At 72.4% G+C, this 230,686-nt stretch carries 170 protein-coding genes and 2 tRNA genes (1 of these 172 cut by a window edge); 91 read left to right on the top strand and 81 right to left on the bottom strand.

Translation table 11 applies throughout. The features are described 5' to 3' along the window. The 5 genes from OV090_RS31575 to OV090_RS31595 form a co-directional block, all read left to right on the top strand. Positions 1–541, top strand: partial view of a hypothetical protein gene (locus OV090_RS31575; RefSeq protein WP_267708375.1) — the end only. It extends 806 nt beyond the left edge of the window; the window shows 541 of its 1,347 coding nt (coding positions 807–1,347); its start codon lies beyond the left edge, outside the window; its stop codon occupies positions 539–541. Then, complete coding sequence (locus OV090_RS31580) at positions 538–2,295, top strand: hypothetical protein (protein WP_267708376.1); 1,758 nt, start codon at positions 538–540, stop codon at positions 2,293–2,295. Before OV090_RS31575 ends, OV090_RS31580 begins: the two co-directional genes overlap by 4 nt. Before the next feature lie 158 nt (positions 2,296–2,453). After that, positions 2,454–3,080 carry a hypothetical protein gene (locus OV090_RS31585; protein ID WP_267708377.1) on the top strand — a complete coding sequence of 209 codons (627 nt, stop codon included), beginning with the start codon at positions 2,454–2,456 and terminating at the stop codon, positions 3,078–3,080. Further along, positions 3,077–3,574 carry a hypothetical protein gene (locus OV090_RS31590; RefSeq protein WP_267708378.1) on the top strand — a complete coding sequence of 166 codons (498 nt, stop codon included), beginning with the start codon at positions 3,077–3,079 and terminating at the stop codon, positions 3,572–3,574. Before OV090_RS31585 ends, OV090_RS31590 begins: the two co-directional genes overlap by 4 nt. Positions 3,575–4,128: 554 nt before the next feature. Next, complete coding sequence (locus tag OV090_RS31595) at positions 4,129–4,407, top strand: hypothetical protein (RefSeq protein WP_267708379.1); 279 nt, start codon at positions 4,129–4,131, stop codon at positions 4,405–4,407. 90 nt (positions 4,408–4,497) lie between these two features. Here the strand turns inward: OV090_RS31595 and OV090_RS31600 are convergent, their stop codons facing one another. Together OV090_RS31600 and OV090_RS31605 are read right to left on the bottom strand one after the other, a co-directional pair. Next, entirely contained in the window at positions 4,498–4,767 is a 270-nt protein-coding gene (locus OV090_RS31600; RefSeq protein ID WP_267708380.1) for a UBP-type zinc finger domain-containing protein, read from the bottom strand. A gap of 25 nt (positions 4,768–4,792) precedes the next feature. Continuing rightward, entirely contained in the window at positions 4,793–6,460 is a 1,668-nt protein-coding gene (locus OV090_RS31605) for an FAD-dependent oxidoreductase (protein WP_267708381.1), read from the bottom strand. A 198-nt stretch (positions 6,461–6,658) separates the two neighbouring features. Here OV090_RS31605 and OV090_RS31610 point away from each other — a divergent pair, with 198 nt between their 5' ends. The 3 genes from OV090_RS31610 to OV090_RS31620 all read left to right on the top strand — a co-directional run bounded on the left by OV090_RS31610 (position 6,659) and on the right by OV090_RS31620 (position 8,858). Beyond that, positions 6,659–7,498, top strand: a complete 840-nt coding sequence (locus OV090_RS31610) for a metallophosphoesterase (protein WP_267708382.1) — start codon at positions 6,659–6,661, stop codon at positions 7,496–7,498. 86 nt (positions 7,499–7,584) lie between these two features. After that, the gene (locus OV090_RS31615) at positions 7,585–7,998 is read left to right on the top strand and encodes a hypothetical protein (RefSeq protein ID WP_267708383.1); all 414 of its coding nucleotides are present in this window, start codon (positions 7,585–7,587) and stop codon (positions 7,996–7,998) included. Positions 7,999–8,126: 128 nt separating this feature from the next. Continuing rightward, positions 8,127–8,858: a TylF/MycF/NovP-related O-methyltransferase gene (locus tag OV090_RS31620; protein WP_267708384.1), complete on the top strand. Its 732-nt coding sequence runs from the start codon at positions 8,127–8,129 to the stop codon at positions 8,856–8,858. An 87-nt stretch (positions 8,859–8,945) separates the two neighbouring features. On the opposite strand, the gene OV090_RS31625 is transcribed toward OV090_RS31620, so the two are convergent. The 4 genes from OV090_RS31625 to OV090_RS31640 form a co-directional block, all read right to left on the bottom strand. Next, complete coding sequence (locus tag OV090_RS31625) at positions 8,946–9,158, bottom strand: amphi-Trp domain-containing protein (RefSeq protein ID WP_267708385.1); 213 nt, start codon at positions 9,156–9,158, stop codon at positions 8,946–8,948. A 101-nt stretch (positions 9,159–9,259) separates the two neighbouring features. Then, the gene (locus OV090_RS31630; protein ID WP_267708386.1) at positions 9,260–10,501 is read right to left on the bottom strand and encodes a cytochrome P450; all 1,242 of its coding nucleotides are present in this window, start codon (positions 10,499–10,501) and stop codon (positions 9,260–9,262) included. Between the two features lie 31 nt (positions 10,502–10,532). Next, positions 10,533–11,246: a siderophore-interacting protein gene (locus tag OV090_RS31635; RefSeq protein ID WP_267708387.1), complete on the bottom strand. Its 714-nt coding sequence runs from the start codon at positions 11,244–11,246 to the stop codon at positions 10,533–10,535. A 339-nt stretch (positions 11,247–11,585) separates the two neighbouring features. Beyond that, positions 11,586–11,918, bottom strand: coding sequence for a hypothetical protein (locus OV090_RS31640; protein WP_267708388.1), 333 nt, complete (start codon positions 11,916–11,918; stop codon positions 11,586–11,588). A gap of 348 nt (positions 11,919–12,266) precedes the next feature. Here OV090_RS31640 and OV090_RS31645 point away from each other — a divergent pair, with 348 nt between their 5' ends. The 4 genes from OV090_RS31645 (at position 12,267) to OV090_RS31660 (ending at position 22,272) form a co-directional block, all read left to right on the top strand. Continuing rightward, positions 12,267–13,259, top strand: coding sequence for a hypothetical protein (locus OV090_RS31645; protein WP_267708389.1), 993 nt, complete (start codon positions 12,267–12,269; stop codon positions 13,257–13,259). A 225-nt stretch (positions 13,260–13,484) separates the two neighbouring features. Further along, positions 13,485–19,391, top strand: a complete 5,907-nt coding sequence (locus OV090_RS31650) for an AAA family ATPase (protein WP_267708390.1) — start codon at positions 13,485–13,487, stop codon at positions 19,389–19,391. A gap of 512 nt (positions 19,392–19,903) precedes the next feature. Continuing rightward, positions 19,904–20,929, top strand: coding sequence for a multiheme c-type cytochrome (locus tag OV090_RS31655; protein WP_267708391.1), 1,026 nt, complete (start codon positions 19,904–19,906; stop codon positions 20,927–20,929). A 266-nt stretch (positions 20,930–21,195) separates the two neighbouring features. Next, positions 21,196–22,272 carry a hypothetical protein gene (locus OV090_RS31660; RefSeq protein ID WP_267708392.1) on the top strand — a complete coding sequence of 359 codons (1,077 nt, stop codon included), beginning with the start codon at positions 21,196–21,198 and terminating at the stop codon, positions 22,270–22,272. Positions 22,273–22,274: 2 nt separating this feature from the next. Here the strand turns inward: OV090_RS31660 and OV090_RS31665 are convergent, their stop codons facing one another. Continuing rightward, the gene (locus OV090_RS31665; protein WP_267708393.1) at positions 22,275–22,502 is read right to left on the bottom strand and encodes a hypothetical protein; all 228 of its coding nucleotides are present in this window, start codon (positions 22,500–22,502) and stop codon (positions 22,275–22,277) included. Positions 22,503–22,898: 396 nt separating this feature from the next. On the opposite strand from OV090_RS31665, the gene OV090_RS31670 reads away from it, so the two are divergent. After that, a complete protein-coding gene (locus OV090_RS31670) occupies positions 22,899–24,215 on the top strand; it encodes a tetratricopeptide repeat protein (protein ID WP_267708394.1) in 1,317 nt (438 codons plus the stop codon). On the opposite strand, the gene OV090_RS31675 is transcribed toward OV090_RS31670, so the two are convergent. Next, positions 24,100–24,957 (bottom strand): AraC family transcriptional regulator, encoded by an 858-nt coding sequence (locus tag OV090_RS31675; protein WP_267708395.1) that lies wholly within the window; start codon positions 24,955–24,957, stop codon positions 24,100–24,102. The genes OV090_RS31670 and OV090_RS31675 overlap by 116 nt on opposite strands. A gap of 155 nt (positions 24,958–25,112) precedes the next feature. On the opposite strand from OV090_RS31675, the gene OV090_RS31680 reads away from it, so the two are divergent. The 5 genes from OV090_RS31680 to OV090_RS31700 all read left to right on the top strand — a co-directional run bounded on the left by OV090_RS31680 (position 25,113) and on the right by OV090_RS31700 (position 32,964). Next, entirely contained in the window at positions 25,113–28,133 is a 3,021-nt protein-coding gene (locus tag OV090_RS31680) for an aminotransferase class III-fold pyridoxal phosphate-dependent enzyme (protein ID WP_267708396.1), read from the top strand. Beyond that, positions 28,130–29,287, top strand: coding sequence for a C45 family peptidase (locus OV090_RS31685; RefSeq protein ID WP_267708397.1), 1,158 nt, complete (start codon positions 28,130–28,132; stop codon positions 29,285–29,287). The genes OV090_RS31680 and OV090_RS31685 overlap by 4 nt, the downstream gene beginning before the upstream one ends. Continuing rightward, positions 29,284–30,510, top strand: coding sequence for an aminotransferase class III-fold pyridoxal phosphate-dependent enzyme (locus OV090_RS31690; RefSeq protein ID WP_267708398.1), 1,227 nt, complete (start codon positions 29,284–29,286; stop codon positions 30,508–30,510). Before OV090_RS31685 ends, OV090_RS31690 begins: the two co-directional genes overlap by 4 nt. 255 nt (positions 30,511–30,765) lie before the next feature. Further along, on the top strand, positions 30,766–31,611 hold the full coding sequence (locus tag OV090_RS31695) for a hypothetical protein (RefSeq protein ID WP_267708399.1): 846 nt from the start codon (positions 30,766–30,768) through the stop codon (positions 31,609–31,611). Between the two features lie 375 nt (positions 31,612–31,986). Beyond that, a complete protein-coding gene (locus OV090_RS31700) occupies positions 31,987–32,964 on the top strand; it encodes a zinc-dependent alcohol dehydrogenase family protein (protein WP_267708400.1) in 978 nt (325 codons plus the stop codon). Positions 32,965–33,214: 250 nt separating this feature from the next. Here the strand turns inward: OV090_RS31700 and OV090_RS31705 are convergent, their stop codons facing one another. Continuing rightward, positions 33,215–33,775 (bottom strand): hypothetical protein, encoded by a 561-nt coding sequence (locus OV090_RS31705; RefSeq protein WP_267708401.1) that lies wholly within the window; start codon positions 33,773–33,775, stop codon positions 33,215–33,217. 781 nt (positions 33,776–34,556) lie between these two features. Here OV090_RS31705 and OV090_RS31710 point away from each other — a divergent pair. After that, positions 34,557–35,558 carry a hypothetical protein gene (locus OV090_RS31710; RefSeq protein ID WP_267708402.1) on the top strand — a complete coding sequence of 334 codons (1,002 nt, stop codon included), beginning with the start codon at positions 34,557–34,559 and terminating at the stop codon, positions 35,556–35,558. Positions 35,559–35,715: 157 nt separating this feature from the next. On the opposite strand, the gene OV090_RS31715 is transcribed toward OV090_RS31710, so the two are convergent. From OV090_RS31715 to OV090_RS31725, 3 genes are all read right to left on the bottom strand, one after another. Beyond that, on the bottom strand, positions 35,716–36,303 hold the full coding sequence (locus OV090_RS31715) for a hypothetical protein (protein ID WP_267708403.1): 588 nt from the start codon (positions 36,301–36,303) through the stop codon (positions 35,716–35,718). 308 nt (positions 36,304–36,611) lie between these two features. Continuing rightward, entirely contained in the window at positions 36,612–37,553 is a 942-nt protein-coding gene (locus OV090_RS31720) for a M56 family metallopeptidase (protein ID WP_267708404.1), read from the bottom strand. Positions 37,554–37,589: 36 nt separating this feature from the next. Then, on the bottom strand, positions 37,590–37,985 hold the full coding sequence (locus tag OV090_RS31725; RefSeq protein WP_267708405.1) for a BlaI/MecI/CopY family transcriptional regulator: 396 nt from the start codon (positions 37,983–37,985) through the stop codon (positions 37,590–37,592). Positions 37,986–38,009: 24 nt separating this feature from the next. Between OV090_RS31725 and lspA the strand changes: the two genes are divergently transcribed. After that, positions 38,010–38,537, top strand: coding sequence for a signal peptidase II (lspA, locus tag OV090_RS31730; protein WP_267708406.1), 528 nt, complete (start codon positions 38,010–38,012; stop codon positions 38,535–38,537). Positions 38,538–38,708: 171 nt separating this feature from the next. Here the strand turns inward: lspA and OV090_RS31735 are convergent, their stop codons facing one another. The 3 genes from OV090_RS31735 to OV090_RS31745 form a co-directional block, all read right to left on the bottom strand. Beyond that, positions 38,709–39,812 carry a DUF3089 domain-containing protein gene (locus OV090_RS31735; RefSeq protein WP_267708407.1) on the bottom strand — a complete coding sequence of 368 codons (1,104 nt, stop codon included), beginning with the start codon at positions 39,810–39,812 and terminating at the stop codon, positions 38,709–38,711. 68 nt (positions 39,813–39,880) lie between these two features. Then, on the bottom strand, positions 39,881–40,969 hold the full coding sequence (locus OV090_RS31740) for a glycosyltransferase (RefSeq protein WP_267708408.1): 1,089 nt from the start codon (positions 40,967–40,969) through the stop codon (positions 39,881–39,883). After that, entirely contained in the window at positions 40,966–41,691 is a 726-nt protein-coding gene (locus tag OV090_RS31745) for a class I SAM-dependent methyltransferase (RefSeq protein ID WP_267708409.1), read from the bottom strand. Before OV090_RS31745 ends, OV090_RS31740 begins: the two co-directional genes overlap by 4 nt. A 137-nt stretch (positions 41,692–41,828) precedes the next feature. Between OV090_RS31745 and OV090_RS31750 the strand changes: the two genes are divergently transcribed. From OV090_RS31750 to OV090_RS31795, 10 genes are all read left to right on the top strand, one after another. Next, positions 41,829–42,992 (top strand): imelysin family protein, encoded by a 1,164-nt coding sequence (locus OV090_RS31750; RefSeq protein WP_267708410.1) that lies wholly within the window; start codon positions 41,829–41,831, stop codon positions 42,990–42,992. A gap of 8 nt (positions 42,993–43,000) precedes the next feature. Then, positions 43,001–44,377 carry a di-heme oxidoredictase family protein gene (locus OV090_RS31755; RefSeq protein ID WP_267708411.1) on the top strand — a complete coding sequence of 459 codons (1,377 nt, stop codon included), beginning with the start codon at positions 43,001–43,003 and terminating at the stop codon, positions 44,375–44,377. A 183-nt stretch (positions 44,378–44,560) separates the two neighbouring features. Continuing rightward, on the top strand, positions 44,561–45,631 hold the full coding sequence (locus OV090_RS31760) for an imelysin family protein (protein WP_267708412.1): 1,071 nt from the start codon (positions 44,561–44,563) through the stop codon (positions 45,629–45,631). Positions 45,632–45,701: 70 nt separating this feature from the next. Next, positions 45,702–47,297 carry an HTTM domain-containing protein gene (locus OV090_RS31765; RefSeq protein ID WP_267708413.1) on the top strand — a complete coding sequence of 532 codons (1,596 nt, stop codon included), beginning with the start codon at positions 45,702–45,704 and terminating at the stop codon, positions 47,295–47,297. Between the two features lie 122 nt (positions 47,298–47,419). Next, on the top strand, positions 47,420–48,151 hold the full coding sequence (locus OV090_RS31770; RefSeq protein ID WP_267708414.1) for a hypothetical protein: 732 nt from the start codon (positions 47,420–47,422) through the stop codon (positions 48,149–48,151). Positions 48,152–48,629: 478 nt separating this feature from the next. Beyond that, positions 48,630–49,304 (top strand): helix-turn-helix domain-containing protein, encoded by a 675-nt coding sequence (locus tag OV090_RS31775; protein ID WP_267708415.1) that lies wholly within the window; start codon positions 48,630–48,632, stop codon positions 49,302–49,304. Next, on the top strand, positions 49,301–50,119 hold the full coding sequence (locus OV090_RS31780; protein WP_267708416.1) for a hypothetical protein: 819 nt from the start codon (positions 49,301–49,303) through the stop codon (positions 50,117–50,119). The genes OV090_RS31775 and OV090_RS31780 overlap by 4 nt, the downstream gene beginning before the upstream one ends. A gap of 303 nt (positions 50,120–50,422) precedes the next feature. Further along, positions 50,423–50,872, top strand: coding sequence for an HPP family protein (locus tag OV090_RS31785; protein ID WP_267708417.1), 450 nt, complete (start codon positions 50,423–50,425; stop codon positions 50,870–50,872). A gap of 54 nt (positions 50,873–50,926) precedes the next feature. Continuing rightward, positions 50,927–51,502 (top strand): hypothetical protein, encoded by a 576-nt coding sequence (locus OV090_RS31790; protein WP_267708418.1) that lies wholly within the window; start codon positions 50,927–50,929, stop codon positions 51,500–51,502. A 224-nt stretch (positions 51,503–51,726) separates the two neighbouring features. After that, positions 51,727–52,293, top strand: a complete 567-nt coding sequence (locus OV090_RS31795; protein ID WP_267708419.1) for a hypothetical protein — start codon at positions 51,727–51,729, stop codon at positions 52,291–52,293. 208 nt (positions 52,294–52,501) lie between these two features. Here the strand turns inward: OV090_RS31795 and OV090_RS31800 are convergent, their stop codons facing one another. Continuing rightward, the gene (locus OV090_RS31800) at positions 52,502–54,811 is read right to left on the bottom strand and encodes a carboxypeptidase regulatory-like domain-containing protein (protein WP_267708420.1); all 2,310 of its coding nucleotides are present in this window, start codon (positions 54,809–54,811) and stop codon (positions 52,502–52,504) included. A gap of 195 nt (positions 54,812–55,006) precedes the next feature. Between OV090_RS31800 and OV090_RS31805 the strand changes: the two genes are divergently transcribed. Together OV090_RS31805 and OV090_RS31810 are read left to right on the top strand one after the other, a co-directional pair. After that, entirely contained in the window at positions 55,007–56,452 is a 1,446-nt protein-coding gene (locus tag OV090_RS31805; RefSeq protein ID WP_267708421.1) for a DUF4215 domain-containing protein, read from the top strand. Positions 56,453–56,558: 106 nt separating this feature from the next. Then, positions 56,559–57,497 carry a hypothetical protein gene (locus OV090_RS31810; RefSeq protein WP_267708422.1) on the top strand — a complete coding sequence of 313 codons (939 nt, stop codon included), beginning with the start codon at positions 56,559–56,561 and terminating at the stop codon, positions 57,495–57,497. Positions 57,498–57,623: 126 nt separating this feature from the next. Here the strand turns inward: OV090_RS31810 and OV090_RS31815 are convergent, their stop codons facing one another. Together OV090_RS31815 and OV090_RS31820 are read right to left on the bottom strand one after the other, a co-directional pair. Next, positions 57,624–59,468 carry a hypothetical protein gene (locus OV090_RS31815; RefSeq protein WP_267708423.1) on the bottom strand — a complete coding sequence of 615 codons (1,845 nt, stop codon included), beginning with the start codon at positions 59,466–59,468 and terminating at the stop codon, positions 57,624–57,626. 13 nt (positions 59,469–59,481) lie between these two features. Continuing rightward, positions 59,482–60,447, bottom strand: a complete 966-nt coding sequence (locus tag OV090_RS31820) for an ABC transporter ATP-binding protein (protein ID WP_267708424.1) — start codon at positions 60,445–60,447, stop codon at positions 59,482–59,484. 307 nt (positions 60,448–60,754) lie between these two features. Here OV090_RS31820 and OV090_RS31825 point away from each other — a divergent pair, with 307 nt between their 5' ends. The 3 genes from OV090_RS31825 to OV090_RS31835 all read left to right on the top strand — a co-directional run bounded on the left by OV090_RS31825 (position 60,755) and on the right by OV090_RS31835 (position 63,204). Then, positions 60,755–61,207 (top strand): hypothetical protein, encoded by a 453-nt coding sequence (locus tag OV090_RS31825; protein WP_267708425.1) that lies wholly within the window; start codon positions 60,755–60,757, stop codon positions 61,205–61,207. Between the two features lie 713 nt (positions 61,208–61,920). Then, entirely contained in the window at positions 61,921–62,706 is a 786-nt protein-coding gene (locus OV090_RS31830; protein ID WP_267708426.1) for an enoyl-CoA hydratase-related protein, read from the top strand. Positions 62,707–62,745: 39 nt separating this feature from the next. Beyond that, positions 62,746–63,204 (top strand): GatB/YqeY domain-containing protein, encoded by a 459-nt coding sequence (locus OV090_RS31835; protein ID WP_267708427.1) that lies wholly within the window; start codon positions 62,746–62,748, stop codon positions 63,202–63,204. A 431-nt stretch (positions 63,205–63,635) separates the two neighbouring features. On the opposite strand, the gene OV090_RS31840 is transcribed toward OV090_RS31835, so the two are convergent. From OV090_RS31840 to OV090_RS31870, 7 genes are all read right to left on the bottom strand, one after another. After that, the gene (locus OV090_RS31840) at positions 63,636–64,937 is read right to left on the bottom strand and encodes a TfuA-like protein (protein WP_267708428.1); all 1,302 of its coding nucleotides are present in this window, start codon (positions 64,935–64,937) and stop codon (positions 63,636–63,638) included. Between the two features lie 215 nt (positions 64,938–65,152). Then, positions 65,153–68,560, bottom strand: a complete 3,408-nt coding sequence (locus OV090_RS31845; RefSeq protein ID WP_267708429.1) for a serine/threonine-protein kinase — start codon at positions 68,558–68,560, stop codon at positions 65,153–65,155. Between the two features lie 61 nt (positions 68,561–68,621). Next, positions 68,622–69,254: a sigma-70 family RNA polymerase sigma factor gene (locus OV090_RS31850; RefSeq protein WP_267708430.1), complete on the bottom strand. Its 633-nt coding sequence runs from the start codon at positions 69,252–69,254 to the stop codon at positions 68,622–68,624. Between the two features lie 336 nt (positions 69,255–69,590). Beyond that, positions 69,591–70,817 (bottom strand): YcaO-like family protein, encoded by a 1,227-nt coding sequence (locus OV090_RS31855; RefSeq protein ID WP_267708431.1) that lies wholly within the window; start codon positions 70,815–70,817, stop codon positions 69,591–69,593. 91 nt (positions 70,818–70,908) lie between these two features. Beyond that, entirely contained in the window at positions 70,909–81,600 is a 10,692-nt protein-coding gene (locus OV090_RS31860; protein WP_267708432.1) for a tetratricopeptide repeat protein, read from the bottom strand. Between the two features lie 150 nt (positions 81,601–81,750). Next, positions 81,751–82,392: a 23S rRNA (guanosine(2251)-2'-O)-methyltransferase RlmB gene (gene rlmB / locus OV090_RS51065; protein ID WP_267708433.1), complete on the bottom strand. Its 642-nt coding sequence runs from the start codon at positions 82,390–82,392 to the stop codon at positions 81,751–81,753. A gap of 385 nt (positions 82,393–82,777) precedes the next feature. Further along, entirely contained in the window at positions 82,778–84,598 is a 1,821-nt protein-coding gene (locus OV090_RS31870) for an ABC transporter substrate-binding protein (protein WP_267708434.1), read from the bottom strand. 120 nt (positions 84,599–84,718) lie between these two features. Here OV090_RS31870 and OV090_RS31875 point away from each other — a divergent pair, with 120 nt between their 5' ends. After that, the gene (locus OV090_RS31875; protein WP_267708435.1) at positions 84,719–86,218 is read left to right on the top strand and encodes a tetratricopeptide repeat protein; all 1,500 of its coding nucleotides are present in this window, start codon (positions 84,719–84,721) and stop codon (positions 86,216–86,218) included. 79 nt (positions 86,219–86,297) lie between these two features. Here OV090_RS31875 and OV090_RS31880 read toward each other — a convergent pair whose 3' ends face one another. The 7 genes from OV090_RS31880 to OV090_RS31910 all read right to left on the bottom strand — a co-directional run bounded on the left by OV090_RS31880 (position 86,298) and on the right by OV090_RS31910 (position 96,482). After that, on the bottom strand, positions 86,298–86,462 hold the full coding sequence (locus OV090_RS31880; RefSeq protein ID WP_267708436.1) for a hypothetical protein: 165 nt from the start codon (positions 86,460–86,462) through the stop codon (positions 86,298–86,300). Positions 86,463–86,965: 503 nt separating this feature from the next. Next, positions 86,966–87,745, bottom strand: coding sequence for an FHA domain-containing protein (locus OV090_RS31885; RefSeq protein ID WP_267708437.1), 780 nt, complete (start codon positions 87,743–87,745; stop codon positions 86,966–86,968). Between the two features lie 123 nt (positions 87,746–87,868). After that, on the bottom strand, positions 87,869–91,453 hold the full coding sequence (locus OV090_RS31890; RefSeq protein ID WP_267708438.1) for a hypothetical protein: 3,585 nt from the start codon (positions 91,451–91,453) through the stop codon (positions 87,869–87,871). Between the two features lie 4 nt (positions 91,454–91,457). Further along, positions 91,458–93,434 (bottom strand): hypothetical protein, encoded by a 1,977-nt coding sequence (locus OV090_RS31895; protein WP_267708439.1) that lies wholly within the window; start codon positions 93,432–93,434, stop codon positions 91,458–91,460. A 30-nt stretch (positions 93,435–93,464) separates the two neighbouring features. After that, positions 93,465–94,226 carry a DNA repair protein RecO gene (recO, locus tag OV090_RS31900; RefSeq protein WP_267708440.1) on the bottom strand — a complete coding sequence of 254 codons (762 nt, stop codon included), beginning with the start codon at positions 94,224–94,226 and terminating at the stop codon, positions 93,465–93,467. Positions 94,227–94,255: 29 nt separating this feature from the next. Further along, the gene (gene mgtE / locus OV090_RS31905) at positions 94,256–95,614 is read right to left on the bottom strand and encodes a magnesium transporter (protein WP_267708441.1); all 1,359 of its coding nucleotides are present in this window, start codon (positions 95,612–95,614) and stop codon (positions 94,256–94,258) included. 187 nt (positions 95,615–95,801) lie between these two features. Next, positions 95,802–96,482, bottom strand: a complete 681-nt coding sequence (locus tag OV090_RS31910) for a helix-turn-helix transcriptional regulator (RefSeq protein WP_267708442.1) — start codon at positions 96,480–96,482, stop codon at positions 95,802–95,804. Positions 96,483–96,896: 414 nt separating this feature from the next. Between OV090_RS31910 and OV090_RS31915 the strand changes: the two genes are divergently transcribed. From OV090_RS31915 to OV090_RS31960, 10 genes are all read left to right on the top strand, one after another. Next, positions 96,897–97,769: a hypothetical protein gene (locus OV090_RS31915; RefSeq protein ID WP_267708443.1), complete on the top strand. Its 873-nt coding sequence runs from the start codon at positions 96,897–96,899 to the stop codon at positions 97,767–97,769. Positions 97,770–97,816: 47 nt separating this feature from the next. Beyond that, positions 97,817–98,806, top strand: coding sequence for a hypothetical protein (locus OV090_RS31920; RefSeq protein ID WP_267708444.1), 990 nt, complete (start codon positions 97,817–97,819; stop codon positions 98,804–98,806). A gap of 30 nt (positions 98,807–98,836) precedes the next feature. After that, on the top strand, positions 98,837–99,400 hold the full coding sequence (locus tag OV090_RS31925) for a YkgJ family cysteine cluster protein (RefSeq protein WP_267708445.1): 564 nt from the start codon (positions 98,837–98,839) through the stop codon (positions 99,398–99,400). Positions 99,401–99,542: 142 nt separating this feature from the next. Continuing rightward, a tRNA-Met gene (locus tag OV090_RS31930) sits at positions 99,543–99,616 on the top strand. Positions 99,617–99,781: 165 nt separating this feature from the next. Next, entirely contained in the window at positions 99,782–100,168 is a 387-nt protein-coding gene (locus OV090_RS31935) for a 2Fe-2S iron-sulfur cluster binding domain-containing protein (RefSeq protein WP_267708446.1), read from the top strand. Between the two features lie 3 nt (positions 100,169–100,171). Continuing rightward, positions 100,172–106,078 (top strand): translocation/assembly module TamB domain-containing protein, encoded by a 5,907-nt coding sequence (locus OV090_RS51070; RefSeq protein WP_267708447.1) that lies wholly within the window; start codon positions 100,172–100,174, stop codon positions 106,076–106,078. Beyond that, positions 106,050–110,156 (top strand): BamA/TamA family outer membrane protein, encoded by a 4,107-nt coding sequence (locus OV090_RS31945; protein ID WP_267708448.1) that lies wholly within the window; start codon positions 106,050–106,052, stop codon positions 110,154–110,156. The genes OV090_RS51070 and OV090_RS31945 overlap by 29 nt, the downstream gene beginning before the upstream one ends. A gap of 143 nt (positions 110,157–110,299) precedes the next feature. Continuing rightward, positions 110,300–111,223 carry a DUF1684 domain-containing protein gene (locus tag OV090_RS31950; protein ID WP_267708449.1) on the top strand — a complete coding sequence of 308 codons (924 nt, stop codon included), beginning with the start codon at positions 110,300–110,302 and terminating at the stop codon, positions 111,221–111,223. Between the two features lie 226 nt (positions 111,224–111,449). Further along, the gene (locus OV090_RS31955) at positions 111,450–112,394 is read left to right on the top strand and encodes a hypothetical protein (protein WP_267708450.1); all 945 of its coding nucleotides are present in this window, start codon (positions 111,450–111,452) and stop codon (positions 112,392–112,394) included. A gap of 319 nt (positions 112,395–112,713) precedes the next feature. Then, positions 112,714–113,088, top strand: a complete 375-nt coding sequence (locus tag OV090_RS31960) for an MYXO-CTERM sorting domain-containing protein (RefSeq protein ID WP_267708451.1) — start codon at positions 112,714–112,716, stop codon at positions 113,086–113,088. Here OV090_RS31960 and OV090_RS51075 read toward each other — a convergent pair. The 3 genes from OV090_RS51075 to OV090_RS31975 form a co-directional block, all read right to left on the bottom strand. After that, positions 113,021–114,433, bottom strand: coding sequence for a thrombospondin type 3 repeat-containing protein (locus OV090_RS51075; protein ID WP_267708452.1), 1,413 nt, complete (start codon positions 114,431–114,433; stop codon positions 113,021–113,023). The two genes, OV090_RS31960 and OV090_RS51075, sit on opposite strands and share 68 nt — an antisense overlap. Positions 114,434–115,611: 1,178 nt before the next feature. Then, on the bottom strand, positions 115,612–115,953 hold the full coding sequence (locus OV090_RS31970; protein ID WP_267712143.1) for a hypothetical protein: 342 nt from the start codon (positions 115,951–115,953) through the stop codon (positions 115,612–115,614). Positions 115,954–116,584: 631 nt separating this feature from the next. Further along, positions 116,585–117,928, bottom strand: coding sequence for a choice-of-anchor L domain-containing protein (locus OV090_RS31975; protein WP_267708453.1), 1,344 nt, complete (start codon positions 117,926–117,928; stop codon positions 116,585–116,587). 107 nt (positions 117,929–118,035) lie between these two features. Here OV090_RS31975 and OV090_RS31980 point away from each other — a divergent pair, with 107 nt between their 5' ends. The 3 genes from OV090_RS31980 (at position 118,036) to OV090_RS31990 (ending at position 121,144) form a co-directional block, all read left to right on the top strand. Then, positions 118,036–119,355, top strand: a complete 1,320-nt coding sequence (locus OV090_RS31980; RefSeq protein WP_267708454.1) for a M23 family metallopeptidase — start codon at positions 118,036–118,038, stop codon at positions 119,353–119,355. Between the two features lie 401 nt (positions 119,356–119,756). Continuing rightward, positions 119,757–120,614, top strand: a complete 858-nt coding sequence (locus tag OV090_RS31985) for an MBOAT family protein (RefSeq protein WP_267708455.1) — start codon at positions 119,757–119,759, stop codon at positions 120,612–120,614. Between the two features lie 293 nt (positions 120,615–120,907). Further along, entirely contained in the window at positions 120,908–121,144 is a 237-nt protein-coding gene (locus OV090_RS31990; RefSeq protein WP_267708456.1) for a hypothetical protein, read from the top strand. Between the two features lie 290 nt (positions 121,145–121,434). Here OV090_RS31990 and OV090_RS31995 read toward each other — a convergent pair whose 3' ends face one another. Further along, positions 121,435–122,148 carry a hypothetical protein gene (locus OV090_RS31995; protein ID WP_267708457.1) on the bottom strand — a complete coding sequence of 238 codons (714 nt, stop codon included), beginning with the start codon at positions 122,146–122,148 and terminating at the stop codon, positions 121,435–121,437. A gap of 144 nt (positions 122,149–122,292) precedes the next feature. On the opposite strand from OV090_RS31995, the gene OV090_RS32000 reads away from it, so the two are divergent. The 5 genes from OV090_RS32000 (at position 122,293) to OV090_RS32020 (ending at position 126,612) form a co-directional block, all read left to right on the top strand. Next, positions 122,293–122,949, top strand: a complete 657-nt coding sequence (locus OV090_RS32000; RefSeq protein ID WP_267708458.1) for a sigma-70 family RNA polymerase sigma factor — start codon at positions 122,293–122,295, stop codon at positions 122,947–122,949. Next, complete coding sequence (locus OV090_RS32005) at positions 122,936–124,057, top strand: hypothetical protein (RefSeq protein ID WP_267708459.1); 1,122 nt, start codon at positions 122,936–122,938, stop codon at positions 124,055–124,057. The genes OV090_RS32000 and OV090_RS32005 overlap by 14 nt, the downstream gene beginning before the upstream one ends. Positions 124,058–124,167: 110 nt before the next feature. Continuing rightward, on the top strand, positions 124,168–124,965 hold the full coding sequence (locus OV090_RS32010; RefSeq protein WP_267708460.1) for a hypothetical protein: 798 nt from the start codon (positions 124,168–124,170) through the stop codon (positions 124,963–124,965). Positions 124,966–124,984: 19 nt separating this feature from the next. Further along, on the top strand, positions 124,985–126,136 hold the full coding sequence (locus tag OV090_RS32015) for a hypothetical protein (protein WP_267708461.1): 1,152 nt from the start codon (positions 124,985–124,987) through the stop codon (positions 126,134–126,136). Positions 126,137–126,171: 35 nt separating this feature from the next. Then, on the top strand, positions 126,172–126,612 hold the full coding sequence (locus tag OV090_RS32020; protein WP_267708462.1) for a hypothetical protein: 441 nt from the start codon (positions 126,172–126,174) through the stop codon (positions 126,610–126,612). An 87-nt stretch (positions 126,613–126,699) separates the two neighbouring features. Here OV090_RS32020 and OV090_RS32025 read toward each other — a convergent pair whose 3' ends face one another. From OV090_RS32025 to OV090_RS32050, 6 genes are all read right to left on the bottom strand, one after another. Continuing rightward, the gene (locus tag OV090_RS32025; RefSeq protein WP_267708463.1) at positions 126,700–127,551 is read right to left on the bottom strand and encodes a nuclease A inhibitor family protein; all 852 of its coding nucleotides are present in this window, start codon (positions 127,549–127,551) and stop codon (positions 126,700–126,702) included. A gap of 381 nt (positions 127,552–127,932) precedes the next feature. Beyond that, the gene (locus OV090_RS32030) at positions 127,933–128,919 is read right to left on the bottom strand and encodes an aldo/keto reductase (RefSeq protein ID WP_267708464.1); all 987 of its coding nucleotides are present in this window, start codon (positions 128,917–128,919) and stop codon (positions 127,933–127,935) included. A gap of 92 nt (positions 128,920–129,011) precedes the next feature. Further along, positions 129,012–129,935: an AraC family transcriptional regulator gene (locus OV090_RS32035; protein WP_267708465.1), complete on the bottom strand. Its 924-nt coding sequence runs from the start codon at positions 129,933–129,935 to the stop codon at positions 129,012–129,014. Between the two features lie 384 nt (positions 129,936–130,319). After that, complete coding sequence (locus OV090_RS32040) at positions 130,320–130,745, bottom strand: 23S rRNA (pseudouridine(1915)-N(3))-methyltransferase RlmH (protein ID WP_267708466.1); 426 nt, start codon at positions 130,743–130,745, stop codon at positions 130,320–130,322. Positions 130,746–130,755: 10 nt separating this feature from the next. Then, positions 130,756–131,478 (bottom strand): ribosome silencing factor, encoded by a 723-nt coding sequence (rsfS, locus tag OV090_RS51080; protein WP_267708467.1) that lies wholly within the window; start codon positions 131,476–131,478, stop codon positions 130,756–130,758. A gap of 304 nt (positions 131,479–131,782) precedes the next feature. Then, a complete protein-coding gene (locus OV090_RS32050; protein WP_267708468.1) occupies positions 131,783–132,754 on the bottom strand; it encodes a hypothetical protein in 972 nt (323 codons plus the stop codon). 57 nt (positions 132,755–132,811) lie between these two features. On the opposite strand from OV090_RS32050, the gene OV090_RS32055 reads away from it, so the two are divergent. The 3 genes from OV090_RS32055 (at position 132,812) to OV090_RS32065 (ending at position 136,386) form a co-directional block, all read left to right on the top strand. Then, positions 132,812–133,777: an A24 family peptidase gene (locus OV090_RS32055; protein ID WP_267708469.1), complete on the top strand. Its 966-nt coding sequence runs from the start codon at positions 132,812–132,814 to the stop codon at positions 133,775–133,777. Next, positions 133,774–134,910, top strand: a complete 1,137-nt coding sequence (locus tag OV090_RS32060; RefSeq protein WP_267708470.1) for a mechanosensitive ion channel domain-containing protein — start codon at positions 133,774–133,776, stop codon at positions 134,908–134,910. Before OV090_RS32055 ends, OV090_RS32060 begins: the two co-directional genes overlap by 4 nt. Before the next feature lie 498 nt (positions 134,911–135,408). Next, positions 135,409–136,386 carry a terpene synthase family protein gene (locus tag OV090_RS32065; RefSeq protein ID WP_267708471.1) on the top strand — a complete coding sequence of 326 codons (978 nt, stop codon included), beginning with the start codon at positions 135,409–135,411 and terminating at the stop codon, positions 136,384–136,386. 136 nt (positions 136,387–136,522) lie between these two features. Here OV090_RS32065 and OV090_RS32070 read toward each other — a convergent pair whose 3' ends face one another. From OV090_RS32070 to OV090_RS32095, 6 genes are all read right to left on the bottom strand, one after another. Continuing rightward, positions 136,523–138,052, bottom strand: a complete 1,530-nt coding sequence (locus OV090_RS32070) for a hypothetical protein (RefSeq protein ID WP_267708472.1) — start codon at positions 138,050–138,052, stop codon at positions 136,523–136,525. Positions 138,053–138,069: 17 nt separating this feature from the next. Continuing rightward, a complete protein-coding gene (locus tag OV090_RS32075; RefSeq protein ID WP_267708473.1) occupies positions 138,070–138,438 on the bottom strand; it encodes a hypothetical protein in 369 nt (122 codons plus the stop codon). A gap of 43 nt (positions 138,439–138,481) precedes the next feature. Continuing rightward, positions 138,482–140,941, bottom strand: a complete 2,460-nt coding sequence (locus OV090_RS32080; protein ID WP_267708474.1) for an Hsp70 family protein — start codon at positions 140,939–140,941, stop codon at positions 138,482–138,484. Between the two features lie 25 nt (positions 140,942–140,966). Further along, positions 140,967–141,449 carry a hypothetical protein gene (locus tag OV090_RS32085; RefSeq protein ID WP_267708475.1) on the bottom strand — a complete coding sequence of 161 codons (483 nt, stop codon included), beginning with the start codon at positions 141,447–141,449 and terminating at the stop codon, positions 140,967–140,969. A gap of 274 nt (positions 141,450–141,723) precedes the next feature. Beyond that, positions 141,724–142,455, bottom strand: coding sequence for a sigma-70 family RNA polymerase sigma factor (locus OV090_RS32090; RefSeq protein WP_267708476.1), 732 nt, complete (start codon positions 142,453–142,455; stop codon positions 141,724–141,726). Positions 142,456–142,484: 29 nt separating this feature from the next. Then, positions 142,485–142,805 (bottom strand): PilZ domain-containing protein, encoded by a 321-nt coding sequence (locus tag OV090_RS32095; protein WP_267708477.1) that lies wholly within the window; start codon positions 142,803–142,805, stop codon positions 142,485–142,487. A gap of 284 nt (positions 142,806–143,089) precedes the next feature. Between OV090_RS32095 and OV090_RS32100 the strand changes: the two genes are divergently transcribed. Continuing rightward, on the top strand, positions 143,090–143,563 hold the full coding sequence (locus OV090_RS32100) for a hypothetical protein (RefSeq protein WP_267708478.1): 474 nt from the start codon (positions 143,090–143,092) through the stop codon (positions 143,561–143,563). Between the two features lie 322 nt (positions 143,564–143,885). Here the strand turns inward: OV090_RS32100 and OV090_RS32105 are convergent, their stop codons facing one another. The 10 genes from OV090_RS32105 to OV090_RS32150 form a co-directional block, all read right to left on the bottom strand. Beyond that, positions 143,886–144,371, bottom strand: coding sequence for a hypothetical protein (locus tag OV090_RS32105; protein ID WP_267708479.1), 486 nt, complete (start codon positions 144,369–144,371; stop codon positions 143,886–143,888). A 483-nt stretch (positions 144,372–144,854) separates the two neighbouring features. Further along, positions 144,855–145,931, bottom strand: coding sequence for a DNA polymerase III subunit delta (holA, locus tag OV090_RS32110; protein WP_267708480.1), 1,077 nt, complete (start codon positions 145,929–145,931; stop codon positions 144,855–144,857). A gap of 115 nt (positions 145,932–146,046) precedes the next feature. Continuing rightward, positions 146,047–147,420, bottom strand: coding sequence for an RsmD family RNA methyltransferase (locus OV090_RS32115; RefSeq protein WP_267708481.1), 1,374 nt, complete (start codon positions 147,418–147,420; stop codon positions 146,047–146,049). Next, entirely contained in the window at positions 147,420–148,019 is a 600-nt protein-coding gene (locus tag OV090_RS32120; protein WP_267708482.1) for a hypothetical protein, read from the bottom strand. The genes OV090_RS32115 and OV090_RS32120 overlap by 1 nt, the downstream gene beginning before the upstream one ends. An 82-nt stretch (positions 148,020–148,101) precedes the next feature. Continuing rightward, the gene (locus tag OV090_RS32125) at positions 148,102–149,268 is read right to left on the bottom strand and encodes an acyl-CoA dehydrogenase family protein (protein WP_267712104.1); all 1,167 of its coding nucleotides are present in this window, start codon (positions 149,266–149,268) and stop codon (positions 148,102–148,104) included. Between the two features lie 96 nt (positions 149,269–149,364). Continuing rightward, positions 149,365–149,910: a hypothetical protein gene (locus OV090_RS32130; protein ID WP_267708483.1), complete on the bottom strand. Its 546-nt coding sequence runs from the start codon at positions 149,908–149,910 to the stop codon at positions 149,365–149,367. 91 nt (positions 149,911–150,001) lie between these two features. After that, a complete protein-coding gene (locus tag OV090_RS32135) occupies positions 150,002–151,147 on the bottom strand; it encodes an acyl-CoA dehydrogenase (protein ID WP_267712105.1) in 1,146 nt (381 codons plus the stop codon). A gap of 23 nt (positions 151,148–151,170) precedes the next feature. Further along, on the bottom strand, positions 151,171–151,965 hold the full coding sequence (locus OV090_RS32140; protein ID WP_267708484.1) for an enoyl-CoA hydratase-related protein: 795 nt from the start codon (positions 151,963–151,965) through the stop codon (positions 151,171–151,173). 4 nt (positions 151,966–151,969) lie between these two features. After that, positions 151,970–152,866, bottom strand: coding sequence for a 3-hydroxybutyryl-CoA dehydrogenase (locus OV090_RS32145; RefSeq protein WP_267708485.1), 897 nt, complete (start codon positions 152,864–152,866; stop codon positions 151,970–151,972). Positions 152,867–152,904: 38 nt separating this feature from the next. After that, entirely contained in the window at positions 152,905–154,086 is a 1,182-nt protein-coding gene (locus OV090_RS32150; protein ID WP_267708486.1) for a thiolase family protein, read from the bottom strand. Positions 154,087–154,359: 273 nt separating this feature from the next. Between OV090_RS32150 and OV090_RS32155 the strand changes: the two genes are divergently transcribed. Beyond that, a tRNA-Met gene (locus tag OV090_RS32155) sits at positions 154,360–154,433 on the top strand. Between the two features lie 363 nt (positions 154,434–154,796). Here the strand turns inward: OV090_RS32155 and OV090_RS32160 are convergent. Further along, positions 154,797–158,402, bottom strand: a complete 3,606-nt coding sequence (locus OV090_RS32160) for a serine/threonine protein kinase (RefSeq protein WP_267708487.1) — start codon at positions 158,400–158,402, stop codon at positions 154,797–154,799. Positions 158,403–158,755: 353 nt separating this feature from the next. Here OV090_RS32160 and OV090_RS32165 point away from each other — a divergent pair, with 353 nt between their 5' ends. Beyond that, on the top strand, positions 158,756–159,709 hold the full coding sequence (locus tag OV090_RS32165; protein ID WP_267708488.1) for a serine/threonine-protein kinase: 954 nt from the start codon (positions 158,756–158,758) through the stop codon (positions 159,707–159,709). A gap of 113 nt (positions 159,710–159,822) precedes the next feature. Beyond that, entirely contained in the window at positions 159,823–161,778 is a 1,956-nt protein-coding gene (locus OV090_RS32170) for an ATP-binding protein (RefSeq protein WP_267708489.1), read from the top strand. A 67-nt stretch (positions 161,779–161,845) separates the two neighbouring features. Here OV090_RS32170 and OV090_RS32175 read toward each other — a convergent pair whose 3' ends face one another. From OV090_RS32175 to OV090_RS32185, 3 genes are all read right to left on the bottom strand, one after another. Beyond that, a complete protein-coding gene (locus OV090_RS32175) occupies positions 161,846–162,790 on the bottom strand; it encodes a pirin family protein (RefSeq protein WP_267708490.1) in 945 nt (314 codons plus the stop codon). 577 nt (positions 162,791–163,367) lie between these two features. Further along, the gene (locus OV090_RS32180; RefSeq protein WP_267708491.1) at positions 163,368–166,259 is read right to left on the bottom strand and encodes an AMP-binding protein; all 2,892 of its coding nucleotides are present in this window, start codon (positions 166,257–166,259) and stop codon (positions 163,368–163,370) included. Positions 166,260–166,338: 79 nt separating this feature from the next. Continuing rightward, complete coding sequence (locus OV090_RS32185; protein WP_267708492.1) at positions 166,339–167,802, bottom strand: OmpA family protein; 1,464 nt, start codon at positions 167,800–167,802, stop codon at positions 166,339–166,341. 206 nt (positions 167,803–168,008) lie between these two features. On the opposite strand from OV090_RS32185, the gene OV090_RS32190 reads away from it, so the two are divergent. Then, positions 168,009–168,374: a Spx/MgsR family RNA polymerase-binding regulatory protein gene (locus OV090_RS32190; protein WP_267708493.1), complete on the top strand. Its 366-nt coding sequence runs from the start codon at positions 168,009–168,011 to the stop codon at positions 168,372–168,374. 86 nt (positions 168,375–168,460) lie between these two features. Next, entirely contained in the window at positions 168,461–169,054 is a 594-nt protein-coding gene (locus OV090_RS32195; protein WP_267708494.1) for a hypothetical protein, read from the top strand. A gap of 238 nt (positions 169,055–169,292) precedes the next feature. On the opposite strand, the gene OV090_RS32200 is transcribed toward OV090_RS32195, so the two are convergent. The 8 genes from OV090_RS32200 to OV090_RS32235 form a co-directional block, all read right to left on the bottom strand. After that, on the bottom strand, positions 169,293–170,525 hold the full coding sequence (locus tag OV090_RS32200) for an aminotransferase class V-fold PLP-dependent enzyme (protein WP_267708495.1): 1,233 nt from the start codon (positions 170,523–170,525) through the stop codon (positions 169,293–169,295). A 391-nt stretch (positions 170,526–170,916) separates the two neighbouring features. Beyond that, positions 170,917–171,546 carry a hypothetical protein gene (locus OV090_RS32205; RefSeq protein ID WP_267708496.1) on the bottom strand — a complete coding sequence of 210 codons (630 nt, stop codon included), beginning with the start codon at positions 171,544–171,546 and terminating at the stop codon, positions 170,917–170,919. A gap of 304 nt (positions 171,547–171,850) precedes the next feature. Then, positions 171,851–172,762 (bottom strand): hypothetical protein, encoded by a 912-nt coding sequence (locus OV090_RS32210; RefSeq protein WP_267708497.1) that lies wholly within the window; start codon positions 172,760–172,762, stop codon positions 171,851–171,853. An 87-nt stretch (positions 172,763–172,849) separates the two neighbouring features. Further along, entirely contained in the window at positions 172,850–173,872 is a 1,023-nt protein-coding gene (locus tag OV090_RS32215; RefSeq protein ID WP_267708498.1) for a hypothetical protein, read from the bottom strand. 25 nt (positions 173,873–173,897) lie between these two features. After that, positions 173,898–174,818 carry a methyltransferase domain-containing protein gene (locus OV090_RS32220; RefSeq protein ID WP_267708499.1) on the bottom strand — a complete coding sequence of 307 codons (921 nt, stop codon included), beginning with the start codon at positions 174,816–174,818 and terminating at the stop codon, positions 173,898–173,900. Positions 174,819–174,836: 18 nt separating this feature from the next. Beyond that, the gene (locus OV090_RS32225) at positions 174,837–175,319 is read right to left on the bottom strand and encodes a PepSY-associated TM helix domain-containing protein (RefSeq protein WP_267708500.1); all 483 of its coding nucleotides are present in this window, start codon (positions 175,317–175,319) and stop codon (positions 174,837–174,839) included. Between the two features lie 40 nt (positions 175,320–175,359). After that, positions 175,360–177,684 (bottom strand): TonB-dependent receptor, encoded by a 2,325-nt coding sequence (locus OV090_RS32230; RefSeq protein ID WP_267708501.1) that lies wholly within the window; start codon positions 177,682–177,684, stop codon positions 175,360–175,362. Positions 177,685–177,831: 147 nt separating this feature from the next. Continuing rightward, positions 177,832–179,004, bottom strand: a complete 1,173-nt coding sequence (locus OV090_RS32235) for a hypothetical protein (RefSeq protein WP_267708502.1) — start codon at positions 179,002–179,004, stop codon at positions 177,832–177,834. A gap of 145 nt (positions 179,005–179,149) precedes the next feature. Between OV090_RS32235 and OV090_RS32240 the strand changes: the two genes are divergently transcribed. From OV090_RS32240 to OV090_RS32260, 5 genes are all read left to right on the top strand, one after another. Then, positions 179,150–180,409: a hypothetical protein gene (locus OV090_RS32240; protein WP_267708503.1), complete on the top strand. Its 1,260-nt coding sequence runs from the start codon at positions 179,150–179,152 to the stop codon at positions 180,407–180,409. 27 nt (positions 180,410–180,436) lie between these two features. Beyond that, positions 180,437–180,853: a hypothetical protein gene (locus OV090_RS32245; protein ID WP_267708504.1), complete on the top strand. Its 417-nt coding sequence runs from the start codon at positions 180,437–180,439 to the stop codon at positions 180,851–180,853. Positions 180,854–180,991: 138 nt separating this feature from the next. Then, complete coding sequence (locus OV090_RS32250; RefSeq protein WP_267708505.1) at positions 180,992–181,306, top strand: YfhL family 4Fe-4S dicluster ferredoxin; 315 nt, start codon at positions 180,992–180,994, stop codon at positions 181,304–181,306. A gap of 435 nt (positions 181,307–181,741) precedes the next feature. Next, positions 181,742–182,791 carry a lysylphosphatidylglycerol synthase transmembrane domain-containing protein gene (locus tag OV090_RS32255; RefSeq protein ID WP_267708506.1) on the top strand — a complete coding sequence of 350 codons (1,050 nt, stop codon included), beginning with the start codon at positions 181,742–181,744 and terminating at the stop codon, positions 182,789–182,791. Between the two features lie 75 nt (positions 182,792–182,866). Further along, positions 182,867–183,850, top strand: coding sequence for a lysylphosphatidylglycerol synthase transmembrane domain-containing protein (locus OV090_RS32260; RefSeq protein WP_267708507.1), 984 nt, complete (start codon positions 182,867–182,869; stop codon positions 183,848–183,850). 64 nt (positions 183,851–183,914) lie between these two features. Here the strand turns inward: OV090_RS32260 and OV090_RS32265 are convergent, their stop codons facing one another. The 3 genes from OV090_RS32265 to OV090_RS32275 all read right to left on the bottom strand — a co-directional run bounded on the left by OV090_RS32265 (position 183,915) and on the right by OV090_RS32275 (position 189,452). Continuing rightward, a complete protein-coding gene (locus OV090_RS32265) occupies positions 183,915–185,915 on the bottom strand; it encodes an alkyl sulfatase dimerization domain-containing protein (protein ID WP_267708508.1) in 2,001 nt (666 codons plus the stop codon). Between the two features lie 357 nt (positions 185,916–186,272). Then, positions 186,273–188,318, bottom strand: coding sequence for an alpha-amylase family glycosyl hydrolase (locus tag OV090_RS32270; protein WP_267708509.1), 2,046 nt, complete (start codon positions 188,316–188,318; stop codon positions 186,273–186,275). 216 nt (positions 188,319–188,534) lie between these two features. Next, positions 188,535–189,452, bottom strand: a complete 918-nt coding sequence (locus tag OV090_RS32275; protein WP_267708510.1) for an NAD-dependent epimerase/dehydratase family protein — start codon at positions 189,450–189,452, stop codon at positions 188,535–188,537. Positions 189,453–189,544: 92 nt separating this feature from the next. Here OV090_RS32275 and OV090_RS32280 point away from each other — a divergent pair, with 92 nt between their 5' ends. Both OV090_RS32280 and OV090_RS32285 read left to right on the top strand, forming a co-directional pair. Further along, entirely contained in the window at positions 189,545–190,429 is an 885-nt protein-coding gene (locus OV090_RS32280; RefSeq protein ID WP_267708511.1) for a LysR family transcriptional regulator, read from the top strand. Positions 190,430–190,654: 225 nt separating this feature from the next. After that, complete coding sequence (locus tag OV090_RS32285) at positions 190,655–191,254, top strand: hypothetical protein (RefSeq protein WP_267708512.1); 600 nt, start codon at positions 190,655–190,657, stop codon at positions 191,252–191,254. Between the two features lie 73 nt (positions 191,255–191,327). On the opposite strand, the gene OV090_RS32290 is transcribed toward OV090_RS32285, so the two are convergent. The 3 genes from OV090_RS32290 to OV090_RS32300 all read right to left on the bottom strand — a co-directional run bounded on the left by OV090_RS32290 (position 191,328) and on the right by OV090_RS32300 (position 195,782). Next, entirely contained in the window at positions 191,328–191,933 is a 606-nt protein-coding gene (locus OV090_RS32290; RefSeq protein ID WP_267708513.1) for a TetR/AcrR family transcriptional regulator, read from the bottom strand. 32 nt (positions 191,934–191,965) lie between these two features. Continuing rightward, positions 191,966–193,345, bottom strand: a complete 1,380-nt coding sequence (locus OV090_RS32295) for a cytochrome P450 (RefSeq protein ID WP_267708514.1) — start codon at positions 193,343–193,345, stop codon at positions 191,966–191,968. A 298-nt stretch (positions 193,346–193,643) separates the two neighbouring features. Beyond that, a complete protein-coding gene (locus tag OV090_RS32300; protein WP_267708515.1) occupies positions 193,644–195,782 on the bottom strand; it encodes an alpha-amylase family glycosyl hydrolase in 2,139 nt (712 codons plus the stop codon). A gap of 97 nt (positions 195,783–195,879) precedes the next feature. On the opposite strand from OV090_RS32300, the gene OV090_RS32305 reads away from it, so the two are divergent. The 11 genes from OV090_RS32305 to OV090_RS32355 all read left to right on the top strand — a co-directional run bounded on the left by OV090_RS32305 (position 195,880) and on the right by OV090_RS32355 (position 211,459). Next, positions 195,880–196,188, top strand: coding sequence for a hypothetical protein (locus OV090_RS32305; protein ID WP_267708516.1), 309 nt, complete (start codon positions 195,880–195,882; stop codon positions 196,186–196,188). A gap of 57 nt (positions 196,189–196,245) precedes the next feature. Then, positions 196,246–197,904: a carbohydrate porin gene (locus OV090_RS32310; RefSeq protein ID WP_267708517.1), complete on the top strand. Its 1,659-nt coding sequence runs from the start codon at positions 196,246–196,248 to the stop codon at positions 197,902–197,904. A gap of 20 nt (positions 197,905–197,924) precedes the next feature. Beyond that, positions 197,925–199,886 (top strand): alpha-amylase family glycosyl hydrolase, encoded by a 1,962-nt coding sequence (locus OV090_RS32315; protein ID WP_267708518.1) that lies wholly within the window; start codon positions 197,925–197,927, stop codon positions 199,884–199,886. Positions 199,887–199,893: 7 nt separating this feature from the next. After that, entirely contained in the window at positions 199,894–200,967 is a 1,074-nt protein-coding gene (gene ugpC / locus OV090_RS32320) for a sn-glycerol-3-phosphate ABC transporter ATP-binding protein UgpC (protein ID WP_267708519.1), read from the top strand. A gap of 124 nt (positions 200,968–201,091) precedes the next feature. Further along, a complete protein-coding gene (locus tag OV090_RS32325; protein ID WP_267708520.1) occupies positions 201,092–203,383 on the top strand; it encodes an extracellular solute-binding protein in 2,292 nt (763 codons plus the stop codon). Beyond that, entirely contained in the window at positions 203,383–204,261 is an 879-nt protein-coding gene (locus OV090_RS32330) for a sugar ABC transporter permease (protein ID WP_267708521.1), read from the top strand. The genes OV090_RS32325 and OV090_RS32330 overlap by 1 nt, the downstream gene beginning before the upstream one ends. Positions 204,262–204,497: 236 nt before the next feature. Continuing rightward, the gene (locus tag OV090_RS32335) at positions 204,498–206,603 is read left to right on the top strand and encodes an alpha/beta fold hydrolase (protein WP_267708522.1); all 2,106 of its coding nucleotides are present in this window, start codon (positions 204,498–204,500) and stop codon (positions 206,601–206,603) included. Between the two features lie 579 nt (positions 206,604–207,182). Further along, a complete protein-coding gene (locus OV090_RS32340; protein ID WP_267708523.1) occupies positions 207,183–209,345 on the top strand; it encodes a chloride channel protein in 2,163 nt (720 codons plus the stop codon). A gap of 39 nt (positions 209,346–209,384) precedes the next feature. Further along, entirely contained in the window at positions 209,385–210,221 is an 837-nt protein-coding gene (locus OV090_RS32345; RefSeq protein ID WP_267708524.1) for a hypothetical protein, read from the top strand. Positions 210,222–210,295: 74 nt separating this feature from the next. Then, entirely contained in the window at positions 210,296–210,775 is a 480-nt protein-coding gene (locus OV090_RS32350; protein WP_267708525.1) for a cupin domain-containing protein, read from the top strand. Between the two features lie 171 nt (positions 210,776–210,946). After that, the gene (locus OV090_RS32355; RefSeq protein WP_267708526.1) at positions 210,947–211,459 is read left to right on the top strand and encodes a biopolymer transporter ExbD; all 513 of its coding nucleotides are present in this window, start codon (positions 210,947–210,949) and stop codon (positions 211,457–211,459) included. A 209-nt stretch (positions 211,460–211,668) separates the two neighbouring features. Here OV090_RS32355 and OV090_RS32360 read toward each other — a convergent pair whose 3' ends face one another. Further along, the gene (locus OV090_RS32360; protein WP_267708527.1) at positions 211,669–212,004 is read right to left on the bottom strand and encodes a (2Fe-2S) ferredoxin domain-containing protein; all 336 of its coding nucleotides are present in this window, start codon (positions 212,002–212,004) and stop codon (positions 211,669–211,671) included. Positions 212,005–212,100: 96 nt separating this feature from the next. Here OV090_RS32360 and OV090_RS32365 point away from each other — a divergent pair, with 96 nt between their 5' ends. The 6 genes from OV090_RS32365 to OV090_RS32390 all read left to right on the top strand — a co-directional run bounded on the left by OV090_RS32365 (position 212,101) and on the right by OV090_RS32390 (position 221,158). Then, on the top strand, positions 212,101–214,749 hold the full coding sequence (locus OV090_RS32365) for an AAA family ATPase (RefSeq protein WP_267708528.1): 2,649 nt from the start codon (positions 212,101–212,103) through the stop codon (positions 214,747–214,749). 115 nt (positions 214,750–214,864) lie between these two features. Then, a complete protein-coding gene (locus OV090_RS32370; RefSeq protein WP_267708529.1) occupies positions 214,865–215,242 on the top strand; it encodes a response regulator in 378 nt (125 codons plus the stop codon). A gap of 157 nt (positions 215,243–215,399) precedes the next feature. Further along, positions 215,400–217,151, top strand: a complete 1,752-nt coding sequence (locus OV090_RS32375) for a response regulator (protein WP_267708530.1) — start codon at positions 215,400–215,402, stop codon at positions 217,149–217,151. Between the two features lie 34 nt (positions 217,152–217,185). Beyond that, positions 217,186–218,931 carry a GTPase HflX gene (gene hflX / locus OV090_RS51085; protein WP_267708531.1) on the top strand — a complete coding sequence of 582 codons (1,746 nt, stop codon included), beginning with the start codon at positions 217,186–217,188 and terminating at the stop codon, positions 218,929–218,931. Positions 218,932–219,187: 256 nt separating this feature from the next. Beyond that, a complete protein-coding gene (locus OV090_RS32385; RefSeq protein ID WP_267708532.1) occupies positions 219,188–220,270 on the top strand; it encodes an undecaprenyl-diphosphate phosphatase in 1,083 nt (360 codons plus the stop codon). Between the two features lie 183 nt (positions 220,271–220,453). Continuing rightward, positions 220,454–221,158: a hypothetical protein gene (locus OV090_RS32390; protein ID WP_267708533.1), complete on the top strand. Its 705-nt coding sequence runs from the start codon at positions 220,454–220,456 to the stop codon at positions 221,156–221,158. 74 nt (positions 221,159–221,232) lie between these two features. On the opposite strand, the gene queA is transcribed toward OV090_RS32390, so the two are convergent. Then, positions 221,233–222,276, bottom strand: coding sequence for a tRNA preQ1(34) S-adenosylmethionine ribosyltransferase-isomerase QueA (queA, locus tag OV090_RS32395; protein WP_267708534.1), 1,044 nt, complete (start codon positions 222,274–222,276; stop codon positions 221,233–221,235). 79 nt (positions 222,277–222,355) lie between these two features. Between queA and OV090_RS32400 the strand changes: the two genes are divergently transcribed. From OV090_RS32400 to amrB, 3 genes are all read left to right on the top strand, one after another. Beyond that, the gene (locus OV090_RS32400) at positions 222,356–223,720 is read left to right on the top strand and encodes a hypothetical protein (RefSeq protein WP_267708535.1); all 1,365 of its coding nucleotides are present in this window, start codon (positions 222,356–222,358) and stop codon (positions 223,718–223,720) included. 145 nt (positions 223,721–223,865) lie between these two features. After that, positions 223,866–225,446 (top strand): hypothetical protein, encoded by a 1,581-nt coding sequence (locus OV090_RS32405; RefSeq protein WP_267708536.1) that lies wholly within the window; start codon positions 223,866–223,868, stop codon positions 225,444–225,446. Further along, on the top strand, positions 225,443–226,723 hold the full coding sequence (gene amrB / locus OV090_RS32410) for an AmmeMemoRadiSam system protein B (protein ID WP_267708537.1): 1,281 nt from the start codon (positions 225,443–225,445) through the stop codon (positions 226,721–226,723). Before OV090_RS32405 ends, amrB begins: the two co-directional genes overlap by 4 nt. Here amrB and OV090_RS32415 read toward each other — a convergent pair. Continuing rightward, the gene (locus OV090_RS32415; RefSeq protein WP_267708538.1) at positions 226,695–227,288 is read right to left on the bottom strand and encodes a TetR/AcrR family transcriptional regulator; all 594 of its coding nucleotides are present in this window, start codon (positions 227,286–227,288) and stop codon (positions 226,695–226,697) included. The two genes, amrB and OV090_RS32415, sit on opposite strands and share 29 nt — an antisense overlap. A gap of 323 nt (positions 227,289–227,611) precedes the next feature. Between OV090_RS32415 and OV090_RS32420 the strand changes: the two genes are divergently transcribed. Beyond that, a complete protein-coding gene (locus OV090_RS32420; RefSeq protein WP_267708539.1) occupies positions 227,612–228,211 on the top strand; it encodes a hypothetical protein in 600 nt (199 codons plus the stop codon). Positions 228,212–228,344: 133 nt separating this feature from the next. Here OV090_RS32420 and OV090_RS32425 read toward each other — a convergent pair whose 3' ends face one another. Together OV090_RS32425 and OV090_RS50045 are read right to left on the bottom strand one after the other, a co-directional pair. Beyond that, positions 228,345–228,992 carry an HU family DNA-binding protein gene (locus OV090_RS32425; RefSeq protein WP_267708540.1) on the bottom strand — a complete coding sequence of 216 codons (648 nt, stop codon included), beginning with the start codon at positions 228,990–228,992 and terminating at the stop codon, positions 228,345–228,347. A gap of 213 nt (positions 228,993–229,205) precedes the next feature. Beyond that, a complete protein-coding gene (locus OV090_RS50045; RefSeq protein ID WP_276604784.1) occupies positions 229,206–230,153 on the bottom strand; it encodes a uracil-DNA glycosylase in 948 nt (315 codons plus the stop codon). Positions 230,154–230,686 lie beyond the last annotated feature (533 nt).

A 230,686-nucleotide genomic window follows, 5' to 3' on the forward strand; every position in this document is an offset into this window, starting at 1 on the left:
GCGCTTCCGCACCGCCCAGCTCGGCTCGGTGTTCGCGCGTGAGCCGCTCACCCTACCGATGGTCAAGATCCACGACCGCGAGGGCCACGACTTCGCCGCCGGGCTCGACAAGATGTACAAGCTCGTGGCCTGCCGGCTCGAAAAGCCCGAGCAGATCTTCGGCCAGGATCCGGTCGCGGCAGTGCGCCCGATCCTCACCGCGACCGGCGGCTATCCCCGCGACGTGCTGCGGATCCTCCGCAACCTGCTGCAGAACGAAGAGCAGTTCCCGGTCACTTCGGCCCGGATCGAGCGCGCGATCAAGAACGTCCGCCAGACCTATCACGACATCATCCTCCGCACCGACGCGGCGCTGCTCGACGAGATCGCTCGGACGCATCGAATCCCCACGGCTGACCGCGACCGCCTGCGGCAATTCGGGCAGCTCTTCGCCCGCTACCTGATCCTCGCCTATCGCAACGGCGACGAGTGGTTCGACCTCCACCCGATGGTCCGCGGCGCCCCCGCTCTCATGGACCAGTTCGGAGACGCCGCGCCGTGACGGACCCGGCGCCGGCTCTGCCGCCGTGGGTCCAACCCTACGAGCCGGACTTCCGTGAGCTCCTGCGCCAGCTCGACCTCGTCCCCGGCTTCATCTTCCAGCCCATCGTCCTCCCCAGCCCCGACCTCGCCCGTGCGCTCGCCGACTGGCTCGCCACGCAGGATGTCGCCGTGCGCGTGTTCGACATGCGCCATGACCCCTGGGACGAGCTCGGCACCCAGCTCCGCACGCTGACCTTCGACCCCGCCGCCGAGCGCCGCGCCGTCGTCGTCATCACCCCGAGCCACTTCGACCGCACTGCCGCGCGCGACGGCCTCGCCGCCTTCAACTTCTCGCGCGACAGCATCGCGGAAAACCTCCACTGCCCCCTGCTCTGGTGCGGGGACGTCCACCTCCTTCGAACCACCGCCGAGCTCGCCAGCGACTTCTGGTCCATCGCCGCCACGGTCTACCGGATCCCGCTTCGCGCGCTGTCAGATGTTCCGGCGGGTCCTATGCGCATTTTTTGGAGCGGAGCGGCGCAGGAGAGCCTCGAATCGATCGTCTGTCGCTTCGAACAGGTCCGCCAGCATGGGGACGCCAGGACGTTGGCGCAAACCGGCCTCGACCTGGCGGAGGCTCAGCTCGTCTCAGGCGATCGCAGTGAAGCACTCCGAACGCTCGCGTCCATCAAGACCATCATACAGACGGACGCACCCGCTCTGGAGCTGCCCCGGCGAGTCCTTGAACATGCTACAGACGCGCCGAATCTGTCGGACGCCATCGACAGTATGCGAACACGAATCGACGCGGCACGCGCACGTGGTGCTATCGTCGTCGAGGCACGTCTTCACCAACAACTCGCGGAATTTTACGTCCGGGCGAAACGCTCTTCGGACGCACTGCAGTCGCGCCTCACCGCTCGTGCGCGCTACCTTGAAGCGGGTGACGACACGTCGGCCATGGCCGTTGAGTCTGAACTTTTTCAGTCCTTCGACCGGTTGTCTCCCGCGTTGCTCGAAGAAATGCGCGAGCACGCCGAGCATATAGTTCAGGGAGCTTTCACTCCGGACGCGCGTGTGAGAGGATGGTCTTTCCTCGCCGATCTCGCCGTCCATCGGCAGAGGTGGGACGACGCGGACGACGCGGCGAACGCCATGATGCGGGAACTGAACCCGGACTCACCCGACTGGCTCCGCGCGCTCCTGACGCGTCAGCAAGTTGCCCTCGGTCGGAGAGACATGACGGCCTGTATTGATCGCAGCACCGAGCTCTGCGAATATGCCTCGCTGCACCGGGCACTGCCCGTGACCTGTCTCGGATTGCATGCGCGCGGCGCGGCACGTCTGGAGCTGAGTGACTATCGCGGCGCATCTCGCGACTTGCTCGCCGCGCTTGAACTGGGGGCCAAACTCGGCCTTCACGACCTCGAAGCGCAAGTGACTCATCTGCTCGCGCTGGCCACTCGTCCTCTAGGGGTCCCGGAGGTATTCACGGCATTCCTGGCGCGTTCATTCGAAGCAAAGCTCCGTGCGGGGCTCCCCCTCTCTTCGGATACCGCCGAGCTCGCGCGCGAGAGCCTCGACCACAAGCTCGTCGACCTCGTTCTTTCGCTGAGCGACGAACCGTCCAGGCGAAAGCTCGCTGTCACCCAGCTCCACGCCCTCGCGGACGCCAGCGAACGCGCCCTGCAGAAACGCGGCGTGGACCTGCGAAACGTCGATACATGGCCACTCCCACCGCTTTCGCAATCGCAGGTAGCTCCAGAGCCATGAGGACCATGCATCCTAGCCGTCCGCGAAGCATGTTTCCCCGGAACCGTGACCTGGAAGGCTCGTCGTACGCTTCCTCCCTGGTCCCCAGACGCGACGACGATCTGGCCCAGCCTCGCCGCGCGTGGTTCCGTCGTGTCGGTCCGCCCGCCGCCAGCACCATGCACCGCCTCGCCCCGCTCCTCACGCTCCTCGCCTGCGAGGAGCTGCCGCGCACCTACAGCAGCGCCGGCCCGGCCCAGCTCCTGTTCGCCGACCGCTTCGACGGCTCCGAGCTCGGCCCCTCCTGGAAATCGACCGGCCCGGGCGCGCGCCTGGAAAACGGCGAGCTCGTCACCGAGGGTCTGCGCAACCACCCGCTGTGGCTGACCCTGCCGCTGCCTGACAACGTGCGCGTCGAGTTCGACGCCCGCGCCGCCACCGACGAGGGCGACATCAAGGTCGAGCTCGCGGGTGACGGCAAGAGCTTCGCGCGCAGCGCCAGCTACACCGCCACCGGCTACGTCATCATCTTCGGCGGCTGGAACAACACCACCAGCGCGATCGTCCGCCGCGACGAGCACGGCGGCGATCGCAAGACCACCCAGTCGCTCAAGGTCGAGGCCGACAAGCGTTACCACTTCGCCATCACACGCCGCGACGGCGCGATCCGGTGGGAGCTCGACGGCCAGGAGGTCCTCGCCTATGACGACCCCGAGCCGCTGACCGGCCCCGCCCAGCGTCACTTCGCCTTCGGCGGCTGGGAGGCCCGCGTCGCCTTCGACAACCTCGAGGTGTTCGCGCTGTGACGGCCTCGGTCTTCAAGTACGCCGACCTCCTCGCCGACGGCGGCCACTTCGCCGAGCCCTACCCCGACGACCTCGACTGGAGCGACCCCGAAGGCCTGGGTGAGTGGGAGGACCAGGTCCACCACCGCTTCGTGTTCCACGACGACAACAACTTCGAGTACCTCTACTACGGCGTGAGCAACAATCACGTCGAGTACGAAGTGTGGTGCGGCACCTACCGCCTCGCGGACGACGTCGTGCACTTCCGGCGCACCCAGGTGTGGTCCTGGGTGTTCGGCAAATGGATGGACGGGGAGACCCCCGCGGAGTTCGACCCGAACGTCGAGACCTTCGCCGTCTCTCTCACCCGCGACGCCGGCGGCCTGCGCTTCGACCTCGACGAGTGCACCTTCCGCCCGCTCCGCGACTGCCCTGCCATCGAGCCGATGCTCGACGACGTGCGCCAGCGGATCCAGGAGTGCATCTCCCGCGTGCGCGCGCACTACGGGCTGTAGCGCAGCGGGCCGGCGCGACGGCTCCCAGGCAAGTCCATCACAGTCGCCGCCCGACCTCACCGCAGGCGGCGACCTCCCTGGATCGGCGCGCCGACGCACTCACTCCGTGAGAAGCGCAAGTACATCACCTCGTCGGATCCCAGTACCTCCATTCCACCACGAGCGACCCTGCACGGCTCGCGGCTCTCGGAACTCCGACCGATCATGGCTGTCCGGCCCATATGCCTCCTCCTCGTGCGCTTCTCGCCCTGGTCGTGACTTTCTCGGGTTGTCTCACCGCGATCGGGTGTACGCCGCCGAGCGAAACGACGCCCACGTCGACGCCCGCCCACCCCGCGCCACCTCCTGCAGCAGTCGAAGCCGCGCCGACGCCCGCCGAACCAGTGCGACCTCCCGACGCCGTCGAGGCCGCACCGGCGCCCCCCGTCGTCGAGGCCGCGCCGCCCGCCCCGCCTGATCTACCCGCACCGGCGAGCGCGGCGCCCGAACCCTCGAAGGAGCTCACGGTGCTCGCCCGGCTCGTCGATCGGAAGAGCGCCCCGCATTGTGGGGTCATGCACGTCAAGCTCGTGATGCGCTACGAGGTCCTCGAAGTCATCGAGGGGACCTATGCCGAGCAGGACCTGTACGTCGCGCACAGCTGCCCCGAGATGGGCGCGGACCGCTGCCGGAAGCTGCCGGGCGAGGCCCTGCGTCGCTTCAAAGCCGGCGATGTCCACCGAATGCGCGTACATCAGCCCAGGTGGGGCTCGTACGTCGACGTCTTCACCGACAAGCGACTGCCGCGATACTACGCCCGCTGCGCCAACCTCGTCCCGCCCGAATCGCCGTGATCGCGCGGCGCGACGGCCCGAGCACGCCGACCTGAGGGCAAGCTCGCGACCTCGGGCGACTCACGCCCAGCGCACGACCCTCGCCGCCCCTCACCCCGCTTCGAAGCCGACCTCGTCGACGTAGCACCAGAACCACCGCTCGCCCGGCTCGAGCGAGCGGACGATCGCGTGCTGCGTCTCGTGGAAGTGCGCCGTCGCGTGCTTGTTCTTCGACGAGTCGCAGCAGCCGACCTTGCCGCAGGTCATGCACAGGCGCAGGTGGACCCATGCGTCGCCGAGCTTGAGGCACTCCTCGCAGCCGCGGGTGTGCGGTTGGACGTCTTGGATCTGATCGAGGTGGGAACAAATCTCATTCGCCATGACGACTCCTTCTTGACGCCTGGCCTCACTCGGCCAGCGCGCGGTGGATCATCTGCACGCAGATCGAGCCCTCGCCGACCGCCGAGGCCACGCGCTTCACGTTACCCGAGCGGACATCGCCCACCGCGAACACGTTGGGCAGGCTCGTCTCGAGCAGGTACGGCGCGCGTCGCCACGGCCGCTGGGCCAGCTCTGCGGGCGACAGGTCGGGGCCGGTCTTGACGAACCCCGCCGGGTCGAGCGCCACGCAGCCCTCGAGCCAGCCCGTGTTGGGGCGCGCGCCGGCCATCGAGAACACGTGGCGGATCGGCCGCGTCTCGCTCGAGCCGTCCTTGCGGTTGACCCATCGGACCTGCTCGAGGCTCGTCTCCCCGAACATCTCCACGATCTCCGTGTACGGTCGCAGCGTGATCTTCTGGTGCTCCTCGATCCGGCGGATCAGGTAGCGCGACATGCTGTCGGCCAGCCCGCTCGCGCGCACCAGGATGTGGACGTGGCGCACCGACTCGGCCAGGAACACCGCCGCCTGCCCGGCCGAGTTGCCGCCCCCGACCACGATCACCTCCTCGCCCGAGCACAGCTGCGCCTCCATCTGGGTCGCCCCGTAGTAGACCCCGTCGCCCTCGAAGCGGTGCAGGTCGGGCACCCCGAGCCGCCGGTACTCCGCCCCGGTGGCCAGGATGATCGACCGCGCCTGCACCGAGCCCTGCGCCCCGAGCTCGATCACGTACGGCGTGCGCGAGCAGTCGAGCCGGACCGCCGCCATCGCCACCGCCACGTGGGCCCCGAACTTCTGCGCCTGCGTCAGCGCGCGGCCGGCCAGCGCCTGTCCCGAAATACCTGTCGGAAAGCCCAGGTAGTTCTCGATCTTCGACGACGAGCCCGCCTGTCCGCCCGGCGCGTTGCGCTCGATCACCAGCACGTCGAGCCCCTCCGACGCCGCGTAGACCGCCGCCGCCAGCCCGGCCGGCCCCGCGCCGATCACCACCACGTCGCGCAGCACGCTGCGGTCGACGTCCGCGTTGAAGCCGAGGCAGCGGGCGACCTCCTCGGTGGTCGGGTTGCGCAGCACCACGTTGCCGCGGCAGATGATCACCGGCACCTCGTCGACCCCGACCTGGAACTGGTCGAGCAGCCCCGCGACGTCGGCGTCGCGCTCGACGTCGATGTACGAGAACGGGTGGCCGTTGCGGGTCAGGAACTCCTTCAGCCGCAGCGTCGCCGGCGAGTGGACCGAGCCGACCAGGACCGCGTCGCTGCCGTTGTGGGCGATCAGGCTGACGCGGCGGAGGATGAACGCGCGCATCAGCAGCTCGCCGACCTCGGCCTCGACCTGGACGATGTGGCGCAGCCCCTCGCGGTCGACCTCCAGCAGCTCGCCCGGCTCGCCGACCCGCGCGCGCACCAGGCTCGGGCGGCCGGTCAGCATGTTGATCTCGCCGGTGAACTGCCCGGGCTCGTGGATCACCACCGGATGCTCGACCCCGTCGAAGCCCGGCTGCACCACCTCGAGCGTGCCCGAGAGGACCACGAAGAAGTTGGTGCCGATCTCGCCGTGCTCGAACACGATCTCGCCGGCTCGCGTCGGGCGGCGGCGGCCGTAGCGGCACAGCCGGGACTGCTGCGCCGGCGTGAGCCGCGGGAAGGTCGCCTCGCGTCGCTGGGCCGACGGATCGTTCGGGAGGGTCGTCATGCGCCGCGCAGTCTACCGCGAACGCGCGGGCTCGCCCGGGCCGCGCGCGATCGTTGCACCCGCACGCCGGACCCGACCTTGGTCGGGGTGGGCGCCCGGCCCGCGATCGGGCCCAGGCCGCACCCGCGGACCCTCGCAGGCGGAGCGCTGCCGGCGGTTGAAAGCCCGCCCTCACCGCACTAGCCTGCCGACGCCCGCATGAAGCTCTGGGCCCTCAGCGATCTCCACGTCGGTCACCGCCGCAACCGCGAGCTGCTCGAGAACCTGTCCCCGCGGCCAGGTGACTGGCTCATCGTCGGCGGCGACGTCGGCGAGACCGGCGATCACATGCAGTGGGCCTTCGACCTGCTGCAGCCGCGCTTCGCCAGGCTGTTGTGGGTGCCCGGCAACCACGAGCTGTGGACCACCGAGGAGCGAGGCGTCCGCCTCGGCGGCGCCGACAAGCTGGCCGCGCTGTGCGAGCTGTGCCGCGGCCGCGGCGTCGTCAGCGTCGACGACCCGTGGCCCGTGTGGCCCGGCGACGGAGGCCCGCACACCCTCGCGCTGCTCGCCCTCCTCTACGACTACACCTTCGCCCCCGCCGGCATGGATCGGGCCGCAGCGATCGCCTGGGCCGCCGACGACGGCGTCCTCGCCGCCGACGAGGCGCGCCTCGATCCGCACCCGTTCGCCGACATCGTCGCCTGGTCCGCCGAGCGCGTGCGCACCGCCGCGGCGCGCCTCGAGCTCGCGCGGGCGCACCCGACGATCCTCGTCAACCACTGGCCGCTGCGCGACGACCTCATCTTCATCCCGCGCGTGCCGCGGTACCGCCCGTGGTGCGGCACGCGAGCGACGCACGACTGGCACCGCCGCTACGGCGCGCGCGTGGTCGTCAGCGGCCACCTGCACACGCGGCGCACCGACTGGATCGACGGCGTGCGCTTCGAGGAGGTCTCGCTCGGTTATCCGCGCGAGCAACGGCCCGGCATGATCGCCGACGCCTATCTGCGCCAGATCTTGCCCGAGCCGACGGCTTGCACTACCGAGCGGCGCTGAAACGTCGCACGCGTATGAGCGCCCGCAATTTCGCCGCGTCCCTGCGAGCGTTGCCGCGGCCGCGCGGCGCGGGGTATCCTGCGCGCATGAGCCAGGCGGAGGTCTACGCCGAGTTCCTGCGCGCCGAGGGCTTCCGGCCCGTCGTCGACGACGCCGGCGACCTCGTGTTCAAGTGCGAGGGCCGCTACTACTGCGTCACCGTCGACGACGACGATCCGCTGTACTTCCGCCTCGTGTTCCCCAACTTCTGGGGCCTCGAGAGCGAGGCGGAGCGTCACTGGGCGCGGATCGCCGCCGCCGAGGTCACCGCCGAATTCAAGGTCGTCAAGGTCTACCCGCAGCACGACGACATGCAGGCCGCCACCGAGCTGTTCCTCGCCGCCGAGGGCGACTTCCGCCTCGTGTTCGAGCGCTGCATCGCCGCCCTCCAGGGCGCAGTCCGCCGCTTCTGCGAGCTGATGGAGCGCGGCCCGAGGCTGCGCCTGGTCGAAGAGACATAACGCATCCCGGCCGGGCCCAGCCGCCGGGGCCACGCCACGCCTCGCGTCCTCGCCCTGCCCCGTCCCGCGCCTCCGCGGCCGCGACCTCGCGCGCCCCGCCCCTCGTCCTGGTACCCTCGGCGCCACCCGTGACGCTCTTCGACCGCCTCCGCCGCCTCCGCGACGACCGCCGCTGGCGCCAGCAGTACCCCGACTTCGAACCTGGCTTTCGGGCCATCCACGATCGCGCCCGGCCGTACACCATGACCTCGACCGAGCGGATGTACGCGCTGTACCAGGCGGTGCGTCACGTCCACCGCGCCGGCATCGGCGGCGCCTTCGTCGAGTGCGGCGTGTGGAAGGGCGGCAGCGCCATGGTCGCCGCCCTCACCTTCCAGGAGCTCGGCGACCGCGAGCGCGACCTCTTCCTCTACGACACCTACGAGGGCATGAGCGAGCCGACCGCGCGCGACGTCTCGTTCAAGGACCAGGCCCCGCTCGGCCAGTGGGACAAGATCAAGGGCACCGACCACAAGGTCTTCTGCGCCAACAGCCTCGCCGACGCCACCGCCAGCCTCGGCACCACCGGCTACCCGCGCGAGCACGTGCACTTCGTCATGGGCAAGGTCGAGGACACCATCCCGAACACCCTGCCCCACGCGATCGCCATCCTCCGCCTCGACACCGACTGGTACGAGTCCACCCGTCACGAGCTCGTCCACCTCTACCCCCGCCTCGCCCGCGGCGGCGTCCTCATCGTCGACGACTACGGCCACTGGCGCGGCGCTCGCGAGGCCGTCGACGGCTACTTCGCCGAGCACGGCGGCGCCCCGCTGCTGCACCGCATCGACTACACCGGCCGGATCGCCGTCAAGCCGTAGCGGCTGGCCTTTGCGGCATGTCCCTCACGACATGCCGCCGAGGCCATGTCCTCACGGGCATGTCCTTCCGGCCAGCCCGTGAACCCGTCACCGCCGCCAGCGCAGCTGGAGCTCGAGCTCTTCCTCGTCGCCTGCCGCCTCGTGCTCGATCGACAGCGCCGCGTCGCGCGGCACGTTGAAGCGCGCCCCTGCGACCTGGATCCGGAACGACTCGCCGCGCTCGATCGCGTCGGCCAGGCGGCGCAGGGTCTCGACGAAGGTCTCGGGGCTGCAGTTGCGTTCGACGTCGCGGTCGGCCATCCCCGCCACCCTAGACCATCTCGCGCCCCGCGGTCCCCGCAGCTGCGCGCCCGTCTCCCGTCCAGCGAGTCGCGGTTCCCCGTTCCTCGCCCCGCCCGCCGTCAATCGACGCGCACCGGCAGCGCCTCGAGCCCGCGCAGCACCGTCGTCTTGCGCCACCGCAGCTGCTCGCGCGGCACCGCCAGGCGCAGCCGCGGGAACCGCGAGACCAGCGTCTCGAGCGCGATCCGCCCCTCCAGGCGGGCCAGCGGCGCCCCCACGCAGTAGTGGACCCCGTGGCCGAACGCCACGTGGCGGTTGGGCGTGCGCTGCAGGTCGAGCTCGTCGGCGCGAGGGAACGCCTCCTCGTCGCGGTTGGCCGAGCCGATCAGCGCGGTCACGCGAGCCCCGCGGGGGATCGTGCGCCCGTGCAGCGTGATGTCCTCGCGGGCGAACCGCGGGCTCGGCATCTGCACCGGGTTGGTGAAGCGCAGCAGCTCCTCGACCGCCGCCGGCGCCAGCTCCGGCTGCGCGCGCAGCAGCGCCAGCTGCTCCGGGTGCTCGAGCAGCGCCAGAGTCCCGTTGCCGATCAGGTTCACGGTCGTCTCGTGGCCGGCCAGCAGCAGCACGAACAGCATCGCGGTCAGCTCGGCGTCGCTGAGCTTGTCGTCCTTCTCGCGCGCCTCGATCAGCGCCGACGTCAGGTCGTCGCGCGGCGCCAGCTTGTGCATCGCCACCAGCTTGCTGAAGAAGCGCGCCAGCTGGACCATGTCCGGCAGCTGCTTGAGCACGTTCATCGGCGACGGGTCCCCGCCCTCGAGGATCCCCGCGATCCACCCGTGGAAGCGCAGGCGATCGCGGTCGTCGGGCACCCCCATCATCTCCGAGATGATCGTCAGCGGCAGCGGCAGCGCGAAGTCGGCGATCAGGTCGAACTGCCCGCGGGACGCCGCGCGGGCGAGCAGCTCATCCACCAAGTCCTCGACCCGACGCGTCAGGTTCTCGATCATGCGCGGCGTGAACACCTTGTGGACCAGCCCGCGCAGCCGGCGGTGGCCCTCGTCGTCCTGGCTCAGCATCGTCTCGCCGAACGCGCGCATGATCTTTGGCACGTACCAGCGATCCATGTCCGACTTGCCGGTCGCGTTGCGTTGATTGCAGCCCAGCCGCGGGTCGCGGAGCGCCTCCTGCACGTCCACGTAACGCGACACCGCCCACACCTCGCCGCCGAAGCCGTCGACCGCCAGCGCCAGCGGCCGCTCGCGGCGCAGCCGCGCGTACGTCGGATACGGGTCGGCGCGCATCGCCGGCGACGTCAGGTCGACCTCGATCTCGGACGACTTCGCTCTCCACAACAGGCGCATGACGACTCCTCTCCTCGCAATCGCGCTCGCCTCAATCGAGCCCGCGCTTGCCGGGCGACCAGTAGGCCTTCACCTTTTGCCGGGCATGTGGCGCCGGGCTGGCCTTGAGCGCCGCGCGCAACGACTGGATCGATCGCGCATTCCCGCATAGCACCAGATCGGCGCCGGCGTGGCGGGCCAGCGCGGCCCGCAGCTGACGCTCGACCGCGAGCAAGTGGTCCGGCCCGCGCCGCACCAGCGTCCGCGGCCCGACGTCGAGCTCCGCCAGCACCGTCTCCGCCTCGTCCGCGTGCGTCACCTCGAACACGAACGACAGCGGCGCCTCCGGCCCGCGCAGCTCCCGGAGCGCACGCGCCGCGGCGAACGACGTCTCGTCGCCGAACAGCACCACCGCCGGCGCCAGCGTCGAGAACGGCAGCGACCCCCGCGGCCCGAACACACGCACGCGCTCGCCCGCCGCCGCCGCGCGGCCCCACTGCGCCCCCGGCTCCTCGCCGTGCAGATACACCAGCAGCGACACCGCCCCGCGCTCGCGGTCCGGGGCAAAGGGCGTGTACGTGCGCGGCCCCGTGCCGGGAATCATCACCTGCACCTTGTCGCCGGCGCCGTGGGCCTCGCGCAGGTCCTCGCCGGTCAGCTCGATCCGGCGGAAGTGCGGCGACACCTCGCGCGCCGCGGTGATCGTCCATTCATGGAAGAACAACCTGGCGACCGCGTCGCCGAGCATCGCCTTCACCGACGCCATGACTCTCGCCCTCCTGGCCCGCGAGAGCCTGACGTCGGCCAACCCTCGCGCGGAGCTTCCGGCGATTTCGTGGCGAAGGACGTCATCTCTGCAGATCGCAACGGTGAGTTGCAATATGAAAGACCGCCCCGGCCGACGCAATCGAACTTTCCGCACGCCCCGTCGGGCGCTCGCACGACCCGGACGCAACGCCGCAGCGTGTCGAAGTGTTCATCGACGCCTCTCGGTCCGGCGGACCCCGACCGCGTTGTGCCGGCCGGCCGCGAGGTGGCCGAGACGCGGGCCGAGAGCACAGCCTGCGCTCGGCACGTGACGCCCTCGGCGACCGCTTCCGCCGCGCTAGCTGATTCGGATCCTGGACACTTTACCGTCCAGACCGTTATTCCGGATGAAGTTGACGATCACGGTGTCATCCTCATACGAGCGTTCGAACGTTCCGACGACGTACTCGGGGACGATCCGTTTCACGTGGATGATGGTGAAGTCGTCGCTCGTCGATCCGTTTGGGTCATCGTACAGTTGGATCACCGCTCCCGCTCGCGCACCGTACAGCTTGAGCGAGCGGATCTCGTCGTTGCGGATCGGCCGGAAGTCTTGACCCGGCGTATCCTCGACCGTTTGGACGATGTTCTGCGTGGCATTGTTGCCCTCGTAGAATACGATGATTCCCATGGCGCCTCGTTCTGGGCGTGATGCCCAGCACGATGGGGCCTCATCGGCATTCGCGTGTCAATCGGGAGCGGGTCCGAGTCGCCGACGCGCGGATCGATCACGCGCGTCTCGATCGTGAGCCGCCGCGACCGCGCGTCAAAAGCCCGCCGCGATCGAGCGAGCTCGGCCGGCGTCCTGCGAGAGTTGCCCCGGTCGACCCACCTGACCTTTCAGCCAGCCTACGCGCACTCTCTCCTCCGGGCCGCGCATACGACAGGTTCGCGGCACCCATACCTGCGGTCCGGCGACCGCGCCCGCGACCTGCGCGGCCCGATGGCGCCCGCGCGGGCCTTCGCGTTACCGTGCGCCATGCGCCGCCGCCTCGCGCTCGCCGTCCTGCCCCTCCTCGCCTGCTCCACCGCCGCCGACAGCAGCAGCGCCCTCACCGACCCCACCGCCACGGATGTCTCCGGGAACATGTCCCAGGGGACAGGAACCGAAGACCCGACGGCCGCCGCCGGCACCACCGCGCCGACCACCGGCGACGAGCCGCCCGTCACCACCGGCCTCACGCCCGGCACCACCACCGACGAGCCGCCCGTCACCACCAGCCCGCCCGCGGGGCCCTGCGGTCAGCCGGCGCCGTTCACCGGCGTCATGGCCCAGAAGATCGAGGCGGCCGGCATCGAGCGCGACTACGACCTCGTCATCCCCGCCGACTACGATCCCGACCACGCCTACCCGCTCGTGTTCGCCTGGCACGGCCGCGGCGGCAACGGCGAGCTCGCGCGCCTGTACTTCAAGGTCGAGGAGGCCTCCCAGGGCCAGGCGATCTTCGTCTATCCCGACGGCCTCCCGCTCGCCGACATGGACAACCAGACCGGCTGGGACCTCGACCCCGCCAACGAAGACGTCGCCCTCTTCGACGCCATCCTCGCCGACGTCGGCGCGCGCCTGTGCATCGACTCCGGCCGCGTCTTCAGCACCGGCCACAGCTTCGGCGGCTACATGTCGAACACCCTCGGCTGCGCCCGCGGCGGCACCGTCCGCGCGATCGCCCCCGTCGCCGGCGGCGGCCCGTTCAGCACCTGCACCGGCCAGGTCGCCGCCTGGCTCGCGCACGGCACCGGCGACACCACCGTCCCCCTCTCACAAGGCGAGGGCGCGCGCGACCACTGGCTGTCCGCCAATTCGTGCGGCGACACGACCGCCACGGTCGACCCGGCCCCGTGCGTCGCTTATGACGATTGCGAGTCCGGCTTCCCCGTGCATTGGTGCCAGCACGACGAGCCCGACCTCGGCGGCCACGGCTGGCCCGCGTGGGCCGGCCCCGCGATCTGGGCCTTCTTCGCCGCGCTGTGACGTCCCTGCCGCGTCGCCGCGCCGCGACGGCAGGCGTCCATCGCCTCGCCGTCTCCCGCGCTTCGCCGTGCGCCGCGCAAATTGTCTAAATTTTGAGCTGCGGGGCGCCTCGGGCTGCCTACGCTAGGTGGGCTGGGAAGGGGCCATCTCCAGCGGGCGGCGGGAGCTGCGGACCGAGCCTCCTCCCTCGGACGCATGATCACGGGCGAGCGAGCAAGGTCTTCGATGATCGCCGTGCGAGGCTACGCGCTCCGCGAGAAGATCGAGGAAACCGCCGACTTCAGCATCCATCGCGGGCGCCGCGAGGCCGACGGCGCCCCGGTCTTGCTGAAGATCTTGCGCGCCGAAGGATCGACAGGCGCCGAGGTCGCGCGCTTCAAGCACCAGTACGAGCGCATCGCTCGCCTCGCCTCGCCGCGCCTCGTCGCGGTGCACGGCGTCGAGGAGTTCGCCGGCGCCTTGATCGTCGTCCTCGAGGACTTCGCGGGCCGCGACCTCGCGCAGCTCCTCGCCGCGCGCCCGTCCCACCGCTTGCCGCTCGCCGAGGCGCTCGACCTCGCGGCCGCGCTCGCCGAGGGCCTCGCGGCCATGCACGCCGCGGGGCTCATCCACCGCGACCTGCGCCCGTACAACGTGCTCGTCGGCGCCTCCGGCGCGATCAAGATCAAGGGCTTCGGCGTCGACGCCGAGCTCACCCACGCGCACGAGCAGCCCTACGCCGCCACGGTGCTCGTCGACGTCCTGCCCTACGTCTCGCCCGAGCAGACCGGCCGCATGAACCGCGGCGTCGACTACCGCACCGACTTCTACGCGCTCGGCGTCATCGTCTACCAGGCGCTCACCGGCCTGCGCCCGTTCGCGGCCCAGGACCCGATGGAGCTCGTCCACGCCCACCTGGCCCTCGCCCCCGTCCCGCCCGACCGCGTCGATCCGACCATCCCCACGGCCGTGTCCGCCATCGTCCTCAAGCTGCTGGCCAAGAACGCCGAGGACCGCTACCAGAGCGCCGAGGGCCTGCTCGCCGACCTCGATCGCTGCCGCGACGCCCTGCGCCGCACCGGCACGATCGAGCCGTTCGTCCTCGGCGAGCGCGATCGTCAGGACCTGTTCCGGATCCACCAGAAGCTCTACGGCCGCGAGCACGACATCGAGGCGCTCACCGCCGCGTTCGAGCGCGCCTGCGCGGGGAGCCGCGAGATCGTCCTCGTCTCCGGTTATTCGGGCATCGGCAAGTCCTCGCTGGTCCACGAGATCTTGAAGCCGCTGGCGCGCCGGAACGGCTACTTCACCAGCGGCAAGTACGACCAGTACCACCGCGACGTGCCCTACAGCGCGCTGATCCAGGCCTTCGACGACCTCGTGCGCCAGATCCTCGCCGAGAGCGAGGCCCGCATCCTCCGCTGGCGGAGCGCGATCCTCGAGGCGCTCGGCCCGAGCGCGCAGGTCGTCTGCGACGTCGTCCCCTCGCTCACCCACGTGCTCGGCGCCCAGCCGGCGGTCCCGGTGCTCGGCCCGATCGAGGCGCAGAACCGCCTGAAGTGGTGCTTCTTGCGCTTCGTCTCGGTGCTCGCGCGCGGCGCCCACCCGCTCGTGCTGTTCCTCGACGACCTGCAGTGGATCGACGCCGCCAGCCTCGGACTGCTGCGCGCCCTCCTCACCGACGACTCGCTCGAGGCGCTGTTCTTCTGCGGCGCCTACCGCGACAACGAGGTCGCGCCCGGCCACCCGCTCCTCCTCATGCTCGCCGACGCCGGCGTCGTCGTGCGTGACATCGTCCTCACCCCGCTCGCGCGCCCGCACCTGATCGAGATGCTCTCGGACAGCCTGCGGCGCGACGACTGCGGGCCGCTCGCCGACGCGGTGCTCACCAAGACCGGCGGCAACCCCTTCTTCGTCCAGGAGTTCATCCGCTCGCTGCACGACCACGGCGTCCTCGCCTACGCCGCGGGCTCGGGCTGGCGCTGGGACCTCTCCGCGATCGACGCGCTCGGCTACACCGACAACGTCGTCGACCTCATGGTCCGCACCATCGCGCGCCTGCCCGCGGCGACGGTGCAGGCGCTCGAGCTCGCCGCCGCGATCGGCCACCGCTTCGACCTCGACGTCCTCGCCGCGGTCAGCGAGTGCTCGCCCGAAGACGCGTACGCCCGCCTCGATCCCGCCGTGACCGAGGGGCTCGTGATCGCCGGGCGCGACGGCTACCGCTTCGCCCACGACAAGGTCCAGGAGGGCGCCTACGCCATGGTCCCCGTGGCGGACCGGCCCACCTTCCACCTCCGGATCGGCCGCCTGCTCGCGGCCAAGCTCGACCTCGCCGACAGCCAGAGCCTGTTCGACGTCGTCGGCCACCTGAACAGCGCCGGCGACCTCGTGTCGGACCCCGCCGAGCGGCTGAACCTCGCCCGCCTGAGCCTCGAGGCCGCGCGTCGGGCCGAGGACTCGGCCGCCTTCGGCGCCGCGCTGCGCTACCTGCATTCGGGCGCCCCGCGCCTCCCCGACGACGCCTGGACCTCACACTATTCGCTGCGGGCCGAGTACGCGAAGAAGACCGCGCTCATGCTCTCGCTGTGCGGCCGGCACGACGAGGCCCTCGCGCTCCTGTCCGACTGCCTGCAGCGCGCCGCGAGCCGGCTCGAGCGCACCGAGGTGCTGCGGCTCAAGATGAAGGTGCAGGTGCTGAAGAACGACCTGCCGGCCGCGCTCGCGGAGGGTCTCGATGCCCTGCGCCCGTTCGGCATCGACCTGCCGCCGTTCCCCGACCAGGCCGCGCTCGACGCCCAGATCGACGCGACCATGGCGCTCGTCCGCGAGGAGACGCTCGCGGCGCTGCCGGACCTGCCGCCGCTGCGGGACCCCGAGGTCTGCGCCCTGCAGGACACCCTGCAGGAGCTGTTCGTCCCCTGCTATTTCCTCGCCACCAACAACTTCGGCATCACCGTCGCCAAGGTCGTCGAGAACACCTTCCGCCACGGCCTGTCGACGATCGCCCCGTACGGCTGCATGTTCTTCGGCATGTTCCTGTGCGCGCGCGGGGACATCGAGCTCGGCTACCGCCTCGGGCGCGCGGCCGTGGCGCTGGCCGAGCGCTACCCCGACAAGAAGTCGGAGGCGAGCCTGTGCAACATGTGGGGCGCCTTCGTCCAGCCGTGGAAGGAGGGCTACGCCGCCTGCAGGGAGCCGCTGCTCGTCGGCATGCGCACCGGCCTCGAGACCGGCCAATACATCTGGTCCTTCTACAACACGGTCAACCTGATCACCAACAGCCTCCTGCGCGGCCTGCCGCTGTCCGACCTGCTCGCCGAGGCCCAGAGCTTCCAGCCGATCCGCAAGCTCGACAAGTTCGACACCATCACCTGGATCGTCGGCGCGGTCGGCCAGCTCGCGCACCAGCTCTCGGTCGAGACCGCGGCCCCGGCCAAACTCAAGGGCAAGTGGATCGACATCGACGAGGTCGTGGCCGCGGCGCGCCGGATCGACAACCAGGCGTCCCTCTTCTTCGCTCACTTCTACGTCGTGCTCCTCGGCGTGTTCCAGGGCGCGTTCGAGGCCACGGCCCGCGTCGCGCTGGCCCTGAACCCCGAGATCCCGGCCGTGGCGGCCTGGCACGGCAACCCTGCGTTCCACTTCTACGGCGGCATCGCCCTCACCCAGGCGGCGGAGGTCGTCGACCCTGACGAGCGCGCCCGCTTCCTCGCTCGCGCGCAGGACTTCGCCGCCAAGCTGTCGCGCTGGGCGGCCCTCTGCCCCGACAACCTCGCCCACCGCAGCGTCCTCCTCGGCGCCGAGCTCGAGCGCGCCCGCGGGGACGCGCGCGCCGCCGGCGACCGCTACGACGAGGCCATCGCCCTCGCGCAGCGCGGCGGCTACCTCCACGACGAGGCCCTCGCCAACGAGCTCGCCGGTCTGGCCTTCCGCGCGCTCGGCAAGGCCACCATCGCCCGCGCCTACCTCGCCGAGGCCCACCGCGCCTACGGACGCTGGGGCGCGACCGAAGCGATGCGGCGCCTCGAACGCTCGTACCCCGACCTCGTCCCCGGCGAGCTCCTCGCCGCGCCCGCCGGCGCCACCCTCGACATCGGCTCGGTGCTCAAGGCCACCCAGGCCATCTCCGGCGAGATCGTCCTCGACCGCCTGCTCGACGCGCTCATGCGGATCCTCGTCGAGAACGCCGGCGCGCGGCGCGGGGTGCTGCTGCTGCTGCGCGACGGCCGGCTCGTCGTCGAGGCGGAGCACCGGATCGGCGACGCTGCAGTCCACGTGCTCGGCGCGGCGCCCCTCGAGGGCCGCACCGACCTGCCGCACAGCGTCATCACCTACGTGGCGCGCACCTGCGAGACCGTCCTCCTCGACGACCGCGCGCTCGACGGCCCCTTCGGCCGCGACCCCTGCTTCGCCCGCGCCGCGCCCTACTCCTCGCTCGCCGCCCCCATCGTCTGCAAGGGCCGCCTGGCCGGCATCCTCTACCTCGAGAACGACCTCACCCGCTCCGCCTTCACCCCCGACCGCGTCGAGCTGCTGCACCTGCTGTCGGCCCAGGCCGCCATCTCGATCGAGAACGCCCGCCTCTACGCCGACCTGCAGCAGGAGAACGCCGAGCGCCGGCGCGCCGAGGCGTTCTTGCGCGACAACCAGCTGCTCCTGCAATCGATCGTCGACAACACCACCGCCGTCGTGTTCGCCAAGGATCACGCCGGCCGCTACATGCTCGTCAACCGCGGCTTCGAGGAGCTGTTCCACATCAACCGCACGCAGGTGATCGGCAAGACCGACCACGACCTCTTCCCGGGCGACCAGGCCGACATCTATCGCGCCAACGATCTCCTCGTGGTCGAGCAGGATCGGCTGATGGAGATCGAGGAGGTCGCGCCGCGCCGCGACGGCCCGCGCACTTACCTGTCCCTCAAGTTCCCGCTCCGCGATCCCGACGGCAAGCCCGGCGGCGTGTGCGGCATCTCGACCGACGTCACCGCCCGCAAGCGGGCAGAGGACGTCCTGCGCCGCTCTCACTCGCTGCTCGAGGCGACCCTGGAATCGACCGCCGACGGCATCCTCGTCGTCGACGCGGCGCAACGCGCCGTGCGTCACAACCGCAGGTTCGTCGAGATGTGGGGCATCCCCGATCACGTCCTCGCCACCGAGTCCGACCGCGCGTTCCGGCTGTTCGTCCGCGACCAGCTCGTCGATCCCGAGGCGTTCCTGCGCAGCATCGACGCCCTCTACGCCGCGCCCGAGGACAGCGCCGTCGCCATCATCCCGCTCGTCGACGGGCGAGTGTTCGAGCGCTACTCGCAGCCGCAGCGCCTCGGCGAGCGCGTGGTCGGGCGCGTCTGGAGCTTCCGCGACGTCACCGCGCGCGTCCACGCCGAGCGGCAGCGCGACCGCCTGCTCATGGACGAGCGGCACGCGCGGGCCGCAGCGGAGGAGGCGGTGCGTCAGCGCGACGAGTTCATCTCCATCGCCTCGCACGAGCTCCGCACCCCGCTCACCAGCCTGCAGCTCGCCGTCCAGTCGCTGGAGCGGCGGCTCGCGCGGGGCGTCGACGTCGAGCGCGCGCGCTCCGTCATCGCGGTGTCCAGCCGTCAGGTCCAGCGCCTCGCCGACCTCGTCGACATGCTCCTCGACGTCTCGCGGATCCAGGCCGGGCGGCTCGAGCTGAACCGGGAGCCCGTCGATCTGCGCGCGCTCGTCGTCGAGACCGTCGCCCAGTTCGACGACCAGCTCGCGCAGTCGGGCACCACGCTCACCATGCGCGCGGAGCAGCCGGTCATCGGCCAGTGGGATCCGTACCGCCTCGAGCAGGTCGTGACCAACCTGATCGCCAACGCGATCAAGTTCGGCGAGAACGCGCCGATCGAGATCGCAGTCACCGCGGAGGAGGGGGTCGCGCGGCTGTGCGTCACGGACCACGGCATCGGCATCCCGGCCGAGGTGCAGGCGCAGCTGTTCGAGCGGTTCCGCCGCGGCGTCTCGTCGCGGCACTACGGCGGCCTCGGCCTCGGCCTCTACATCACGCGCACCATCGTCGAGGCGCACGGCGGGCGCATCCGCCTGGACAGCGAGGCCGGCCGGGGCGCGACGTTCTGCGTCGACCTGCCGCTCTCGCCCGCGAGCACGACGGCCGGCAAATCATAGCACCACTCCTCGATGTATTCGTCGCGCCCGCAGCGGCCGACACTCCGAGGATTGTCGAGACTCTCTACAATCACAATATCGAGTCCGATTCGCTGCGTCTGCGCCCCTCCAGCGAATCGGACTCGACCGGGCCGCTCCCGCCCTCGACCTTGCCGCGCCCAACCAGTCGCGGGCACGGGCGGCGCGGAGGCGGCGCTCACCCGCCGAGGCCGGCACTCGGACGATCGCCGCGACGATTCACAACGGCGATATCCTGTCCTCTCGATCCAATCGGACTCGCCCGGGGATGCTCATGCATCCGCGCGCCCGCCAGCGACCCGCCGACCTCGGTCGCGCGCTCCCGGAGTGCCGCGACCCCATGACGTTGTTCGGCGCGCCGCTCGACGACCCTCGCGCGCTCGCCCGCGCCACCGCGCGCTCGCCTGCGCCCCCGCGTGCTCGCCTCGCGTCGCCCCTCGGCCGCCCCGCGGACGCCTTGAACCCGCGCCGCCGGCCCCGCTATCGTCCTCGCCGTGGACCCGCGCCGCCTCCTCGTCCTGCTCGCCGTCTTGCTGTCGGCCTGCGGCGAGCGCCGGGCCCTGCCCGTACGCGACACCGCGGCCACCTGGCTCCCGCGCGAGGACGAGTGCGCCGCCTGTCACGGCGAGATCGCCGACGCCTGGGCGCGCTCGCGGCACCACGCCGCCTTCACCAACGCCGACTTCCAGCGCGCCTACGCCCGCGAGCCCACCCCTTTCTGCCGCGAGTGTCACGCCCCCGAGCACGCCCGCTTGCCCGCGAGCGACGCCGACGCGCTCGGCGTCGGCTGCCTCGCCTGTCACGGCGGTCCCGCGACGATCGTCACCGGGGCCGCGCGCACCGGCAGCGACGCCCCGCACGGGCTGCGCCGCGATCCCTCGTTTGCCACCCACACCTGCGCCCGCTGCCACGAGTTCGACTTCCCCGAGGGCAGCGGTCGCGCCCGCGGCACCATGATGCAGACCACCATGCGAGAGCACCGCGCCTCGGCGCACGCCGATCGCAGCTGCGCCGACTGTCACATGCCGGGCGCCGGCCACGACTTCGCCTCCACGCGCGATCCCGCCGCCATGCAGCGCGCGCTCGCAGTCATCGCCCGGCGCGACGGCGACGCCCTCGAGCTCGACCTGCGCACCCGCGACGTCGGCCACGCCTTCCCCACCGGCGACCTCTTCCGCCGCCTCGCAGTCCACGCCGCGCTCGTCGACGCCGACAACCGCGAGCTCGCCCGCGACGTCCGCTACCTCGCGCGTCACTTCGTCCCGCGGCACCATCCGGACGGCCGCCTGCGCCATGATGCCAACCTCCCGGTCGCCGACGATCGGGTCCACGGAGCCGCCCGGGTGCGCCTCGATCTGCGAACCGTCGGTCCGGCCGGCCGCGCCGAAATGGTGTGGCGGGTCGACCTCGAGCGCGTCGACGCGCGCGATCCCGACCGCCCCGAAACCTCGACGATCGCTGATACCATTCGCCTCGCCGAGGGGCGCCTCCCTCCAATCCCACCTGCGAGCTCGCCATGACGACGCCCGATCGTGCCACCATCCTCTTCGCGTCGATCGCCGCCGTTTGCCTCGGCGCCGCCTGTACTGCCAATCCCCCGCCCCGCGACGCGCGCCCGACCGCCGAGGCAGCGCCGACACCCGCCGCCCCGCCCGCGGCCCCTGAAGCCCCGCCAGCGGCCCCCGTCGCGGCTCCGCCCGCCGCCCCGCCTACGCCTGCGGCCCCGCCCGCGCCCGCGGCCCCACCGGCTCCTGCCAATGAGCCGACCCCGCCGGACCCGCCCGCATTGCCCTCGCTCGCCGACGCCGATTCGGACGCCCCCGCGGCCGATCCTGCCGCCGATCCGGCCGCCGATCCTGCCGCGCCGGCCGCCCCGATCGCCCTGGTCGCTGCGCCTGTCGCCCCGACCGAGCACACCGTCCAATGGCGCGACGTCGTCACCCTCGCCGCCGACACCGTGCCCAAGGGCTTTCAATACTTCGCCACCGGCGTGCTCGCCGGCGAGGCCCCGAATTTCTTCACCCTCGACGCTACCGGCGCCTGGACCCCGGCCGCAGTCTCGACCAAGCCGGGCCGGCTCAGCGGCCACTGGCCCGACGAGGCCTGGGCCGTCGAGATCGGTCACACCAACGATCGCGCGGTCCTCAGCCGGCTGCGACTGCATCGATTGCGCGGCCAGAGCCGGTGGGTCCCGCAGGCGATCGGCGTCGATCAATGGGTCTTGGCCGACGACCTCGGCCCCGTGCGCAAGAGCTGGAACGTCGGCTTCCTCGCCGTCCACCACGACAACCTCGTGCGCATCGCCGGCAACGGCGCCCCCGATCCCGCCCTCCCGCTGGTGCGCGGCTCGCTCTTTGACTTCGTCGAGAGCAAGGCCGGCGACCTCTACGTGCTCTCGTCCGACGACGTCACCTACTACGTCCAGCCCGCCTGCGCCGACGAGGCCTGCGTGCAGACCCACAGCACCCCGCTGCCCCAGGGCGCCTGGGAATGGGAGCACAGCATCCCGCGGCAGAAGCACAGCGTCTCGATCGCCCTGCGCGACCGCACGAGCAGCGTCACCAACCACGTGCTGCATTACGAGACCGGCGGCTGGAAGCTCGAGGCCCTGCCCGCGGGCGCTCGCCTCGCCGCGCTCTGGCCGACCAGCGACGGCGGCATGTGGGCCCAGACCGAGACCGGCCTGCTCCACCGCGATCCCGCCGGCGCGTGGCGCAGCGTCGCCCTCCCCGCCGGCTTCCAGCCCAGCGGCCCGGTGTTCGCGGCCATGACCGGCAACCTGAGCGAGCTCGTGATCGTCGGCGCCCGCGACGGCGGCCAGGTCGTCCTCGCCACCGCCGCCAAGGCGCAGCCCGCCGGCTGATCTCAGGCGCGCGCGCGCTTGAAGCAGACCACCGCGTCCGCCATCGTCACCAGCTCCCAGCCCTCGTCCGCGGCCTTGGCGATGCGCTCGTCGAGGTCGATGGAGAGGTCGTAATTCATGCATATGTGCTCGAACCGCGGCGTCATCGCGGGAGACTGCGCGAGCGCGGCTCCGGCGGCGCAGCCGACGAGAATTCCGGACAATACGAGAGCGAGGTTCTTCCAGCTCATCGGTCGCGCATCGTAACACCCTCGAAAACGCCGCAGCCGATTCACCGCGGACCGGACCCTCCCTCGATTACACAGACGACATACCGGGCACGAATGATAGGACTTCGATTCACGATCGGCCCTGCGCAGCCCCTTTGTTCGCGCCGCTCGATCCGCGTGACCCATCCCCACTGCCCGCGCCTCCGAGTCGTGACCCACGGTTGAGCGAATCCCGCGAGGGACCGTCGCACCGCCGGCGCCGACATCGCACCACCGCTCGCACGCTCGCCCCGCCGGGGCTCGCACCACCGCCGTCCGTGTCGGCCCTCACGCCTCGCTCGAAGCCCTGCATCGCCGTCTGCGCCGCCTCTGGCCCCATCTGGCGCGCGCCCGCCCGCCGTGCTAGGAGGCCCCGCCATGAGCGAGGAGCGCCGGCGCGTCCTGAACAACCTCGACCGGATCGAGGATCGCCTGCGCGACGCCCCCGAGGGCCTGCACGACGCCGGTGAACCGGCCGACGAGCAAGCACTCGCGGCCTCCGGCCTCGATCCCGACGTCGCCCTGCTGTGGGGCACCTACGACGGCATCGACCTCGGCGGCGGCGAGGCGCGGGTCTACCCGCTGGCCGAGCACGCCGAGGCCACCGAGGCCGCCGCCGCCGACGGCCGGCTGCGCCCTGGCGACCGCGTCATCGGCGAGCGCGGGCGCGACCTCCTCGTGCTCGCCGCCGACCCGCACGCCGAGGGCGCCGACGTCGTCCTCGTCGAGGAGGACGGCGAGCGCCTGCCGTGCGCCTCCTCGGTCGATCGCATGGTCCTGGCCCTGCTCGGCGAGTTCTCGGTCTTGTTCGACGAGGACGGCGAGTACCAGGCCGACCTGTTCGGCGACGACGGCGAGCTCAGCCCCGCCGCCGAGCGCCGGATCCTGCGGCGCCACCTCGACCTCGACCCTGACGCCCCGCTGGCCCGCTTCCGCCTGGCCCAGTCGCTGCGCCGCGCCGGCGAGCTGCGCGGGGCCGCCCAGGAGCTGCGCCAGCTGCTGCGCCGCGCCCCCGACTTCGTGTGGGGCCACCTCGAGCTCGGCCGCGTCCGCCTCGGCGACGGCAAGCCTGGCGACGCGGTCGCCGCCTTCCGCAAGGCCGCCGAGCTGGCCGCCGAGCCGGGCCTGCGCGCCCACTGCCTGGCGCTGGCCTGCCTCGCGCTTTCGGGCATGTCCGAAAAGCCAGGCTCTTCCGCACAGGTCCCCAAGGCCATGTCCGACAAGACAGGTCCTTCGGCACAGGAAGCAAAGGCCAGCGCCGAGCGGGCCGCCCTGGCCGCCGCCGCCCTGGCCGCCAACCCGATGTTCGCCGCCGCCCAGGAGGCCGCCGTGCGCGACGCCCTGGAGCGCGAGGACGCGGCCGCGGCCGACGAGCAGCTCACTCTCGGCCTCGCGGTCGTGCCCGGCCACCTCGGCCTGCTCGCCTTGCGCCCGGCCCTGGCCGAGCTGAAGGCGCGGCCGGCCGACAGCGAGGACGACGAGCTCGCGGACGAGGACGACCCGGACGCCGACATGGACCCCGCCCTGCTCGACGACGACGCCGAGCGGGTGGCCGCCCACGCCAGGCCCGAGCCGCCGGCTAAAGCGGACCCAGCGCCTGGTACTGGCTCGGCGTCATCCCCATATGGCGGGCGAAAGCCCGCGAAAAGCTCGGATGGTCGGCGAAGCCGGCGCCCAGCGCGATCTCGAGGATAGAGCGCCGCGACGTCCGCAGCTCGCGGGCCGCCTGGCACAGCCGGAGCGTGCGCAGATAGGCGCCGGGGGTCATCCCGACCACCTGCGCGAACTGGCGCAGGAAGTGGTACTTCGACAGCTCGGCGACGCTCGCCAGCTCGTCGAGCGACAGCGTGGTCGGGTCGATGCGCGGGTCGAGGCTGCGGATGTAATCGACCACGCGGGCGATCTTGCGGTGGGCGATGCGGTTGGTCGAGCGGCGCAGCGGCTCGCGCAGGTTGGAGAACTCGGTGAACGCGTGGCTGACCACGTCGTGCAGCGCGGCCTCGACCTCGAGCGTGCGCCCGGGCGCGTTGTCGCTGCGGACCAGGTCGTGCAGCGCCGTGATCGCCGACACCAGCTCGACGCGGCCGGTCACGCGCACGCTGGTGAATTCGGGCGCGCAGCGGGGCCCTGCCGCGTCTTCGACGAGCCCGAGCGCCAGCCGGCGGTCGACGTAGAGCGTGATGTAATCGACGTCGCTGCTGCCGCGGGCGTTGCCGGTGTGGACCTGCTGCGGGTTCATCAGCACCACGTCGCCCGGGTCGAAGCTGAACAGCCGACCCGCCACGTGGCACTCCTCGTGCCCGGCCAGCTGGGCGCAGATCAGGTACTCGTCGTGGAAGTGCGGCGTGAGCGGGCGACTGCCGTGCGCGCCTGAGGCGTGGTAGAGCGTGAAGCCCCGCCCGCCGAAAAACGCCGTGTGAAGATCGGCCCGGGCCATGGCGCGAGCCTACCCCCGCCGCCGCGTGCGGTCCACCACCTCGGCCCCCGCCCGCCGGCGCGCGCGCGTGAATCGGCCCACGCGTGAGGGCGGCCTCGCCGCCCGCCGCAGGGACAGCACAGCGATCGTGCGACCTCGGCGATACACTTCGAGACGTGTCTATTGAACCGAATTCAGGCCGTGACCTCGACCTCAACGCCCGGCTCGACGCCCTCGAGGCCAGCCAACGGGCCGAGGCGCCGCGCCCGCGGGCGATCTTCGAGCGCGAGACGAGGCGCGTCCGGATCCCGCCGGGCGGCGAGCTGCCGGAGTCGGCGGCGCTGCTCGAGCGCTTCTACGGCGGCGGCTTCACCGTCCGCGAGAAGAAGCCGATGGTCGTCGACACCCGCCGCAGCTCCGGCCCCTACATGGTCTCGGTCGACGCCCGGCCGCTCACCTTGCTCGACGCCTGCTCACAGATCGCCACCCAGACGCACGGCTTTTATCACCCGGGCATCGTCAAGGCGCTCTACACCGGCCGCTTCGAGCACTGCCTGTGGAGCAACCCGGACACCACGGTGCACCACGTGCCCGAGCTCGCCGCCTACGAGGAGGCGCTCGAGCGGCTGGCCCCGCCCGCGCTCGACCACGTGAGCTTCGTGGGCGCCGGCGGCGCCGAGGCCAACGAGAAGGCGCTGCGGATCGCTCGCCTGCACGCGCCGCCGCCGGTGAACGGCCCGCGCCGCCGCGTGCTCGCCTTCCGCGACGGCTTCCACGGCCGCACGCTCGCCACCCTCGCCGCCACCTGGAACCCGGAGAAGCGCGCGCCCTTCGAGTTCGCCGGCTACGAGGCCGTGTTCAGCCGCGCCGACCTCGGCGAGGTCGAGCGCCTGCTCGACGAACGCGGCCACGAGATCTACGCCATCGTCGTCGAGCCGATGCAGGCCGAGGGCGGCGACGTCTACCTGCGCCGCGAGTTCTTGCTCGGACTGTGCCAGCTGGCCCGCGCGCGCAAGCTGCCGCTCGTCGTCGACGAGGTGCAGACCGGCTTCGCCACCGGCGGCCCGTTCTTCTGGTGGACGCGGCTCGGCCTCGGCGGCGACGAGGCCACCGCGCCCGACATCCTGACCTGCGCCAAGAAGGCCTGCCTCGGCGTCGTCCTGTCGCGCTGGCCCGACCCCGAGAGCAACCAGGTCCACGTCGCCTCGGCGCTGCGCGGCCTCATCCAGCTCGAGACCTCGCGCGACCAGGCCAACCTCGAGCAGCTGCTGCGCCCGCGCGCCGAGGCGCTCGCCGAGGCCTTCCCCGGCCTCGTCGGCGACGTCCGCCTGGCCGGCACCGCCCTCGCCTTCGACCTGCCCGACACCGCCGCCCAGACCGCCTTCATCGACCAGCGCTACCAGCGGGGCCTCATGACCTACCCCGCAGGCGAGCGCACGATCCGGTTCCGCTTCAGCGCCGGCTGGGACGAGCGCGTCCTCGACGACCTGTTCAAGCGGATCCACGAGTCGCTCGCGCGCCTGTCCGACAAGACAGCCAAGGATTGGACCCCCGAGGGTCAGTCGGCCGACAGCGACCCCGCAGTGATCGTGCGGCCGATCGAGGAGCGCGACTGGCCGCAGATCATGGTCATCGAGAACGCCAGCTACGAGCCGGCGCGACGCGACAGCGAGGCGTACCTGCGCCGCGCCGCCTCCACCGGCCTCGGCCTGTGCGCCGTCGACACCGCCACCGGCGCCATCCTCGGCTTCTGCTTCGGCGGCCCGCTCGAGGGCTTCCGCGGCGTCTCGGGCGCCAGCCAGGACGAGCGGCTCGGCCTCGGCGACACCTTCTACTCGGCCGACGTCACCGTCGCCGAGGCCGCGCGAGCCCGCGGCGTCGGTCGCCTGCTCAAGCGCGCCCAGGTCCAGTGGGCCAAGGTCCACGGCTTCTCCTACGTGTCCGGCCGCAACCGCGTCGGCACCACCGACGCCATGGCCTCGCTCAATCGCTCCTACGGCGCCTTCCCGGTGGTCCGCCTGACGCATCAGTACGAGGGCAACGCCCTCGCCGACTACTACCGGATCCCGCTGGTCCCGCCGCCGGCCCCGAAGAACTCGCCCGACGAGGGCATCCTCGACCTCGCCAGCGGCCTGCAGCAGCCGTTCGGGCCCGCGCCCGCGTTCATGGCCAGCCACGAGCTCGTCGGCCCGACCGCCAGCAAGATCAACCTCAGCAACTACGCCACGATCGACACCGTCCACTACACCGAGCACCTGCGCCTGCTCGCCCCGCGCGGCACCGGGCACATGTACTTCACCTCGTCGCGCGACGAGACCGTCGACAAGGCGCTCCGCTGCCTCCGCCTCAGCCGCCCGCAGGGCCAGCTCGCCGTCGGCCTCGAGGGCGGCTACCTCGGCCACGTCACCGCCGCCGCCCGCAGCCTGTCCGACCCGGCCGGCTTCGGCGACGGCCTGGCGCTGTTCGAGTTCCCGCGCCTGCCGCACCCCGAGGCCGACCTGCCCGGGTTCGAAGCTGGCCTGAAGGACCTGGTCGAAAAGCAAGGTGCCGACAAGCTCCTCGGCCTGTTCGTCGAGGTCGTCGGCGAGCGCTCGGGCCGGGTCCTCGCCGGCGAGACCGCGCGGGCGCTGGCCGCCGCTTGCAAGGCCCACGACATCCCGCTCGTCCTGGTCGAGACCGCCAGCGGCGGCTACCGCAGCGGCCCCTCGGCGTGGGGCGTCGACGCCTTGCCGGCCGACGTCGTGCCCGACATGGTGCTCTGGTACCCCGGCGGCCAGATCGGCCACATCTTCGTCGGCGACCGCTACTTCATCAAGAAGCCGCTGGTGCTCATCTCCACCTGGGACGGCGACGAGCTGTCGGCCGTGCGCGCCCACGAGCACCTGCGGGCCGCGCGGCGGCTCGACCTCGGCGAGGCGATCGCCGCCCTCGACGAGCTGCTGCAGCGCGACGTCCTGCCCGCCTGCCCCGGCGCGCGGCTGGGCGGCGTCGGCCTCTACCGCACGATCACCTTCCCCGGCGTCGGCATGGCCGAGGCCGTCGACCAGGCGTGCCTCCACCGCGGCCTCTACCTCGGCAACGGCCTGCCCGACACCCTCGTGTTCGCCCCGCCGCTCACCATCTCCCCCGCGACCATCACCGGCGACCTGCGCCGCCGCGTGCTGGCCGCCATCGACGAGGCCCGGAGCCCCGCGTGACCGACTCCTTCGCACCGTTCCTGTTCGATCAAGACGACCCGGCGAGCCGCGGCGAGGCCCACGGCGAGCAGTGGCGGGCCGAGATCCGCGAGCTCGCCGAGATCCGGGCCGCGCTCGCCCTCAAGAAGGGCTCGTTCACCGACCGCGCCCAGCTCGACGCCGTCGCCCGGCTGCACCTGCCGCTGCTCGACAACTTCTCCGCGCCGCTGTCCGCCGAGCTGCGGGGCATCGCCCGCGGCGCCGACGTCGCCCCCGAGGCGGTCGTCATCCTCAACCACTACACCGACCTGCGCGACGTCCCGCCGAGCGTGCTCGAAGGGACATGTCCCGAAGACCCTGTCGCCGAGGACACCTTCCGCGCCCTCAACCTCAACGCCGACGACCCGGGCGGCTGCACCGCCGTCTACCTGCCCGGCCGCGACGCCCCGGTGCTCGGCCAGACCTGGGACATGCACGGCACCGCCGAGCCGTTCGTGCGGGCCATCCGCATCAAGCCGAGGAGCGGCGACGACGAGTTCGTCTGCTTCACCCTGACCGGCTGCCTCGGCATGACCGGCGTCAGCGCCCGCGGCCTCGCCGTCACCATCAACAACCTGACGAGCACCGACGGCCAGGTCGGCGTCGTCTGGCCCGCGCTCGTGCGCGCCATGCTGGCCTGCGCCAGCGCCCGCGAGGCCCGCGACCTGCTGCTGCGCACCCGCCTGTCGTCCGGCCACCACTACATGATCGCCGACGGCCGCGAGTTCTACGGCGTCGAGACCTCCGGCAAGCTCAAGGTCGTCACCCAGACCGGCGCCCGCGCGGCCCACCTGCACACCAACCACTGCTTCGACCCGGTCCTGCGCCGCCACGAAGCTGTCCCGAAGGCCAGCACCTCCTTCCGCCGCATGGAGCTGGCCACCACCCTCTACGTCCAGCAGCGCCCGCAGGACGCGCGCGCGCTGTGGACCATGCTCTCGAGCCACGACGGCTACCCGCGCTCGGTCTGCTCGCACATCGACGACGCCGGCGGCGACCCCTCGGCCTCGAAGACCTGCGGCCGCATGATCGTCGACCTCACCCGCGGCGAGGTCCTGGTCGGCCGCGGCTGCGGCCAGACCGAGCCGTTCACCGTCGTCAAGCTCGACCGCTGGCGCGGAGCCAATGTCCCATGAGCCACATCTTCTACACCTGGACCGCCCAGCGCCACGCCCACCCGCTCACCGTCGACGCCGCCGAGGGCGCCCGCTTCCACACCCGCGAGCACGGCTGGCTGTGGGACCTCGAGAGCCAGACCTACAACGTCAACGCCGGCCACGGGCACAAGCACATCCAGGAGCGGATGATCGCCCAGATCCGCGAGCTCCCGGTCGCCGGCCCCAACATGCGCCTCGAGGTCCGCGAGCAGCTCACCGCGGCGCTGGCCGAGCGCACCGGGTTAGGGCGGGCCTTCCTCGCCTCCGGCGGCGCCGAGGCGGTCGAGAACGCGATCAAGATCGCCCGCCTCGTCACCGGCCGCAGCAAGATCGTCACGCGCCGCCGCAGCTACCACGGCGCCACCCTGGCCACCCTCGGCATCGGCGGTGACCCGCGCCGCGCCCCGTTCGCCGCCGACCTGCCGCCCGCGATCCACATCGACGACCCCTACCCCGTGCCCGCCGACGAGCCCTCGGCGTGGGTCCAGAGCCTGCACGAGGTCGTCGAGCGCGAGGGCCCCGAGACCATCGCCGCGATCGTGCTCGAGGGCTTCACCGGCACCAACGGCATGCAGCACCCGCCGCCCGACTTCTGGCCGGCCGTGCGGGCAGTGTGCGACCGCCACGGCATCCTCCTCGTCGACGACGAGATCTTCAGCGGCTTCGGCCGCACCGGCCGGTGGTTCGCGCGCGAGCACTGGGGCGTGCAGCCCGACCTCATGGTCCTGGGCAAGGGCCTCACCAGCGGCTACGCCCCGCTGTCGGCCGTCATGGTCTCCGCCGCCGTCGCCGCCCACTTCGACGACCACAAGCTGTGGTGCGGCGTCACCCACTACGCCCACCCGGTCGGCTGCGCCGCGGCGCTCGGCGCCCTCGAGGTCTACGCCGAGGAGCGCCTGCCCGAGCGCGCCGACCAGGTCGGCGCGGTGTTCGCCCAGCGCTTTCAGGACATGTCCCAAAGGCCAGACCTGCACGGCGCCGTCCGCGACGCCCGCGGCCTCGGCCTGATGCGCTGCCTCGAGCTCGACCGCCCGGCCGCCCCCGTGGCCGCCCGCCTGCTCGAGCGCGGCGCCTACGTCCCGTACCGCGACAACCTTTTATTCATCTGCCCGCCGCTCTGCATCACTGCCGAGCAGGCCCACATCGTCGCCGACCTCATCGCCGACGCTGTTGCAGAAAACATCAGCTCTCCGCGCGCCTGAGGCCCGTCCCGGGCCCGGATTCACCAAACGGCGGCAAAACCCGGGTGAGCTTGCCGATCCGGTCGCACTGATCCGTCCCCCCCCGGCTCGGCGCTACCCGATCGTGGTCATCGCACGGACCGGCGCCGAGTTCGCGCCCGCGCCGCGGTGACCGCCCGCGAGCTCCCCGGCCGCCTACGTGACGTGTTCGCGCCTCGCCGTGGTGAATCGCAACACATGTCCCTTCGGACATCTTCAAAACAGGTAACCACCACCATGGCCGCCACCGTCTCCCTCGCCCTCTCCGTCCTCCTCGCCGCCCAGCCCGCGGCGCCCGCTTCGCAGCCCGAGGGGCCCACGCCTGCGCCCGCCGCCGACACCTCCTCCGTCCCGGCCCCGTCCTCCGCCCGCCCGCCCGAGCCGCGCTGGCGCGGCACCGGCCTGCTCGCCACCGCCGGCGTCCTCGGCGGCATCGGCTTCGGCGCCAACCTCGGGCGGGTGATCGCCGCCAGCCGCCTGTGCCAGAACCTCAGCTACGACAACGAGACCCAGAGCGTCGCCGGCTACGACCAGTGCGTCTTCGGCGGCGCCGCCCTCGGGATCCTCGCCCCGATCGGCCTCCTGTCCAACACCGCGGCCTTCGCCTTCGCCGCCGGCGGCGGCTCGATGCGCGGCCGCTGGGCCGCCCACCGCACCGCCTTCGGGGGCGAGCGCCAGCAGAACGCGGCCCTGCAGATCGGCCTCGGCGCCGGCATCATGACCGCCGGCATCGTCACCTATCTCGGCGTCCGGATCGCCTCGTTCGCCGACGTCCTCGGCTTCGACACCTGCAACGAGCGCAACCCGATCGTCGACATGACCGGCAGCGACATCGGCGGCCCCGAGGTCGTCGAGGGCAACGTCCCCGGCTTCCGCCAATGCATGGGCCGGCGCATGAGCGGCTACCTCGCGGGCATCGGCCTCGGCCAGGCGATGGGCGTCATCGGCGTCGGCCTGCTCACCCACGGCGCGGCCTACAACCGCAACCTCAAGCTGATGCGCTACATCACCCACAACCAGCTCCGCCTGCAGCCGACGCTGACTTTTAATTACGCCGGCCTGACCCTGTCGGGCCGCTTCTGAGCGACCCGCCGAGCGAGCCCGGGAACGCCGGCGACGTCGCCGACATCACCACGGCCCACCCGCGCGTCCGACGATCGCCCGCTCGCAGGGGCCGACGCCCGCCGCAGCCCGCCTCGCGCGTCGTGGCCTCGAAGTCTCGAATCACTCCGGCGGTCGCCCGCTCGCAGGTGCCGACGACCGCCGCAGCCCGCAGCGTCACCGCCCACCGGGTCGACTGCTTCGTCCCCGCCGTCCGCCCTCACGGGAGCTTGCGAGCGCGGCAATCCGACCTCGCCCGGCGAGGACGTCGTGGTCGGCCCGCGACCGCGATCGCGGTGGCCTGCCCCCGCCGTTCGGCCGAGAGATCCACCCTGGCGTGGTGCTACGTTCCCGGTCATGCGAGCCGTTCAGTTCTCCCGTTTCGGCGCCCCCGACGAGGTCGCCGAGGTCGTCGACCTCCCCGCACCGCCGCCGCCCGGGCCCGGGCAGGCCGCAGTCGATTTCCTGGCCGCGCCGATCAACCCGGCCGACCTGCTCAACCTGCGCGGCCAGTACGGCGTCGTCCCCACCTTGCCGGCCAACGCCGGCTTCGAGGGCGTCGGGCTCGTCACCGCGGTGGGCCCCGGCGTCGATCACATCCGCGTCGGCGACCGCGTCCTGCTCGGCGGCGGCACCTGGCGCGAGCGTCACATCCTCTCGGCCGCCGGCCTGTTCACGCTCCCGCCCGGCCTGCCCAGCGAGCAGCTGGCCATGCTCACCGTCAACCCGCTGACCGCCCGCGCGCTGATCCACGACGCCCAGCTGCAGCCGGGCCAGTGGGTCATCAAGAACGCCGCCAACTCGGGCGTCGGCCGGGCCTTCTTCACCCTGGCCAAGAAGGCCGGCGCGCGCGGGATCGCGGTCGTGCGCCGACCTGGCCTCGAAGACACGTTGAAGAGCTGGGGCGCCGAGGTCGTGCTCGTCGACGGCCCCGACCTGGCCGAGCGGGTCAAGGCAGTCGTCGGCGACGGCAGCCTGCGCTACGCAGTCGACGCCGTCGGCGGCAGCGCCACCGCCCGCCTCGGCGCCGCGGTCAGCCCTGGCGGCGTCGTCGTCAACTACGGCCTGCTCTCGGGCGAGCCGTGCCACATCTCCGGGGTCGACCTGGTGTTCCGCGGCGTCGTCCTGCGCGGCTTCTGGCTGGTCAACTGGTTCCAGCACACCCCGCGCGAGGGCGTCGCCAAGGCCTTCGGCGAGCTCATCGCCCTGCTCGCCGCCGGCGAGCTGACCACCCCGATCGAGGCCACCTACCCGCTCGCGCAGGTGCGCGACGCCCTGCGCCACGCCGAGAAGCAGGCCCGCGGCGGCAAGGTCCTGCTGGTCGCCGCGCCCTGATCCTCGTACCTCGTCGGACATGTCCCATTCGACATGTCCGATAAGTCATAATGGCTACGGCGCCCGCGAGCACCCCTGGCTCCCGTTCTTCATGACTCTCCGGACATTCCCATTTCGACATGTCCGATGAGCCAGATAAAACGCGGCCCCCGCGAGCTCGCGGCACCCTGCTCCTCATGCCTCTTCAGACATGACCCATTCGACATGTCCGATGAGTCATCCGCACCAGGCCCGTCACCCTCGAGCGCCGTCAGGCCGCGAAGCCCAGCAGCAACTGATACGTCGCCTCGGGGACCGGGCGCCAGATGCCATGGGTCGCCGGCAGGCCCGGGTAGGCCCCCACGAACTGCTGGGGCGTCATCAGCATCTTCCCGCCGCGGTACTCGAGGCTCACCGCGCCATACATCCCCCGGTTCGTCCCCAGATTGGCCCGTGAGACCCGCGCGGAGCCGTTCGCAGTCTCGCCGAGCAGGGCGCCCTGGCCGTCGCGGACCTCGACGCCGTGCTCGAACACCTCGACGCGGCAGATCGTGCGCTTGAGATACTCCACCCCCGGTCGCGCGCCGTGCACGATGACCGCGATCGGCACCAGGAAGAACAGAATGTTCACCAGCCCCACGAACGATCGCCACAGGGTCAGCTCGGGGACCGGGAGCGCCCAGAGCAGCACCGGCGCCAGGATCACTGCCGGAATCAAGATCGCCACGGCCGACACCACCAGGAAGCGCGACCAGTTCGTCTCCGTGATCGTCTCGGTGGCGAGCGCAGGAGCGGAGGAGCGCGGCGAGATCGGCGGATTCGCGGGGTTCACCGGCTTCGAATACCACGACCGCACCGCCCTGGCTCGCGCCGCGAGCCGCGTGGCGCACGAGCCCCTCGCGTTCGCCACCGCGCAGCGCATCCTGTCCGAAGAGACATGTAACTTCGCGCGCGCCTGCAACTCTCTCTCGATTCCGCGCCCGCCGTACCGGCGCCGAACTGCGAAGCCTCGCGCCACCCGAAGCACGGCGAGCCCCGGCTCCGACCTGATTCGCCACACCGGCATCCATCCTCGCCCTTTCCCCAGCTTCTACCCTGCGATCATGCCGGCGTTCACTGTCGCTATTCGCGTGGGACTGTCATGAGGCGACAGGGCGCTGAAGCCGAGGGGTGCGACTCAAAAAGAATGTGACGAGTGACCGCGTCCCGGCTGCCCCTTCGTCTTCCGCGTGGTTCGCTCTCGCCATTCCAGTACGACTTCCATGACGCAAAGGTGCAACCGGAGCCGCCCGTGTCGAGACCGTCGTGAAGCCTCGATTCCGGTGCCGCCCAAACGCAATCGACCACCCATCGCACGATTCGCCGTCGCACTCCGGTGCGGCCCTCCATGCCTCGCGCCTGCGATGACTGCGAGCGATGGCCGGGTCGACGCGTTCCGACGAGCCCTGCGCTCCGGAGTCACCACTCTCCCGCGTCGCCGCCGACTCCCGCCGCGACACCTCCGCGAGCCGGGCCACCGTCCCGACCTCTCTGCCGAACCCCTTCCGAAGCGGCCGCAGCCCCCCTGCACCCCCCGTTGCGCGCCGTCGCGCGCCGTGTTACGCGGCATGCGCATGATCGCCTTCGATAGTACCGGTCGCAACCTCGTGCTCGCCGACGACGCCGAGCTCCTCGTCCACGACGGTCCGAGCGAGGGCCCGCGCTGGCGCCGGGACTGCAAGTCCCCGCTGGTCGCGGTCGGGGCCACCCCCGACGCCGTCATCAGCGTCGACGAGGACGGCCAGGCCGTGTGGCACGACCCGCTGCGCGACGTCCAGCGGGCCACCGCCGAGGCCGGCGACCTCGCGCGCGCCGCCGCGATCTCGCCTTCGGGACATGTCCTCGTGGCCACCTCCGACGGCGCCGTCGAGCTGACCCAGAGCGGCCCGGGCCGGCGGTACCCCTGGCCGGGCGCGACAGTGGTCGCGTGGGGCGTGGGCGGCCAGTTCCTCATCGGCGACGAGAACGGCAAGCTCGGCGTGTTCGGCCCCGCCGGCCTCGTGGAGGAGCACCAGCTCGAAGCCCCGCCGGTCGCAGCCACCTGGAACTCGCGCGGCTTCTGGGTCGTCGCCACCGCTCGCAAGCTCCTGCGCATCGAGGGCGGCGCAGTCCACCACCTCACCGGCGGCCCGGCCGACATCCCGATCCGCGCGGTCGCCTGCTCGCTCGGCGGCGACGCGATCGCCATGGTCCTCGGCGACAACCTCGCCATCGTCCTGTCCTGGCCGGGGCGCGACAACATCGCCCAGCTCCGCTACCTCGACCGCGTCATCGACGGCGTGCAGTTCGGGCCCGAGCCGTGGCTGGCGGTCAGCCTCGACGGCGGCGACGGCAACAAGTTCGACCTCAGCAACGGCAACCTCAACCGCACCGACACCCACCCCGGCCGCGAGCACCGGCGCTGGATGGTCCAGGTCTCCGTCCGCGCGCCCGAGCCCACCGCCGCGCCCGCCCGGCCCCAGCCTGCCGCCGAGCCTCCGGCCGCGGCCAAGCCGAAGTCCTCGCTCGGCTCGCTCCTCGGCTTCGCCGCGGTCGCAGTCCTCATCATCTACGCGATCGTCCGCTTCGGCTCCTAGCCTCGCGCGTGGCGCTCCAGCCTGGCGGAACGGACATGTCCATCAGGACATGTCGCCTGCCTCCTGGCCTCGCGTATCGCGACTCAGCCTGGCGGAACGGACATGCCCACCCGGACATGTCCGTTTCGCCATTTTTGCTCCCGGGCGCGCGCCCGGCTCACTGCGGCTCGAAGCGCGACGTGATGCGCTCGCCGTTCGACAGCTGGCACTCGCCGGTGCCGCCGCCCTTGATCCCGCGGTCCGGGTCGTCGAGCGTGAAGTGGCAGCGCATCTTGTCGCCGCGGTCGCCGTCGAGCGTCGCCACCACCTTGCCGGTGTTGCGGGTGATGAACTCCTCCACGGTATCGTAGTACGGCCAGGTGCCGCCCCAGTACCAGTTCGGGCCCATCCACGGGTCGGCGTACCACGCGTTGTAAAAGTCGCCGTACTCGTCCACCGTCGCCGTCTTGGTGATCTCGTGGTAGCGGCCCTCGAACGACTCGCCGTCGGGCAGCTTCGTCTTGAGCCGGCCCGACAGCGAATCGTCGCCGGACGTCCAGTTGAACACCACTCGCTCGTGTTTGATCTTCGGCGCCGCGGCCCCGGCCCCTGTGCCGGTGGTCTTGCCGCCGGTCTCGGGCGCGGCCGTGTCGGGGTTCGTCACCTCGCCGCCGAAGCTCCCGCGGGAGCAGGCGGACACCAGGAGCAGCAGGAGCCATTGTGGGGCGCGCGGGGTCGCAGCGCGGCGGAATTCTCGTCGGTTCATGGGCGCGAGAAGTTGCCCGATCCGCCGCGCCCGCAGCCGGCCGGCCTCGCCCGCGCCGCGAACGCCGGCCCTGCGCCCGGTTTCGCGCCGTTCTCCGCGCGGGCGCTGTGACCCGCGGCACCGTCTGGCGTCCCTCCGTTCGCCCGAGCGCGCCTCCCGCCTGTCCCTCCGGCCAGCTCGATGCAATCGCCCGAGCAGATCGGCAAGCTCGAACGTCGGCGTCGATCCGCCACATCGTCCCGCCGCTCGCCGGCCCCTCGTCCTGCTTCATCGCCGTTGAAAAGACCTGACTCTTCAGTCAGCTCCGATCATTCACCCGTAGAGCCGCTCGCCCGTGCCACGCCGCCCCCGATCTCCGGTCCCTCGGCCGAGCGCGCCTCGCAGGCAGTCACCATCGTCGCCAGCACCAGCGCCGCCGCGATCAGCCGCGGCACCCCCCAGCGGAGTCCATCGGGCTCGCGGCTGCGGATCCGCCGGACATCGAGCACCCCGCGCACGCGCGCGCGCAGGCTGTCGGCAGCGACCCGGCCGGCCCGCTCGAGCTGCGCGCGGGCCACTGCCACCAGCTGCGCCGCGTAGCTCGACGACGGGATCCCCGTGTGCAGCGCCGCGTCGTCCGCCGCGTCCTCCGCGTGCGCTCGCAGCCGCCGCAGCGCCCACCAGGCCAGCGGATCGGGCCAGTAGAGCGCCCGCGCCAGCCCGCCCGCCAGCGCCAACAGGCAATCGCCGCGGGCCACGTGGGCCAGCTCGTGGGCCAGCAGCGCCCGACGCTCGGCCGGCGGCGCGTCCAGCATCGCCGTCGGCACCACCACGATCGGCTGCAAGATCCCCACCACCATCGGCGTGCGCGCCGACCGGCACGCCCGCAGCGCCACCTGCGGCCCGTCCGTGAACTCCTGCGCAGTCTCGTGCCACGGACCCGCCACGATCGGCGCCCCTCGCAGCGCCTGCCGGCGCGCCAGCGCGTGACCGCGGACCAGCCGCGCCAGCAGCGACGCCGCCCCGAAAGCCCACACCGCCAGCAGCCCGGCCGCCAGCGCCTCCGGCAGCCGCAACCCCGACGCCGCCAGCGCCAGGCGCGGCAGCGGCAGCACCAGCGCCACCGCGATCGCCAGCGCCCAGATCTGCCGCCGCACCGCCGCGCTGCGCCGCCGCGCGCACATGTCCAAAAGGCCAGCCGATGCGAACACCAGCGCCCCCACCAGCTCGAGCGAGCCGAGCCACAGCGCCGCCGCCGACGCGTCCGTCACGCCCGCCGTCCTCCTCGCGCCGCCCTCGCCTCCACCTCAGCGGCCCTCCTTGCGCGCCTGCTCGATCATCGCCCCGAGCTCGTCGAGCTCCGCGCGCGACAGCTCGCGGCCGTCGAGGTCGAGCAGGGCCGCCACCGCGTCGCTGGCCGAGCCGCCGAAGAAAGTATCGACCACGTGGGCCAGCGCCGACGTCGCTACCCGGTCGCGCGGGCGCGTCGGCGAGTACACGTACGTCGGCCCGTCCTGCGTGTGCTGCAGGTGCCCCTTGTCCTCCAGCACCTTCACCAGCGCTCGCACCGCGGAGTACGTCGGCGGATCGGGCAGCTCGTCGAGCACCTCGCGGATGGTCGCCTGCCCGCGGCGGTACACGATGTCCATGATCTGCCGCTCACGCCGGCTCAGCGGATCGAGGTCGGGCTTGCGTCGCGTCATCCCGTGTGCTGTTTTTCTAGCACGATGCTAAAAAACCAGCAAGTCCCTGCCAGCCCGCGCCTATGGGCCCTGCTCGCCCTCTCCGGCGCCGCCGCCCTCGCGCTCGACCTGTGGACCAAGCAGTGGGTGTGGGACCACTTGCGGCCGACCGGTCGGGCCCTCGTCGTCATCGATCCGCTGCTCGAGCTCGCCTTCGCCTACAACCAGGGCAGCGCCTTCGGCCTCGTGCGGCGACTCGACTACCCCTACGTCCTGCTCGCCGTCACAGTGTTGATGATCGGCTGGATCGTCCTCACCGCCCGCGTCCCGCACGGCACTCGCCTGCGCTTCGTCGCCGGCGGCCTCATCGCCGGCGGCGCGCTCGGCAACCTCTACGATCGCCTGTTCCGCGTCGACGGCCTCGGCCACAGCGGCGTCGTCGACTTCATCAAGGTCAACTACCCCTGGGGCGGCAGCTGGCCGAGCTTCAACGTCGCCGACGCCGCGCTGGTGGTCGGCGTCGTCCTGCTGGTCTGGGACCTGCGCACCCGCAAGGCCGTCCCCGACGCCTGAGCGCGCCCGACACGAGCTGTCCCTTCGACCAGCTCCCCCTCGACCTGCTGGGCAAGAAGCTGTCCCTTCGACCAGCCGCGCAGCCTTCAGCCTGCTGGGCTCGAAGCTGTCCCTTCGACCAGCCCGGCTCGCCCGGGCCCCAAGCTGTCCCTTCGACCAGCCCCGGCCTTCTCAGCCCTGCTTCGCCAGGAACGCCGCCGCCCGCGTCGCCGCGTTCGTGCGCAGATCGAGCCAGAACAGCCCGTACTCGATCGCATGGTAGTTACCGGCCCCGAGCGCGTGGTCGAGCAGGCGGCTCATCAAGTCGCGCGGCACCGTCCCGGACAGCTCCACCCGCAGCGTCCCCGCCTCGCAGCGCGCGCTGACGAATTCGGGCTGCGGCCGCGGCCGCGCTCCACTGCTGTCCCAAAAGACAGCCCCGAGCCCCCCGCGCCCCGGCGCCTCGTCGGCGCGCCACGTCAGCGGATTGACGCACACCCGCCGGCTCGGCGGCGCATCGGCGGGCGGCGGCGGGTTCTCGACGAACTCGATGCCGCGCGCGTAGTCCGGCCCGCGCGCGTTGAAGCCCACCACGCAGCCCGTCTGCTCCGCCGACGCGCACACCGGCAGCTCGCCCAGCGCCTCGTGCGTAATCGGCCCGCCGATCAGGTACGCCGCCACCAGCCGGGCCCGCAGCGGCCCGGGCGCGATCACCTCGCGCAGCAGCCGGAGCCCGACGAACGCCCCCTGGCTGTGCGCCGCGAGGATGAACGGCCGCCCGTGGTTGTCGTGCTCGAGGTAGTGGCGAAACGCCGCGATCGCATCGTCGCCGGCGAGCCCGATCGCAGCCGCCCCGTCGGCGCTGGCCGTCGTGAAGGCCGTCATGTTGGCCTGGCGGTAGCGCGGCGCGAACACCCGACAGCAGCCGTTGAAAGCGCTGGCCTGGATCCGCGTCGACCCGACGTCGGTCGCCTCGTTGACCGTCGGATCGTCGAGGCGAGCGTTCCACGCGTCGCCGAGGAACGACGTCGGGTGCAGGTAGAACACGTCGACCTCCGGGTCCGCAGCGATCGCCACGCCCTCGACCTCCGCGTCCGCCGCGTCCGCAGTCTCCGGCCGCGCGCTCCATGTCCCCGGCTCCGCGTAGTCCGGCGCAGGCGGCGTATTCGCGGGATCGAACGGCACCCTCGGGGCCGCCACCGCCAGCACGATGTCGCCGAGGTACGCCCACCCGATCACCAGCACCAGCAGCAGCAGCGCCGCCAGCCCCACCAGCGCCCGCCGCAACCACTTCATCACCCCGGCCTCCGCGCTCCGCGACGACGCAGCGCCGCCTCGGCGAGCGCCGGCCGCAACCGCTTCACTCAGGCCCCCTGCGCCAGCGCCTGCGACAGCGCCTGCGCCAACGCCATCGGCGCCCCCGGCCGTACCAGCGCGGTCTCCGGGTAGAGGTCGCGCATCAGCTCCGGGATCCCGCCGACCGCGGTGGCCACCACCGGCAGCCCGTAGCGCTTCGCCTCCGCGATCACCAGCGGCGCCCCCTCGGACAGCCCGCCGATCTCGCGCGACGGCACGCACAGCAGGGCCGCCCGACGGTACAGCGCCTCTTTCTCCGCGCCCTCGACGAACCCGTGGAAGCGCGCGTCCAGCCGCAGCCCCTCGGCCAGCCCCTGCAGGCGGCGCCGCTCGGGCCCGTCGCCGGCGATCGCCAGGCGCGGCCGCCGGGGCATCAGCGCCGCCGCGCGCAGCAGGTCGTCGACCCCCTTCTGCTTGATCAGGCGCCCGAGGAACAGCACCTCGTCGCCTGCCCGCTCGGACATGTCCGATACGACCTGTTCGATCGGACCTGGCCCATCAGCCACGCTGCCGACCATCGTCTCGATCCGCAGGGGCGGCGGGCCCGGCCAGGCCGCGGCCACCTTGGCCAGCTTCTCGGCCGACGGCAGCGCCACGCTCTCGGCCTGAGCCAGCGCGCTCATGGCCGCCTCGCGCAGCGGCCCCGGCAGGCGTAGCAGCAGATCGACGTCGGTGCCGTGGCCGTACAGCTCGCACGGCACCCTGGCCGCGCGGGCCGCCTCGGCCGCCAGCCAGCCGCACGGCAGCAGCATGTGAGCGGCGATCTTGTCGGGCAAAAACGCCCGGATCTCGCGCTGCAGGGCCCGCTGCAGCGCGGCCATGAACGGCAGCACCAGCAGCGCGCGCCACGGCCGGTCGCGGATGTTCTCGAGGATCCCGAACTGCCCCGTCAGGGACGACATGCCGGTCGGCGCGTAGGCGAAGCGGACCACCTCGCACGGCGACTGCAGCGCCCCGCGGACCCAGGCGGTCCGCGGGACCAGGAACCGCACAGTATCGCCGGCGGCCGCGCGCGCCTCCCAGTGGCGGAGGATGAAGCGACCGCGCGGGTCGCCGGACCACTGCGGGAAGGTCGTCGTGACGACCAGGACCCTCACAGCTTCTCCGCCACGAACACGTAGAACCCGGCCAGCGCGGCCAGCGGGCTCTCCATCAGCGCCCACTCGACGCGGTCGTGCACCTTCCCGATCACGGGCAGGCGGCAGACTACCGGGTGCGGCGTGGTGATGCGGATGCCGGCGCGCGCGACCACGCGGGTGCTGGACGGCAGCACGTTCGCGGCCTCGGCCGGGCTGAGGAAGCGGGTCGAGATCGCCGCCTCGTCGTAGGTGTGCGACGTCTTCCGCGGGCCCCACAGGCGCTTGATGAGGTAGCGCAGCGAGTTGCGGTTGTAGATGTCGAAGATGATGTGGCCGCCCGGCCGGGTCACCCGCGCCATCTCCTGCAGGCACCGCTCCCAGCCCGGCACGTGGGCCAGCACCTTGAAGGAGTACGTCACGTCGAAGCTCGCGTCGGGGAACGGCAGTTCGGTCGCGCTGCCCTCCTGCACGTCGAGCCCGCGACTGCGGGCGTGCTCCAGCATCCCGGGCGACAGGTCGACGCCCTTGGCGCTGCGAGCGACCGTGGCCACCCGCTGAAGGATGAGCCCCGTCCCGCAGCCGACCTCGAGCGCGTCCTTCCCGGCGGCGTAGCGGCTGACGATCGCCGCCGCCTGGTCGTCGATGAGCTTGTGGTACCCGCGATCGCGGCCGTCGTCGTAGCCGGCCGAGAAAGCATCGTAATAGTTACGGTTCTGTGAAGAATCGGCGGTCGCCGCCATGGCCGGCACCATAGCCGCGGCCCTGGCGTGCGTCCAGGCACCCCCTGGCAACGTTGACATTGAAAACGACTTTCAGTATCCCAAAACAATCGCCAACGCACCTCGCGCTGGCGCGCTCACGGACTGGAAGCCCACGCATGCGCCGCTCGCTCCTCGCCCTCTGCCTCCTCCCCGCCTGTACCAACAACGCCGCCACCGGCTGGGACGACGACTCGTTCCGCTCCGAGGCGCAGAGCGTGGTCGACCGCTACGCCGAGCTCGTCTCCGCCGCCTACGAGAAGTCGAGCCGCGGCGCCGAGCAGATGGACAGCGCGCTGCAGGCGTTCGTCGCCGCCCCGTCGGCCGAGACGCTCGAGGCCACCAAGACCGCCTGGCTCGGCGCCCGCGACGACTACGGCCTCACCGAGGTGTTCCGCTTCTACAACGGCCCGATCGACGCCGCGCCGGACGAGCTCGAGGGGCGGATCAACGCCTGGCCGATGGACGAGGCGTACATCGACTACGTCGAGGGCGAGCCCGACGTCGGCATCATCAACGACCTCGCGGGCTACCCGGAGATCACGCGCGACGTGCTGATCGAGCGCAACGGCGCCGAGGGCGAGGACAGCATCTCGACCGGCTGGCACGCGATCGAGTTCCTGCTGTGGGGCCAGGACCTGAGCGCCGACGGCCCGGGCGCGCGCCCGTGGAGCGACTACGTCGACGGCGCCGACGGCACCGCCGCCAACCAGGATCGCCGGCGCCAGTACCTCACCCTGACGAGCGAGCTGCTGCTCGACGACCTCGCGCGCGTCGCCGACGCCTGGTCCGAAGGCCAGGCCAACTACCGCGCCGACTTCGTCGCCCAGGATCCCAAGGAGGCGATCGCCAAGGTCCTCCTCGGCATGGCCAGCCTCAGCGGAGCCGAGCTCGCCGGCGAGCGCATGACCGTGGCCTACGACACGCGCGAGCAGGAGGACGAGCACTCCTGCTTCAGCGACAACACCCACAAGGACCTGCTGGCCAACATCCAGGGCATCGAGGACGTGTACCTCGGCCGCATCGACGGCCAGGCGGGCGCGAGCCTGTCGAGCCTGGTCGCCCGCATCGACGCCGACGTCGACGCCGTCGCCACCGCCAAGCTCCAGGCCGCCGTCGCCGCGGTCAAGGCCATCCCGGCGCCGTTCGACGCCGCCATCCAGGCCAAGGACGGCAGCCCGGAGCGCGCCGCCGTCAAGGCCGCCATCGACAGCCTCAAGGAGGCGACCGACGCGTTGGTCGCGGTCGCCGACGCGCTCGAGATCGAGCTCAACCTGGAGTAGACTGGGCCGTGCGCCGCCTGCCTGTCCTTTGGGTCCTGTTCTTGGGGGCATCTTGCGAAGCCCCCGGGCCGGCGCTCGAGCCCGGCGAGGAGCTGGCCGGCGGTGACACCACGATCCGCGACGAGAGCCCGAACGCGTTCTCGTACAGCGCCCGCAACATGACCTTCGAGCGGCGCCAGCGGTTCGTGGTCGGCAACTCGTTCTTCAACAAGAACTGGGTCGTCGCCCCGGCCTCGACCACCGGCCGCGACGGCCTCGGCCCGACCTTCAACGCCCGCTCGTGCTCGGCCTGCCACTTCAAGGACGGCCGCGGCCGCCCGCCCGAGGACGACGAGGCGTTCGCCAGCATGCTGCTGCGCGTGTCGGTCCCCGGCGACGGCCTGCACGGCGGCCCGCGCGACGTCCCCGGCTACGGCGACCAGCTGCAGCCGAACGGCATCGAGGGGGTCGCCGGCGAGGCTGTCCCGAAGGTCACCTGGGTCGAGCAGCCGGGCGCCTTCGCCGACGGCGAGCCGTACAGCCTGCGCGCCCCGACCTACACCCTCGACGACCCGTCCTACGGCCCGCTCCCCGCCGACCTGCTGATCTCACCGCGGGTCGCCCCGGTGATGATCGGCATGGGCCTGCTCGAGGCCATCCCGGCGGCCGACATCCTCGCCCGCGAGGACCCTGACGACGGCGACGGCGACGGCGTCTCCGGCCGCGCCAACTACGTGTGGGACCTGGCCGAAGACGCCGCGGTGCTCGGCCGCTTCGGCTGGAAGGCCAACCAGCCGACCGTCGCCCAGCAGACGGCCGGCGCCTTCCTCGGCGACATGGGCCTGACCACCGACATGTTCCCGCTGGAGAACTGTCCCGAAGGCCAGACCGAGTGCGCCGCCGCCCCGCACGGCGGCGCCCCCGAGGTCTCGCCCGATCTGCTCGACGACGTCATCTTCTACAGCGCCACGCTCGCAGTGCCGGCCCGCCGCGACGCCGGGGCCCCCGAGGTCCTGCGCGGCAAGCAGGTGTTCCTCGACGCCGGCTGCGCCGACTGCCACGTCCCGCGCCACCGCACCGCCGACGACGCCGCGATCGAGGAGGTCCGCGGCCAGACGATCTGGCCGTACACCGACCTCCTCCTGCACGACATGGGCAACGCGCTCGGCGACGGCCGCCGCGACTACCTCGCCGACGGCAACGAGTGGCGCACCCCGCCGCTGTGGGGCATCGGCCTGGTCGAGACCGTCAACGGCCACACCACCTTCCTCCACGACGGCCGCGCCCGCTCACTGATGGAGGCCGTGCTGTGGCACGGCGGCGAGGCCGAGCCGGCCCGCGAGGCCGTCCGCGCCCTCCCCTCGGGCGAGCGCGCGGCCCTCGTCGCCTTCCTGGAGTCGCTGTGACCGCCGCGGGCGCGCAGCCTGCCCCTTCGGACATGTCCATTCCGCCCGGCGCGAAAGGACATGTCCTCCAGGACATGCCCCCAAGGACCGCTACTCACGTCGCGGCCCTGCCGCGCCCCTCGCCGCCCCGCCTCTGAGGTCCCGATGATCCGCACCGGTCTCTCTCGCCATGTCCTTTCGGTCATGCTCTTCGGGGCAGGTGCCGGCACGCTCCTCGGCTTCGCCTGCGGCGGCGGCGGCGACGACTCGCGCCCGGCCGTGCTCGAGCACGTCGCCCGCGAGGTCGCAGTCCCGGCCTTCACCGACCTGCACGAGCGGGCCGAGGACATGGTCGCGGCGATGGACTTCCTGTGCGCCGCCCCCGATCCCGGCGCCCTGGCGGCCGCGCAGAACGCCTGGTCGGCCGAGCGCGACGCCTGGTCGCGCGTGCTCCCGTTCGGCTTCGGCCCGCTGCCGGCCGAGCTCAACGCCCTCGACTTCTGGCCCGTGCGCGTCGACACCGTCGAGGACGCGGTCGCCGGCGCCCCCGACACGCCCGACGCGGCCTACCTCGGCGGCCTCGGCGTCAGCGCCAAGGGCATGCCCGCGCTCGAGTATCTGCTATGGGGCGAGGTCCAGGGCGACGCCCTCACCGCCCTGCAGGCCGAGGGCGGCGCGCGTCGCTGCGGCTACGCCAAGCTGCTGGCGGCAGACATCGCCGCCCGCACCGACGCGCTCGCCACCGCCTGGTCCGGCGAGTACGCCGACACCCTCGCCACCGCGGGCATCGGCAGCGCCACCTACGACTCGCTCAAGGCCGGCCTCGACGAGGTCGTCAACAAGTCGATCGACGCCTGCCTGACGATGGTCAAGGGCAAGCTCGACAACCCGCTCGGCAACCTCACCGGCGCGGCCGAGGACCCGTCGCTGATGGAGTCGCGCTTCTCTGGCCGCACCCGCGCCGACCTGCAGGCCAACCTCGCCGGCGTGTGGGCCGTCTATCACGGCGCGGACGAGGGCGCCCCCGCGGCCGGCCTCTCGGTCCTCGTCCGCGAGCTCGACCCGGCGCTCGACGACCGCGTGCGCGCCCAGTACGCCCGCGCGAGCGAGGTCCTGGCCGCCGTCCCCGAGCCGATGACCGCGGCCCTGGTCGCCGACCGCACCGCCGTCCAGCTCGCGCGCGACGAGCTCGACACCTTCCGCCGCCTGCTCAAGCTCGACGTCGCCAGCACCCTCGGCGTCACCCTCGCCCTGAGCGACAACGACGGCGACTGACCCGAAGGCCATGTCCGACCCCGACCGCAGCCCGCCCGCTCCGGTCCCGCAAACACATGTCCCGAGCGCCATGTCCCCCGGGACAACCCATCGCGCGCTCGGCAGCTCGCCCGTCGCCGCTCCGGAGCAGTCGGATCCACCTGCTCCGAACGCCATGTCCTCCGGGACATCCGCGCCGGGCGCCGCCGCCCCGCCCCCGTCGACGGCCCCGAGCGACATGTCCTCCGGGACATCCGCGTCGGATGCCGCCGCCTCGCCCTCGTCGGCGGCCCCGGGCGATATGTCCTTCGGGACATCCGACATGCTCGACTCGCCGCCACGACATGCCCGCGACGACATGTCCGTCAGGACAGCCGTCCCGCCATCCATCTCTTCTTCGCCCCTGCTCCGCGCCCTCCTCGCCCCGGTCGACGCGGCCGGCCTGCACGCGTTCCGGATCGGCTTCGGCCTGCTGATGTTCGCCGGCACCGTCCGCTTCGCCGCGCGCGGGTGGATCCACCAGCTCTACGTCGACCCGACCTGGCACTTCCACTACTGGGGCTTCGAGTGGCTCGCGCCGCTGCCCGAGGCCGGCATGATCGCAGTGTTCGTCGCCCAGGGCCTGCTCGCCCTGCTGGTCGCCGCGGGCGTGGCCTACCGGCCCGCGATCGCCCTGTTCTTCGTCCTCTTCACCTACGTCGAGCTGCTCGACAAGGCGACCTACCTCAACCACTACTACTTCGTCAGCGTCGTCGCCCTGCTGATGGTCGCCCTGCCGCTGGATCGCCGCACCACGGTCGCCCCGACCTGGGCGCTGTGGGCCCTGCGATTGCAGGTCGGCCTGGTCTACTTCTTCGCCGGCCTGGCCAAGCTGCGCCCCGACTGGCTGCTGCACGCGCAGCCGCTCAAGCTGTGGCTGGCCGCGCGCGCCGACTTCCCGCTGCTCGGCGGCCTCTTGCGGCGGCCCGAGACCCCGTACCTCATGAGCTGGGGCGGCGCAGTGTTCGACCTCTCGGTCCCGTTCCTGCTGCTGCACCCGCGCACGCGCCCGTTCGCCTACGCCGGCGTGCTCGTGTTCCACGGCCTCACCGGCGCCCTCTTCCCGGCGATCGGCATGTTCCCGTGGCTGATGGCCGCCGCCGCCCTGGTGTTCTTCCCGCCCGACTGGCCGCGGCGGCTGTGGCGTCGCCTGTCCCCGCGGACATGCCCCCCGGCACCTGTCCTGTCGAACACGTCATTTTCCGCCCGCCCGCTGCTGCTCGCGGCCCTCGCCCTCCACTTCGCCGTCCAGCTCGCGCTGCCGCTGCGCCGCTTCGCCTACCCCGGCGACACCGCCTGGACCGAAGAGGGCTACCGCTTCGCCTGGCAGGTCATGCTGGTCGAGAAGGTCGGCAGCGTCGTCTACCGCGTGCGCGAACCGGGCGGCGGCCGCGAGCGCCTGGTCGACCCCGAGCCGGCGCTGACCGCCCAGCAGGCCAAGCAGATGGCTTTCCAGCCCGACATGATCCTCGAGTACGCGCACCACCTCGCGGCCCGGAGCCCCGGCGCCGAGGTCCGGGCCGACGTCTTCGTCACCTACAACGGCCGCCCCGCGGCCCGCCTCGTCGACCCCGACGTCGATCTCGCGCGCGAACGCGACGGCCTGCGCCCGCAGCCGTGGATCTTGCCCGCGCCGCCGCGGCCGTGAGCGCGAGCCGGCCTCGCCCGCACCCACCATCACCGACCCCGGAACGGCGCTCGCCACGACGGGCCCGCCGCGATTCGGGCTCTTCTTCCGCCGCCTTCGGCCCGCGTAGTATCCTCGCCGCCGTGCCAGCCGTTCGTCTCCGCGCCGTCCTCACCGTCGCCGTCGCCGCCGGGTCCGCGTCCGCGTGTCACCGCCCCCCGCCCACTGCGCCGGTCACGGGCGAGCCCGCGCCCGTCTCGGACGACCCCGCGCTGCCGCCCGGCAGCCCCGCCTACAGCGCCCCGCTGTGCAACAACGACCAACTCCTCGGCGGCCTCGAGGCGACCCACGCCAACACCCGCTTCGAGCACGCCCTGCTGCGCGAGACGGTATTGAAGCAGACCGACACCGGCGTGCGCCCCCAGCAGTCGCAGACCCTGGCCAGCGTCGGCCTCGCCTGCCAGACCGTCACCGACGTGCCCGCGTGCGCCCGCCTCCTGGCCAGCACCGTCGCCAGCACCTCGCTGTTCGCCGGCTCCAACCCGCTCGTGGTCCGCTACCTCGTCCTGCAGTCCGGCGCCAACGTGCGCCCGGTCGCCACCCGCTCCCAGCTGCTCACGCTGCTCGGCGCCATCGACACCCCCGGCGAGGCGCGCCTGCTCGCCGCCACCCTCGGCGTCCAGCCGCTGTGCGGCGACGACAGCGTGCGCACCATCGACGGCGGCTTCCGCGTGATCACCAAGCGCAGCCACGCCCAGTGCACCAACCAGTACGAGGGCGTGATCGTCGACGTCGTCCGCGGCCAGCCGACCATCGTCAACACGGTCGACCTCCGCGACCGCACCCTCAGCTGCACCACCGCCCCGACCCCGTGAGCCGCCGGCCCCGGCGAGCGCAGCGACGGACATGTCCTCGGGGACATGCCCCGACGTTCATGTCCTGAAGCGCCAATCACTCGCCCCGCCGCCCGCGCACCGCCGGCAGGCGGAGCGAGGCCGCAGCTCCCGAGCGGCGCTACCCTGCCCCGACCCCGCACCGGCAGGCAGGACGAGGTCGCGGCTCCCGGCCTGGCGCACATCGTCTGTCTCTCAGGACAGCTCCCACGGCCCCGCTAGCAGGACGAAGCCGCGGCCCCGCCTGACGCGCATCACCTGTCTCTCCGGACAGCTCCCGCCTCGCCCCGCGACCGGTCGCCGCCCGCGCACCGCCGTCCGGTCGCCTGGCCCGTCCGGCAATTCGCGCCCCCGTGCCCGCTGCGAGCCCCGGCACGCCGGACGCGCAAAAACGCACGCACCGACTTGCAAACAACAAGTCCGGTTCATACGGACAAATTTGGGCTATTTTCGCCCCTGCATGGCCACCCGGAGCTACGGGAGTTACTGCGGGGTCGCCCGCGCGCTCGAGATCGTCGGCGAGCGGTGGGCCCTGCTCCTCGTCCGGGACCTCCTCGTCGGCCCGCGGCGCTTCACCGACCTCCAGCGCGGCCTCCCGCGGATCCCCACCAACGTCCTGTCCACCCGGCTCAAGGAGCTCGAGCAAGCCGACGTCGTGCGGCGGCGCCTCCTGCCGCGTCCGGGCGGCGCGATCGTCTACGAGCTCACCGAGCGTGGCCGCGCGCTCGAGGCCGCAGTGCTGGCTCTCGGCCGCTGGGGCGCGCCGCTCCTCGGCGAACCCGGCGCCGACGAGATCGTCACCGCCGATTCGCTGGTGATGGCGATCCGCACCACCTTCCGCCCCGAGGCCGCGCGCGGCCTCCACCTCGGCTACGAGCTGCGAGTCGGCGAGCTCGTGGTCCACGCGCGCATCGACGACGGTTCGCTCGCCGCGGCCGCGGGCCCGCTCCCCGGCGCCGACCTGGTCCTCGAGACAGATCGGGGCCTGCGCCCGCTGATGGCCGGTGAGCTGGCCCCCGCCGACGCGATTGCCGGCGGGGCGATCCGGATCCACGGCGATCCGGCGCTGCTGGCCACGTTCGCCGCCGTGTTCCAGATCGAGCACGTGAGCCCCGGCGCTACCCTGGAGGGATGACCCCTCGAACGCTCCTCGCGGGCGCGCTCCTGCTGTGCGCCTGTCCGAACGAACCGATGAGCGGGGGCGCGACGGTCTCGGCGACCGACGCGACCACCACCACCGACGCGAACGTCCCCGACGTGCCGACGACCAGCGCGACCACCACCTCGGGCAGCGCGACCCTCACCGCCTGCGAGAAGAAGGCGCTGGCGACCCAGGCGACCGCCGGGATGCGCTGCCCGTGCGAGGTCACGGAGGGGAACTACGCGGACGTCGACGGCTGCATCGCCGACTTCGTGGCCGCCGCCAACGACCCGTGCCTGTGCGACCTCGAGGCCGACCCGGCTCACGCGCCCTACGTCGCCTGCCTGGCCGCGGCCGCGGTCCAGTACCAGAGCTGCTTGGGGCCGCTGAAGTGCAGCGACGAGGACGCGTTCTTCACCTGCAACGGCACCTACGCCGACGCAGTCGCAACCTGCGACGAGCCCGCCAAGGCCAGCGTCGGCGCCGCGTCGATCGCGTGCAACGGCACGCCCGCGTTCAGCTGCGGCGCCGGCGGCATGATCTCGAACCACTACGTGTGCGACGGCGAACCTGACTGCAAGGACATGTCCGACGAGGCCCCCGCGACCTGCACCTTCGTGTGCGCCGACGGCCAGCAGATCTTCACGTTCAACAAGTGCGACGGCGCCCCCGACTGCGACGACATGTCCGACGAGGCCACGGCCCTGTGCTACTTCTCGTGCGACGAGGGCCTCGAGATCCCCAAGACCTGGGTCTGCGACGGCAACCTCGACTGCGACGACAAGACCGACGAAGCCACGTGCCCGTGAGCGCCGCGGACGCAGCGGGGCCTTCGAGACCCGTGTCTGTGACGGCAGCTCGGCTGCGGCGACGACCACGACGAAGCCAGGCGTATCACCGGGCCCCGCTCTGGCCTGCAGATCTATAGACGCTCTTCCTGAAGCGATGGAGCGGCAATCGCGGGGACGGCTCGCGCTCGCCCCGTCCTCCTACTTCCGCCGCCGCCGGCGACGCGCCATGCTCCCGCGGTGCCCGACTCGCTCTCCTCGCGCCTCGCCCGCGCCGCCCACGTGAGCCTCGGCGCCGGCCTCGCCATCGCTGTCTGTTCGGCCATGGCCTTTTGGACAGCCTTGCCCTGGGTGTTCCCCTCGCTCGGCCCGACCGCCTTCCTCGCGTTCGTCGCCCCCGCGGCCCCGGCCAACCATCCGCGCCGCGTCCTCGTCGGCCACGGCGTCGCCGTCCTGTGCGGCACCGCGGCGGTCCACCTGTTCGGCGTCGCCGACGTCCCGGCCGTGCTCACGCGCCTCGACCTCGCGCACCTCGGCGCAGTCACCTTCGCCCTCGCCGCGACCGGCGGCTTCACCGTCCTCCTCGACGCCGAGCACGCCCCGGCGGGCGCCACCACCCTGATCGTCGCGCTCGGACTGATCCGCGACCCGCGCGACCTCGCCCTCGTCGAGGCCGCAGTCCTGGTGCTCGTGCTGGTGTGCGCGGCCCTGCGCCGCCTCGGCCTCGGCCAGCACCCGCCGATCCCGACCCGTCCTCCGGGACATGTCCCATAGGTCATCTTGCGCCAGCTTGTCGAGGCCCGGCGCGCCGGCGCATACTGGCGCGGTATGCCTGGCTTACCCGCTCGCCTCCTCGTCCTCGTCGCCGCGCTCGCGGCCTGCACCGAGCGCGACCCGCTCGACTCCGACACCGTCACCGACTCCACCGGCATGTCCGAAGGGACAGGCGCCAGCACCGACGGCGGCACCACCGCGCCGCCGTCGACCACGGACGAGCCCCCCACCGGCTCGATCCCCGGCGACCCGACGACCACGCCGACCAGCGAGCCGGCGACCACCGGGCCGAACCAGCCGGACCTCAGCCACGCAGTCCACATCCAGCCGATCTGGGACGCCAATTGCGTCGTCGGCTGCCACACGCCCGGCGGCACCAGCCACGCCTGGTTCGTCCTCTCGGACAATGCCTTCGCCTCGATCGTCGAGCGACCGGCGCTCGAGCTCCCTCAGATGATGCTGGTAGCGCCCGGCGATCTCGACGGCAGCTACCTCTGGCACAAGGTCACCGGTTTGCACATCGAAGTCGGAGGCAGCGGCGTCCTCATGCCGCCGGCCCCCGCCGACGCGCTGTCCACCGGCGATCTCGACACCATCGCCCAGTGGATCCTCCAGGGCTGTCCCCCCTGAGCTCGGGCCGGCCAGCGCTCCGCGTGCGCGCGTCCTCGCCGTCGATCGACGCGGCTTCACCTCGGCGAGGCCCCGGCAACACTCTCACCGCCGGTGAGCGCTGCGACACGCGTCGACGGCCCTGCCGCCTGACACGACCCTGGAGCCTGGCTCCTGCGCGCGTGCGCAAGCGCTCGCCTCGACGCTTGCCGCGCGGCCGCGGGCTTGTCTACACCTTCGGAGCGATGACCCGCGCCGCGCTCGTCCTCGGCCTCGTCCTGTGCGCCTGCAAGGAGCCCACGGGCGCCAACACGAGCGGCCTCGTGGTCGTCTCGGACACCTCGCCGACCGAGTTCGGCGACCCGCCCGAGTGCGGGAGCGACACGGAAGGATCGACCGGCGGCGCCACCGACTCGACCGGCGCCGAGCCCACCGGCACTTCCGGACAGGTCCCCGAGGACATGTCCGAAGGCGAAGCCTTCTGCGCCGCTCAGACCTCCGCGCCCGCCTGCGACGGCATCGTCCACGGCGGCGGCGTGTGTCGCTGGCTCGACGTCGTCCCGGTCTACCCCGGCACCTGCGACATCACCCAGCTGTTCCGCACCTGCGTGTTCGTGCCTGACGAGGCCCAGTGCCCGGTCCCGACCTCGTGCGACCAGATCGGCCTCGGCGTGTTCGGCCGCCGCGGCTGCGACGGCGCCGTCGAGCTGATCATGGCCGGCCCGAGCGAGGGCCTGTGCGGCACGCCCGCGGGCTGGTCGCTGTGCGCCGGCGACGACGCCCCGCCCGAGTGCAGCTGCGCCTGCTCGTGACCGCATGTCCGCGAGGACATGCCCGGTCCGCGCAGCGACCCGCGAGTACAGCTGCCCCGCTGCGTGACCGCATGTCCGCGAGGACATGTCCCGGCCCGCGCGCCCAGCAACCAGCCCGCGACTCTGCAGCTCTACCGGTGCGACGGCGAATGCACAAAAGGACATGTCGCGAACGACATGTCCTTCGCGCCTGCTCCCGCAGTGGCGATCAGGGCGGCGGCGCGGCCGGCTCCGCGGCCTTCTTGCCCGCCTTCGGCGCCTTGGCCGGGGCGGTCGGCGCGCCCTTGTAGCGGGTCACCTTGATCACGGTGCGGTTGTTCTTGGCCCGGCCCGCGGCGGTCAGGTTGACCGCGACCGGGCTGTTGTCGCCGTAGCCGTTGGCGGTCACGCGATCGGGGCTGACGCCCTTGGCCAGCAGCGCGCTGCGGACCGCGTCGGCGCGCTCGCTGCTGCGCTGCTTCGGGCTGCCACGGTCGTCCGTGTGCACCCCGATCTCGATCTCCTCGTACTCGGGGTGCGTGTTGAGGAACGCGGCCAGCTGCTCGACCAGCGCCGCGCTCTTGTCGTCGACCCCGTTGGCCGACGTGTACCGGATCGCCTTCTTGAGGCGCAGCTTCTTGCCCTTGCCGCTGACGAGCGGCGTCTCGACCGGCGTCGCCCGGCGCAGCGACTCCTTGACCGTCGTGAACTGCTCGCCCGGGGTCACCGTGAAGCGCAGCGACTTGTCCTCGAAGCCGGGCGCGCGGGCGATGCCGAAGTAATCGCCGGCCGGCAGCTCGAGGCGGATGAGGCCGCCCTCGGTGCTGGTGAACGGCTCGTCGACGCCGTTGCCGGAGACCGACAGGGTGACCAGCACTGGCGCCCCCGCCTCGTCCGTGAACGCGCCGTCGAGGATCCCGACCGGCGGCGTGTTGGCCACGTCCATCGTGATCGTGATCTGAGTGTCCTCGCCGGCCTTGATGTCGGCGGTCGCGTCCTTGGTGGCCTTGTTGGCCAGCTCGACCTGGAGCGCCACCTGGCCCTCGGGGAACCGGTAGCTGGTGAAGTTGCCCTGGTCGTCGGTGAGGATCGCGTTGCTCGCCGCGCCCGGGAACCGCACCTTGGCCCCCGCGACCGGCGCGCCGGTGTTGTCGAGCACCTGGCCGACCACGCGACCCTCGACCACCGCGGGCGCGGGCAGCGGCTCGCTCGTCGCCGGCGCGGGCACCTCCTTGACCACCGGGTTGGGATCGATCGACCAGCCGAGGCCGAGGATCACCTGCCACGGGGCCACCGGCGGGCCGTACTCGAAGTTCGGCGACACCATGCCGATGTCGACCGCGGCGTCGAGGTGCAGGCCCGCGATCACGTTGGCGCGCAGACCCACGGTGCCCCACAGGCTCGAGCGCGGCAGCGGCGACGGCGACGCGCCGGCCTGGAAGAACGCCGGCATCTCGGCGGTGGCGACGTCCCACGCGAGCTCGACGATCGGGTCGAGGCCGAACTTGCCCTCCTTGCCGAGGCGGACCGGGAAGTCGAGGCCGTAGCGCATGCGCACGCGGCTCGGCGCCACGCCGAGGGCGAAGCGGGACACCTCGCGGCTGGTCGGATCGGTGAACTTCTCGAAGTTTATCAGCTTGCCCGAGTTGTCGAGGATCCAGCCGATGTTGGTCGTGAACCGCACCGGCACCTGCTTCTTCGTCAGGTAGCGGACGTCGACGGTGAACAGGAAGTCGATGTTGAAGTTGACCTTGTCGGTCAGCAGGCGGCTCGTGCCCGACAGCAGGCCGATGCCGAGCTGACCGCCGAGGCCGATCGCGCCGCCCTTGACGAAGCGGTGCGCGCCCTTGATGCCGAAGTCGAGGTCGCCGAGCGCGAACTGGTTGACCTGGTCCTGGCGGCCCGGCTGCGCGCGAGCGTTGCGCGACGCCTGGCTGTGCACGGCCAGGAACAACTCGCCCCACTTGAACGGGCTGTAGCCGATGTTGACCGTGCCGCGCACGCGGCCTTGCTGGTCGGGCCCGTTCTCGTCGCTGTTGTAGATGAACCCTTCCTTGCGGAAGAAGTCCGTGTGAAGGCGGACGCGGACCGTGTGGCGCTCGCCGACGTCGGCCAGCGTCGTGTGATAGAGGCCGAGGCCGCCGCGCAGGCTGTTGATCGCCGGCTCGCGCCGCCCCTGGACATAGCCGGGCAGTTGTTTCACGCTGAGCGGGTCCTTCGCCGCCGGGGCCGGCACCTCGACCTCGGGCCCGGGCGTCGGCGCCTCGGTCGTCGTCGCATTGGTACTTCCGGACAGGTCCCCGGAGACAGCTCCGCTCACCTCGCCGCCGGCGGTCCCCTCGGCGCCTGCGGGCGGAGCCACCGCGCCTGGATCGCCGCTGGGCAACGTCGGCGGCGCGTCACCGGTGGCCGGCGCCGCGGGTGTCTCGCTGGCGGGTGGCGTCGCGTCCGCGGGGAGCGGAGGCGGCTCCGCCGCGGCGGCGCGGAGGGGCAGGCCCAGGAAGATCCCCGAGAGCGCAAACAGCGAGGCGCGTCGCATACGAGTGAAGCGTCCTCCAAACGCGGCACACCTGTCAAACCTTTGTGGCGATCCGCCCCCGGGCGTGCGGACGCGAGCACGGCAGTTTGGCCGGTGCACCACCAACTATTTTTCGACCACCCCGCCAAACTGCGACGGAAAGCCACAAACGCGGCGATCGCAGACCGCGTGGCCTCGGCGTGCGATCATGCAGTCATGTCGAACGCCTATCTCACCGGCCGCGCAACGCGGCTCACGGTCCTGTCTCTTGGACCCTGGCTCCTGATCGCCTGCCCCTCGGACGGGACAGCGACGACCGATTCCGGCACGGACCCCGATCCGACCTCGACGACCACGACCTCGGATACGAGCGGACCGGACGTCACGACGACCACGGGCACCCCGACCACCACGGACCCGACCACCACCGCGACCACGTCCACGTCGACCGGCCCCGTCCCCGCGGTCTGCGGTGACGGCGTGGTCGCCGAGAGCGAAGTCTGCGACGACGGCAACGACGAGCCCGACGACGGCTGCGACAAGAACTGCGAGAAGACCGGCGCGGTGCTCTGGACCTACACCCACAACGGCGCCGCGGGCGAGGACGATGTCGTGGGCGCCGTCGCCATCGACCCCACCGGCAAGATCATCATCGCCGGCAACGAGGGCATCACGCCGGCCGACCGGGACATGCTGCTCATCGCCCTCAACCCCGACGGCACCGAGCTGTGGAAGAAGACCTATCCGGACGACAACGGGCTGCCGAACTTCTTCACCGCGGTGGTGCTCGGCGACGACGGCACCATCTACGCGGGCGGCGTGGAGTACGTGATGGAAGACGTGGCGGCGCCCGTGGTGCGCTCGTTCGACCCCGATGGCAACGAGGGCTGGACGTTCATCGAGCCGCCCGCCAACATGCTCGGCGACTCGATCGCTGGCCTCTTGCTCGTCGACGGCAAGCTCTACTCCACCGGCGGCGAGAACCTGACCGACAAATCGGCGCAGCTGGTCGTGCGCCGGCACGATCCCGGCACCGGGGAGGCCGAGTGGAAGGCGGTGACGCAGGCCGACTTCGCGTACGCGAACGGCAACGCCATCGTCAAGACGGCAGACGGCGTGCTCGTCGCCGGGCTGGTCCAGGACGAGGATTACCTGAGCCGGCCACTGCTCGTCATCGTCGACGACGAGGGCACGATCGTCAGCACCGAGGTCGAGGATCACCCCGGCGGCGCCTGGTACGACGCCGATCCCGTCGGCGCGGGCGGCGACATCGCCCTCGTCGGTCGCCGGATGCCGGAGGGCGTCACTGGCTACGACTTCGGCCTGCGGCGCGTCGGCCCCGACCTCTCGGAGCAGTGGACCGACATCTACGACTACGAATTCCTCTTCGGCATGGGCTTCGGCCTGGCCGTCGGCCCGGACGAGCGGATCTTCGCCACCGGCTTCCACGTCGCCCCGAGCCAGTTCAACGACGTGTTCGGCGCCCTCTACGCCGGCGACGGCACCCGCCTGTGGACCCATACCTACAACAACGAGGACATCGACCTCTACGACGAGGGCCGTGACGCCGCCTGGGGCCCGGACTTCCTGACCATCGGCGCCAACTCGACCGTCCTTGGCGAGGGCACCAACATCTGGGTCCGCGCCTTCAAGGCGGACTGACCCCATCACCTGCCGTATAATCTCGGCAGCCCCGTCCGGTGGGCCGAATTTCCGGCCGGCCCGCCGGCGCTTGTTCCGCCGGTCGCGACCCGGGTAAAGTCACGCCATGGCCAAAGAGCTCGTGTACAACGCCACCCTCGTCGAGCGCGAGGACCTCACCCCCGCCCTCGCGGTGTTCCGGATCCGCCCCGACGAAGCGCTGCCCGGTGAGGGTTCGTGGTTCGTGCCCGGCCAGTATCTCACGATCGGCCTCAACAACACCGAGAAGCCTGAACTCGGCGGCGTCCGGCGCCCGATGTCGATCGCCTCGGCCCCCGAGCGGCGCGATCTGGTCGAGTTCTACATCCGCTTCGTCGACAAGCCGGAGTCGGACAACCCGCTGACCCACCTGCTGTGGAAGACCCGCGTCGGCGACCGCATGTTCTTGCGCTCGCAGCCGGTCGGCAAGTTCACGGTCGAAGACACCATGGGCCACGACGCGCGGGTCAAGGTGTGCGTGGCCGCCGGCACCGGCCTGGCGCCGTTTTTGTCGATGGTGCGCAGCAAGGTCAACCGCGACCCGAGCACGCGCCTCGACGACTGGGCGATCATCCACGGCGCCAGCTACAGCAAGGACCTCGGCTACCGCGACGAGCTCGAGCACCTGGCCAAGCAGCACGGCCTGCGCTACCTGCCGACGGTCAGCCGCCCGCGCGAGGAGGCCCACTGGAGCGGCCACGTCGGCCGCGCCGAGGACTTCTTCCTGGCCGACCGCCTGCCTGGCCTCGAGGACAGCCTCGGCCTCGACCGCAACACCTTCCGCCCCGACCGCGTCGGCATCCTGATCTGCGGCCTCCAGGGCACCATTGGCGCCACCATCGAGCGCCTCTTGCACCGCGGCTTCGTGCCCGACAACCGCAAGATCCGCCGCGCCCTCGAGATCGCCGAGGACGTGGTCGCGCACACCTTCTACGAGGCCTACGACACCGTCCCGCCGATCGACCTCAACGACACCGCGCGTGTCGCCGAGCTCAAGACCACCTTCCACGGCGCCGGCCGCGGCTGATCGCCCCGGTGCCGACAATGGCCCGAAGGACAGGCTCCTTCGGGCCTTTTTTTGCGCCCGCCCGGATACACCAATGGCCCGAAGGACATGTCCTCCGGGCCATTGGATGAACCTCGCCGGGACCTGCTATTCGCCGGTCACCGCCGCGATCGAGGCCGGGCGCCGGAGCGCGCGCAGCAGCGTCCACGGGACGGCGACGGTGAGGACGGCCTGGACCAGGCCGAGCAGCGGGCTCAGCTCGGAGAACACGAACAGGTGTGGCTCGCGGAAGGCCAGGTCTTCGGCCGGGCGGGCCCACATGACCATCTGGCCGAACGAGATCGCCAGCATCGCCGCGCACACGCCGGCCCACAGGCGCGACGCGAAGGTCATCGGCGCGACGGCCACGCGCAGGGCCAGCAGCGCGGCGACCCCCAGGAACCAGCCGGCGAACAGCAGCGCGAACGGGCTGCGGAACAGCCACATGGTCTCGTGGCTGACCAGCATCGCCGCCAGCAGCAGGTAGAGGCCGGCCCAGCCGACGAACTCGCCGACCAGCGAGCCGACCGGCGTGCGCCGCATGGCCGGAGGGACATCTCCGGTCGGCGCCCGCATCATCAGCAGGATCGCCAGGGGGATCGACAGCAGCCCGAGGTTGAGCAGGTAGAACTCCTCGGCGCGCCACTCGTGCGGCGGGTTGGCAGTGGTGACGAGCACCATCGCCACGACCGCGCCGACCAGCGCCTCGCCGCGGCGCAGCGACACCAGCGAGGTGTTGCCGACCCGGCGGGCCAGCGCGCGCAGCCCGAGGAACGCCAGAGTCAGCATGCCGGCCGCCCCGACCACCACCGGCACCGTGGTGTCGAGCTCGGCGCCGAAGCCCCGGCCGGCGTCGCCGAGGCCGAACGCCTGCGCCAGCGAGTGGCTGGCGGCCGCCTGCGGCAGCAGGGCCAGGACGCCGACTGTCCGATGGGACAGCTCGGCCGCGAGCGCGACCCCGATCCCGCCGAGCACCCCGAGGATCGCCGCCAGCCCGCCGCCGACCAACCCCGGCGAGCGGACCTTGCCGAGCGCCAGGCCGGCCAGCTGCCCGAGCATGACCAGGAACGCCCCGCCGGCCAGCACCACCGCGACCAGCGCCAGCGCAGCCCCGAGGTGACCGACCACCGCCGCCGCCGCCAACAGGAGCAGCAGCTGCGGCGCCGCCAGCACGCCGATGACCGCCAGCGGCCCCGCGGTCAGCCCGAGCGCCAGCTCCTGGGCCCGCAGCGCGCTGCCGGCCAGCGGCTGCAGCGTGTTCTCGTGGGTCTCCTGGGCCATCTGCGTGCCCGCCAGCACCGGCGCGGCCAGCAGCAGCAACAGCAGCAGCGCCCCGCCGGCCAGCACCCCGGTCATCCGCAGCGCGTCGATCGGCGACAGCGGCGAGGCGTACTCCTCGACCGCCGGCGACATCGTGCGGTCGACCACCGCCCGCAGCGCCGCGACCTCGCCGGCGTCGTACCAGTTGTAGTCGGGCGCGCCGTAGATGCTGTTCGCATCGACATGTCCCTTCGTCCATGCCTCGAAGGCCAGGATCGCGTCGCGCTGGAGCGCGCGGTGGTGCCGCGGCGCCTCGCCGTAGGCGGCCCGCCGCAGCCGCGACTCGGCGGCGTCGAGCGCGTTGGTGACTCGATAGCCGGCGTCGTCGTACACCAGCGTCTGCCCGGCGAACCGGCGCGCCACCGCGGCGCGCAGCGCCTCCGCCTCCTCGGCCGAGTCGGCGATCAGGGCGAAGCGGCGCTCCTCCTGGACGTGGCGGCTCTGCTCAAGGTCGAAGCCGACCCGCAGGTCGCGCTCGAACTCACCTGTCCCGAGGGCCAGCCAGATGCCGAGCACCCCCGACAGCGCGGCGAGCAGCACGGACAGCCCGAGCAGGCGACGGCCGCGAGGGCCGCGGAGGGCCCGGGCGACGAACGGCCGGGCGGCGGAGCGGATCGAGAGGACGCGAGGCATGACGGGCTCCTGGCTAGTTGACGCGGTCTTCGGACAGGCGGTTATAGACGTCTTCGAGGCGGCTGCGGACGCGGCTGCAGGTGACCACGCGGACCCCGGCGGCCACGAGCGCCGCGAGGGCGTCGGCCATGCGGTCCTCGCCGCCGGGGACCTGGGCGGTGATGGTCTCGCAGCCGTCTTCGAACCCGCTGGCCTCGATCAGCGCCCGATGCTGCACCAGCACCTCGCGCGCGCGCTCGCTGGCGGCCCCGCCCTCGCTCGTCGGCGGCAGCAGCCGCAGCTCGTAGACGAACCGGCGGACCTCGTAGCGCTCGATGATGTCGGCGACGTCGCCCGCGACCACCAGCTTGCCCTGCTGCAGGATCGCCATCTGATCGCACAGGTCGTCGAGCTCGCGGAGGATGTGCGACGAGATCAGCACCGTCGTCCCGCGCTCGCGCGTGCGCTGCAGGATCGCCCGCAGGTCGCTGCGGCCGCGCGGATCGAGGCCGTCGGCCGGCTCGTCGAGGATCAGCAGCTTGGGCCGGTGCAGCAGGCAGCGGGCGATGAGCAGCCGCTGACGCATGCCCTTCGACAGCGAGCCCGCAGGTGCGTCGCGCTTGTCGACCAGGTCGAAGGTCACCAGCATGTCCTCGACCGCCGCGCCCAGCTCCTTGTCGGGGATCCGGAAGCACTCGCCGAAGAAGCGCAGGTACTCGCTCGGGCTCATGTGCTTGTAGAGCGGGTTGCCGTCGCCGAGGAAGCCGATCGACCGCCGCAGCTCGGCGTCGTCGATCTCCGGCGCCCGGCCGTCGAAGCGGATCTCGCCCTCGGTCGGCCGCATCACCGTCGCCAGCATCCGCAGCGTCGTCGACTTGCCGGCGCCGTTCGGGCCGATGAGCCCGCAGATCGATCCGCTGGGGACCGTCAGGTCGAGCCCGCGGATGGCCCAGCGGTCGCCGTCGTAGGTCTTGCCGAGGTTCCGCAGGTCGATCCGCATGCCGTCCGCGCCACGAACGCCGTCGCGCCCGTGGATATTTCACCGCATCCACTTCCGGGCGTCGAGCGCCCGCGACCGCAGGGACCTGTCCTTCGGGGCATGTTATCTCCAGGCCACTGCCGTGCGGCTGGCGCGTCGCTCCCGCGCCGTAGTCGGGCCCCTGCGCGTCCCCGGGCGCGAGCCGCCGTCCGGCCGGATCGGCGGCCGCGTCCCCGCGCGTGCCCGGCCCGACCCGCCAGGCCGCCCGCCGCGCGGACTTGCGTCACACGCTGCTGCGACCCGCGGACGGCCTGGTATGCTGCGCCGCATGCGACGTCCGCTCATCGCCGCGCTCCTCCTCGCCGCCTGCGGTCCCACGGCCCCCGCGCCCACCGAGGTCGCCAAGAGCGCTCCTGCCGAGGCCGCCAAGGCCCCACCGCCGAGCCCGCCGGCCGCGCCCGCCCCTGCGGCCACCCCCGCGGAGGGCGAGAAGCTGGAGATCCCGAAGGAGCCGCCGCTCACGCCCGAAGAGATCGCGCTGATCGAGGCCGACCCGAAGACCCTCGAGCCCGAGCAGCGCCGCGCGCGAGCCCACGCGCTCCGCCGCAAGATCTTGCAGAACCCCGACAGCCCGCAGGCGCAGCAGCTCGAGAAGCTCCGCCGCGACGTCGAGGCCGGCGTGGTCAAGCCGGAGCTCCCGCCCAAGTCCGCCGACTCCGGCAAGGGCCTCACCCTCCACGCCCCCGGCCCCAGCAACCCCGCGCCCGCGCCTGCGCCGTGAGCCGTCTCGGTGCCGGACCGCGGCCTCTCGCGGGCCGTCGCGCTCGCCTGTCCTTTCGAACATATGGATGCGCCTCGAGCCACGCACCGAGCGGTCGCCGGCACGCGAGCGCTCTCTATACGGGCGACCCGACCGCTCGGCGAGCGCCTGTCCCTTCGTCCAGGCTCGCTTCGAGCGAGCGTACCCCGCTCGCCGGGACTGTCTGCAAGGATCTGTCCCTTGGATCACGTGCGGGCGGAGCACTTGGCGCTCCGCCGTCCTTCCGACCAGGCCAACGTCGGCGGCCGCGAGTCAAATCGACTGTCTCTTCGACCAGGCAGACTTCCGACCGGGCTCACTCCTCGCCAGGCGCTCCGCGCACCTCCGCGTCGCCGCACCAGCGCCCGACGCTCGACTGTCCCTTCGACCAGGTGCCACTCCTCGGCGCTCGCCTGTCCCTTCGACCAGGCGTACGCGGCCAGCGCGCGCCGTCCCCTTCGCCCAGGCCGCTCCAGCTCTCGGCTGTCCCTTCGACCAAGCGCCGCTCCGCCCGATCTCGGCTGTCCTTCGACCACGCCAGCGCCCCGCGCTCGGCTGTCCCTTCGACCAGGCACTTCGACTGACTGTCCCTTCGACCAGGCGCCCCCGCGCATGACCGACCGCTCGTCCCGCCCCGCTCGCCCCCTCGCCTCCACCCCGCGCCTCCACGCCGCTCGCCCTGTCGGAGGCGGCCGATGAGCGACGAAGCCCGCGTGATCGAGACAGTCCTGGCGCCGGGCCTGCTGCGCTGGACGATCAGCCACCCGCGCAAGCGCAACGCCCTCACCCCGGCCATGCTGGCGACCCTCGAGGCCGGCGCGCGGGCGCTCCGCGGCGAGGTCGTGCTGCTCGACGCGGCCCCTGGGCCCTGCTTCTGCGCCGGCTTCGACCTCGACGCCTTGCCCGAAGGACAGGTCGACGCCCCGGCCGCCAGCGCCCCCGACGCCCCGCTGATCGCCGCCTCCGCCGCGCTGCAGACCTGCGACGGGCTCCTCGTCGCGGTCGTCCGCGGCGAGGTGTTCGGCGCCGGTGTCGAGCTGATCGCGGCCTGCGACCTGCGCCTCGCCGCCCACGACGCGCGCTTCACCGTGCCGGCCGCGCGCCTCGGCGTCGTCTACCACGCGGCCGGCGTGGCCCTGCTGCGCCGCGTGTTCGGCCCGGCGCTGGCGCCCCGCCTCTTGCTCGCGGCCGAGGCGATCGGCGCGGACGAGGCCCACCGCGCCGGCGCTCTGCTCAGCCTGCACGCGCCCGACGAGCTGGCCCAGGCCAGCGAGACATTCGCTACGCGGCTGCGGCAGGGCGCGCCGCAGAGCCTCCGGGCTCACCGCGACCTGCTGCGCGCGCTCGACCGCGGCGGTCCGTCCGGTGAAGAGCTCGCCGCGCACGAGCAAGCCCGCCGTGTCGCCTATGCCAGCGAGGACTTCCGCGAGGGCCGGTCGGCCGCGCGGGAGCGCCGTTCTCCGCGCTTTCGCGGCGGCTGACGCGCCCCGCGGCAATTGTTTGTTATCTTCCGCGGCCTCATGTCCGTCAAAGACCAGATCGAAGCCAAGCTGCGCGAGGCCCGCCTCGCCCGCGACGAGGCGACCAAGAACGTCATCGGCATGCTCAAGAGCAAGGTCCTGCTCGAGCTCAAGTCGGGCTCCGGCGCCGAGGACAACGACGCGCTGTGGCTCGACACCATCAAGTCGTACGTCAAGCAGCTCAAGAAGACGATCGGCGAGTACGAGAAGCTGGGCGACCGCGGCCAGCAGCTGCTCTCCGAGTCGCAGTTCGAGCTCCGCTTCTGCGAGCAGTTCATGCCGACCCGCCTCGACGAGGCCGCCACCGAGGCGCTCGTCCGCGAGGCCGCCACCGCCAACAACATCACCGACCCCAAGCAGGTCGGCAAGCTCGTCGGCGCGGTGATGAAGACGCACAAGGACCAGGTCGACTCCGACCTGCTCAAGCAAGTCGCCACCCGCGTCCTCGCGGGCGGGTGAGTCGGCCAGGCGCGCGGGCTCTCGACGATCGAGCCCGCGCGCTGAAGCTCGCCGGCCCCCGTGCGCGAATGACCGGATGTGCCTCGGTCAGCCGGTCACTCCACAAGGCGCCACGGCCGATGATTGAGTGGATGGCTTTCGGGACATGTTCCTCGGGTCATCCGACCGCGCAACGGTGTGAAAGCGGCCGACCGCGTGAGACCACGTGCGCCAAGACGGCCCGGCCTCACTCTCCAGCGCTCCAGCGTTGCCTGCGCTCACGCCAGACGGCCCCCGCATCGCGCCTCGCCCTTCAGCGCTCAAGTGTCGAGGCGACCCCGGCATCGCGCCTTTCCGTCCGGCGCTCCAGGGCGCGCCTGCGCTTTCGCTAGACGGCTCCCTGCATCGCGTCTCGGCTCTCGACCCCGACGCTCACGCGCAGATCGAGCAGCTCAAGACGCTGCCGGCATCGTCGCCTTGACCCGCGCGATCGCCGTCAGCAGCTGATCGAGCGTCCCCAGCCCCAACATGCGCAGCGCCGCCGGCAGGTCGGCGCCGAGCCACCGCACCTCGTGCTCGTACCACTGCAGCAGCGCCTCGCGCGACAGCCCGGCCTCCGACCACGCGACCTCGCCGGCAGCAGCCAGCTGCTCGCGCGCCCGTCCGAGCTCGCCGCGGCGCTGCAGCTCGAGCGTCACCAGGCTGCGCACCGCCAGCGCGTGCTCTCGCCCGAGCGCGTCGACGATCGCCTCCGCGCGCAGCAGCGCCTGCGAGCCCGCCAGGTCGAGCCCCTGCTCTTTGAGCCATGTACTCATGGCCAGCTTGTCGCGCAGGCCGAGGGCGCGGCGGATCCGCTCGGCCGCCGCGCTCATCGCCGCCCCCTCGACCTCGATCCCGCGTCGCTCGGCCTCGGCCAGCGCCAGCGCCAGCAGCAGCGCCCCGCGCCCGCGCTCTTCGCCCCCGGGCGACAGCAACGCGTGCAGCGCCAGCGCCTCGTCACGCGGCGCGGTCGCGTCGGCGCGCGCGGTCGTGGCGATCATCGCCTCCCAGAAGCTCGTCGCCTCGAACTCGAAGTTCGCCGCGTGCCGCGGCATCGCCTCGCCGCCCGCGTCGGTCATCGCCCGCAGCAGCGCGATCGCGTCGTCGCGCTTGCGGTTGGGACGCACCCGGCCGACGAACGCGCGCAGCCCCGCGAGCTCGTCCTCGCCGACGCCGAGCCCGGGCGCGGCCCGGAACAGCGCCGGCCACGAGCGGTCGGCGTAGAAGGTCGCCTTGGCGTAGGCGAGCAAGCGGCCGGCCGACGCCGCCGCGATCGAGCCTGCCTTTTCGGCCATGTCGAGCCCGTGGCGCAGATTGACCAGCGCCTCCGACAGCGGCCGATAGCCGGCCTCGGCCGTCGCGTGGGCCACGGTCACCTCGTCGTCGTCGGTCAGCTCGCCGCGGGCGAACGCCACGAACACCGCGCCGACGCCCTCCATGCCGAACGGGTGCAGCTCGGCGGCCCGCAGCGCGCCCATGCTGGCCGCCCCGAACACCCGCACCCCGCGCGACAGCGCGAACAGGATCTCCTTGTGCCACACCGCCGGCACCGAGTTGAACAGCCCGTCGACCAGCCCGATCGCCCGCGCCCCCTGCCGCGTCACCGCGTCGTACACGTCGCCGAGCCGCGCCGGCGGCAGGATGTTCGCCGTCGTGTGCAGCGACGCCTCCCCGCTCGTCAGCGTCGGCCCGAGGAACACCACGAGGTTACTCATGCTGCACCTCGGATCTGCTCGAACCGCATGTCTTTTTCGACATGTCCCGATCGGCATGTCTCGAAGTTCTCAAGACAGCTGCTTCGCGGAGACGAGCCTCGCCCCCACAGACAGATCCGCGGAAACATGTCTTCGCCGTCACGCGCGCAAACTACCGCAAAACCGCCAGGAACGGGGACGCCCGCGCCTCCTCGCGCGGACCGGGCGGCCGGCCGTCACAGCGCCGCGGCGAGCCCCGCGATCCGCTCGCGCACCGCCTCCGGCGTCTCGCCGGCGAACGGCGCCGCTCGCAGCAGCGTCCCCGGCCCGAGCGCGTCGCAGGCCCACACGGTGCCGTCGGCTGCGCGGCGGATCGGCGCGTTCGTCGACGAGCCGAGGTCCGGGTTCGGCGTCAGCGGCGACACCTCCCCCGCCGAGACGTCGACCATGAAGGGGCCGCCCTGGAAGTCGACCCCGACCGCCTCGGTCTCGCTGCGCATCGTGAACGCCGCGAGCTCGGGCGTCGCCACCGCGAACGTCCCGCCCGGTATGACCAGCATCAACGACTCGTGGCGATTGGTCACCGCCAGCGTCGTGCCCGCGGGGGAGAACGCCACCCGGTTGCGCGGCCGCCCCGGGCTGTCCTTCAGGACACGTCGCTCCAGCTCGCGCGGCGCCCCGCTCACGTCCCAGCGCGTCAGCTCGAGCGAGCCCGTCAGCGGCTTCAGCACCGCCAGCTGCGCGCTGTCGGGGCTCCACGCCAGCGCCCCCGCCGTCAGCTCGCCGGGTCCCAGCGGGCTCGCCTCCGTGACCACCGGCGTCACCGCGCCGCTGTCGATCGCCAGCAGCTCGACGCCTTTCTCGCTGCGCACCGCGAGCAGTCGCCCCGACGGGCTCGCCTGCAGGTCGACCACCTTGGCCGCGGCGGTGAAGCGCTGCGCCCGCTGATCCGGCCCGATCCACACCTCGACATCGGCCTCGACCGCTCGCGCCACCCCGCGCGGCAGCTCGAAGATCCAGCCCGTCAGCGGCTGCGCGCCGACGCGGGCGCCGTGCTGCTCGTCCCACCAGCAGTTCCAGCCCTCCTCCCCGACCACTGTGACCTGCCCCGCGTCGTCGACGAACGCATTCAGACCGTACATCGCGTCCATGTCGGACCCTGCGGCGGGCGGGTTCGGGCAGCGGAACGTCGCCGTCGCGCCCGTCGCCAGCTCGACCCGCGTGAACTCGCCGCGGCTCCGGTCCCACGGCGTCGCCGCGGCCCAGCGAGCCGCCGGCGCCAGCGCGCAGTCGGGCCCGCGCTTGTGCACCGTCACCGCCGCCGCCTGTGGCCGGTGGATCCGCACCTCGTTGCGATGCATCACCAGCAGCGCCCCCTCGCGCCCCCACTGCGGAAGCCTGTCCTTCGGGACAGTCACGAACGAGCGCAGGCCTCCTCTCCGCAGGTCGCCGACGGCCCAGTCCTCGCCGATCGCCACCGCAAAGTGATCGCCGCCGGGCTCGACGAGCACGCGCCGATTGACCCGACCGCCGTGCGAGGGCACTTGCATCCGCCACACCACCTCGCCGGTGGCCAGCGACTCGCGCCACAGCGCCTGGTGGCCGTACTCCGGCCGCATGAACAGCGCGTCGCCCTCCCCGACCGGCGTGCCCCAACCGGCCTCGACTCGGCGCGACGTGCCCGTCTCGATGTCGACGACGTCGAGCCACCCGTCGTCGTCGTCGTTCGGCGAGGCGATGGCGAACCGCGCGTCGCCCGTCAGCGCGAACGGTCGGCCGACATACTTCAACCTCGCCTCGCTGCCGTCGCGCGGCCGGACCACCCGCGTCCCGTCGCCGTCGGCGAAGGCCACCGTCGACGCGTCGTCGGCGACCGCGGGCCACACGCCGGGCGGCAGCGGGATCGACCGCGGCAGCGCGTCGGGTGCCGTCAGATCCCACAGCTGCAGCGAGACGGGACCCCCCGGGCCGCTGGCGCGCGACCACGCCTGAACGGTCAAGGTGCGCCCGTCGGCCGCCAGCGCCCACATCCTGTGGCCGCTCTCGGCCTCTCCACGGATGTCGATCGTGCGCGGCTCGCCCGCGCCGAACACGGTCACCGAAGTCTCGCCGACGACCGCCCACACCGGCGCGTCGCGGGCCGCCAGCAGCTGCTTGGCCGCGCCCGGATCGAGCACCTGTTCGCCTGTCCCATCGGACAGCCTCCATCGCCACACCGCGCCGAGCTCGTCGCGGCCGACGACGCCGCCGTCGGTCAGCGGCAGCGCCTCGGCCAGCCCTCGTTCTGCCCGCAGCACCTGCGCCGGCAGCCCGCCCGCCGTCGCGGCCGCGGCGAAGAAGCGCGCCTCGTTCCACATCCGCGGATCGTCACCGGCCAGCTGCGCCAACGCGCGGATCGCCGCCACCGGGTCGCGCGTCAACGCGGCCCGCGCCTCTGTCAGCAGCTTCTCATCCTGCGTGCGCGTCACCTCGGCCCGCGCCGCGGCCACCTCGTCTTGCTGCGCGGCCGGGGGCGGCGCGCCGCTCGACGACATGTAACCGAGGCCGGCCAGAAGAGCGAACCCCGAGGCGATCGCGGCGAAGACTCGCCGCGCGCGGACCTGCGTGTCGGTCGCCTGCAGCGCTGCAAGCAGCGCGTCCATCGACGGCCAGCGCGCCGCGGGATCGGGCTGCAGGCCGCGCAGCACCACCCGATGCAACCACGCCGGCACCTCCTGCCCCGACTTCGGCGACCGCACCCGGCCCTCGGCCACCGCAGTCGCCAGCGCCTGCACATCGGCGCCGACGAACGGTCGCTGGCCGTACAGCGCCTCGTAGAGGGCCGCACAAAAGCTGTACTGATCGGTCTTCGCGTCGCCGCGCGCGCCCGCGAATTGCTCGGCCGCCATGTACGCCGGCGTCCCCAGCACCGCGCCGGTCTGAGTCAGCAGCACGTCGGTCACCTCGCGCGCGGCTGGCAACTCCGGCAGCGCCTCGCTGTCGCCGAAGTGCGCCAGGCCGAAGTCGACCACGCGCACGCGGCCGTCGTCGCCGACGATCACGTTGGCCGGCTTGAAGTCGCGATGCACCACCCCCTGCCGGTGGGCCGCCGCCAGCCCCTCGCCCGCCTGGCGGAACACCGTCAGCACCTCGCGCCACGATCGGGGCTGCGTCGCCAGCCACGCGCGCAGCGTCGGCCCGGTGAGAAATTCCATCGCCACGAACACCTCGTCGTCGACCTCGCCGACCTGGTACACGTGGACCACGTTGGGGTGCGACAGCCGGGCCAGCGCCCGCGCCTCGCGGAGCGTCCGGGCCCGCCCCTGCGGCCGCTGCAGCGCGGCCCCGCGGATGAGCTTCAGCGCCACCTTGCGCTCGAGCTTGTCGTCGTAGGCCGCGTACACGACCCCCATCCCGCCCTCGCCGAGCAGCTTCAGCACCTGGTACGGCCCGATCGTCGGCGCCTCGTCCGCGCCCTTGAACAGCGACGCGTGGACCATCGCCTTGGTGCGCCGCTGCGCCGCGTCGCCGAGCACCTCCGGCCGCAGCCGCGGCGTCGCCTGGGTGTCGGCGTCGGCCGATACGTCGGCCTGGCTCGGGTCGGGGTGGGTCTCGTCGACGTCGACGAGCTTCATGACGGACTCCTGGATCTGCGCGTGGGACATGCGGGCGCCTCGCTCTCCCCCGCAGTGGTTCCACCCGGTCCGGTCCGGATCACTGAAATCGTCACTTCTCGCCCGAGCCCGCCGGGAGGCCCGCCCGGGCCCGCAGCGCGCCCGCCCACGTCTCGATCCCCATCAGAGTGCTGGTCGCCAGCTCGGGGCTGCGCGCCAGCGCCTCGATCGCCTCGCGCAGCAGCGCGCGCCCGCGGCGCAGGCGCGACTTCACCGTGCCCTCGGGGATCTCGAGCGCCGCCGCCATCTCCGCGGTCGTCAGCTGCTCCCAATAAAGGAGCTCGAGCGCGACCTGGCAGTCGACGGGGATCCGTCGCAACCCGGCGAGCAGCAGCTTGAGCTCCTCGCCCTCGACCATGACCTGGCTCGGCGACGGCTCCATCGCCGCGACCGAGACCTCGGTGAGGTCGATGCGGTCGCCCTTGCGATCGCGGTAGTGGCGGCACAGCTGGCGATAGGCGATGGCGAACAGGAAGCTGCGGAAGCTGCCCTCGCCGCGGAACTTGCCGGCCGCCTCGACGCAGGCCAAAAACGTCTGCTGGATCAGCTCCGCCCCGGCCTCGGTCTTGTTGAAGAAGAAGCGCGCCACCGGCTCGTAGTAGCGCTCGAACAGCTGCTCCCCGGCCCGGCGCTCCCCCGCGCGCCAGGCCGCCAGCAGCTGCTCGTCGCTGCGCGTCGCAGTCACGACCGACAAGGTACCCGCTCCGCCGCCCGCGCGCACGCCCGAAGCGACGGCGACCCCCGCTCGGCGGCCTGCGACGGGCAGAGGCCTGGCCATCGTCCGACCCTGCGTCCACGGAGGACGTTCGCGTGGGCGACACCACCGAACGAGTCCACATGACCCGAAAGACATGTCACGAAGTCACGCGACCGTGAGCGAGCGCCATCGGCGACCGAGCCTCGACATGTCCTCAAGGACATCTCACGCGGCACCCGCAGCGGCGCCCGCGATCGTGTATGGACATGTCCCCAAGGACATCTCGCGCCCCATGTCGCGAGAGACCTACGCCTGCGTCGCGGCTCACCCGGCCGCTCGCGCCCGCGCTCGCGGCCCCGGGGCCATGCCGGCGAACCTGCCCTCGAGACCAGGCACGACCAGGCGCGCCACCGGCACCCCGATCTCCGCGCGGGTGAGGTCGACCACCACCGCGCTGGTGCACCCGGCCGCGCGCACACGGGCCAGCAGCAGCTCGAGATCGCCGTCGAAGCTGTCGGTCGCCAGGCTGGGGCCGAGGGCCCGCTGCGGCCGCGCGCTCGCCAGCGCCGCGGCCTCGTCGGCGCCCGCCTGCGGGTCGGTGAACGCCTCGTATGTCTTCGGGGACAGGTCGTCCCGGCTGCCCGCGATCAGCGTCAGCCGGCTCTGCACCGCCTCGGTCAGCGCGCGCAGCAGGGCGACCGCCGGGTCGAGGTGGGCCCCGTAGCCGCCGCAGGCCCCGCGGGCGGCCCAGCGCGGCGCCCCGGGGCGGTCGACGATCCGGCAGGCGTAGGTCGGCACGCCGAGGTCGGAGGTGATGTCGACCACGCCGACCTCGATCTCCGCCGCGTGCAGGCGCGCGAGCACCTCGCGGCAGCTCGGGTCGGTCACGCCCGCGAGGTCGACCCGCCGCGGATCGTCGACGGCGAGCGGCGCCAGAGCGGTCGCGTCGCGCTCGATGAGCTCGCACAGCGCGTGCACGCTCGCCTCGAGCAGGTGGTTGCCGGAGGCCAGCCCGCTGGTGCTCTCGATGAACGGCGGCAGCGGCTCGCGAGGATCGCGGACGAAGTCGACGCTCACGCACGCGTGCGGCACCCACGTCGGCCGCCCCGCCAGCAGGTCCCAGCCGAGGCACCACAACAGCGGCACGTCCTCGCGCACCTCGGCGCCTTCGCGGCGCGGCAGGCCGTGCAGGTCGACGACCGCCTCGCCCTCGCGCCGCAGCGCCGCCGCCCGCTCCCACCGCAGCGGCGCCGCCACACGCTCGCCGTGCCAGCCCTCGATCGCCTCCATCAGCGCCGACGCGGCCGCAGCGTCCCGGTCCGCGCCCTTGCCCTGCGACACGCTGACCGAGCGCGCGTTCGGGCGCACCGCCTGGACCACGGGCACGCCGACGACGTCGAGGCCGGTGACGTCGGCGAGGCGGGTGATGCCGAGGCGCGGCATTAATGGGCGGAAGGCCGCCAGGGTCGCGGCCGGGCTGCGCGTGCGGTGCGTCCCGGCCGTGTGGCCCTTGGGCGCGGCGAGGTCGCGGTCGCCGATCCGTACGGGCATGTCCCCTGGTTCCTGTCCCTCGCGCCCTGTACTTCGAGACCTGTCCGAACGGACACGGGCGACGGGCGCGCGGCCCGTCGCCCGCACCGGCTCAGGAGGACGCCTGGATCTCCCGGATCTTGTTGCCCAGCTCCGGGTGCTCCGGGTCCTCCTCGAGGCCCCGGCGCAGCATCGACAGCGCCTTCGACGTCTCCTTCAGCCCCAGGTGCGCGTTGGCGAGGCGGAGGTAGATGTCGCCGCGGCGGACCATGCCCGACTGGTCGACGTTCTGCAGCAGCATCGCGCGGGCCAGCTTGAGCGAGTCGTCCCACGCGTTCTGGTGGGCGTAGACGTCGGTGAGGAGCACCATCGTCTCGGCGTTGGTGGTGTCGATCTTGTAGGCGTCCTTGAGCTTGTCGAGGGCCGACTTCATGTCCGGGGTCTCGCTGGCGAGCGCGATCCGGGCCATGCGCGTCAGGTAGTGCGCGAGCAGCTTGGTCTTCTTCGGCTGGGCCGAGGCGACCTGCACCAACCAGGCGTACATGCCGCCCGCGTCCTCGAAGCGGCCGCTGACGAACAGCGCGTCGGCGATCCGGCGGTTGATCTCGACGTCGTCCTGGACGACCTCGTAGACCGGCGCCAGCGCGCGCAGGGCCTCCTCGACATCGCCGACCTTCTCGACCAGGAGGTCGACGCGCTCGATGATCAGCTTGCGCTGCTCGTCGCCGGTAGCGAGGCTGGCGAGCAGCGCCAGCAGGTAGGCGACCTGCTCCCAGTAGCCCTCCTTGCGGCTGATCTCGAGCAGCGTGCGGGCCGCCTCGACGTTGGCCGGGTGGAGGTGGAGCGCCATCTCGAGGTGCTCGCGCTGCTTCTCCGGCGTCGCGGCCAGCCGCGCCAGGCGCAGCTGCAGGTCGGCGCCGACCGTGCCTTGCGGCTGCAACGCCGCGGCGCGCTGCAGCAGCTCCTGCATCGCCTCTTCGCCGCCCTGCTGCTCCTCGACCGCCGCCAGGGCCATCAGCGCAGGCACCGAGTTCGGGTCGGTCTGCAGCAGCTCGTTCAGCAGCTCGCGCGCCTTCTCGGCCTCGCCGAGGCGCTCCGAGTACAGCTCGGCCAGCCGCAGGCCGACCTCGCGCCGCTGGTCGACGCCGCCGACCTCGCGCAGGACCGCGAGGAACTGCTCGAGCAGCTCCGAGAGGTCCTCCCACTTCTCGGCGCCCTCGTAGAGCCGCCACAGCGCGACCAGGCTCGGCGTGTGCCGCGGCGCTTCCAGCAACAGCCGGCGATGACGCTCGATCGCCTCGTCGACGTCGCCGAGCTTCTCCTCCGACAGCACCGCCATCTCCTCGAGCACCGGCACGCGCTGGCCGGCCTGCAGCAGGTCGAGCTTGCGCTCGAGCACGTCGCGGACCTCACGCCAGTTGCCGAGCCGGCGCTGCAGGTTCTCGAGCTCTTGCATCGCCTGCAGGTCGTCGGGCCGGGCCCCGAGCATGTCGTTGTAGATCGTGACCGCGTCGTCGACCTTGCCGACCTCGACCTGCAGGTGGGCCAGCTTGAGCCGCAGGTTGCGGCGCTCGTTGTCGTCGGCGGTGATCGTGATCCGCTGGTCGAGGGCGGCGATCAGGCCGCCCGTGTCCTGCGTCGCCTCGAGCAGCTGCAGCAGCCGCGACCACGCCTGCTCGTGGCTCTGGTCGAACTCGAGCAGCGCCCGCAGGTCGGTGATGGCCGTGAGCGGCTCGGCCTGCATCTCGGCGACGTTGGCCGCCTCCTGCAGCAGCGGGATCGACAGGTCGGGGTTGCTCGCCAGCCGCGCGTAGCGGACCAGCGAGTCGTGCAGCGTCGGCAGCTCGCCGGCCGCGCGCGAGGCCATGATCTGCAGCTCGAGCGCCTCGAGGTTGTCGGGGTTCTCGGCCATCACCGGCGCCAGCGCGCGCAGGGCGGCGTTGTACTGGCGCAGGTCGCGGAGCAGGATCTTGGTCGTCTCGATGCACAGCTGGCTGCACGAGCGCTGCTCCTCGCGGGCGGCGTCGATCGCCCCCGCCATGAACTGCACCGCCTTGATCAGCAGCTGCTTGTTGCCGGACAGCGCGACCACCCGCTCGATCGCCAGCGGGTGCGCCGCGTCGAGCTGCAGCAGGTTGCCCCACGCCTCGAGCGCCTCGTCCGGCGAACCGCCGCCCTCGTCGACCAGGCGGCCGAGGTTCTCCAGCGCGGCGGCGCGGTCGGCCCCGGTCGCGGCCTGCAGGCGCAGCCGCGCCAGCTTGGCCAGGCCCGGCCGGTTGCCCGCCAGGTGGTACGAGTTCTCGAGCGGCTCGATGAGCGTCGGCCCGACCTCGCCGCCGGTCTTCTGCAGGCGGTCGAGCACCCGCTCGAGCCCGGCCACAGCGCCGGCGAAGCCGGGTCGCTCGTCGAGCGCGTCGCGGTAGGCCTCGGTCGCGCCGGTCAGCTCGCCGGTGTCGAACTCGGCGTCGCCGAGCCGCACCAAGATGTCGGCGCGGCCGGCCTGACCGAGCGCCAGCTTGGCCGACTCACGCAGGGCCCGGGCCAGCAGGCGCTTCTCGCCGCCGGCGCGGGCCAGGCGCTCGATGTGCCGCGCGGTCGCCTCGTCGGCGATCCCGGCGTCGAGCATCGCCGCCAGCAGCCCGAGCGCGCGGGCGCGGTCGCCGAGGATCTCCTCGGCCATGCCGGCCGCGGACTGGGCGATCAGCAGGCGCGCCGCCGGGTCGAGCGTCTCGACCGCGGACCGCCGCGCCAGCGACTCGACGTGCTCCTCGGCCCTGTCCAAAAGGACAGACAGGCGCGCCGTGTACTCGAGGACAGGTCGCATCTCGTCGGCGGCGACGCGGTCGAGCAGCAGGTTCGAGGCCTCGAGGCTGCCCCGCGGATCGTTGAGCCGCTCGTAGCGGATCCGCGCCAGCTGGCGCAGCGCCTCGGAGGCCTCGGACGGATCCTCGGTCAGCTCGGAGCGGGCCTTGTAGACCTCGGCGAGGTCGCCCCAGCGCCCGATCTGCTCGAGCTGCGGGATGACCAGCGTCGACGCGGCGTCCGAGCTGGCCTTGTCGCGGACCAGCCGCATCAGATCGCCGATCGCCTCCGAGTGGCCCGGCGTCACCTGGAACACCGACTCGTAGTGCGCCATCGCCCCGACGGCGTCGCCGAGCGGGCCGATGTTGAGCCGCGCAACCTCGAGCAGCAGGTTCACCCGCCGCTCGCGGCTCGGCGCGATCGCAGCGCGCTCGAGCATCACGTCGCCGGCCTCGCGGTGGCGGTCCTGCGCGAGCAGGGCCTGGGCCAGCATCCCCAGCGCCTCGTCGTCTTCAGGCGCGTCGAGCAGCAGCGCGCGCAGCGTCTCGATCTCGGCCTCGCGGTCGGAGCGGGCCTCGCGGTGGATCCTGGCCAGCTCCTTGCGCAGCGCGGTGCGGACCGCCGGGTCGTCGGCCGCGTCGATCTGGCGGTTGATGACCTCGTTCAGCAGATCGTACGCGCCGCGGGCGGCGTACAGCCGGCGCAGGCGGTTCATCGCGTCGGTGCTGTTGGGCTCGATGTCGAGGATCCGCTGCCACACGCCCTCGGCGGCCTCCGGCTGGCCGAGGCCCTCCTCGACCAGCCGGGCCAGGCGGCGCAGCAGGACGATGCGATCCTCGTCGTCCTCGGCGACGGCGACCCGCCGCTCGAGCACCCCGCGCAGGCCTTCGAAGTCGGCCAGGCCGGCCAGCGCCTCGTCGAGGAGCGCCAGCACTTCTGGCTGATCGGGCATGACCTCGAGGGCATGTCGCAACACGCGGGCGGCGCCGTCGTTGTCGCCGATGTCGATGGCGATCTGCGCCGCCTGCAGCTCGAGCGCGACCCGGCGGTCGGCGTCGGTCTGCAGCGTCTCGGCCTCGGCGGCCATCAGCAGCGCCTGGCGCAGCTCGTCGAGCCAGCCGTGGGCGCGCGCGATCTGCTGGATCTCGGCGTCGAGCGACTCGAGCACCCCGGCCGGGCCGGGCTCCGCGAGCGCGCGGGCCAGAGTGCGGAACGCGTACGCCTGGCCCTGATGGAGGCCGGCGTAGTAGGCCGCGATCTCGCGGTAGATCTGGTGGCGCTGCGCCGGGTCTTCGGTCTGCGTCAGCTGCCACTCGTCGACCGCGATCAGGCGCATCGTGTTGCCGGTGGCCTCGTAGATCGGCCGCAGCACCGCGAAGATCCGCACGCGCTGGACCTCGTGGGCCTCGGCCATCCGCTCGAGCGCTCCGACCGCGCCGGCGTTGCCCGGCTGCTCGCTGAGCAGCAGCTCGACGGTGTCGAGCGCCGCGTCGACGTTGCCGAGCCGCTCCTCCTGCAGGTCGGCGATGTTGAGCAGCACCACCTCGCGCTCGCCGAACGACTCGGTGCGGACCAGCCGCTCGCGCAGCAGCTCGATGAGGTCGTCCCAGCGCTCGCGCTGGGCGTAGACCCGCTCGAGCCGCGAGCGCGCCGCCTCGTGATCGGGCTGCGCCTCGAGCACGCGGCGGTAGGCGCGAATCGCCTGGTCGGCGTCGTCGAGGATCCCGAGCGACAGCTCGGCCAGGCGCTGCAGCACCTCGAGCTGCCGGCCCTCGTCGAGCGAGGTGTCGGCCTCGTGCCAGTACGCGGCCGCCAGCTCCGAGTACATCTCGGCCTGCGTCAGCGCCACCTCGAGCGCCGGGAACACCGTGCGGTCGTCGGGGCGGGCCTCGATGAGGCGCTGGTACAGCGGCACCGCGCGGCGCGGCTGGCCGAGCGCGACCGACCACAGCTCGGCGGCCTCGCGCACGATCGCCAGAGTGTCGTCGCCCTCGTCGCTCGCGTTGTCCTCGGCGTACTTGGTGTACAGCTGCGCGAGGTCCTCGACCCGGCCGAGCGCGTGGGCCAGGCGGTTCAGCAGCTCGCGCACGCTCGGGTCGGTCGGGTCCTCGGCGAACGCGCGGACGGTCGTGGTGAAGGCGCCCTCGAGGTTCTCGATCTGGTCCTCGTGGATCCGGGCGATCTTCAGGAGGATCGGGATCCGGGCCCGCACGTCGTCGCCGGCCTCGAGCAGGCGCAGCTCCTGGATATGGACCAGGCGCGGCCAGTCACCGACGGCGGTGAACACCGGCTCGAGCTGGGCGATGACCTGCGGCCGCAGATCTTCGTCGGCCAGGTAGCGCCCCAGCTGCTCGGTGCCGACGACGTACTCGGGGTCGGCCTTGAGCGCCTCGGCGAACTGCCGCAGGCCCTCGCTGAGGTCGCCGAGCTGCTCGCGGTACAGCTGCGCCAGGCGCAGGTGGGTGTCGACGAGCTCGCGCCCCGACAGGCCCTCGATCCGCCGGCGCAGGAACTCGGCCAGGTCGCCCCAGCGCTCGGTCTTCTCGTACAGCGGCCCGAGCACCGCCTGCACCTCGTCGCTGCGCTGCGCCGACGCGGATGTCTTTTGGTACAGGTCGATCGCGTCTTCGAGGCGATCGAGCTTGGTGCGGTACAGCTCGGCGGCGCGGATCAGGAACGCGTCGCGCACCAGGTCGCTGTCGCTGCGCTGGGCCCGGCGGACCAGCAGCTCGGCCAGCGCGGCGTAGTCGTTCTCCTCGACCAGCACCTGCTCGAGCGCCTCGGCGGCGGAGATGTCGGCGGGGCTGGCCTCGAACAGGCGCTCGTAGGCGCGGCGGGCCGAGTCGTTGCGGCCGAGCAGGCGCGCGATGCGACCAATCGAGCCGAGCATGCGATGCGCGACCGTCGAGCTGCTGACGTTGTCGACGTGGGCCAGGTAGGCGTCGTGGACCGCCTCGTGGCGGCCGAGCTCGTTGCCGAGGCGATCGATGCGATCGAGCACCTCGACGATCTCCTCCTGCTCGCCGGCCTCGGCCAGCGAGTCGACCAGCACCTCGAACGAGCGGCTCGGATCGCTGAGCCGCTCCTCGTGGGTGCGCGCGACCTGCAGCAGCGCGAGCATGCGGTTGCGCCCGGCCTCCTGGTGCCGCGCCTGTCGCTCCTCGAGGTCGAGCAGCGCGCGCCAGTTCTGCTCCGTCTCGTAGAGCGGATACAGCACCGCGATCACGCGGTCGCGGATCTCGTCGCGCGAGAGGTACTCGGTCAAGGTGGCGCGGGCCCGCTGGTCACGCGGGTCGAGGCGCAGCACCTCCTCGAGCAGCTCGGTGGCGTCGGCGTAGCGGCCGAGCTTGTCGCCGACGACCTCGGCGGCGCGGCCGAGCAGCTCGGCCTTGCGCTCGTCGTCGGTGGCGAGGGCGATCAGGCGGCGCAGGCCCTCCTCCGCGTCGGGCCAGCGCTCGAGCTCGATGTTGAGACGGACGATCGCGTCGAGCGCGGCCTGCGTCTCCTTGGGCGCGACGGCGAGGTCGACGATCCACTGGAACGCCTCGATCGCCTGGTGCGGATCGTTCAGGTGGTCGCGCTGGATCTCGCCGACCTTGCGCCACAGGCGAGCCTGCTCGAACGGGTCGTCGGTGCTCATCACCCGCTGGCGGAGCACGCGGCACAGCGCCTCCCACTCGCCGCCCTCGACGTAGATCCGCTCGAGAGCGTCGAGCGCCTGGAAGTTGCCGGGGTCGATGTCGAGGACCTCGACGTAGGTCGCCGCGGCGCCCTTGAGGTCCTCGAGCTTGTCGGCGTGGAGCTCGGCGATCTCGAGCAGGATCCGGACCTGCTCGGCGTCCTTGTCGATGTAGCGCAGCAGGCCGCGCAGACCGTCGACCAACGCCCGGGCATCGCCGGCGGCGCGGTGCAGCCGCGTCAGCGCCAGGGTCGCCCGCTTGGCCAGGTCGACGTCGCTCGGCTCGAGCGCGAGCAGATCGGCGTAGGCCTTGCGCGCGCCGTCGCGGTCGTCGAGGTGGGCGTCGAGCACGACCGCGATCCGCGACAGCAGCTCGATCTTCGAGTTGTTGTCGGGGAGCTTGGCCAGCGCCTGCTGCCACACCTCGACCAGCTCGCGCTGCTTCTCGAGCTCGACGCCGAGGCGCTGCAGCTCGGTGCGGGCGTCGGCGCGGCGCGGGTCGAGCAAGTAGGCCTCGCGCACGGCCGCGAACGCAGCCTCGGCGTCGCCGAGCTCGTTCTCTTCGATGCGGGCGATCTCGAGGAGGTGCGCGGTGGCGGCGTCGGTCGAGCCGAGCGCCTCGGCCTGGGCCCGGCGCACGCGCAGCACCCTCACCTGCGCGCCGTAGTCGCGGAGCGTGTGGTAGATCGGCTCGAGCAGGTTGGCGACCTGCAGCTGGACGTCGCGGTGGTCGAGCAGCCGTTCGAGCAGCTTGCGCGCGTGCTCGTGGTTCGGGTCGGCGGCGATGATGCCCTGCAGCAGATCGACGGCCCCGTAGGCGTCGCCCAGCTTGTCCATGCGCAGCCCGGCGCGGCGGCTGGCCAGGTCGTGGCGCTCGGCGTCGCCGTCGACGCGCTCGGCCCAGCGACCGAGCAGCTCCTCGAGCGCGTAGTGGTCGTCCTGGCGCTCGCTGTGCTCGTACATGCCGGCCAGAGTGGCCATGGCGCCGAGGTCCTCGGGCACCAGGTCGAGCAGCTCCTCGGCGGTGCGGGTCGCGACCTCGCGGTTGTTCAGCACGTCGCGGGCGATGGCGATGATCTTCTCGAGCAGGCGCTTCTGCTCGCCGGCGTCGAAGATGATGTCGGCGCGCCGGCGGTAGAGCTTGAGCAGCTCCTCGTGGGCGCCGCGGCGGGTCAGCAGCTCGTCGAGCGCGTGGTAGGCGACCTCGTGAGTCTCGTCGCGGTCGAGCAGCTCGGCGAACGCGGCCTCGGCCTCGTCGTACTGCTGGAGGTCGTCGCGCAGCGCGACGGCGCGGACCAGCAGCAGGTCCTTGTAGAGCGCCTGCTGCTCCTTCGTCACCGCCCGCCCCTCGGCCTCGGCGGCCTCCTCGGCCCGGCGCATGTTCTGAAGGATCTGCCCGTAGGCGCCCGCGACCAGGTCCATGCGCTGCAGCTCGCGGCCGGTCCGCTCGACCTCGCCGCGCAGCGCCGCGTCCTCGGGGTTCATCACGAACAGCTCGCGGCGGACGCGGAGCGCGTCGGCGCGGCGGCCCTCCATCTGGCTGTACAGCCCGGCCAGGCTGGCCAGCCCGTTCGCTCGCGTCGCGGCGTCGGGCTCGGCCATGGTGATGACTTCCATCGCCTCGGCCTCGCGGCCGTGGTCGTGGATGCTGCGGTAGTACGGCAGCAGCCCGCGCATGATGGCGAGCGCGCTCGACGGGTCGAAGCGGCGCAGCACCTCGAGCGCGTCGATCGTCGGCAGGTGATCGGGCTCGACGTCGAGGATCTGCAGGAAGCCGGCGATCGCCTTCTGCGAGTTGAGCAGGCGGGTCGCGTGCAGCTGCGACAGCTCGAACAACGCCGGAATGTGGTCGTTGCCGAGGTCGCCGCTGTCGAGCCGACGCTGCAGCACCTCGGCCAGCTCGGCCCAGCGGGCGCGGGCGCGGTAGAGCCGGGTCAGCGCGTCGAGGGCCTCGTGGTCGCCGGCGGCGAGGCCGAGGATCTCGCGGTAGGTCTCGATCGCGGCGTCGAGGTCGCCGACCTTGTGCTCCTGCAGCGCGCCGACGCGGCGCAGCAGCGGCAGGCGCACGTTGTTCTCCTTGGTGACCGACAGCCGCGTGAGGAACACGCCGGCGAGGTCGGCCCAGCGCGACGTCGCGGTGTAGATCTCCTCGAGCGCCGCGTGGGCCACCTTGTTGGCCGGGTCGAGGTCGAGGATCTGGCGGAAGAACCGCTGCGCCTCGAGCGGCTCGCCGAGCCGCTCGCGGGCGATCGTCGCCAGCTTGTCGAGCAGCTCGAGCCGCTCGGCGTTGTCACAGTCGGCCGCGGCAATCCGGCGCTCGTAGATCACGCTCAGCTCGGCCCAGCCGTCGGCCCGCCCGGCCGCCGCCTCGAGCCCGGCGCGCAGCACCCCGTCGGTCGGCCGCAGCTCGTAGGCCCGCGCGGCCCACTGCATCGCCTGCTTGGGGTCGTTCAGCTTCTGCAGGGCGATGTCGCGCATGACCGCGATCAGCTCGAGGCGATCGTCGTCGTCGGCCGCGCCGGCCAGCAGCACCTCGTAGGTCGCGAGCATGCGGGTCCAGCTGCCCTGCTCGCGGTAGATCGGCAGCAGCTCGCGGGCCACCGCGAGGTCGGTCGGGCGCAGCGTCAGCACCCGCTCGAGCGCCGTCAGCCCGCGCTCGGGCGCGTTCAGGCGGTCGCGCGCGAGGCCGGCGATCCGCTGGTACAGCGCGATCTGCGGGTCCTCGTCGGCCATCTGCTCGGCCGCCGCGTAGAGCACGTCGAGCACCTCGCCGAGGCGACCCTGCGCCTCGTAAAGGGCGACCAGATCGTCCCAGCGACCGGCGCCCACGTAGGCCTCGCGCAGCGCGTGACTGGCCTCGTGATGGATCGGGTCGAGGCGAGCCACCGCGGCCCAGGTCTCGATCGCAGCGCCCGGCTCGCCGAGCCGATCGGCCTGGAGGTGGGCCAGACGGCCGAGCAGCTCGACCTTGCGTACCGGCGCGTCGGCGGCGTCGATCTGGCGGCGGAGGACGTCGGCCGCCTCGGACCACCGACCCTCGCGCTCGTAGAGGGCGATCAGGGCGACGAAGGCATCCTCGACGTCGCCGTGCTGCGCGAGCACCTCGCGCCAGGCCGTGATCGCCTCTGCGCGGTCGTTGAGCTTCTCCTCGGCGATCCGGGCCAGGGCGATCCGCAGCTCGCAGGCCCGCTCGCCGCTGGCGCTGGCCAGCTCGTCCTTGCGCAGGTCGATGAGCGCGCGCCAGTCCTTGCGCAGCTCGTGGATCCGGGCCAGCGCGTCGCGGGTCTCGCGGTCGTCGGGCTGAAGGCGCAGCGCCTCGTGCAGCGGCTCCATTCCCTTGCTGGTGTTGTCGAGCTGGTCGACCCAGATGTTGGAGATCCGGCGCAGCATGTCGACCTGGCGCGGGACGTCCTTCTCGGCCCGCGCGGCGTCCAGCAGACGGCCGTAGACGGTGAGCAGGTCGTTCCAGCGGCCCGACGCGCCGTAGGTGTCGGCCAGCGCCTTGATGGTGGCGGCGTGGCGCGGGTTGATGTCGAGGATCCGCTGCAGGGTCGCCAGCGCCATCGCGTCGAGGCGCAGCTGGTCGCGGTACAGCTCGGCGATCTCGAGCAGCCGCGTGATCCGCTCGTCGCGGTTCTCGGGCCGGTCGGCCACGCGGTCGAACTCCTCCTTGAGCAGCTCGACCAGCGCCGTCCACTTCTGCCCCTCGCGGTACAGCCGCTCGAGCGCCTTGGCGGCGCGCGGGTCGTAGCCGTCCTCACGCAGCACCGAGCGCCACACTTCGATCGCGCGATCGATGCTGCCGAGCTTCTTCTCGGCGAGGTCGGCCATCTCGTGGGCGATGGCGAAGCGCTGGTCGGTGTCTTCCTTCTTCAGCGAGCGCCGCGCCTGCACCAGCACCTGCATGAGCTGGCTCGCGTCCGCATCGGACGAGAACATCTCGCGATAAAAGGCGAGGATCTGCGGATTGGCGGGCTCGTTGCGGCGGACCCGGCGGAAGTAAGGCTCGGCCTGGGTCGACTGGCCCGACAGCCGCCACACCACCACGCCCGCGAGCAGGGCCACGTCGTTGCCGGCGCCCTCGCGCGGGGCTTTCTGCGCCGCCAGCTTGGCGAACTCGACGACCTCCTCGTTGCTGGCGCCGTCGAGGATCATGCGGCCGACGACCTTCGCGGCCGCGTCCCCGGAGCCGGGGTCCTGCTTGGCCTCGGCGCGCGCCGCCGCCAGGTCGACCGATGCCAGCGACGTGGCGAGTTCACTGCGCCGTGCCGGGTCAGACGGTTGGGTCAGGAACTGAAACAGGACGGAGCGGAGTTCGGACATAGAAAGCCTCAAGGGGCGACGCCGCGGGGGGGCGTCCGCCGTGCGAGCGGCATGCGAAGGCTGCCATAGGGTGGCGAAGATTTGCGGCCTCCGCTAGGTCCTATTGCAGCCCGGCCGCGAAATCGCGGGGCGACTCGGACGCCCCCGGATTCACCCGCCGTCCCGCTCGTTTGGGGTCGTCGGGGACTCGGCCGGAGCAGGCGTGCAGAGGGTCGCGAGCGCCACCGCGGCCGCAGCGGAGACGTTGAGCGACGCGACTCCGCCCGCGCCCGGGATGGTCGCAAGAAAATCACAGGAGTCGCGAGTCAACCGGCGCAGGCCCGACCCCTCGCTGCCGAGCACGAGCACCAGCGCGTCCGGCATGCCATCCGCGGCGAGCCGGCGCAGGTCCGCGCCGGCCTCGGCAACCGTGCCGACCACCCAGAAGCCGACCTCCTTCGCCCGCGCCAGCGCGCGCGCCAGGTTCGTCACCTGACACAACGGCAACCTCTCGGTCGCCCCCGCCGACGCGCGCACGACCGTCGGCGTCACTGCCACCGACCGGTCGCGCGCCCAGAACACCCCGCTCGCCCCGAAGAATTCGGCGCTCCGCACGATCGCCCCGAGGTTGTGCGGGTCCTGCACGCCGTCGAGCGCTACCAGTAGAAGTTTCCGACCCTTGGGTGGCTCGACTTCAAGTAGCTCTTCAAGATCCCAGTCGCGCGGCGGCCGGGCGATCGCCACCACCCCGCGCGCCAGCTCGGGCGAGATCACCGCGGCGATCGCGTCCGGTGTACAGACATCGATCGCCACGCCGGGCGGAGCGTGACGCCGCAGCTCGAGCTCGTGCCCCGGCAGCGCGAGGATCCGTCGCACCCGCCCCGGGGCGCCCCGCAGCAGTTCGACCACCGCCCGCTCGCCGGGGACGAGGTAGTCGTCGCGACCGACCTGCGGCGCTCGCCGGTCCGCACCCGGAGCCTCGCCCGAACGCGGTCCGGGGCCAGCGCCCTGCGGCCGTGCACCGGCGCCTCGCGGGCCCGGCTTGTCCGGACGCCCCCCGCCGCCCTCGGGACGGGGGCCGCCCTGGGCCGTCCGCGGCCGGGCGCCACGCGGGTCCCGAGCAGGCTCAGCCGGGCCGCCCTGGCGACCACGCGAATCGCCGGCGCGGGGGGACCCGTGGCGGCCAGAAGACGACCCGTCAGCGGCCCTGGGGGCGCTCCGCGGGAGTGAGCGAGACGGCCGATTCGGTCGCGACAAAGCGACCGCTTTCTACCCTGAGCACGGCCGCCGCGGGAGGGGGCGCTGCCTCGGCGCCGGCCCACGCCTGGGCCACTGCGCGGTAGACCAGCCACGCCTGGTCCGGCGGGCCCGAGCCTTCCATCGCCGTGTACGCCTCGGTGAAGCCGGCCGCCTCGGGAGTTTCCCAGCCGACCGGCGCGACCAGGACGCCCTCGAGCACCTCGTGACCGGCCCCGATCGCCTCCGGCGAGCAACCCTCGGCGGTCGACAGCACCGGCACGCCGGGCTGCTTGGGCCGATCGATGACGACCCCGTCGCGGACCATCTGCCGCACCACCAGTTCCACCCGCCCGAGCTGGTCGGGGATCAACACGGCCGCCGACTTGAGGCTCGAGCGGACCGGCTCGAGGACCTTGCTGAAGCTCGTGGTGTTGGGCGGATAGTAGATGGATTTCAGAGACTTTACGCCCATCTTCGGAAGTGACTTCTCGAAGGCGGCGACGGCGCGTTTGCCGTACGCGTTGTCGGGCGCGAGGATGACCGCGGTGGTGCGGTTCGCGCGGCCCACCGCCTGGGCGAGCGCCGCGGCGCGGGCCTCGAGCGTCGGCGCCACCCCGACGACCTGGCCTGCGCCCTCGCCGGGGACGACCAGCCGGGCCCGGCCGCCGCTGGCGGCGGCGACCTCGGCGGCGGCCTCGACGTTGCCGGGGCCGACCGGGCCGACCAGCACCGAGGCCCCCGACGCGAGCAGGGCGGCCGCCGCCTGCTTGGCCTCGGCGGGGCTCGAGCCGGCGTCTTCCCAGGCGACCTGCAAGCTGCTGCCGGCCGGTCCGGCGAGCACGCGCACCGCCGCGGTCGCGGCCGCCAGCTGCACGTCGGCGAGGCCGGCGAACTTGCCGGAGCGCGGCAGGAGCAGGCCGATCCGCGGCGGCCCGCTCGTGCTCGCGACCTGGCAACCACTGACCCACGCCGGTGCGCCCGCGGGCGCGCTCCGACCCGCGCGCACGAGCAGGCACTGCGCGGCCGCGGTCCCGGCGGCCTTGCGCGCGGCGTCCTCGAGCGCGGTCGCGTCGAGGCCGCGCCACTGCTCGCGCATGCGAGCCTCGGCGAGAGCGGCCGCGGCGCTGCCGTCCTGCACGACCTCGCGCCACTGCGCGTAGGCCAGCGCCGCGCCCGCTCGATCGCCGAGTCGCTCGCGCGCTCGCGCGGTGGCGGCGAGGAGATCTGGACCGCGGTCGCCACGGGTCGCCGCGGCGATGGCCTGCAGGGCTGCTTGTGGATCCCCGACCTCGGCTTCGGCGAGCGCACGCGTGCGGCCGAGGTCCTCGGCCAGCTCGCGCTCCGGCGGGGCGAGATCGGTCCCCTGCGCGCGGACCTTGGCCGCGTCATCGAGGCCGGCGCGCGCCGATGCAAGCGCGGCCGCGTAGTCACCGCGCTCGAGGTTCGCGTTGGCCTTCAACTGATGCGCGGCCAGCCGGAGGTTGAGCGGCGGATCGCGGGCGAGCAGACGATCGGCGGCTTCGACGACGGCAGGCCCGGACGGGTCCTTCTCGTGAGCGGCCTGCACCGCGTCCCACTCGCCCTGGAAGGCCGGATCGACGCGGCCGGGATCGACGGTGCGCGTCGCCTGTCCCGCCGGACCGACGGCCTGCGATCCTCGACAGGCGCCGAGCACGGCGACCACCACCGCGGTGTGAAGGAGCGCTCGTCCGAGCGGACCTCCGAGCAACTTGTGGGGGCCCGGCGCTCCCGGTCGCAATCGTGCGGGCAAACGGCTCATGGCTGGCGAGCATACGCCGGCCGCGTCGACGGGCCCAAGCAATCGGCCATGCGTCCGCGGCGACCTCGTCCGCGCGAGCGCCGTCCGAACCCTCGCACGCCGTGCTATACGAAGCGGACCATGTCGATCGGCGACGGGGAAGACCTCGACGACTCCGGCTTCGGCGAGACCAGCCGTTACGCGGCCCACCTCGATCGCGGCTGGTCGCTGCTCGATCGCGCCGACTTCGAGTCGGCGCGGCAGTCGGCGCTGCAGGCCCAGCGGATCCGCCCCGACGCGCCGGACGCCGCGGTGCTGCTCGGCGCGATCGCACTCGCGGAGGGTGACCCGGTCGAGAGCCTGCGCTGGTACGACCAGGCGATCGAGCTCGATCCCGACTACTTCGAGCCGTACGCCGCGGCCGCGCAGATCGCCCTGTTCGACCTCGGCGACGCCGCGCGCGCCCTGCAGTTCTGCGACGACGGCCTCGGCGTCGAGTCGGTCAGCGCCATCGACGCCCTCGACCTCGAGCTGCTCGGGGCCGAGTGCCTGGTCTCGCTCGGCCGCGACGAGGAGGCCCGCGCCCGCCTCGACGCCCTGCGCGAGCACCCGCTGTTCTCCGCGATCCTGCGCGCCTCGTTCGAGGCCGCCGACGCCGAACAGGGCGAAGAGGACATGTCCTTGAGTTCATCCTCGTCGGACCTCGAGCTCGACGGCTCGGTCAAGCGACGCCGCCGCCGCCCGATCGCCCGCGAAGAGGTCGAGGAGCACGACGACGAGGACGAGGACGCCGGAGACGCGGCCGAGGCGGCCGAAGCGGCGGAGGCCGCCGAAGCCGCCGAAGCCGCGGAAGCCGCAGTAGCCGAGCTCGACGAGGACGAGGACGGCGAGCCGCTCGACGAAGAGGAGCGCAGCGCCCAGGTCCAGCGCGTGTTGCAGTTCATCCTGCGCATGTGCCGGCTGTGGCTCGACCTCGGCGCCCCCGAGTCAGCGCTGCCCGCCCTGCGCGCCGCGGCCGAGCGCTTCCCCAACAACGGCGACGCATGGCACCTCCTGAGCGAGGCCGAGTACGCCCGCGGCGACGCCCGCGCCGCCTGCCACGCCGCCTTGCGGGTGTATCGGCTCGATCAGCAGCACGCGCCGCCGAAGTGGTTGCCGAGCCCCGCGCAGCTGCACCGTAAGGTGGTGCAGATCCTGAGCGCCTGCCCCGACGAGACCCTGCGCGAGCTGGGCCAACGCCGCGCCGCGCTGGTGCTGCTGGTCCACGAGGTGCCCTCGCTCGAGCTGGTGCTGGAGGGCGTCGATCCGCGGATCAGCGCGCTGAGCCTGGCGACCCGCGGCGGCTCCGACGACGAGCCGCCCGAGCTCACGGGCCTGGCGATCTACCGCCGCAACCTGGTCCGCCTGGCCCGCTCGGCCGAGCAGTTCGACCACGAGCTCCGCTTCGCCGTGCTCGAGGAGCTGGCCAACTTCTTCCAGCTCAGCGACGCCCGCCGCGAACGCCTCGGCCTGCCGCCGCTCGCCGCCGACCTCGACTACGTCGACGACGAACCGGCGCCCCCGCCCCCGCCCGCTCTCGAAGAAGACGAGCCCGCGGCGCCCCGCCGGCGCCGCCGCAAGAAGAAGCGCATGCACTCCTGAGGTGCGCGTAGCGACGAGGCCTCGTCGCGCGGCGCGGGACTTGCTGCGCAAGAGGACGCTCCGACCTTGCGGCCTCGCGTCATGGCGAAGCGGCGTCGCCTGACCGCTGCACCGCAGCTCGTCGCCTCGGCGGCGGCGTCGGCTTGGTCGCCTCGCCGGCCAGGTCGCTCGTCGAGGTCGCAGCATCGTCGTTCTCGACGAGCCTCGTCGCCTCGCCGGCCAGGTCGCCAGCGATCCGCTGCATCGCTCGTCGAGGTCGCAGCATCGTCGTTCTCGACTCTCGTCGTCGCCTCGCCGGCCGACTGCGCTCATCGGTCTCACGGCTTCTCGTCGACACCGCCCTCGTCACCTCTTCGACATCTGCGTCGGCCGCGTCGGCTCGACGTCACCGCCTCGACGTCGCCCTCGTCCCTCATCCGCGTCGACCTTTGCCTCGATCGGCCGACTGCGCTCATCGGCCTCACGACTTCTCGTCGACATCGCCGTCGACCGCCTCGACATCGCCCTCGTCCCTCATCCGCGTCGATCTTCGCCTCGCCGACCGACTGCGCTCGTCAGAGTCACGGGCTCCTCGACCGCACTCGCCGCTCGCTCGTCGACATCCGACATCACGACCGGCGCAATGACGAGGTCATCGACGACCTCGAGCAGACCTCGCTCGTCCCACTGCGACGATGGCGAACTGCCCGCGGTCTCCTGTCCTCGAGGACAGTTCAGCCCAGCCGCTCACCGCGCGAGCGTCGGGGCTCAGGGCCCGCCGAACGCGTCGGAGAACTCGGCGATGGTCGACATCAGGCCGCGGGGCACGTCGACGCCGTCGCGGGCCATCTCTCGCAGCGTGCGCTCGTAGTCTTCGAGGCCGGTGCCGGGGATCCGCGTGATCCGGTCGAGCGCGCCGCGGAGCTGCTCGATGATCTCGTCGGGCATCAACCAGCCGTGCACTGCGTGCAGGCGGAACACGCGGTCGAGCCACACGCCCGAGGATGACTTTTGGGCCAGGGCGATCAGGCACACCACGCACGACTTCGCCGTGGGGTGATCGACCGGCACGCTCGAGCCCATGAGCTGATTGGTCAGCGCGAGCGCGTAACGCTCGGCCTCCTTGATCTTGCCCATGTTGAGGCTCTTCTGGACCAGCTGGCTGATCAGCGAGGGGAACTGGGTCTCCTCGTGGGGGCCGATGGTCTTGCGCAGGCTGTCCATCGGATCGTCGACGGGCGCCTGGCTGGCGTCGCTGATGATGGCGATGACCTCGCGACCGATCTTGAGGTTGTCACCGTGCACGAGCTGCGTCTTGACGCGGCCCGGCAGACGCTGCCCGTTGAGGAACGTGCCGTTGCTGCTGTCGAGATCCTCGACTTGCAGCTCGCTGGCGGACACGTGAAGGCGCGCGTGGTAGCGCGAGGTCAGGTCGTCGTCGAGCGTGAAGAAGCAGTCGCTCATGCGCCCGACCAGGTGGGACCCAGTGGGGAGGGACAAGGTGCGCCCCCCGAACTTGATCTTGAACTGCGGCACCGCGGCGCCCATGGTAACGCAAGTGCCGGGGCGCCCCCAAGCCTCACCGCGCTGCTCCAGGCCCCCAGGCCCCGTCGCCCGGGTGGCGGCACTCCCGCCCTGCCCTGCTCGCGGGACCCGCCGAGGCCGGCGTTCCTAGCGGACCAGGAACCGCACGTCGGGCTCCACCTGGCCACCCGCGAGGGTCACACGGACGACCTGGCCGCGGGTCGTCCCACCCGCGCTGTCGACCACGAACACGGTCGACAGCTCGGGCGCGTTTACGATCCGCGTCGGCCCGGTCAGCGTTACGCTGGCCGTGACCACGTTTGCGTCGTAGGGCGCATAACCCGCCTTGGTCCCGAACGCCTCGCGGGCCCGGCCGGGGATCCGCGAACGCTTGAACGCGGTGAACTCGGCCGGCCACAGCGCGTCGTCGGTGCCCGGGATCGGCGCAGCGAGGTCGAGCAGGCTCGTCAGGTCGAGCACGATGCTCATCATCGGGTTGCTGTAGCGGATCGCCGGGACCGGGCGCTGGCCGTCGTCGGGCGGGCCGTACTTGAAGAAGTGGTAGATCGCGTTGGGCGTGTTGCCGTCCAGCGCCGCCGGTCGCTCGACGTCGATGAAGCAGGGGTTCGGCGCCCCCCCGTCCGGTCGCTCGTCGCCCGCCGGGCAGCTGGGGATCGGCCACAGCGCGTTCTGCCGCATGTCGGCCTCGTCCTCGCCGATGCGGATCCGGCTCGTGAGCAAGTTGGAGACCTCGGGATCTTCGTAGCACTCGCTCGAGTCCGGATCGGCCTTCACCTTCTGCGGCAGGAAGTCGTACGGGCCGCGGACGATGAAGCTGTTGCGCGCGAGCACCTGGTAGCGGATGAGCTCTCGGAAGCACTCCGGACCCGGGAGCGGCGTCAGGGCGCAGTCCTCGTCGGGCCCGCACGGACGCTTGCACGCGCCGTCGATGCACAGCGGGTAGTCGGGCGCCTGCGCGGCGCAGTCGGCGTGTAGGTTGCAGCCGTTGTCGGGCTGCTCCGGCGCGCACGCCAGCCGGCTCTCGCACTCGATGAAGCCGGGGTCGCCGATGAAGCCGTAGTCCGAGGCGCAGCACGGGAGCGCGCCCTCCTGGCCGCAGTTCGGCTCGTCGTTGGAGCGGGCGCAGGTCGGCTCGCCGTCGATGATGCGACCGGAGACGAAGTCGCCGCGGCACAGCGCCTCGCGCTCCTCGTCGGTGACCGGCGTCGACGCGCTCGTCTTCTCCTGCCGCATCATCACGTACGAGTCGACCGGTCGGTCGAGCACCTGCAGCCACAGCTCCTGCTGGAACGCGCGGGTGATCGCCCACTCGCGCCGCGCCGCCCCGCAGTCGTCGCGCAGGAACGGCCGGCACATCTGCAGCAGATCCTCGCGCGAGGCCCCGTAGGCCACCTCCGACACGCACAAACCCGGCGAGCCCGCGGGCGCCTGCGGGTCGAGCAAGCAGTACTGCCCGGCGCCGCAGTCGGGGTCCTGGTTGCAGCCGAGGATGAACAGCTTGTCGCCGCCGAGCACGCCGCGCTCGCAGAACTGCGCGGTCTTGTCGACCAGGCGAGTGTCACCCGCAGTGGTGCTGAGGCAGGTGCCGCCGGCCCAGCCCGGCTCCTCGCACAGGAGCTGGCCGCTCGCGCTGGTGGTGCCCGGGATCTCGCCCTCCCAGAAGAGGTTCCAGGTCCCGCTCACCCACGCCGAGTAGTCGCGCACCACGGCGCGGACGACGTCGTTCTCGTAGAGGCCGGACGCCACCACGTCGTCCTCCTCTTCGGTCTTGGCCAGCCGGTCCTGCTCGCGCTCCGACACCGGCGGCGACAGAGCCGGCCCGATCTGCTCGCAGTAGCCCGTCGACTCGCCCTCGCTCAGGAGGCAGCGGACGTCGTCGCAGTCGTTGTCGTTGTTGCAGGCGACGCGCGTCTCGTAGGCGCGATCGATCCGCCGCAGGCTCGGCGACAGCGTGCGCGTCACCGTGGGATCGGCGATCCCGTTGGGCAGCAGGCGCTCGGGGACCTTGTCCTCCATCCGCGGCAGCGCCTCGATCGTGGTGGTCGCCAGCGTCGGGTCGACGTTCGGCCACAGCGAGTGCGGCGGGATCTGGGCGTCCATGATCCCGAGGTAGTCGTACGCGGTGCTGATCCGGCGATCGTCCTGGAACTGGTCGAACACGCCGAAGACCAGGCGACCGAAGCTGGTCGAGGCCACGCCGACCACGCCGGGCCCGGTGAACGGCGACGAGATGGCGCGGCCCTCGGCCGACGCCTCGGCCGTGTCGGCCGTCGCCGACGGGCAGCGATCGTAGCTACCGCCGGCGGCCGAAACCTCCGCCGAGCTGTACCACTTCTGGAACGTCCAGTCGGTGATGAGCGAGCCGTTCGGCCCGCGGATGCCCGGCCCGCGCGCGAACGGTCGCCGATCCGGCGGGTTCTCGCCCGGGAACTCCGCCGGGTGGCAAGCCGCGGCCGTCACCACGGTGGGATCGACCTGCGTGTCGCACTCGCTGCCGAGCTCCGTGCGGTTGGGGCTGAACTCGCGCCGCACCACGCGGGTCGAGCCGTCGCCTGCGATCACGTAGAGGAACTGGTAGGGCTCCGGATCGGGATCGGGCCCGCTCGCCATCAACATCGGCGGCGTCGGGCGGATCGCCGAGATGCCCTGCGCCGCCGTCAACTCGAACTCGAGCGGATCGTCGGTCCACGTCTTGCCGTCGTAGCGGAGCTCGTAGATGTTGTCGGACCCGAGCCCGCCGACGTACAGCGACACGTCCTGGACCTCGAGGTCGGCGAAGTCGACGCAGGCGGTCGGATCGGCCGGCGGGGTCACGAGGGCCATCGCCAGCGGGTACATGCCGTCCGGGTCGCCGGGCGGCGCGCTGGCCAGCGCCGCGGCGTAGTCGGGATCCTCGAACTGCTCGGCGCAGTCGATCGGGCACACCGGATCGGCGCCGGTGTCGACCACGGTGATCGCGTCGTTGTTCGGGTCGCGCACGAACTGACGGCTCTGGAGGATCCGCTGCGTCCGCAGGTCGACCTCCGCGATCAGCTGGCACGACGGGAACGTGACGTACACGCTGCCCGGGTTGGCCGGGTCGCAGCCCTGGCGCGGGTCGCCGGTGTTGCTCAGGTCCGGCGGCACCGCCAGCACCTGGCCCGGTCGGGCGCCGAGCGGCGTGCCGTCGGCGCGGCGCGGCACCACCGTCGACACGTAGGCCGCTGGATCTTCCTCGGGCGGCTCCTCGAACGCGTACGACGCCAGGCCGCTGACGTCGAGCACGCTGAGGTCGCAGCTCCCGAGGTTGCCCGACACCGCGAAGCAGCCCGCCTGCAGGCCGGTCGTGACCGTCATGCTCGACGGCACCTCGCCCGCGCTGATGAGCTGGGGCCCCGGCGCGCCGATGTTCATGTCGATGACCGAGCCGGCGCAGCGGCTGAACATCGCGATGTCGTTGCGCTCCGAGTTGGCGACGAAGCCGACCAGCCGCAGGTCGCCGCACACCGACTCGGACACCGCGTCGGAGCACAGCTCGAGCGACTGCGGCGTCAGGTCGCCGTTCGCCTCCTGGCGGACGCACGCGAGCGCGACGTCCAGCGGGCGGTCGAGCACGCGGTTGGGGATGACCTGGTTCTGGCGGTTGCCGCAGCTCGTCCCGCCGGCGGCGAGCACGACGAGCGTGGCGATGGCCGGGAGGTGTAGACGCGTGGTGGCGAAGCGGCGGGTCATCGGGCTAGCGCTTGTAGGGCGTTTGCAGGCCGACGCGGGCGATCTCGGCGAAGCGCGTCGGGCGGTCGCGGGCGATGTCGATGACGCTGACGGTCGCGTCGAGGGTGTTGCCGACGTAGAGCAGCTGGCGCGCCCGGTCGACCACGATCGGGTGCGGGCCGGCGCCAGTGGCCACGTTGGCGACCACGCGGAAGCCGGACAGGTCGATGATGAACACCTCGCCGGGCGTCGGGCACGACACCGCCGCGTACTCGTTGGCGCCGTCCTCGAACAGCGCCATGCGGCTCGGCCCGCTGCACAGCTCGACCAGGCCGGCCGACTCGTCGCGCGTCTCGCCGCGCTCGTCGACGCTGGTGTCGACGAACAGCAGCGCGCCCGGGCTGCTCTGCACCGCGAACAGGCGCCGGCCGTCGCGCGAGAAGGCGATGTCGCCCATCTGCCCCGAACCTTGCGGCACGGTGAAGCCGACCGCCGACGTGAACCCGGCCGAGAAGACCTGCGGCGTGCACAGCAGCGCCCCCGGCTCGCCCGCCTGCACCGGCTCCGGCGCGTCGATCCGCTCGCCCTCCTGGTCGATCGGGAAGCCCTCGTCGTCGAGCCGCGGATCGCCGATGCACACCTGATCCTCCGTCGGCAGCGCCTCGTCCGGGGTCAAGCGGGCGAAGAACAGGCCGGTGCGGAAGCTGCTGTAGATCAGCGGGCGCCCGCAGTCGACCGGCTCGCCGTCGGCGTCGGTCGGCACCTTCGTCACGTTCGGCACCTGCGAGCTGCCGGGCACACATGGCCTTTCGGCCATCCCCCACCCGCCGCCGCCGAGCGACTCGCCGATCAAGAACACCGACCGCGCGTCGACGATCATCGGCTTCGTCCCCGGCGGCACCGGCTCGGGCTCGGGCGCGCTGCCGGTCGTCGTGCTCGTCGCGTCCGTCGTGCTCGTCGCGTCCGTCGTGCTCGTCGCGTCCGTCGTGCTCGTCGCGTCCGTCGTGCTCGTCGCGTCCGTCGTGCTGCTCGTCGCGTCCGACGTGCTGCTCGTCGCGTCCGACGTGCTCGACGTCGTGTCGGGCTCGCCGGTCGTGTCGTCCGGGTTGGCCGGCAGCTGCCCGCCGACGGGGTACGCCAGATCGATCAGCACCACCTCGGGCGTGGTCGCGAACGTCACGAGCGCCCAGTTGCGCAGCTTCGACACCAGGATGTTCGACGGCTCGGGCCCGATGCGGCGGTTGTCGCCGTCGTCGAACGGGTAGCGCAGCGCGTGCGCGTCCTGGCCCGAGCGGGCGCAGCGGCCCTCGTCGAACAGGTCGGTGGTGCCCTGCCCGCACTCGAACTTCAGGTCGGTCGGCGCCAGCGGTCGCTGCGGGTCGAACGGCTTCATGCCGCCGGACAGCTCGACCCACGTCACGCTCGGGTCGGCCTTCACCGTCGCCAGCAGCAGCGCTTCCTTGGCGTTGCGGCTCCACCCGGCGAGCGCCGTGATGAAGCTGCCCATGCGCACCGACAGCGGCCTGTCGGCCACGCCGTCGCCGTCGTCGTCGCCGATGCGGGCGACGACCTGCGTGTCCTCGCACTCGATCACCTGCGGGCGGAAGGCCGCGTGGCGACAGGGCGTCTCGGCGTCGATCGGCGCGCCGATGTCCTGGACGGTCTCACGGATCCCGCAAGGATCGGCCTTGGCGGCGGCGCTGCAGGTGCCGTCGTCGACCTTGTGCAGGCACAGCTGCGGGCAGTTCATCCACGCGTGGAAGAAGCGGTCGAGATCGACGGCGACCAGCGAGCCGGCGTTGTAGGCCAGGTTGCTGTTGGCGTTGGCGACGAACAGCCAGCGCGCCGCGTCGTCTTCGGGGACCCGCGGGTCGAGCGTGAGCGCCGCCGGGAAGTAGATCCCGGCGTCCTCGGCCGAGATACCTTGATTGCGCCGCTCACAAGCGCTCAGCGCGGCGAGCACCGCCAGCGCACACGCGAACGCAGACTTGGGGCGCGACATCGGCGGGACCCTAACACAGCCGCGCGGCACCTACACCCCCTCCGCGCCGGCGTCACGCGGCAGCGCCGCGAAGAACGCCTGCGCGTGCAGCGGACGCCGCAAGTGTGAGCGGACGATCGACTGGATCGCGTCGCGCACCGCCCGGCGCACCCCGGCCGGGGCCGAAGCCAGCGCCGCAGGATCGCCGCCGGCCTCGAGGTGCTGGATCGCCGCGAGCGCGGCCGCCGGCAGCCGCGGCGCCCCGCGCTCGTGCTCCAGGCACAGCACCCCGCCGCGCGGCCCGTCGAAGGCCGCGCTGTCCTCGCTCCCGACCTCCGAACCGCACACGCAGCAGCTCGTCAGGGCCGGCGACAACCCGAGGCAACGCAGCAGCGCCAGCTCGTACTGGCGCAGCTGCAGCGCCTGCGGCGCCCCGCCGATGACCTGCTCGAGCGCGAGGCACAGGGCCGCGAACAGCTCCGGGTCCGGGTGCCGCGCGAGCACCAATTCGTCAGTCAGCTCGCACAGATAGGCCACGTAGGCGAAGCGCGTCAGGTCGGCGCCGACCGGCGCATGCGCGGCGGTCGCGTCGAAGCTCTCGAGCCGCAGCAGCGCCCCGCGCCCGCGGGCGATCGCCGCCACCCCGCGCATCCCCGGGGACAGCCCGCCGGCGAACCGCTTCTTCGAGTTGCGGGCCCGCGCCGCCGCCGTCTCGAGCTTTCCTTGCTCCGGCGTCAGCACGATCGCGATCAGGTCCGCCTCGCCGAGCGGGCGCGTGCGGAGGATGACGGCGGGCGTGGACTGCGACTGCATGCGCGGGAGACCGGTGACTACTACTCCGCCTAGCCGGAGATTCCGAGCAGCACCGTCGCCAGCCAGAAGTAGAAGAGGAGCCCCAGGATGTCGACGGACGTGGTCACGAACGGCCCCGTCGCCACCGCCGGATCGATGTTCAGCCGGTTCATGAGCAGGGGCACGCTGGTGCCCACCGCCGCGGCGATCATCATGCTGCCCATCATGCCCAGGGTGATGACCGCGCCGAGGTGGACGGGGTCGCTGCTGGTCGTGCCGAGGAACGGCGCCGCGACCGCGATCCCGATGCCGTAGAGCGCGCCGAGCGACGCGCCGAGCCCCACCTCGCGGAGCACCAGCCGGCCGAGGCGATTGGTCTCCACATAGCCGACGGCCAGGCCGCGAACGACGATCGTCGAGCTCTGCGTGCCGACGTTACCGCCCATCCCCGCGACCACCGGCATGAACAGCGCCAGGGCCGGCACCGCCTGCAGCGCCCCCTCGAACCCTTGCAGCGACGCCGCCACCAGCAGACCGCCCGCCGCCGCCGCCAGCAGCCAGGGCATGCGCGCGCGGAAGCTGGCGCCGAAGGTGCGGGTCTCGACGAGCATCTGTCCGGCGCCCGCCATCTTCAGGATGTCCTCCGTCGCCTCTTCGCGGACGACGTCGAGGATGTCGTCGATGGTGATCACCCCGAGCAGCCGCCGCTGGTCGTCGACCACCGGGATGCCGACCAGGTCGTAGCGACTCGCCAGCTCGGCGACCTTCTCCTGATCTGTCTCGGCCGTCACCGACACCAGCTCGGTCGTCATCACCGCGTGGATCGGCATGTCCGGCTTGCTGCGCACCAGCTGCCGCAGCCCGATCACCCCGACCAGCCGATCGTGCTCGTCGACGACATAGAGGTAGTGGACGTGCTGCGGCAAGTCGTCGGCCGTCTGCACCATCCGGGTCGCCTCCGCGATCGTCACGTCGTGGTGGATCGAGAAGACGTCGGGCGACATGATGCCGCCCGCGGTGCGCTCGCCGTACGCCAGCAGTTCCTCGAGCGCGTGCGCGTCCTCGACGTCGTAGTGCGCCAGGATCTCGCGCAGCTTGGCCTCGTCGACGCGCCCCAGGATGTCGGCCGCGTCATCCTCCTGAAGGTCGCCGAGCAGCCCCGCCGCCTCTTCCGGCGCCCGCCGACCGATCAGGTCCGCCGCCACCTCGTAGCGCATCGCCGCCAGCACATGCGGCCGCCGCTCCGCCGGCAGCGCCTGGAACACCAGGTCCTGCTCGTGCGGCTCGAAGTTGTCGAGGTAGCCCGCGACGTGCACTGCATCGAGCCGCGCGAGCGCCCGTGCGACCCGCCGCGGATCGCCCGCGTGGACCAGCCGCGCCAGATCGTTTTGGTTCAGCGCCGGCGTCATGCGGGGGCCACTATACGCGCCCGACCGCGAGCAGGCGCCAATCCGTGCCCAAACAGCGCTTCGCGGCCCTTCGCATCGATTCTACCGCCATGCGCCGGAATTCGCGTGACCCCTCGAACCGCGATCGTCTCTCCTTTAATAAGGAGGGAGGCCGACGACGCCGAAGGAGAGACGCTTGCTCCGAGCTTCAGGAGTGCGGCGGGGTCACCTGTCCGCCGGACAGCGCGAAGGCCGTCACCGCGATCACGGCGATCACCAGGCACACCGCGATCCACATCAGAGTGCGGCTCTGCGGGATCCGGTTGAGCGCGCGCAACATGTCGAGCGACTGGGCGCCGACGCGATAGACCGCCTCCAACGCCGCGTTGGGGAGAGGCTCCGCAGCCGCCGCCGGGGCAGCCGCCAACGCCGCCGGACGGTTGACGGACTCGGTGGCCGGCTTCGACTTCGCACCCTCGGCGCGAGCCGGCTTGCGCGGCCCGCCGACGGCCTGGACCGCCCGATAGCTGGCTTGCGCCGCCGCATGGGGACGACGCGTCGGCCGCTGCGCGCCCGCCTTCTGGGCGTGCAGGTGGTCGTGGAGCAACCCCGCGACGGTGTCCGGGTCGAGGCTCAGCGAGCGCGCGCAGCAGCGGAAGAAACCGCGGACGAACACTGGACCGGGCAACGCGCTGAACTGATCTTCCTCGAGGGCCTCGAGGCTGGGGCGAGGGATCTTGGTCTCGAGCGCAAGTTGCTCGACGCTTATCCCGCGGCGCTGTCGCGCTTCCCGGATGTAACGGCCCGGCGACGGCGGTCCCTCATGCACCTCGGCGCCCTCGGTGGGTTGGGTGCTGACGATCCGGAGGCGGCCCGTGGGAACTCGCATGCGCGCACATTCTGAGATCAAGCCGCGTTCGGCGGCAACCCCCCGGGCAAGCATTTTCACACCGAGGCCTACCTCTGCGCGAGAATTCGGCGCAATCGTCGCCAACAGCCCCAACAGGCGAATTCGTGCCTGTACGTGGCCGCGCCGGGCAATTCTCGCGGCCTCGCAGGGTGTTTTTCCTGCTCCACCCAGGCGATCTCGCACTTGGCGTGCGTCACCCCGGCAGCGACCGAGCCGACGCTGCGAGAGCCCCCGCGGCGACCTCTGCAAAGCCCGCACGATCGCCCGTGCGCCCGCGATCGGCCTCTGCGCCGATTCAACTCCGCGCTCGGCGATGTGCTCGTGGTCCCGCTGTGACGCGGACCCATCGCCAGCGCACTGGTCCCTCCTCGCCCCCCTCGCTATGATCAGAACGTGGATAACGTAGCCCTGTTTGCGCTTGTGCACGGCAATCCGGACGGTCGTGGCGTCACTGCGAATTGGCTGACCGGAGTGCTGTCGCGCTGCTGCGAAGGCCACGGCTTTTTGGCCGACGACGGGGCCCAGGTCGACCCTGCGCTCGTCCGGGCGTGGAGCGTCGGCGGCGTGCAGGGCAGCGAGACCCTCGTGCAGTCGCGTCCCGTCGTCCGCGAGCTGCGCGCCGACTTCATCGCGGATTTCTTGCGTGCGCCGAGCCAGACCACCCTCGCCGCCCACGCCGTCGCGCCTGCGGGACATGGCGCGGAGGACATCCCCGTGCCGCGCCTCGGCCTGGCCCGGTTCCAGCGCTGGCTCGGCGTGCGGGCCGAGGGCGCCCTGACCGCGGACGACCGTGACGACGCCGTCCGCGATCGCCTCAAGGCCAGCCTGCCCGACTTCCTGCAGCGGGCCCTCAGCCACTCCGGCGACCGCGAGCTGGTGGTCTTCGGCTTCCTCGCCGCCCTCCACGCGAACGGCGACCTCAACAAGCCCTACGTCGCCCCGCCGCAGATCCGCCGCGCCCTGGCCGGCCTCGACGAGCTGCTCGGCCACCCTGCCCGGCTCAACCTGTTCGTCTGCGACGGCCGGACTCTCGGCGTCATCCACCGCGGCGGCCGCCTGCTCGTGGCCGACGCCCCCGCCCCGTCCGGCTCGCGGCGGGCCATGGCCCACGGCCCCGAATCGCGGATCCAGGCCTCCCTGCTGATCCACGACGACGGCCCGGCGGATCTGCCGCCCGCGCCGGAGGGCGCCGAGCTGCGCCGCCTGCCCGAGGGGATCTTCACGCTCCACGCGCGCCAGCCCGGCCAGGTCGAGCGCGACGAATAGCCGCTTTGGAGACGGCGCCGGACGCCCCCGGTATAAGGAGCGTCCGCATGGCGGTTCATATCCTCCATCACGGCTGGTGCTTCGACGGAGCCGCCTCGGCCGCCCTTTTCGCCGCCTTCGACCGCCAGCGGCACGGGTCCCGGCCGTGCCGCCTGATCCCCAAGGACCACCGCCCCGGCGACCCCTACGACCCCGAGGACTTCGAGGCCGACGAGGTGGCCAGCGTCGACTTCCGCTACAGCCAGCACCCGGGACTGGCCTGGTACTTCGACCACCACGCCAGCGCCTTCCAGCTCCCCGGCGACCGCGAACACTTCCTCGCCGACAGCAGCGGCCAGAAGTTCCACGACCCGACCGCCAGCAGCTGCGCCGGCTACCTCGCCCGGATCCTCCGCGACCGCTTCGCCTGCGACCTCTCGGCCCACGGGGAGCTGATCCGCTGGGCCGAGATCATCGACAGCGCCGCCTTCCCCGACCCGCGCATGCCGGTCGAGCTCAGCGAACCGGCGCTGCTCCTCATGACCTTCGTCGAGAACAACCACGACCGTGAGCTCGGCGAGCGCTTCATCCACGACCTCCTCGGCCGCTCGCTCGCCGAGCTGGCCGCCGCCGAGTACGTCCAGCGGCTCCTGCGGCCGCGGCTCGAGCAGAACCGCCACGACATCCGCCTGATCGGCGAGACCGCGGTGGTCGACGGCGACGTCCTTCATTACAGCCTGCTCGACCAGCCGGTCCGCGCTTACAACAAGTTCATCCCCTACTATCACCACCCCAAGATCCGCTACGTCGTCGCGCTCACCCGCGGGCCCGACCGCCGGATCAAGCTGACCGCCGGCTACAACCCCTGGCTCCCGCGTGACGCTCGCGAGCACAGCATGGCCGCGCTGCTCGAGCCGCACGGCGGCGGCGGTCACCCGTACGTCGCCGGTTGCACCTTCGGCGCCGACGACGAGGACCGCGCCGTCGCCGTCCAGCGCGCCCTCACCGCCGTCCTCCGCGGCGGCCGGGCTGCGCCTCGCATGCATTCCGAAGCCTGAGCCTTCGGCCTCTGGTATCCCGTCGCCTGCGTGAGCGACCCAGACCGACCTGCCCTCGCGGCCATCCTCGTCCAGCTCCGCGGCCGCGTCGACGCCCACTTCGCCGCGGCCCAGGCGCGCACCCCCGAGGCCTTCGCCTGTCGGGCGGGCTGCGACAGCTGCTGCCACCATCGCTTCGGCGTGTATGCCGCCGAGGCCGAGCCGATCCGCCGCGCCCTGGCCGACCTGTCCGTCCGGACACCTGTCCTTCGCAACAGGGTCCGAGAGCAAGCCGACGATCCTGCTCACCAGCACCACTGCGCCCTCCTCGTCGACGGCGCCTGCGCCGTCTACGCCGAGCGGCCGATGATCTGCCGCTCGCACGGCCTGCCGGTCGCCGTCGCCGACCCCGCCCCGCGCGTCGATCACTGCCCGCTGAATTTCACCGCCGGGCCCCCGCCCCGCGAGAGCGTGCTCCGCCTCGACGCAGTCAACCAGCCGCTGGCCGTCCTGGCCACTCTGTGGGACCGCGCGGGCGGCGAGGGAGATCGCTCCCCCCTCCGCGTCGACCTGGCCGACCTCGCCCGCGAGCCCGATTCGCCCGAAGACCCCTGATCTGGCGGCCGCAGCCGGGCTCTACCTTCCGGCCGCGCCGCGCGCCGCTCCCTCTTCGCCCCGCCATCCGTCGACAATCGTTCGCGACCCTGCAGAAAGTCGTTGACCTGCGCCCCGGCTGGCAGTACAAGCAAACCCTCGCTGCGGGGTGGAGCAGCCAGGTAGCTCGCCGGGCTCATAACCCGGAGGTCATGGGTTCAAATCCCGTCCCCGCTACTCACGAAGGGCCCGTTCGCAAGAACGGGCCCTTCTTTTTTTGCGCCTTGGCGACGACGCGCCCCGACCCGAGCACGGCCCTCGCCCGACGCACCTCTCTCGCGGGCTCGCAACCGTGAAATTCGCAGCGCTCGCGCGGCGGGATTCGGCCACACTCGATCGGGCGTGGCGATCGAGTTCCTCACCGCGGCGCGGCGGATCGTCCTCGACGTGGCGGACATCGTCGCCGACGATGACGAGCTCCCGCCGACGCTGCTCGACGCCGTTCGGGCGGCCCGATTGCCGATAGGTCAGAGCTGCCGGGGCGAGGGTGTCTGTCGCAGCTGCGCCGTCGACGTCGAGGTCGGGCTCGCGGCGCTCCCGCAGCCGACCGCCCTCGAGGCGCGATTCGGCTTCACGGGCCCGCGCCGGCTCGCGTGTCAGGTCGCGCTCCCTGCGGCGCACGAGCACGTCCGGCTCCATCATCCCGCCTGGGGCCGTCCGGCCGCCTCGTCCGGGGGTTCAACTTCTGCGCCGTCTGGTGGAGCCGCGGATGATAGGCTAGAGCCCTGAAACGTGGCCAGCGGCGGCGGAACGGGCAGTGCATGGCAGCGGGAGGCCGATCTCCTCGCTGACGGCCGGGTGCGCCTCGAACGGCTGTGCAACAGCCGTCGCTTCCGTCACCTCTTCCCCGGCGGGCCGAACCTCGCCCTCCTCCTCGACGCCTACCAGGACCTGCAGCGCCAGCGCCTGGTCGGGCGGATCGCCTCCGGCGACTTGCGCGGAGCGCGCCGTTACCTGCGCAAGCAATTACGGCGACGCGTGCGGGAGGAGGCCGTCGAGCGCTCCTTGCGGCTCGCCTACCGGATCCCCCTCGCCCGGCCGCGGCCGTTTCGCGCCGAGCTGCCGCCGATCGTCGTCAAGGCGCTCGAGGCCGTCGACGACGACGTCGAGCCGCGAGTCCGCGATCACGTCCTCGGGCGGGTCGACGGCGACGTCCCCGGCCCTGACGTCGATCCGCGGCTGCACCACGGCTTCGGTCAGCTGCGCGAGGCGCTGGTCTTCCACGCGCTCGCCAACCCCGACGAGATCGGCGCCCTGCACCCTCAGGTCCTGCGCTTCGCCGCCTCGCCGCAGCCGATCCGGCGCCAGAACCCGCTGCTGCGGTTCCTCCTCGTCAAGCTGCCGATCTCGTTCGTCCTCGGCTTCCTCGGCCTCTTCAGCGTCGTCTACGTCGTCGCCTACTTCTTCGTCAACGACGCCACGCTCGGCCGAATCCTCACCGTCGTCATCGACAAGCAGATCAACGGCCGCCTCGAGCTCGGCAGCGTCCACTGGCGGCCCGACCTCATCATCGACCTCGTCACCGGCCAGCCGCACCACGCCACGGTCACCGGCATCAAGTTGTGGGCCGGCTACATGAAGCAGGACAAGCCCGAGCCGGACAGCCTGATCGCCACGTGCGACGGCCCGGTCGACGCCGGGATCATCCTGCACGAGATCATCCCGTGGAACCGCTTCCTCGTGCCGGCGGTGCTCGAGGTCCCGTGGGTCCTGCACTTCACCGACATCTGGACCGAAGCGCCGATGCGGCTCGACGTGTCCGAGATCAAGACCCGCTACGCCGACGGCACCGAGGCCTGGATCGTCGACCTCGTCGAGGCCTTCGGGCCCGGCCCCGGCCCTTACCCCGAGCTCAGCACCCGCGCGCTGAGCATCCGCATCGACCACACCGACCTCGCCGAGCTCGCGCTCGACCTCGACTTCCGCGGTCAGACCGGCTGGCAGACCCAGCTCGCGCTCGAGGACGTCGGCGCCCTCCTCGTGTTCGAGGGCCTCCACCCCAAGAAGCCGCCGCCGCTCAAGAAGCCGCTGCAGTTCGACCTCAACGCGCTCGCCACCACCGGCGTCGCCCGGATCACCGCCCTGGGCTACGAGCTGCCGATCGAGAACCTCAAGCTCGAGCACTTCGCGTCCGGCGGCGACGGTCCGCTGGGCGACATCCGGATCCGCGCCGAGGGCCTGATCGGCGGCTCGCACGGCCTCTTGCGCGGGTGGTTGCGCGACATCTTCACCGCCGGCAAGCGCAGCGTCGACGTCACCGCCCTGTTCACCGACGCCGGCCCGATCGGCCGCCTGATCACCCGCGTCCACGGCCTCGCCGATCCGATGATCGACGCCTTCGGCGCCCCCGCGCAGCTGGCCTTCCGCGGCCCCTTCACCGACATCCGCATCGGCCTCGCCGCCTCCGGAGTCGGCCTCAACTTCTTCACCGACCCGAGCGTCGACTGGGCGATCAAGGACGCCGCCATCGACGCCACCCTCGCCCGCGACCCCGTCCCCGACACCTGGACGCAGTACATCCCGGCCGGCGAGGAGCGGTGGATCCTCGACATCGCCCGCTTCGAAGGACATGTCCTCGGGGGCAGCCTCAGCCTGCGCGAGCACGAGGCCAGAAACCACCTCGTCCTCGGCGTCGGCCCCGAGCGGCGCATGCTGCTGGCCGCGCAGACCGAGCTGCGAGACATCGACCCCGGCGAGCTCGTGGCCGCCGGCGGCACCCGGGCCATGCTCGCCGGCACCGCCTCCGGCAAGCTCGACGTCCGCGAGTTCGCCCTCGACCTCGGCGCCCCCGCGCCGACCACCAGCGAGGAAGGCCCTGGCCCCACTGCCACCCCGGCCGACGTCACCTTCGCGCTGGCGCCCGAGTCCCCGCCGCCCAAGAAGACCGGCAAGACCCGGCCGAAGACCCGGGGCGAGGCCGCCGAGCCGGTCGCCGACGTCCTGGCGAACGCCGCCGAGGGAGCCACGCCGACCGAGGAGAAATCGCCGCTCGACCGCATCGTGCTCGAGATCGGCGCCCTCAAGATCGAGCGGCGGCGCGGCAACGACGGCCTGCCGCGGCGGATCCGCCTCGACGGCGGCGTCGTCCTCGACCGCGACGACGGCCTCGACCTCGCCGACCTGCTCGTCACCGTCGACGGCGCCACCCTCAGCGTCGACGGCGGACTCGACGCCAAGTTCTCCACCCTCAAGCCCACCGACATCAAGCTCAAGATCAGCGACGGCAAGGCCTTCTTCGCCAGCATCGGTCAGAGCCCGTTCGTCGAGCGCCTGCAGGCCGGCCTCACCGTCTACGGGCCGATCGGGCGCCCGAGCGGCCGCAACGGCTCGCTGCAGCTGTCGGACGTCGGCCAGGGCCAGTTCGCGGTGCAGAACATCCGCGACGTCTCGCTCGGCCTGCACGACGGCGTGCTCAGCCTGAAGAGCCAGCGGGCCACCGTGCTCGGCGGCGCCGGGGCGCTCGACGTCGACGTCGGCCTGTTCGACGGCAAGGGCGTCAGCGGCGATCCGACCCTGCGCGCCAGCATCGACCTCACCGGCGTCGAGCTCGACCGCGTCGGCGGCGACAGCATCGGCGGCAAGGCCGACATCCGGCTCGACATCGGCGACGACGCCAAGCGCCCGGTCCCGCTGTCGAAGTTCCAGGCCCGCGGCGCAGTCTCGGTGCCCGAGCTCAAGGTCGCCCACGGCCAGCTGCGCGACACCGAGGCCCGCTTCAGCCTCACCCGCGACGGCATCAGCATCGACGAGTTCGTCGCCCGCCAGCACCGCCGCCCCAGCCCCTCGGCCGCGCCCGACCTCAGCGTCCCGGTCGGCGACGTCAGCGGCAAGGGCTCGGTCAGCTTCGACAGCGACCCGCAGCTCGACCTGCAGATCTCCGGCCGTCGCCTGCCGATCAGCACCTTCGCCGCGATCGCCGGCCTCACCGACCTGCCCGCCGGCGCCCAGATCGATCGCGGCACCGACCTCAAGATCACCGGCACCCTGGCGCGCCCGAGCGTGCACGGCACCGTCGAGCTGACCGCCATCAACGCCGTCGGCATCCCGCTCGGCTCCGGCGAGCTGCAGCTCGACAGCATCGACCGCCCCGCCGGCGACGGCCTGGCCGCGCGGCGCGAGATCGTCGTCAAGGGCCGCTTCGGCGACGACGGCGGCCGCAGGCGCCGCGCCCCCTACGAGTGGGACGTCGACGCGGTCATCGCCATCGGCGAGAAGCCGCGCGGCAGCAAGAGCCCCTCGTACGCCGCCGACCTCGCGGTCCACTTCGCCAACCTCCCGCTGCGCAACCTGCTCGGCGCCGCCGGCATCGAGCCGGGCGAGGGCCTGCACGGCCAGGCCGAGGGCCTCACGGTCAGCGCGCGAACCTGTCCTCCGGGACAGCCGATGATCACCTCCTGCCTGTGGCGCGACGGCCAGGGCGACCGCGACCTCAAGATCCTCGTCGAGCTCGATCGCCTGTGGGCCGCCGGCCGCCCGCCGAACTCGGGCGTCGCCGCCGGCAGCAACTTGCCCGGCGACCCGTGCCGCGAGTCCGACTCGCTGTGCACCGCCAACCGCCTGGTCGCCACCTTGCAGGGCACGCGCCTCAGCCTGCGCGACGGCTGGGAGCTGCGCTCGGGCGGCAGCGCCAGCGGCAAGACCCTCTCGGTGTCCGGCGACGTCGAGCTGTCGGCCTCCCCCGAGGCCAAGGCCAAGGACACCACGCGCGACTGCAGCGAGCCGCCGAACGCCGCGCGCACGCCCCCGCCGACCGGCGCCAGCGCGCGCGTCGCCGGCGAGCTCGACCTCGCCGGCCTGCACGCCTTCGTCGCCGGCACCGCGGTGTCCGGCATCGCCGGCAAGATCGGCCTCGACGTCAAGCTCGACGGCCACGTCTCCGACCCGATCATCACCGGCAGCTTCAGCGTGCCCGATCCGCGTCAGCCCGTCACCGCCAAGGCCGCGGGCACCACCTTCGCCGTGCCCAAGCTGTCGCTGCAGTGGGCCCAGGACGCCCTCCTCGCATCCGGCGAGCTGTCGGTGCGCGGCCAGACCGTCCAGTTCGGCGACCTCAACGGCCACCGCACTTTCTACGTCCTCGGAGGCGAGTGCGGCGGCAGCTTCTCCGCCGCCGCGCGCGGCCGCCTCGACGGCCGGCTGTTCCGCGAGTTCCTGCCGAGCACCTTCTCCGCCAGCTCGGGCGGCCTGCAGATCGCCGACGCCCACGTCGCCGGCCGCATGGGCGACAGCCTCGACCTCAAGACGGTGCGCGCCCGCGTCACGCCGGCGCCCGGCGGCCTGATGGTCGAGCTCGACGGCCTCGGCATCGAGGCGATCGACGTCGACCAGGGCGTCATCGAGATCCAGCGCTGCAGCGAGGCCGATCCGTGCCCGGCCAACAAGGACGGCTTCGGCGTGTTCGTCGGCGGGCGCACCGCGGCGATCGACGACCTCGCCGCGCCCGAGGGCCACCTGCGGGCCCGCGTCGGCGACCGCGGCTCGCTCGCGCTGTGGGGCAACGTCGTGCTCGCGCCCGACTTCTCGCGCCTCGAGAGCAGCAGCCTGCGCGTCGACGTCGACGACGTGCAGTACAAGATGTTCGACAACTCGGGCCGGCCGCAGCTCTACGCCGCGATCTCGGGCAAGGGCATCGTCCTCGAGGGGCGCGACGTCCAGACCCTGCGCGGCGACGTGCAGGTCGCTCGAGGCCGCTGGGTGCGCGACGCGCAGCAGGGCGTCAAGGTGCTATCCTTCGCCGATCCGACCTCCGCGCCGTCCGCTCCGCCGCCCGAGATCTTGCGCGACATGAACCTCGACCTCCGGCTCCGCACGACCACGCCCTTCCGGGTCGACAACAACATCATGAAGGGCGTCGAGGGCTCCGTCTCGCTGGCGATCGGCGGCACGATCGCCGACCTCGAGATGTCGGGCCGCGTCGACGTCACCGCCGGCGTGCTCGACGTCGCGATCCTCAACGGCGCCTACGACATCACCTACGGCCGCGTCCTGCTCGAGAACAACCTGTCGTCGAGCAAGGTCGACGTCCGCGCCCAGCGGCAAGAGCCGGTCTACATCGACAACCAGCCGCGGCAGATGTCGCTGATCCTCGGCGGCACCCTCGACGCCATCACCTTCCGCTGCAGCGTCCTCGGCGACACGCGCGCGCGCAGCCGGACCCAGCGCGAGTGCGTCGACTACGCCATCCTCGGCAGCGGCAACCGCGAGGTCGCCGACGCCAACGTGCGCCGCTACGGCTCCGGCGGCCTGCTCGGGCGCCCGCTCGGCCTGGTCGGCAACCTCACCGAGATCAACCTCAACCGCTACGTCGAGAAGTCGGTCCCGCGGCTCGCCCCTTACCTGCCGCAGGTCGGCGCCCAGCTCGGCCAGCTCGGCGTCGAGGTCAACGCCGAGACCCCGCGGCCATGGTTCCGCACCGACTGGGGCAACCTGACCATCGGCGCCGGCTACACCCGCGGCTACCCCGGCCTGCTCCTGCGCAACAGCTACGACTGGCGCGTCCGCTTCCGCCTGCTCGACTCCGCCGTCCTCGAGTTCCGCGACAACCGCCGCTCTTACTTCAACGAGCGCATCATCTTCGACCCTCTCCGCCAGCGTTCGCTCGAGCTGCGCCTTGAATACCAGCTTCCCAGCCTGCGCTGATCCCCGCCTCGCCCGGCGCCGCACCCTGACGCGACTGCTCGCCGTCGTCGCGCTCGCGTGGGTCAGCACCGCGCCGGCGTGGGCCGCTCCTCCGCCGGGCCCGCCGCCCGGCTCGCAGGCGCCGATCACCACGACGCCCGCTCCGACGAGCGAAAACAAAGAGACAGGCACCAAAGGACCTTCCCCAAAGGACAGTACCCAAGCGCCAGGTCCCGAAGGACCTGCCCCCAAGGACATCCAGACACCCGCCGGCAAGCCCGCCGATCCGACCAACAAGCCGCCGGCCAAGCCCGACCAGCCGGCCCCGCCGCCCGCGCCCGCCGGCATCGACGACGTGCCCGACCAGACCGAGCCGCCCGCCGAGCCCCCGCCGGGCGAGGGCAGCGAGCTGGCCGCGCCGACCACCACCGACGAGGCCCCCGAGATCCCGACCCCGAGCGTCGTCACCAGCGGCCCGACCTGCGCCCGCGTCGACGCCGGCGCCGACCCGTTCGGCCTCATCGACCGCGCGCTCGACAGCCTGCGCGACCGCGGCGGCTTCGAGGTCGGCGCGCGCGAGCGCGGCACCACCCTGCGCGGCACCGCCTGCGTCGTCAGCCTCAGCGGCAAGGACTTCGCCCTCCTCTACTACCAGCTCGACCTCACCGCCGAGGAGGGCGGCTACGTCATCGCCCTCGAGCCCAAGGGCGCCGGCGAGGTCGAGCTCAGCGTCCGCCCCGTGCTCGAGGGCGAGGACCCCGGCGTCGTGTTCGCCCGCATCGAGCGCGCCCGCGTCGTCGGCGACAAGTTCCTGCCCGGCGACGACGGCGTCCGCCTGCGCAAGATCCTCGACCTCGGCACCGGCTATTTGATCCCCGCCGCCATCTCCGCCCAGCTGCAGCAGCTCGGCTACCGCGCCCAGTTCGAGCCGGCCGGCGCCAACGAATTGACGATCCGCGTCGAGCCGGGCCAGAGCATCCGCCGCGTGCGAATCCGCGGCCACCTGCCGCTGTCGAAGACCGAGGTCCAGCGCGAGCTCAGCATCAACTCGCGGCCCGGCTCGCTGTCTCGCGGCGTGTGCGTCTCGCCCCGCAAGCTGCGCAAGGAGCGGCCGCAGGTGTGCGAGCCCGGCGACGCCGCCTGCACCAAGTGGGAGGCCGACGAGGTCGATCGCCTCAAGCGCTACCTCTACGACAAGGGCTACCTGCGCGGCAGCGCCTCGCTCGGCCTCACCTGCGGGCGCGCCAGCGACGAGGTCGACCTGTGGGTGTTCCTCGAGAAGGGCCCCGCGTACCGCGTCCCGATGCGCCAGGTGAAGGTCGTCGGCAAGGTCTCCGAGGACGACAAGGGGTGGATCCGGCGCGCCTTCTGGCCGCGCGTCAAGGCCACGCCGTTCCCCGCCCGCATCACTCGCGAGCGCGTCGAGGAGAGCCGTGAGCGCGTCGAGCGACAGTTCGCCGAGCCGCGCGACGCCATCATCCGCCGCACCGCCACCTCGCGGCTCGCCCTGCCCTACCCGCAGGTCCGCGTCGAGACCAGCTACGACGACCTCAAGCCCGAGGACATCCCGAAGACCGGCAAGCTGCCGCTGACCGTCAACGTCGACCTCGGCCCGGGCGTCAAGACCGCCTTCATCGGCCGCCGCAGCTACTCCGAGCAGCGCCTGCGCAACGAGCTGCAGCTGTTCTCCCGCCGCGAGGCCCCGAGCGAGCAGACGGCCCAGCGCGAGGCCGCCAACCTGCGCTCCTTCTACCAGAGCAAGGGCTTCCTCCTCGCCGAGGTCGACGGCCGCTACGACGACTACGGCAACGCCCCCGGCGCCCTCACCTTCCAGATCAAGGAGGGCCCGGTGGTGCGCATGAAGAAGCTCGACCTCGTGGTCGGCCGCGGCGTCCCACGCGGCGTGCGCGAGCGGCTCGAGCGCGACTTCGCCGACGAGCGCGTGCTGCGGGCTCCGGGCACCTTCACCGAGGCCGCGGTCGTCGACCACCTCTCGGCCCTCCTCGCCAAGTTCGCCGACGCCGGCTACCTGTGCGCCCAGGCCGGCGTGCGCGTCGCCTTCTGGCCCGACGGCCTCGACAAGAAGGGCGAGTACGCCGACGTCGACGTCGAGACCATCCTACGCCGCGACTCCTTCGCCGCCTGGGCCGCCCGCGACCTCGACCCGAAGGGCCTCGCCGCCCTGCGCAAGCAGTCGCGGGCCGAGCTCTACGTGCGCGTCACCGTCGAGCCGGGCCCGCGCGTGTTCACCTCGCGCAAGCCCGAGGTCATCCGCTACCTCGACGGCCCGGTCCCCGGCGACCGCGAGATCGAGGGCCAGCCGCACCACGAGCGCGGCGAGTGGGGCGCGACCCGCATGCTCCGCGGCACCGCCCTGCGTCACAAGGGCGACGACCGCCCCGGCGGCATCCCGCTCGCGACCTCGCTCGATCGCGACGTCGAACAGGGCATCGTCGACAACTACCGCAACGACGGCTTCCCGGTCGCCGACGCCGAGCTGCGCTGGCTCTACACCGACCCGCGCACCAAAGAGGTCAAACCTGTCCCGAACGCCAGGCGCCTCGTCGACCCCGAGGTCGGCCTGTGCCAGGCCTACGCCAGCGGCAGCGCGGTCGAGGTCGAGAGCGAGATCAGCGTCTACGAGGGCCGCCCCGGCGTGTTCGGCGACACCGTCATCCGCGGCAACTTCAAGACCCGCAGCTGGATCTTGCGGCGGCAGTTCGCCCACAAGCCGGGCGGCGTGTACTCGCGGGCCAAGGCCGACGAGTCGCGGGCCAACGTCGACGGCCTCGACGTCGCCGAGAGCACCGAGCTCACCGCCTACCCGACCGGCTGCGACCTCGACGACGCCCCGGGCGAGCGCTGCACCGTCCACCAGGTGCTCGAGATGCGCGAGTCGAAGGACGTCTCGGTCAAGCTGCAGGGCGGCGTCGGCCTGGCCACGCTCGACCCGTTCTACGTGTTCCTCCACCCGATCTTCCCCAACCTGTTCGGCACCGCGTGGGACCTCGACGTCCTCGGCCACTACGGCTTCAACACCAGCCAGTTCTCGAGCAACGTCCCCTTCCTCGGCGACTGCGCCGGCCAGCCCTGCTACGAGCGCAGCGTCCGCGGCCGCCTGGCCCGCCCGCGGATCTTCGCCACCCCGCTGACGCTCGAGATCAACGGCCAGTACCAGCGGCGCGTCACCCCGGCGCGCGGCCCGATCGAGCTCGCCGTCGGCAACATCACCCTCAGCTACAGCCGCAGCCGCGCGCTCCAGCTCTACGTCGGCTACCTGATCCAGAAGAGCAACATCTCGCAGGACGTCGCCAAGCCGGCCTTCACCCCGGAGACCGAGCTCGGCCTGCCCTCGGTCGTCAACCGCCGCGACGCCATCGTCTCCGACCGCACCGGCGCGCTCACGGCCGGCTTCACCTACAACAACACCGAGAACCCCTCGAACCCGGAGAAGGGCATCATCGTCCAGGGCGACCTGCGCTTCGCCTCGCCCTACTTCGGCGGCCAGGACTGGTTCATCCGCACCGACCTCGCCTTCCAGCACTTCATCCCGATCCCGCGCACCGGCAACCGCCTCAACTTCCGCTACGCCCTGCGCTACGGCCACGCCATCCCGCTGCCCAGCCTGCCGGGCGGCTCGGGCGCGGCGGGCGTGCCGGAGATCTGGCGCTACTGGGGCGGCGGCACGGCCGACCTCGGTCTGCGCGGCATCTTCCCCGAGACGATGCTCGTCGACATCGAGGAGATCGACACCGGCGACGGCTTCAAGCGCCTGCACTACACCGCCCAGGGCGGCCACATCCGCGCCCTCGCCAGCATCGCCCTCCAGGTCACCTCGCTCAACGACTTCCTCGGCGGCAAGATCCACCACTCGCTGTTCTTCGACCTCGGGATCCTGACCCAGCGCTGGTCGCAGGTGCAGTTCGCCCGCGACTTCCGCCGCAGCGTCGGCATCAACTTCATCAAGTGGGACATCAAGCTGGTCACCCTCGCCCTCGGCTACGCGATCCTGCTGCCCAACTCGATCGCCCCCGGCAACGTCAAGCCGATCGACGACCGCAACGGCCGCTTCATCTTCGACGTCGGCATCACCTTCTGACCGCTGCGACATGTCCTTCGGGACATATCGCACCGCGCGATCACATGCCCTGAAGGACATCCACGTAAACTGTCCCCCGGGACATCTTGCACGACCTCTCACACATGTCCCCCGGGACACCTGCTCGCCACCCCGCCCGACCCATGCGTCACCTGCTCTCCGAGGGACTGCGCGCCGCGCTCCTGCTCGCCGTCGCTCTCCCCGCCTGCCACCCGCAGGCGCCGCCGCCCCCGGCCGTCGATCCGGCCTACGCCGCCGAACACGCCCGCTGGCACGCCGCGCGGATCGAGGCGCTGCGGGCCCCGCAGGGCTGGCTCGCCCTCGCCGGGCTCTACTGGCTGCAGCCGGGTGAGTACCGCCTGGGCGCCGATCCTGGCGCCGACATCGTCTTCCCCGCTGGCGCGCCGGCCGAGGTCGGTGTCCTCGCGCTCGCGGACGGGCGCGTCCGCCTGCGCCTCGCGCCCGGCGTCGACGCCAAGATCCGCGGCGAAGCGATCCAGGACGTCGTCCTGCGCTCGGACCTCGATCCCGCTCAGCCCGCCGACCGCGTCGAGCTCGGCGACCGCTTCACCTTCCTCGTCATCGCCCGCGGCGATCGCCTGGGCCTGCGCCTCTACGATCACCAGGCCGAGGAGCGGCGCGAGTTCACCGGCGTCGCCACCTTCGCCCTCGACCCCGCGTGGCTGATCCAGGCCCGCTTCGAGCCGCTGGCGACCCCGCGGACCATCGATCATCCCACCGTGCTGGGCACCGTCCAGCCGGCCCAGGTCCCCGGCACCGCCGTCTTCACCGTCGACGGCCAGGAGCACCGCCTGACCCCGATCCTCGAGCACGGCCCCGGCGGCGACGCTCTCCTGTTCGTCTTCAGCGATCGCACCAGCGGCCGCGAGACCTACCACGGCGGTCGCTTCCTGCTCGCCGAGCTGCCGCGCGACGGGACCGTCCTGCTCGACTTCAACCGCGCGCACAATCCCCCCTGCGCCTTCACGGCCTACGCCACCTGCCCCGTCCCCCTGGCCGAGAATCGCCTGCCCTTCCCCGTCCCGGCCGGCGAGAAGACGCCCTAGGCGACCCTCGCTGCGCGATCGCCCGCGCGTCCCCGAGGGTCGCTCGCGCATGGTGGCGAAGCTCCCCGCGGCCGCGCGACGGAACCGCAGCGCGCTGGCCATCGCGGCGCAGTTCGTCGCTCGCGCGAGCTCTCCGACCGTCCTCGCCGAGCCCTGCTGCCGCGCCGCCCCGGGCAGGCCGCGGACGTCACGGGCGCGCTGCGTCCGGACTCGCTACCCTTGGGGCATGCCTCGCCTTGAACTCGCCCTATTCATGTTCGCCGTGGTGGCGGTGGCCTGCGCCGACGACACCACCGCGATGACGTCCGGCAGCGAAGCCTCGACCACGGCCTCCACGGCCGGGCCCGACACCACCACCGGCCCCACCACCACCGACGCGCAGACGACCACCGCCCCCGAGCCGACCGGCGCGAGCACGATCACCACGGTCACCACGGCCAGCACCACCGAGCCCGCGACCACCACGGACCCGGTCACCACCACCGATCCGACCACCGCGACCACCACCGATCCGACCACCCCGAGCACCACCGAGCCCGCCACCGTCAGCACCACCGACCCCGAGACCACCGGCGGCGGCGTGTGCGGCGTCGAGGGCGACACGGTCAGCGCCGAGCTGGCGCAGATGGGCAAGCCCGTCGCGTGCGGCCCGCTCGAGTTCACCGGCACCCGGATCAGCCCGCAAAAGGGCCCCGTGTGGCAGCTCGACGGCTGTGCCTGCGGCGACAACTGCCTGATCCCCGACCCGTGGACCCTCAGCGTCTCGGCCCCCGCCGCCTGGCTGCCGCTCATGCCGGCCTGCCCGCGGATCGTCGTCGACCGCGTCGAGGGCTTCGGCGGCTGTCAGTTCGCCGCCATCTCCGTGTGGGACCTCCAGGCCCCGGGCGAGCCCGCCGTCTATCACGCCGGCCACGGCCTCTCCCCGACCCAGGCCGGCGCGGCCGAGCTCACCGTCACGCCGCAGAGCGTCGAGACCTGCGACTGCATGGGCTGCTGCCAGCCCGCCGAGCTGTGGGACCTGCAGTTCACGCTCGGCGGCGCCGACGTGACCCTCACCGAGGGCGAGAGCGCCCCGCTGGGCCAGCGCAACGCCATCAACTTCGAGTCGCACCACATCGGCCTGTGCGACGCCCCGCTCGACGTCCACTGGGCGATCCGCAAGCCCGCCTGACGACATGGCTCTCAGGACATTCCCTTTTCGACATGTCTTCTTCGACATGTCCTGAGGCGAATCCCCGCGCCGGCGAGGACGCTCGCACGCCTGTCCTCATAGACATGCCCTTTTAGACATGTCCATCTCGCCACCCTGATACGCTCTCTGCCTGCCGCGCGCCCCGCTCACCGGCTGCGGCCTGCCCGCGCCGGCGAGGTCGCTCCGCCGCCGCTCGCCGGCCGCAGCGTGACTTTCGGACGGCCTGTCCCTCGGGACATCTTGCTCGCTCCGCGCCTGCGAGTGGACAGCCGGCCGCGGACCCGCCTATCCTCCCGGCATGGTCCACGCACTCGGCCTCGCTCTCGCCCTCTTCGCCCCCGCCGCCACCACCACGGGGGTCATCCAGGCCGAGGACGAGCCGGCCTGGGGCACCTCGCCGACCATGGGACCGGTCACCGACACCGCCGCCTCGAGCACGACCGACGACACGAGCACCGGCACGACCGGCGCCACCGCGAACGACACCGCCGGCGACACCGCCGGCGACACCGCCGGCGACACCGCCACGATGCCGCCGGTCTACGAGGCGTGCGGATGCAGCAGCGGGGGCGAGGCCGGCGGCTGGGCCGCCCTCGCCCTGCTCTTCACTGCGGGATCACGGTGCCGACGCCGGCGCCCCACCACGTCACGTTCTTGTTGCCGAGCGGCGTGACCACCTTGGTCTGCGGGTCGATGCGGAACATCTGCCCGCCCGAGTCGAACGCCAGGATCAGCCCCTCCCAGCCCGCCAGGCCGTAGACCTGCGGGTTCTGGGCCAGCGTCGCCAGCTCGCTCTGGACCGCGCCGGTGGCAGGGTCGACCTGCACGATCACCGTGCCGCCGACCCCCTGCTTGTTGACCGCGCCGTAGGTGCCGACGCCCTCGATCGAGAACGCATCACCGGCCGAGGTGTAGCCCGCGCCGTACTGACCGATCTGCTGGATGTTGAACATCCCGTTCTGCAGCGCCAGCTTGTACCACTGGCCCGAGTTGGCGATGCCGACCAGCGTGTCCTTGTTCGGGTCGAGGATGCCCTTCGGGATCATCGTCAGACCGTTGAAGCTCTGCGGCAGCGTGCCGAGCTTGTACGCCTGGGCCGTCTGCGGGTTGATCACGTAGCCGCACCCGAACGTGACCGCGTACAGCACGCCCCAGCGATCGATCGCCACGTCGGTCACCGAGTGGTCGCAGGCGTCGTTGGAGAACTTGAAGTTGCTGACCATCGACACCGCGTAGGGGTCGGTGACGTCGACGGTGTACAGGTTGCCGGACGAGTGGGCGTAGATCTTGAACGGCGTCGTCACGCCGGGCAGGTTGCCGTCGTTGGCGAACGGGTCCTCGGCGTTGGGGATCCCGTCGCCGTCGAGGTCGTTGTCGCAGACGTCGCCGAACACGTCGCCGTCGGTGTTCTTCTGGTCCTGGTTGGGCACCAGCGGGCAGTTGTCCATGGGGTCGGGGACCGTGTCGTTGTCGTCGTCCTCGTCGCAGGCGTCGCCTTGGCCGTCGCCGTCGGTGTCCTCCTGCATCGGGTTGGCGTCGGCCGGGCAGTTGTCGTCCGCGTCCGGCACCATGTCGTCGTCGTCGTCGTCGTCATCGACCGGGTCGGTCGTCGACGTCCCCTCGGTGGTCCCGTCGGTCGTCCCGTCGCTCGTCTCGGTGCCCGTGCTCTCGATGCCGGTGGTGGTGCCGAGAGAGTCGTTGGTGGTCGTCGCCGGCCCGGTGGTCGCGTCGCCGGTGGTCGTGTCCACGCCCATCGTGTTGGTCGCCTCGCCGGTCGCCAACGTGGTGCCGTCGTCGGTCGACGTGCCCGGGAACGTGTCGGTGGAGGCGCTCGTGGTCGTCGGCTGGGCCTCGGTGTCGGAGCTGGGCGAGCCGGTCGAGTTCCCCGACGTCTGGCCGTCGGACAGGCTGTCCGTCGAACCGCCGGTGCCGCTCGCGGCCGTCGAACAGCCAGCCAGCGCGAATACGAGGGAACATGAACCAAGAGACACGTGACGAAAGCCAGAGCGGAGAGCCATGGCGCCACCCTATCCCATCGCCGACGTGAGAACCACTGTCGCCGACGACGCCGGCCATGAAGACCTCCGCGCGGGCGCGCTCTCTCGCCGGCACGAGCCCACGGACGGGCCCCGGCGCCTGGGTAGATCTCCGCGTCCGAAGCCCCGCGAGCCCCGGTCCCCGGGACGACCGCAGCGGGTGACATGTCCCGAAAGACATGTCTTTTCTTTTTAAAAGGGGCCGGTCGAGCCGCCGCTCCTCGCCCCGGCCGAACCGGCTACCGCCGCGGGACTCGACCTCGCCCGCGAGCGACGGGTCGGGCAACCGACCCAAGCACCGCGTCCCGGTGGAGCACCTCGTGGGACGGCGAGAAGGACATGCCCGACAGACATATCCTCCTACCGCACATGAGCTCTGCGCTCTCGCCCCGGCCGGGCCACGAGCGGGACGGCGGGAACATGCCCCGAAAGACATATTCACCGGCCGCCCACGAGTCCTTCGGTCTCACACCGGCCGCGGCCGCTAGCGGGACGGCGGGAACTCGATCTCGTCCGCGAGCGACGGGTCGGCCTCGCATCCAGGCCCCGCGAGCCAGTGGGAGCGCGCGCGAGGCAGGCTGACCACGAGCAGCCCAATCTCCGGCACCCCGTCGCCGTCATTGTCACAATCCGGGCACCCGTCTCGTCCGCGTGACCATCGAAATCCTCGGGCAAGTCAGGGCAGCAGTCGAACTCCTCTTCGAAGCCGTCGAAGTCGCTATCCACGAAACGGTGGACCGGCGTGAAGATTCCGACCACCGGCGGCGGAACGGCCGCCTCGAGACACCGACGCTTTCTCATCGCCCGCGCCGTCGTCGGCAGCGCGACCGCGCAGCACACCCGGGTGTTGTAGAACACGTCCGGCGGCCTCGGACGCGACACTTCCTCCCACGAGGGGATCGAGCGCGGCGGCGTCGGCCTTGGGCAAGCGGCAAGCGCCGCGCTCAGCAGCAGACCCGGTCCCGCTCGCCAATGGAGCTCGTCCCTGTGCCCGCAGCGCCCGTCACCTCGCCACAGACTAACCGCGTGACCCTTCGCCTGTCACGGAGAGAGCAGCGACCGCAGCTCGGCTTGTGAGCCCGACCGGCGAGCGCCTCGAGAACGACGAGAAGGATATGGCCTCGCCGAACTGAGGTTCGCTCTGACGCCGGCCGCGGCCGCTAACGGGGAGGCGAAAACTCGACCTCGTCAGCGAGCGATGGGTCGGCCTCGCAGCCGGGCCCTGCGAGCCAGCGGTAGTCCACGCTGGCGGGGCAGACCGCGAGCAGCCCGATCTCCGGGACCCCGTCACCGTCGTTGTCGCAATCCGGGCAGCCGTCCTCGTCCGCGTGACCATCGAAATCCTCGGGCAAATCAGGGCAGCAGTCGCGGTCATCGGTGTAGCCGTCGAAATCGCTGTCCACGAAGCGGTACGGCCTGAAGAAACCAACCACATGCGGCTGGGCGACCGCACCCTTGCAAAAATGATGGAGCATCGACCGCGCCGTGTTCGGCAGCGCCACCGCACAGCACTTCCGCGTCGCAAATCGAACCGGACCTCTTCACCCGACTGCGGCTTACCCTCGCCGATCCATCCGAGCTGACGGCTCTGTCGGGGCTCCTTGCTGGTAGCAGGCGCTCCGATCACCTCGACGGAGACGAGCTTCTTTAGCACCATGGCCAGCACGTGACCTTGCCAATCACATTCCTCACCAGGCCGACCTGATCGGCTGACGGAACGACGGCTCCCCCTGCCCCGATCGCGGACCGATCTGGGACAGAACCAGGCGTCGCTTCGCCGCTCCTTCATGGTCATGGACGACTCGCTCCGCCTCGAGCTCGCGCGGATGCTCCGGCCGAGTCACGCGGAGGGTCGTCGGCATGTCCGATAGAACATTCTCCGATGTACATGTTCTATCGGACATGCAGCCGCCATGGCGACCTCTCGACACAGGAGCGGGAGCACGCCGTTTGCAGCGGGGCATGATCAGCCATCGCCGAGCAGCGTAGTTCAAGGCCGCGAACGCGGCAACGGTGAGAGGACGCCGTCGCCGCATCGCGCGGACTGGCACAATCCGGTCGGCCGGTCGGTCACGAGGCCGCGGAGGCCGCGCTCGCGCGCGTCACAGCGCTGCTTGCAAGGCCGCCACGAGCTCACCCCGCGGTGCAGCAGGCCGGGTGACCTTCGGTGCCGCACATCGGATCGTCGAGCGGGTCGACGCACAGGCCGCAGCACTTCGGGTGGCCCTCGGTGCCGCACAGCGGGTCGACCTCGAGCGGCACGCAGCCCTTGCAGTCCCAGCGCCAGTGGTCGACCACGGTCACCGTGGCCTTGCTGCTGTCGCCCATGTCCATCATCGCGAACGCGAACGTGAACGTCTCGCCGGGGACCACCTGCGCCTGGATCGTCACCCAGCCGGTGGTGCCGTGCGACTCGAAGCCGGTCCCGGCCAGCTCGGGCGCGTCGTCGACGTAGCCGGCGTTCACCATCGCCTCGGCCAGCGACGTGACCGTGAACGGCTGTCCGGCGATGAACGTCACGTTGCCGGTGTACGCCTCGCTGGTCGACCAACCGATGAACATATCGTTGTAAGTGTCGCCGACGAAGTCGGGGTATTCCGACGAGAAGAACACCGCGTCGAACAGGAAGCCGTCGACCCCGGGCGGGACCTCGACGGTGAACGAGCCGAACAGCAGGTCGTTCGGGTCGCCGTTGCCGAGCGTCCAGTTGGGCTCGATGCTGTCCGAGCAGTCGTTGACCCCGTCGCACCCGGCGAACGGAGTGCCGCCCTGGCCGCCGTCCGACCCGACCAGCGGGCTCATCGGCGCCGGCAGGGCGTTCGGCATGTCGGGGTTGAAGTTGTTGTCGTTTTCGAACTGCGACATCGTCTCGACCAGGACCCCGTCGCCGTCGAGGTTGGCGACGCGACCTGTACTGAGGACCAGGAACTTCTCGCCCTCGCGCGGGCGGAACAGCAGCTCGCCGGGCGCGTTCGGATCTTCGGCGGTGCCGAAGCCCCGCGCGGCCCGCCACGCGATCGGCTGCGACATGAACACCGGGTCGCTGATCGGGATGGTGTTCTCCTTGGCCCCCGGACAGCCGACCCCGATCGCGTGGAACGGGTCGGTGTCGTCGTCCTCGTCGCACACCAGCAAGATGCCCGGCGCCCCACACTCATCGGTCCCGGTCGTGCCCGTGCTGTCGTCCGTGGTCGACGTCGAGGTCGTCTCGTCGGTGGTCGCCTCGCTCGTCGATGTGCTCGTGCTCGTGGCGTCGGTCGGCAGCACCGGCTCGGTCGTCGTCGGCGCAGTGGTGGAGGTCGACGTCGACGTCGTCGAGGTCGAGTTCGTCGTCGGTTCGCCGGTCGTCGGCGCAGTCGTCGACGCGTCGGTCGTCATCATCGTCGACCCGGTCCCCGTCGCGAACCCCGAGGCGCTGCCCTTCTCGTCGTCGCCGCACGCCCCCGATCCGGCAGCGACGAGCGACACGGCGAACATGCGAGCGAGCGATAATGTTAGGCGCATGGCCAAGCTTCGCGAATTCATCGCGGCTCGCCCAGCCCTGCCTTGTCGCACGGCGCAGCGCGCGGGTATCGTCGACGGCGATGGCTCGCTCGCACGCGCTCACGTCGGCTGTCCTCGCTGTCACGATCACGCTCGCTTGCGGCGAGTCCGCAGGACCGTCGGGGTTGTCGGCGGGGACGATCACGAGCGCGTCCGCCGTGACCGCCGGCGCCACCACCGACGCGAGCGATTCCGGCAGCAGCGGCGGTCCCACCGGCAGCGACAGCGCGAGCACCGCTGCGCCATGCGATCAGCTCACGCTGTGTCCGACGACCACCGCACCCGACCCGTCCACCGGCACGAGCACCGGCGACGGCACCACGCAGGGTCCGCTCACCACGAGCACCACCGATCCGAATACGCCCGCAGATCCGTGTGACGGCGTCGGCGACGGTCCGCACTGCGGCGGCGAGCTCGGCGGTCTCGCCGATCACAGCAGCCTCTACCAGTGCGCCGGCGGCTCGACGCAGTCGGCCACCCCCTGCCCCGGCGGCTGCGAGGCCGGCGCGTGCAAACCGATCGCGCGAGATCCGTGCGCCTCGGCGATGAGCGGCAACGGCCTCTACTGCGGCGGCACGCTGATGGGCGGCGACGCCACGGTCCTCTACAATTGTCAGAACGGCGCGACCGCGGGCCAGACAGCGTGCAGCGCCGGCTGCAAGGTCAACCCGCCGGGCGTCGCCGACGCCTGCAACCCCGAGGGCGATCCGTGCCAGGGGGCGATGAGCGGCGACGGCCTCTACTGCGGCCAGAGCCTGCCCGAAGGTGACCCGAACGACCTGTACGATTGTGCAGGCGGCGAGACTGCGAGCAAGACGGTGTGCCCCGACGGCTGCCAGGTGAATCCGCCGGGCGTGGCCGACGCGTGCAAGGCGGTGCCGAACGGCGGCGAGTGCTGCCTGCACGTCCCGCCCGGCGTGGTGACGCAGGCGTTCTCGGCCTGCGGCAACGGCGGCTCGCACTACGGCATCGACTACGGCGTCGCGCTCGGCACCCCGATCTACGCCGGCATCGCCGGCACCGTGGTCGGCCAGCAGACCGGCCTGCCCAACTGCTACGACAACGGCTGCAGCATGCAGTGCTGGAACGCCTTCAACTACGTCAAGCTGAAGTCCGACTGCGGCGACCCGAACAACCCGGCCAACGATCTGTTCGTCTACTACCTCCACATCGACAGCCTCGGGCCCGCGATCCAGAACGGCAGCCACGTCGATCAGGGCCAGCTCGTCGCCTACAGCGGCAACTCCGGCTGCTCGTCGGGGCCACACATCCACCTCGAGACCGTCAGCGTGCCCAAGGGCCAGAGCGCGAGCCTCAACACCTGCAGCTCGGAGAACCCCCTCGGCGACTTCTGCCCGTGAGCGCCGGCTCTCGGGTGTCTCGCGTACCCGGGCGACGAGCCTCTCAGCGAGCCCAGCCTGTGTCGCTGCGAACCTCCGCGAGACAGCGTCGTCTGTCGACGTGTCCGCGCTCGCGTGTCCTCGACAACAAACCTCTCAGCGGGCCCAACCTACGTCGCTGCGACCCTCCGCGAGACCCTCACGGCTCGCCGGTCGTCGAACCATGATCGTCATCGCAGTCCGGTGCTCGTCGCCCTCGTGTCCGCGAGCTCGACGAGGCTCGAACCTCCGGCTCACACGGGTGCGCTCGCGCGTGCGCGCCGCGGGATCGTCGCCGCGGCGCGGCGGCGCGCCCGACTTGTGACCTGTCCCACGAGCCAGCTGGTCGAGCGCGGCGCCGGCCGGGTACACTGCGCGCGACGATGCTCGCGCTCCTCGTCCTCGCCGCCCTCGTCACCGCCGGCTCCCCGCTGCGGCGCGCGCTCGGGCTGCTCGTCGCCCTGCCGGCCTTCCTCGCCCCGTTCGGCGCCGACTCCCCGTTCCTCCGCGCGCTCCTGGCCGCGGCGGCGTTCTGGGGCTTCGCCCGCCTGATCGACCTCGCCCGCGAGCCGCGCGAGTTCGGGCCGGTGCGCCGGGTCGTCCACGTGCTGGCGATCGTCGACAGCCGCCGCTGCGGGTGGGTCACTCCGCGCTTCGACGTCGCGGTGTGGTCGCGGACCGCGGTCGCGGCTGCCTTCATGTACATGTCCTTGTGGACAGGCGTGGTCCTGGCGCCGCACCACGGCGGTCTCCCGCTGCGCTGGCTGGCCGGGTGCGCCTTCATCTACGCCTTCGCCGAGACCGCCGCCGGCCTGCTCGAGGGCATCGGCCGGCTGCTCGGCGCTCGCGTGCCGCCGGTCCAGCGCCACCCGATCCTCGCCCGCAGCCTGCGCGACTTCTGGGGCGAGCGCTGGAACCTGGTCGTCAACCGCTGGCTGCGGCAGCACTGCTTCGTCCCGCTGGCGCGTCGCGGCCGCGCCGGCGCCGGCCTCGCGCTCGCGTTCGCCGTCAGCGTCGCCCTTCACACGTGGATCGTCGCCGCCTCGCTCGACCTCGACATGGTCTTGCGGACAGCCGCGTTCTTCTCCTTGCAGGGCGTACTGCTGGCGGTCGAGGGCCCGCTGCGGGTGCGCCGCTGGCCGCTGCCGCTGGCCCGGGCGTGGGCGCTGGGCGGCACCATCCTGCCGTCGCCGCTGTTCACCGAGCCCATGCTGCGAATGTTCGCCGAGCTGGTGACCTGAGCCCGGCCCGGGTTAGTCGAGCACGCCACGCGGCTCGCGCCGCGGGGTCGCGCCGCAGCGACCTCGTGGGCGCGCCGTCGATCTTCGGCGACGAATCGACGAGCGGGCCCTGCCACTCTCAAACAACGGTCGCGCACGTGGACCGCCTCCACCTCGCACATCTGGCTCGATGCGCCGCACCGCCGCTCGAATTCGCCAGTTGCTCGATCCGCCCCGCCGACCATGCTCCCGACGCCGAGCCTCGGACGGGCGAACGACCGCCTGACCCGAAGGACAGATCAGGAGAAACGACCATGACCACCCCGAATCAGAAGAATCCGCAGCAGGGCAATCGACAGGATCGCGGCACCGGCCAGACCCAGGACGAGCGCCAGCGCAACCCGCAGCAGCCCGGCCGCCAGCAGACCGACGCGCCGGCCAGCACGCCGCGCACCGATCGCGATGTCCAGCAGCCCGACTACCCGAACCGCAATCGCACCGACATGGGCGATCGCACGGACGTCGACGACAAGGGTCAGCAGGACCGCTGAGCCCTGCAGTCGCGTGACGGTGCAAACGCGCCGGGCCGACCTCTCGAGGTCGGCTCCGGCGCGTCGTCGCGAGCGGCGTCGCAGCGCGCACGCTCGCACTCGACTGTCACTCGAAGCCCGGAACTCGAAACGATGCGAGCACGCGGTAGATCGCGCGACTTCGGATCCGGCTGCGACGCGCAGCGCCGTCGCCCGCGCGGACGATGGCCGGCGATCTTCTCATCGAATGCCCGCGCCGCGAGACGCAGTCAGACGCGAGCTCGGCCCATCGTCGTGATGGAGCGACGCGATCAGAGCGTGTCGCCCTCACCCTCGCCGTCGCCCTGCGTGTCGCCCTCGCCCTCGCCCTCGCCCTGCGTGTCGCCCTCGCCGCCGTCGCCCTGCGTGTCGCCTTCGCCGCCGTCGCCCTGCGTGTCGCCTTCGCCCTCGCCGTCGCCTTGCGTGTCGCCCTCGCCGCCGTCGCCTTGCGTGTCGCCCTCGCCGCCGTCGCCTTGCGTGTCGCCCTCGCCACCGTCGCCTTGCGTGTCGCCCTCGCCGCCGTCGCCCTGCGAATCGCCCTGCGTGTCGCCCTCGCCGCCGTCGCCCTGTGAATCGCCCTGCGTGTCGCCCTCGCCGCCGTCGCCCTGCGAATCGCCCTGCGTGTCGCCCTCGCCGCCGTCGCCCTGCGAATCGCCCTGCGTGTCGCCTTCGCCGCCGTCGCCCTGCGTGTCGCCCTCGCCCTGCGAATCGCCTTGCGTGTCACCATCGCCCTGGCTCTCGCCGTCACCGTCGCCCTGCGACTCGCCATCGCCGTCGCCATCGCCGTCGCCGTCGCCTTGTGATTCACCCTCGCCGTCACCCTGCGAGTCACCCTCGCCCTCGCCCTCGCCCTGCGAGTCGCCCTCGCCGTCCTTCTGGTCGTCGTCGGCCTGGTCGTCCTCGATCTTGCCGTTGATCTCGATGTCACAGCCGACCAGGAAGAAGAACGTGGACAGGGAAAGGATCGAAGTGCCGAAGATGCGCATGAGTGTTGGTCTCCGCCTCCGAGTCCCCGGACCTGCGAGGTTGTTACAGAGTGTGGGAAAGAAATTTTCACCGCCCCGCGCGAGCGTTTCCGCGCGACGCGCTCGCCTGTAACACCGCGGCGGGATCGGGTACCTGGGGGTCGAGTGGGTTCGCTCCTACAACTTCTACGTCCGGGCTCGACGCCGAGCGCCTCCGAAGCGGAGGACCGCGAGGCCGAGCTCCTGCAACGCGCCCGCGGCGGCGACATCGAAGCCTGGTCGCGCCTCTATCAGGAGCACTTCGACCGCGTGTTCCGCCACCTCGCCTATCTCACCGGCGACACCGCCGCGGCCGAGGACCTGGTCCAGGAGACCTTCGCGCGGGCCTTCGTCGGCCTGGCCCAGTTCGAGGGCCGGGGCTCGTTCGCCGGCTGGCTGCGGGGGATCGCCGTCAACATCGTGCGCAAGCACTGGCGCTCGCGCTACCGTGGCGACCAGGCCATGGATCGTCTCGAGGTCGTCAGCGCCCAGCGCAGCGTCGGCACCGACGCCGACCCCGAGAGCGCGCACCTCCGGCAGCGCCGCGCCGAGGTCCTGATGGCAGTGCTCGAGACCCTGCCGCCGCAGCTGCGCGAGGCGTTCGTGCTGTGCGACCTGCAGGACATGCCGGTGCCCGCGGCCGCGGCCGAGCTCGGCATCTCGCCCGGCAACCTGCGCGTGCGCGCCACCCGGGCCCGCGCACGGATCCGCAGCGAGCTCGTGCGCCTCGGCTGGCTCACCGAAGACTCTCACGACAAGGAGCGCGACCATGGCGACGCATGAGGACGACGGCCTCCCGCCCGAGCTCGCGCCGTTCGCCCGCGACGCCGCCGATCACCTCGATCGGCTGGTCGCCAAGGCCCGGCCCACACCTGACTTTGCGGCCATGTTGGCTCGCGCCCGCGAGCTCGACCCCGCCGCAGTGCCGGCCGACGCGGTCGCGCGCGCCGAGGCCCTGCCGCCCGTGGCCCCGCCCCCGCCCGCCGACGGCGAGGGCGACGCCGAGACGCTGGCGCCGTTCACCCGCGCGCTCAAGGCCGAGCTCGACGGCAAGCTCGCCGAGCGGCGCCTGGCCAGCATCCCGCCGCCGCAGGTGCCCCGGCGCCGCCGCGTGGGCGTGATCCTCGGCGTGGCCGCGGCCCTCGCCGCGGCCGTCCTGCTGGCCGTCGTCGGCCCCGACCTCGTGGCCCGGCAGACCGACGAGCGCGGCACCGCGGCGGCCCTCGACGGCGTCGGCGGCCGCCACGACGAGACGCGCGTCGGCGGCACCACCGAGGCTCACGTCGACGGCGCGGGCGAGCGACGCACGGCTGTCCGCGAGGACATGCCCGAAGCACCAGGTGCCACTATCCCCGAGGACATGCCCGAAGCAGCATCTGCAGGTGACCCCGGAGACATGCCCGAAGGGTCAGCTTCCGCCGCGGCGGAGGAGCCGGCCGAGGCGCGGCCGCGCAAGGCGGTCACGAAGGACGGCCCGCGCCGGCGCAAGCCGATCGACGACGCCGCACCCGCGCCCGCCGGCCTCTCGCTCGAGGACGAGGCGCAGCTGCTGTGGCAGAAGGGCGAGCTCGCGGCCGCCGAGCGCAAGTATCGGGAGATCTTGGCACTCCCCGGCGCGGGCGCCCGTGCCGAGCTGGCCTACGGCGACCTGTTCGCGCTGGCCCGCCAGATCCGCGGCGGCGACGGCCAGGCCACCGTGTGGCGCGAGTACCTGGGGCGCTTCCCCGGCGGTCGCTTCGCCGACGACGCCCGCGCGGGCCTGTGCCGCCGCAGCCCGACCGACGCCCGCGCCGCCTGCTGGCAGGACTACCTCGAGCACCATCCGACCGGCGCCCACCGCAAGCAAGCCGAGGCCGCCCTCGTCGGGGCCGGCGGCGCGGAGGCGCCGTGATGGCGCCTCGCTTGCGAGCGACCGACTCCGGGCGCTCGTCTCTCGCGGCGTGCAAAAACTCGGCCCTCGCGGACCTGGCCGAGGGCACCGCCACGACGGGAGCCCCGCCCATGCACCTCGCTGTGCCCACCGCGGCGACCAGCCGGCGCCTCGCGCGTCGCCTCGGCCTCACCGCGGTCCTGGCGCTGGCGAGCGCCTCCGCGTGCCTCAAGGAGTACACGATCGGCGGCGCGAGCTCGACCGACGACAGCAACGTCGACACCGACGACACCAGCCACGCCAGCGAGGACAGCGACGACTCGCACGAATCCGAGACCTGCTCCGAGGGACAGACCGGCTGCGACGGCGGCACCACGTGTCTCGAAGGACAGGAAGGCTGCGACGGCGACACCAGCTGCGACACCGCCTGCGGCGACCCGACATGCCCCGAAGGACAGGAGCCGTGCGGCAGCAACTGCGTCGTCGCGGGCACCTGCTGCGACGGCACCTGTGACCCGGTGCGGGAGCGCTGCGACGACGGCACGTGCCGCTGCCGCGACGGCCTGGTCCGCTGCGGCAGCGTCTGCGTCGACACCCGCAGCGACCCTAACCACTGCGGCGAGTGCGACAAGGACTGCGGCGACCCGGGCGTGTGCAACGCCAGCAAGTGCCTCGAGGGCTGCGGCGACGGCCGCACCGACTGCGACGGCGCCTGCGTCGTGCTCGGCGACGACCCGCTGCACTGCGACGCCTGCGGCAGCCCCTGCGCCGGCGACCAGGTGTGCCTCGCGGGCGACTGCCACGTTTACACCTACGCCGGCGAGTGCCTCACCTGCCCCTGCCCCTCCGCCTGCACCGGCGACCTCGACGTCTGCTGCGACTCCGCCTACCTCGGCGCGGCGGTGTGCGTCGTCAACGGCTGCGGCTGAAACACGCTAGGCTGGCCCCGTGCTCCTCGCCCCGACATGCGCGCTCGTCGCCCTGCTGGTCGCCCCCGCGGCCGGGACGGCTGGCGGATCGGGCATGTCCCCCGAGACAGGCGATCCCGCCGGCGAGCCGCAGGAGTTCCGGGCCGCGCGCGCCGACATCCGCGGCTTCGACGAGGCCGCAGTGCTGGCGGCCCTGCGCCTGCGCCTGCCACGGCTGCCGATCGAGCGCCACGGCGGCGCGGCCCCGACCGAGACGCCGCACCTGTATCTCCAGCTCACCCGCGCCGCCGACGAGCGCGGGACGATCCGCGTGATCACCTCGGATGGCCGCGCCTACGAGCGCAGCTTCGCCGTCGAGATCGGGCAAGAGGTCCGCGTCGCCGCCAGCACCGCCGCGAACCTGATCTTCGCCGTCGAGCAGGGCGCGGTAGCCCCCGACGCGGAGGACGTGGCGATCCCGCCGCCCGCGGTCGCCACCGCCCCCGAGCCGCCCCCACCTGCGCCCGAGCCCGAGCCCGAGCCGCCGCCCGTCCAGACCCAAGCGACAGGTCCCAAGGAGCATGTCCCTGAGGACATGTCTAAAAAGCCACGCTGGGAGCTCGGCCTCGGCCTGCACGCCGCGACCGTCCTCGGCGTCGGTCCGCCGGCGTACGGCGGGCCTCTGGCCGGCGGCGGCGGCGGCCTGGGCTTCGAGGTGCGGAGCCCCCGGGGCTTCGCCGCGGCGCTCGAGACCCGCGCGATCGGCCAGGCCGAGGCGGGGTCCGGCCTCGGCCGCCTGCGCGTGGCGATCGCGGCCGGCTACGCCCTGCGCCACAAGAGCTTCGAGCTGCCGATCCTCGTCGGTCTGGCGATCGAGCCGTGGTGGATCACGCGCGCCGGCGAGCGCGCGCCGCTGCTGGCCGCCGGCGACGACGACGTCCTGGCCCGCCCGCCGCTGCTGGGCGGCTTCCTCCGGCTGTCGCCCGGCTGGCGAGCCCAGCCGTCGCCGCAGCTCGGCCTGCGCGTCGGCCCGCGGATCGAGCTCGGCGGCAGCTTCGCGATCGACGACCACGACGGCGCCCAGGTGGTCGGCCTGGCCGACACGGTCGGCACCCCGCGCTTCCGCGTCGGCGGCCTGGAGCTGTCGCTCGGCCTGGAGCTCGCCCTGCAGTTCGGGCTGCGGCCCCGCTGACGCCGCGGCGGGGCGGGTGTAAAACCGGCGGTGCCATGCGCCCCCTCGTCTCCGTGGCCCTCGCGGCGGTCCTCCTCGGTTGCGCGCACAAACCCACCGGCGGCCCTGTGTCGCTGCGCAGCGAGTCGGTCAAGGAAGACTCCGCCGACCTCCAGCTCGACCTCACCTACGAACCCAAGGGCCCGCGCCAGGTCGAGCTCGTGCTCAAGATGCGGGTCGCCGGCATCGTCGAGACCAACAAGCTGGTCGCCGAGATCTACATCAAGGGCTTCAACGTCGAGGGCGGTACGACCCGCTGGGACGGCTTCGTCCCGCCCCGCACGCCCCAGACCTTCCGCGTGCTGCTGTCCGTCGCCGAGGGCTTCGAAGAGGCCACCGCCACGGTGATGCTGTCGCGCTCGCAGGACAGCAACCAGCTGCTGCGCGAGGAGCTGACGTTCACGGTCGACGATCAGGGCGTGGTCCACAAGCAGTGAGCCGCGCGACATGACGGTTCGGGCATGTCCTCGGCGACATGTCTCGTTGATATGTAACAAGAGACATGCCCGTGCGGGCTCGCTGGCTCAGGTCTCGACGGTGACGGTCTGGATCCCGACCAGGTCGCCGTCGGCGGTCTCGCCGATCACGAACATGTCGATCGCGCCCGACAGCCAGTTGCCCGACTGCTCGCCGATCCGAAACATCTTGAGGTTCACCAGGTGGGCGTCGAGGGTGTCCTGGATGGCCTGGTACTGCTCGGCGCGCATGATCTCGTAGTCCGTCCACCAGTCCTGCGGCGTCGTCATCTGCAGGAAGATCGCGTCCCACGGCTTCTCCTCGATCGTCTGCTCCTCCAGCGGCGCCTCGCCGTCGTCGACCACGATCAGCGGGCCGACCAACTCCTTGAGGTTGTCGACCGTGACCGGCGCCGCGTCGGGCAGGCCAAACACGATCCACGGGTAGTCCGACTCGCTGGGCCACAACACGCCGTCGACGACCAGCTCGAGCGCGTCGATCGCCGCCTGGGCGTCAGGGCCGAGACCCTCGCCGCCGGTGGTCTCGTCGGTGGTCGAACCGGTGGTCGTGTCCGTCGTGTCGCTGGTGTCGTCGCCGGTCGTCGTCGTCGTGTCGTCGCCCGTCGTCGTCGTCGTGTCGTCGCCCGTCGTCGTGTCGACGGGCGAGGTGGTCCCGTCGGTCGTGGTGCCGTCGCTCGTGGTCGCGTCGGTGGTCGCGTCGCCCGTGGTCGGCTCGCCGGTGCTGCCGGTGGGCGCGTCGCCGGTGGTCGGTTCGCTCGTCGTCGACGTCGTCGCGTCGGTCTCGCCGGTGCTCGTGCCGTCCGTCGTGCCCTCGGTGGTGCCGGGGTCGCTCGGGCTGCAGGCGAGGAGCGCGGCGAAGGACAGCAGGAGGTGCGTGGAAGGGCGAAGGCGTGCAGACATGCGGGTCGTCTAGCGCGTCCTTCGCCGGCCGAAAAGGCCGCGTCGCATTTGCTGCAGACCCGCGCCCCCATGTCGCGCCCGAGGCGATCACGCGCCGGTCGCGTCCGCCCGTCCGCTCGTCATCGTCCGTGCCGACTCGAGCCTCGCGCCCACGCGCCGCGCGCAGACGTCGCGCGAGCGACGGTCGCGTGACGCGGTCGTCACTCGCGGTGGCGCGAGCGCCGCGACGCGGCGTCTGGATCTGCAGGAGCGCCGGCCCGAGGAGCGCCAGAGATGCTTCAGGACATGCCCTGTCGAACATGCTCTTTCGCGCATGGTCCGAAGGACATGTCCTGAGATGACACGCTGAAGCGTTCCCGGCGAGGTCGACCCGCGCGCCGCTCAGCCGTTGACCTGGCGCATGCTCGCCGCCGGGTAGCGCTCGCCGGCCGCGGCCCCGCGCGGGGCCACTGCGTCGATCGCTTGCAGCTCCTCCGCGGTCAGCTCGAGGTCGACCGCGCCGATGTTCTCGGCCAGGCGCGCCTCGCTGCGGGTGCCGGGGATCGGGACGACGTGGGGCGCGCGGGCCAGCAGCCAGGCTAGCGCGAGCTGGGCCGCGGTGACGTCGCGGGCCGCGGCGAGCCGCTCGACCTGGCGGACGAGGTCGAGGTTGCGCTGGAAGTTCTCGCCCTGGAAGCGCGGCGAGTGGCGGCGGAAGTCGTCGGCCGCGAGGTCGTCGATCGATTTGATCTGGCCGGTGAGGAAGCCGCGCCCGAGCGGGCTGTAGGCGACGAAGGTGATCCCGAGCTCGGCGCACAGGCCGAGCAGCTCGTCCTCGGGGTCGCGGCTCCACAGCGAGTACTCGGTCTGCAGCGCGGCGATCGGGTGGACCTTGTAGGCGCGGCGGATCGTCGCCGGCGCGGCCTCGCTGAGACCGAGGTGACGCACCTTGCCCGCCTTGACCAGGTCGGCCATCGCCCCGACGGTGTCCTCGATCGGGACCTCCGGGTCGACGCGGTGCTGGTAGTAGAGGTCGATGACGTCGACGCCGAGGCGCTTGAGGCTGGCGTCGCAGGCCTCCTTGACGTACTCGGGCTTGCCCGAGACGCCGAGGAACTCTCCGTTCGGGCCACGGCGGATGGCGAACTTGGTGGCGAGGACGACGGCGTCGCGACGGCCCTGGATCGCCCGGCCGACCAGCTGCTCGTTGCGACCGGTGCCGTACATGTCGGCGGTGTCGAGGAAGTTGACGCCCTCGTCGAGCGCGCGGTGGATGACCGCGAGCGAGCGCTGCTCGTCGGCGGGGCCGTAGAAGTCGGACATGCCCATGCAGCCGAGGCCGATGGCGGACAGGTCGATGCCGGAGGTACCGAGCTTGCGTGTCTTCATGGCCACATCTGTAAGCGAGGGCCACGCCGGCCGCCACGCCGGCCCCTGCGCTTCTCTTGCCCGATCCTGCGAGGCGCCTCGGAGCGAGCGCCTCAGGCCGTCCGCTGCGCCTCGGCCGGCCGGTCCCCCGCGGCGTGCAGGCGGCGCGCGTACTCGGCCGGCGGGACGCCGAAGTAGCTCTTGAAGTCGCGGGTGAAGTGCGACGCGCTGGCGTAGCCGACCTCGCCTGCGACCTCGCTGGCTCGCGCGCCGCGGAGCAGCAGCGTGCGCGCCTCGTGCAGGCGGACGTGCTTGACGTAGCGCATCGGGCTGACGCGGGCGACCGCGCGGAAGCGGTGGGCGAAGTGCGACGGGCTCATCGCGGCGCGGCGCGCCAGGCCCTCGACGGTCAGGCGGGCGGTCGCGTGGGCGCGGATGAACGCCATCGACTCCTGGATCCGCGTCTCGTCGCCGCGACGCACCGCGCGGCGCAGCACCGCGGCGGCCTCGGAGCGCAGCAGGCGGAACACGATCTCCTCGACGATCAGCGGCGCCAGCACGGCCCGCTCGGCCGGATCGTCCAGCGCCTCGAGCAGGCGGCACAGCGCGCCGAGGATGGTCGGGTCGAGGCGCGAGACGAACGCGGGCACCGGCTCGTCGACCGGACCCACGTCGCTGTCGGCCAGCGCGATCAGGGTGCGCGCGACCACCTCGGGCGGCATGGCGACGCACACCGAGAGATAGGGCCGCTCGGGGCTGGCCTCGAGCACGGTGCTGTCGAACTCGGCCTCGCCGGTCAACACGAGGTAGCGGCCCGGTTCGTAGGTCAGCGCGTGCTCGCCGAAGCTCGCCTCCTTGCGCCCCTGCACCACCGTCACCAGCGACAGCGTCAGCGCCTGCGACTTGCGCTTCGCCACCGGCTGGTCGGCGCGCCAGAACCACACGCCCGGATACGGCGAGTCGATCCGGCCCTCGCCGGTGGCGTGCCGGGCGACGAGGGCGAGCAAGTCGGCGTGTTCGCGCGGTTGCCCGTCCACGAGGCCGAGGATAGCCCAACCGCGAACGCTCCTGACGGGCGCCTCACAGGACGCGCGGGGGCGGCAGGGGCCGGTCCTGGCCCTGAGGCGGACAGCGGGCCACGGATGGCGAAGCACCGGAGGCGGGCCACGGATGGCGAGGCACCGGGTGCTCGTTCGGACCTCTCCGTACTCGGACGTGCAGCGGCCAGCAGCGGAGCCTGGTCCTCACCCGGGAGCCGGGACCCGCCGCCATGGCGCGTATGGGCCCAGGGCTGCGAGGCTCCGAATCGGGAGCCGGACCCGCTCGTCCAGACATGTCCGTTCGGACATGCCCACTCGGACATGCCCACTCGGACATGCCTGTACGGACAGGCCCCCACGAGCATGCCCGTTCGGACAGGCTCACCCGTGATGGTACGGATGCCCGGCGAGCAGGCTGCCGGCGCGGTAGAGCTGCTCGAGCAGGATCAGGCGGACCAGGCGGTGCGGCAGGGTCAGGTGGGACACGGCCAGCAGGCGGTCGGCCTGGGTGCGGTCGGTGACCGTGAAGCCGTCGGCGTCGCCGATGTAGAGCGCGACGTCGCGGGCGTCGCGGCGCCAGCGATCGATCCACTGCGCGAGCTCGCGGGTGGCGATCTGCTCGCCGCGCTCGTCGAGGAGCACGCGGGCGCCCTCGTAGCGGGTCCAGTGGGCGCGGATCGCCGCCAGGTCGCGCACCTCGAGCATCTCGACGGTGACGAACGGCTGCACGCGCCGCAAATAGTCGGCACACAACGCGACGAGCGCGGTGTCCTTGAGCTTGCCGGCGGCGACGACGCTGACCTTCACGGGCGCACGCTCACTTGCGCCGCGACGGCGGCGGCGCCTCGGCCGGGGCCGGGGCCGCTTCGCCGGCGCCGTCCTCGGCCGCGAGGTCCTCGTCGTCCTCGCCGTCCTCGTCGCCGTAGGCGTAGTCGCCCTCCTCGTCGTCGGCGAAGTCGTCGGGCTCGTCGTACTCCGCGACGTCGCCCTCCTCGCCCTCGTCGAGGTCCTCGCTCTCGTCCTCGCCCTCAGGCAGCTCACCCGGCGCGTCCGCGAGCTCCTCCTCGTTCTCGAGCTCGCCCGGGAACGCGCCGAAGCTGCCGCCGCGGAACGGGGGCATGTCGGCCGGCGGGGTCAGGCCCTCGAGCGTCGAGGTGTCCATGACCTCGGCGGGCAGCCCGAGCTCCGCGCGCGGGGCGTCGCGCCACATCGACTCGAGGTCGTAGTGCTTGCGCACCGGGTGGTAGAACACGTGGACCAGGAAGTCGTCGTAATCGAGGAGGTCCCACAGGTGCTCCTCGAGGCCGTCGGTGCCGATCGGCGAGGTCTGCATGTCCTTCAGACCAGCCATGATCGCCTCGGTGATGCCGCCGACGTGGCGGTCCGAGCGGCCCGACACGACCAGGGCCCAGTCGGTGTAACCGGCCACGTCGGTGAGCTGGAGGACGACGGGCGCAGCGGCCTTGGCGTCGACCGCGAGGTCGAGGGCACGCTGGAGGGCGGGCGGTAGAGCCGCGCGCGTAAGGGCAGGCTTCGTCACGCGTGGCCTTTTAGCGCGGGCGAGCGGCGCCGCAAAGGGTCCCGGTTCCAGCCCGGGCGCGTCAGCTCACGCGGAGGCGCCCGTTCGCCCGCGCCGGCCCGCGGGAGGGGGCGCCCGCTCACGCGCCTGCAGGACCCCCTGAGTTCGCTCGCCCACCCGCCTCACGCCTCGCCGTGGTTGACGCCGGAGCTCTCGATCGCCGGGACCCGCCCGACACATCCCTCGTGAGACAGGGCTGCGATCGCCGGCCGCCTCGCCGCCTCACCGCGCCGAGGCAGGGCCGCGATCCGCTCCTCGCGTCGCGTCAGGTGCCCGCGAGGCCGTCGAGCAGGCGGCGCCGCTCGCTCTCGTAGCGGACCCGCTCGGGCAGCGGCAGCACGTGCTCGGGCGCCTGGATCTGGAGCTCGGGGGTCCGCGCAGCAGTGCCGGTGAGGTGGGTCTCGCCGACCAGCGCTCGCCCTTGCTCGTCGCGGACGCCGTAGCCGATCCGGACCTCCGCGGTCTGCCACAGGCCCGTGGCGCGCTCCAGGGTCAGCGTGCCCTCGATGGCCGTGATCTCGGCCTTCTCGCGCCACTCCCGTCCCGGCGCCGCGCCCTGCGGCACCGGCACGCGCGCCCCGGCCTCGGCCAGCGACAGCGTCACGCGCACCGTGTCGCCCTCCTCCGCCGCGGCCACGGCCAGCGCCGGCGCGGCCAGCTCGACCACGTCGTGGACGCTGCGCTGGGCCTCGTCGAGCCAGCGCTGATGGAGGTCGGCGTCGAGCGGGCGCACGTGCCAGCCGCGGTGCAGCAGCCGGGTGTAGGCCTTCTCGTCGAGGACCATGACCTCGCGGCCGCGGTGCTGATCGGTATGTTGGGACAGGTAGAAACGGACAGGTTCTTCGGGACCGGCGCCCCACTGCAGCTCGAGCTCGTCGACCACTTTCTGCGTCGAGAGCACCGGCGTGTCGACCGCCGGCCGCACCGCTTCGACCGGCGCGAGGCTGAACTCGGCGGTGTACTTGAGGGTGTGGCGGCCGAGCAGCGCGCGGGCGACGAGGTGGCCCTGGCCGAGCACCGCCAGCAGCGTCGCGGGGCTGGGGGACGCGAGCAGGGCGTCGACGCCGGCGCGGGCCAGCTCGTCCTGGCTCTGGCGCGCGGCCCCTGGGCGCGGCGGCAGGCTGGCGGCCTCGGCGACCGGCAGGTTGGCGTCGTCGTCGCCGCCGCAGGCGGGTCCACCCGCGAGCACGAGCGCGAGGGCGAGGCCGCGGACCGGCCGGATCGAGGGCGCTGGCACGCGCGGAGGATAACAGGAACAAGCGCGCGCCGGATCGCGTAGGATCTCGGCGACCCGATGCTCGAGCCGCTGCTGATGCTCCAGGGCCCCGAAGCCCTCGAATTGGTCGAGACCAATCCGGTCCTGGTGAAGGCCCTGATGGCCCCCTGGGCCCCGTGGATGGCCTTCTTCTTCGGCACGTTGTGGGGCAGCTTCGCCAACGTGGCGATCTGGCGCCTGCCGCGCGGGCTGTCGGTCGTCCGTCCGGGCTCGGCGTGCCCCGCGTGCGAGACCCCGATCGCCTGGTACGACAACATCCCGGTCCTCTCGTACCTGCTCCTGCGCGGCCGCTGCCGCCGCTGCGGCGAGCCGTTCGCCCTGCGCTACCTCGTCGTCGAGCTGCTCGGCGGCGTGCTGAGCTTCACGCTCTACCTGCAGTTCGTGCTGCGGCCGATGGTCCAGGGCGGGCCGCCCGGCCTGCTCGAGTGGTTGCTGTGGTTCTGCTTCGGCCTCGGCCTCCTCATCGCCACGTACACCGACCTCGACCTTTGGCTGATCCCCGACGAGGTGGTGCTGCCGATCGCCGGCCTCGGTCTGGTCGTCGCCGCGGTCAGCCCGGCCACTCTCGGCGTCGGCGTGATCGAGGCGGCGCTCGCGGCCGCCTGCGGCTACTTGCTGATCGCGGGGCTGCGCTGGGTCTACTTGCGCTACCGCGGCATCGAGGCGCTCGGCATGGGCGACGGCAAGCTGCTGTGCATGATCGGCGCCTTCGCCGGCGCGCGCGGCCTGATGTGGACCCTCGCCGCCGGCGCGATCCAGGGCCTGCTCGTCGCGGTGCCGATGCTCCTCCTCGGCCGCCGCGTCGCCAACACCGCGCTCGAAGAGGTGCACGGCGAGGACCCCGAACTCGGTGAGGAAGATCCGGACGCCGGCGTGATGGGAGCGCGCGTCCCGTTCGGGCCCTTCCTGGCGCTCGCGGCCTTCGAGTATATGTTCCTCCGCGAGCACATCGAGGCCCTGTGGGCCGCGCTCGTTTCGCCGTGATCGAAGTCTTGTCAGCCCCGATGGACGACGCCGTCTTTCCGTTGCCGCAGCTGCAATGGTTGGCGCTCGAGATCTTGCCCAAGGCCGCGCGTGGCTACGCCGACGTCGCGGCCGAGCTGGTGTTCGCGCTGCTGCTCGGGCTCCTGCTGCGGTTCGTGCTGTTCCCGCTGATGGTCCGCGCCAGCGCCCGCAACGACTGGGTGATCGACGACATCATCGCCGCGCGCCTGCGCGACCGGGCCCTGATCTGGGCCGTGCTCGCGGGCGTGGTCGCGGCGGTGCCGGACCTGCCGTGGAAGGCGCGCTCGATCGCCGTCGCCGACAAAATCGCCTCGGCGGCGCTGGCGCTGTCGGTGACCCTGACGCTGATGCGGATCGTGTCGGAGATCGTCGGCCGCAATCAATCGCCGGCCGGCGGCGGCACCACCCTCATCAAGTACATCATCAACGGGCTGCTGCTGCTGCTCGGCGTCGGCGCGATCCTCGGCCTGTTCGGGGTGTCGGTGTTCCCGGCCCTGACCGCCCTCGGCGTCGGCGGCCTCGCGGTCGCGCTGGCCTTCCAGGACACGCTGGCCAACGTGTTCGCCGGCGTCAACCTCAGCGCGTCGCGGCAGATCCGCGTGGGTGACTTCGTCAGCGTCGACACCAAGCTCGAGGGCTTCGTCACCGACATCGGCTGGCGCACCACCACCCTGCGCACGCTCGACGACCTCCTGATCTACATCCCCAACAAGCGCCTCGGCGAGGCGATCATGACGAACTTCAGCCGGCCCGATCCGACCATGTGGATCGAGGTCCCGATCCGCGTCGGGTTCGACGTCGACCCCGAGGCGCTCGAGGCGATCCTGATCGACGAGGTCCGCCGCGCCCGCGAGGCCCTGCCGGGGCTCCGCGAGACGCCGCCCGCCATTCGCATGCGGGTCGGCGAGTGGGCGCTCGAGGTCCGCGTGTTCGTGCAGATCCAGAACTTCGTCGACCGCAATCCCCTGACCACCGCGATGCTGAAGCGCCTGCTGCTCCGCCTGCGTCGCGAGGGCCTGGTGATCCCGCTGCCGCAGCGGGTGATCCACGTACCCTCCGCGAGCGCCGACACCTCCGCGAAGTCCTCGGGGTCCCCGACGTCGCTCCCGTGATCGGCGGCGCAGTCTTTACGCCCGCTAGCGAGGACAGCCGTCCGCGACGCGATCCAATTCGCACCCGTCGGCAGCGCGCCCTGCTCATCGGCGACGGCGCCGGCGCTGCGATCCGCTGCACGGCGGCTGCGGACCTGATCTGCAACACGGCGCGCGACGGACGAACTTGCTTCGCGATCCCTTCGAGTCAAAATGGACGCACGCCCCTCTGCACCTGAAATCGGGGTCTCCGAGCGACATTTGTTCGTGCACGTCGTCGTGTCACGGACGCACGATCGTCGTGATCCGATCGACCCAGTGGCGCCGCTCACAGGACGACCGGGAGGATGACTCGTGTCGAGACCCAGACTCGCACACGGGATCGACCCCCTCCTGGCCATCGACCAACCGTAGACAAGTCGCCGGTGCTCCGGGCCCGGAGTCACCGGTCTCGGGCGTCGGGCCGTAGACCGCCGGTCCGACGCCCGGGGCGGACCTCTCTCCTCCCCTCCTCCTCGCATGAAGTTCCCACGCGACGATCGATCACGGATGACGGCCGAGCTGGCGATCGAGGTGACGCTGCGTTATCCGCTGCCTTGGTTCTCACCTGGGGACCTCGGCCTGCAGGAGGTCCTGAGCCCGAGCCCGCGCCTGCTCGGAGGCGTTGGTTTCCGCGGGCTGGCGGTGGCCCGCCTCGGCGGCTGGCCCTCGATCGCAGCCGACCCGCAGCGCGCCGCCACGGCCCTGCGATTTATGACCTTCTGGGCGCTGCTCGGCGAGGAGGGCGGCTTCCCCGAGGCCGAGCTGCTGGCCGCCGTGCGCGGCAGCGACGGCCTGCCGGAGAACATCCCGCCGGCCCTGCGCGCGTGGTGGGACGTGGCCCGGCGCTGCCGCGCGGCGATGGGCCCGGCCTGGTGCGGCCGCCTGGCCGAGGACTTCGCCGACTGGCTCGACGCCAACCGCTGCGAGGCGCACTGGCGCGCCAAGATCGAGGTCGACGCGCCCTACCCCGCGCGCCAAGACCTGCTGCCGATCCGGGTCGCCAGCGTCGGCGTGGCCCCGGCGATCGACTTCCTCGAGTACGTGAGCGACTGCCCGCTGCCCCTGGCCGTGCGCAGCCACCCGGCCCACGCCGCGGTCCGCCGCTACGCCGCCCGCCTGGTCGCCGTCCAGGACGACCTCGTCGGCGTGGCCGAGGACCTCGCCTCGCACCGCCCCAACCTGCTCGGCTGCATGCTCCTCCACGAGGGCCTGAGCCCCGCCGCCGCCGCCGCCGAGGTCGAGGCGCTGCACGACGAGAGCCTGTGCGGCCTCACCGGCGCGTCTCAATTGTTGCGCGCCGAGTTCCCGCGCGTCGAGGCGGTGACCCGCTGGCTCCGCGCGGTCCAGACCCTGTGCCACGGGTTCGCCCGCTGGCACTCGATGACCCCGCACGAGCGCCGCACGACGTACCTGCCCTCCGGGCCGGGGCTGGCGATCGAGATCGAGTACGTGTGACCTCGCGGACATGTCCGCTCGGGCAGGCTCTCACGGGCATGTCCGAACGGGCATGGCTTGAGCGACATGTCCTGAGGCGCAGGCGCGCCCGTCGAGGCCGCCCCGAAAGACAGCCCGCTCGCAGCCGCAGGCGGGCTCACCTCTTCGCGCCGACGTTCTTGCGCTGGAGCTCGATCGCCTCGAGGTCGCCGACGGCCTCGGCCTCGGCCAGCAGCCACTGGAACATCGGCCCCGACAGGCCGTACTCCTTGCGGTCGTTCCACAGCCACACCGCGTAGCCGCACACGTCGCGGTGGACCTGCGGGAACATCAGGTAACGCAGCGCCATCCCGCCGAGCAGGACCGCCTCCTCGTAGCGGCGGCGGAACTGGTTCCACGCGCGCGACTCCTCGGCCGGCGGCAGGCGGCGGTCGGCGGCAGTGCGCGCGCGCAGCTCCTCCGAGCCGGCCTCGACCCCGCCGAGCAGCTCCGCCCGCAGCTCCTCCGCGGCCAGCGCGGCCGTGGGCACCTCGGCCTCGAAGCTGTCGAGCGGCAGCTTGGCGGCCCGCGCCAGCTCGGCCAGCTCGCGCGCGACGACGCGGCGGATCGCCGCCAGCGCCTCCTCGGCGCGCGTCTGGGCGGTCAGCGCCGCGGCCCGCTGACGCATGCGCCGCTCGGCGGGCGCCCACGCGGCCTCCCACGCGCGACAGAGCTCCTGCATGCGCGTGGCCGACAGGCGCTGCTCGAGCTCCGTCGCCGGCTGCCCCGCGGTCTTGGGCCGCAGCGCCAGCCAGGTGGCGTGGAGCGCCTGCGCGTGGGCCACGGGATCGTCGGCGTGGACCGACGGATCGATCAAGGGCACGGTCGCCGGCGGCGGTGCGGGCGGCGGCGGCTTGCGCTGGTGCAGCACCCGCGGCGCAGCGCGGGCCTGATCGAGCAGCGGCCGCATGGCCTTTCGGCCAGGTGCGAGCAGCCACGAGATCCACAGGCCGAAGTCGGTCGGGTTGGGCTCGCCGGCCAGCGCCTCGCCGCGGATCCGCGCGGCAGCGCGGGCGAGGAAGCGGGTGTACGCGGTGGCCTGGCCCGGCTGCACGCCGCGGCGCATGACCGTGATCCAGTCGCCGCGCGCGGCGGCGTCCGCCACCAGCCAGTCGTTGGCGGCCCGCCGCGCAGCCTTCGGCGCGAAGTCGGGGTCGAAGCCGTCGACGCCGAGGAGGATGTCGCGCGCCCCGTCGCGGTCGCCGCGGCTGGCCGCGAGCAGCCCGGTCGCGACGATGCCGCCGAGCCCGGACCTGGCCCGCGCCTGGATCTTGCCCTCGAGCCAGCTGGCCAGCGCGGCGTCGTGCGAGCGGTGCAGCAGCGCCAGCGCGGCCGCGACGACCTGCCCGCCCTCGTGCTCGCGCTCCCAGCTCGAACGGGCCAGGAACGCCAGCCAGTAGCTGGTGCGCACGAGGCCGGCCGCGATCACGGTGTGCCGCAGGGCCGGCCACACCAGCCCGCCGACCAGGTCGAGCAGCGCCATCACCCAGCTACCGAGCGCGATCAGGAGGATGATGCCGCCGAGCACGCTGCCGATCGCGTACGACTGGGCGACGAAGTCGGGGCCGCCGACGACGATCCCCAGCACGAGCAGAGCGAACACCGGCCACGCCCCGCGACGACGCGTGACTCGGCGACCTTCGGTCATTTTCGTCGCGTCGTGCCTCATGACCGCCTCCAGCCGAGCGCCGCGAACGCCTCGGTGAACGGGGCCGGCCCGGGGCCCTTCGTCTCGGGCGCCGGCGGCGGCTTCGGCGGGGCCGCGGGCGGCGGCAGGCTGGCCCAGAACTCGTGCGCCAGCCGCTTCTCGTGGTCGCGCAGGGCCGCCATGGCGGCGCGCACCTTGTCCTCGGTGCGCGGGCGCGGCCCGAGCGGGCTCATGTACGTGGCGGCCGACTTGAGCTTGAGGCCGAGCATCCCGAGCAGCTTCTGGCCCTCGCGCTCGACGTCGACCCGGCTGCAGTCGGGCCGCAGGCCGAGCACGTAGAACGGGTTGTCGGCCAACGCCTGGAAGTCGTCTGGCTTTTGCGACATGGTGCTCCCGACAGGTCCTTTAAGACATGAGCGAAAGGTCAGCTCAGCGCACGCCCGACTCGTGGCCCTTGCGCCGGTCCTCGGCCGCGCTCGGCAGCAGCTGCCACAGCTTCTGCGTCACCCGCCGCAGCGCCTCGTTGTCGCCCTTGGCCAGGGCCTCGCGGCCCTCCTTGACCAGCGCCTGGGCGCGGGCGACGTCGGTCGCGTTGCCGGCGTCGGCGGCCGCGTCCTCGAAGCGGTGCTTCCACGCCTCGGGGTGGCGCCCGTAGGCCGACGAGCCGAGGCGGCGGAGCAGCCGCAGCTGGCGCTGCAGCTCGAGCGGGTCGCGGGCCTGGCGGGCCTTGTCGACCGCCTTGGCGGTCTCCTGGTACAGCGTCTGCTCGTGCGGCTGGCCGTAGTCCTGGACCCACCCGGTGGTCCAGATCAACGCCTCGCGGGCCTCGCGGTCGAGCTCCGGCCAACGACGGTCGAGCTCGACCGCCTCGATCTGCGCGTCGACCTCGATCAGGGTGCGCCGGGCCTTCTGCGCCGCGTCGGTGTCGCCGCCGCGGGCCGCGTCGATGTCGCGGCCGACGTCGTCGAGCGCGCTCTCGACCTGGCCGAGGCGCTCGATCGAGTCGCGGGCCTGGCGGCGGAACGCGTCGGTGCGCAGCTCGCCGAGCCGCGCCCGCGTGGCCGTCACCGTCGACGCGAGCACCTCGGGGTCGGCCTCCGGCACCAGCAGGTGCGCCACGTGCTCGAACACCTGGCCGATCGCGGGGATCAGCGCGCGCGCCGACATCCGCCCGCCGCGATCGAGCTCGATCGTCAGCTCGACCTCGGCCCCGGACGCCAGCGTCTGCTTGAGCTCCTTGCCGCCGATCTCGAGCGCGCCGACCAGGCGGCACAGGTGGGCCTGCTCGTACTCGCCCTGCACGATCGGGATCTTGATCACCGCCTTCTCGGCCCCGCGGGCCACGCTGTCGACGGTGTGCAGGGTGAAGGTGCGCCGGGCCGGCAACGGCGCGCCGCGCTCGAAGTAGACGCGCACGTCGTTGCTCGCCAGCGCCACCCCGATCGTGCGCGACAGCGGCGGGTCGCTGATGGTGAGGCCCTGGACGATCGTCAGCGTCGGCGGGTCGATCGTCACCGCGTTGCCCTGGATGTTCTTGCCGGTCAGGCGGAACACGTTGGGCTTGCGCGGCACCAGCGAGACCGGCAGGACGAACGCGCCCTCCTCGTCGAGCGGCGTCCACGGGCTGTCCCACAGGCCATCCGCGCGGGCGAGCTGGATCTCGGTCGGCACCGAGTTCACCGGACCTGTCCGTTCGACCAGGCGACCGACCACGTGCGGCGTCAGGTCCGACGACATCGCCGGGTACTGCAGCCACACCTTGGCCCCGCGGACCTGCTCGATCGCGCTCGGCCGCGCCTCGAGCCCGGCCGTCGCGGCGAAGATCGCCGCGCCCTGGGCGACCAGAGTCATCGGATCGAGGCCCTCCGCCGGCGGCACCGAGAGCTGCTGGCTGACCAGGCGCCGCACCACCGGCATCACCGACGGCCCGCCGACCAGCACCACCCGCGTCAGCCCGCCGTCGGCCACGCCGTGGGCCTGCAGCAGGCGCCGGCACACCGCGATCGAGCGGTCGATCGCCGGCGCGCACAGGCGCTCCAATGTCTCGCGGTCGAGCGTGACGTCGAGGTCGTGGCTGGCGCCGCCGACGTCGAGCCCGGGCACCGTGATGCTGGCCGACTCGGCCCGCGACAGCTCGATCTTCGCCTCTTCGGCCGCGAGCTTGATCTTGCGCACCGCGGCCGCGTGGGCCGGGTCGCCGCGGCGGATGACGACGCCGTCGCGCGCGGCCTGGGCGATCGCCCAGTCGACGATCGCCCAGTCGAAGTCGCGGCCGCCGAGGAAGTTGTCGCCGTCGTGACCGACCACGCGCAGAAGGCCGTCGCGGGTCTCGAGCAGCGAGACGTCGAAGGTGCCGCCGCCGAGATCGTAGACCAGCCACGCGCCGCCCTGGTCCTCGATTGTCCAGCCGGCCGCCAGCGCCGACGCGATCGGCTCCTGCAGCAGCTCGACCCGTTCGAACCCGGCCAGGCGCGCGGCCTCCGAGGTCGCGCTGGTCTGCGGCAGCTCGAACAGCGCCGGCACCGAGATCACCGCGCGCGCCGGCAGCACGCCGATCTGGTCGCGCACGTCGGCTCGCAGCGAGCGCAGCACCTCGGCCGCCAGCTCCTCGGGCCGGCGCTCGAGGCCCGCCGCCCCGAAGCGGATGCCCTGCGCCGTCCCCATCAGCCGCTTGAACTCGCTGCGCGTGTTCTCGGCGTCGGTGTCGAGGAAGCGCCGCGCCTTCGCGCCGACGGTCACGTTGCCGCGGGCGTCGATGCGGACCACCGACGGGGTGATCGGCGAGCCCTGGGCGTTGCGGACCAGCGTCACCTTCTCGCCGTCGAACACGGCCGCGGTGGAGTTCGTGGTCCCGAGATCGATCCCGACGTAGAGGGGCGCGCTGGTCATCGCGGGCAAGTGTACCCGGGCGCTCTCAGCCTCGCAGCGGCGAGCGAGCGCGCCGACGCAGAACTCGGTCGACCGTCACCCCGCCAGCCGCGCCGAGCCCGACCAGCGCGAACAGCAGCGGCAGATCGCCGGGGCGCCCCGCAGGCGGGCTCGGGGCCGCGCCGCGCCAGGCGACGCGCACCCGCCCGGCGCTCCACGCCCCGCAGAGCTCGCCCACCAGCGCCGTCCCAGCGGCCTCGTCCCAGCCCGGCGGTCCCTGCCCGGTCACCACCACCGCACCCGGATCGTCGGCCCGCGGCAGGCGCACCTCGACCGCCAGCCCCTCGGCCCCGAGCGACCGCAGGGCCGCGACCACCGCGTCCGCCAGCGCCAGCTCCTCCCGCGCGCGCTCGCCCGCGCGCGTGGGCACCAGAGCAGGATCGCCGAACAGCTCGCGCTTGCCGCGGACCCCGCGGACCTCGGGCGCCCGCGCCGGCTCGCAGGCGGCCAGAGCTGCCCCGAAGAACATGCTCCAAACGACATGTCTCGAAAGACCTTCCCGTTGGAGCATGCCCGCAAGACCATGTCTCTTCCGCCAGCTGGCGGTGTCCTCGCGCACAGCGCTCACGGCCCGGCCCCCGCGAAGCGCGTCCCCCCACGCACCTGGACGACGCTCCGCGGCCGCTCGAGCGCGCTGGACCGCGAGCGACGAGCCGCGCTCGGGATCGCCAGCACCGGCTCGGCCGTGACGCCACGAACTGCGAGCCGCGCCTCCATCCCTCGCTCGCCCACATCCCGCCCGCTCACGGCCCCGCCTCCGGCGGTCGCGCCTCGGCCGTCAGCAGATCGGCCAGTCGCCGCAGCAGCCGCTGGTGGCGGCGGGAGATCGTGCTGACGCTGGTGGCGAGGTCGGCCGCGACCTCGGTGAGAGTCAGGCCGCGCACGTAGACCGCGTCGATCAGCGCCCGCTCGTCGGGATCGCAGCGCTCGACCAGCGCGCGCAGCGTCAGCCGGACCTCGGGGCCGAACGCGTCCTCGTCGTCGCTGGCGAACAGGCGCGACAGCACCGCGGCGGCGGTGACCTCGCGGACCAGCTCGGCCGCGTCGCCGAAGCGCTCCCCGATCCGCCGCGGATCGTCGCCCGGGCGCAGGCGGATCTCCGACAGCTCCTGCGTCACCTCGAGGGTGTTGAGGATCCGCCGCGCCCGCTTGTGGTCGGGGAAGGCGTTGCGGGCGGCGTCGATCATCGCCCCGCGGACCCGGTAGAACGCGAACGCCGCGAACGGCACGCCCGAGGCCGGGTCGTAGCGCAGGGCCGCGCGCGCCAGCGCCTCGTAGCCGGCGCTCTCGCACTCGTCGGGCGCGATCCCGACGATGCGCCGCAGGCTGCGCGCGATGCCGGGCACCCGCGGCGCGAACGCCTCGACCCGCGCCCGCTGTTCGGGGCTGAGGCCGGGCCCCCGCGCGGGTTCGCGGGCGGCCGGCTCGCCGTCGTCGTCCGTGACGTGCGAGACCTCGTCGTGAGGCTGGTTCATGGGACATGTCCTCGCAGACAGGGGCCGGCTCAGGCGCCGGCGGCCTCCTGGCTGTCGAGGATGTGCTTGCGCAGCGCGCCCTTCTGCTCGTCGCTGATGTGGACGAAGCGGATCGCCATGTCCTCCTCGCCGCCGCGCACGACCATGCCGGTGAGCGGCAGGCTGGCCGAGAGGGTCGGGAAGCTCAGCACCAGCGCGACCTGCTGCCCCGCCTCCTCCCACGCCGGGCCGACGAACTTGCAGCCGCCGAGGCTGAGGTCGTCGAGAGGGCGGGCCAGCACGACCTCGGAGCCGATGATGTCGGCGTGGGCGTGGATCCGCAGGCGGGGGTGGAAGCGGGCGTCCGTCACTCTGCGATGATAGCCGCGCGCTCGCGCGAGCGACCTCGCCGCGCGCCGCGACCCGCCGACACGCGGCGCGGACGGCCCGTCACCCGCCCGCGACGCGCTGGCACGCCGCTCTCGCGCCTCGTGCCAAATTGGCACGGAAGACCCCCCGGCCGCGCTCCCGACGCGTGCGCTAAGTCCTTGTTCGCAGAAGCGAGTTTACGAACTGGCGCCCGTGGCCGCGTGCTTGCACAATGCGCCTCGCTCGACCCATGCCCGGACGTTCCCTCGCTCTCGCACTCGCTGCCGTGCTCGCCGTGCCCACCCTCGCCGGCTGCAAGAACACCGCGATCATCCCCGGGACCGAGATCCCGGACACTCCCGACAACCGCGAGCTCCTGCAGGTCATCGAACGCTTCCGGACCAGCTTCGTCCGCCAGGATCCGGCCGGCATCCTCGCCACCGCGCACCCGACCTACTACGACGAGTCGGGCACCGACGACCCCAGCGACGACATCGTCTACGAGGAGCTCGGCCCGATCCTCCGCCGCCGGATCGCCCAGCTCGAGTCGGTCCGCTTCACCATCGAGTACCTCGACGTCTACATGCGCCGCGACCGCGCCACCGTGAACGTGTGGATCGACGCGACCTTCCGCCTCAAGCCGATCCTCGGCGACGACGGCATGCCCCGCTTCCCGCCGCGCGTGGTCCCCAAGCAGGACTACGCCAAGTTCGAGCTGATCCGCGAGGGCGACTCCTGGCTGATCACGAAGGGCATCTGAGCCCGGCTGCCCGCGCGGGCAGGTCCCCGAGGACCTGCCCGTTCGCGCATGCCCCACAGAACATGTCCTGAGGGACATGGCCCCTGGGACCGGCGCCGGATGTCGCTCGCTCGTCCCGGCCGCTCGGCGCCGCCCGCTGTCGCTACCGCCCGGGCTGCTCTGCTCGGCCTTCGCTTCGGCGCCCGGCTCAGGCTCGGCAAGCTCCGGGGACGACGACGCCCGTCACCCCTGAAGCGACCGCCAGGGCTGTCTCTCGTCCCTCGCTTCGCCTCGCAGCCGGCGTCCGGCTGCGAGCTCGTCGCGCTCGGGTGAGGGCGCTCGGTCAGCCGCTGCAGGCGCCGCCCGAGCAGCTCTTCTTGCACTTCGCGTCGCCCTCGCAGCCGCGCGCACACACACCGCCCGAGCACGTCAGGTCGCAGTCGGAGCCGGCCTTGCAGGTCTGCGTGCAGTTGGCGCCGCTGCAGGTGAACTTGCAGGTGGCGCCCTTCTCGCAGACCTGCGTGCAGTTGCCGCCGCCGCAGGTGTACTCGCAGTTGCCGCCGCTGCAGGTCTGACGGCAGCCGCCGTCGTCGCAGTCCTTGCCGCCGGCCGCCGGCTCGGCGTCGTCGTCGAGGTTGGTCGGGGCCACGATCACCCCGCCGCCAGGCAGCTTGATCGTCCCGTCGGCGCCGACCTCGACCTCGCCGGCCTTCACCCCAGCAGCCGACACTTTGACGTCGCCGACCTCGGTGCCGCTGACGTTGATCTCGCCCGGCTTGACCGCGACCGCGACCGCGCCCGCCTTGATGTCGACCTCGCCTGGCTTCATGTCCACGCCAGCCGGAGGCGCGGCCGTGGCCGCAGGTGCTGCGGTCGCCGGCACGGCAGCCTTCTGCTCAGCCTCGGCGGCGGGCTTCGAGTCACAGCCCATCACGGACACCGCCACGATCGCGGCGAAAAACGAATATGCGCGCATCCCTTGTACTCCTGTGCGCGACCCTACCACATGGGAGGCGCCGCTCCCGGGCCACGGGTTTCCTGTCCTCGGGGACATGTCGACGCAGCAGACTCGACCATGACGAACGCCGCCAGGAACGGACCGGAGAAACACTCCAAGCCGGCACCGGATGCCCTCGCCCTGGGCGGCTCGTCCACCGCGGTTCTGCCGGACGTACTCGTCGAGCTCCGAGGTCCGCGGGCCTCGCCGTCGAGAGACCGCGATGCTCGTCGACCCGCGGTCCCCCACGTCGGCCTGCAATCGCGCGTCACCGCCACCCGGGCGCGGTCCCGGTCGCAATCACCATGCACCGCCTCAGGTGCGCGCGTCGACGCCGGGCAGCGCGCGGCAGGTGTCGAGGATCCACCGCTGCAGCGCCAGGTACGGCGACGCGTAGGCCACGTGCGAGCCGCCTTTGAGGTCCTGGTCGAGGCGCACCAGCGCCGCGTAGGCCGAGCGCAGGCGCGGCTCGCTGAACCCACGCGCCTGCGCCTCGAGCCCGCGCACCAGGAACGGCGGCAACTTGGTCGCCTCGGCCACGCGGCCCGGGTTGACCTTGGCGGTGAAGATCAGGCGGATCTGCCGGGTCAGCATCGCCAGCACCTGCATCGACACGCCCGCGTCCTTCTCGCCCGCCGCGAACATGCGCGCGAGCACTGCGAGCGCGGTGTCGGCCTCGCCGCGGCCCACAGCGTCGGTGAGGTCGAAGATCTTCGCCTCGCGGGTGTGGGCGACGATCGCCTCGACGTCGGCGAGCCCGACCGGGGCGTCGCCCGCGTGCATCAGCGCCTGGTCGAGCGCGCCCAGCAATTCGCTGCGCCCGGTGCCGACGCTGGCGACCAGCGCCGCGGCGGCGTCGCGGGAGATCTTGCGCCCCTGCGCCTGCGCCTCGCCGATCACGAAGCCGACAGCGTCGTCGTCACGCTTGTAGGCCTCGAACTTGTGGGCCCAGCCGCCCGCCTTGCAGGCGGTCACGAGCTTCGAGCGGCCGTCGATGCCGCCGCCGCTGATCACCAGCACGGTGCTCGGGCTCGGCGCCTTGATGTAGGCCGCGAGCGCGTCCATGGCCGCCGAGTTGGTGCTCTCGGCCTCGGGCCCCTTGCCGAGGTCGTCGGGGTTGGCGAGCTCGACCAGCCGCCACTTGCTCATCATCGGGATCTGCGCGCAGGCCGACAGCACCGGCCCCGCCCCGGTGAGGTCGACGCCGTCGAAGCGCTCGTGGTTGAAGGCCGCCATCGCCTGCGCGGTGGGATCGTCGGGCGGGACCACGACCTTGCGCAGCGCGGTGATGACGGCGCGGATCGCCGCCGGCTCGTCCCCGTAGAGCACGTACACCGGGTCGAGCTTGCCGGCGGCGATCGCCCGCTCGAGCGCGCGGACCTCGTCGCTCATGGCCTGACCTTTCGGACAGCCCACTCTACCGAGGCTCGGTCATGACCTGCCCCTCCGGACAGGTCGCAGCGGCACGGCGATCGCCCGGCGCAACCTGTCCCTGCGGACAGCTCGCTCACGACCGCTCCCGCGGAGCGTCCAGCGCGACGATCACCTCGACCTCCGGGGTCATCGGCATCATGTCGATCGCCAGCGCCGAGGCGGCGCGATGGCCCGCCTCGAGCATCGGCTCGAGATCGCGGGCCAGCGTCGCCGGGTCGCAGGCGACGAACACGGTGCGCCCGCTGGCCACCCGCGCCAGCGCCCGCGCGCCGTGCAGGCCGAGGCCGGAGCGCGGCGGGTCGAGCACCACCCGGTCGAAGCTGCGGCCCTCGGCGGCGTAGCGAGTCAGCGCCCGCGTCGCGTCGAGCCGGCGCACCTCGACCTTCGCCTGCCGGCTCGCCAGGGCCTTCTTGGCCAGGCGCAGCAGCGCCGACGCCGAGCCGCGGTCCTCCTCGACCGCCACCACCTCGGCCGCCTCGCGGGCCAGCGCGCGGGTGAAGTTGCCCCCGCCCGCGAACAGCTCGAGCACCTGGCCGCCGCGCGCGTCGGCCAGCGAGACCACGCGCTCGACCAGGGCCCGGTTCTGGGCCGCCTGGGCCTGTGAGAACTCGAAGGGACCTGTCGGAATGGCCATGTCCTCGGGGCCAGCATCGGCCAGGCCCAAGCGCCCGCGCCCGAGCACCAGCTCGCGCCGGCCGCCGCGCGCGACCACCCCGACGATCACGTTGTCGAGCACCTCGGCGAGCGCCGCTCGCAGGCCGGCCTCGTCGGCGTCGCCCTCGCGCGGCGCGAGCCCGGGGATCCCGACCACCACCGCGGCCCCGTCGGACAGCAGGTGGACCTCGCCGCGCCGCAGCTGCCGCAGCACCTGCGCGAACCCCCCGGCGCCGCCGGCCAGCGCGGACAGCCGCGCCAGCGCGTGGTTCAGCGGGGCGTCGAACACCGGGCAGTGCGCCAGCGCCAGCACCTCGTGCGAGTGCCGGCGGTGCAGCCCCAGCCTTAATTCGTCGCCGACCCGCTCGACGTGCAGGCGAGCCCGCCGGCGATAGCCGAGCGCCCGCGGGCTGGCCAGCGCGTGCGGCACGGCGATCCCGAGCCGGCGCAGCGCGCCCTCGGCGATCTGGCGCTTGAGTTCGGCCTGGGCGGCCGCCCGCGCGTGCTGCAGGCCGCAGCCGCCGCACACGCCCTCGACCGGGCACGGCGGGGTCACGCGGTCGGGGCTGGCGGTCAGCACCTGCAAGGTCCGCCCGCGGATCATCCGCCGGCGCTCCTCCGACCTGACCGCAAGGACCTGTTCTCCGGGCAATGCCCCTTCGACCAGCCAGGTGCGCGTGTCGGCGTCGTCGCCGACGGCCCGGCCCACGCCCTCGCCGCCGTGGGCGATCCCGCGGACCTCGACGCGCTCGCCGGCCGCGGCCTCCGTGGCCTCGGTGGCTCCGGTCTTCATCACTTCTTCTTCTTGGTCTCTTCGGCGTTGACGTCGATGACGCGGTCGCGGGACGGTCGCTGCTTGCCGTCGCCCATCTGGGCGAACGGGAAGCTGCCGAAGCCCGGGCTGCCGCCGGCCGGTCCGCCAGCGCCCGGGCCGCCGCGACCCTGCTGCTGCGCCGCCTGCTGGGCCTGCTGCATCGCTTGCATGGCCGCCTGCAGGTTGGCCAGCGGCCCGGTCGCCTTGGGCTTGGGCGCGAACTGGGCCAGCAGCGCGAAGCCGAGGGCCCCGAGGCCGAGGATGTAGACCGTCGGGTCGGACCCGCGGGACACGCCGCAGGCCACCGCGCCGAGCCAGAAGAAGAACAGCACGATGGCGAAGCAGCCGGCCCCGCGGGCCAGGCCGAACAGGCCGAGGATCGCCACCGCGCCGCCACCCACCATCACCAGAGTGGGCAGGTACGGCGGCGGACCGTTGAGGAACAGGCCGACGATGGTGACCACCGCGCCGACGAGGAACAGCGAGAAGCGCCGCTGCATCTCCTTCTTCATCAGGCTCATCGCGTCGGGCGGGAGCTTGCTGAGGTCGAAGGGCATCTGGGGCGGGACTTGAGCCATGGTCGTGTCGGGGGGGTTTACAGCAGCCGGTTACGGCGGCGGGTTGCGGCGGCCTTCTGGCTGCGTCCTCAGCGTAGCAGCGCTAGCCGGCGGTGCGAGCGAAGCGGCGAGCGATCTCACGGCTGATGACGATGCGCTGGATCTCGCTGGTGCCCTCGAAGATGCGAGTCACACGGACGTCGCGGAGGTAGCGCTCGACCGGGAACTCGCGGGTGTAGCCGAAGCCGCCCAGCACCTGCACGGCCCGGTCGCACGCGGCCCAGCCGCGCTCGCTGGCCGCCAGCTTGGCCATCGAGGCCTCCTGCGTGAACGGCCGGCCCTGCTCCTTGAGCCAGGCGGCGCGCAGGGTGAGGAGGCGGGCCGCCTCGAGCTCGGTGGCGCTGTCGGCGAGCATCCACTGGATCGCCTGGTAGTCGGCGATCGGGTGGCCGAACTGCTGGCGCTCGAGCGCGTAGCCGCGGGCGAAGTCGGTGGCGGCCAGGCCGCAGCCGAGCGCCAGGCCGGCGATGCCGATCCGCCCGCCGTCGAGCGCCATCATCGCCACGCGGAAGCCCTTGCCCTCTTCGCCGAGCAGCGCCTCGGGGCCGAGCTCGACGTCGTTGAACTCGAGCGGCGTGGTGGTGCTCGCGTGCTGGCCGGTCTTGTGCTCCGGCTTGCCGCGGACCAGGCCGGGCGCGTCGCCGCGGACCACGAACGCCGAGATGCCCTGCGAGCCCGGGGCGTCGCTGGTGCGCGCCCACACCACGAACAGCCCGGCGTCGGTGCCGCTCGTGATCCACAGCTTCTGCCCGCTCAGGACCCACCCGCCGCGGCCGTTGGCGACGGCGCGCGTGCGCATCCCGGCCGGGTCGCTGCCGGCGCCGGCCTCGGACAGGGCGAAGCCGCCGACCACGTACTCGCCGGAGCACAGCCGCGGCACGTGCTCCTGCTGCTGCTCGGGCGTGCCGAACTTGGTGACGACCTCGGCGACCATGTTGCTGACGGTCATCGCCACCGTCGTGCCGGCGCACGCCTTGGCCAGCTCGATCACCGCCAGCGCGTAGGCCACCGCCCCGGCCTCGACCCCGCCCAGCCGCTCCGGCACGTTGATGCCGAGCAGGCCCAGCGACGCCGCCTCGGCAAGGCTCTCGCGCGGGAACCCGCCGGCGACGTCGAGCTCGGCCGCCCGCGGCGCCAGCGTGCGCGTCGCGAACTGCCGCGCGGTGCTGACGATGAGCTCCTGGTCCTCGGTCGGGGTGAAGTCGTACATGGTATCGAAAAAGAAGAACATGCCCGAGGGGCATGGCTGAAAGGACATTACCGAACGTACATGTCCCTTCGGGCCTGCCCCATCAGGCAGACGCGCTCAGTAGGCCTCGCCGACCTTGCCGGTGTACGTGTAGACGTACTCGACCTCGGGCGCCGGGTCGAACTCCCACTTGAAGGCCGACTCCTCGACGCAGGGGGCGAACAGCTTGGCCTCGCGCGGCTTGAACTTGTCCTTCGGCACGCCCTTGGGCGGCCGGCGCTCCCTGATGTCGATCGTCGGGATGTTGACCTTGGTGACCTTGCCGCTGGTGGCGATGGTGACCTCGGCCGAGAAGGTGCCGGCGATCCAGCGGTTCTCGTAGGCCTCCATGTCCTTCTGCAGGCAGCGGCCGAAGTCGCGCTCGTACACGCTCTCCATGGTGTCCTGGATCGACGCCAGGGTCTTCGGCGAGACGGACGCCTGCGTGGTGCGGTCGTACTCGTCGAGGCCCTCCTCGGACTTCACCATGTCCTTGTCGTACTCCGTCTTGGTGTACTCCGCGTACATGGCGTCCTCGTTGTTGTCCATCTTGTTGAGGTGGCGCTTGGCGCACCCCGGGACGGCGACGGCGGCGGCGAGCAGGATCACGGTCGTGGTTCGCATGATGGTTCCTCTGGAGGGCTCGCGCCGGCGCTGCGCCCGGCGAGCCTGGGCATCCGGGGCATGATAGCGCGCCCGCGGCCGGCGGTCACCGTCACTTGCGGCGCAGCAGGCCGGCGGAGATGACGACGCGCTGGATCTCGCTCGTCCCCTCGTAAATCTCGGTGATCTTGGCGTCGCGGAAGTGGCGCTCGACCGGGTACTCGGTCACGTAGCCGTTGCCGCCGAACACCTGAATGGCGTCCTTGGCGACCTTGTTGGCGGTCTCGGAGGCGAACAGCTTGGCCATCGCGCTCTCGACCGAGTGCCGCTGCCCCCGCTTCTTGAGGCTCGCCGCCCGATAGGTCAGCAGGCGCGCGGCGTCGATGCCGACCTGCATGTCCGCGAGCATGAACGCGATCGCCTGGTGGTCGATGATCCGGCGGCCGAAGGTCTTGCGGTCGAGCGCGTACTCGGCCGCGGCCTCGAAGGCGCCGCGGGCGATCCCGAGGGCCTGGGCGGCGATGCCGATCCGCCCGCAGTCGAGGGTGGCCATCGCCACTTTGAACCCGCCGCCGACCTGGCCCAGGATCTGGTCGTCCGACACGCGGTGGTCGGTGAAGAAGATCTGGCACGAGTGACTGGCACGGATCCCGAGCTTGTCGTCCTTCGGCCCGCGCGTCACGCCCTCGCCGTGCATGTCGACCACGAACGCGGTGATGCCCGAGTTGCCGCGCTCCGGGTCGGTCATGGTGAACAGGATCCCGGTGTCGGCCTGCGGGCCGTTGGTGATCCAGTTCTTCACGCCGTTGATGACCCAGCCGTCGCCGTCGCGCACCGCGGTGGTCTTCTGCGCCGCGGCGTCGCTGCCGGCGTTGGGCTCGGACAGCATGAAGCAGCCGAGCTTCTCGCCGCGGGCCAGCGGTGTCAGCCACTTCTGCTTCTGCGCGTCGGTCGCGAACTTGAGCAGCGGGTCGCACACGAGCGAGTTGTTGACGCTCATGATCACGCCGGTCGACGCGCAGGCGGCCGAGACCTCCTCCATCGCGATCACGTACGAGATCGGGTCGAGCTCGGAGCCGCCGTAGGCCTCGGGGACTTCGATGCCGAGCAGCCCGAGCTCGGCCATGCGCTTGACCAATTCTTTCGGGAACCGGGCCTCGCGGTCGAGCTCGGCGGCCAGCGGCTTCACTTCGCGGGCCGCGAACTCGCGGACCATCTTCTGCAGCGATTCTTGGTCTTCGGTCAAGGACAGGTCCATCGCGGTCTCCGATTGCTTCTCGTTCACTCGCCCTTGAACTCGGGCTTGCGCTTGCCGAGGAAGGCCGCCATGCCCTCCTTCTGGTCGGCGGTGGCGAACAGGCCGGCGAACGCCTCGATCTCGAGCGCGTTGGCCTGCGCCAGCGGCAGGCCGGCGCCGGCGTGCAGCACCCGCTTGGCCTCGGCGATCGCCACGGGGCCCATGTCGGCGATCTTCTTGGCGGTGACGATCGTCGCCGCCAGCAGCTCGGCGGCCGGCAGCACGCGGTTGGCGAGGCCGATCCGCAGCGCCTCGGCGGCGTCGATGGTGTCGCCGGTGAGGCACAGCTCGAGCGCGCGGGCCAGGCCGACGCGCCGCGCCAGCCGCTGGGTCCCGCCGAAGCCGGGGATCACGCCGAGCTTGACCTCGGGCTGGCCGAACTTGGCGTTCTCGGCCGCGTAGATGAAGTCGCACGCGAGCGCCAGCTCGCAGCCGCCGCCGAGCGCGAAGCCGTTGACGGCCGCGATCGTCGGGATCGGCAGGCCCGCCAGCGCCTCGCCGACGCCGTGGCCGGCGCGGGCGAACTCGCGGGCTGTCCCTTCGGACATGTCGGCCATGGCCGCGATGTCGGCCCCGGCGACGAACGACTTCTCGCCGGCGCCGGTCAGCACCAGCGCCCGCACCTGGCCCGCGCGGGCCGCGGCGGCGGTGTCGTCGAGCACCTGCGCCAGCCCGGCGATGACCTCGGGGTTGAGGGCGTTGAGCGCCTTGGGCCGGCTGATGGTGACGACGCGGACGCGGGCGTCGTCGCTGACGAGCAGGGTGTCGGTGCCGAGCATCGGCCTACTTCCCCTTGCTCGAGTAGTCGTAGAAGCCGCGCCCGGTCTTGCGCCCGTGCCAGCCGGCCGCCACGTGCATGCGCAGGATGTTGGCCGCGCGGTACTTGTCGTCGCCGAGCTCGCGATGGAGCACGTCGGCGATCGCCAGGCAGGTGTCGAGGCCGATCAGGTCGGCCAGCTCGAGCGGGCCCATCGGGTGGTTTAGGCCCAGCTTGGCGCCGGTGTCGATGTCCTGGGGCGTGCCGAGGCCCTCCTGCAGGGCGAAGCAGGCCTCGTTGATCAGCGGGATCAGCACGCGGTTGACGAGGAACCCCGGGCAGTCCTTGCTGGTGATCGTCGTCTTGCCGAGCTTCTGCGCCAGCGTCACCGTCGCGCCGTAGATCGCGTCAGACGTCTGCAGGCCGCGGATGATCTCGACCAGCTTCATCAGCGGGACCGGGTTCATGAAGTGCATGCCGACCACGCGGTCGGGCCGCTTCGTCTGGGCCGCCAGCAGGGTGATGCTGATCGAGCTGGTGTTGGTCGCCAGCACCGCGTTGTCGCCGAGGGCCGCGTCGAGCTCGCGGAACAGCTTCTTCTTGAGCTCGATGTTCTCGGTGGCCGCCTCGACCGCGAAGTCCGAGGGGGCCAGGCCCGCCGCGCCGACCACCGCGGTGATCCGCTCGACGATCGCGGCCCGCTCGGCCTCCTGCAGCTTGCCCTTCTCGACCAGGCGCCCGAGCTGCTTGGCGATCCCGGCCTTGCCGGCGTCAGCGCGGGCCTGGTCGACATCGGCCAGGAGCACCCGGTAGCCGGCCTGGGCCGCCACCTGAGCGATGCCCGCCCCCATCTGCCCTGCGCCCAGCACGCCGATGGTGCGGACGCTTGCGAGGATCTCGTCTGCGCTAGTCCCTTGGGTCATGTCCGATCTCCGGTGTGCTTGCTTTCATGTCCGAAAGTTCAGGCGGTCCGCTCGACCATCAGCGCCACCGCCTCGCCGCCGCCGAGGCACAGCGACGCGACGCCGCGGCGCTTGCCCTCCTGCTTGAGCGCGTGGACCAGCGTCACGAGCACGCGGGCGCCGGAGCAGCCGATCGGGTGGCCGAGGGCGATGGCGCCGCCGCGGACGTTGAGGCGGTCGTGCGGGATGCCGAGCTTGTCGCCGTTGGCCAGGGCGACCACCGCGAAGGCCTCGTTGATCTCCCACAGGTCGACGTCGGCCGCCGCCTTGCCCGTCTTGGCCAGCAGCCGCTCGATCGCGCCGGTCGGGGCCGTGGTGAACCACTCGGGCGCCTGGGCGAAGCCGGCGTCGCCGACGATGGTGGCCAGCGGGGTGATGCCGCGCTTGTCGGCCTCGGCGCGCGACATGACGACCAGGGCGGCCGCGCCGTCGTTGATGGTCGAGGCGTTGCCGGCCGTGATCGTGCCGTTCTTGTCGAACGCGGGGCGCAGGCCGGGCAGCTTCTCGATGTCGCCCTTGAACGGCTGCTCGTCCTCGCTGACGGTGACGGAGCCCTTCTTGCCGGGCACCTCGACGGGCGCGATCTCCTCGCGGAACAGGCCGGCCTTCACGGCCGCCTGGGCCCGGCGGAAGCTCTCCGCCGCGTAGCCGTCCTGGCGCTCCCGGGGGATCGCGCACTCACGGGCGCACAGCTCGCCGGCCATGCCCATGTGGAAGTTCTTGTACGGGTCCCACAGGCCGTCGTGGATCATGCCGTCGACGAGGGTGCCGTTGCCCAGGCGGTAGCCGGCGCGGGCCTGCGGCAGCAGGTACGGCACGTTGGACATGCTCTCGATACCGCCGGCGACCACGATCTCGGCGTCGCCGGCGCGGATCGCCTGGGCCGCGAGCATCACGGCTTTGAGGCCAGAGCCGCAGACCTTGTTGATGGTGATGCAGCCGACGTGGTCGGGCACGCCGGCGCCGCGGCTGGCCTGGCGGGCGGGCGCCTGGCCCTGGCCGGCCGGCAGTACGCAGCCGAGGATCACGTCCTCGACGTCCTTGCCGTCGACGCCGGCCCGCTGGAGCGCCGCGCGGACGGCGACGCTGCCGAGTTGGTGGGCGGCGAGCGGCGCGAGCGCCCCTTGAAACGCGCCGATGGGGGTGCGAGCAGCGCTGGCGATCACGACTTCCCGGGCCATCACGAAACTCCTTTTGCGCAGCCTGCGAACCGGCGGGGCGCGCGGCGGCGGGATCGTCGTCGCGGCGCCCGATGGTTCGCCAGGTCGGCTTAGCACGCGGGGATGCAAGATCTGAAGCCCTGGAGCCGGCAGCGCCCGGGGCGCGACCTTTGCGCTGACTCACTGCGCTGGCGCATCCGCGGCATTTCGGGGAAATCTCCGCGAGAGCGCCGAGGTCGAAGCTTTGCGGTTGACGATGACCGCTCAAATCGGGTACCCACGTGCGCCCTCGATGCCGGGGTAGCTCAGATGGTTAGAGCGAGGGATTCATAACCCCTAGGTCGGCGGTTCGATTCCGCCCTTCGGCACCCAAGCCCGCCCCTCCCGGCGGGCTTGTTTTTTTAATCGTTCGCAGGATGACCTGGTCCGAGGGACAGGCGAGTCGCGGACCTCGGTGAGCGGCGCGGACGCAGCGGCTTCGGCAGTCGTCACAGGCGCGTCTGGAGTGGCCCTTGGGACATGTGACCGCTCAGGTCGAGCACCCTCCTGCTCGCACGCGTCCCAAGATGTCCTTTCGGACAGGTGATCCAGAGCGCCCGGTGACGCTCCGCGCGGACGGCCGTTCGGACAGGTTGTGAGCGGCGCGCCGAGCACCCTGTGCGGGTACACGGCGCACCCTGCCCTTGCATGACGGCGAGCTCGGCCCGGCGACGGCGCCAGGCCGCGAGAGCTCACGGCTTCTTGTCGCGAGGATTGGGCTTCGCGCCGGGCAGCAGGCCGCCCAGACCGCCTGGCCCCGGGATGTCGAACAGGCCCGATTTGCCCTGCGACCGCGAGTTGCTCAGGCCGCCCGCTCCGAGCGGCTCGAACGGCTTGGGAGCGGGCGTCGGCTCCGCTGGCGCGGGGGCCGGTGCCTCCTGCGCGGGGGGCGTCGGAGCCGGCTCGGCGGGCTTCGGACCTGCCCCAGCGGACATGTTCGGAGCGCCAGCCGCTCCCGGACGCGCCGGCTGAGGCGTCGGCTTCGCACCTGGCCCAGAAGACAGGCCACCACCTATCGGGGCAGCCGCGGCGGCCGGCCTGGCGCCGCTCGCCACGCCGGGGCTGCTCGTCGCAGGCGCCGCGGCGGAAGTCCCGCCAGCGGGTTTGGCCGCGTCCGTCGCGGTCTTCGCCGTGACTGTCCCGAGGGACCTGTCCGATCCGCCAGCCGGGCCCAGCGGCTTCGAGGCCGCCGTCGTGCTCGCAGCCTTCGCCGCCTCCGTGCTCGCGGACGGCGACGCCGCGCTCTTACTCGCAGCCGTGGCCGGTCCGCTCAGTCCGGGCGGGGTCGCGGCCTTCGCCGGCCCGCTCAGTCCGGGCGGGGTCGCGGCCTTCGCCGGCCCGCTCATCGGGCGACTCGACGCCTGCGCCGTGCCCGTCGCTCCTGCGGCCTTGGCCGGCCCGCTCACTCCGGGCGCTGCAGGGCCGCTCGTCGCGGCCTTCGCCGGCCCGCTCATCGGGCGACTCGTCGCCTGCCCTGCGCCCGTCGCTCCGCCCGCGGCCTTCGCCGGCCCGCTCACTCCGGGGGTGGTCGTGCTGCTCGCAGCCTTCGCCGGCCCGCTCGCCGGCCGACTCGTCGCCTGCGTCGTTCCGCCCGCGGCCGGCTGCACGCTCGTGCCACCTGTCGCGCTCGCGGGCTTCGCCGGGGCGCTGCTCGCGGCCTTCACGGGTCCGCTCGCCCCGCCGATCGTCGCCGCGGCGGGCTTCACCGGCTCGGCGGGAGCGCTCGCCTTCACGGGCCCGCTCGCACCGATCGCGCCCGCTTCGGCGGCCTTTGCCGGTCCGCTGGCGAGGCCCGGGGCCTTCGTCGCGGCAGCGTTCGGCTCGCTCGCGGCGGCCGGCGCCGGGCCGGAGCCCGCACGTCCCGCCGCGGCCGACACGGTCGCGCCGACCCCTGCGGGCGGGCGCGCCGGCGTCGGCGACGACCAGCGCGGCGCCTCGGGCGGCTTGCCCACGTTCGTCTCCGAGTTCGTGGCCGGCCGCGTCGGCAGCGTCCCGCCCGGCGGCGCGAACGGCCGCGTCGGCACTGGTCCGGACGCACCTGGCCCCGAGGACACTGCCGGCTGCCCGTGCGCCGGCGTCGCCGGCCTGCTCATCGGGACAGGTCCCGAAGCACCTGTCCCCGGAGACACTGCAGGTTGCCCGTGCGCCGGCGTCGCCGGCCTGCTCGGCAAGCCTCCGAGCGGCGCCTGCCCTTGCGTCGACCCGCTCGCAGGCACCGGCCCCGAGGCACCTGCCCCCGAAGTCGCCGCGCCGGGCTTGCTGCCCGACCCCGCTGGAGGCGCCGCGGCCGGCTGCCCGTGCACGGGCGTCGGCCGGCTCACCAGCCCCGGCGGAGGCGCTATCGCGGGCTGCCCCTGCACGGGCGTCGGCCGGCTCACCAGCCCCGGCGGAGGCGCCACCGCGGGCTGCCCCTGCATCGGCGTCGGCCGGCTCCCGAACACGGGCGGCGCCCCGAGCGACGACGGCCGCGTCGGCGCCGGTCCGACGACCGTCTGCGCCGCCGGCTTGCCGGCGGCCGGCGCCGGTCCCGAGACACCTGCCCCGGCGCGCATGCTCGATGGGACAGGTCCCGAAGCACCTGCCCCGGACGACATGCCCCCTGCGACCTGTCCCGACGCACCTGGCCCTTGCGCCTGGGCCGCCCGCACGCTCTCCGGCACCGGCAGCTCGGCCGGCATCATCATCTGGACCGTGTCTTCGTTGGGGTCGGGCTCGCCGTCCTCGATCTCGTCGACCTCGTCGGCGTCGACCTCGGCGAGCTCCTCGTCGCCCGCGTCCGCGTAGCCCTGCCCGGCCTCGCCGTCGCTCTCGGCCGCCTGGGCCTCGCCGTACGGGTCCTCGCCGTAGCGGCCCTCGTACGCCCCGCTCTCGCTCAACGGCTCTTCCTCGGCCGCCGCGGCTGCGATCGTCTCCGCCGCGGTCGCGTCGTGCTCGGCCTGGGCGGCGTCGTCGTGCTCGGCCTCGGACGTCGGCGGGCTCGCGGCCGGCTCGTCGGCCTCGACAGCGATCTCCACGGAATGTGAACTCGGCCCGGCGGCCTTGACCGGCTTCGACTCCGGCCGCCCTTCGGCGCGCGTCGGGATCCCGAGCGACTCGCGCCGCTCCTCCAGGATCCGGCGCAGCTCGGCCCGTCCCTCACGGGTCAGCAGCGTGCGCGAGCGCGCCTTGGGCCCCTCGGGGACGCTCGCTCCGGCGCCGCTGCCCGCCGCGAGCGCCTTCGTCCGCAGCGTCTCGTCGACGTTGATCTCGAAGTCCTCGGCGGCTGGCCCATCGGACAGGTTGGCGAACGGCCCGCTGACCCGCGACGGCGGCTTCTGCGGCGCCGGCGCGACCGGCAGGCTGCGCGGACGCATCGAGCCGGCCATCGGGTCGGTCTTCGGCCGCGGCCCGCCGGCGCTGAGGGTCGGCGCGGCCGAGGGGCGCTGCGGCGGCCGCTGCGGCTCCTCCCAGTCGTCCTCCTCGCACAGCTGGTTCAGGACATCCTGGACCACCACGCGCATCACGTTGGCGCTCGGCCAGCGCGCCTGCGGCTCGAACGCCAGCGCCCGGTCGATCAGCTCGATCAGCGGGCGCGGCAGGTCGGGCCGCAGCGTCGCCAGCGATCGCGCCGGCGTGCGGGCCACCGCGAGCAGGCGCTCGATCACCGGGCCGATGGCCGGGAAGACCGTCTCCCCCGACATCGCCCGGAACATGGTCGCCGCGATCGACCACAGGTCGCTGCGCGCGTCGAGGTTGTCGTTGTCGGCGCGGGCCTGCTCCGGCGCGATGTACGAGACCGTGCCGAACACGATGCCGTCGCTCTGGTCGAGCGCCTCGGCCGACAGCTCGCGCACGCGGGCGAGCCCGAAGTCCAGCAGCTTCACGCTGCCGTCGCGGCACAGGAAGATGTTGGCCGGCTTGATGTCGCGGTGAAGGATGCCCTTCGAGTGGGCGGCCGCGAGCACCTCGAGCAGCGCGTCCGTCATCTCGAGCACGGCCACGGGGGGTAGCTGGCCCAATCGCTCCAGGCGCGACTCGAGCGACTCGCCGTCGAGCAGCTCCATCACCAGGTACACGTCGCCCTCTTCGGTGATGTCGTCGTCGAGGACGTGGACCGCGTTGCGATGGCCGACGCTGTTGGCCGCGTAACCTTCGCGCAGGAAGCGACGGCGCGCCTGCTCGTTGCGGAGGAAGAGCGTGTGCAACACCTTGAGCGCCGCGCGGTTGCCGTTGCGATGCGTGGCCGCGTACACCGACGCCATCCCGCCGATGGCGATCAGGTTGTCGAGGTGCCACTTGTTTCGCAGCCACCGGCCCACGCGACTCTGGGCCTCCGATAAGAATCTCGTGCTGCTGCCCCCGACCAAGCGGGCCCAGGATCACGACTCAGGGCGCGAGGTGTCAAGCATGCTGGGGTGTACGCGCCGCAGTTCGAGCGCTGGCCGCCGTGGAGCCGCGTTCGCCGCCGAGTCCGGTCCGCGCCAGCGGCCTCAGGCGCGGCGAACGGCGCTCGCCTGCCATCTGCGCTGCGCACCGGGCGGTTCCGCCCGAGCCTGCGCCGGTCGCAGCGGGCCTCGCCGGAGGAGCCCGCCGAGAAGCCCCCATGCGACCCCGCGGCGCGCTTTCGTCGGTTTTTTGGTCCGCCTCCGCGGCCGGTCTACGCTCCCACACCGTGGAACTCGCAACCGCGCAGCGTCCGACCCTGTCCGACCTCGGCGATCACGTGCCGGGCGGCGAGGTGATCGAGCTGCCGATCGAGATCGACAGCCCCCTCGAGCACCTCGAGCGCTACACCGTGCTGCGCCAGGTCGGCGCCGGCGGGATGGGCAAGATCTACCAGGCCTACGACAAGCTGCTCGAGCGCAACGTGGCGCTCAAGGTCATGCACGCCGACATCCCGCCGCGCGAGCAGCGACGCTTCCGCCGCGAGGCGATCCTCGGCGCGCGCCTCCTGCATCCCTGCCTCGTGCGCGTGTACGACATGGGGGTCGACGCGCGCGGCCAGACCGAGTGGATGGCGATGGAGTACCTGCCCGGCACCGACATGCTGCAGCTGCTCGACGCCACCCGCCAGCGCCGGCAGGCGCTGCCGTGGCCGGCGCTGGTGCGCGGCCTGACGCAGGTGCTGATGGCGCTGCAGTACCTGCACGACTGCCGGGTGGTCCACTGCGATGTGAAGCCCGCCAACATGTTCGTGACCCGCGATCCGAACACGCGCTTCCTTACGACCAAGCTGCTCGACCTCGGCATCGCCTACGACCTCGACGGCCCGCGGCCCGGCCCGACCGAGCCGCTCTGTGGCGACCCCAACTACATCGCCCCCGAGCAGACCATGCACGGCGGCGTCATCGATCCGCGCACGGACATCTACGCCATCGGCGTCAGCCTCTACGAGCTGGCCACCGGCGTGCTCCCGTTCGAGGAGCTGACCTCCGCCCCGCTGCACGAGCTCCTGATCGCCCAGCGCGACCGCACCCCGCCGCCGCCCAGCTCGCGCATGCCCGCCGGCACGCCGCCTGAACTTGCGGACAGGCTCGACTGGATCTTCAGCCGCGCCTGCGCGAAGGATCCGGCCCGTCGCTACCCGAGCGCGCGGGCGATGCAGGCCGCGCTGAACACCGATTGAGTCGGGGGTCCGGCGAACCCCGGTTCGCGGCCAGTTGCCCCCGATCGTCGATCCGGTGCGGTCTGGCAGCCTCGCTTGCCGACGTCGATCGCCGATGCGTATGATCGCGCAGCGTGCTGAAGACCGTTCGTGTCCCGCCGCACTTCGAGCCGCTGTTCGAACAGGCGCAGGAGTTCGTGGGGCGGATCTTCGCCGAGCGGAGTGACATCCCCGACAAGGGCCGGATCGAGGTCTTCGGCCAGCGCTACATGCTCGTGCGGGCTCGGGCCATGTCGGTCGAGTTCTTCGAGATGGTCCAGCGGCTGTACCGCGACAAGGGTCAGGACGAAGCCCTGGGGGTCGCCCGTAGCCTCTTGTTCGACATCGCTCACGCCATGGGTCTGGCCGACGCCAACGACTTCGCCGAGCGCATGCATTTGCAAGATCCGATCGCCCGGCTGTCCGCGGGGCCGGTCCACTTCTCGCACTCGGGCTGGGCCTTCGTGGACATCTCGCCCGACAGTCGTCCGGTCCCGGACGAGAGCTTCTACCTCCTCTACGACCACCCCTACTCGTTCGAGTCGGACTCGTGGATCGACGCCGGCAAGCGCACCGACTTTCCGGTGTGCGTGATGAACGCCGGCTACTCCTCGGGTTGGTGCGAGGCCAGCTTCGGCGTGCCGCTGGTGGCGACGGAGATCCTCTGCCGGGCCAAGGGCGACGAGCACTGCCGCTTCATCATGGCCCACCCGTCGCGGATCGAGGGCTGCATCGACGCCTACCTCCACGGCCAGCCGCACCTCGCCGGTCGCATCACCCGCTACGAGATCCCCGGCTTCTTCTCGCGCAAGCAGCAGGAGGACGAGCTGCGCAGCCGCGAGGAGCAGTACCGCGGGATCTTCGAGGCCGGCACCAACGCCCTGCTGATCCTCGACGCCGAGACCGGCGTCGTCGTGCAGGCCAACCCGGCCGCCTCGCGGCTGTTCCGCTGCTCGCGCGACGACCTCGCCGGCCGGCGCTTCGCCGACCTGGTGGCGGCCTCGGGCGGCCCCGACCTGTTCGCCCGCATGCGCGCGGCCGTCCACGGCCACGGCCACTTCCTGTCCGAAGGGACAGCCACCGCGCGCGACGGCAAGGCCTACGTCGTCGAGCTGCGGGGCGCCCGCTTCCGCCTGCAGAACCGCGACCACCTGCTGGCCGTCCTGACCGACATCACCGAGCAGAAGCGGGCCCAGCTGGCCCTGCGCGAGGCCCACGACGAGCTCGAGCAGCGGGTCCGCGAGCGCACCGCCGAGCTCGAGCGGCTGAACCAGCAGCTGCACCTCCTGAACAGCCAGCTGGTCTCGGCGCGCGACTCGGCGATCGACGCCAGCCGGGCCAAGAGCGCCTTCTTGGCCAACATGAGCCATGAGCTGCGGACCCCGCTCAACGCCATCATCGGCTACAGCGAGCTGCTCGAGGACGAGAGCAGCGACGACGGGGTCCCGCTCGACCTCGGCGATCTCGGCAAGATCCGCGGCGCCGCCCGCCACCTCCTCGACCTCATCAACGACATCCTCGACGTCTCCAAGATCGAGGCCGGCAAGATGGAGCTGTTCGTCGAGTCCTTCGCGGTCGACGAGCTGGTCCAGGAGGTCATCGCCACCATCGAGCCGCTCGCGCGCAAGAACGACAACCGGCTCGAGCTCGCCGCCCGCCCCGGCCTCGGCGCCGTCGCCCTCGACCGCACCAAGGTCAAGCAGATCATCATCAACCTGCTCAGCAACGCCTGCAAGTTCACCCACCGCGGCGTCGTCGGCCTCAAGGTCTCGCGCGAGGCCGGCCCGCGCGGCGAGCAGCTCGTCGTCGCCGTGCAGGACACGGGCATCGGCATCGACCCCGCCCGCCTCGAGGAGCTGTTCCAGCCGTTCCGCCAGGCCGACGAGTCGACCACCCGCAAGTACGGCGGCACCGGCCTCGGCCTGTCGATCAGCCGCCACTACGCCGAGATGATGCAGGGCGGCATCGAGGCCCACAGCGCCCCCGGCCAGGGCTCGACCTTCACCGTCACCCTGCCGATCGCCTTCCACGGCGTCGAAGCCGCGGAGTGAACGCATGCCCCTCGGGGCATGCGCGAAGAGACATGCCCTGACGGACATGCCCCTCGGGCCACGTCGCTCAGCCGAGCAGGCGGCCGGAGCGGTAGTCGGCGAACGCCTGCCGCAGCTCCTCGTCGGTGTTCATCACGAACGGCCCGCGGCGGGCCACCGGCTCGCCCAAGGGCCGGCCGGCGAGCACCAGGAGGCGCGCCCCCGCGTCGCTCGAGATCGCCAGAGTGTTGCCGTGGCCGAGCACGCCGACCTGTCCCTTGAGCAATTCGCGGCCGTCGCTGCCAAGCCGCGCCGCCCCCTCGAGCACGTAGGCGAACGACGAGCAGAGGTCGCAGGCGATGTGCTGACGCATGGCCGCGCCGGCCGCGAGGCTCACGTCCATCAGCATCGGCTTCACCGTCACCCCGTCGACCGGCCCGCGCTTGCCGGCCAGCTCGCCGGCGACCAGGCGCACCTGCGCGTCGTCGACGGTCAACGACGGGATCGTCTCCGGCCCGAGCTCCTGGTAGCGGGGCTTCGTCATCTTCTCCGCCGCCGGCAAGTTGACCCACAGCTGGAAGGCCCACAGCTGCCCGCCGTCCTGCTGGCGCGGCATCTCCTCGTGCACGATCCCGCGGCCCGCGGTCATCCACTGCGCCGCCCCGGCCCCGATCCGCCCGTGGTTACCGACGCTGTCGCGGTGCTCGAACGCCCCCGCGAGCACGTACGAGACCGTCTCGAAGCCGCGGTGCGGGTGCTCGGGGAAGCCGGCCTGGTACTCGTCGGGGCGATCGCTGCGGATCTCGTCGAGCATCAGGAACGGATCCAGCGCCGGCAACCCGCGGTGCCCGAGCGCCCGCCGGATCGTGACGCCGGCCCCGTCGCGCGACGGGTGAAACTCGTGCACCGCAGTCACGTCCCGCACGGTCGCGCTCTTCTTCACCAGCGGCGTGGTGATGGCCGGCGGCGTACAGCCGGCGAGCACCAGAGCAGGAGCGGCCTTCAACAGCGAGCGGCGCGTCGTGACGGACACGCCCCCACGCTAAGCCCGCCCGCACAGCGTTTCAACAACCCGGCGATGCGCTTCATGTCACGTGGCCCAACGGTCATGTGTCCGGCGGCGGCGGGTCCGCCGAACACGTGGCCCCATGGATCCACCGACAAGCCCCGCGGCCCGAATGATGCAGCTCGCCTCGCCCGCGAAGCGACAGCAAGACGCGAGCCATCTCCTGTCATCGCTTCGGTGACCGACCTTCTTCGACTTTGACCAACCGTCTCCGCTGCCGAGTCGGGTCCGCATCCTTTTCCTTGCGGTCCTATCCGCGGCGCTCACGGAGACCTCGCGTGTCGCGTGCAGCGGCCTGCGCAAACCAGACTCACGCGACGCGGCAACTTCCCCCGGACACTGCCCGACCTTTACGCGTCATCCAGCGCCGCCGAGCTGCGCCCTCGCCTGCCCCGCGGAGCGTTCGAGATCTCCGCGCGGCCGTCTCATCCGTCGCCGCGCCTCGAGCAATTCCTGGAGGCGCAGCGCTCGGCTCGCTCGCCGCGCCTGGAGCTCGGCGAACCCGAGCCGGCGAGCCGGCCCGGCGACCTCGTCGGCGCTCGCCTCAGCCGCGCTCGCTGGGGTCGAGGCCCTGGATCCCCGCCACCATCACTGCGTGCAGGCGCGGCTCGTCGATGTGGGCCGCGATCGCGTCGGCGGTGCGGTCGCGCAGGCGGACGATGTCAACGAGCGTCTTGCCCTCCGGCGCGAGGGCCGGCAGCACCTGCACCTCGATCGGGACATGTCGCGGGAGCCATGTCCCATCGTGCAGGGCGCTGCGAGTGCCGCGCAGCGCGATCGGCACCACCGGCACGCCGAGCTCGGCGGCCAGGCGGAACGCGCCGAGCTTGAACGGCCGCAGCCCCGCCTCGCGGCTGAACGTGCCCTCCGGGAACACCACCACCGGCGCCCCCGCGCGCAGCACCTCGGCCACCGCCTCGAGCCCCGCCAGCGCCCGCTCCGCCTGCAGACGCTCGATCAGCACGTGACCGGCCCGGCGGATCAGCGGCCCGAACGCCCGATTGTCGCGGCACTCGCCCTTGACCACGAAGCGGATCGTGTCGGGCAGCGCCGCCAGCAGCACGAACGGATCGAGGTAGCTGCAGTGGTTGGGCGCCAGGACACATGGCCCTTCGGGCATGTTCTCGAGGCCAGTCACCTCCGGGCGCAGGCCGATGGTCGTCAGCGTCGCGCGCGCCACGTTGCGCGAGAACTTGCGCAGCGGCGCGCCCGACGGGATCAGCCGACCTGCCGCGGTCGAGGCCGCGAGCATGCCGCCGAAGGTGCCGAGGGCGAAGCTGCCGTACGCGACCTCGCCCGCGCGACCGGCCAGAGCCTTCGCGCGGCGCGGCAGCCCGCGCAGGTACAGCCCCGCGGCCTGGCGGGCGAACGATCCGTGGCCGCGGCCGAGCTCGCCGGCGAGGTACAGCCGGCGCGTGTCGCCGCGGCGGATCTTCCCGCTCGACGTCTTCGGCACCGCTCCGGGCGCAGTCAGCACCACGCGGTCGGGTGGGATCCCCACAGTGCTTGCGATCGCCTCGCCGATCTTCTGCTGCAGCGCCGCGCGGGCCGCGGGCCGCTCCTCCTTCGTCTCCGCGACCACCACGATCGACTCCGTGCCGCTGCCCTCGTCGCGCACTGCGAACGCCGCCACGCAGCCCTGGCGCACCCCCGGCACCGCCCCGGCCGCGGCCTCGAGCTCGTGCGGGTAGTAGTTGCGGCCGCCCTTGATGATCAGGTCCTTCACCCGGCCGGAGATGAACAGCTCGCCCTCGACCAGGTAACCGAGGTCGCCCGAGTCGACCCAGCCATCGGCCAGCTTCACCTTCGCGGTCGCCTCCGGGTTGCGGTAGTAGCCCTTGAACGCTGACGGCCCGCGGAACAGGATCCGGCCCTGGCGGCGGTCCGGCAGCGGCGCCCCGGCCTCGTCGGCGATCCGCACCTCGTGGTTCGGCACCGCCGCGCCGCAGCCGACGAAGTGCAGCACCTCGCTCTCGGGCGCGCCCTCGGCGGCCGGTCGCGCCTCGCCGCTCGACTCGAACGTCGCGCGCTCGACCTCGTCGACCCGAGGTCCGCGGCCGGGCGGCGGGAACGTCACCGCGACCATGTTCTCGGCCAGGCCGTAGGCGCAGAACAGCGCCTCGCGGTGAAACCCTGCCGGCGCCAGGTGAGCCGCGAAGCGGTCGAGCGTGCTCGCCAGGATCGGCTCCGAGCCGTTGAGCAACGCCCGGATCGGGCCCAGCTGCAGCGGCGCGATCGCCTCGGGCGCCACTCGCTTGACGCACAGGTCGAACGCGAAGTTGGGCGCGCAGGAGATCGTGCCCCTGTACTGCGAGAACGCCTGCAGCCACCGCTCCGGCCGGGCCAGGAACGTCACCGGCGACAGGATCACCGTGGGTGTCCCGAAGTACAGGTTCATCAGCCACCCGCCGACCAGCCCCATGTCGTGGTAGAGCGGCAGCCAGCTGACCATCACGTCGCCGGCCCGCAGCGCGCAGCCCTCGGCCGCCGCGCGGATGTTGGCGAGCACGTTCGCGTGCGTGAGCTCGACGCCCTTGGGGTCGCCGGTGCTGCCCGACGTGTACTGCAGCAGCGCGGTGTCCTCGCCGCGCAGGTCGGCCGCCACCGCGGTGTCGAGGCTGGCGTCGGCCAGCGCCTCGTCGACATCGACCACCTGCCCGAGCGCCGGCACCTGGTCGCGCACCAGCTCGGCGACCCTGGCCGCGCGGGCGAACGTGATCAGCATCTCGGCCTCGGCGTTGGCCAGGATCTTCGCCTCGCGCTGGATGTACTCGGCGATCCGGTCGAGGCGGAACGGCGGGTACAGCGGCACCGGCACCCCGCCGGCCAGCAGCGCGCCCATGAACGCCGCGAAGTAGCCGCGCGACGTCGGCAGCATGATCGCCACCTTGCCGCCCGGCCGCAGGCCCCGCCGTCGCAGCGCCGCCGCCACCCGCCCCGCGTCGCGCCGCAGCGCCGCGTAGGTGATCGCCTCCTCGCGCCCGTCCTCGCGCAACAGCATGACGTGGACCCGCCCCGGCGCGTGCGCGACGTGGTGCTCGAGCGCCTCGATCAGCGTCTGCGCGGCCGCGGGCGCCGGCGCCGGTGCGTCGGTCGGAAGGGACAGGTCCTCGGGGACATGTGCCTTCGGACCTGCGATCGGGGGCATGTCCGAAGCGCCATCTCCGCGCGCCTTGCGGGCCAGCGCGACCAGCTGGCGCGGCGTGTCGGCGTCGCTGAGCGCCTCCTCGGGGAACACCACCCCGAGGCGGGCCTCGAGGCGGCCGAGCAGCTCGACGCGCTCGAGGCTGCCGAGGCCGAGCTCGCGCTCGAGCGACGCGTCGAGGTTGAGGTGGCCGAGGCCGCGTCCGTCGCCGACGGCGGAGATGAGCTCGCCGACGACGGCGAGGACCGTGGCCTCCTCGATCGGGCCCGGAGCGGAGGGCGTGCCTTCCATGCCGGGGACGATACCCGATCCGGGGCCCCGCGCAGTCACGCCCGCGGCGGGCCCAAGCGCACGCGCGGGCGGCCGCGGCTCACTGCAGCTTGAACTCGATGCGGCGGTTCTTGGCCTTGCCGGTCTTGGTGTTGTTGTCGGCGATCGGCTCGTCGGGGCCGGCGCCGCGGGTCGTGATCCGCGCGGGGTCGATCCCCTTGTCGGTCATGTACTTCTTGACCGCGTCGGCGCGCCGCTTCGACAGGTCGACGTTGTGGTCGCGGTCGCCGGAGCTGTCGGTGTGACCGCTGATCTCGACCTTCACCGACGGGAAGTCCTTCAGCACCTTGACCGCGTTGTCGAGCGTCGACTTCGACGCCTTCTTGATCGAGTCCTTGTCGCTGTCGAAGAAGATGCCCTTGATGACGCCGGTGAACTTGGTGACCGCGCGCGGCACCTCGTCGGCGCAGCCGTCGTCGTCCTGGTAGTTGTTGCGGGTCTCCGGGATCGCCGGGCACTTGTCGTCGCGGTCGGGGATCCCGTCCTTGTCCTTGTCGGGCAGCGGGCAGCCGTCGGGCGCGATGCCCTTGTCGTCGGGGCACTTGTCCTTGCTGTCGACGAAGCCGTCGCCGTCGCGGTCCTTCTCCGGGCAGCCGTCGGGCGCGATGCCCGGCTCCTGCGGGCAGGCGTCGACCGAGTCGAGGAAGCCGTCGCCGTCGGCGTCGCCCTCGACCGCCACCGGACAGCCTTCGGGCGCCACGCCCGGGATCGTCGGGCACTTGTCGACCGAGTCCTTGAACCCGTCGCCGTCGCTGTCCGGGTCGTCCTTGGCCGCCGGCTGCTTCTTGCGCAGCACGAACGACAGCCCGAGCAGCACCTCGAGGTGGTGCGTGCGACCGCCGTCGACCCCGTACTGCGCGGTCGCGTTGTCGCGGACGTCGAGGCGCAACGCGAGATAGTTGTTGATGTAGAACTTCACGCCGCCGCCGAAGTGGATCACCGGGTCGACGTCGCCGCCGAGGCCCGACGTGCCCAGGAGCCCTGCGCCGATCAGGACGAACGGCGAGATCCGGTACGGCAGCTGGGCCAGCGCGTAGCCGCGGAAGCCGCCGAGCACCGCCCCCTTGCCGTCGTTCTCGGTCCGGGTCGGCATGATCGCGCCCTCGAGCTCGAGCCCGAGGAACGACAGCGGATAGAAGCCCGCGCGCAGGCCGATGTCGGGCGCGATCGTCTTGTACCGCTGCCAGTTGGGCGGCTCGCCCGGCAGCGGCGGCAGGTACAGCTCGTGGTCGCGGGCCGGGAACATCAGGCCGGCGAAGATCCCGAACTCGCCCGACATCGCCGTCGGCCGGTAGCGCTTGATCCACGGCACCCCGCTGCGATCCTTCGCCTTCTTCTCGCGCTTCTTCTTGCCGGCCTTGGTGTCGCCCGTGGCCTCGGCGCCGGCCGGCGACAGCGAGATCGATCCCTCCGCCTTCGCGCCCTCCGGCTCTTGCGCCGCCGCCGGCAGCGAGAGCGACGAGAGGACCACAGCAGCGGCGACGGGGAGCGAGAGCTTGGACATGACGCGGACTCGGGAAGGAGGCACCGCGCCGGCGACGCGCGGCAAAAACTCTTGTACATGCGTTCGTCGGCGCTGCCTAGGCAGCGCCAGCCCCCGGTGCGGCCGCGGAGCTCCGGCCGGACCGCCGCGCATGGTCCTCCGGACAGGCGCGGGCGACCTCCCCAGTCCGCGCGCGCCAGCGCCCCTGTGGTACGGTCCCGCGCGCCATGACGGCCGTCCTCTTCGCCCATCCTCGCTGCGACACCTGCCGCAACGCGCGGCGCTGGCTCGACACGCACCACGTCGCCTACGACGTCGTCGACCTCACCGTCCGCGCGCCGACCTCCGCCGAGCTGCGCGCGATCCAGCAGAACTCCGGTCTGCCGGCGCGCAAGCTGTTCAACACCTCCGGCCAGGCCTACCGCGCCGGCGGCTTCGGCGAGCGGATCAAGACAATGGACGACGACGCCATGATCGCCGCGCTGGCGGCCGACGGTCTGCTCGTCAAGCGCCCGATCTTCACTCGCGACGCCCTCGCCCTGGTCGGCTTCTCCGCAGACGCCTACGCGCGCGCTCGCCTGAGCGCCCTGTAAGAGCCCGCGCGGGCCGGTCGTTGGGGGACCGCCGGCACGCACCGCGAGCCTTCGCTCCGCGGTGCGCCGGGTCCCCAGGTTTTGCCATGACCGCCCTCGCCTATCCCCGCCCCGTCCGCCTGCCGGCCTCCGCCAAGCTGGCCCTCCTCGCCCTCCTCGCCGCCCTCGCCGTGATCACGCCCCGGCCCGCGCGCGCCAGTGAGGGCGAGGTCGCTACCGACTTCAAGCGCGGTCCGTTCGCCGAGTTCGCCTGGCGCCCCGCCCTCGTGCCGCTGCGCAACGACGCCATGCCGGCCGCGCGCACGCACATGCTCCTCGGCGCCCGCCTGTCGCCCGCGGTCGTGCTCGGCACCATGGCCCACGTGACGCTCTACTTCGACAAGGACCAGAAGGTCGGCGCCGGCCTCGACGCGATGATCCAGGTCAACGTCACCCGCGGCTTCTATCTCCGCACCGGCGTCGGCGCGATCAGCCACGTCCCCATCGCCCGCGAGGTCACCACGCGCACCCCCGGCTACGGCGGTCAGGTCGGCCTCGGCTACGCCTTCCGCCTCGGCAAGAACACCGGCAAGGGCCCCGGCGCCGCGCTCGCTCTCGGCGCCGACTACGACCTCCGGATCCTCCCCGACAAGCGCCGCCGCGGCATCTTCGTCCTCGGCCTCTCCTTCATGTTCGGATGAAGCCCGTCGGTCCTCGCCTCGATGGCCGACGCTCCGCGAAGCTCACTCATGTTCGCATGAGCCCGCGCGGTCGACCGAGCCGCGAATCAGTCGCATCTTCCTCCTCGGCCTCGCGTTCGACCCCGGCCGCGTTTGCCGACCGAGTGAAAACCACTCGCGTGACGAGAGAGCATCGCGTCCTTCTCACGCCCGCCCGCGCGCGGCGATGCCTCGCGCGTGTCGCTCCTTCGCTCGCGCCTCAGGTCCGATTCGCGACCACCGCGGTCACCAGCGCCTCGATCGCCCGCCGCACTCGCGCCGTGCTCTCGTAGCAGGGGGCGCCCAGCCGCAGCAGCGGCGCTCGCTTGCCCGCGCGGCGATCGATCACGCAGCGCAGGTGGATCCCCGCCGGGTGCAGCGCCATGCACACCGCCTCGACGTCGATCCCCGGCAGCGCCACGCTCACCGTCGCCAGCAGTTGTTCGGCAGTCGGCGGCGCCTCGCGCTCCTCGCCGGACATCGCATCGAAGAATTGATGCGCTACCCCGGCCGCGAGCAGTCGATCGTGGAGCTCGCGCGCCGACCAGGCCGCCAGAGTCCGGCTCCGCTTGAGCGCGACGTGTCCGAGCGCCGCGTGCAGATCGAGCGCCGCGGCCAGCCCTGCATACACCGAGAAATCGTGCGCCCCGCGCCGCTCGAGCCCTCCGCCCTCCTCGCCGTCGCCGGCCAGCAGCGCCAGCTCGGCGCGCGCCCGCGGGGACGTCCACGCGAAGCCGACGCCCGGCGGTCCGAACAGCCACTTGTGCCCGCTCGCCACCACCACGTCGGCCCCCGTCAGCGCCGGCGGCACCAGACCGACTGCCTGCGCCGCGTCGACGATTACAAAGACCTCCGGCGCCGCCGCGCGCACCGCCGCCGCGATCTCCCGCACCGGGACGACCTGCCCGATCGTACATGTCACTTGCGACAGCAGCAGGACGGCCGGCCGCTGCGCCGCTGCGATCGCCCCGGCGGCTGCCGGATCGCGCAGCGCCGCGTGGGGCAGGAGCGCCGTACGAAAATCTCGCTCGAACGCCGCCGTCGCCGAAGGATGCTCGTGCTCGCTCGTCAGCACCAGCGGCGTCTCGCCGTCCCCCCGCCGCTCGCGCAACGCGCACGCGATCGTCCGCAGGGCCTCGCGGGTCCCGACCGTCAGCGCCGGCGGATCGCCGCCCCACAGCGCAGCCGCCAGCGCGCGGGCCCGCCGACGCTCCGCCCGCCCGCGCTGCACCTGTCCGTCAGGATAGGCGAACAGCTCGTCGTCCCAGAAGCCCTGCATCGCCGCCCGCACCGCCTGCGCCGGCGTGGCGATCGAGCCCGGATCGAGGTTGATGCGCGCCCCGGGGAATTGGCGCACGCGCAACCTGTCCCAGAGGTCCTGGTCTTCGGGGCGCTCACGCAGCGCGCCGAGCACCGACTCCCCGGGCGACCGCCGCCCGCTCGCCTCCGTCACCGGACGCCCTCCGCCACTGCACCAGAGTAGACCGCCGCGCGCGCTCGCGGGGGCTCGATCCACCGCGCCGATCCGCGCCTCCGCATCCGCGCGTCCCCGCGCGCCGCGAAGCAGCGCCGGATCGACCTCGCATGACATGTCTTTTAAGACATGCTCTTACAGCCATATAAATTCTCGCGAAGCCGGGCCGACGCCCGTTCTCACGAGCGTCGCCCCACCCTGCGGACCGTCCGTGGCAGCGGGTCGCGCCGCCCCCATGCGTGAATGGCCCTCGTCACCTCACCAGACACACTCACCAGCGCCGAGCGCCCCGCGAAGCGCCGAGCACCCCCCGTCACCTGACGAGCGCCCCTTCTTTTCTCTTAAAATCCTCGCCGCTCTGGCGAGCGCCTCACAACGAGTTCTGCAGCACGCACTCGCCGGCGACGCAGCGCGCGACCTTGGCCGTGCACTGGTCGATCGCCACGCATGGCACCTCGTCGGGCGGCACCGGGCACTGCGCCAGCCGGTCGACGCAATCGGTGGCGATCGCCAGCTCGTGGCCGCCCAGGCTGCACGGGCAGCAACCTCCCACCACCTTGCTGCAGTCCTCGTCGTTGACGCAGGCGCAGCGCGGCTCTTGCTTGCACTGGCACACCTCGCAGCCGCGCTCGTCGGTGTCGAACCCGAACGGACACAGCAGCTTGCACAGGACAGGCTGGCACTGCGCGGCAGCGTCGACGCAGACCCCGCCGCCGCAGTCGAGGCTGCAGGTCGTCTGGCCCGTCTGAGGATCGCAGGCACACAACGAGGGCACGCACTGCGGGCCTTTTTGGCACACCTGTCCTTCAGGACACCCCGACTGCACGCACCCCGGCTGCCTGAACCCCTCGCACGGCCCCCCGATGGCGGCCGTGTCGATCCCGGTCGGCGGGGCTGCCATCGGCACCGCCTCCGCCGCCTGCACCACCACGCCGGACGGCAGGATGTCGCACGCCAGCGCCGCCGCCGACAGGACCACCGACAATGGCAGAGATCGCATCTTCGGACTCCTTCGACGCAGCGTGGCCCGGCCCCCCGCCCGCGCAAGCCCGCGAGCCGGCCGCCTTCCGTCGCCGGTCCGCCGCCGCGGCGCCTCCGCTCGGCCCGCTGCCCGCCCGCAGCGCCCCCGTCGCGGCGGCCCGCCCGCTCAGCGGCCCGAGCCTCCGCTGCGGAAGTGCATGTTCAAAAGAACATGTCCCTTAGAACATTTCTCGAAGGACGTGTCCTCGAGCCGCGGCGCTCCGCCGCGTCCGGGGCGAACCGCCGCAGGAGCTCGCCCCCGCGACGCCCGCCCCGGCGCCGCGCTACTGCAGCACGCACTGCCCCTGCACGCACACCGCCTGCGCGTCCGTGCAAAGGTAGACCGCCGGGCACGCCACCTGGTCGGGGGGCAGCGGACACGGCTCGAGCTGGTCGAGGCAGGCCGCGGCGACCGCCACCTCGCTGCCGCCCATGTTGCAGGAGCAGCAGCCCGGGCTGGCCTTGACGCAGTCGGCGTCGGCCTGGCAGCCGCAACCCGGCGGCGGGTTGCAGGCGCAGATCTCACAGCCCATCTCGTCCTTCTGGAACCCGAACTCGCAGAACAGGTCGCAGGCGACCGGGTCGCACAGGGCCGCGTCGACGCACGTGCCGCCGCCGCAGTCCGGAGTGCAGACGATCTGCTGCGTCTCCTCGTCGCAGAGGCAAGCCGAAGGCACGCACTCGACCTCGGTATTGCACTCCTGTCCTTCGGGACAGCCCTTGTCGAGGCAGCCCGGCTGCTCGAAGCCGTCGCACACGTTACCGCCGGTGCTCGTCTCGCCGGTCGTCTCCGCGGTCGTCCCGGTCGTCGTCGTCTCGGCCGTCGTCTCGCCGGTCGTGCTCGTGGTCGTCGTCTCGCCGGTCGTCGTCGTGGTCCCGGTCGACGTCGTCTCGCCGGTCGTCGTCGTCTCGCCGCTGGTCGACGTCGCCTCCGTCTCCCCGCCGGTGTTCCCGCCCTCCGTCGGCCCGCCCGAGCCGGTCGTCGCAGTGCTGCCGGAGCTCGTGTCGGCGGTCGCCGCGGTGCTCGCGGTCGTCTCGCCGGTCTCGCCCGCCTCGGTCGTGCCGCCGGTCTGACCGCAGCCGCTCACCAGCCACAGCGCTGCACAGCTCGCTGCACGCGCCCATCCATGTTGCATGTACGTCATCGTAATTTTTAAAAAAGAAGAACTCCCTTCATCGGCGGCATAGCCGACCATGCCGGACCCGACAAGCGACGCGGCGCTCCGCTTGCTGCCTCGCTCGGGTCTCGCAGCCGAACGCCCGCACGAGCGCGCCGCTCGGCCCTACACGCGCACGACGGCGCAGGGCGGCGGCGCACCCGGCAGCTGCAGGCAGTAGGCGACGAACGCCGCGAACACCGGCCGCGGGCGCCCCTCCGTCGGCAGCGCGTGCAGGTGCAGCGCCGGCACCACGTTGACCTCGAGCAGCAGCGCCGCCCCCGCGGCCTCGGCGGGAGGGCGCGTGAACGCGGTCATGGGCCCGCGAAGATCGACCCCGCCGACGTCGACCCCCAGCAGATCGCACGCCGACGCCGCGACCGCCAGCCACTGCGGATCGACCTCGTCGGTCCGATCGATCACCGCCAACTCCTCGCCCGTGATCTCGACCTCGCGCCCGGCGGGGATCGGCCCATCGAGCTCCAGCCCGTACACCTCGAGGTGGCCTTCTAGATCCTCCTCGATCTCGATCTGGTCCATGGGACAGAGGCTCGGCGCCGCCCACGTCCCGCGCCGCGCGTCGCCGTTCAGCGCCGCCACCTGCGCCTCGGCGCTGCTGCCGGCCGCGAGCTTCGGCCGCACCACCTCGACCGCCGCGATCGTCTGGCCGCCGATCACCGCCACCCGCAAGTTGGTCCCGGGGATGAACGGCTCGACCAGCACCTCCTCGTCGAGGTCGATCGCGCGAGCCCGGGCGCGCGCGCGCGCCAGCGTCGCCAGGTCGCGCACGTCGGTCGCCACCCCGACCCCGCGGTTGCCCCAGTTGGGCTTGACCACCAGCCGCCCGTGGCGCGCCAGCAGCCCCTGCACGGCAGGCCCCGCGATGTCGCCGGCCTCGTCGACCAGCACCCCTTCGGCGCACGGCAGCCCCCGCGCGCGCAGCAGCTCGCGGCTCAGGTGCTTGTTGTTGGCCAGCCCCTGGGCCACCTGCGTCAGGAACGGCGAGCGCGTCTTGCTGACGATCGCCTGCCGCTCCCCGAGCGACAGGCGCATGAAGTAGTCGGTGTGCTCGCGCCCGAGCGGCTCGGCGCGGGCCCCGAGGCTCGCCGCCGCCGCCGCGATCAGCTGGTTCGTCCGGCTCCAGACCATACGGACATGTCCCTCCGAACCTGGCCTAATCGCCCTGTCCCCGGGGCCCTGTCGTATAGGACAGCAGCTCGCCGTCGCCGGTGATCACCGCCCCCGGCTGCTCGATGCGGCGGCGCAGGATCGGCGGCAGCTCCATCGCCGCGCGGTGGCTGACCGGCGTGTACCACTGCAGCTCGCCGAGCGCGGCGATCCGGGCGGCGAGGTCGGGCGGCTCGGCCTCCAGCGGCCGGCGCGACATCAGGGCGAAGCCCCACAGGCAGTGGAACGACGGCACGAAGCCGTGGGCGAAGCGGACGTGGGGGAACACCGCCTGCAGCGTGCTGCGGACCGTGCGGGCCAGCTTGAGGTCGAGCGGGTCGAGCTCGCCGGCCTGCAGCACGCACACCCCGTCGTCGGCCAGCGCGCGCAGGACCAGCTCGAAGAAGCGGGTCGAGAACAGCGCCGCCGACGGCCCCTCGTCGGTCGGGTCGGTGACGTCGAGGACGATGACGTCGAAGCTGCCGGGGGCGGCCTGGCGCAGCGTGTCGAAGATGTCCTCGGTGCGCAGCTCGACCCGCGGATCGTCGAGGCTGCCGGCGTGCCACGTCGGCAGGTGCTCCTTGCACAGCGCCACCACCTCCGCGTCGAGGTCGACCGACACGATCGTCTCGACCGAGCGGTGACGGAGGATCTCCCGCAGCGCCGCGCCCTCGCCGGTCCCGCCGACCAGCACCCGCCGCGGCCGGCCGTGCAGCACCAGCGACGGGTGGACCAGCGCCTCGTGGTAGAGCGCCTCGTCGGCCTCGGCCGACTGGACCAGGCCGTCGAGGAACAGGATCCGCCCGTACGCGCTCGTGTCGGCGACGATCGCCTCCTGGTACTGCGTCTTCACGTGCGCGACCAGGCGCTCGACGCTGTACAGGATCGACACGCCCTCGATCTCGGGCTCTTGCAGCACCAGGTGCATTCGCGTCTGTCCTTTCGCTCAGCCGCGCGGGCGGCGGCGGCTGACGATCATACCGAGGCCCGTGGCGACCAGCGCGAGCATCCCGAGGCCCGCGGCGAGCGCGACGGCCTGCCCCGGCAGACCGATGATCTCGCCCGTGTGCAGCTTGAACAGCAGCTGCGTCAGGCCGCCAGCGGTGCGCCGGCGCTCGATCAGCGCCCCGTCGCCGGCGAAGTAGAGCACCGTCTCGTCGTCGTCGTCGACCCAGAACACCCACGGCTCGTCGGGCTCGGTGGCCAGGCCGATGTCGGTGATCGCCTCGTCGCCGGCCTCGCGCTGCGCGCGCGCCAGGAGCTCCATCAACGGCAGCGGCTGCTCGACCACCGGGGCCGACGGCGGCGGCGTCTTCATGCAGCCGCGGAACACCAGGATCGCCCCCGTCAACGCGATCACCGCGAACACCGCCGACAGCGTCGCGCCGACCGCCTGGTGCCACTTGAACAGGCCGCGTCGCATGCTCATGAAGACATGCTCCTTCGGACATGCTCCTTAAAACATGTCCTCACATCAAGGCTCCCCACGTGCGCCAGAACCACCGCTCGACGCGGCGCACCCCGGCGGTCCAGACCCGGCGGTTGACCTTGCCGCGCTTCCAGCTGGTGCGGGCCTGCTCGCCGGCCTTGCCGCGGATCCACTCGTGGGCGAAGCCCAGGTTGAAGTAGAAGGTGCGCGGGCGCATGGCCAGGATGCCGCCGTTGATGTCGTCGGAGCGGGTGAACCACTGCTCGTTCAGCAGGTTCTTGACGCCGACGGTCGCCTCGAGCCGCCAGCCCGCGGGCAAGCTGGCGCGGTAGCCGAGCCACGCGCCCATCAGCGTGTAGGCGGGCATCGTCCCGACCTCGCCGGTCGCGCGCGGGGCGTCCCAGTTGGCGTAGTCGGTGTACTGCCGGTCGACGAACTCGACCTTGGTGCCGACGCGCAGGCCGAACGGCGCCTCGTAGCTGGCCGAGCCCCACACCTCGTGCGCCGGGTACCACGGCATGCGGTTGCCGCTGTAGAGGTCGCGCAGCACGCGGCTGCCGTTGTACGCGTAGCCGACGTTGAGCTCGAGCCCGTCGACCTTCTCCCACACCTCGCCGGGCAGCCACTCGAGGTCGACCTCGGCGCCGTAGGTGTGGGCCGCCGGGATGATGTCGATCGCGTTCTCGCCCTCGTCGCGCAGGTTGTTGAAGTAGCGGTACCAGCCGTCGACGGTCGCGTACACCCCGCCGAGCTCCATCAGCTTCACGCCGGCCTCGACGGTGTCGGCCAGCTCGGGCTTGATGAAGCGCAGCGCCCGGCCCATCGCCTCGCCCGGGTTGATCGGCTGGATCGCCCCCGACAGGTAGCTCGGGGCCCCGAACGAGCGCCCGTAGCCGAGGTAGAGCCCGACGTGGTCGCCGCCGTACCACAGCGACGCCGCCGGCAGCGGCCCGCCGTACAGCGGCCGCGGGTAGCTCAGGCCCTCGAGCACGTTGTAAAAGCTCTGCTTGGTCAGCTCGAGCCGCACGCCGGCGGTCAGCACCAGCTTGGTGTCGAGCAGGTAGATCTTGTCCTCGAGGTAGAGGGAGTAGCCGCCGATCCGGCCGTCGAAGCAGCGCAGCGCGTTGGGCGAGCCCTCCGGCAGGATCGTGCCGCGCGGGCACACGCGCGCGTCGCCGTCGGCCTCGAGCTTGTCGCCGGGGCGGTCGGGGAACTCGACGCGGAAGCCGCGGATCCGCGCCGTCTCGAACACCCCACGCGTGCCGATCGAGAGGTCGTGGAAGCCGCCGCGGTGGCGCACGCGGAACGCGTAGCGCGGCTCGATGCCGACCACGTCGAACGCCCGCGGTTGCACGAGCAGGAACGTCGGCGCCGCGCCGAGGTTGCGGTCCTCGTTGGTCGCCTGGACCACGCGCCGCAGCGTGTGGCTGTAGAACGCGATCACCTGCAGCTCGTGCTCGGCCTTGGGCCGCCAGTGCAGCTTGAGGCTGGTGCCCTCGCGGTGGCCGTTGAAGGTGTCGTACGGGCGGTTGCTGGCGAACCGGTCCTTCTCGTAGGTCTCGGAGTCGACGCCGCCCGGCAGGTTGGTCTTCTCCCAGAACAGGTGCGTGCTCGACAGCAGCTCGAGCCGCTTCGTCACCGGCACCGCGAACTTGACGATCCCGCCGTGGCTCTGGAACTCGCTGTGCTCGCGGTACGTCTTGCCGAACCGCGGCGCGTACTCGACGTACACCCCGATGCCCTTGTGCGTGCCGCCGTACGAGGCCGCCGCGCCGGCGTCGCCGAACTGGTCCGACTGGGCGAACACCGACACCGTCGGGTTCTTCGGGATCGGGTGCGACACCATGTTGAACACGCCGCCCGACGTCCACGGCCCGAAGCGCACCGACGAGCCGCCGCGCACCGTGTCGACGCGGGCGATCTGGAACAGCGACAGCGGGAACAGCACCATCGACGGCGCGCCGTACGGCGCCGGCGCCACCGGCACCTCGTCGAGCAGCACCGTCGCCTGCTCCGACAGCCGGGGGTCGGCGCCGCGGACCGCGAGGTTCAGCTTGGACGCCGACGTCGACAGCCCCGACGCGCCCTCGACCGCGCGCACCCCCGGGACCTTGTCGAGCAGCTCCGCCACCCCGCTCGCGCCCTGGGCCTTCGCCTGGTCGACGTCGACCACCTGCCGCCCGCCCGCGTGGCGGTGGGCGTCGACCCGGCTCGAGCGGCCGAGCAGGTCGGTCGTGACCTCGATGTCGCGCGACTCGCCCGGCAGCAGCTTGCCTCCGCTCGCCGCCGGGGGCGCGCTCACGGGCGCGCCGGCGACCGGGGCGGCCTCGCCCGCCTCGGCTGATTCGCCTGGCTCTTCGGGCATGCTCTTCGGGGCAGGTCCCTGGGAGAATGTCCAATCGGGCCTGTCCTCCGGGGCAGGTACGTCCGGCGCGGCGTCCGGCCCCTCGTACGCGCGAGGGTCGGTCGCCAGCAGCAGGGCGAGTGGGAGCGCGAGCGACGACACGACGGCTCAGGGCACGACGACGGCCGTGGCCCCGCGGATCCGCAGGCTGCGATCGGGATCGGTGAACTGCGGCCCGAGCTCGTCGTGGACCGCGAACTTCCACGACCCCGGCGCCTCGGCGGTCGGCTCGGTGATCTTGTAGACCGTGCCGCCGATGCCGACGCCGTACAGGGCGCCCTGGACGCGCGCCAGGCCCTCGATCTCGAAGCCGGCCGGGATGTCGTCGATGAACGGCCCGTACGCGCGCGGCTCCGGCATGTCGCCGGTCGCCGCCACCCGCAGCAGCTCGTGCCGGCCCTCGGGGAACGTCTCGGACATCTCGCCGCGGACCAGCGCGAGCACGTCGCCGTCTGGCCCCGGGGCCATGTCCCCGGAGACGCCCACCTTCTCCTCGAACTCGGCGTGGACCGAGCAGATCGGCGCGCAGGCGTAGTACATCGGGTCCTGGCTGATGTCGCTCGGCAGCACGCAGTGCTCGGGCGCGGCCAGGAACGCCGGGTCGAGCAGGAACAGCGCGCCGCGGGCGTCGAGGCCGTTGCCGGGCTTGCCGGCCGAGGCGGCGAACAGCGAGTCACCGACGAACTCGAGCCCGGTCATGCTCTGGCGCCAGTAACAGCCGTCGGTCGCCGGGTCCTTCACGTCGCCGTACTTGAAGGCGTAGCGGACGCTCTCGACGCGGTTGTCGGCGCGCTTCCAGTCGGGCACGCCGAGGGTCATCAGGCCCCACTCGTCGTTGAGCGGGTCGTAGCTGAGGCCCCACAGCCCCTTGTCGGCGTGCCAGGCCAGGTCGCGCACGGTGAACCGCAGCAGCGACGTGTCGGCCATCGAGATCGGGCCCATCTTGTCGTCCAGCCACAGGTTGCCGACCTTGGCCAGGCAACCGCCCGCGTCGCACGGCTTCGAAGGGTCGTACAGGTACAGCGCGTTGCCGACGAACCGGCCCTTGTCGTCGAGCGGGAAGTTGGACTGGAAGTTGGCCCCGCCGTCGGTCGGCTTGGTGTTGACGATCAGCATCAGCTCGCCGCGGAGCGGCTGATCTTCGGGACAGCCTTCACAGAGGTCGACCTCCGGTGGCAGCCCGTCGCCCTCGTACGTGTCCGGCTGCATCGGCTCGAAGCCCACGCAGCCCCACGCGACCGTCGCCATGCCGGCGAGGGCAATATTGAAAATCGTTTTCATTTTTCGGGTTCTGTAGCACCGCAGTCCCACGGGGGTCAAGCAGGTAACTCTCCCCAAGAGACAGGAAACGAATGACCTTGCAAATGATTTTCCTTTTCATTATGACCGGCTCCGTTCGCTTCCAAGCGTCCATCAGGAGACTTTCATGCGCCTGCGCAGCCTTCCCCTACTCGCCCTCTCGCTCGGTCTCGCCGCCTGTCCCAGCAACGAATCGGAGACGGACGGCACCACCGACGCCTCGACTGCCGGGCCGACCACCGACGGGCCGACGACCGAGGGCACCGAGACGGCGGGTCCCACGACCACCGAGGACGAGCCGACCGCCGGGACCACCGGTGAGCCCGGCGGCGACCTGAACCCGCACACCCTCGGCGACCACGCCAGCCAGACCTGCAAGGACGCCATGGCGGGGGCCGCGACCTTCCTCGCCGCCACCGCCGACGCCGACGCCGCCGCCGCCACTGCCGCCTACACCGACGCCCTCAAGGTCTACGTGCAGGCGCTCGACACCGCCAACGAGCGCGACGACGACAGCGCCATCACGGCCGCCCTGGCCGACGCCGACGGCCCCGGCGCCGCGCTCGCCGAGGGCCACCTGTACACCAGCCTGATGTTCCAGCTGCGCGCCAACCTCTCGGCCGTCGAGACCGGCGCCGAGGACAAGTACGCCGCCTGGGACGAGGCCCACTGCGTGTGGGACGGCGCCCTGCGCAGCCTCGCCGAGCGGGCCCAGACCACCGGCTGGGAGGGCGCCGGCGACCCGATGATCGCCGACATCGACGCCGCCTTCGCCGCCGGCCACGACGGCCTCAGCGGCGAGCCCCCCGCCACCGCGATCGACGACTGGCGGATCCCCCCGAACAAGCAGATCATCGAGAAGACCCTGTTCCGGGCCGCCCACCGCGACATCGTCGGCCAGGCGATCGGCGCCGCCATGGCCGTCGACGCCACCCTGGCGGCCCGCGCGCTCGGCGTGTTCGGCATCGTGCGCGACCGCCTGGAGGGCCGCAACACCCCCGGCATCGCCCTCATCGAGGGCATGCTGGCCGGCGACCCGGCGATGGTAAGCGGCACGCTGATCGCCATCGAGATGGACAAGGCGTTCGCCAAGCGCACCCGCAACTACGCCGACCAGGCGTTCAGCGAGGGCCTCGGGATCCCGCCGAGCTACAAGGGCGCGGTCGAGGGGCGCACCTACGCCAAGCTCATCGTCGCCGGGATGGGCTCGGCGATGATGAACACCGAGGCCTACCTGGCCGACTGGGACACCTACGCCGAGCTGGTGCGCACCGGCGAGGACGAGGCGGCGGCCATGGAGGTCAGCCAGCGCCTGATCGACGCCACCTGCGCGTACCAGACCGCGCTCGGAATCGCTGCCTGCACCGGCAGCGATGACGAGATGTAGCCCGTCAGCGCAATATGGCCGCACTGCATGGCCGAGATTTTTTCCGGGTTCAGCGAGTTCGGCCGCGTGTTGGCCGACTACATCACGCGTGAGACCGCCGTGCGCGGGGCGGTGCTCAGCGACGACCAGGGCGACGCCGTCGACCTCGTCTTCGACGAGGACCGCACCACCGCCCTGGAGGTCCAGATCCTCGGCGCCCAGCTCGACCGGGCCGCCGAGCGGCTGTCTTCATGGTTCCAAGATCGCGGCCGAGGCCCCTGTGAGATCTTGATTGAGGCAAGTCACGGCCGCCTCTGCTGCGCATTCGTCGGCGGCGCCTACGTGCTGGCGGTCGTCTCGGAGCCCGCCCAGGGGGACGACGAGGCCCGCGCCGCCGAGGCCGAACGCGTGCTCGCGGGCTTCCGGGACCTGCGCCGTGACATCGAGGCGCTGCTGCAGGCCTGACTGCGGCCGCTGCGGGGAGCGGCACGCGACCTTGACGCAAGGTCACATGTTGCGCGCCACACCTGCTGCGCCGCCGCCGTCCAGGCGTGGCACACTGCGGGCGCGTGGCCCCGGCCCGGAAGGAGCCCAGTTTTACCCATGGCGACCCACATCACTGAAGAGTGCATCAACTGCGGCGCGTGCGAGCCGGAGTGCCCCAACGAGGCGATCTCGGAGGGCGACGACCGGTATGTCATCGACCCCAACCTCTGCACCGAGTGCGTCGGGTTCCACGATTACGAGGCCTGCCAGGCCGTGTGCCCGGTCGAGTGCTGCGTCCCCGACCCCGAGCGCCGCGAGAGCGAGGAGACCCTCCTCGAGCGCGCCCGCAAGCTGCACCCCGAGAAGAACTTCCCCTCGGTCGCCGACCTGCCCAACGACCTGAGCCGGTTCCGCAGCGCGAAGAAGAAGTGAGCCCTCGCGGCCGCTCGTGATCCGACAACCTGCCCACTCGAGAGCGGCGTCCTGCGCCGCTCTTTGTGTTGGGTCGAATCGACGGCGCTGCCCCCTCGCGCGACGAAGCAGCGACGCCGTCCGTGCCCTCTCCTGCGGCCGACCCGGCGCTCGTCCTCCTCGCCGACCGGCTCGCGCCGCTCGATCGCCTCGCGCCGCGGCCCCTCGCCGAGCGAGCGGCCCGCGAGCGCCGCAGTTCGGGCGGGTGCATCACCTCGGCGGCGAGCGCGGCGCTCCCCTCGTGCGCCCGGGTCGTCGAGCCCTGCCGCGAGCGGGGGCCCCGCGAGCCGGATCGGCGCCGCGTGAGGCCTCTCCGCCGCGGCGGGCGGCGATCGGCGGCGGGTCCGAACCAGGGCCCTGACATTCGCCGCCGCCCCGGGGACACTCTCGCCGACAGTGACGATCGAGCCCGCTCCCGCGCCGACCGCAGCGCCCGCCTCCGGGCGTCCGTGGCTGCGCGTCGGCCTGTCGCTGGGGATCACCGGCCTCGCGCTGTGGCTGGTCCAGCGCCAGCTCGACCCACTCCCTGACGCGCTCGAGATCGCCGCCTGGGGTCTGCCCGCCTACCTCGCCACCCTGCTGCTGTACGCCTTCTTGCGGTCCGCCCGCTGGTGGTTCCTCGTCAGGCCTTTGGGACAGGTTCGCTTCGGCGACGTCATGCTCGTCGGGCTCGCCGGCGCGCTGTGGATCGTCGCCCTGCCGTGGCGGCTCGGCGAGCTGGTGCGGCCGGCCCTGCTCGCGCGGCGCAGCGGCATCCCGGCCAGCCAGCTGCTCGGCACCGTCGCCATCGAGCGCGTCGTGGACGGCCTGTGCGTGTGCGCGGCCTTCTTCGTCGCCGCCGCCGGCGCGCCCGACGTCCCCTCGCTGACCGGCCTCTACGCCGCCTGCACGGCCGCCTTCGCCCTGTTCGCCGGCGCTCTCGCCGTCCTCGTCGTCCTCGCGCGCTGGCCCGCCGCGCTCGAGCTGCTGCTGCGCCGCGGGCTCGGGCGCATCGCCGCGCGGCCGGCCGCCATCCTCGCCGACGTCGCCCGCGGCCTGGCCGACGGCCTGCGCGCCCTGCCCTCGCTGCGGCCGCTGCTGCTGTTCCTGCTCGGCACGGTCGCCTACTGGGGCACCAACGTGTTCGGCATGGCCCTGCTCGCGCGCGCCTGCGGCCTCGACCTCGGCCCGCTCGAGGCGCTCGCGGTCCTCGCCGTCCTCAACCTCACCCTGCTCGTGCCCGGCCCGCCCGCGCACGTCGGCACCTTCCAGCTCGGCGTCGCTGCCGGCCTCGGCCTGTTCCTCCCGCCCGACGTCGTCCGCGCCGGCGGCTCGACCTACGCCTTCTTCCTCTACACCTGCCAGCTCGCCATGATCGCCGCGCTCGGCATCGCCGCCAGCCTGCGCCTGCGCCTCGGCTGGCGCGCGGCGCTCGACCTGCGCCCGTCCGCGCCCGCGAGCGCCTAGCCCTTCGCACATGTCCCTTCCTTCCTGCCCGATGCAACAGGTCCGTTCGGACATGTCCCCGAGGAGGGCCCGCGCGTGAGCCCGCGCCTGCGCACCGCGCTCAAGCTGCTGCTCGGCCTCGGCCTGCTCGCCGGCCTGGTGTGGTGGCTGGTGCCCGGCGGCGACGAGCTGCGGGCCGCGCTCGCGCGCGCCGAGCTGCGCCCGGGCTGGCTCGGCGTGTGCCTGCTGGCGACCTTCGCCGCCACCCTGGTGACCAGCGCGCGCTGGCGCCTGATGGCCGAGGCGATGGGCGGCAACCGCCTGCCGCTGATCGCCTACTTCCACAGCCTCGCCCTGACCAAGATCCTCGGCCAGGTCAGCTCCGCGTTCGTCATGGACATCGTCGGCCGCGGCGTCGCCCTGCGGGCCGCCGGCTCCCAGCGCGGCCTCGGCCACGCGATCACTCAGGCAGTGCTCGAGCGCGTGTTCGACCTCGTCCTGCCGGTCATGCTGCTCGCCTGGGCCCTCGTCGCCTGGCGCGGCGGCCTCGATGGCGCCCAGGCGGCCGGCTCGTTCGCCGGCGTGTGCCTGCTGTTCGCCGCGCTCGCCGCGGTGTGCCTGGCCCCGCTGACCCGCCTGGCCCTGCGCGCGTACGCGGCCGCCCGCGCCCTGCGGGCCCGACTGCGCCGCGTCGCGGTCGACGACCCCGAGCTCGACCCGCCGGTCGTCGACCGCCGCCTGGCCGTGCAGATCGGCGTGCTCAGCCTGCTGCGCTACCTCTCGGCCATGCTGCTGTTCTGGTCGACCGCGGCCGGGATCGGCGTCGACTTCAGCTTCTTCCAGATCGCCGCCGCCACCCCGGTCGGCCAGCTCGCGGGCATGCTGGGCTTCACGCCGGGGGCGCTGGGGATCCAGGAGGCCGGGTGGGTCGGCGGCTTCAAGTGGGTCGGGGCCGACGACGCCGCGATCGCCCTGTTCGTGCTCAGCTCGCGCCTCGTCATGACCGCCTCGTTCGCCGTGCTCGTGCTCGTCAGCTGGCCGCTGCTCCGCCGCAGACGCACCGCGACCCCGGCGTCGTGACAGGTCCTTTCGGACATGTCTCTAAGGACATAGCCGAGAGAGCCTGTCCGAGACGACATGTCGCTCACGGCGTGACGATGTCGAACGACGGCGGGAAGCGATCGAGCAGGCCGAAGAACTCCTCGACTGCCGCCCGGTCGCCGCGCAGCTTGAGCGCCTTGGTAGCGATCGCCTGCTCGATCGTCGTCTTGCCGAGCTGCAGCTCGATGAGGGTCAGCTTCTGCAGCGTCAGGCCGGCGTCGGCGCCGTCGACCTCGGCGGTGCGACGGGTGTAGTTCAGCACCCCGCGGTCGACCGTCAGCTCGTAGCGCTCCTTCAGGTCGGTGAGCTCGACGTCGAGCTTCAGCGTCTTGGCGGCCGCGCGGGCCCCGTTGAGGCGGACCGCCAGGTAGTCGAACAGCAGCGCCGGCGGCAGGGCGCGCAGCGTGTCGCGGCCGCTCGGGTCGATCGGCTCGCCCTTGGGCACCCCGTGGCGCAGCTCGTAGGCGCCCTGCAGGTACTCCGAGCGCCACGGGCCCGACTCCGCCTGATAGCCGAGCTGCTCGTACGCGTCCGCCAGCAGCTCCTTGGCCGCCGCGTTGTCCGGGTCGGCGAACACCACGTGGCGCAGCACCTGCGCCACCCAGCGGTACTCGCCGCGCTCGAAGTCGGCGCGGGCGCGCTCCAGCACCGCCGCCTCGCCGCCCATGTATTCGACGTACTTGCGGGCCGCCGGCTCCTGCGGCAGTTCGTTCAGGTCCGACGGGTTGCCGGTGTAGAAGCCCATGTAGCGGTCGTACACCGCCCGCGCGTTGTGGCGGACCGTCCCGTAGTAGCCGCGGTTCGGCCAGTACTGCGCCAGCGCCGGCGGCAATTGCAGGTACTCGGCGATCTCGGTGCCGATATAGCCGAAGTTCAGCATGTGCAGCGATTGATCGTGGATGTACTTGTAAAGGTCGCGCTGCTTCTCGAGGTAGTCGCGCACGTTCTTCTGGCCCCACATCGGCCAGTGGTGGGCCTGGAACTTGACCTCGAGCCCGTCGCCGTACAGCTCGATCGTCTGCTGCAGGTACTTGGCCCACGCCAGCGCGTCGCGGACCGGGGCCCCGCGCAGCGTCTGGATGTTGTGAAGGGTGTGCGTCGCGTTCTCCGCCATCCACATCGCCTTGAACTGCGGGAAATAGGTGTTCATCTCCGCCGGCGCCTCGGTGTCGGGCGTCAGCTGGAACACCATCTTCACCCCGTCGATGACCAGCTCCTGCCCGGTCTTCGTGATCGACTGCGTCGGCGCGATGAGCGACACCGTCCCCGTCGCGTTCGCGATGCCGAGGCCGCTGCCCACATTGCCCTGGGCGTCGCGCGGGAGAAACATCCCGTACATGTACGCCGCGCGCCGACTCATCGCCGAGCCCGCGAGCACCATCTCGCTGACCGCGTGGGCCATGAAGCCCTCCGGGGCGATGACCCGCACCCGACCGGAGCGCACGTCGGCCTCTTCGACCAGCCCCCGCACCCCGCCGTAATGATCGGGGTGCGAATGGCTATAGATCACAGCCACGATCGGCCGGTCGCCGAGGTGCTGCTTGACCAGCGCGTGCGCGGCCTTCGCCGACTCGATCGTCAGCAGCGGGTCCATCACGATCCACCCGCGGTCGCCCTTGATGTACGTGATGTTCGCCAGGTCGAACCCCCGGACCTGGTAGACCCGCTCCGTCACCTTGAACAGCCCGTAGATCATGTTGAGCTGGGCCTGCCGCCACAGGCTCGGGTTCACCGTCTCGGGCGCGGGCGCGTCGCGGCGGATGAATTTCTTGAAAGGCTCGAGATCCCACACCACGTTGCCGTCGGCGTCGGTGATCGTCAGCGTGTGCGGGCGAGCGATCAGGCCCCGCTCGGCGTCCTCGAAGTCCGCGCGGTCGCCGAACGGCAATTGCTGGAGCAGCGCCGCGTTGGCCTGGCGCGTCGCCTCGGTCGCGGCCTTCGGCCCCGAGGGCCCGGCGGCCAGCACCGCGACCTTGGCCCCGGCCAGCAGCAGGGCCACTGCGCCCATCGAGATCAGCAGGACACGGGGTCGGCGGAGCTGCATGTCAAGGCGTATGGCCGAGGACCGCGCCCGCGCCAGTGACCGCCCGCCCGCCCGTTCGCGGCCCCCGGGGCCCGCTGCGGCCGGCGGCCCGGCAATGTCCACACCTGTCCTCGGGGCCAGCAATCACCACCATCGCCGCTCCCCCCGCCGCCCGCCGATGCGGGCTGCGGCGCGCAGTGGCTGTCGTCACAGCGAGCGGCGGGCTCGCTGTTCCGCGCCTGCGACCCGGCGCGTGCCTCGCCCCGCTGCCTGCGAGCGCGACGCCGAGGGCCGCGCACGCGGCTCACGAGCGAGCGCCGGCGCCCGGCTCCCGCCGCCTTGCGCCATAGGACATGTCCCGGAGGACATGTCCCGTCCTCACGGCGCGACGAGCACCCGCGCCGAGCGGGCCGGCACCATCACCGTCGGCCCGTCGACGGTCTCGCCCGAGAGCTCGTCCTTGAGCGCCATCGCCGGCAGCCCGCCGACCGACTTGCCGGCGTCGCTGCGGTTGAGCGCGACCCACACCGTCTCGCCCTCGCCGGCCATCGAGTAGGCCATGGTGTCGGCGTCGGCGCCGAGCCGGGTGTACGCGCCGCGGCGGAGCGCCGGGTGGGCCGCGCGGATCGCCCCCAGATCCTGGATATGACCCAAGAGCCAGGTCTGCCCGCCCGAGTAGTTGGTCCACTGCATGAAGCGGCGGTTGTCGGGGTCGCCGGCGCCGGGCATCCCGACCTCGTCGCCGTAGTACACGAGCGGCGCGCCGGGGGTGGTGTACAGCATCGTGAACGACAGGCCGAGCCGCTCGAACGCCGCCGCCCCGCCGGGCAGGCCCGGCTTGCCGTTCCACGCCTTGTCCTTGCCGTCGGCCCACTGGTTGTTCCACACCGGCGTGTCCTCGGCCAGGTGGATCGCGCGCGGGATGTCGTGATTGCCGATGAACGTGCTCATCACCGCCGCGCCGCCGTTGTAATAGTTGTTGTTGCCGTCGAAGAAGTCGGCCAGCTCCGTCATCGTGCCCTGGCGCATCAGCACGTTGTAGGCCATCTGCATGCGCAGCGGGAAGTCGAACTGGCCGTCGAGCTTGTCGCAGCCGACGTACTTGTTGATGGTCGGCTTGTCGCCGGTGAACGTCTCGCCGACCATGTAGAAGTGCTGCCCCGACATCGGCTCGATGTCGGCCTTCACGCGCGCGCGCAGGTCGGTCAGCCACTCCATCTTGATGTGCTTGACCGCGTCGAGGCGGAACCCGTCGGCGCCGGTGTCCTTGATCCACTGGATCGCGTTGTTCACCGAGTAGTCGCGGGCCGCCTGGTTGCTGAAGTCGAAGTCGGGCAGGTAGTCGGTGAACCAGCAGCGCTCGCCGTCGGCCCCGTCCCACGAGCAGCCGGCCCCGCACACGCAGTCGCCGCCGTTGCCGTTGTCGTTCGGGTTGAACCAGTCCGGGTTGTCGACGTACACCGGCGCGCTGACGTGGACGTGGTTCATCGCGTAGTCGAGGATCACCTTGATGTCGGCCGCGTGGGCCGCGGTCACCAGCGCCTGCAGCTCGGCCAGCGTGCCGAAGTGCTCCTCGGTCTGCGTCAGGTCGGTCGGCCAGTAGCCGTGGTACGCGCTGTACATGTGCCCGTCGGTGCCGAGGCCGTCGTCCGACGTGTTGTTCATCGGCACCGTCAGCCACAGAGTGTTGACGCCGAGCTCGTTGAAGTAGCCGTCCTCGATCTTCGCGGTCACCCCGGCCCAGTCGCCGCCCTGCCAGTCGGCCGCCGTCTCGACCCCCGTCAGCGCGTCGTTGCCCGGGTCGCCGTTGTTGAAGCGGTCGACGAACACGAAGTAGATGATCGCGTCGCGCCAGTCGAACGCGCCGTCCTGCTCGACCGCGCACGAGGCCGCCTCGCAGGTGAACTCCTCGCAGGTCATCGGCTGCAGCACCGAGTTGAAGCCGCCGAAGCCGTCGTCGACCTGGTCGGGGTTGTTCGGGTCGGGGATCCACGTCATCGACCCGTCGATGCGCAGCTTGTACTGCACCGCCGTGTCCCACGGGACCGGCACGGTCACCCGCCAGGTGTTGCCGTCGCTCGTCATCGCCGCGCCCTTCGTCCACCCGTCGGGCGCGAAGCTCCCCATCACCTCGACCGACGTCTCGCCCATGTCGGGGTACGTGAACTCGTAAGCGCAACGCTTGAGGGCGTCGTCGCACATCGGCGGCGGCGGCTCGCCCGTGGTCGGATCGGGGCCGGTCGTCGGCTCCTCCTGTCCACCGGTCGCGTAGCCGGTCACGCCGCCGCCCATCGACGGGTCGTACGGCATCGTGCTCGGCGGCATCGTCGCCGTCGCGGTCGTCTCCGACTCCAGCGGCGGATCGGTGCAGCCGACGAGCAGGGTCGAAAGGACAGGTAGGACGATCCGGAGCGAGCGAGCCACGCAGGACCCAGGATGGCGCCGTTGCCCGCCCGGGGTCAAGCCTCCGGCCGCCTCCTACCCGCCCTCGCAGGCCCGGCAGGCCCGATCACGGTGGTGGGGCGTCACGGCCGGGCTCGCTGCGGGCCCGACCGCCCGCGCCGGCGTCTACCTGGCTTTTGAAACATGCCCGATCGACCATGGCGGCCGGCGCGGCTCCTCGAATCGTTCGCCCCGTCCTCACTTCGGCCCGAAGTCCGCGCGATAGCTGCCGCGCTCGACGTCCTCGAGCAGGTCGACCTGGCGCGGCTGCCAGCCGAGCGCGCGCGCGTGGGTGGCTCGCACGCGGCTGTTGGACGCCAGGCCCAGGCTCGCCGCCTCGACCCCGAGCGCCGCGATCGCCTCGCTCAGCGGCCACTCCACCGTGCGGTCGCCGAAGCCGAGCATGCGACCGATCGAGCGCGCCACGTCGGCCAGCGCCGCCTCGCCGTTCTCGGCGAAGAAGAAGCCGCCCGGCTCGGCCTTTTCGAGCACCAGCGCATACAGGTCGACCAGATCGTCGATGTGGACATTCGACCAAATGTTGCGACCCGGACCGATGTGGACCCCGGCCCCGCGCTCCTGGGCCGCGCGGATCAGCATCGGCACCTGGATCGAGTCGCGCTTGATGCCGGAGCCGCGGCCGTAGATCATCGTCGGGCAGATCACCGCGCTGCGGATCCCCTCGCCCGCCGCCTCGCGCACGAGGCGGTCGATCGCCACGCGCGCGACCTTGGCGGCGATCGGCGTGTTCGGCGTGTCGTCGGTGAACACCCGCTCCGAGCCCTCGCCCGTGCCCTCGTCGGCCACGATCGACGACCCGCTGGTGTGGATCAGCGTCTTGCCGGTCCCGCGCAGCCCGGCGATCAGCGCCTCGATCGCCGGCCGGTGATCGGAGTCGGCAGTGTTCACCACCACGTCGGCCTCGCCGGCCAAGCGCTGCAGCAGCGCCGCGTCGTCGAGCCCGCCGATCGCCGGCTGCACCCCGGTCGCCTCGATCCGCGCCGCCGCGCCCGGATCGCGAACCAGGCCGACCACCGCGAAGCCGTCCTGCGCCAGCCGCCGCGCCACCGAGCCGCCGATGTAACCGGAAACACCTGTCACGAATGCACGCTTCATCTCGAGTCCCTCGTGCGCCGAGTGTGGTCTGTTCCGCGCCAGCATGGTAGTTTGATTCCTGGCACACACCCTGTGCCATCGAGGCAAAGCCCGTGGATCTGAGCCCGCAACTCCAGGCGTTCGTCCGTAGCGTCCGGGCCGGCAGCTTCAGCGCCGCCGCGCGCGAGGCCGGCACCACCCCCTCGGCCTTCAGCAAGCAGGTCGCGCGGCTCGAGCAGAAGCTCGGCGTGCCGCTGGTGGTGCGCACCGGCCTGGGCCTGCAGCCGACGCCCGAGGGCGAGGCCCTGTTCGAGCGGGTCCAACGCGCCCTCGACGACATCACCGACGCCTGCGAGGAGGCGTCGCGCGCGACCGGCCCGCGCGGGGTCGTGCGCATCAGCGCGCCCGTCGAGCTCGGCCACGCCTGGCTGGTCCCGCGGCTGCCCGCGCTGCACCGGGCCCACCCGCAGATCGCAGTCGAGCTCGGCCTCGCCGACCGCTTCGTCGACCTGCAGGCCGAGCAATTCGACCTCGCCCTGCGCGTCGGCGGCGAGGGCGACGGCCGCCTGGTCCAGCGGCGGATCGGCCGCCTGCGCCGCAGCATCTGCGCCACGCCGGCCTACCTCAAGTCGCACGGGGTCCCGCGCACGCCCGAGGCGCTGGGCCGGCACGCCCTCCTCGCGATCCTCCGCGCCGGCCGGCGCGTCCCGTGGGAGCTGCCCGGCGGCGGCCGCCTGGTCCCGCAGGGCCCCGTCGCCGCCGACAGCAACGAGGCCCTGCGCCAGCTCGCCCTGGCCGGCATGGGCCTCGCCTGGCTGCCCGACGTCACGATCGCCGCCGACGTCAAGCGCGGCGCCCTGCGCGTCCTGTTCGCCGACACCCCCGAGGCCGGCCTGCCGATCCACCTGGTGTTCCCGCAGGGCCGCCTGCTCGCCCCCCGCGTCCGCGCCGTGGTCGACTTCCTGGTCGCCGCCGCCCGCACCAGCATGGCCGCTTGAACATGTTTTAAAAGACATGTCCATTCGGCAATCTCGGAGCGACCGCAAGAGGTCGCGCGCTCCATGAAACATGTCCCCAAAGACATGTCATGTCCCGTCCCAATCTCGCGGACGATCACGACATCTGCCGAATCCGTAATTTCAATCACAAAAATTTCACAGTCCACCCCATCGTATCGGCCGGTCGTCCAGCCGCCGCGGCGCGTGGTATGACCGGCGCGTGGCATGACCCTCGAGCCGGCACGATTCGGGCGCACGGCCGCCGCGCTGGCCCGCGGCCCGCTCGGCTTGCTCGCGCTGTGCCTCGTGTTCTCCTACGGCGTCGCCGGGGCGTTCGGCGGCGTCGCGGTCGACCACCTCACCGACGGCCAGCGCAGCGTCCTCGTCGGCTTCATCGTCCTGTTCCCGCTGGCCGTGCTGGCCGCCCTGTACCGGCTCGTCACCCGCCACCACCTCAAGCTGTACGCGCCCGGCGACTTCCGCGAGGAGCGGCACTTCGTCGAGGTCGGCCGCCCCGCGCCTTCACGCCTCACCGCGGTCAGCCCGCCGGACCTCGTCGAGCCGGTCGTCCACGGCGACGACTTCCTCCTCATCGACGTCGCCCCGCCCGCCAACAGCCCGCCGCGCCCGCGGCCCGGCTTCTGGACCCGCGCCGGCGAGACCTGGTACGTCACCCGCCAGGGCCTCGTGTACCTGCTGCGCTCGCCCGCCCAGCGGGCCCAGATCACCCGCGTCGACGGCCTGCCTGACGGCTGCAGCCCGATCGCCAGCCAGCACTGCGACCCGGCCCTTTGCGCCCTCGCCGAGGCCGCCGACTCGCGCTGACCTTGGGAACATGCCTCAAGGACCATGCCCCCGGGGACATGCCTGAAGCGACATGCCCCCGAGACCAGGCCCGTCACGCGTCGCCGTCTTCGCCGTAGAGCAGCCGGGCCGCGCGCGCCACCTGCTCGACCACCATCTCGGGCGTCAGGAGCCCGCCGGTCCAGCCGACCAGGCGCGAGAACCACACGTCCTCGAGCACCGCCAGGCGCTCGAGCTCGAGCGCGCTGACCGGCCCGTCGTCGCGCCCGCGGATCGCACCGACGATCAGCTCCATCAGCGCGGTGTGGAACCGCTGCAGCCGCTCCGCCAGCGCGTTCTCCCCGGTCGCGGCCGAGCGGATCACCGCGCGGCCGAGGTGGGGCCGGACGCACAACGTCTCGGTCAGCGCGGCGAAGCACTGGGCCAGCCGCTCGAGCCGGGTCTCGCCCTGCAGCGGTTCGGTGGCGAAGCGCTCGCGCAGCGCCACCAGCTCGAGCGAGAGGACGCCGACCAGCAGGTCCTCCTTGCTGCGGAAGCGCTTGTAGACCGTGCCGAGGGCCACGCCGGACGCCTGCGCCACGTCGCGCAGGCGCACCGCCGAGAAGCCGCCGGTCTCGGCGAGCCGGACCGCCGCATCGAGGATTCTGCGGGCGCGGTCGTCGACCAGGGTGAGCTCACCGGGGAGCGGGACTGCGGTCATCCACCTGGGTTTATGCAACCCCGGAGGCTCCGTCAACGCTTGGCCTCGACGCGAACGAGGACCCCGTGGCGCGGGCGCATCGTGATCTGGAACTCCTGCGCGATCCGGGCCCGCGCGCTCAGCGACAGGCGGAAGCGCTGGGCGATCATCGCCAGCACCAGAGTGCCCTCGAGCAGCGTGAAGTGATTGCCGATGCACATGCGCGGGCCGGCGCTGAAGGGGATGTACGCCAGCTTGTGCCGGGCTTGCGCCTGTCCTGGCATGAACCGCGCCGGCTCGAACCGCTCCGGGTCGTCCCAGAAGCGCGGGTCGCGGTGCATCAGGAATGGCAGGTAGAGCACGCGATCGCCCGGATACACGCGATGGCCCGCGAGCTCGGTCTCGGCGACGATGTCGCGCCCCCCGCTCCAGGTGGGCGGATACAGCCGCAGCGACTCCTGCAGCACCGCCTTGGTGTAGACGAGCGTCGACTGCACGTCCTCGGCGGTCGGCACGCGCCCCTCGAGCCGGTCGACCTCCTCAATCAGCTTGTCCCACACCGCCGGATGCGTGCCGAGCAGGTAGAACGTCCACGCCAGCGCGATCGCGGTGGTCTCGTGGCCGGCCAGGAAGAACGTGGCGATCTCGTCGCGCACCAGCCGCGGGTCGAGCGGCGCGCCGTTCTCGTCGCGCGCGTTGAGGTACGCCGCCAGCAGATCGTCACCCAGCGCGCCGGCCGCCCGCCGCCGCGCGATGATGTCGAACGTCACCTCGTCGAGCGTTCGCAGCGCCTTGCGCAGCCGCAGGTTGCCCGGCGTCGGCCAGTGCAGCGGCAGCTGCAGCATCTGGTTGCCGCGCCCCGACACCTGCTCGAGCGCCACGGTGAACGCCTCCGCCGACTCATTCACCTGCGCGCGCAGGTCGAGGCTGAAGAGCGTCTCGCCGATGATCTCCATCGCCAGCCCGAGCAGCTCCGAGTACACGTCGAACTCGTCGCCGACGCGGTAGCGCCGGGTCCAGTCGGCAAGAGTGCGCTCGGTCAGCCGCGTCATCTTGCCGGCCAGCGCCGCCACGCTGCCCTTGTTGAACGACGGCTGGGCGATCCGCCGCTCGCGCCGCCACAGCTCGCCCTCGCTGGTCAGGATCCCGTCGCCCACCAGCATGCGGATCGAGTCGTACGTGTCGCGCTTGCCGTACGAGTCCTTGTCGGTGAGCAAGATCTGCTCGACCGCGTCGGGGTGCAGCGCGACGAACAGCGAGTGCTTGCCGACGACCAGGCGGAAGAAGTCGCCGTGCTTCTGCCGCGCCGCCTCGACGACGGGCATGAGCCCGTGACGGGTCAACATCGGGATGTGGCCGAACACCGGCCAGCGCGTCGGCGTCGGGATCGAATCGATGGGCGGCGAGACACGATCGAGCAAGGCTTGCAGCAAGGCGGTCGTCCTTCTTTGAAACGCGTTCTACACCCCTAGAACACGTTTCATTTCGCCGCAAGCGCCGGCGTCGCGCGAGAGCGCGCATTCCTCGCCCAGGGCCCGAATCAGCCTCGCTGGCCGCGATCTGCGATCTCGCAAGCGGCCCGAATTCGCGCTCGCTTCCGCGCCGGAGCGGCCTCGCCCGCCCGCCCCCCGCGGGCGGGCCCGAGCCGCGCGAAAGAACATGCTTCTTCAAGCATGTCCCTCAAAACATGCCCGATGAGCCATGTCCCCTCGAACATGTCCCATCGCACCGTCACAGGCACGCGTCCCCGGCCGGCAGCAGCACCCGCTGCGAGCGCGGCGCCATCGGCACCGCCGTCGCCGGCGCGAGCGTGAACGCCTCGCCGGTGAGCGCGTCGACGTACTCGCCTGGCTGAAGGGACAGGTCCGTCAGCGCCACCTCTCGCCCCTCCCCCGCGCGCGACACCAGCACCAGCGCGCGCTCCCCCGCCGGCGTCGCCCGTTCGAACGCGTACGTATCGCCCGTCACAGTCACCGCCCGCCGCGACCCGCGGAGCAGCGCGGGCGAGCAGCGGCGCAGCGTCCCGAGCCGGCGCGCAGTCGCCAGCAGCTGCGCCTGCGGCGGCGACAGCCCGTCCCACGCCGGCATCACCCGCCGGCAGTCGGGGTCCTGCCCGCCGGCCAGCCCGACCTCGTCGCCATAATAGACCACCGGCAGCCCCGGCAGCGTCAGCACCAGCCCGAGCGCCAGCGCCAGGCGCTCGTACGGCAGCGCCGCGTCCGGCTGCGGCTCCGGGCTGGCCCATGGGTCAGAGGCAGTCCCGCCCGCCGCCTCCGACAAAAACCGCGTGACGTCGTGGTTGCCGATCATCCGCGTCAGAGTCCCGCCGCTGCCCGCGGTCTTCTCCTCGACCTCCACGAGCGACGCCTCGACCGCCGCGAAGCCGGCCGACTCGTGGGCGATCGCGTCGCGCAGCGCCCACATCAGCGGGAAGTCGAACACGCTGTCGAGCCCGTCGGGCCCGAGGTAGTAGCGGATCACCTCGATCCCCCACGCCCCCGGCCCGGTGAACACCTCGCCGACGAAGAAGCTCGCCTCGCGCGGCGCCAGCCGCTCGCGCACCTCCGCCGCGATCCGCCGGGTCGCCGCCCGCGGCATCATCGGCACCGCGTCGACCCGCAGCCCGTCGAGGTCGAACGCCTCCGTCCACCACACCGCGTCCTCGTAGGCCCAGCGCAGGGCCTCCGGCCGCTCGAGCCGCACGTCGGGCAGATACGGGGTGAACCAGCACGTCTGGATGTAGCGCCCCCAGTCGCAGCTGCCGAGCCCGCACACGCATGGCGGATCGGACATGTTCCAAAGATCTTGCGCCTGCGACTCGCGGTAGCGCGGGTTGTCCTCGTAGACGTGGTTGGGCACCAGGTCGAGCAGCACCCGCAGCCCGCGCGCGTGCGCGGCAGTCACCAGCGAGCGCAGCGCCGCCTCGCCGCCGATCCGCGGGTCCACCCCGCGCGAGTCGAGCGGCCAGTAGCCGTGGTAGCCCTCGTAGAGGTGGCCGTCGCCGCGACCCTCGCGGGCCTCGATCGGGTTGACGTACACCGGCGACAGCCACAGCGCGGTCGCCCCGAGCGCCTCGATCGCGTCGAGCTCCGCCTCGATACCCGCCAAGGTCCCGCCCGCGCGTCCGCCCGGGCTCGCCGGCGCAGCGAGCGGCGCCCCGCCCGATCCGCGGAAGCGGTCGATCATGATCTGATACAGCAGCCCCTCTTGCGGCCGCTCCGCCGCCGGCTCGACCCAACCGACCGCCCGCGCCCGCGCCTCGCGGCCGGCCTCGTCGATCGCCACCAGCTCGAGCGAGTGCTTGCCGCGCGGCAGCCCGGCGCGCGCGATCGAGATCGATCCGCTGGCCGCGTCGATCGTCGCCGGCACCACCGTCCCGTCGCTCGCGCGGGCCTCCGCGCGCTGCAGCGGCGAGCCGTCGGCCGCCGCGAGCAGCCGCGCCGACGTCGTCCACTCGCCGGTCGGCGTCGCAGTCACCCCGTCGACTACCAGCTGCGGCTGCCCACAATCGGCGATCCGCAGCAGCGACACCTCGAGGTCGTCCTGCTCCTGCCAGAACGTCGTCAGCGGGTTGTGGTCGTCGACGCGATCGACCCCGTCCTCGACGATCAGGTAGCCGTATTCGCCGGGCGGCAGCGCCACGCGGGCCACCTGCCACTCGGGGTCCTCCGCGCTGGCGCGCAGCGGGATCCCGGGCACGTACCACGAGTTCCACGAGCCCACGATCTCGAGCGTCGCCCCCGGGCGTTGCGGCTGGGCCCACACCGTCGCCGCGCAGTCGCGCCGCGGTGGCGCCGCGTCTTCGCACGCAGCGAGCCCGGCCGCGATCGCCGCGGCGGCGACTCGGGCGGACCTGCCTCGACCCCACATCGGCGCCCAGCGTATCACGACGGCGCCCGGCGCCGTCCTCTCCGTGCAGCCCCGTGCGCGTCTGCCTTGTGGTGCTACGGGTTTCACGGAGCCACTCATGCAGTCACAACAGATGATCCAGGCCCTCGCGCAGATCACCTCCGACTTCCGCCGCGGCGACATGGACGCCGCCTACCAGGGTTATCGCGACCTGTTCAGCAACCCCGCCTTCGCCCAGGGAAGTGCCGGGGATCGGCGACATGCGTTGCGGCAGTTCGTCCACACGCAGGGCGCCCCCGCCGAGTTCACCCGGAACATGCGGGTCGCCTACGACACCGCGGTCGGGCCGCTCCAGACCCTCGTCGCCGAGAGCGACGACCCCGGCGACCGCGAGTTGCTCCGGGCCCTGAAGCAGCGCCTCGGCTGATCCCGCGATCCACGCTCGACAACCGTCGTCGCTTCGGAGTACCAATGCGACGACGCCGTGCGCCGCGATCTACGTCCTCTCCTGCCCCTCGCCGTCGCGTTCCTCGGCGCCGCCGTCTCGCCCGCGGCCGCTGCTCAGAGCCCGGCCGCGCCGCCCACCACCTCGCAGCCCACGGCCTCGACGCCGCCGGTGACCCCGGCCCCGAGCGAAGCCGGCCCCGCTGGATCTGGCCCTGAGGACAGCTCGGTCCCCGTCGAGCCGGCGCCCGACGCGGTCCCGGCCGACGCCGCCGAGCCGGCGCCCACCGCCGAGAAACCGCCCGAGGCGCCCGTGCCCGAGCCGGAGCCCAAGCCGGCCAAACCGGCCTCTCGCGGCCCGCACCCGCACGATCCGAACAGCCCGCCCGGCCTCGCCGACGGCTTCCACTTCGGCTCGTACGGCCGCGTCATCGCCGGCGGCGACGCCGGAGGACGGGCCGGCCGCAACGGCGACATCGTCGCTCGCGGCTCGCGGCTCGACGAGGCCAACTACGCCGAGCTCGAGCTGCGGCGCGAGGACTACTGGAAGTCGACCGGCGCCTACACGCGGATCGTCGCCACCACCGCGTTCGCCAACCCGATCTTCCACTATAACGGCCAGTTTGCCGCCTCGCTGGCGATCCGCAACCTCTACCTCGAGGTCCGCAACGCCGGCGTCAAGGGCCTGTCCTTTTGGGCAGGTTCCCGCATGTACCGCGGCGACGACATCTACCTGCTCGACTTCTGGCCGCTCGACAACCTCAACACCATCGGCGGCGGCGTCGGCTACACCTTCAAGACCGGCACCGAGCTCAAGTTCCACGCCGGCCTCAATCAGCCGACCGATCCGTACTATCGCCAGACCATCCTGCGACCGCCGGCCTACAATCAATTCGGCGCCGCCGAGGTCGCGATCCTCGATCGCCAGAAGCTCGTCAGCAGCCTCAAGCTGACCCACACCTGGCCGATCGGCGACAGCGCCGGCATCAAGGGCATCCTCTACGGCGAGCTGCACTACGTGCCCGAGGGCCAGCGCGAGATCGAGAGCAAGGTCTACGAGAACGTGCCCAAGGACAAGGGCTTCGTCGGCGGCGCCCAGCTCAGCGCCTTCACCGGCAAGCGCAGCACCTACGTCAACCTCACCGCGCGGTTCGCCAGCGGCCTCGCGGCCTACGGCGAGCTCAACGCCGCGCGGCAGCTGCGGCCCGATCGCCTGACCACCGGCGCTTACGAGGCGCTGATCACCCTCAGCGGCAACTGGGAGCGCGGCCCGTTCGGCCTGCTGATGGGCTCCTATTATCGCCAGTTCCGCAACGCCAGCCGCTCGCTCGATTGGGACGACCTCAACGAGGGCATCGTCATCGTCCGCCCGCAGGTGTGGTTCGCCAAGATCGCCGGCGTCGCGCTCGAGGCCTCGTATCAGGCCCAGCAGCGCGGCGTCGCCACCGAGGCCGAGCCCAACCTGTTCAAGCCAGTGTTCGCGCAGATGGGCCGCTTCGGCCTCATCCCGTTCATCACCCCCGGCGGGCCCGGAGCGTTCCAGCGCCCGCACATCCGCCTGATCTACCTCCTCACCGTGCGCGACGCCGCCGCGCGCTCGTTCTACCCCGCCGAGGACGTGTTCGCCCGGCGAGGCATCGACCACTTCATCGGCGTCGGCGCCGAATGGTGGTTCGGGAGCACCAGCTACTTCCGCTGACGCGGTCTCGGAGACTGACCATGCCCGCTCGCCGACTCCTCGCCCTCGCCCCGACCCTGCTGGCCGCCGCCGGCTGCCTCCACTTCGACACCCTCGAAGAGCCCGTCAAGATGGCCACCCACGCGCAGGACTGGCGCGAGGCCGTCATCTACCAGGTGCTCGTCGACCGCTTCGACGACGGCGACGACGGCAACAACTACCTGCTCGACCGCGAGAACATGGCCCGCTACCACGGCGGCGACTGGATCGGGCTCGAGAACCGGCTCGACTACATTCAAGAGCTGGGCGTCAACACCCTGTGGATCTCGCCGGTCATCAAGAACATCGAGACCGACGCCAACGTCGACGGCTATCACGGCTACTGGGCCGTCGACCTGACCCAGCCGAACGCCCACTTCGGCAACCTCGACGACCTGCGCAGCCTCGTCCAGGCCGCGCACGAGCGCGACATGCTGGTGGTGATCGACATCGTCGCCAACCACATGGGTCAGCTGTTCTTCTACGACATGAACCTGAACGGCGTGCCCGACATCCTGCTGCAGGGCACCGGTACGCGGCCGCAGGGCACCCCTGTGCCGGGCGGCTTCGACCAGTCGGGCTTCACCCACATCACCGAGTACGACCCCGACTTCAACCCGCTCGGGATCCAGGCCTTCACCTCGCTGGGCCCGGCCGGGCCGGCGCCGGTCGTGTTCCCGTTCGACCCGAAGAGCGGCCACGTCACGCCGATGCCGGCGATCTTCCAGAACCCCGAGGTCTACAACCGCAAGGGTCGCACCTTCAATTACGACGACCCGCAGCAGCTGCTCACCGGCGACTTCCCCGGCGGCCTCAAGGACGTGAACACCACCCGCTGCGACGTCAAGCAGGCGTTCGTCGACTCGTACGCGCGGTGGATCGAGCTGACCGACGCCGACGGCTTCCGCATCGACACGGTCAAGCACGTCGAGTACGAGTTCTGGCGCTACTTCACCCAGCGGGTGCGCCAGCGGCTGGCGGCCCAGGGCAAGAGCAAGTTCTTCATGTTCGGCGAGGCCTTCGACGGCCGCGACGATCTGGTCGGCTCGTTCACCAAGAACGACCTGCCGAGCGACGAGGAGCTCGCGCGCGAGAACTCGTGCGACGACGGGCCGAAGCTCAGCGGCGACCAGCTCGACAGCGCCTTCTACTTCCCGCAGCACTACCAGGTGTTCCGCGACGTGTTCCAGGACGGCGCCTCGACCGACCGGATCGCCAACCTGTGGGCCAACAAGACCGTCAACTACGGCACGGTCGCGCCGAAGGACAGCGCCGGCATCGCCCCGCACAAGGTCCTCGTCAACTTCATCGACAACCACGACGTCGCGCGCTTCCTCTACTTCGCGCGCGAGCGGGTCGACGCCCACCCTGCCTTCGCCGGCAAGTCGGTGCGCGACAAGGAGCTGCGCCTGCGGGCCATGCTGCAGAACGCCCTGCTCATGCTCATGACCGCCGAGGGCGTGCCCTGCCTCTACTACGGCACCGAGCTCGAGTACCGCGGCGGCAACGACCCGAGCAACCGCGAGGACATGTGGCGGCCCTACCCGTACCTGGGCGAGACGACCCCGCCGCCGGCGTTCGACACCACCGGACCGACCTTCGTCTTCACCAAGAAGCTGCTCGAGTACCGGAAGAAGCTGGCGGCGCTGCGCCGCGGCGACACCAAGGTCGTGTGGTCGACCACGCGCACCGGCGACGAGTCGGACGCCGGCATCTTCGCCTTCGAGCGCGCCGGCGGCGAGGCCGGCAACAACTACGTGCTCGTCGTGTTCAACACCAACCAGAACCACGACAGCCGCACCCAGTTCGAGGGCGCCGCCATGACCATCTCGGCCCCCGCCGGCGCGGTGCTGGTCGACGTCCTCGGCGGCAACAAGAAGTACACCGTCGGCGCCGGCGGCACCCTCGACCTCACCCTCCCGCCGGTGTCCGGCATGCTCCTGGTCCCGCAGCAGGACGTCTGACGCATCGATGGTCGCCGTCACCGCGCGCACGATCGTGAAGAGGTTCGGGGCCACCGAGGTCCTGCGCGGCGTCGACGTCCACGTCCCGCACGGCGGCTTCGCCGTCCTCGTCGGCCCGAGCGGCTGCGGCAAGAGCACCCTGCTGCGCCTGCTCGCCGGCCTCGAGGAGGTCACCTCCGGCGAGATCCGCTTCGGCGACCGCGACGTCACGGGGCTCGCCCCGCGCGACCGCGACATCGCCATGGTGTTCCAGTCGTACGCCCTCTATCCGCACCTCACCGTGCGCGACAACCTCGCGTTCGGCCTCAACCTGCGCAAGACCCACCCGGCCACCATCGCCAGCCGCGTCGCCGAGGTCAGCGCCATGCTCGGCCTCGATCACCTGCTCGACCGTCTGCCGCGCGCCCTGTCCGGCGGCCAGCGCCAGCGCGTCGCCATGGGCCGCGCGATCGTCCGCCGCCCGCAGCTGTTCCTGTTCGACGAGCCGCTGTCCAACCTCGACGCCGCGCTGCGGGCCCAGGTGCGCGTCGAGATCCGCAAGCTCCACGACCAGCTCGGCGCGACCAGCGTGTACGTCACCCACGACCAGGTCGAGGCGATGACTCTGGCCGACCAGATCTTCGTCCTCAACCGCGGCGTCGTCGAGCAGGTCGGCCCGCCGCGCGAGGTCTACGAGCTGCCGCGCACCCGCTTCGTCGCCGGCTTCCTCGGCAGCCCGGCGATGAATTTCCTCGACAACGTCCAGGTCGCGGCCGGCGGCCTCGCCCTGCCCGGCGGCCAGACCCTCGCGATCCGCGACTCGGCGCAGTTCGGGTCCGCCCTGCAACCTGGCCGAACGGTCAGCCTCGGCGTGCGCCCGCACGACTTCGTGGTCCGCCCCGACGCCCCCGACCTCGTGGTCGACGTCGAGCTGGTCGAGCTGCTCGGCCCGGAGCTGCAGATCCACGCCCGCCTCGGCGGCGCCCCGCTGACCGTCTGCCTCGACAGCCAGAGCGGCGTCGCCCGCGGCGACCGCCTGCCCCTGGCCGTGCGCGCCCTCCACCTGTTCGACCCCGCCACCGGCCTGAGCCTGCGCGCATGAACATGCCCTGGAGAACATGGCCGTTCGCGCATGTCTTGTGGGACAGGTCCGCGAGGTCCGGTTGCTGAGGCGCGCGGCCAAACGCTCGCTCCGGGCGAACTCGGGCCGCTCCGCAGGGACGGCGTTGACCGACGCCCGCTCGCGCGCCGTCCCGGCGCCAGACTCCTCGCTCGCCCCAGAACGCGGGGCCCCTCCAACAGGCCGCGCCCCCTCGCCCCTCGCCCGCCTGTCCCGGCGTACATGCTCCGCGGGACATGTCCTCTGCGCCCTGTTCGTCCTCCTCACCGTCCTGGCCCCCGCGCTCGCGCGCGCCGACGAGCTGCGGCTGTGGCACGCCTACCGCGACGCCGAGGCGGCCGCGCTGGTGGCCATCGTGGAGGACTTCGCCGCGCGTACCGGCCACCGCGTCGAGCTGCTGGCGGTCGCCCACGAGAGCTTCGGCAGCAAGCTCGCGGCCACCATCCCGCGCGGCCAGGGTCCGCACGTCTTCATCGACTCGCACGAGCGCCTCGGCGACTACCGCCTGCGCGCCCTCGTCGGTGACGCCGGCCCCGCGCTCGAGCCTGACTCGGTCTACACCGCCCAGTCGCTCGCCGCGGTCACCCAGGACGGCGCGCGCTGGGGCGTCCCGCTGAGCGCCAAGTCGGTCGCCCTGTTCGTCAACACCGCCCTCGTCGACCGCGTCCCGCCCACCCTCGAGGACATCGCCGCCCTGAAGCTGCCCGCCGGCGTCTACCCGCTGGCCTACGAGGCCCAGAGCGCCTACGGCCACATGCCCCTGCTGGCCGCCTTCGGCGGGCGCATGCTCGAAGACGACGCCAGCTTCGGCTTCGTCGGCCCCGCCGCCGCGCGCTCGCTCGCCTTCGCCAAGGAGCTCGTCGATCGCGGCGCCGTCCCGCGCGACGCCGACGGCGCCCTCGTCTCCGACCTGTTCCGCTCGGGCCGGGCCGCCTTCGCCATCAGCGGCCCGTGGCTGGTCGGCCAGCTCGCCGGCGTCGAGTTCGCCTGGCGCGTCGTGCCCCTGCCGATCGTTGGCGAGACCGGCCTGCCGATGCGCCCGCCGCTGACCGTCGAGGCCGCCATGCTGTCGCCGCAAGGCGCCGCCTCGCCGGCCGCGCTCGACCTGGCCCGCGCCCTCGGCAGCGCCGACGCGGCCGCCGTGCGCCAGCGCCTCGCCGGCACCCTGTCCGTGAGGACAGACGTACCTGTCCCCGAGGACAGCCCGATCCTCGCCGGCTTCCGCGCCCAGGCCGAGCTGGCCGCGCCGATGTCCGCCGATCCGGCCATGCGCTCGACCTGGGAGCCGGCCTTCCGCGCGATCCGCAAGGTCCTGCGCGGCCAGGCCGAGCCCGCCGACGCGCTCGCCGAGGCCGCCCATCGCTTCGCCGACGTCCGCCGCCCGCCGCCCGCCGCCGCCTCGCCGACCCCCGCGCTGCTGGTGCTCGGCCTCGGCATGCTGCTCGTCGCCTTCCACCTGGTCCGCCGCGCCCGCGATCCCGAGGCCCGCCGGGCCCTCCGGGCCTCGCTGCCGGCCTACCGCTACGTCGCCCACAGCGTCGTCGTCGTCGGCCTCCTGGTGTTCATCCCCTTGATCGTCGGCGCCGCCACCTCGCTGTTCGCCGGCCGCCCGGGCGAGGGTTACTACGTCGGCCTCGCCAACTTCGTCGAGATCCTCACCGCCCGCGGCGGCCCCTTGCTCGCCACCGGTTCGTTCTGGTTCGTCCTCCTCGTCACCTTCCTGTGGACGGCCGTCAACGTCGTCCTTCACCTCGGCATCGGCCTCGCACTCGGCCTCGTGCTGTCGCGCCCGACCCTGCGCCTGCGCGCGCTCTACCGCGTGCTCCTGATCCTCCCCTGGGCCGTCCCCAGCTATGTCACCGCCCTGGCGTGGAAGGGCATGTTCCACCAGCAGTACGGCGCGGTCACCGGCCTCATTTACGCGGTCAACGACTGGTTCGGCACCAGCATCGAGCCGATCGCCTGGTTCTCGCGCTTCGCCACCGCCTTCGCCGCCAACGTCGCCACCAACGTGTGGCTCGGCTTCCCCTTCATGATGGTCGTCACTCTCGGCGCGCTCACTGCAGTGCCGGCCGACGTGCTCGAGGCCGCCGAGGTCGACGGCGCCACTCGCTGGCAACGGCTGACGCGCGTCACCCTGCCGATGATCCGCCCGGCCCTCGCCCCCGCCGTCACTCTCGGCGCGATCTGGACCTTCAACATGTTCAACGTCGTCTTCCTCGTCTCGGGCGGCGACCCTGACGGCTCGACCGACATCCTCGTCAGCGAGGCGTACCGCTGGGCCTTCACCCGCGAGGCCCAGTACGGCTACGCCGCCGCCTACGCCGTCCTGATCTTCCTGCTCCTGCTCGTCACCACCCGCCTGCCCGCCTGGCTGGCGCGCAAGGAGGCCAGGTGATGAGTCCTTCGGGACAGGGTCGAAAGGTCAGCCTCACCGAGTCGATCGGCGCCCACCTGCTGCTCGTCGTCGCCGTCGCCTTCGCGCTCTATCCGCTGCTGTGGGTCGTCTCTCTCGCGTTCTCGGGCGCGGTCGAGCCGACCCCGCGGGTCTTGCCGGTCCCGCTCGAGCCCACCCTCGAGCACCTGCGCGGCGTCGCCTTCTCGACCCTCGAGGTCCCCGGCGAGCCTGACCGGTGGCTGTTCGGCCTGCAGCTCGCCAACTCGATCGTCATCAGCCTCGCCACCGCCCTCGTCGGCGTCGTCATCGCAGTGCCGACCGCCTACGCTCTGGCCCGCTTCGAATTCGTCGGCAAGGAGGGCGGCGTGCGGGCCCTGCTGGCCACGCAGATGTTCCCCGCGGTCGCCAGCGCGATCCCCCTCTACATCATCCTCGACGGCCTCGGCCTGCTCGGCACCCGCTCGGGCCTGGTCCTCTGCTACGCCACCACCGCCGTGCCGTTCGCGATCTTCCAGCTGCGCGGCGCCTTCGAGACCATCCCGCGCGACCTCGAGGAGGCCGCCATGGTCGACGGCGCCACCCGCTTCGAGGCCTTCCGCAAGGTCGTCCTGCCCGCCGCCCGCCCGGCCATCGCGGTCACCGCCCTGTTCGCCTTCATGAGCGCCTACAACGAGTTCGTCCTGGCGCACACCATGCTCGGGCGCGAGGAGATGTACACCGTCCCCGTGGTCCTGCAGCGCTACATCTCCGAGTTCAGCGCCGACTGGCCCAAGTTCGCCGCCGGCTCGCTGATCGTCTCGATCCCGGTGATGATCCTCTTCTACATCGCCCAGCGGCACCTCATCGCCGGCCTCACCGCCGGCGGCGTGAAGGGCTGAGCGCAGATTGCCGGCATTGTGATCGACCGCGGGGATTTCCGGGCCCGCGAAACACAATGCACATAGCGGCCGAATCGCTGCCATTCGTCGCCGTCAAGCGGCTGAGGTCGCCGGACCCTCCCTTTCGCCGCGCGGTTTCGCCCGCCCCTTCCTGCAGATTTCACCCAGCGCATGAATCCAATCCGCGCTCCGCGGATTCCAAAGCGTCGCCCGAACAACCGTCCTGGAGGACCCGAATGCGTCGATTCCTGCTCCTGTCCCTCGGCCTGGCCGTCGCTCCCGCCTGTAGTTCGCCGACGCCGGCCGACCCCGGGAAGCCCGCTCCGCCGGCGGCCAAGCCCACCACCTCGCCGCCGCTCGCCACCCCCGCCGCGCCGGAGCCCGAGCTCATCCCGCGCGAGCTCCTGTTCGGCAACCCCGAGCGCGTGAACGTGCAGATCAGCCCCGACGGCAAGCACCTCAGCTGGGTCGCGCCGGTCGACGGCGTGCTCAACATCCACGTCGCGCCGGCGGATGACGTGAGCAAGGGTCGCGCGGTCACCACCGACAAGGCGCGCGGCATCACCCAGTACTTCTGGTCCTACCGCCCCGACACCCTGCTCTACCTGCGCGACACCGGCGGCGACGAGGACTTCCACCTCAATTCGCTCGACCTCAACACCGGCGAGAGCCGCGACCTCACCCCCTATCCGAAGACGCGCGCCGGCGTCAACGGCGTCAGCCATCTCCACCCCGACGTCGTCCTCGTCGGCATGAACGACCGCGATCAACAGTGGCACGACCTCTACCGCGTCGATCTCGCTACCGGCAAGCGGACCGAGGTCGAGCGCAACGATGAGAAGCTCTCCGGCTACATCACCGACCCCGAGCTGAAGGTGCGCCTGGCCACCCGCTCGCGCGAGGACGGCGGCATCGACGTCCTCTCGCCCGACGGCAAGGGCGGGTGGAAGCCGTTCGAGCAGGTCCCGTTCGACGACGCGCTGAGCACCCACTTCGGCAGCATCACCACCGACGGCAAGACCCTGTACCTGCGAGACTCTCGCGACCGCAACACCGTCGCCCTGTTCGCCGTCGACCTCGCCAGCGGCGACAAGAAGCTGCTGCTCGAAGATCCGCGGGCCGACATCAGCGGCGCCCTGTCCGACCCGCGCACCGGCGTGGTGCGGGCGGTCGCCACCAACTACCTGCGCGAGGAGTGGAAGGCGCTCGACGACAGCGTCAGCCGCGACCTCGAGAAGCTCAAGGCGATCGGCCCCGGCGTCATCGGCATCAGCTCGGGCACGCTCGACGATCAGACCTGGATCGTCGCCTACTCGGCCGCCGAGGCGCCGGCGGTGTACTACCGCTACGCGCGCGGCAGCGGCGAGCTCACGCGGCTGTTCTCGGCCCGCCCCGCGCTCGACGGCAAGCCGCTGGTCAAGCAGTGGCCGCAGGAGATTCCGTCGCGCGACGGCCTGACGCTCGTCAGCTACCTGACCCTGCCGCACCAGACCGACCCGGAGCAGGACGGCAAGCCGAACACCCCCGCGCCGCTGGTCCTGCACGTCCACGGCGGCCCGTGGGCGCGCGACACCTACGGCTACTCGTCCACGCCGCAGTGGCTGGCCAACCGCGGCTACGCGGTGCTGCAGGTCAACTATCGCGGCTCGACCGGCTTCGGCAAGGACTTCGTCAACAAGTCCAACTTCGAGTGGGCCGGCAAGATGCACGAGGACCTGGTCGACGCCGTGAACTGGGCCGTGAAGCAGGGCATCACCACCGCCGACCAGGTCGCGATCATGGGCGGCAGCTACGGCGGCTACGCCGCTCTGGTCGGCCTGACCTTCACGCCCGACACCTTCAAGTGCGGCGTCGACGTCGTCGGTCCGTCCAACCTGTTGACCCTCTTCAACACCTTCCCGGCCTACTGGGCCAGCTTCATGCAGCAGTGGTACCACCGCGTCGGCGACTCGCGCACCGAGGAGGGCAAGCAGAAGCTGCTCGACCGCTCGCCGATCACCCACGTCGACAAGATCAAGAAGCCGCTGCTCATCGCCCAGGGCGCCAACGACCCGCGCGTCAAGCAGACCGAGAGCGACCAGATCGTCGAGGCCATGAAGGCCAAGAACATCCCCGTCACCTACGTGCTGTTCCCCGACGAGGGCCACGGCTTCGCCCGCTCGGAGAACAGCAAGGCCTACACCGCCGCGGCCGAGGGCTTCCTCGGCACCTGCCTCGGCGGCCGCGTCGAGCCGATCGGCAAGGACCTGACCGGCTCGAGCATCACCGTCCCGGTCGGCGCCGACATCGTCCCCGGCCTGCCCGAGGCGCTGCGCTCGCACACGCAGGCGATCAAGAACTGACGTGAGCCCGACGCGACGATCGCTGCGACCGAGGTCGCGGCGATCGTCGCGGAGGTCGATGATTGCGTGCAGTCGCAGCCGTCGACGCGCACGCGACTCTCGAGACGATGGACGTGCCCGCGGGCGTCTGGGCTCTGCTGCTCGCACGAGCCCGCAACGCCACTGCGAGCGGGCGTCACGAGGAGCCCGCGCCGCGGCGCCTGAGCCCGCTGCGCTGCGACCGTTCGTGACAACTTCCACGCCGGCGCTGCGCCACGGTCTTGCGAGATCCTGCCGAGCGTTCGGCCCACGCAGGGGTACTCCCTGCAGGTGTTAAGCGGCTCCTTGCCAAGCCACGTCCTCATGGCCTGCGAGACCCTACGACGCGTCGCTCGGCCCCCGGCGCCCCTTCGGCCGCGCGGTCTCGACCTGTCCTCGAGACCAGACCCACCTCGCTCCTGTCCTTTAGGACAGCCTCGTTCCGGCTCGCGCTCCCCGCGGTGTTCTTGATATGGTCGGATCCCCGTGCCCGAGACGGAGCCCCCAGCGCCCGCGCGAGGTTCGCCCCCCGACCCCGCCGCGGCCTCCGGCAATCCGACCGTGACGCGCCCGACCGGCGCGCACCGGATCGCCAGCGCCGAGGCCACCGGCTTCTTCGACGCCTTGCCGCACGGCACCGTGCTGATGCGCTTGTGGGCGCGCTTCGGCCTGCTCATGGGTCAGCAGCTCGCGCGGGTCGTCCGCGACGACCACGTCTTCCTCATCGTCATGGCCGCGGTGGTCGGCACCACCAGCGGCGTCGCGGCCGGCGCCCTCCTCGCGTGGATGGAGTACGCCTTCCGCCTGTTCCCGCGGCCCGAGGAGAGCAGCGCGCTCGTCCGCTGGGCCGCGGTCATCGGCGTCCCGGTGCTCGGCGGCCTCGCGGCGGGCGGCCTGCACTTCGTGCTGCGGCGGGTCATCCAGCAGCCGCTGGTGATGGGCATCCCCGCCGTGATCGAGGCCATCGCCCGCAAGCAGGGCACGATCCGCGGGCGCCAGGCGGTCATCGCCGGCGTCGGCACCGGCATCACGATCGGCAGCGGCGGCTCGTGCGGGCACGAGGGCCCGAGCGTCGCCATCGGCGCGGCCGTCGGCAGCGTCCTCGCCCGCTTCTTCGGCCTGCGCATGCGCTGGCACCTGGCGATGGTCGGGGCCGGGTGCGCCGGCGGCCTCGCGGCGGCCTTCAACGCCCCGCTCGCGGGCGTCGTGTTCACCGTCGAGATCGTGTTCGGCGGCGCCATCGGCGGCAACATCGGCACCATGTCGGTGTTCGTGCCGCTGATCGTCGCCGCGGTGGCGGGCACCTTCACCTCGCACGCCATCCGGGGCGAGCACCTGACCTTTGCGACAGTCCAGCACGGCGACGCCATGCTCGCCGAGATGGGCCTGTTCATCGCCCTCGCCGCGCTGGCCGGCGTGCTCGGCACGCTGATGGGCCGCGCGGTGATCGGCACCACCAAGTGGTTCCAGAACCTGAAGGCCCCTGTCCTGCTCAAGCCGGCGATCGGCGCTTTCGGGGTCGGCCTGCTCGCCGCCGTCGTCTCCAACGACATCCTCGGCGGCGGTCTCCCGACCATCAACGAGGCGCTGCAGGGCCACCTCGGCTGGCAGCTCGCGCTGGCGCTGCTCGGCCTCAAGCTCGTCGCCACCGCCCTGACCGTCGGCAGCGGCGGCTTCGGCGGCGTGTTCACGCCCTCGCTGTACGTCGGCGCCTGCCTCGGCACCGTCGTCGGCGCGGTCGCCCACTTCGCGCTCGGCCCGGGCGCCGAGTCGACCGCCGCCTACGCGCTCGTCGGCATGGGGGCGATCTTCGCCGCCACCATGCAGGCCCCGCTGACGCCGATCGTGATGATCTTCGAGCTCACCCGGGACTACCAGCTCATCCTCCCGCTGATGCTCGGCTGCATCCTCGCGGTGTTCGTCGCCCGGCGGATCTCCCCGCGCAGCCTGTTCCAGGAGATCCTCCACCAGCAGGGCGTGGTGCTCGGCCACGAGGCCGAGGTCGAGGTCATGAAGCGCGGCCACGTCGCCGACCTCATGCTGGCGCCGCCGCGCACCCTGTCCGAAGGGACAGGCGCTGCCGAGGTCCGGCGCGTCGCCCTCGACGAGGGTCGCTCGCCGTTCGTGGTCGACGACACCGGCGCGGTGGTCGGGTGGATCGACGCCGACCTGCTGGCCAAGCGGGTCCTGCACGGTGATATCCCGGCCGACGCGGCCGCGCGCGACCTGATGACGGACGTCCAGCTCGCGCTGCTCTACCCGACCGACACCCTCGCCGGGGCGATGCTGGCGTCCGCGCGCTCTTCCGCCGAGGTCCTGCCGGTGGTCGATCACGAGCGGCGCCTGGTCGGCGTGCTCCGCCGCGGCGACCTGCTCGCCCACTACAGCGACAAGGTGCTCGGCCAGCAAGAAGAGGCGGTGCACATGCACACGACCGGCGGCGCGGTCCACGGCCACGAGGTCGGCCTCGGCAAGGGCATGATCCTGGACCACATCATCGTCGGTCGCCGCTGGGCCGGCCGCACGCTCGCCGACCTGGCGCTGCGCTCGCAGACCGGCGCCACAGTGGTCGAGTGGCTGCGCGGCGAGGCCCCGCTGGCGATCGATCCCAACGCGCCGCTGGATCACAACGACGTCCTCGCCGTCGTCGGCACGCGCGAGCAGATCCTCGCGGCCCGCCGCATGGGCCCCACCCGCCCGGGCGTACCCGGCGTCGCGCCTTGATGTCCTTCGGGACATGTGATTTCGATCGTGATGACGCGCATGACCTGGGCCGCTCCGCATCCCGACCCGCTCCGCCTCCGCGCCGAGGTCGACGGCATGACGAGCGCCTACGCGAGCGCGCTCCTCGAGCACGTGCCGCGCGAGGACATCGTCGGCCTGTACGCCAAGGGCTCCGCGGTGAAGCCGTGGGACGCCCCGCTCGACTACGTGCCCGAGCTCAGCGACGTCGACCTGCACATCCTCGTGCGCGACCCGGCGCGCCTCGACGCGCACATCGGCGGCCTGCGCGGCGCCCTGGACCTGCAGGCGCGCGCCGAGGTCCTCTACTTCGAGCGCCTACGCGATCCGCTCCACGTGCCGCGGCCGCAGCTCGTCGCCCTGAACGCGCTCAAGGACCAGCCCCTCTACGTGCCGTCGGTGGCGAGCACCGTCCGCGTGCTGCTCGGCGCGCCGTACCCCACGGCGACCGCCCTCGACGCCGCGGCCATCCGGCGCGTCGACGCGGCCTCGCTCCTCCAGCACGAAGACTACGTCGCGAGGTTGCCGTGGCAGGTCGTGGACACGCCCGCGAAGTTCCTGTGGGGGCGCCTGCGCGACCTCGCGTGGCGCGTGTCGCCGACCGCCTCGCGGGTCCTCAGCGCGCTGGGCCTGCCCTACGCGGAGGCGTGGGGCGTCAATCGCTCGACCGCAGTGCAGCGGCTCGAAGCGCTCGGCGAGCCCGCGCTCGCTGCGAGCTACGCCGCCTTCTACGCATCGGCCTGGGACTTCTTTTTGTCCGGCTACACGGCCGGCGACGCGGCGCGCGGGGCGATCCTCGCGGGCGCCGAGACCCTCGAGCGCGGCGCGAGCATCGGCCGCGCCGCGCTCTCGACCTGAGCCATGCTCCTCGCCGCCGGCTGCCGTGGACGAGCCCGGTATCGAGCTCGACCCGCCTGGGCTACGCTCGCGCGGTGCCGCACGACGCTCAGAGCTGGATCGACGCGCTTCACCTCGTCCCGCACCCGGAGGGCGGGCACTACCGCGAGACCTATCGCGCCGCGCTCGCGGTCACGCGCGAAGGCGCCGCTCGCAGCGCCTCGACCGCGATCTACTACTTGCTCCGCCACGGCGAGCGCTCGCGCCTGCACCGGATCCGCAGCGACGAGCTGTGGCACTTCCACGCCGGCGACGGGCTCCAGGTCCACGTCTTCGACGCCGGCGCTCCCAGCGTCCTGCGCCTCGGGCTCGACCTCGCCGCGGGCGCGGCCCCGCAGCAATGGGTCGCCGCGGGCGCGTGGTTCGGCGCCGAGGTCGAGCGACCGGGCGGGTGGGCGCTGGTCAGCTGCACCGTCGCGCCGGGCTTCGAGTTCGCCGACCTCGAGTTCGCCGACCGCGACGCGCTGGTCCGCGCCTTCCCCGGCCACGCCGACGTCATCACCCGCCTCACCTGACCCGCGGCCGAAGATCGCGGTCACGCGCGACGGCCCGTGAATATTCCCCGGGAACCTCTTCGGAGCCGCGCTGTCTGCCTGTCCGAAGCGACGCGTGCGGCCGGTGTGCGGCCGCGCTGTCCGTCGCGACATGTTCTATTGGACAGCTGCATGTCCGTGGAGGATCCCGCCGTGCCCACCCGCAAGCCGCCCGAGGAAGAGACCGTTCAAGCCGACCTCCTGCCCGTCATGAACGTCATGTTCTTGCTGATCCCCGCCCTGCTGCTGGCGATGGAGTTCGCGAGCATGGCCCAGATCTCGGTCGCCGTCCCCCGCACCGTCAGCACTGTCGACTCGCAGCCGAAGAACCCGACCCAGCCCGAGCTCGGCTTCAAGGTCACGATCGGCCGCGACGGCTTCCGCACCCGCTCCGGCGGCGCTGACGCCGGCCCCGGCACGATCCCGCTGAGCAGCGGCGACTACGACTACGCCGGCCTCGCCGCCGCCGCCCGCGATCTCAAGCACCTGTTCCCGGCCGAGTCGACCGTCACGATCACCGCCGAGGGCGACGTGCCGATGGACGTCCTGGTGCGCACCATCGACGTCCTGCGCGGCGATCACTGCAGGCTCGGCAAGTACGCCCGCGGCGAGCAGCCGGGCGACGAGTGCCTGTTCTGGTCGCCAGTGATCGAGAGCGTCGGCTGATCGCCGCTCCGCCCTCGCGCGGGTCAGCGTCCAGCCAGCCCGCTGACTTCGCTATGCCTCGAAGGACATGTCCATTTCGCCATGGCGCGAAGGACATGTCTTTCAAGGCACCCCCCGGAACTCCGCTCACGCCTCACCGCCGCGAGGGCCTGTCCCGCGCCGGGCCTCCTCGCGGCTCACCTCGAGCTCGCGCCGCTCGCGGCGCCGCCTCAGTACTCCTCGACCCACTCGGCGACCGGCGTGCCCTCGCCCGCGTGGCGCTCGAGGATCGTCGCCGCCATCTCCTCGGTCACCCCCGGGTAAAAGCCGAGCCCGCTCACCTCACGCGGCTCGACTTCGCCCTTCTCGTCGGGGGCCAGCGGCCGCACGAACATGTTGGGCCCCTCGCTGCAGCGGCCGAAACAGTTGTAGGCCGCCACGTAGCAGCGGGTCTTGAGGCCGGGGTCGGCCGCGATCCCCGCCTTGAGCAGCGTCACCAGGCGGTCGCTCTCGTGGGTGATGCCGCAGCTCGGGCCGTCGCAGACGAGGATCTGAAACCTGGGCATGGCGCCCGGGCCTTGTAGCGAACAACGCCCAGCCCCCGCAAGTCGCTCGTCTGCCGGTTTTTTGGCGGTCCGCCGCGCGGCGAGTAGCGTCGCTCCATGATCGGACCCCCGGAGCCTGGCGTGCGCAGCGGCTCGCGCCGAACCTCGCCTGCCGGGCCGCGGGCCGGCTGCTCGTGCGAGCTCCTGATCTCGCTGTGCGCCGCCGAGTCCGTCCAGGGCGTCCTGGCCGCGCACGGGCTCGACGTCGCCCGTCTGCGCGCCATCGTCGACGAGCTGCACGCCGAGGTCGAGACCGAGCCGGCCGACTGGCGCCTGCGGATCACCCAGCGCGGCGGCCGCGCGGCCGACCCTGACCTCGATCTACTCCTCGCCCTCGTCCGCTCCGCCGACTCGCACGCCTACCAGCTGCTCGAGCGGGCCGGCGCCGCCTGCGGCGCCCTGCGCAAGCTCTTGATCGACCGCCTGCGCGCGCTCGAGGCCGCCGCGCTCAACGGGACAGGTCCTTCGCGACATGTCCTATCAGCCATGTCTTCCGAGACATCCAGCCCGCGCCGCCCCGTCGTCCAGCGCATGTCCACCGCGCGGGCCGGCGAGCGCCCGCTGCGGCGCTCGCTCGCCGACGGCCGCGCCGCCGACCTGTCCGCCCGCCCCGCTCCCGCTCGTGCCGACGCCCCGGGCTGGGCCGACGGCGCCGCGCGTCCGACCCGCGGCGGCGCGCGCACCTGGTCCGAAGACCAGCAGCCGCGGGCCCGCCTCGAGCCGGCCCGTCCGACCGACGTCCGCACCTGGCCCGAAGACCATCCCGCCCGGCAGCGCCTCGACGCCACCCGCCCCGCCGGCGACGACGCCCGCGTCCGTGACGCCCGCACCTGGCCCGAAGACCAGCCCGCTCGCGCCCACACCTGGCCCGAAGACCAGCCCGAGAACCGCGGCGTCCGCCGGCCGACCCGCGAGCAGCCGCGCCTGCTGACCCGCCCCGAGCCCCGGCCCGGCCGCGCCGCGGCCCTGTCCCCGCGGACAGGTGCGAACCCGCAGGTCGCCGCCGCGGTCGAGCCCGAGCCGCGCCCGGCCCCGGCCCCGCAGCCCGAGGTCCGCAGCAACCGCCTCGTCCCCATCGACCCGGCCGCCCTGCCGCCGCTGCACGGCCGCGAGGGCGAGCTGGCGCGCCTGGCCGACGCCGTCCTGCGCCGCTCGCCGCGCCCGCCGCTGCTCGTCGGTCCGGCCGGCAGCGGCCGCACTCTGGTCGCCAAGCACCTCGCCGGCCTGCTGCACCAGCCCGTCTTCTACCTGTCCGCGACCCGCTACGAGGACGAGGACGGCCTGCGCGCCGACCTCGCCGCGGTCGCCAAGCAGGGCGGCGTCGCCATCCTCGACGACCTCGACCGCCTCGGCGGCGACGGCCCGCCGGCGCTGCTCGGCGCCCTCGCCAAGGCCTGGTCTTCGGGACAGCCGCCGATCGTCGCAGTCGCCTCGCCCGACGGCCAGGCCCGCCTCGGCGCCTGGGCGCCCGGCCTCACCGCCGCGCTCGACCTCGTCACGCTCCAGCCGCTCGAGGGCGACGACCTGCGCGCCGCGGTGGCCGCCGCCGCGCCCGCGGTGCTGGCCCAGCACGGCCTGTCTCTCGGGTCAGGCAGCCGCCTGGCCGAGCTGGTGCGCCTGGCCGACCGCTTCCTCGCCGGCCTCGCCCAGCCCGGGCGCAGCCTCGACCTGCTCGACCTCGCCTGCGCCCGCACCGCCCGCGAGGGCCGCGGCGCCGTCCAGCGCGACACCTGGATCGACATCGTCTGCGAGCGCAGCGGCGTCCCGCGCGAGCGCCTCGAGGGCCAGGGCCACCAGGACATGCTCGAGCTCGAGGCCGAGCTCGCGCGCAAGGTCGTCGGCCACGAGCACGCGCTGTCGGCCATCGCCCAGCTGATCCGCAGGAACCGCGCCGGCTTCGGCTCGCAGCGGCCGATCGCCACCGTCCTGCTGCTCGGCCCCAGCGGCGTCGGCAAGACCGAGATCGCCAAGGCCCTGTGCGGGGCCCTGTTCGACCGCCCCGACGCGTTCGTCCGCCTCGACATGAGCGAGTACGCCGAGGCCCACGCGGTCGCGCGGATCGTCGGCGCCCCGCCCGGCTACGTCGGCCACGAGCAGGGCGGCGCGCTGACCGACCCGCTGCTCAAGCAGCCGCACTGCGTCGTCCTGCTCGACGAGATCGAGAAGGCCCACCGCGACGTCCACCAGCTCCTGCTGCAGGTGTTCGACGAGGGCCGGCTGACCGACGGCCGCGGGCGCACGATCGACTTCCGCCACGCCGCGATCATCATGACCTCGAACCTCGGCGCCACCTGCCTCGACGCCACCGGCGACGCCCGGCTCGACGAGGCGCGCGTGCTCGAGGCCGCCCGCGCCGCCTTCCCGGTCGAGCTGTGGAACCGCATCGAGGCCCCGCTGGTGCTCCACCCGCTCGGCGAGGGCCAGCTCGCCCGGATCTGCGCCCGCCTGGTCCGCGCCTCCTCCGACCGCCTGCTGCGCGAGCGCGGCATCCGCTACCGCCTCACCGAGGCCGCCACCCGCCACGTCGTCGGCCTGTGCGGAAAGGACATGTCTCTTGGGGCACGTCCCTTGCGACATGTCCTTACGCGCAGCGTCGAGGCGCTGCTCGCCGACGCCATCCTGCGCGGCCAGATCCGCGCCGGCATGCAGGTCGAGGTCGATCTCGACCACGGCGGCGCGCTGGTCCTGCTGGCCTCGCGCGGCTGAGCGCGCCGGCCTGCAGCCCCCACGCGCGGCGGCGCCTGCGGCCTGCGAGCGAGCGTCCGCGGCGCCGCGCGCGAGCCTCGTCGGCGGCGCCGCTCGCGTGCTACCGTGCGGCGCGGTGTCGTCCGCGCTCATCATCGAGGCCGACCCGCGGCTGGCGATCCGACTGGCGACGATCCTCGCCGCCCGCTCGTTGCCGGCGGCCGTGCTCGCCGATCCGGACCGGGCCCTCGCGCGCGTGCGGGCCAAGCCGCCGGCGCTGGTGCTGCTGCGCGTCGAGCTGCCGGGCACCTCCGGCTTCGCGGTGTGCAACCGCCTGCGACGCGACGACGACGCGCGGGCGATCCCCCTGATTCTCTACGCCAGCGACGTGGCGCCCGAAGTGTTCGATGGTCACAGCAAGCTGCGGACCCGCGCCAGCGCCTACTTGCACGTGCCCTTCGACTCCGCCCGCGTCCTGGCCGCCGTAGCCGCTTGCCTGCCCGCGAGCGCGTGAACACGGCGCGGCGGCGCTCGCGGTGACCGCGCGACGAGGCCGCGGAGAGCCTCCGCGCGGACTCCTGCGAGCCCCCGTAGAACGTCGTTATGCGGGCAGCCAGCGACCGGCCCGTCGCCCCTGGTGGAAGCGAGCAAGGCCGGATATTTTGGCCCACGTGCACTCAGCGCTGATCATCGACGCGGACGGCAAGACCCCGGCAACCCTGAAGAACATCCTGGCCCCCTACGGCTTCGAGTTCACCATCACCGAGAACGGGCCCGAGGCTGTCAACGTCGCGCGTCAGGCGGCGCCGGACATCATCTTTTTGCGCGCCGAGCTGCCGCTGACCTCCGGCTTCTCGGTGTGCAACCGCCTGCGGCGGCACGAGGACACCAAGCGCATCCCGCTCATCATGTACTCCTCGAACGTCAGCGACGACGTGTTCGAGCAGCACCGCAACCTCAAGACCCACGCCGACGACTACCTGCGCCTGCCGCTCGACGAGTCGCGCCTGGTCGCCGCCATCCGCCCCGTCCTGCCGATCGGCGAGGCCAAGCCCGACAACGCCCCCGGGGCGGGGGCCGGCGCGCCCCAGCCGGCCAAGCCGGCCCGCGCCGGTCGGTCGAAAGAGCGCCTCGAGGTCGAGCTGCGCGACGCGCCCCCGCGCGCCGGCGACAACCGCCACGCCTTCGAGCAGGAGTTCCAGGACGGCTTCAGCGCGCTCCAGGACGAGCCCTCGTCGGCCATCCCGCGCGAGGGCTCGGGCGCTGTGCCGCCGCCCGACGGCGAGATGTCCGACGCCTCCATGGCCGTCGGCGGCTTCAAGGCCCAGCGCGAGGTGTTGCAGCTGAAGAGCCAGCTCAACGCGCGCAGCCGCGAGATCCTGACGCTCAAGGACGAGCTCGCGTCGCGCGAGCGCAACATCGTCGACGCCAAGAAGCTCCAGCGCGAGCTGCAGGCCCAGATCGGCGAGCTCGAGAACCAGGTCCTCGCCGCCCAGGAGCAGATCCTGTCGTCGCGCGAGAACATCGAGGCCGCGGTGCGCGACAAGCAGACCGCGCTCAAGCGCGAGGAGGGCGTCAAGACCCGCCTCGAGGTCACGCAGAAGAAGCTCAAGGAGACCGAGACCGAGTTCGCGGCCTTCCGCGCCCAGACCGCCCAGGACCGCGACAAGGCCGCCATCGCCCTCGCCGAGGCCCAGCAGCGCCTGGAGATGCAGACCGGCATGCTCGCCGATCTCGAGAACGAGCGCGACCGCCTCACCAGCCAGCTCGTCGAGTCGAACGGCCAGGTCTCCAGCCTCGTCGACGGCTTCGAGAGCGCGCGCAAGAGCGTCGCCGGCCTCGAGTCGCAGCTCGAGAACCACCGCCAGGAGATGGAGCGCGCCCTCGCCGACGCCGAGACCGAGCGGGTCGCCTCCCTCGAGTCGCTCGCGCGCCAGCACCACGCCGAGCTCGACGAGCGCGAGGAGGACCACCGCGCCGCCGTCGCGCAGCTGCAGAACCAACTCAACAGCCTGCGCGAGCAGAGCCAGCAGGAGCGCGAGCGCATGTCGCAGGCGCTGATGGAGACCGAGGAGAACGCCCGCCTGCAGGTCAGCCAGCTGACGCAGACGCTGGCCGCCACCGAGGAGGCGGCGCGGCGGGAGATCCAGCAGCTGCAACAGACGCTCGCGCAGGCCGAGGAGACCACGCGCGGCGAGCTCGGCTCGCTGCAGGCGGCGCTGGCCGAGAGCCGCGCCCAAGCCGACGACGCCGCCGCCGACAACAACCGTCGGATCGCCGGCCTCGAGCACCAGGTCGACGAGCTCGGCGCTCAGCTCGACCGCGCCGAGACCCTGCTCGCCCGCCGCCGCGACGCCGCCCAGCGCGCCCAGCAGGCCCTCGCCGTCGGCCTCAAGCTGCTCGAGGACGACGACCAGACATGACCTGTCCTGAAGGCCATCTTCAAGGAACGCCCGCGTGAGCGCCGACCGCCTCCACGGAGACACCGCCAACCTCAAGAGCAGCCAGTCGCGCGCGCTGCAGCGCCTCGGCGAGCGTCGCGTGCCCGCCGATCGCGTCGTCTCGGCCGCGCTCGCCCGCGACCTGCTCGACCTCTCGCACCAGCTCGGGCGCCAGCTCGGCCTCTTCATCGACCGCCGCGGTCAGGTCGAGGCGGTCATCCTCGGCGACGCGCACAGCCTCAGCCTGCCGGAGTTCGCCCGCGTCCGCGGCGCGCTCGGCCGCCTCCGCGGCATCCGCCTGATCGTCACCCACCTGGTGCCCGACCCGCTCACGCGCGAGGAGCTGGCCGACCTCGCCAAGCTGCGCCTCGACCTCGTCGCCGCCGTCCACCGCGGCCCCGCCGGCATCCAACTCGACCTCGCCAGCCTCACCCCGGCCCCGCCCCGCGCCGCCGAGGTGTTCACGATCCGCACCTGGCCGCGCGTCCCTGTCTCGACGCTCAGCCCCGACCTGTCGACGCGACCGGACGAGCAGACCCCGCCGCCGCCCGGCGCGCCCGACCTCCCGATCGACTTCACCGGCTTCATCCGCGAGCTCGAGGCCCGGCTGGTCGCCGCCACCACCGACGCGCGGGCCGAGGCGCGCGGCACCAAGGCCACCGCGCTGGTGGTCCACGGCGGCGGCTCCGAGGTCCCGGCGCGGATCGCCGAGCTGCGCGAGCTGTGCCGCACCGCCGGCATCCAGCTGATGGACCTCGTGACCCAGCGGCGCCCGCAGCCCGACCCGCGCACCTTCTTCGGCCAGGGCAAGCTGCGCGAGGTCATCGTCCGCGCGCTCGAGCAGGACTGCGAGCTGCTGATCTGCGACCCCGACCTCACCCCCTCGCAGGCGCACGCGATCGCCGAGGAGACCGAGCTCAAGGTCATCGACCGCACCACGCTGATCCTCGACATCTTCGCCCAGCACGCCCGCAGCGCCGACGGCAAGCTGCAGGTCGAGCTGGCCCAGCTGCGCTACATGCTGCCGCGCATGGTCGGCAAGGGCACCGCGATGTCGCGGCTGGCCGGCGGCATCGGCGGGCGCGGCCCTGGCGAGACCAAGCTCGAGATCGATCGCCGCCGCGCCAAGGAGCGCATCAACGCCCTCACCCGCCGCCTCGACGAGCTGCGCCAGCGTCGCGACCAGCGCCGCGCCCTCCGCCGCAGCACCAACGTCCCGGTGGTAGCGATCGTCGGCTACACCAACGCCGGCAAGTCGAGCCTGCTCAACACCGTGACCCAGAGCGAGGTCCTGGCCGAGAACAAGCTGTTCGCCACCCTCGACCCCACGGTCCGGCGGATCCGCTTCCCCGAGGACCGCGAGGTCGTCCTGCTCGACACCGTCGGCTTCATCCGCGACCTCCCGCCCGCGCTGCTGCAGGCGTTCAGCGCCACCCTCGAGGAGGTCGCCGACGCCGACCTGCTGCTGCTCGTCGTCGACGCCAGCGACCCCGATCGCGACCAGCAGCGCAGCGCCGTCGAGGCGATCCTCGGCGACCTCGGCGCCGGCAAGGTCCCGCGCCTGCTCGTCTTCAACAAGTGCGACCTCCTCGACGCCGAGGAGCTGGCGGTGCGCCGCGCCGAGGCCGGCCCCGACAGCTTCTTCATCACCGCGCTCGACCGTCGCAGCACCTTCCCCTTGATGCAGGCGATCGAGAATCACCTGTGGGAGCGCGGCATGATCGAGCGGTCCCCCACGTTCCCGGGCGACGACGAGTCGTGACGCGCGCAGTGTGTCGCGAGCCCGGCGCCGGCCAGCGCTCTCCTGCATCTCGCGAGTCGCAACGGGTCGTCGTGGGCCGCGCTACGGACCGCGAGTCCGTCGCCGGCCAGCGTCCCCCGCCTCTCTGCGTCTCGCGACTTGCAGCCGGTCGTCGTGACCCGCGCTCCCCGTCCCCTGCATTCCGCGAGCCGCCCCGAGCCCAGCGGAATGCCGGGGCGCACCGCGACGTAACCGCCCCGATCGCCGCCTGATCGCCATGTCCGCCCCCGACCTCAGCCTCGGCCTCGCCGCCCTCCTCGGCGCCCTCCAGGGCGTCGCCGAGTTCCTGCCGATCTCCTCGTCCGGCCACCTCGCCCTGGCCGAGCGCGTCGCCGGCCTCGAAGCCGGCGCGGGCGGCCACTCCTTCAACATCGTCGTCCACGCCGGCACCTTGCTGGCCGTCCTGATCCACTACCGCGACGACCTGCTGGCGATCGCCCGCGGCGTGCTGCGTCCGGGACATGCTTCAAAGGACGTGCCCGATACGACAGGTGCTTCCGGACATGCCCCTTCGGACAGCTTCAACAGCGCGCGCGGAACGACAGACCACGCCGAATCTGTCCCTGTGGACAGCTTCCGCGCGGTCGCGGACAGCCCGCTGCCCGCCGCGCGCGAGGCGACCGACCCGGCAGGACATGTCCCTGCGGACAGCTCCGTCGCGCGGGGCGTGACCGACCCGGCCGGACATGTCCCTGCGGACAGCCACGGCCGTGCCGCCTCGGGCAGCTCGGCCACCGACGCGCGCGCCCTGTTCCTCGCGCTCGTGATCGGCACCTTGCCGCTGGCGGCCGCCCTGGCGCCCCCGGTCGAGGGCCTCGTCATCGCCACCGAGCACTACCCCAAGGCGATCGGCGTCTGCTTCCTCGTCACCGCGGCCATGCTCGGCTTCGCCGAGTGGCGCACGCGGCGGCAGCAGCGGCCGCAGGAGGTGCCGCGGCCGCTGCAGGCGCTGCTGATCGGCCTCGCCCAGCTCGTCGCCATCCTGCCCGGCATCTCGCGCAGCGGCTCGACCATCGCCGCGGCCATGGCCCTCGGCCTCGGCCGCCTGCCCGCCGCCCGCTTCTCCTTCCTGCTGGCGATCCCCGCCATCCTCGGCGCCTCGCTCAAGGAGGCCATCGGCCTGATGAAGCACGGCCTGCCCGCCGCCGATCCGCTGGCCTTCATCGTCGGCTTCCTCGTCAGCTTCGTCGTCGGCGTCGCCACCCTGCGCGTCCTGCTGGTCCTGCTGGTCCGCGTCGGCGTCCTGCCCTTCGTGCCCTACCTGGTCGTCCTCGGCCTGGCCGTCCTCGCCCTCGGCTGAGCGCTCGCGCCGTCGCCGGGCGTGGAGGTCGTCGCCACGCTCGAGCTCGCGTCACGCCTCGAACGTCAAATCGCCGGCCTGCCGGTGCGCGCCTCTTCGACACTGCCGCCGAGCCCCGAGTCGCTGAGCGCGACGTCCGATCGCGGCGCGAGGACCCGACGGGCGCCTCGCTATCATCGCCTCATGCCGCGCCGATCCGTCTGCGTCTCGCTCGCCCTGTTCGCCTGCGCCCCGAAGCCGCCCGCCGACACCGAGGGCGACGCGACCACCACCTCCACCGCGAGCAGCGACGGCGCGACCAGCACCTCGAGCGCTCCGACCACGACCTCTGCGACGAACACGGCGAGCACCACGACCATCACCGACACGTCGAGCAGCACCGAGCCCCCGGACCCCTCGACCGGCGCGCCCGAGGAGCTCCCGATAAGCGTCTACGTCGTCGAGCAGCGGCCCAGCGAGGCCAGCGGCGTCGACGGCCTCGAGCGCTGGCAACCCGATCCGTTCGCCGAGGGGTGCGAGGCCCTCGATCCCTGCGGCGGCGCGCCGACCCTGGGCAAGCTGAAGTGGTTCGTCGACGGCGAGTTCACCGACCCTTCCGCCATCCACATCGGCTCCCGGGTCGCGCTCCTCCTGCCGTTCGATCATCCGGGCTGCGCGCTGGCCTGCGGCTTCTACTGGAGCTCCGCGCTCGACGAGATCGAGGGCGGCGGCGGCGGCGGCACCCTCCCCGCCGACCTGCCGTGCCGCACCGCCGCCCAGGGCGTGTGGCTGGCGCTCGACTTCGGCCTCATCGTCCGCGGCGGCCCGCACCAGGCGGCGCTGCGCCTCGAGGACCGCTGCGGCACCAGCAGCGAGGCCTGGTCGGTGACCTTCGAGCCGAAGCCGTGATGTCCGCGAAAACATGTCCTGGCGGGCATGCCCCTGAGGACATGTGCTCCAGGGCATGCCCCTTCGACCAGGCCTCACCGCGGCGCGTCCATGCGCGTGAGCAGCATGCAGTCGCCGTAGGAGTAGAAGCGGTAGCCCGCGGCCACCGCCTCGGCGTAGGCCGCCAGCACCCGCTCGCGCCCGCCGAGGCAGCAGACCAGCATCAGCAGCGAGCTGCGCGGCAGGTGGAAGTTGGTGACGATCGCGTCGACCACCCGGAACTCGAAGCCCGGCGCGATCACCAGGTCGGTGGCGCCGGAGAACGGCACCACGGTCCCGCCGCCGACGCGCGCCACCGCCTCGAGCGCGCGCGTGGCCGTGGTCCCGATCGCCACGACCGGACGCCCCTCCGCCTTGGCCGCGGCGATCCGGCCGGCCGCCGCCGCGTCGACCTCGATGCGCTCGGCGCCGACCTTGTGCTCGCGCACGTCCTCGGCCTCGAGCGGCAAGAACGTGCCCGGCCCGACGTGCAGGGTGACGCGCACGACGTCGAGCTGCGCCAGCACCTCGGGCTCCCAGTGCAGCCCGGCCGTCGGCGCGGCGACCGAGCCCGGCTGCGCGGCGTAGATCGTCTGATAGCGGCTCGCGTCGTCGGCGGTGGGCCCCTCGGGCCGCCGGATGTACGGCGGCAGCGGGACCTCGCCGCGGCTCTGCAGCGCGCCCATCCACTCGCCGGCCTCGACCGCGAACACGCGCGCCCGCGGATCGATCACGTCGGGCTCGACGTAGCGAGCGGACCACTCGCCGCAGGTCACGACGTCGCCGGGCCGCAGCCGCTTGGCCCCGCGGACCCACGCGCGGAACGTCTGCCCGGGCTCGAGCCCCGGCCGCGGGTCGCACACCAGCAGCTCCAGCTCGCGCGTCCCGTGCAGCACCCGCAGCCGCGCCGGCACCACCCGCGAGTCGTTCACGACCACGAGCGCCCGCGGATCGAGGAAACGCGGCAGCTCACGCGCGTGGGCGTGGACCGGCGACCCCGCATCACGCTGCACCAGCAGCCGGGCGTCACCGCGCCGCGCTGCCGGCGTCTGGGCGATCTGCTCGGGCGGCAACACGTAGTCGTAGCTGTCTGGACCCATAGAGACGCGCGGGTTTTGACACACCCGCGCCGCCGCGCACAAGTGGCCCCCACCGCGGCGAAGGTCCATGCTCGCCGCAGTGTCCCCCCGCACGCTCGTCGCCGCCGCCTCCCTCGCCCTGCTCGCCCTGGCGCCCGCGCCCGCCCGCGGCGGCGAGTCGAGCGCCGAGCGCCTGCACCGCAAGGGCGTCCACTGCATGGAGGAGATCGAGCGCCGCGACTGCGCGATCGAGCACTTCGAAGAACTGCTCGACGAACGCACCGATCGCCGCGAGCTCGTCACCGACGGCCTGCTCCGCCTGGTCAAGCTGTACGAGAAGGAGGACCGCCCCGAGGACCTCAAGGCCGCGCTGCGCCGCTTCTGGGACGCCGGCAAGACCGACACCCGCCGCGGACACCTGCCCTACACCGCGCGGTTCCTGCCCAAGGACTTCGACGTCGTCTTCCACGCCCACATCCAGCGGCTCATGGCCTCGCCGCTGGCCCAGCAGCTCGACGAGATCGCCGAGTACGTCATGACCTGCGACCCGCATGTGCGGGCCCAGCTCGACGACCTGCGGATCTTCCGTAAGGCCCAGCGCAAGTCCAGAGAGACAGGTGTGACTGTCCAAAAGGCCATGTCGGACGTCGTCGCCGAGGAGAAGAAGCGGACCGAGGCGTACAAGAAGCGGCGCGCGCAGGCCGAGGCCGAGGGCCGCCCGCGTCGGCCCGAGCCGGTGTTCGCCGACGCGACCTGCCAGGTCGCTCGCGCCCTCGGCGACGACACCGCGGCGGCCTGGACCCGCGGCGCGTTCGCCCTCGCGCACGGCGACTTCCGCCGCTCCGCCGCGATCCTCGAGATCCCCGATCTCGCCGCCAAGCTCGCCGCCGCCACCAGCGCCGGACGACTCGTCGCCCGCGGGGACGACACTTGGGCGCTCACCCCGCTGCGTTACCAGGGCCAGGAGGTCCTGCTGCGCGTGCTCGACACCGGCGAGTTGGTCGTCGCCCCGCCCGCGGTGATGACGGAGATCGCCGCCAACTTCGCCCGCGGCAAGCGCACGCTGCCTCGCGAGGTCGACCGCCTCGTCGTCGGCACGCCGGTCGACGCCGGCTTCTTCGCCGTCGCCACCGAGGCCGCGGTGCAGGAGCTCGGCTTCGGCAACATGTCGAAGGGCCGCCGCGGTCTGCTGCAGATGCTCTTGCCGCGCCCCGAGGGCCTGCAGATGGCCGGCGTCGCCCACGAGTACTTCGGCTTCTTCCTCCGCATGCCGACCGACACCCCGCTCAAGGCCGGCGCGCTGGTCGGGGTGATCCAGCGGATGCTCGCCAACCAGGCCGCGTCGGACTCCGACAGCGCCGAGTTCCTGCGCCTGCTCGACGTGACTCAAGCCACGGACAAGCGCGCGCTGCTCCTCTCGTACGTCCTGTCGCGCCGGCAAATCGAGACGATCGTGCTGCAGTGAGCGCCGAGGCGTGGCAGTCTTGTCCCCCGTGGCGACCCCCCTGTCCGCCGTCCCGCTCCTCGCCTGGCTCGCGCTCGCCGGCCCGGTACCTGGCGCATCGAGCATGTCCCCGAGCGCAGGTCCTGTGGGCCAGGTCCGTTCGGGCATGTCCGATGGGCCAGTCTTGCTCGCCGCCCTCGCCCCGGCCCGCGGCGGCAAGGCCAAGCCCGCCGCGGCCCCCGTCCCCGAGCCGGTCGCCGCTCCGCCGCCCTACGGCCAAGAGCAGGCCGCCGCGGACATCGAGCTGGTCCTGACCGGCCGCGGCAAGGACTACCTGCAGGCCCGCGCCCGCCTCGAGCAGCACCCCGCCGTGGCCGCGCCGCTCGTCACCGCGCGCATGGCCGCCACGCCGGCGCCGACCACCGCCGAGCAGCGCCGCCTGCTCGCCCTGCTCGGCGGCATCGCCCGCCCCGAGGACATCCCGCTGTTCGCCGACGCCATGCGCCGCGACGTCGCCGCCGCGGTCAAGCAGTCGCAGGAGCAGGGCATCGAGCTGCCCGCGGCCGAGCCGTGGCGCGAGGTCTTGCGCGCGCAGGGCCCCGCGGCCGCGCCCGCGCTGACGGGGCTCATCGCCGAGAAGTCGTTCACCGAGGAGCTGCGCGGCCTCCTGATCGCCGACCTCGTCGCAGTCACCCCGGCCGACAAGCTGCCCGAGTTGATCGCGCTGGTCGGCCTCGGCGCGCCGACGCTGCGCGCCGCGCTGCGCCAGGCGATCGCCCGTCGCGCCCACAGCTCCGCCAGCGAGCGCGCGCAGCTGATCAAGGTCGTCGACGCCGCGCTCGACGCCCGCGAGCCGGCGCGCCTGCCCGGCCTCGTGCTCCTGCGCGCCGCGCTCGGCGACACCAGCGACGCCGCGTTCACCAGCCGCGCAGCCGCCCTCGCCGAGGACGCAGCCAGCGAGTTCGCCGCCCGCGTCGCCGCCATCCGCGTGCTCGTCGCTCGCCGCAGCGACCCCGCCGCGCAGGACGTGCTCGCCCGCCTCGTCGAGCAGCACCTCCCGGCCGACAAGCGCGTCGCTTTGCGCAGCGAGATCCTCGGCAGCCTCGCCCTCGCCGGCGTCGATGCCACCCGCGCCGCCGCGCTCGTCGAGCGCCTGCAGCTCATCGGCGCCGACGCCCCGCGCGTGGCCACCGCGGCCTTCGCAGTCGCCGCGCTGCCCGACAGCGGCGCCTGGCTCGACTCCAGCCAGCGCCACGCCTGGCCCGAGGTCCGCGCCGCCGCGCTCGCGCGGGTCGACGGCCCCTGCTCCACCCCGATCCTCCGCCGCCTGCGCGACGGCACTGCTACCAGCGGCGACACCTTCGAGGCCGACCCCACGGTCGCGCGCGAGGTCCTGGCCGCGCTCGGCCGCTGCGGCGGACCGGACGCGTTCGCGGCCCTGCAAGCCGTGGTCGTCGACGTCGCGCAGAACGTCGACCGCCGGGCCGAGGCCGCGCGCCAGCTCGTCGACCGCCACGGCCCCGGCGGCGCCGACGTCGTCGCCGCGGTGCTGCGCAGCACCGACGACCTCGCAGTCGCGCTCCGCCTCGTGCGCGCGCTGCAGCGGCTCGAGGGCCCGGGCACCGACGACGTGCGCCAGGCCCTGTGCGCCGCGGGCAAGCGCCAGGAGCTGGCCCAAAGCGCCCAGCGGGCCCTCCGCGGCCTGTTCCCCGACCTCGACGAACCCTGCGCGGGCAACGGACGATGAGCACCGGCCGCGACAAGCCCAGGCTCCGCAAGGTCGAGCGCCTCAACCTCCAGCGCGGCGACGAGGCCCTGCTCGTCCTGCGCGACCCGACCGGTCTCAGCGAACAGGTCGCCTTCCCGCAGGAGGCCTCGGTCGTGCTCGACGCGCTCGACGGCCAGCGCACTGTCCCGCAGATCCGCCAGTCGCTGGCGATGCGCGGGATCCTCGAGATCGAGCTCGCCGACCTCGAGGCGCTGGTGCGCGACCTCGAGGCCGCCGGCTACCTCGACGACGCGGCCTTCCGCGCCCGCTGGGAGGCCATCCACCGCGAGTTCCTGGCCAGCCCGGTCCGCCGCCCGCGCTGGGCCGGCCTGCTCTACCCCGACGACCCGGCCGCGCTCGCCGAGCTGCTGGCCGCCAGCATACCTGACCCTTCGACCAGGTTCACCGACGCCGGCGCCGCGCTCGGCGTGCTGCTGCCGCACCAGCCGCTGCCCGCCCCGGGCGCCCCGACCGACGCGGCCACGCGCGCCGCCGCCAGCCTGGGCGACGAGGTCCTGCGCGGGCTCCCGCGCGCCCGCGACATCGACCTCGTGGTCGTCCTCGGCACCGACTACCACCCGGGCCTGCAGCCGTTCGTCGTCACCGACAAGCGCTACGCCACCCCGCGCGGCGAGCTGCAGTCGGATCCGGCGCTGGTGCGGGCGCTCGACCGCCGGCTGCCGTGGATCCGCCGCGAGGAGATCCGCCACCGCGAGGCCATGAGTCTCGAGCTCGCCGCGGCTGTCCTTCAGCACCTGTACGATGGGGCATGTCCTCCGGTACTCCCGGTGCTGTGCGGCCCGGCTGCGATCGAGCTCGACGAGGGCGGCCCGGTCGAGGCCTTCCTCGCCACCATGGAACATGTCCTCGAGGACAGGCGCGTGCTGTGGTGGGTGACCGCCGAGCTCGGGCACGAGGGTCCGGCGTACGGCCGGCCCGCGCTGACGAAGGACCGCGTCGCGGCGCTGATGGCCCGCGACCGGGCCGTCCTCGCCGCCCTCGCCGACGGCCGGCCCGACCAGCTCGGCCGCTGCTGCAAGGACGTCCCGGGCCTCGATCCGCCGAGCGGCACCGCGGCCCTGCTGACCGCGGCGCGCCTGTTCCCCGTCGGCTACGGAGCCGAGCTCGTCGCCTACGCGGCCGGCCGACCGGTCGGCGCCGACGAGGGCTGGATCGGCCTCGGCGGCGTCCGCTTCACTCGGCCGGTCGCCGACGACGACGACGACTTCACGCCTTCGAGCCCGCGAGTCGCATGATCTGCTCGACGGCCTGCTCGACCGTCAGCGGGATCCGGCCCTGCGGGTCGACCGAGGCCTGGGCCGCGAGCCCGTAGATCACGGCGATGATGCCGCGAGCCACCACCTGCGGATCGCCGCTCAGCACGCCCTGCTCGACCCCGCGGCGGACGATCTCCGCATAGGCAGTCCGCATCTCGGCGAAGGTCCGCTCGAGCTTCTCGCGGTACTCCTGGATCTGGCCCGACATCGTCACCAGCAGGTTGCAGAGCTTGGCCTCGTCGCCGTGGTCCACGAACAGGCGGAGGTGGTTCGCGGCCACCTGCGCCAGCGCCCGGTCGGCCGGCAGGTCCGGCGGCACGTCCGCCGCCCAGCGCTCCTGCAAGGCCAGCAGCTGCGCGTCGAGGATGTCGTGGAACAGCGACTCCTTGGCCTTGTAGTGGAAATAAACGCCGCCCTTGCTGAGACCGGCGTCGCGGGCGATGTCCAGGAGCCGCGTCGAGGAGTAGCCGCGGCGCACGAAGCACCGGGTCGCTGCAGCCCGGATCTGCTGCTTGCGCTGGTCGTCGATCTTCTGGCGTGTCATCGCTGCTCCCCACCCTCCCGGCGCCTGGGCGGCGCCCCCGGTCTCCACGCTAACGGAGACCCCCACCGGTCTGTAAAGCCGCCTCGCAGCCTCACAAACGACGGGTGATATCGGCCCTCTCGTCGCGGACGGCCGCGGAGACGCTGCCAGGCCCGCAGATCGGGCAGGTCGCGCGCAGCGGGCGGTATCGGCCCTCGCACGCGTCGATCTCCGTCGTCGTGAGCTCGCTGCCGGAGGGCGATGCCGCCCGGCGCGACGCTACCCCTTGGCCCGGGCGCTCCTGAATAAGACACTAAGTCGCGCGTCCTGGACGCCGAGGTTTTATGCGCAAGCTGCTTCCGGTCTTCATGGCCCTCGCCTTCTCCCTGCCCGCCTGCTCCTTCTCGTATTCGTCGTCTCGCGGCTCGGGCACGCAGGGGACCTCCAACGGGTCCCAGAAGGGCAAGGGCAAGGGCAAGCCGGCGCGTCAGGCCGCGGTCGATTCGTCGAGCACCTCAGCTCCGACTCCCGCGGCTCAGCCTGCCGCCACGCCCGAGCCCGCGGAGACGCCCGAGCCCGCGGCCACGCCGGCTCCCGCTCCGACCCGCGCCACCGAGAACACCCAGCCGCCGCGCGCCGAAGAGACGACGCCCCCACGAGCCGGCGGCACCCCGACCGTCGCCACCTCCGGCCGCCTCGCTGCGCCGGGCAGCCAGCCGACCGAGCCGAAGAGCGCCTCGCTCGTGACCACGCGCGAGGGCGAGGCCCCGAAGCCCGGCGTCGGCACGATCAGCGCCGGCGACGGCAAGCCCAAGACCGGCCCCGGCACCATCTCCAGCAGCCCCAGCAAGCCGAAGGGCAAGGCCAGCCCCGTCGGCCTGACCGCCGCGCCGAAGACCACCGAGCCGCCGAAGAGCGACGCCAAGCTGGCCGCGCCGCAGTGAATTTCTCGCCCGTCCCGCAGTGAACCAAGGGCCATGACCGCGAGGTCATGGCCCTTTTTTCATGCCCGTTCGGACATGCTCGAAGGGCCATGACCGTGAGGCCATGGCCCTTTCTACATGTCCGGGCGGACAGCTACGAGCGTGAGCCGGTGCGCGCGTGGGCGCGGCGGCCGGGGACGTCGGCGCGCTGCATCGGCGCGGGCGGCAGCTCGAGCTTCGGGTCGGCCGGCTCCTGGCGGCGCAGCACCGCGAGCGAGACCTCGTCGAACTCGTCGTCCGCGTCGTCCTCCTCGAGGTCCTCGCGCGCGGTGAAGCGGCGGCGGAGGATCAGCGCCTCGTCGGCCTCGTCCGCCTCCTCGGCGACCTCGTCCTCGTCGAGCTCGTCGAGCTCGGCCGGGTCGACGCTGGGCGGCTGCAGCTCGAGCTGCGCCGGAGAAACGCGCCGCTTGCGGGCCGTGGGGGCTTTGCCGGCCGGGACGTTGAGGCTGGCGCGCAGCTCGACGCCCGGGCGGAAGTCGATCGTGAACGCCGCGTCGATCGTCATCGGCTCGAGCGTCCGCGGGTTGACGCCCTTGCGAGCCGAGCGCTTCTTCTTGGTGAAGGTGCCGAAGCCGGGGAACGTGAAGCGCGGGCTCTGAGCCCGGGTCACCCGCGCCTTGACGAAGTACGCGGAGAGCTCCCCGAAGGCGATCTCGAGGATTTGCTGCACGCACTTCTTCGTGATGTCCGGCGGCAGATCACGATTGCGTGCGATTTTTTCGATGAGTTCAGCCTTCGTCATCGCGTCGCCACAGAACCGTGACTGTAGAAGTGGCGACGCGACACGTCAACTGTACTGCCGAACAGCATCAGCCGCTGACAGGACACGCGCCGAAAATTTGGATGCGAGGAATTTCGCGTCGCTGCACCACGAGCGCCGCGTGACGAACTTCTCCACAACGCTTCGCACGTAAAATTCCGTCGATCATCCGGGCATTGCATGTGCATGAGGAGATCAACTTCGCAGCACGCGCAGCGCTCGCTCGAGGTCCGCCATCACCGTGTCGTCGGCGGGGTTTCGCTGACCCGGAGGGAGCTCCCCCTCGCGCCGGATCACGTACGATGGATGATACGTGACGTGAAGTGGGATCTGCAGGCCCGCACCGGCGTCATCGTAGGTAAAACGGCGGTTGCGCATCTGTGCCAACTTCAGATCCTCATCGGTGCCGATCAGCAACATCCCGGCGTACCTGCCGAGCGCCACGATCACCGCGGGACGGATCGCCCGCACCTGGGCCCGCAGGAACGGCGAGCACTTCTCGATCTCCTCGGCGGCCGGGTCGCGGTTGCCGGGCGGACGGCACTTGAGCACGTTGGCGATGTAGACCTGCTCGCGCTTCATGCCGAGGCGCTCGATCCACTGCGTCAGCCGCCGACCGGCCGCGCCGACGAACGGCTCGCCGCGCCGATCTTCGTCCGCGCCGGGCGCCTCGCCGATGAACATCACGCGGGCGTTCGGGTCGCCCACCCCGAATACAATGTTCGTGCGGGTCTTCGAGAGCTTGCAGCGCGTGCAGTCGCCGACGTTGCGGGTCCGCAGGTACTCGAGCTTCTGCCCCGGCGTCCACGCCTGAGCCTGCGCGCGCAGCCCCGCGTCGCTGCCCGCGCGCGGCGGACCGTCGGCCGCGCGCGGCGGCCCTGACGGATCGACGAGCGGCAGGCTCGCGCTGCGGGGGCGGGCCTCCGCAGGCGGCGGGCTGACGCTGCGCGACGGCGGAGGCGCGCTCGCCGGGCGAGGGGGCGACCGGTCTGCCGTCGCCGGCCGCTGCGATCCGCTCGCGGCGCGCGGCGCCGGCGTCTCGTCCGACCACTCGATCGGGGGCGGCTCGTCGTGGTCCGGCTCGCTCGCCGCGCGCGGCTGCGACTCGCGCGGCCACTCCGATCCGCCCTGGCGGTTCGCCATGCGCGGCTGTGACTGCTGCGACCCCTCGTCCCGATTCGCCGCGAGCGGCTGCGACTCGCGCGACCGCTCGTCCCGATTCGTGCCGCGCGCCTGCGGATGCTGCGACCCCTCGTCCCGATTCGTCCCGCGCGCCTGCGGCTGCTGCGACCGCTCGTCCCGATTCGTGCCGCGCGCCTGCGGCTGCTCGTCCCGATTCGTGCCGCGCGCCTGCGGCTGCTGCGACCACTCGTCCCGGTTCGTGCCGCGCGCCGGCGACTGCTCGTCCCGATTCGTTCCGCGCGCCTGCGGCTGCTGCGACCACTCGTCCCGATTCGTCCCGCGCGCCTGCGGCTGCTGCGACCACTCCGGTCCGCCGTCGCGGCTCGCCCCGCGCGGCTGTGACTCGCGTGCCCCCTCCGAGCCCGGCGCGCCCTCGCTGCTCACCGCGCGTGGCTGCGTCCCTTCGCGCGCCGGCGGGCTCGGCTGCGGACGCGCGGACGACGGCGCTTGCGGCCCACGCGGCGGCGGGGCGGATCCCGCCTGGCCTTCGGGCC

It is taken from the genome of Nannocystis sp. RBIL2, from assembly GCF_026626745.1.
Classification (GTDB): Bacteria; Myxococcota_A; Polyangia; order Nannocystales; family Nannocystaceae; genus Nannocystis.

Coding starts and splice junctions, on each gene's coding strand:
- OV090_RS31585 (WP_267708377.1), top strand. CDS start 2,454: ATGCACCGCCTCGCCCCGCTCCTCACGCTCCTCGCCTGCGAGGAGCTG.
- OV090_RS31595 (WP_267708379.1), top strand. CDS start 4,129: ATGCACGTCAAGCTCGTGATGCGCTACGAGGTCCTCGAAGTCATCGAG.
- OV090_RS31600 (WP_267708380.1), bottom strand. CDS start 4,767: ATGGCGAATGAGATTTGTTCCCACCTCGATCAGATCCAAGACGTCCAA.
- OV090_RS31605 (WP_267708381.1), bottom strand. CDS start 6,460: ATGACGACCCTCCCGAACGATCCGTCGGCCCAGCGACGCGAGGCGACC.
- OV090_RS31610 (WP_267708382.1), top strand. CDS start 6,659: ATGAAGCTCTGGGCCCTCAGCGATCTCCACGTCGGTCACCGCCGCAAC.
- OV090_RS31615 (WP_267708383.1), top strand. CDS start 7,585: ATGAGCCAGGCGGAGGTCTACGCCGAGTTCCTGCGCGCCGAGGGCTTC.
- OV090_RS31625 (WP_267708385.1), bottom strand. CDS start 9,158: ATGGCCGACCGCGACGTCGAACGCAACTGCAGCCCCGAGACCTTCGTC.
- OV090_RS31630 (WP_267708386.1), bottom strand. CDS start 10,501: ATGCGCCTGTTGTGGAGAGCGAAGTCGTCCGAGATCGAGGTCGACCTG.
- OV090_RS31635 (WP_267708387.1), bottom strand. CDS start 11,246: ATGGCGTCGGTGAAGGCGATGCTCGGCGACGCGGTCGCCAGGTTGTTC.
- OV090_RS31640 (WP_267708388.1), bottom strand. CDS start 11,918: ATGGGAATCATCGTATTCTACGAGGGCAACAATGCCACGCAGAACATC.
- OV090_RS31645 (WP_267708389.1), top strand. CDS start 12,267: ATGCGCCGCCGCCTCGCGCTCGCCGTCCTGCCCCTCCTCGCCTGCTCC.
- OV090_RS31650 (WP_267708390.1), top strand. CDS start 13,485: ATGATCGCCGTGCGAGGCTACGCGCTCCGCGAGAAGATCGAGGAAACC.
- OV090_RS31665 (WP_267708393.1), bottom strand. CDS start 22,502: ATGAGCTGGAAGAACCTCGCTCTCGTATTGTCCGGAATTCTCGTCGGC.
- OV090_RS31670 (WP_267708394.1), top strand. CDS start 22,899: ATGAGCGAGGAGCGCCGGCGCGTCCTGAACAACCTCGACCGGATCGAG.
- OV090_RS31675 (WP_267708395.1), bottom strand. CDS start 24,957: ATGGCCCGGGCCGATCTTCACACGGCGTTTTTCGGCGGGCGGGGCTTC.
- OV090_RS31690 (WP_267708398.1), top strand. CDS start 29,284: ATGAGCCACATCTTCTACACCTGGACCGCCCAGCGCCACGCCCACCCG.
- OV090_RS31695 (WP_267708399.1), top strand. CDS start 30,766: ATGGCCGCCACCGTCTCCCTCGCCCTCTCCGTCCTCCTCGCCGCCCAG.
- OV090_RS31700 (WP_267708400.1), top strand. CDS start 31,987: ATGCGAGCCGTTCAGTTCTCCCGTTTCGGCGCCCCCGACGAGGTCGCC.
- OV090_RS31710 (WP_267708402.1), top strand. CDS start 34,557: ATGATCGCCTTCGATAGTACCGGTCGCAACCTCGTGCTCGCCGACGAC.
- OV090_RS31715 (WP_267708403.1), bottom strand. CDS start 36,303: ATGAACCGACGAGAATTCCGCCGCGCTGCGACCCCGCGCGCCCCACAA.
- OV090_RS31725 (WP_267708405.1), bottom strand. CDS start 37,985: ATGACGCGACGCAAGCCCGACCTCGATCCGCTGAGCCGGCGTGAGCGG.
- lspA (WP_267708406.1), top strand. CDS start 38,010: ATGCTAAAAAACCAGCAAGTCCCTGCCAGCCCGCGCCTATGGGCCCTG.
- OV090_RS31735 (WP_267708407.1), bottom strand. CDS start 39,812: ATGAAGTGGTTGCGGCGGGCGCTGGTGGGGCTGGCGGCGCTGCTGCTG.
- OV090_RS31745 (WP_267708409.1), bottom strand. CDS start 41,691: ATGGCGGCGACCGCCGATTCTTCACAGAACCGTAACTATTACGATGCT.
- OV090_RS31750 (WP_267708410.1), top strand. CDS start 41,829: ATGCGCCGCTCGCTCCTCGCCCTCTGCCTCCTCCCCGCCTGTACCAAC.
- OV090_RS31760 (WP_267708412.1), top strand. CDS start 44,561: ATGCTCTTCGGGGCAGGTGCCGGCACGCTCCTCGGCTTCGCCTGCGGC.
- OV090_RS31765 (WP_267708413.1), top strand. CDS start 45,702: ATGTCCCCCGGGACAACCCATCGCGCGCTCGGCAGCTCGCCCGTCGCC.
- OV090_RS31775 (WP_267708415.1), top strand. CDS start 48,630: ATGGCCACCCGGAGCTACGGGAGTTACTGCGGGGTCGCCCGCGCGCTC.
- OV090_RS31780 (WP_267708416.1), top strand. CDS start 49,301: ATGACCCCTCGAACGCTCCTCGCGGGCGCGCTCCTGCTGTGCGCCTGT.
- OV090_RS31785 (WP_267708417.1), top strand. CDS start 50,423: ATGGCCTTTTGGACAGCCTTGCCCTGGGTGTTCCCCTCGCTCGGCCCG.
- OV090_RS31790 (WP_267708418.1), top strand. CDS start 50,927: ATGCCTGGCTTACCCGCTCGCCTCCTCGTCCTCGTCGCCGCGCTCGCG.
- OV090_RS31795 (WP_267708419.1), top strand. CDS start 51,727: ATGACCCGCGCCGCGCTCGTCCTCGGCCTCGTCCTGTGCGCCTGCAAG.
- OV090_RS31800 (WP_267708420.1), bottom strand. CDS start 54,811: ATGCGACGCGCCTCGCTGTTTGCGCTCTCGGGGATCTTCCTGGGCCTG.
- OV090_RS31805 (WP_267708421.1), top strand. CDS start 55,007: ATGTCGAACGCCTATCTCACCGGCCGCGCAACGCGGCTCACGGTCCTG.
- OV090_RS31810 (WP_267708422.1), top strand. CDS start 56,559: ATGGCCAAAGAGCTCGTGTACAACGCCACCCTCGTCGAGCGCGAGGAC.
- OV090_RS31815 (WP_267708423.1), bottom strand. CDS start 59,468: ATGCCTCGCGTCCTCTCGATCCGCTCCGCCGCCCGGCCGTTCGTCGCC.
- OV090_RS31820 (WP_267708424.1), bottom strand. CDS start 60,447: ATGCGGATCGACCTGCGGAACCTCGGCAAGACCTACGACGGCGACCGC.
- OV090_RS31825 (WP_267708425.1), top strand. CDS start 60,755: ATGCGACGTCCGCTCATCGCCGCGCTCCTCCTCGCCGCCTGCGGTCCC.
- OV090_RS31830 (WP_267708426.1), top strand. CDS start 61,921: ATGAGCGACGAAGCCCGCGTGATCGAGACAGTCCTGGCGCCGGGCCTG.
- OV090_RS31835 (WP_267708427.1), top strand. CDS start 62,746: ATGTCCGTCAAAGACCAGATCGAAGCCAAGCTGCGCGAGGCCCGCCTC.
- OV090_RS31840 (WP_267708428.1), bottom strand. CDS start 64,937: ATGAGTAACCTCGTGGTGTTCCTCGGGCCGACGCTGACGAGCGGGGAG.
- OV090_RS31845 (WP_267708429.1), bottom strand. CDS start 68,560: ATGTCCCACGCGCAGATCCAGGAGTCCGTCATGAAGCTCGTCGACGTC.
- OV090_RS31855 (WP_267708431.1), bottom strand. CDS start 70,817: ATGCCCGTACGGATCGGCGACCGCGACCTCGCCGCGCCCAAGGGCCAC.
- OV090_RS31860 (WP_267708432.1), bottom strand. CDS start 81,600: ATGTCCGAACTCCGCTCCGTCCTGTTTCAGTTCCTGACCCAACCGTCT.
- OV090_RS31870 (WP_267708434.1), bottom strand. CDS start 84,598: ATGAGCCGTTTGCCCGCACGATTGCGACCGGGAGCGCCGGGCCCCCAC.
- OV090_RS31875 (WP_267708435.1), top strand. CDS start 84,719: ATGTCGATCGGCGACGGGGAAGACCTCGACGACTCCGGCTTCGGCGAG.
- OV090_RS31880 (WP_267708436.1), bottom strand. CDS start 86,462: ATGCAGCGGATCGCTGGCGACCTGGCCGGCGAGGCGACGAGGCTCGTC.
- OV090_RS31885 (WP_267708437.1), bottom strand. CDS start 87,745: ATGGGCGCCGCGGTGCCGCAGTTCAAGATCAAGTTCGGGGGGCGCACC.
- OV090_RS31890 (WP_267708438.1), bottom strand. CDS start 91,453: ATGACCCGCCGCTTCGCCACCACGCGTCTACACCTCCCGGCCATCGCC.
- OV090_RS31895 (WP_267708439.1), bottom strand. CDS start 93,434: ATGTCGCGCCCCAAGTCTGCGTTCGCGTGTGCGCTGGCGGTGCTCGCC.
- recO (WP_267708440.1), bottom strand. CDS start 94,226: ATGCAGTCGCAGTCCACGCCCGCCGTCATCCTCCGCACGCGCCCGCTC.
- mgtE (WP_267708441.1), bottom strand. CDS start 95,614: ATGACGCCGGCGCTGAACCAAAACGATCTGGCGCGGCTGGTCCACGCG.
- OV090_RS31910 (WP_267708442.1), bottom strand. CDS start 96,482: ATGCGAGTTCCCACGGGCCGCCTCCGGATCGTCAGCACCCAACCCACC.
- OV090_RS31920 (WP_267708444.1), top strand. CDS start 97,817: ATGGCGGTTCATATCCTCCATCACGGCTGGTGCTTCGACGGAGCCGCC.
- OV090_RS31950 (WP_267708449.1), top strand. CDS start 110,300: ATGCGTCACCTGCTCTCCGAGGGACTGCGCGCCGCGCTCCTGCTCGCC.
- OV090_RS31955 (WP_267708450.1), top strand. CDS start 111,450: ATGCCTCGCCTTGAACTCGCCCTATTCATGTTCGCCGTGGTGGCGGTG.
- OV090_RS31960 (WP_267708451.1), top strand. CDS start 112,714: ATGGTCCACGCACTCGGCCTCGCTCTCGCCCTCTTCGCCCCCGCCGCC.
- OV090_RS51075 (WP_267708452.1), bottom strand. CDS start 114,433: ATGGCTCTCCGCTCTGGCTTTCGTCACGTGTCTCTTGGTTCATGTTCC.
- OV090_RS31975 (WP_267708453.1), bottom strand. CDS start 117,928: ATGTTCGCCGTGTCGCTCGTCGCTGCCGGATCGGGGGCGTGCGGCGAC.
- OV090_RS31980 (WP_267708454.1), top strand. CDS start 118,036: ATGGCTCGCTCGCACGCGCTCACGTCGGCTGTCCTCGCTGTCACGATC.
- OV090_RS31985 (WP_267708455.1), top strand. CDS start 119,757: ATGCTCGCGCTCCTCGTCCTCGCCGCCCTCGTCACCGCCGGCTCCCCG.
- OV090_RS31990 (WP_267708456.1), top strand. CDS start 120,908: ATGACCACCCCGAATCAGAAGAATCCGCAGCAGGGCAATCGACAGGAT.
- OV090_RS31995 (WP_267708457.1), bottom strand. CDS start 122,148: ATGCGCATCTTCGGCACTTCGATCCTTTCCCTGTCCACGTTCTTCTTC.
- OV090_RS32005 (WP_267708459.1), top strand. CDS start 122,936: ATGGCGACGCATGAGGACGACGGCCTCCCGCCCGAGCTCGCGCCGTTC.
- OV090_RS32010 (WP_267708460.1), top strand. CDS start 124,168: ATGCACCTCGCTGTGCCCACCGCGGCGACCAGCCGGCGCCTCGCGCGT.
- OV090_RS32020 (WP_267708462.1), top strand. CDS start 126,172: ATGCGCCCCCTCGTCTCCGTGGCCCTCGCGGCGGTCCTCCTCGGTTGC.
- OV090_RS32025 (WP_267708463.1), bottom strand. CDS start 127,551: ATGTCTGCACGCCTTCGCCCTTCCACGCACCTCCTGCTGTCCTTCGCC.
- OV090_RS32030 (WP_267708464.1), bottom strand. CDS start 128,919: ATGAAGACACGCAAGCTCGGTACCTCCGGCATCGACCTGTCCGCCATC.
- OV090_RS32055 (WP_267708469.1), top strand. CDS start 132,812: ATGCTCGAGCCGCTGCTGATGCTCCAGGGCCCCGAAGCCCTCGAATTG.
- OV090_RS32065 (WP_267708471.1), top strand. CDS start 135,409: ATGAAGTTCCCACGCGACGATCGATCACGGATGACGGCCGAGCTGGCG.
- OV090_RS32070 (WP_267708472.1), bottom strand. CDS start 138,052: ATGACCGAAGGTCGCCGAGTCACGCGTCGTCGCGGGGCGTGGCCGGTG.
- OV090_RS32075 (WP_267708473.1), bottom strand. CDS start 138,438: ATGTCGCAAAAGCCAGACGACTTCCAGGCGTTGGCCGACAACCCGTTC.
- OV090_RS32080 (WP_267708474.1), bottom strand. CDS start 140,941: ATGACCAGCGCGCCCCTCTACGTCGGGATCGATCTCGGGACCACGAAC.
- OV090_RS32085 (WP_267708475.1), bottom strand. CDS start 141,449: ATGTTCTTCGGGGCAGCTCTGGCCGCCTGCGAGCCGGCGCGGGCGCCC.
- OV090_RS32090 (WP_267708476.1), bottom strand. CDS start 142,455: ATGAACCAGCCTCACGACGAGGTCTCGCACGTCACGGACGACGACGGC.
- OV090_RS32105 (WP_267708479.1), bottom strand. CDS start 144,371: ATGAAGCCAGGCGAGGTCGACATCAAGGCGGGCGCGGTCGCGGTCGCG.
- holA (WP_267708480.1), bottom strand. CDS start 145,931: ATGAGCGACGAGGTCCGCGCGCTCGAGCGGGCGATCGCCGCCGGCAAG.
- OV090_RS32115 (WP_267708481.1), bottom strand. CDS start 147,420: ATGAAGACCGGAGCCACCGAGGCCACGGAGGCCGCGGCCGGCGAGCGC.
- OV090_RS32120 (WP_267708482.1), bottom strand. CDS start 148,019: ATGGCTCAAGTCCCGCCCCAGATGCCCTTCGACCTCAGCAAGCTCCCG.
- OV090_RS32125 (WP_267712104.1), bottom strand. CDS start 149,268: ATGTACGACTTCACCCCGACCGAGGACCAGGAGCTCATCGTCAGCACC.
- OV090_RS32130 (WP_267708483.1), bottom strand. CDS start 149,910: ATGCGAACCACGACCGTGATCCTGCTCGCCGCCGCCGTCGCCGTCCCG.
- OV090_RS32135 (WP_267712105.1), bottom strand. CDS start 151,147: ATGGACCTGTCCTTGACCGAAGACCAAGAATCGCTGCAGAAGATGGTC.
- OV090_RS32140 (WP_267708484.1), bottom strand. CDS start 151,965: ATGCTCGGCACCGACACCCTGCTCGTCAGCGACGACGCCCGCGTCCGC.
- OV090_RS32145 (WP_267708485.1), bottom strand. CDS start 152,866: ATGACCCAAGGGACTAGCGCAGACGAGATCCTCGCAAGCGTCCGCACC.
- OV090_RS32150 (WP_267708486.1), bottom strand. CDS start 154,086: ATGGCCCGGGAAGTCGTGATCGCCAGCGCTGCTCGCACCCCCATCGGC.
- OV090_RS32180 (WP_267708491.1), bottom strand. CDS start 166,259: ATGGAAGGCACGCCCTCCGCTCCGGGCCCGATCGAGGAGGCCACGGTC.
- OV090_RS32185 (WP_267708492.1), bottom strand. CDS start 167,802: ATGTCCAAGCTCTCGCTCCCCGTCGCCGCTGCTGTGGTCCTCTCGTCG.
- OV090_RS32190 (WP_267708493.1), top strand. CDS start 168,009: ATGACGGCCGTCCTCTTCGCCCATCCTCGCTGCGACACCTGCCGCAAC.
- OV090_RS32195 (WP_267708494.1), top strand. CDS start 168,461: ATGACCGCCCTCGCCTATCCCCGCCCCGTCCGCCTGCCGGCCTCCGCC.
- OV090_RS32205 (WP_267708496.1), bottom strand. CDS start 171,546: ATGCGATCTCTGCCATTGTCGGTGGTCCTGTCGGCGGCGGCGCTGGCG.
- OV090_RS32210 (WP_267708497.1), bottom strand. CDS start 172,762: ATGGTCGGCTATGCCGCCGATGAAGGGAGTTCTTCTTTTTTAAAAATT.
- OV090_RS32215 (WP_267708498.1), bottom strand. CDS start 173,872: ATGGTCTGGAGCCGGACGAACCAGCTGATCGCGGCGGCGGCGGCGAGC.
- OV090_RS32220 (WP_267708499.1), bottom strand. CDS start 174,818: ATGCACCTGGTGCTGCAAGAGCCCGAGATCGAGGGCGTGTCGATCCTG.
- OV090_RS32225 (WP_267708500.1), bottom strand. CDS start 175,319: ATGAGCATGCGACGCGGCCTGTTCAAGTGGCACCAGGCGGTCGGCGCG.
- OV090_RS32230 (WP_267708501.1), bottom strand. CDS start 177,684: ATGCCCGAAGAGCCAGGCGAATCAGCCGAGGCGGGCGAGGCCGCCCCG.
- OV090_RS32235 (WP_267708502.1), bottom strand. CDS start 179,004: ATGAAAACGATTTTCAATATTGCCCTCGCCGGCATGGCGACGGTCGCG.
- OV090_RS32240 (WP_267708503.1), top strand. CDS start 179,150: ATGCGCCTGCGCAGCCTTCCCCTACTCGCCCTCTCGCTCGGTCTCGCC.
- OV090_RS32245 (WP_267708504.1), top strand. CDS start 180,437: ATGGCCGAGATTTTTTCCGGGTTCAGCGAGTTCGGCCGCGTGTTGGCC.
- OV090_RS32250 (WP_267708505.1), top strand. CDS start 180,992: ATGGCGACCCACATCACTGAAGAGTGCATCAACTGCGGCGCGTGCGAG.
- OV090_RS32265 (WP_267708508.1), bottom strand. CDS start 185,915: ATGCAGCTCCGCCGACCCCGTGTCCTGCTGATCTCGATGGGCGCAGTG.
- OV090_RS32275 (WP_267708510.1), bottom strand. CDS start 189,452: ATGAAGCGTGCATTCGTGACAGGTGTTTCCGGTTACATCGGCGGCTCG.
- OV090_RS32285 (WP_267708512.1), top strand. CDS start 190,655: ATGACCCTCGAGCCGGCACGATTCGGGCGCACGGCCGCCGCGCTGGCC.
- OV090_RS32290 (WP_267708513.1), bottom strand. CDS start 191,933: ATGACCGCAGTCCCGCTCCCCGGTGAGCTCACCCTGGTCGACGACCGC.
- OV090_RS32300 (WP_267708515.1), bottom strand. CDS start 195,782: ATGTGGGGTCGAGGCAGGTCCGCCCGAGTCGCCGCCGCGGCGATCGCG.
- OV090_RS32305 (WP_267708516.1), top strand. CDS start 195,880: ATGCAGTCACAACAGATGATCCAGGCCCTCGCGCAGATCACCTCCGAC.
- OV090_RS32315 (WP_267708518.1), top strand. CDS start 197,925: ATGCCCGCTCGCCGACTCCTCGCCCTCGCCCCGACCCTGCTGGCCGCC.
- ugpC (WP_267708519.1), top strand. CDS start 199,894: ATGGTCGCCGTCACCGCGCGCACGATCGTGAAGAGGTTCGGGGCCACC.
- OV090_RS32330 (WP_267708521.1), top strand. CDS start 203,383: ATGAGTCCTTCGGGACAGGGTCGAAAGGTCAGCCTCACCGAGTCGATC.
- OV090_RS32335 (WP_267708522.1), top strand. CDS start 204,498: ATGCGTCGATTCCTGCTCCTGTCCCTCGGCCTGGCCGTCGCTCCCGCC.
- OV090_RS32345 (WP_267708524.1), top strand. CDS start 209,385: ATGACCTGGGCCGCTCCGCATCCCGACCCGCTCCGCCTCCGCGCCGAG.
- OV090_RS32360 (WP_267708527.1), bottom strand. CDS start 212,004: ATGCCCAGGTTTCAGATCCTCGTCTGCGACGGCCCGAGCTGCGGCATC.
- OV090_RS32365 (WP_267708528.1), top strand. CDS start 212,101: ATGATCGGACCCCCGGAGCCTGGCGTGCGCAGCGGCTCGCGCCGAACC.
- OV090_RS32385 (WP_267708532.1), top strand. CDS start 219,188: ATGTCCGCCCCCGACCTCAGCCTCGGCCTCGCCGCCCTCCTCGGCGCC.
- OV090_RS32390 (WP_267708533.1), top strand. CDS start 220,454: ATGCCGCGCCGATCCGTCTGCGTCTCGCTCGCCCTGTTCGCCTGCGCC.
- queA (WP_267708534.1), bottom strand. CDS start 222,276: ATGGGTCCAGACAGCTACGACTACGTGTTGCCGCCCGAGCAGATCGCC.
- OV090_RS32405 (WP_267708536.1), top strand. CDS start 223,866: ATGTCCGATGGGCCAGTCTTGCTCGCCGCCCTCGCCCCGGCCCGCGGC.
- amrB (WP_267708537.1), top strand. CDS start 225,443: ATGAGCACCGGCCGCGACAAGCCCAGGCTCCGCAAGGTCGAGCGCCTC.
- OV090_RS32415 (WP_267708538.1), bottom strand. CDS start 227,288: ATGACACGCCAGAAGATCGACGACCAGCGCAAGCAGCAGATCCGGGCT.
- OV090_RS32420 (WP_267708539.1), top strand. CDS start 227,612: ATGCGCAAGCTGCTTCCGGTCTTCATGGCCCTCGCCTTCTCCCTGCCC.
- OV090_RS32425 (WP_267708540.1), bottom strand. CDS start 228,992: ATGACGAAGGCTGAACTCATCGAAAAAATCGCACGCAATCGTGATCTG.
- OV090_RS50045 (WP_276604784.1), bottom strand. CDS start 230,153: ATGGCGAACCGCCAGGGCGGATCGGAGTGGCCGCGCGAGTCGCAGCCG.